The sequence below is a fragment of the Streptomyces sp. NPDC025833 genome (assembly GCF_055558055.1).
The window spans coordinates 1-225,514 of record NZ_JBVHNF010000011.1 but is presented as its reverse complement, the minus strand read 5'-3'; the positions used below and the strand labels follow the sequence as shown (position 1 = coordinate 225,514).

Genomic DNA, 225,514 nt, shown 5'->3' with positions numbered 1-225,514 from the left:
CCTCCGCCAGCTCGATGACGGTGCCGTAGTTCTCGGGGAAGTTCTGGAAGCCGCCGGCGGCGTCGATCGCCGACGTCAGCCCGAACCTGTTCAGCTCGCGCAGGAAGTGACGGGTCGAGAGCTTCTTGTCCTCGCCCTCCAGGACCGGCGCCTTCGCCAGCGTCGAGTACAGCACGAGGGCGCTGGGCGCGGCCAGCAGCATGCCCGTCGGTCCGCCGTCCCGGCCGCGCACGATCTGGCCGCCCCGGGGGTCGGGCGTGTTCCGGTCGAACCCGGCCGCCCGCACCGCCGCCCGGTTGAGCACGGCCGCCTGGTACAGGTGCAGCACGAACACCGGGGTGTCGGGGGCGGCGGCGTTCAGCTCGGCGACGGTCGGCAGCCGCCGTTCGGCGAACTGCTCCGCCGACCAGCCTCCCACCACCCGCACCCACTGCCCCTTGGGGGTCCGCGCGGCCTGCTCGCGCAGCATCGCCAGGCCCTGGCGGAGCGTCGGGACGCCGTCCCAGCGCAGCTCCAGCACGTAGTTGAGACCGCCGCGGATCACGTGCAGGTGGGCGTCGTTGAGGCCGGGGACCATCCGCCGGCCGAGCGCGTCCACCACCCGCGTGCCCGCCCCGATGTGCGGGGCCACGTCCTTGTCGTCGCCGACGGCCGTGACGACCCCGCCGCGGATCGCGAGCGCCTCGGCGTGCGGGCGGCTCGGATCACCCGTGTGGATCTTCGCGTTGCGTACGACGAGCTCCGCGCCTTCGTCGGTGGCCTGGGGAACCAGTCCGCCGACCGGCATAGCAGACACGAGTGCGGGACCTCCTTGCGGAACGGGCGTCCCGCCGTCCGGCGCATGGGAGCCGGCCGACAGGACAAACGGTGGGGTGGGCGCGGGGGTCCGCCGCCGGCCGATCGGCGGGGAACGCCGAGTGCGGGGCGGACCGCGACCGCTGCGCCGTGAACGCTAGGTCCGGCCCCGCCCGCCTGGTGTCCCTTCCGCGCACCGCGGCGTTCCCCACAGCGCACGGGGCACAGCACGCGGCGCGGGCCGCGAGCACGCCGGCCGCGGCGGCCCCGCATCGGCGCCGGTCCGGCCGCCGCGGACGGCGTGCGCTGTGAGGACGCGAGGGGTGCGCGGACGGGCAACCACGGGTGCGGCGGCCGTTCTACCGTGCCGGTCAGTGGCGCCGGAGTGCTGGGCACGACGGTCCCGATCGCGTGCCGGCACGACCGGCCCCCCCGAAGTAGATCCAGGAGATTCACATGTCTGATGCCCTCGCGCCGGTGCAGCCGGTGCTGGAGCCCGCCGCGGCCGAGTTCGCCGAGGCGACCGCCAACCCGCCGTACTTGTTCGACCTCCCGCCGGCCGAGGGCCGCAAGGCCGTCGACGAGGTGCAGTCCGGCGACATCGCCATGCCGGACGTCGACGAGGAGTGGATCACCGTCGAGGGCGGTCCCACGGGCAGCGTCCGGGCCCGGATCGTCAAGCCCGCCGGCACCACCGGCACCCTCCCGGTCGTCCTCTACATCCACGGCGCCGGCTGGGTCTTCGGCAACGCCCACACCCACGACCGCCTGGTGCGCGAACTGGCCGTCGGCGCCCGGGCCGCGGTCGTCTTCCCCGAGTACGACCTCTCTCCCGAGGCCCGCTACCCGGTGGCCATCGAGCAGAACTACGCCGTCGCCACGTGGGTCGTGGAGCACGGCGCCGACAAGGGCCTGGACGGCTCGCGGCTGGCCGTGGCCGGTGACTCCGTCGGCGGCAACATGACCGCCGCCCTCACCCTGATGGCCAAGGAGCGCGGCGGCCCGGCGCTGGCCCACCAGGTGCTGTTCTACCCGGTCACCGACGCGAACTTCGACACGCCGTCCTACCACCAGTTCGCCACCGGCTACTTCCTGCGCCGCGACGGCATGCAGTGGTTCTGGGACCAGTACACCACCGACCCCGACGAGCGCGCCCGGATCACCGCGTCGCCGCTGCGGGCCACCGTCCAGCAGCTCCAGGACCTGCCGCCGGCCCTGGTCGTCACCGGCGAGGCCGACGTGCTGCGCGACGAGGGCGAGGCGTACGCCAACAAGCTGCGCGAGGCGGGCGTGCCCGTCACCGCCGTCCGCTTCCAGGGCATCATCCACGACTTCGTGATGCTCAACGCCCTGCGCGGCACCCACGCCGCCCAGGCCGCCATCGACCTGGCCGTGCGCACGCTGCGCTCGGCCCTGCACACCGCCTGACTGCGAAGGAACATCCCGGACATGAGCCACACCACCCCCACCGTCGTCCTCGTCCACGGCGCCTTCGCCGACGCCGCGAGCTGGTCCGGCGTCATCGAGGAACTGCAGAGCGACGGCATCCCCGTCATCGCGCCGCCGAACCCGCTGCGCGGCCTGACGGCCGACGCCGCGTACATCGCCTCCGTCGCCGCCCAGATCGACGGCCCCGTCGTCCTGGTCGGCCACTCCTACGGCGGTGCGCTCATCACCGTGGCGGGCACCACCGACAACGTCGTCGGACTCGTCTACGTCGCCGCGTACGTCCTGGAGGAGGGCGAGAGCCTCGGCGAGCTGCAGGGCCGCTTCCCCCTGGCGCCGCTGGTCGGCAACCTCAAGGAGTGGACGTACCCCGTCGCGGGCGGTGACCGGGCCGTCGAGGTCACCATCGCCGAGGACGCCTTCCCGTCGGTCTTCGCGGCCGACGTGCCGGCGGACGTCACCAAGGTGCTCGCGGCCGCGCAGCGCCCGCTCGCCGCCGCGGCCTTCGACGAGACGGCGCCCGCCGCCGCGTGGAGGACCAAGCCGTCCTGGGCCCTGGTGGCCGGCGCCGACAACGCGATCAACCCCGAGGTGGAGCGCTTCGGCGCGACGCGGGCCGGGGCGACCGTCGTCGAGGCCGAGGGCGCGTCGCACGCGGTCGCCGTCTCCCAGCCGAAGACGGTCGCGGACCTGATCCGCGAGGCGGTGCGCGCGACCGGCTGACCCGACGCCGAGCCGGACCGCGCGGACGCCCCCGACCCCCCGCCCGCGCGGTCCGGCTCCACCCCGGGCCCGGCCCCGGCCCTGCCCCGGTTGTCGTGCCGGTCCGGGCCCGGGGTCCCGTCTCGGTCCGACCCCGCCCGGCCTCGTGCCGGTTTCGCCGGGACCCGCTTGGGCCGGTCCGGCTCCGGCCCGTGCCTGGGCCAGGGCCGGTCCCGTCTCGGCCCGGCGCCGGTCCGCTCCGGTGCCGCGCCGGTTCCATGCCGGTCCCGCCGGCCCCCCCCGCTCGGGCCCGTGCCGGTCCCGTCCCGGCCTGCCCCCGGTACCGGTCCGCCCCGGCTTCGTGCCGGTCCGGCTCGGCCGTCGCTCGGGCTCCCGTCACGGTTCGGCTCGTCCGTGTCTCGGCCCCGCCCCGGCCTCGCGCCGGTCCCGTTCGGCTTCCGCCCGAGCCCGGACCGGTCCGTCCCGCCCCGTGGCGGGTCTCCCGCGGCGCGGTCGCGTGCCTCGGAGGAGCGGCAGGCATGCGCGTGCGCCGGGCGCTCGGCCCGTCGACGCCCGCCCCGGGAGGGTGCCGGGCCCCCGGGCCGTGGCCCGGTGTCACGCCGAAGTGGGCGTTGGCGGGCCGGGTTCGTCGTGGTCCCGTTCAGGGCGCGGTCGCCGCGCGGATCAGGGCCGTCGCCGCGGTCTCGACGTCCTCGGGCGTGGTCCAGCGGCCCAGGGACAGCCGCAGCGCGCCGAGTGCCCGGTCCCGGTCGAAGCCCATGGCGGTGAGCACCGGGGACGGCGTGCGGGTCCCGCTGTGGCAGGCGGAACCGGTGGAGGCGACGATCCCGTCGGCGGCGGCGAGGAGTTCATGTCCGAGCGCCCCCGCCACGCTGACGTCGAGCGTGTTCGGCAGGCGCCGCCGGACGGGTCCGTTCAGGCTCACCCGGCCCGGCAGCCCGGCCGCCAGCCGCTCGTGAAGGGTGTCGCGCAGCGCCGCGACACGCGCCGGGGCGCCGCTCGCGAGTTCCTCCGCCGCGATACGTGCGGCGGTGCCGAGGGCGACGGCCAGGGCCACGTTCTCCGTACCGGCCCGCAGTCCGCGTTCCTGGCCGCCCCCGTAGACGACCGGTTCCAGCCGCACCCCCTCCCGCACGTACAGGGCGGCCGTGGCCTTGGGCGCGTACATCTTGTGGCCGACGACGGTCAGCAGGTCGACGCCCGTCTCCCGGACGTCGAGGGGGATCTTGCCCGCGGCCTGGGCGGCGTCGCAGTGGAACAGCGCGCCCCGCGCGCGTGCGAGGGCGGCGAGCTCGGCGACCGGCTGGAGCGCGCCGGTCTCGTTGTTCGCGGCCATCACCGACACCAGCACGGTCTCCTCGGTCAGGGCGGCGGCCAGCACCCCCGGGTCGACCAGCCCCTCCCCGTCCACCGGCAGCACCGTGACACGCGTCCCGTGCAGGCGCCGCAGGGCCCGCGCCGTCTCCAGCACGGACGGGTGCTCGGTGGCCTGGACGATCAGGTGCGGCCGGGCGCGGCCGGAGGCGAGCACCGCGCCGCGCAGGGCCAGCAGGTTCGCCTCCGAACCCGAGGACGTGTGGACGACCTCGGGCGGGCGGGCGCCGATCAGGGCGGCCACCTGGGCGCGCGCCTCGGCCAACGCCCGGCGCGGCACAAGGCCGTAGTGATGACCGCTGGAGGGGTTGCCGAAGTGCTCCGTCAGGTGGGGCGCCATCGCCTCGGAGACCCGCGGGTCGACGGGCGTGGTGGCGTTGTGGTCCAGGTAGACGGGCCCTCCGGCCGGTCCGGGACGCGGCGGACGGTGTGCCATGGCTTCCTCCATGCGCCCATGGAACACCGTGCCGGGAGTCCGCAGGCGGAAGAGAACGGCGGCGCGCGGCCCGGTGCCCGGCCGCCCCGTCCGTGCGGGCCACCCGCACGGACGCGCCGTGACCCTGTGCGATGTGACACCACGTCACTATTTGATTACGCTGCGCATGTGAGCGGGGCATGGGTCGGCCGGGGCAGGCGCGCGGGACGGTCCCGCCGTGCCGCCCTGCTGCTCGGGCTGGTCCTCGTCGTCGCCGCCCACCTCACCGGCGCCGTCCACGCCTGCCCCCTCTCCGCCGGGGCGGCCCCGACCCCGGTGCCGGCGCAGGACGTCCCGCACCCGGCGGACGGCGCGGACGGCACGGATCCCACCGCACCCCGGCCGGATCACCGGCACGCGACGGACGGGCACCTCGACCACACGGCCGACCGCCCCCGCACCGCCCTGGACGACACCGCGCCCGGGGACGAGGACCCCCCGCCGGTGATCCCCGCCGTGCCGCGCGGACGGCTCGCGCACCCCGAGTGGCGCCACCCGCCGGTCGCCGCGCACCCCCCGCGGACCGGCTCCCTCCTCGTGCTCGTCCGCGTGCTGCGGCAATAGGCCGGCGACCGCACGCCCCGGACCCCTCTTCCGCGGGCGTGCTCCGCGTCCCCGCCCCTCCCGCGCACAGCGCCCGCCGCACTCCCGCCGGGCGCGAAGGAGCCGTACGCCCATGCACTTCCCCCTGCCCGAACCGTCCGGGTCCCGCACCTCCCGCGCCCTGACCGCGCGGCGCCCCGCCCAGCTCGTCGGCGACACCCCGGTCCTCTGGGTCGACGAACCGTTCGCCCCGCCCGGCCACGGCTTCCACGCCAAGCTGGAAGGCGCCAACCCGGGCGGTCTCAAGGACCGGCCGGCCCTGCACATGATCCGCGAGGCCCGCCGCCGCGGCGACCTCGCGCCGGGCGCGCCGATCGTCGAGTCCTCCAGCGGCACCCTCGGCCTCGGCCTCGCCCTGGCCGGGCTGACCTACGGCCACCCGGTCACCGTCGTGAGCGACCCCGGGATGGAACCCCCCGTGGCCCGCCTGCTCACCGCGCTGGGCGCGCGCGTCCTCCAGGTCGGCGCGCCGCACCCCGAGGGCGGCTGGCAGGAGGCCCGCCGCCGGCGCGTCGCCGACCTGCTGGCCCGCACCCCGGGCGCGTACTGCCCGGACCAGTACCGCAACCCCGACAACGTCGCCGCCTACCGGCCCCTCGCGGCCGAGCTGGCCGCCCAGCTCGGGTGGGTCGACGTGCTGGTGGCGGCGGTCGGCACGGGCGGGCACTCCGCCGGTGTCGCCGCCGTGCTGCGCGAGGCGTTCCCGCGGCTGACGCTCATCGGGGTGGACTCGGTCGGCTCGGCGATCTTCGGCCAGCCGGCCGGGCCGCGGCTCATGCGCGGCCTCGGCTCCAGCATCCACCCCGACAACGTCGACTACGCGGCCTTCGCCGAGGTCCACTGGGTCGGCCCGGCCGAAGCCGTCTGGGCCTGCCGGCGGCTCGCCCGGCACCACTACGCCTCCGGCGGCTGGAGCGTCGGGGCGGTGGCGCTGGTGGCCGGGTGGGCGGCCCGGACGTACCCCGCGGGGACCAGGATCGCCGCGATCTTCCCCGACGGCCCGCACCGCTACCTCCAGACCGTCTACGACGACGCCTGGTGCCGCGACCACGCGCTCCTCGGGCAGGCGCCGCCCGCCGAACCCGACGACCTCACCGAGCCGGACGCCCGCGCGGTGACGCGGTGGACCCGGTGCGCCCGGGTCCGCGACCCGCTCGCGCGCGGCCTCGTGAAGGCGGGTGCCCGGTGAGGCGGCCGTGGGCCCGGATGGGCTCCTTCGACCGGCCGGCCCGGCTGCTGATGGTGAACCAGTTCGCCATCAACCTGGGCTTCTACATGCTGATGCCGTACCTGGCCGACCACCTGGCCCACGGCCTCGGCCTCGCCGCCTGGGCGGTCGGCCTGGTGCTGGGGGTGCGCAACTTCTCGCAGCAGGGCATGTTCCTCGTCGGCGGCACCCTCGCCGACCGCTACGGCTGCAAGCCGATGATCCTCGTCGGCTGCGCGCTGCGGTCGGTCGCCTTCGTGCTGCTGGCGCTGGCCGGATCGCTGCCGGCCCTGGTGGCGGCGTCGGCGCTGACCGGCCTGGCGGGCGCGCTGTTCAACCCGGCCGTACGGGCCTACCTGGCGGCGGACGCGGGGGAGGAGCGGCGGGTGGCCGCGTTCGCCGCCTTCAACGTCTTCTACCAGGCGGGCATCCTGGTCGGCCCGCTCGCCGGACTGGCCCTGCTGGCCTGGGACTTCAGGGCGGTGTGCACGGTGGCGGCGGTCATCTTCGGTGCCCTGGCCGTGCTCCAGGCCCGTGCCCTGCCCGCCCGGCCCCCGGCCGGCCGCGGCACCGGACCCGCCTGGCGCGCGGTCGCCGCCGACTGGCGGACCGTCGCCGCCAACCGGCCCTTCCTGCTCTTCGCCGCCGCCATGAGCGGTTCCTACGTGCTGGCCTTCCAGGTCTACCTCGCCCTGCCGCTGCAGGCCCGCGCGCTCTTCGGCCCGCGCACCGGCGCGGTCACCGGCGCGGTCTTCGCCGCCTCGGCGCTCGCCGCGCTGGCCGGGCAGCTGAGACTGACCGCGTGGGCGCAGCGGACCCTGTCCGGACCGCGCGCCGTCGCCTGCGGGCTGGTCGTCATGGGCGCCGCCTTCCTGCCCCTGCTGCCGCGGGCGCACGGCGCCCTGACCGGGGCGGCCGCCCTCACGCTGTGCGCCGTCCTGCTCGCCTGCGGCGGGGCGCTGCTCTACCCGTTCGAGATGGACACCGTAGTCCGGCTCTCCGGCGACCGGCTCGTGGCCACGTACTACGGCGCCTACAGCACCGCCTCCGGGGTCACCGTCTCCGTGGGCAACCTGGCCGTCGGGGCGCTGTTCGACACGGGGGTGGCCTGGCTGCCGTGGGCGGTGCTGGCCGCGACCGGACTCGGCTGCGCGGGCCTGGTCACCGGGCTGCACCGGTCCGGGCATCTGGGGGCCGCGCCGGTACCCGTGCCCGGGTGAGGCGACCCGCCGCCGCGCGGGACGAGGCGTGCGCGCGCCCGGGCACCGGGCTCCCGGCGCGCGCACGCCGCCCGGTGTATACACCTCTCAGGACACGGTACTTCCCGGGTAGGCCCACGGTGCTTCCCCGCCCCGGCCCGGCCGGGGGCCGGGAACGGCAACAGAAAGGCACGCCATGTTCGACGACCTCGACGTCCATGCCTTGTACCGCCGACCCGGTGCGAAGTGGAGCGGAGTCGAGCCGGACGTCCTCCCGGCGTGGATCGCGGAGATGGACTTCCCGCCCGCCCCCTGCGTGCGCGCGGCCCTGCTGGCCTGCGTGGACGACGACCTCGGCTATCCGTCCTGGGACGAGCGGTCCGGGAGCAACCCGCTGCGGCCCGCCTTCGCCGAGCGCATGCGGGACCGCTACGGCTGGGATCCCGATCCCGCCCATGTCCGGGAGTTCACCGACATCAACCAGGGCCTCCAGGCCGTGCTGAACGCCGTCACGCGGCCGGGGGACGGTGTCGTGGTGCACACGCCGACCTACCCGCCGTTCCTGGAGACGATCGCGAGCATGGGCCGGCGCCTGCACCCGGTGCCCTACACCCCGGACGGCGACGGCTGGGCCTTCGACCCCGGCCGGCTGGAGGCGGAGCTGGCGGACGGCTCCTCCCAGGTGCTGCTGCTGGTCAACCCGCACAACCCCACGGGCCGCGTGCTGCGCCGCGAGGAACTGGAGGCGCTGGCGCGGCTCGCGCTCCGCCACGACCTGCTGGTGGTCGCCGACGAGATCCACGCCGAACTGGTGCACGCCCCGCACCGGCACATCCCGTTCGCCTCGCTCTCGCCCGAGGTGGCCGCGCGCACCGTGACCATGACCTCGGCCACGAAGGCGTTCAACGTGCCCGGGGTGCGCTGCGCCGTCGCCCACGTCGGCGCGGCGGAGGTGCGCGAGGCGCTGGCACACCCCACCCACCTGTACGGCGAGCCGAACACCTTCGGGGTCGCGGCCACGCTGGCCGCCTGGCGGGAGGGAACCGGCTGGCTGGAACGGCTGCACCCGGTCCTGGCCCGCAACGCCGCGCTGGTGGGCGACCTGCTCCCGCCCGGTGTCGGCTACCGCGTCCCGCAGGCCACCTTCCTCGCCTGGCTGGACTGCCGGGACCTGGCACTGGACACCGACCCCTACACCTTCTTCCTGCACAAGGCGCGGGTCCGGCTCAACGACGGCCGCGCGTTCGGGCCGGGCGGCGAAGGCTTCGTCCGGCTCAACTTCGCGACCTCGCGCGGCATCCTGGAGGAGATCCTGCACCGGATGCGCTCGTCCCTCGACTGAGCGGCCGGACGCGGCGCGCCGCGTGCCGTGGCCGGAACACGTGCATGGAATGCGGCTGCGGAAGCATCCGGGTAGGCATGGAGTGTGTGATCTACCAGCAGCGGACGGGCGAGAGCGAGCGGATCGACTGCCGGGGGCAGGACGACGGGTGCCAGGCCACCCTGGACCGTCTGGCCGTCCTGGAGCAGGACGAGTTCGCCTGGATACGCATGGACGAGCCCGGTCCGCAGGAGTTGCAGCGCCTCGGCACCTACCTGAAACTGCATCCGCTGGCCGTCGAGGACGCGGTCCAGGCGCACCAGCGGCCCAAACAGGAGCGGTACGGCGACGTCCTGGCGGTCGCCGTGAAGACGCTGTGGTTCGTCGAGCGGTCCGCGGACGTGGAGACCGGCGAGGTGATGATCTTCCTCGGCCCGTCCTTCGCGCTGACCGTGCGCCACGGCGCGCAGGACCCGACGGCGGAGGCCGCGCGCCGGATCGAGCGGCAGCCGGACATGGCGCGGCTCGGGCCGGTCGCCGTCCTGCACGCGGTGACCGACGTCGTCGTCGACGCGTACGCCGAGTCCGCCGCGCAGGTCCGCCAGGACCTGACGGAGTTGGAGGAGTGCGTGTTCTCGCCCGCCCGCGAGGACCTGACCGAGCGGATCTACTCCCTGAAACGGGAGGTGGTGGAGTTCCGCGACGCCGTCCAGCCGCTCGTCCCGGTCCTGCAGCCCTTCACCACGGCGCGCGACGACTGGCCGCGGCGGGTCGTGCCGTACTTCCGTGACGTCACCGACCACCTCACCCGCACCGACACCGAGGTCCGCGCCCTGGACGACCTGCTCGCCTCCGTGCTGGACGCCCACCTCGCGAAGGTGGGCACCTGGCAGAACGACGACATGCGCCGCATCAGCGCGTGGGCGGCGATCCTGGCCATCCCCACCCTGGTCGCCGGGATCTACGGCATGAACTTCTCCGACATGCCGGAACTGGACTGGCGCTGGGGCTATCCGTGCGCGCTCGCCGTGATGGCGCTGGGCTCGGGATGGCTGTACCGGTCCTTCCGCCGCAACGGCTGGCTGTGACACCGGACCGGGTGTCAGGCGGCGTGGAGCCGCCCGCCGCCCGTCACGGCCCGGCCGTCAGGAGTCCTCGATGGTGATGAAGGGGTCCCACTGGAAGTAGCCCTTCAACTGCCGGTGCCGGTCGAGGATCTGGAAGTAGAAGTGGTACACGACCTTGCCGACGCTCTTCACGGTGGTGCGCCAGTAGTGGTCCTGGTACTTCTGCGTCACGAAGTCCGGACGGCCCTCACCGCCCTCCCGCGGCAGCGGGTAGACGCCGTCGACCACCTCGATCTCCGGCGTCCGGATGAGCGTGTGGTCGCGGTCGCTGCTCACGTACCGGTACAGCAGCGCCTTGTAGTCGCTGCCCAGTGACAGCGTCGTCTCCCGCCACCGGACGGTGTCCCCGGGCTCGGCCCGCAGGTTCAGTTCGGCGCCCGAGGTACCGACGATGTGGTCGTGCCGCGTGGTCATGTAGATCAGGCTCTGGTCGACGTAGGTCGGCGCGTCCGGATTCCGTGACGCGTTGGGATTCTGCTCGACTATGGTGGCCGCGTCGAACGCGATCAGTACATTCAGATCAGCCATTTCTCTCCCCTTCGGGATGTGGAATCGCCCAGTGCGGCATTTTCGGTGGCGCCGGGTCCAGGACGAACACCGCCGGGCGCGGCCCGAGCCGGGTGTGGGCGGAGATCTCCTGGCAGGTTCACAGGCCCTCGTAGCCGTACGCCATCACCAGCGCGTCCTGAAGGGCGGGCAGCAACAGCTGTCCGGCGAAGTGTCGGTCACGCCAGCGATCGTAAATATGCCGAAACGATTCGGCGGTGCGTCGCGGAAACAACGTCCGGAAACCGCCGGGAGGGCCGGGTGGCGGGATTTCCACTTGCCGGGGATTGCGGCGCGAAGGCGGAAGTACCGTGCGGGGTGGAAGGGAAATGGGATGCGCCCGCGAATACAATTCAGCTCAGGAAAGAGAAGCCGCTGCGGCGGGGATGTGCCGGTCCCGTCCGCCGGCCCGGCGGGAAAAGGCTCACCGGCGTGCGGGCCTCCGGCCGGGATGTGCCGGGTCGAGGGTGAAGAGGGTGCCGTCGGAGGCGGCGAGGACGAGGGCGCCCCCGGCGAACCACACGGTGGGGAGCAGACCGCTGTCGAGAACCTCCGCGCGGGCCGCGGACTCCCACAGCAGGGTGCCCCGGGCCGCGTCCAGGGCGGCCACCCGGCCGCTGCCGCCGGCCAGGTAGACGGTGCGGCCCTTCCGGTCCACCGAGACCGTGCCCGGCGTCTCCAGGGTCGTGTGGCTCTTCCACAGCCGCTTCCCGGTCACGGCCGAGACGGCGGTGACCAGACCGCTGGAGGTGGCGAACCACAGGGTGCCGTGCGCCAGGGTCGGGACCCCGCCCCGGCAGCGTTCGGGCAGCTTCGTCACCGAGCGGCCGCCGGTGGCCGGGTCGACGCGCACGATCCGGGTGTAGGTCAGGTCGGGGCCGGTGGTCTCGGGCCGGTCGTCGGTCTCCAGGAAGAGGAGCCGGCCGTTCAGGACACCGGTGAAGGTCCGCTGCGGGGCCGGGGAGACGAGGACGCGGTCGGCGGTGCCGGCGGGGTCGACGACGCGGAACCGCGTGGCGTGGGCGCCCTCGGCGCTCTCGACGCACTCCACGTACGGGCGGTCGTCGACGGCGAGGGGCGAGCAGTCGTACCCCGCCGGGACGGGGATCTGCCGGCGCACCGTGCCCTGGCGCGCGGAGCGGACGGTCACCGTCCTGCCGTCGCCCTCCTGCGTCAGCGTCACTCCGGCGGCGTAGACCGAGCCGAGGCTGTCCTTGCGTACGGGGTGGGACCAGAGCTGTCGCCCGCGGGCGGTGTCGAGCGCGTGCACTGACTGGGAGGTGCCCCGGCCGTCCTCGCCGGTGGTCGCCAACTCCACCAGGACCAGGCCCTCGTGGACGCCGAGGACGGTCGTCGTGTACCGGGCGGCCGGCAGGGCGGCGGGGGCGATGCCGGAGCGCCACAGGGTGCGGCCGGTGGCGGCGTCGATGCGTTCGGGCAGGAGCGCGCTGCCGGCGCAGTAGAGGGCGTCACCGTCCGGCAGGCACTCGGGCGCCCTGGCGCCGTCGTACCCCGGCGCCTTCCGCACGCCCTGTCCGGCGGTCGCGGCCGCGGTCGTCTGCCACGGTGTCCAGCGGCTCGGCAGGGCGTCCCACCGGGAGGCGGGCGCGGCGTTCACCCGAGCGGCGGCGTCGCCGTCGCCCGAGGGGACCAGGAGGTAGCCCGTCAGGGCCGCGGCGAGCGCGGCCGAGCCGGCGACGAGGGCGCGGGCGGTGCGCCGCCGCGGCCGGCGGCGGTCCGGGGCGGTCTCGCCGGCGGTGTCGGGCGGACCGCCCGGGGGCACGGCGGCCGGCCACGGGGCCAGTGTCCGCGGTTCGCCGGCGGGCGGCTCCGGCAGCGCCTCGGCCAGCGCCTGTGCCAGCTCGTCCGCCCCGGGCCGGCCGGCCGGGTCCTTCGCCAGGCAGCGGTCCAGTACCGCGCGCACGGGCCCCGTCACCCCGTCGAGGACGGGCTCGTTGTGCACCACCCGGTACCCGGTGAGGAAGGGGCTGTCGGCGTCGAAGGGGCCGCGGCCGGTGACGCAGTACGCCAGCAGCGCGCCGAGGGAGAACACGTCCGAGGCCGGGCCGGCCGTGCGGGCGTCGGCGAACTGCTCGGGGGACATGAACGACGGGGTGCCGATCACCTGGCCCGTCTCGGTGAGGGTGTGGTGGCTCTCGGCCGCCCGGGAGATGCCGAAGTCGATGACCCGGGGGCCGTCGTGGGCCAGCAGGACGTTGGCCGGCTTCAGGTCGCGGTGCACCACTCCCGCCCGGTGGATGTCCCGCAGCGCCTCCACCAGCCCCAGGGCCAGGGGCCGCAACTCGCCGACGTCCAGGGGGCCGTAGTCGCGGATGCGGGCGGCGAGCGACGGGCCGGGCACGTACTGGGTGGCCATCCAGGGGGACTCGGCCTCGGGATCGGCGTCCACCACGGCCGCGGTGAACGCGCCGCTGACCCGGCGGGCGGCCTCGATCTCCTGCCGGAAGCGGGCGCGGAAGACGGCGTCGCGGGCGTACCGGGCGTGCACCACCTTGACGGCGACCTCGCGGCCGGAACGCGTTCTGCCCCGGTAGACCCTGCCCATGCCGCCGGCCCCCAGCCGGTCGACCAGGCGGTAACCGCCGATGGACCTCGGGTCGTCCCTGTGCAGCGGCACGCCCACCCCCTCACGTCGCCGGCGCTCGCAGGCGTCAGCATACGGAAGCCGGCCGGCGGCCCGTCACCGGCGCTCCGGCACCCACCGCCCCTCCCCGGGGCGCGGTCCTCCCCGCCCGGCCGCCCGGCATTCGGCACCGCCGGGTGGGCCGTCAGATGTTCCCGATGCGCTTGTTGACGGCCGCCTCGCCGACGAACAGCTCCGCCGCCATGGTCGCGTTGGTACGCTCCTGCGCCATCAGGGCCAGTACTTCCCTCTCCCGGGCGCTGAGCCGCTCCGGGGGATCGGGCCGGAGCCGGACCAACTGGTGGATCACCTCGCTCCACCACGGTCCCGGCGGCGGCTCGCTCGTGACGGCGGCCGGGTCCGGCGCCGTCACTCGCCGGGTCCGGCTCGGCCCCGGCAGGCCGGCTGCGACGGCCTGTGACCCGCGCCCGGCCGGCGGGGCCCGCCCGGCCGCACGTCCGAAGACCGTGCCGGTGCGGCCGAAGGCCACGGCTGCCCGCCGTCAGCCGAGAACCGTCGTCATGAGTCCTGCCCGTCGGCAGGGGCCGTCCCGGATGCCCGGCTGGAAGCCATGTGCCCACCCCGCTGCCCTTTTCGGGTCCTTCTCGGCGTCGGACCGGTGCGAGGCGGGTCCCGCGGGAAGCCGTAGGGGAGGCGCGAGAACCGGAGGACGCCGATGGCTGCCACTGAGAAAATCCTGATCATCGTGACGAACGTGGGCGAGTACGAGAAGGTGGGAATGCGCACCGGGCTGTGGCTCGGCGAGCTGACGCACTTCTACGACTACGCCAAGGACAACGGCTTCACACTCGACATCGCCAGCCCGGCCGGCGGGTACGTGCCGATCGATCCGGAGAGCCTGGCCCACGACGTGCTCGGCGAACTCGGCACGGACAGGCGCTACCGCGACCGCGAGTTCATGAACATGCTGGACCACACCGAGAAGGCCGGCGATGTCCGGGTCGAGGACTACGACGCCATCTACTTCACCGGCGGTCACGGGGTGATGTTCGACTTCCGCGACCCGGACCTGGCCGCACTGACGGCCCGGTTCCATGACAGCGGACGGATCGTCTCGGCGGTCTGCCACGGCCCGGCCGGCCTGCTGGATGTCACGCTCGACACCGGCGACCCGCTGGTCAAGGGCAGGAACGTCACCGGATTCTCCTGGCCGGAGGAGGAAGCCGCCCAGCGGGCGGACGCCGTCCCCTTCAGCCTGCAGGACGAGCTGAAGAAGCGCGGCGGGAACTACAGCATCGCCGACAAGCCGTTCGAGCCCCACGTGGTCACCGACGAGCGGCTGATCACCGGCCAGAACCCCGGCAGTGCCCGCCCGGTCGCCGAGGCTGTCGTGCACGCCCTGCGGACCCGGTGACCTGACTTTCGCCGCCTACGGTGCCGGAACCTTCCACGGTCTCGCACCCGATGCGTGAAGCGGGGCCGCCGCCGCGCTCCTCACCGGCCGTCCGCTGGACTGTCGCCCCGGCAACCAGCGTGGGCCGCAGCCCCAGTTGCCGTCCGCCCGGTGCCGCGGCGCGGTCCCGCGAGGCCGGCTGGACGGCATCGCCGTCGGCACCTCGATGCCGGCTTCCGCCGGGCCCGCCGCCCTGCGCGCACGAGTTGCGCGGGCGTGCGGCCTGCCAAGGCGCTGGCCGCGCCCCGCGCCGCCCTGGCTGCCCTGTCGGTCGTCACCCGCACCTGTGCGGGTCGCCGTGCCCAGCACGTCCGACCGCGACTCCCAACGCGGTCCGGGCGGCGTCGTGGGCGTCCGGGGTCCGGGTACGTGTGCGGTGTGCGCGGCGGACATCGTCCGGGCAGCGGGCGGGGAGAGGGCCGGTGCCTCCGCCGAAGCGGCGCACGGGCGTCGGCCCGCCGTGTCCGCCGCCTCGGTGCCCGGACCGTCCGGCCCCCGGGGTCTTCCCGCACGGCGAGGTCCGCGTCCCCGCCGCGGCCTGTGGAAGCGCTCAGTCGAGGACCGGGTGCAGTTCCGGGCGCTCTTCCCACCACGTGCGGTAGAAGGTGTCGCTGGGGATGCTGTCGAGGTACGCGCGTGCCGCAGCCCGGTACAGCAGGCCGGCGCGCTCGTCGGAGACCCCGGCCCGGTTCCAGGCGATCCGGATGCGTTCGGTGAGCGGGTCGCCGGCCAGCGGGCGCAGGACCGTTCCCTCGACCTGCGGCGAGGTGGGCTGGCACATGGAGACGGCCCGTCCGGCGGCGATCAGTTCCCAACGCATCTTGCGGTCGGCGATCCGGTAGCGCAGTTTCGGCGTGAAGCCGGCCTGGAGGCAGACGTCGGCCATGGCCTCCGGACCGCCGTCGCCGTCGTCGGTCAGCGCCGTCCAGGTCTCGCCCGCCAGGTCGGCGAGATCGATCTGCTCCTGCCCGGCCAGCGGGTGGGCGGCCGACAGGCGCACGCAGGCGGGTTCCTTCGGGATGAGGGTGCGGGCAGCCACACCGCCGGGGAGCGGCACCTCGTGGTCGCCGACCTCCCCGTACAGGATCGCGTCGTACTTTCCGGCACCGAGCATGCGGGTGAGTGTGGTCGCCGAGTGCTCGGTGGTGATGTCGATCTCGTGGTCGGGCAGTTCCTCCTCCAGGCGCCCGAACAGCCGGTCCACCAGGACGAGCATGATGCAGCCGAGCCGCAGTGCCGGATGGGGTGCGGCGGCTCGCGTCCCGGCGGTCAGAGCGTCCATCTCACCGAGCACCCGGCGCGCCACGGACAGTACGAACTCGCCGAGCGGGGTGGGCTCGACGCCGCTCCTGCTGCGGACGAACAGCTCGCCGCCGGTGGCCTGTTCGATACGCCGCAGTTGGGCGGAGAGTGCCGGCTGGGACACCCCGAGCCGGCCCGCCGCGCGCCCCAGACTGCCCGCTTCCGCCATCGCGCGGACAGCTTCGAGATGCCTCAACTCCAGCTGCATTTCACCAGCATATGCGGGGCGAGGGGGCGGCGTGGAGGGGCTCCGGCGGGCCGGTCATAACACGGGGCTTATGACCGGTGGGATGTCCCTTTCTTGCCATGCTCACGTCCATACTCGCCGCATCCCACCGACTTGCCCCCATGGAACTGGAGCAGACGTGCATTCGACCAGACTCACGGCGGCCCTCGCGGCGCTCACGCTGACGGCGGGCCTCGCGGGCACCCTCGCCGGCACCACCGCCGCGGCCGCCGAGGGCGGTTCCGCCCCCGCCGCGCACCACCCCGGCCCCCTGCGCACCGGTGCCCTGGAGGCCGAACTCAGCCCGGCCCAGCACCAGGCCCTGATCCGCAGCGCCCAGGGCAGGACGGCCGGCACCGCCCGCACCCTCGGCCTCGGCGCCAAGGAGAAGCTGGTCGTCAGGGACGTCACCAAGGACGCCGACGGCACGCTGCACACCCGCTACGAGCGTACCTACGACGGGCTGCCCGTCCTGGGCGGCGACCTCGTCGTGCACACCCCGCCCGCCTCGCTGGCCAAGGGGACCGTGAGCACCACCTTCAACACCAAGCGCGCCGTACGGGTGTCCTCCACCACCGCCACCCTCACCAAGGCCGCCGCCGAGACCAAGGCGCTGAAGACCGCGAAGGCCCTGGACGCCGTCAAGCCCGCCGCGGACAGCGCCCGCAAGGTGATCTGGGCCGGCGCCGGCACCCCGACGCTCGCCTGGGAGACCGTGATCGGCGGCTTCCAGGACGACGGCACACCCAGCAAGCTGCACGTCATCACCGACGCCACGACCGGCCAGGAGCTGTACCGGTACCAGAGCGTCCAGACCGGCGTCGGCAACACCCATTACAGCGGCCAAGTCCCGCTGACCTCGACCAAGTCGGGCTCCTCGTACACCCTGACCGACGCCACGCGCGGCGGCCACAAGACGTACAACCTCAACCACGCCACCTCCGGCACCGGCACCCTGTTCTCGCAGACCAGCGACACCTGGGGCGACGGCACCAACTCCACCGCCGCCACCGCCGCCGCGGACGCCGCCTACGGCGCGCAGGAGACCTGGGACTTCTACAAGGACACCTTCGGCCGCAGCGGCATCAAGAACGACGGCCAGGCCGCCTACTCCCGCGTCCACTACGGCAACGCGTACGCCAACGCCTACTGGGACGACAGCTGCTTCTGCATGACCTACGGCGACGGCACCGGGAACAACGACCCGCTGACCTCGCTGGACGTCGCCGGCCACGAGATGAGCCACGGCGTCACCTCCAACACCGCGGGCCTGAACTACTCGGGCGAGTCCGGCGGCCTCAACGAGGCCACCTCCGACATCTTCGGCACCGGCGTGGAGTTCTACGCCGACAACAGCTCGGACACCGGTGACTACCTCATCGGCGAGAAGATCGACATCAACGGCACCGGCGCCCCGCTGCGGTACATGGACAAGCCCAGCAAGGACGGCAAATCCGCGGACTCCTGGTCCTCCTCCCTCGGCAACCTCGACGTCCACTACTCCTCGGGCCCGGCCAACCACATGTTCTACCTGCTCTCCGAGGGCAGCGGTACCAAGACGATCAACGGCGTCACGTACAGCAGCCCGACCTCCGACGGCGTCGCCGTCACCGGCATCGGCCGCGACGCCGCCCTGCGGATCTGGTACAAGGCGCTGACGTCGTACATGACGTCCAGCACCACCTACGCCGGCGCCCGCACCGCCGCGCTCAACGCGGCCTCCGCGCTGTACGGCGCGAACTCCGCCCAGTACGCCGCCGTCGGCAACGCCTTCGCGGGCATCAACGTCGGCAGCCACATCACCCCGCCGAGCAGCGGCGTCACCGTCACCAACCCCGGCAGCCAGTCCTCCGCCGTCGGCACCGCCGTCAGCCTCCGGATCCAGGCGAGCAGCACCGGCGGCGGCTCCCTGACCTACAGCGCCTCCGGCCTGCCCACCGGCCTGTCGATCAACGGCTCCACCGGCGTGATCTCCGGTACGCCCACCACGGCCGGGACCTACAGCACCACCGTCACGGTGAAGGACTCCACCGGCGCGACCGGTACCACCACCTTCTCCTGGACCGTCGGCACCGGCGGCGGGGGCACGTGCTCCTCGGCCCAGCTCCTGGCCAACCCGGGCTTCGAGTCCGGCGACACCGGCTGGACCGACAGCGGCGTCATCAACAACGACACCCGTGAGCCGGCCCACGGCGGCTCCTGGACGGCCTGGCTCAACGGCTGGGGCTCCACGCACACCGACACGCTGTCCCAGTCGGTGACGATCCCCGCGGGCTGCAAGGCCACCCTCACCTTCTACCTGCACATCGACACCGCGGAGAGCGGCAGCACCGCCTACGACAAGCTGACGGTGACCGCCGGCTCCAAGACCCTCGCGACGTACTCGAACGCCAACGCGGCCTCCGGCTACAGCCAGAAGTCCCTCGACTTGTCCTCCCTGGCGGGCCAGACGGTCACCCTGAAGTTCACCGGCGTCGAGGACGCCTACCTCGCCACCGACTTCATCGTGGACGACACCGCCCTGACGACCGGCTGAACACGCACCGGCCGTCCCGGTCCCGCACCCCCTCCCCGGTGCGGGACCGGGCAGTACAACGACTGTGCCGTGGCCAAGGCGATACGGGCCGGCGGCTGCAAGCCGGCAGTGATCCACGTGGGGGAAGAGCAAGCGGGGCGAGCGCACCATGGTGCGGTTCGCCGTCAGCGGACAGCGGCCCACGCCGGTCCCGTCATGGCGCGCGGTGGAAGGCCCGGAAGCTCTCGAGGCGTTCCAGCAGCGCACGGCCCTCGTCGCGCCGGGCGCCCGGGGCGAGAGCCCGCAACAGGGCGCCGACGGCGACCGGGTCCGGCCCGGACGGCGCGCGGGTGAGCCGGCGCACCTCGTCGGGGGCCAGCGGGGTGCGGGTCTCGTGGCCGTTCGCCGCGCAGAGGGTGCCGGAGTCCGGGTCCGGCGCCCACAGCACGGGCGCCTGCGGGTCGCCGCGCAGCCGGTCCGCGTCACTGAGGGCGCGGGGCGCCGCGGCGGGCGGAACCGGCTCGAAGCCGCCGGCGGTCCAGCGGCGCAGGGAGAGCACGGTGACCCGGCGGCGCATCGCGACGGGGTCGGCGAAGTCGTACAGGGCCCGTGCGGCGCTGGTGAGCGCCTCGGGCAGCGTGGGAGCGAGGACGCCTCCGGTCGCGGGGCCGGGCGCGGTCAGGGGGGCGTCCGTGGTGCCCGGCAGGGTGTCCAGGCCGCCGCGGCCGGCGAGGCGGGCCGGGTCGAGGTCGGCGAGCAGGTCTTCGAGTTCGTAGCCGGTGTGGTGCCCGTCGCGGGGGACGCCGACGTTGACGCTGGTCGCCGGGGCGGCGGTGGCGCTCTCGCCGACGTGGTAGTAGTCGGCGGGCCAGTACAGCAGTTCGCCGGGGCCCACCTCGGCAGGCACGGACGCCGCGATGTGCCGGGCGTAGTCGGTCTTGGTCGAGACGGGTTCGTCCCACGGCCTGCGCGGCCAGAACCGCATCCGCTTGCGGCCGCGCAGGCCGAACAGGAAGGTGGCGAAGCGGTCCTTGTGGACGCCGACCGGGCTGTGCTCGTAGGTGCCGTGGAACAACGTGGTGATGGCGCCGGTCAGCGGCAGGCCGGCGGTCCGCCACAGCGGGGCGAAGAACGCGCGCTCCCGGGACCACAGCGCGGCGTCGAAGGCGTGGAAGCCGTTGACCACCAACGCGTACCGGCGGTCGTCCAGGCGGGCGGCGAGCCGTGCGTCGTAGGCGTCGAACGCGCCGTCCCCGGCGACGGGCAACACCCCGTGGGCGTCATGCCGTTGGACGGTGTCGACCGTGAACTGCACGTTGGGCGGCACGGGTGCGTCCGCTGTGCTCGTGGCGCAGCCGCGCACGGTGGCACGGAACACCTCCGGCGCCGTGAACGGCGCCGGAGCGACGGAGCGGAACAGGACCGGGCACCGGTCCCAGTACCGCTCCATCAGGGTGCTCCAGGAGAACTCCTCCTCGACCGCCGGGATCGGTTCCTCGCTCATGCCGTGTCCGTCCTCCCGACCACGTCCACGCCGCGCAGGACGTGCAGTTTGTTGAGCAGCGCGGCGACCTGCGCCTGGCGTCCGGGGCCGGCCTCGGCGCACAGTTCCGCGACGGTGTGCGCGCCGGGTTGCCGCAGCAGGTGCAGGACGCGCTCGCCGAGCGTGCCCCGCAGGGAGAAGGCGTGGCCGTCGACGGCCCAGATCCACCCCTGCTCCTCGTCGAGCGGCATGCGCACGACGGGCGAGGCGGGCCGCAGCCGGTCCTCCGGTGCGAGGGTGACGGGCGCCCGGGGGGCCGGGGCGGGTTCCAGCGCACCCGCGCTGACCCGGCGCGCCCACAGGACGCGCAGGATGCGGCCGAGCCGTTCCTCACCGGTCACCTGCCGCAAGTCCCCTGCCGCCTGCCCCAGTTCGGGTACCTCTGGCGCACCGCCTTCCCCCTCGGCGGGCGGGTACGGCAGGCAGGGGACGTGGTCGTGGCCGCGTCGTTCGTGCAACAGGCCCGCGACGACGTCCTTGACCGCTTCCGTCAGCAGGCGGGCATCGGCCGGGACCAGCAGCCGCAGCGCGAGGGTCCGCGAGCCGTAGCGCAGGCAGTGGGGTCGTCCCGCGGGCCAGTGCAGCAGCTCCCCGGTGCCGGCCGTGCGGGCAGGACCGTCCCGGGGGTGCTCCGGCAGCACCGTGACGCTGCCGTGCAGCACCCATACGAGACTGGAGTGCGCGGGTTCGCGCCGCAGTCCGTCGCCGTCGGTGATCCCTTCGCCGAGGGCGAGTTCGGCGACGACCGGCAGCACGGGATGGCCGATCCGTGCCCACAGCGGTGCGACCAGGTCGCGTACCTGCGCCCACAGGACGTGGTCGAGCAGAAGCGGCTGTTCCACGGCGAGCAGCCGGCCCTTCCCTCCCGTCCGGGCGTCGAGCCGCGAGGCGTACCGCTCGGCGGTGTCGTCCCGCGGGCCGGGCAGCAGATCGCCGGGCGTCCGGATCCGTCCGCCCTCGACGAGGAACCGCACGTCGGGCAGCGCGCGGAACCGGGTGCCCGCCCGGAAGGGCCGTGCCGCCCGCACCATGACCGTGTACGCGCGCAGGGCGTCGACCGCAGCCGTCCCGCCGGGCGCGGGGGCGACGGCGGGCTCGCGCCCCCGGTGTCGGGCGGCCAGGTCGTCCCAGGCGGCGGTCACCGGGTCCGGGTGCGGTAGCGGCTGCGCAGGCGGCCTGCGTAGCGTGCGAGCGGTTCCATCCCCAGGTCGCGCCGCAGTTCGTCGACCCGGTCGGGCTGTTCGATGGGACACGGCTCCAACCCTCCCTCGCCCATGCGGAACTTGGTCCCGTACACCTGCGGGCGGCCCTGGCCGACCCGCAGCGCGTCGGTGACGTAGGCCACCTGACGCCACGGCAGATCCCCCTCCCGGGCCGCCCGCCGGATCAGCCGGAGGCACTCCTGCCGGAAGGCGACCGGGCCCTCGGCGTGCTGCACGAGCCGGCACGCGGCTGCCGCGGCGGCCGGCCCGACGAGGGCGTGACCGGGCCAGCCGTACCGGGCCACGACGTCGGCCAGCCATCCCGTACCCGCCGTGGTCAAGGCGGCCAGCCGCTTCTCCGTCGCCTCGTCGGTGAAGCCGGAGGCCACCCAGCGGGCGCGCAGGACCGCGTCGACCCGGTCCATGCGCAGCAGCCGCCGCCGCACATCCGGCGCCGGCCCGGGACGGGCGAACGGCTCCACGCGGATGCGGACCGTCTCCCGGTCCCAGGCGTACGTGATCCGCCGTCCCGCTTCGGCCCAGGTGAACTCGGCCCAGCCGGTGTGCCGGTCGGTGACGCGCACCCGGACGCCGTCACCCTCGAAGGTGCCTGGTCCCACGGTGGCGCAGGCGTACTCGACCGCGTCGCGCAGTGCCACGCCCAGGCCGGCCAGGTCCCGGCCGCGCTCGTCGACCACGGCGGCGGACGGCGGCCAGGCGGGGTCGGGGTCCGCGGGGACGGTGAGGTGCGCGGCGGGGCCGGGGCCGTGGGCGGGGTCCGCCGTGCGCAGCAGTGGGCCGCCGTGCGCGCGGCGGAAGAAGTAGGGGACGTCGCCGATGTCGAGCTGGGCCGTCTCGGCCGGGCCGAAGACGGGCTCGGCGAGGGCTCCGTGGACGGCGCCGGCAGTGGCGCCGGCCGTGTCCTGGGGCACGGTCGCGGGGGCGCCGCACGGCCGCGCCGGGGACGGCGTCCCGGCGCGGGTCCCGGTGCCGGTGAGGCGGTCGGCCAGGACCTCCGTGTACGCCTCCGTCGGCTTGAGCAGCACGCGGACGTACATGTCCGGTGCGGCCCGCCGGAGGTAGGCGCGGATGCGGTCGTGATGGCGGGACATCAGCGTCCACGCGTCGAACATGCCGCGCAGGAAGGACGGCAGGTAGGGCCCGTGCCCGGCGCGCCCGTGGGTGTCGGCGACGACCGTGCGGGTGCCGGCCCGGGTGCAGGGCCGGTCCCGCCGTACGAGGCGTGGTCCGCCGTCGGCGGTCTCGGTGAAGTGGGCGACGGGTCCGTCGACCGTGCACCAGCGGGGCCGGTCCTCGAAGCCCGGATGGTGATGGTCGCCGGCGGCTTCGTCGGCGACGAGCCCGGTGTCGTGAAGCCGCCGCAGCGGTGTCAGGAAGATCTCCAGGTCCACGGGGTACGGCAGGGGTTCCCGGTCCTGGGGCCGGGCGCCGGCCAGGAGGTTGCCCTCGCCGAGGTCGGCGATGCCGAAACGGAACGCCGCGGCGGCGAGCGAGCCCGCCCGGTGCCAGTAGCGTTCCGCCTGGCGCCGGCCGAGGCGGGGGCCGTGCAGCCGCCGGCCGTTCCCCGAACGGATCACGCCCCACTGCGCGGGTGGTTCGAGCCACTCCTGCCAGGTGTACTCCCGTCCGTCGGGGCCGGAGCCGGGCGTGCAGCGCAGCACGGGAAGGCGTACCGGTCCGGACGCGCTCGGCAACGCGTTGAGCAGAGCGAACACGGAGTCGTCCGGGGGCAGGAAGAGGACTTCGCCGCCGGCCGGGCGCGGCTTGTAGGCGATGCTGCCGCCGCCCAGGCGCACCCGCAGCACTCGGCGACGGCCGTTGTGGGTCTCCGCGCCCCGGGCCTCGATGCCGGTCACCGGCAGCCGCAGGCCGGGCCGGTCGAACCAGCGGGTGCCGCTGTCGCGGGCGAGACGTTCCAGGAAGCGGTCCAGGAAGCCCGTCCAGCGGGCGCACTCCGCGTCGGCGTCGTAGGCGACGCCGGCGGCGCACGCGGTGAACGCCTCGCACACCAGCGGACCGAACAGCGCGCCGTCGGTGACGTCGAGCACTCCGGGCGCGAGAAGGGCGGTGTGCCGGGCGGCGGTGCGGCCGCACCAGGCATCGAGGGCGTCCAGCAGCGAGTCGAGCGGAGCGAAGCGGCGGTCGGTGAGCGCGGCCGCCAGCAGCGCGGCGTCCGACTCACCGGCCAGGTCGCGGTCATGGACGAGGAGGCCGTCCTCGCCCAGGCGCAGCACCGGAGGGAACATGGGGCCGGCGGCGCCCGCCCGTACGGCGTCGATCACCCTGCGCGCGGCGGGGCCGGGCGCAGGGGCGCTCCTCCGCGCGGTCGGCGCGACCGCGTCCGCCTGCCACAGCACCTGCGTCATGGCGTCCTTCCCGGCGCGGTGCCGTCCCGCCCGGGGCGGAACGGCACCCGTGTGCACCGTGTCGCGGCCTGTCGACGACCGCGGCCGGTGTCAGATGCAGTAGACGCGGATACAGGTGCCGGCCGCGGCTCCGCTGCGGGCCGGGATCTCCTGCTCCAGCTCGCCGATGACGAGGTCGAGCTCTTCCTCGGCGGAGGGACGGGCTTCGGTGCGGGACTGGCCCTCATGGGTGGTGGGCTGGTTCACGGTGGTCCTCCTGGATCGACAAGAGACACTCGGTGATGCCGCGACAACCCGGCCGAGCTTAGGCAGCGGAGAACGATCGAGACAGAGCCGGAACAGACGACTTCTGGCCAATTACATACTGTGACCGACGGACCCAGGATTCCCGGGTCGCTGCGACCGGGAACCCGCGGTCGCGTCGTCGCCCACCGCGCCGCCCGGGCACGCCCCCGCGCCCCGCCCCCCGTACCGGGCGGCCGGGGAGGCGCACTCCGCAGGCGCGCCGGAGCGCGGGAGCGGGGGAGCGGGAGGCGCTGGTCAGAGCGTGCTGCCGAACGGCAGGTAGTCGGTGTCGTAACCGAAGTAGCGCGGTCCGGCGAGGGCGAGGCCGCCCTCGGAGGTCCAGCGCGGGTCGCAGCGGGCGACCAGGGCGCAGACCCGCAGCCCGTACCGCAGGCCCTCGGTGGTCACCGGGTCGCCGGTCTCGCTGTCGAGCACGCAGATCAGGTCGGGCGTGGTGGCGACGGTGACACCGTCGCGGACGGCCAGCAGGTGCTCGTTCTGGAAACCGAGCTCCAGCGTGCGGCCCGTGTCCTCGCCGGTGCCCTCCAGGACGGCCCGGCCACGGGCGAAGCCGCCCTCGGTGCGCCGGGAGACGTCGACGACCTTGCCGGTCAGCAGACGGATGCCGCCCAGCATCGCGACCGCGGCGCCGACCGGGTCCTCGTGCGCCGCGCGGGCCTCGCGGACCGCGGCGCCGAGCCGTTCGGCCAGGGTGAGCGTCTCCGGCACCAGGCCGGCGGCGAGCTGGTCGCCCCGCAGGACGGTGTCGGCGCAGGAGATCTGGCAGCCGAGCTCCACGCACACGGCCCGCGCGATGCGCTCGGCGGCGTGGTTGGAGACGGCGTCCACCACGATCGTGTTGCCCTTGTCGTCGGCGAGCGCCATCGGGGTGTTGGTGACCCCGATCAGACCGGGCAGCACCATCTGCGCCTCGGGGAAGGCACGGCCCATGGCGTCGCCGTCGACGAGCGGCAGCCCGGCCTGCGCGGCGCAGGCGATCGGCAGCATGGAGTTGACACCGCCGATCTCGATCGGCACCAGATGGGTCGCCGACCGGCCGAGGTGCTTCTCCAGGGCGCGCAGCGCGGTCAGTTCCTCACCGCCGTTGGGGACGCGTTCCAGCAGCACGGTCGGGGCGCCCATGCCGGAGACCGGGACGACCAGGGCGTCGCCGGGGACCTCGTCGATGCCGACGACGGTGACGGGGCCGTGGGCGCGGATCGCCTCGCGGGCGAGGAGCTTGCCGATGTAGGGGTCGCCGCCGCCGCCCGTGCCGAGGATGCCGGCGCCGCGGGCGATGTCGTCGAGGTTGTCGAGGGTGATCTCACGCATGGGTGGGGGCTCCGGTGTTCGTGACGTGCTGGATGCGGTGCAGATCGAGGTCTCCGACGGCCTTGACGCGGATCCGGGTGGCCCCGCCGGGGAGGTAGGCGAGCGGCACCTCCTCGATGTCGACGATCCGGACGGTGCCGTCCTTGGCGCCGGCGTCCAGGGCGCGGCCGGTGGCCTCCTCGCGGGCCTGGGCCAGCACCTCCTCGCGGTGGCCCTCGCGGACGCGGAAGACCCGGTCGACCTCGCCACCGACCTGGGCGATGGCGGCGCCGACCGCGTTCGCGACCCCGAAGTTGGCGGGGCGGCGCACGTCGTCGAAGCCGGGCAGGGCCTCGGGGACGAGGATCGAGCCGCCGCCGACGGCCACCACCGGCAGCGGCGCGGCGGAGGTACGCATCCGGTCGACGGCCTCCGCGAGCCGGCCGGCGATGCGGGTCAGGGCGCGTTCGGCGAAGGCCCGGTCGAGGTGGGCGACGCGGCTCGGGTCACCCACCTCGGCGCGGCCCGCGGCGACGGCCAGGTCGGTGGCGGTGAGGGTGGAGCCGCCGAAGACGAGCGCTTCCTCGGTGAGCCGGTAGCCGACGGAGCGCGGCCCGGTCTCGCCGTCCCCGGCGACCAGGGAGCCGCCGCCGATGCCGAGCGAGAGGACGTCGGGGATGCGGAAGTTGGTGCGGATGCCGGCGGCCTCCGACTCGCCCGCGGCCTCGCGGGGGAACCCGCCGGTGAGGATGCCGATGTCCGCGGTGGTGCCGCCGACGTCGACGACGGCGCAGTCGGCCAGGCCGGACAGGAAGGCCGCGCCGCGCATGGAGTTGGTCGGTCCGGAGGCGAACGTGGCCACCGGGTAGGTCCGCGCGTGGCCGACGTCCATCAGGGTGCCGTCGTTCTGGGAGAGGAAGAACGGGGCGGTGATCTCCGCCTCGGCCAGCGCCTTCCCGAACGACTCCACGATGTGGTCGGCGAGGTCGCGCAGCGCGGCGTTGACGATGGTGGCGTTCTCCCGGGCCAGCAGCCCGACCCGGCCGATCTCGTGGGAGAGGGAGAAACGGGTGCCGGGGCCGAGTTCCGCGGCGAGGATCTCGGCGGCGCGCCGCTCGTCCTCCTCGGCGACCGGGGAGAACACCGAGGAGATCGCGACCGACGTGAGCCCGCGGGCGGCGATGTCGGCGGCGGTGCGGCGCAGTTCGTCCGGGTCGAGCGGGGAGAGCGGCCGGCCGTCGAACTCCCGCCCGCCGTGGCAGAGGTAGGCGTGGCCGCCGACCGCGGCACGCTGCCGGTCGGGCCAGTCCGTCATCGGGGGCAGCGCCGCGGTGGCGGGCAGGCCGAGCCGCACGGCGGCGACCGGGGCGAGCCGGGCACCCTCGATCAGGGCGTTGAGGAAGTGCGTGGTGCCGATCATCACCGCGGTGATGTCGCCGGCCGGCGCGTTCAGGGCCCGGATCGCGGCGCCGACGCCGGACGTGACGTCCGCGGTGGTGGGCGTCTTGGCGGCGGCGAGGACGCGGTCGTCGTCCCCGAGGAGCGCGGCGTCGGTGTTGGTTCCGCCGACGTCGATGCCGATGCGCATGGTGTTCCTTCGTCCGTACGGGTGGGGCGGGGGTCCGGGGCGGCCGGCCCCGGTGATCGGGTCAGACGGCGGCCGGGTGGCGGGCGGCCGCCGCGGCCTCCGCCTCGATCTGGGCGGCGGGCCGGGCGGGCTGCACGGTCGGCCGGTCGCCGAAGGAGCGGACCAGGCCGAGGCGGCCGAGCACGACGTAGCCGAGCCCCGCGACGACCAGGGAGTTGAGTGCGGGCACGCCCCACCACTGGTAGTGGTCGCAGAACCAGCCGAAGACCGACGAGACCAGCCACAGCGCGAGGGTGGCGGGCACCCAGCCCGGTTCGGTCTCCGGCAGCCGGCCGCGGGCCCGGGACGCGTCCAGGTGCGGCCGCCACTGCTTGACCACGAAGTACTCGGCGACCATGATCCCGGCCACCGGCGGAGTGAGGACCCCCAGCACGGTCAGGAAGGTCGTGAACCGGTCCAGGATGCCCGCGGCGGCCGCGCCCGAGCCCAGCACACCGAGGGCCACGGTCACGGCGACCCGGTTCAGGCGCAGGTGCAGCAGCGCCTCGGCGGCGTTGACCAGGCCCAGGGTGGCCGAGTACAGGTTCCAGTTGTTGATCTTGACGGTGGCCGAGACCAGGACGATGACACCGGCCACGCCCGAGGAGGAGGTGATGATGGCGATCAGGTCGGACGACTTCACGGCGTAGGCGAGCAGCACGCCCGCCAGGCCGAGCACGTACTCGCCGAGCGAGATGCCGATGACGGTCTGCTTGACGACGTCACCGGCGTTGCGGTTGAAGCGGGTCATGTCCGGGGTGACGATCGCTCCGGCGATGTACGAACCGGCCACGATGGTGGCCCCGGTGGCGACGGACAGGTGGCTGCCGAACGGCTGGGCGTGCACCAGGTCGAGCATGTCGTGGCGGGCGAACTCCACGCCCATCGCCCAGCCGGCCAGACCGAGGAAGGCGGGCACCGTGACGAACGCGGTCCAGCCCATCGCCCGGAACCCGCGCAGCACGAGAGCGGTGACGCCCAGCCCGCAGATCAGGCACCAGGCCCACATGGGAACCGCGCCGACCAGCTGGTGCAGGCCGGCGGCGAACACCGCGGTCTGCACGCCGAACCAGCCGAACAGGGAGACCGCGATGACCAGGCCGATCAGGCTGGCGCCGTAGCGGCCGAAGCCGGTCCAGCGCACCAGTGTCGAGGTGGACAGGCCCTCCCGCATGCCGGCGATGCCGACGAATATGCAGACGACCTCCAGGATCACCGAACCCAGGGTGAACGCCCAGAAGGCGCCCCAGAAGGACAGGCCGGCGCCCAGGGTGGCGCCGAGCAGGAACTGGGTCAGGTCGGAGAGCTGCCCGAAGCGCTGCACGGCGACGCCGAACCAGGAGTGGCGGGCCGCGCGCGGCACCCTCTCCAGCGGGTATTCCTCGTCGGTGCGGGCCCCGGTCGTCTCCGGGGCGCCCTGTGGTCTGGGCATGGTGGTCCTCGCTACGGGGATGAACGGTGTACGGCGGCTCGTCGGTGGGCCGCCGCCAGGGACGGAAGGCGTGGCCGGAGGCGGCCGCACGGCGGCCGGCGGCCGGTGTCACAGGGGCAGTGGCGGTCCCGCGGCCCGTGCCCTGACCAGCACGGCGCCGGGCAGGTACGGGACGGGCAGGTCGGGTTCGAGCACGGTGGACAGGCGTTTCGGGTCGGCCCCGGCGCGGACGGCGCCGGCCCGGGCGAGGTCGAGCACCTCCGCACGGACGTCCTCGGCGGAGACCGTGCCGGGGCGGACGATCCGTTCGTGATGACCGCCCACCGGGCTGGCCGCGGCGCCGAACGCGCCCGCCACCGCCCCGTGCGGCGGCCGCACGACGGGGAAACCCGGCACGTCCGGTACGTCGTCCGCGCCGCCACCGACCAGGATCAGCGGGAAGTGCCCGGCGCCCGGGCGCATGCGGTCGGCGGCCTCCGCGAGGTCGCGGTGGGACCGGGCGTCCACCGTGATCAGGTCGGGGAAGCGGAGGTTGACGGGGACGCCGCCGATGAGTTCGGTGGTGCCGGAGACCTGCGGGTAGCCGCCGCTCAGGGTGCCCACCCGGGCGCGGCGGGCGCCGATGTCGGCGACCACGGCGTCCTCGCTGCCCGCCAGCAGACCGGCGCCGCGCAGGGTGCAGGCGGGGCCCGAGCCGAGGCTGAGGCCGGGCTGGCGGCGCAGGTAGTCCAGGGTCATGAGGGTGCCGTCGTGCCGGGTGACGAACACCGCGGCGCCCGGCGCCAGTCCGAGCCGGGGCAGGGCCTCCTCCACCCGGCCGGCGATGCCGTCGACGAGGGAACTGAGGGCCGCGTCCAGCACGGTGGCGTTCTCCCGGTGCAGCAGGCCCAGCGGGCCGACCTCCCCGGAGAGCAGCACGGGCACGTCGGTGCGGGCCCGCAGGATCTCCGCCGCCTCGCGCTCCTGGCTGTCGTCGGCGGGCGCGAAGACGGCGCTCACCGCGAAGGCGTCGGCGCGTCCGGCGAGCCGGTCGCCGAACCGCGCCACCGCGTCCCGGTCCAGGGGCACGGCGGCACCGGGGCCGAGGCCGCCGCCGCCCCCGGCCTCCGCCACGCCGGCCAGCACCGCCGCCCGCAGGTCGGCGGGCCACCCGTACAGCGGCCGTACGGCGTCGGCGGTGCCGATGCGCAGCACGCCGACCCGGCCGAGGCCGCGCCGGGCGGCGACCGCCCCGGCGGCGGCCCGCAGGCCGAGCGCGACCTGGCCGACGTCCGCGCGGGCGGCGGCCGGGACGGCCCGGGCGGCGGCCAGGAAGGAGGCCACCGGGTCGCCGGCCCGGGACGGGACCTTCGCGGTGGCGGCCACCCGGCCGTCGTCGAGCAGCACCGCGTCGGTGCTGGTGGACCCGATGTCGATGCCGAGGATCATCGGACACCTCCGGCGGGCGCGGTGACGGTGGGGCGGACGGGGGTGCGGGCGGCACGGGCCGTCGGACCGGTGCGGGCGGTCCGGGCCGGGGTGCGGGGGGCGGGTGCGTGGGCGGCACGGACCGCCGGACCGGTGCGGGCGGCCCGGGCCGCGGTGCGGGGGGCGGGTGGCGCGGTGCGGGCACGGGCGGACCGGATCCCGGCCCACCGGGTGCCGCTGCCGGGGGTCACCGGGCGTCCGCGGCGGACGTGGTGGCGGCCGGGCGGTCCAGTCCGGCCAGCCCGAACGCGGCCGGACCGGCCAGGGAGAGTCCCGCCGGGGTGTACCAGGCAGGCGCTCCCGGCAGCACGTGCAGTGCCACCCGCAGCCCGTAGCGGACCTCCTCCACCGGCAGGGCCCAGCCGGTGCGGCTGTCCACCAGGGAGATCACGTCGGGTACCAGGGCACGGCAGGCGCCGTCCTCCACGACCGCCAGGAACTCGCTGCGGGCCTCCAGCCGCAGCAGCCGCCCGTCGTCACCACCGGTGCCCTCCAGCAGCACGTGCGTGGCCTCGCCCGCCCGGCGCAGGTCGGCCACCTTGCCGGTGAGCAGCGGAGCGGGTACCTCACCGCGGCCCAGAGCGAGGGCGCGGGTCACGGTGCCGGGGACCGCGTGCGCGGCGGCCAGGGCCGCGGTGAGGGGGTAGTCGCTGGAGGCGGCGCGGCCGCCGAGCGCGTCGACGACACCGCGCACCAGGAGTTCCAGGTGGACGCCGTCGACGTGGTCGAGGACCGCGGTGTGGCCGTACTCGTCGACCAGCACGGCGGGCCCGGGCCGCAGCCCGGCCAGTTCCAGCACGTTCTGGTTCATCCGCGGGAAGGCCCGGCCCATGCTGTCGGCGTCCAGCAGCGGCACCCGGAGCCGGGCGGCCCAGGCGAGGGCGGCGGGCCCGTTGAGGCCGCCGATCTCACTGCTCAGCACGGCGGCGACGGGCCGGCCGTGGAGCTGCTCCACCCGGTCGCGCAGCCGAGCGGGCTCGTCGCGGCCGCCGATCCGCTCGGCCGCCACGGCCGGCGAACCCACCAGGCTGAACGGCATCACCAGGGCGTCACCGGGCAGGTCGCGCGGGTCGGCGACCGGTACGGGGCCGCACTCCTCCAGCGCCTGCGCGGCGACCGGCAGGGTCACCGAGACGGGGCCGCCGCCCCCCGAACCCAGCAGGGCGCAGCCCCGGGCGAAGGCGGCGAGCGCCGCGGCGTCGAGGTCCATGGGAGGAACCATAGGAAGCATTCCGTCCGCTTTCAGTGGTCCGCAGCACACCGTTCACCGCCAGGCTGTGCCGAGGGCACACTGTGGCCATGGTCCTCCTCACCGATCTGCTCTCCGCGCCCGGTCTGCGTGACGTGCGCCACCTGGCGGGCCCCCTGGACGCCCGGCCCGTCACGGGTGCCCGCCTGGAGACCCGGCGCGAGGGCCTCGTGCGGGTACCCGGCGGCTCGCTCGTCGTGCTCACCTCGCCCGTCCCCGGCCTCCTGCTGGACGTCGCCCTGCGCGAGGCCGCCGCCGCCGGCGCGGCGGCCGTCGTCCTCACCGCCGGGCACGGCACCGCGGGCGTGGACGGCGGACCGGCCACCCCGGCGGGGACCGGCTCCGCGGCGGCGGACGGCCCGCCCGCGGACCGCGGCGCGCCGCCGCCGCTGCCGCTGCCGGCGACCGTGCGGGCACTGGCGGAACGGGGCCGGGTGGCGCTGCTCGCGGCGGACGGCGACCTGGCGGCCCTGGTGGTGGCGGTGGCGCGGGCGGTGGCCGGGGACGCGGCCGACGCGCTGGCCCGGGTGTCCGCCGCGGCCGCCGCACTGCCCGGCGTGGCGGGGGACCCGGCGGGCGCGGCCCGGGTCGCGGCGCGGGCGCTCGGCGTGCCGGTCGAGGTCCGCCTGGCCGGTCCGGGCGAGGCGGGCGCCTCGGCGGCGGGCCCGGACGGCGAGGTACGGCTCGCCGCGCCGCTGCGCGCCGGCGGTCACACCGGACAGGCGGTGCGGTCGGTGCTGGCGATGGCGGCACTGGCCGCGGCGGGCGGCGGCCGCGGAGACGTACCGGTACGCTCGCGCGGCCGCCTGCTGGCGGAGATCCTGGTGGCGCCCCGTGAGCGGACCGCCCGCCTCGCGGCCCGCGGCCGGGCGCTGGGCCTGCCGGTCGACGGCCACCACATCGCGCTGCGCCTCGAGACGGGCGGGCCCGGCGAGCGCTACGAGGTGCTCGAACCGGTCATGTCGGAAGCCCTCACCCTGTTGCGGGACTGGTCGGCGGGCGGCACGGAGGCGGGCGCCCCGGCCGGGACCCCGGCCGTCCGCTGGAACGCCGCCCTCGCCGACGAGGCGCTGATCCTGCTCGCCACCTGGCGCACCGGGCCGGGCCCCGAGGAACGCCGGCGGCTGGGCGACGACGTGCGCCGGCTGGCCGGCCGCCTGGAGCGCGACCATCCCGCGGCCCTGCGCTGCGGTGTCGGCGGCGCCCACCGCGGCGTGCTGGGCATCCGAGCCACCGCGCGCGAGGCGGCGGCCGCGCTGCTGCGGGACCCGGCCGCACCGGTGGTGGTCCACGACGCGGCCGGCCTGGACCGCATGCTCACCGAGTGGTACGCGTCCGACTCGGCCCGGGAGGCGGTCGGTGAACTCCTCGCACCGGTGCTGGCCCTCGGCCCGGAACGGGCCGGGCCCCTGGTGCACACCCTCCAGGCCTACCTGGACCACAACAACTCGCCCGCCCGCGCCGCCGAGGCCCTGCATCTGCACCGCAACGCCGTCGGCGCCCGGATCCGCCGGGTCACCGACCTCACCGGCGCCGACCTCGCCGACCCGGAGGTACGCCTCGCCCTGCAACTCGCGTGCCGTGCCGTCGCCGCCGGCGCCGACCCGGCTGTGCCTGTCCCCTCCGCTCGGGACGGCCACGAGGGCTGAGGCCGACGACGTAGCCGCGCGGCCCGTGCCGCCCCGGACCCTGGACGGCACCGGGTGGTTCCGCGAGCGCAGCCTGGACGGGCGCTGGAGCGAGTGGGCCTGCCACCAGTACCCGCGGTAGCCCGCCTCCCGGCGGTGCGCGCGCGTCGCGGTACGGGCCGGCCGGGAGGCGGATGCCGAGCGGGGCCGATCAGCGGAGTCCAGGCGCGCCACACCGCGCCCAGCCGGTACGTCGAGCCGCGCCGGCGGCCGTCTGCCCGAGGAGGGGCCGGCCTGTGGCCACGCGCGCATCCGGCCCCCGGTGCGCCCCGCTCGCGCCGGGTCGTGTCCCCGTGGCGCGAACCCGGGCGCCGCCCGGCCGCCCGGCGGATGCCGCGTACCGCTCGACTGCGGTCCGCGGCACGACCAGCACCTTTCCCCGCTGCTCGGTGACGTCGGACGGGGGAGCCCCCGGTGCCGCATCGGTCCCTGGCGCCGAGGGCTGATCCATGTGGCCTGGCTGGGCTGGCTCCGTGTCCCGGCGGCGCCGGCGGAAGAGACCCGAGCGTGAGGCTCGGTCCCTCGCCGGCCGGGCCGCCGGAGCCGACCGGGGCCCGGCCGGACAGACACGGCGACCGGGTGGCCCGGACGGGACACGGGCCCGGGGGAGCCGGCACAGGTGGCCGGGGCAGCACCGGCCCGCCCCGGCAACCGCATCCATCGGCCGGCCCCGCTGCCCGGAGGGCTCAGACCTCGCCGCGCCAGGCGCCGGTCTCGGTGCCGCCGCGGGACTCGATGAACTCCTTGAACCGCTTCAGGTCCCCGGTGGCCTGCCTCTTGACGAAGCCGAGCTTGTCACCGACGGTCTCGGCCAGTCCCTCGGGCTCGTAGTCGAGCTGGAGCATGATCTTGGTGGTGTGGTCGTCGACGTAGTGGAAGGTGACGACGCCGGCCTGCTTGGCCTCACCGCCGATGCTCTTCCAGGCGACCCGCTCGTCGGGGATCTGCTCGGTGATCTCGGCGTCGAACTCGCGTTCCACCCCGCCGATCTTCGTCTTCCAGTGGGTGAGGGTGTCCGTGCGCTGCTCGATGCGCTCCACGCCGTCCATGAACTGGGGGAAGTCCTCGAACTGGGTCCACTGGTTGTAGACGGTGCGGACGGGGACGTTGACCTCGATGGATTCCTCTACCTGAGACACAGGCGGTCCTCTCTCTGCGCGATGTGACGAACGTGCGGTAGAACTGGTTCCTGCTGCGACGGCACGTATGCCCCTCCGATCACTTCCCGCCTGTCACGCCGTCCGCTTACGCCGCGTCGCAGATTCACCCCGCATCGCATATTCACCCCGGTCGCAGACCAGGCCGCCCGGGCCCGCGCGTACTTCGTGCGCGGGCCCCAGTCCCTCCGTCCCGGCCCGTACCGGCAAGGGCGCCGCCGCACCTCCCGCGTCCGCGGGGACGGCCTTCGGCGCCGCCACGGGGTCCGGCGCGCGGTGGCCGCGCGCACGCCGTGACCCGGTGGCGCGGTCAGACGGCCGGCCGGTCGGCGCGGCGGGCCCGGGTCAGCGCCCGGCGGCCGAGCAGCACGGCGCCCAGTCCCAGCGGGATGGCCACGATGGCGCCGACAAGTCCGGTGCCGGTGCCGGGACCGCCGCTGGAGGTGGCCAGGTGCAGCACCGCGAGGACCGTGCCGGCCAGCCCCACCGCGATGGCCGACATCCCGCCGACGCGCGCGTCGCCGGTGCCGATCCGGCGGCCGGCGCGGTCCAGGGTCGGCCAGCCGGCGGCCAGCCCGAGCGCCCCTGTCCCGAGGGCCAGGTTGGCCCCGGTCCGCCCGTCGCCGATGATCCCGCCCTCGGCGGCCGCCATCAGCGCTGCTGAAGCACTCATGCCGTTCCCCTCCTTCTCCGTCACTGATCTCGAGGTTCGATGTGCCTTGAGAGCATGCGCGCCGGATCCCCTGCCGGTCGTCCGGCAGACGCAGGCACTTCCCGCTGCCGCCGCCGCGGCATCCGGATACCGCGGATGCCGCAGACAGCGCGTGGGTACCGCACACGCGGTAGCCGACCGCTCGTCCCCGAGCCGGACCCGCCCGCAACCGCATCCGGCTACGGTGCACCCATCGTTCTTGCGGCGGTCGGCGTCGTCCATCGCGGGGCGCCACCAATGGACGGGGCCGGACGGGGCACTCGTGTGTGCCTCTGACCGACCGCGAGAGCCGAACGGAATGCCAGTTGATGAACGTGGAAGACGCCGGGAAACTGCTCGACGGACTGACCGTGGACGCCAGTCGGCGGGAGCAGCCGATCGTGCTGGACGCGGAGGGACGCCCCGTCCGGACGTGGCGAGAGAACCACCCCTACGACCGCAAGACGGGACGCCAGGAGTACGAGCGCGCCAAGCGCGTGCTGCAGATCGAGCTGCTCAAGCTCCAACGCTGGGTCAAGGACACCGGCACGCGCGTCGTCGTCGTGTGCGAGGGACGTGACGCGGCGGGCAAGGGAGGCACGATCCAACGGCTCACCGAGCGGCTCAACCCGCGCGGCGCCCGCGTGGTCGCCTTGGACAAGCCCACCGAACGCGAAGCGGGCCAGTGGTACTTCCAGCGGTACGTCGCGCAGCTGCCGACAGCAGGGGAGATCGTGTTCTTCGACCGCTCCTGGTACAACCGGGCCGGCGTGGAGCGCGTGATGGGCTTCTGCTCCCAGGAGGAGTACGAGCTGTTCCTCGACCAGTGCCCGACCTTCGAGCGGATGCTGGTCGACAGCGGTATCGCGCTGGTGAAGTTCTGGTTCTCGGTGTCCCGTTCCGAGCAGCGCACACGCTTCGCCATACGGCAGGTCGACCCGGTGCGCCAATGGAAGCTCTCGCCCACCGACCTGGCGTCCCTGGACCTCTGGGACGCCTACACCGAGGCGAAGGTCGGCATGTTCCGCGCGACGGACACCTCCCACGCCCCCTGGACCGTCGTCAAGAGCAACGACAAGCGGCGGGCCCGGCTGGAGACCATGCGGAGCCTGTTGTCGCGCATCGACTACGCGAACAAGGACCACGAGGCGGTGGGCACACCCGACCCGCTCATCGTCGGCGCCGCCGACACCCTCCTGGAACCCGGTGAGGAGGCCACCACGCTCTCACCCACGCCGCTCTCACCCGGCCTCGGAGTCCCCGGCAAGCACCCCGGCAGCGACTCACCCCTCACCCGTCCGGGACCCGTCCGGCACGGCAGGCCCTGACGCCTGCCGGCCGAAGCCGACGGCGTTCATGCTCCAACGTCCGCGCACGCCGCGGTCGACGATCCGTGCGCGGCGGGTGCCGACACCGACCGCGCTGTCCGGTGCCGACGTCCAGGCCGAGGAAGACGCCCGTCCCGTCGATGCCGATCATCATGCCTTCAGCATGTTCAGCGGCTCGTCGGCCGCCTATGCGGCTTGGATGAGTTCGGCACGGCCGAACAACAGGGCGTAGCCGGAGGGGAGCTGGCGCAGGATGCGGGTGAGGAGGCCGGGGCCGGCCAGGGCTGCGACGGCGCGGAGGACGGATCCGGTGTCCCAGCGGGTGGTGCTCAGGGCGGCGCCGGTGCGGGCGGCGAGATCTTTGACGAAGGCCCAAGCGGTCAGGGGCCGGGTGTCGGGGATCTGCGCGGTGAGGATCGTCGCGGCTTCGAAGGGGAGGCGGGCGGCGAGTTCGACGCGTTCGTCGCCCGTCAGCTGGCGTCCGAGTCCTGCGAGGACCAGACGGACGGCTTCCTCGGCTCTGTCCCGAGCGGGGTAGGCGCCTTCGTGGCGGACCTTCTCCAGCAGCTGCTCGTACGTCATCACAGACGTGTGCCGGAGTGGGGCACGCCGGTCGGTCATCACTGTGGTCTTTGCCTTTTCTGTCGCCGAAGGTCGTGGTGCCTGTGCGGAGGCACCGGGGTACGGGTGGTCAGGCGGACTGGGGCGGCCGAAGAGGAGGCCGTAGCCGGCGGGGAGCCGGAGCAGGATCCGACCGACCCGGCAGGTCGTCGCCGGCCGCGTCGGCGACCGAGCCGAGAACGGGCCGACGTCCCGGGCGGCGGTCTGCTCGGGGGCCCCTTCGATCCGGGCGGCGGCCGCGCGCGGGAACCTCTCCGGTGGCAGGGGCTCCCCGCTTCGCGGCGGGTTGAGGAAGATCAGGGCGAAGTTCCCCGGCAGACGCGCCGCCGGCTCGGCGCGTGCCTCGCCGACCAGGTGTGCGCCGAGCAGGGCGAGCACCCGCGCGGGCGGCACGTTCCGCTTCCCGCGGGCTGTCGTACGCGCCGCGTTCCCTCACGTGTCCAGGAACGCTTCCTGCACATGTTCCAGGAACGCTTCCTGACGCGGGGGCACGTCCATCGCCCCTCGTCTTCGGGCTCCTCCCGTGGGGCGCGGAGGACGAGGCGAGGGGGGAGATCAGATGCCCGTCCTCCGCCGCTGTTCGGCCCGCGTCGTCCGGCTCAGCCGGAGATCTCCTTGCGGTCGGATCCCGAACCGACGGAGATCTTGCGGGGCTTGGCACGCTCGGCGATCGGGATGCGCAGGGTGAGCACCCCGGCGTCGTAGTCGGCCTTGATCCGCTCGGTGTCCAGGGTGTCCGCGAGCACGATCTGGCGGGAGAAGACGCCCAGGGGCCGCTCGGAGAGTTCCATCTGCACGTCGTCGCCCTTGGCCACGGGGCGGCGTTCAGCCTTGACGGTCAGCATGTTGCGTTCGACGTCGATGTCGATCGCGTCCGCGCTGACGCCGGGGAGGTCGAAGGCCACCACGTACTCGTGGCCCTCGCGGTAGGCGTCCATGGCCATCGCGGACGGCCGTGACCAGGTGCCCGGGCCCATCAGCTGCTGGGCCAGCCGGTCGAGCTCACGGAAGGGGTCGGTGCGCATCAACATGGAAAACACCTCCAGAAGGTTCGGGCAGTTGCTGCCAATGCGCCTCACTGAAACCGTTGTAGCATGTCGTCCAATGGATGACAAACGAAAGCGTCGTCGGAAAGATGACAGTCCGAGGGAGGTGCTCATGACAGCAGCCGACCGGCCGACCCCTTCCAGCCCCGGCGCTCAGAGCCCGGCATCGTTTCTCGCCGCCGCGGCGGCCCTGCACGCCATAGACGACGCCCTGCGCGCCGCCCGGCACGAAGCCCCCGGCTCCCCGGATGCCCCCGACGCCGGCCCGGAGCAGGCCCTGGCCTCCCTGCTGCTGCTACGGCAGGTGCGCGAGCAGCTCGCCGGATGGGAAACCGGCCTGATCGAAACCGCCCGCCACGCAGGCGCCAGCTGGGCCGACCTCGCCCACCCCCTCGGCGTCGCCAGCCGCCAGGCCGCCGAACGCCGCTACCTGCGGGGTCGACCCGGCCCCGCGGGAAGCACCGGCGAGCAGCGCGTCCAGGCCACCCGCGAACACCGCGCCGCCGAACGCAGCGCAGCCACCTGGGCCCGCCGCAACGCCGCCGACCTGCGCCGCATCGCCGGCCAGATCACCGCCCTCACCGACCTTCCGGCCGCCGCGCGTTCCTCGCTGAGGCGGCTGAACGCGGCCCTCGCCGCCGACGACCCCGCCGCCCTCGTCCGCCCCCTGGCTGCCACCCGCCCCCACCTGACCACCCACCCCGGCCTCGCCGCCCGACTCGACGCCCTCACGGACTCCGCCGGAGCCACAGACGCCGCCCCCGACTGACCGATGCACAGCTCCATGCGCGACCGCGACACAGGAACGCACGGGGCGACTCCGTCCGACCGGCCGGATCCTGTCGTTTCTCACGAGAGCCAGCCAGGGCTGCCCCTCCCCTCGACGGGGCTGTAACGGTCGACCGGTAGGTCTCCTGGCAGGGCTCTGGTCACGGGCTCCGGCCGACTCGGCTTCGAGGTCCCTGCGCGCCGGGACCGCGCAGCCGAGGCGGCGGCCGTGCCCGGCCCGGGATGGCGGCCCCCTGTGTCAGGGGCTGCTGTCCGGGGGGTCGTGGGGGCCTCGGTGTCGTAGGGCCGTGGTCAGGGCGGTGCGGATCTCGGCGGGCAGCCAGCCGCGGGCCGGCCACTGGACCAGGTGGGCCGCGACGTCGCGGAGTTTGGTGTTGGTGCGCTGCGAGATCTCGATGAGGACTTCCCGGGCCTGCGGGGCCGGCAGGCCACCGTAGGTCACCACCACGCCGATCGCCTGGTCGATGACGGCACGCGTTTCGAGCGCTGTCTTCAGCTGCTCGATCTCTGCCCGCAGGGCGGCCTCACGGGCCTCGTCGGGCTCATCCACGCTGGATCCGCTTGTGTGTGAACGCCGTTCTCCCATCCTGGGCTCCTGCCCGGTCGGCCCGTCCGCATGGCGTCCCGCCGCGGCGTGCGGCAATCCACCCGGCGGTGCGGGCTCGGTATCCGGCGGGCGGCGGCCGCTCAGCTGCCGAGGGCATGGTCGAGGGTGTCGTGGCAGTCGATGACGGTGTCGACGCCGACGAGTCGCAGGACGCGCAGCACCGGCTCTGCCGGGTTCGCCAGGCGAAGCCAGCCGCCGGCCCCGCTCAGGGTGCGGTGGGCGGCGATGAGGATGTTGATGCCGCTGGAGTCCATGAACGGGACCTTGTGCAGGTCCAGCACGATCCGGGGTGCGCCGGTGACGTCCAGCGCCGTACGGAGCGTGTCGCCGGTGTGATGGTCGATCTCCCCGGCCACGGTCAGCAGATGGGTGCCGTCGACGGTGGCGGTGGCCACGACGGACAGCCCTGCCGCCCGCTCGGTGTTCTCGTTCTCCGTCACGTCTCTCTCAGCCATCCCGGTGATCCTGGCACAACCGGACTCCCGGCCGGCTCGCCGCCCTGCTCCCCCCGAGTGATGCCCGTCCGTGACGCAACCGATGCCGCCGATCCAGGCGTCACCTGGTCGTGATGGGGTAAGCCCATGCGGGATAATCAGACAGTGAAGGCGGCCGCCATGGAGGCAGTGCCCCTGGGCGAGGACAGCGTCGCCCCCTACGAGCGGTCTCTGCAGACCTCGGTCGCCCTGGCCGGGGACGGCGGCGACATCGCCCGGGCCCGCGACCTGGCCGCCGGCTTCCTCACCCGCGTCCAGGCCGAGCACGGCCTGCCCGTCTCCGAGCGCGCCGTCGAGCTGACCCGGCTGGTGGTCAGCGAGCTGGTCACCAACGTCCGCAAGTACGCTCCGGGACCGGTGCTGCTGGATCTGCGGATCCTCGGCGACATGGTCGAGGTCGTGGTGTGGGACTCCAGCCCGCACCTCCCCGTCGCCCGGGCCGCGGACGCCGGCCGGGTCGGACAGCACGGCCTGGAGATCGTCATGGCCGTCGTCCAGGGCTTCGAAGTACAACGCGCGTCGGTCGGCAAGCGCATCACCGCCCGCATCGCCCTCCTCGACGACCCCGACGGCGCCCTGACCGGCCGCCCGCCCCAATAGACAGCCGGAGGGCAGCGGTTACCCGCTGCCCGACGTGCGGCTGCCGCGGCGGTACGGACGCCGTTCTCGACGGCGGTGGACATCGCCGAATCCGCGGCCGGCTCGTCGTACCGGCCGTGAAGCGGCGAACAGGCGTCAGCGCTCGGCTTGAGAGGGTACCGGTCACTGGCGCCGCCGCCCGCCGCCGACGCCTGCGGGAAAATGTTTGACACTTCTCGGGGGCCAGGGGTCGGATGGCGTGTCATGAGCGCAGGGCCGATGCATCCCGGTCAGTACCCCATCGACGACCGCCTCGTACGGCGGCTGATCGCTGGTCAGTTCCCGCGGTGGGCGGGGCTTCCGGTGGAGCGTCTTCCCTCCGGTGGCACGGTCAACGCCATGTACCGGCTGGGCGACGGCATGGTCGTGCGGCTGCCGCTGGTGCGGGGCGGCGCCAAGGACGTGGCGATGGAGCGGGAGTGGCTGCCCCGCCTCGCGCCCCACCTGCCCATAGCCATCCCCGAGGTACTCGGGGCCGGGGGGCCCGCCGAGGGGTATCCGTGGCCGTGGTCGGTGTACCGGTGGCTTGAGGGGCGAAACCCCGAGGCGGGGGTGCTGAGCGAACCGGTGCCGCTGGCCGAGGACCTGGCCGCGTTCGTGGCGGCGATGCGGCGGGTCTCCCTGGCAGGCGCGCCGCAGGCTCATCGCGGTGGGCCGCTCGTCTCGCTCGACGCACCGACCCGGGCGGCGATCGAGGAACTGCGCGCAATCCCCCAGGAGGGTGTCGACTGCGACGCCGCCGCTGCCGTGTGGGAGGAGGCGTCGCGGGTCCCGGACTGGGACGGGCGGCCGGTGTGGCTGCACGCTGATCTCATGCCGGGCAACCTGCTGGTGGACGGTGGCAGGCTGACGTCGGTGATCGACTTCGGGTGCCTGGGGGTGGGCGATCCGGCATGCGATCTGTTCCCTGCGTGGAACCTGCTGCCGGCCGGTGCGAGGGGGATCTTCCGTGAGGCGCTGGGCGTGGACGACGCGACCTGGATCCGCGGCCGGGGGCGGACGCTCTCGCAGGCGCTGATCGCGCTGCCGTACTACCGGAAGACGAACCCGGCGATGGCCCAGAACGCCCGGCACGTGATCCGGGCGGTGCTGGAAGAAGGGTGAGGCCAGAGCATGTCGGGACTGTGCCGGCCGCAACCACTACGGCGGTAGACCTGCCAGCGTCTTGGAGCCGTAGCCGAAGGCGGCCAGGGACCGCCGGTGCGGCCACCGCGTGCCCAGCCCAGCGCGTCGGCGGTGGCGACGACCGGCCGGCCGGCGATGCCACCGTCCACGGGTGCGCCGGCCGCGATTCCGGCCGGGCCGGCCGAAGTGTCGGCCAGTCGATGGGCCGGACGATCGGGCGGCATCAGCAGGAGCGTCACTGCTGTCAGTCGATGCTGTCAGTCGAGCAGCGCGGTCGCCTCGACCTCCACCAAGACGTCCGGCTCGAAAAGGTGCTCCACGCCGATGAGCGAGGCCGGAGGCATCGGCAGCGGCAGCCCGACCTCCTCGGCAACGGCCTCCACTCCGGCCATGAACGCGCCGATCAGCCGGGGGTGCCAGTGGGTTACGTAGAACGTCAGCCGGAGCACGTCCGCGAACGAGGCCCCGGCGCCGGTCAGGCCGACGGCGGTGTTGCGCAGCGCCTGGGCGACCTGCCCCGCCAGGTCGCCGGGCATCACCGGCGTCCCGTCCGGCAGGCGGCCGACCTGCCCACTGACGTGGACGTGCCGGCTTCCAGTGCCGACGGCGACGTGGTGGTACGGGGTGGGCTGCAGCATGCCCCGGGGAGTGAAGTGCCGGACAGTCACGGGGGTTTCTCCTGTTCGCGTACGGGCGGACGACGTCGGGGGTCACCGACGGGACGCCTCTCTTGACGTCCCGAAGCGGTATCTGGAAGATACTTAGTGTCCTGAAGGCACTTCAACGAGACCAGGTTTCGCCGTGGATACCGCCGACCCCGCCGGGCCGCGCATCGACGCCCCGCACCGCGAACTTCTCGACCAGGTGCTGGACAAGTGGTCGCTCGCCGTACTCGGCCGACTGTGTGAACAGCCGAGCCGTTTCAACGAGTTGCGCCGAGCGATTCCCGCCGTCACGCAGAAGTCCCTGACGGCGACTCTGCGCCGGCTGGAACGCAACGGCGTCGTCGAACGCGAGGTGACCGCCACCCGGCCGGTGGCGGTCACCTACCGGATCACCCCGCTCGGCAAGACCCTGCGCCACCCGGTGGAGACCCTCCTGACCTGGGCCGACGCGCACCTGCCCGCCATCGAGCAGGCCCGCCGAACCTTTGACGAGCAGCCGGAGGACGGCCCCCGCCCCCGCTGAGCGCCCGCGCTGCCCGGCAGTCCCCGCCCGGGGCTACGCCGCCGCTCACCTCGCACCGGGCGATCCACCGTGCTCCGACGCCGGGGGAGCGGGCCGGACTCGCGGGCGGGGAGCGCACGGTCGCCGCGTGCCGGACTCGTAGGAGCGTGAGGATGCGGCGGCCCGCCGGAGGATCACCGCGTGGATCGTGGACCGCGGCGGCGTGTCTGGCGCCACTGCGGTATGGGGGACCGGCATGAGATGTGTTCGCTGGTGCGCAAGACCGACGCCTGGTTCACGCCGCGAGGCGCAACCGGCGAGCGAGGGCGCAGCACGGCACCGCGAAGGCCGCCTGCTAGAAAGGCGCCATGTTGCATCTTCGCCTGATCACTCCGGCGGACAGAACCGACGAGGTGGTCCGTCTCGTCGAGAAGACGGTCGGCACCGCCCACCTCGTCGTCCTTCCGGACGCCGCCCGCAATCCCGTAGGAGACGTCGTGATGTGCGACGTGGCACGCGAGGCGGGCGACGGTCTCATCAGCGAGCTACGCCGACTGGGCCTGGACGAGACCGGTTCGATCGCCGTCGAGAACATCGACCTGTCGCTGTCCCGGCGGGCGGACAAGGCCGAGGAGGAGGCCCCGGGCGAGGGCGCGGACGCGGTGCTCTGGGAAGGACTGACCGAAGCGACCCACGAAGAATCGACGTTGTCGGCCACCTACGTCGCCTTCATCACCCTGGCCACGATGATCGCCGCCTGCGGTGTCGTGCTGGACAACGCCGTGCTGATCGTGGGCGCGATGGCTGTCGGACCCGAGTTCGGCCCACTGGCCGGCCTCTGCACGGCCCTCGTGCGCCGGCGCGCAAGCCTGGCGTGGCGTTCGCTGACGGCCCTACTGGTCGGCTTCGCGGTAGCCATGGCACTGACCTCGGCGTTCAGCCTGTTCATGGATGCGGTCGGTCTGTTCAGCAAGAGCCGGCTGGAGGCCGACCGGCCCAACACCGGCTTCATCTACGCCCCCGACTGGTTCTCGTTCGTCGTGGCCGTACTCGCCGGAATCGCCGGCACCCTGTCCCTGACCTCCGCGAAGTCGGGCGCGCTGGTGGGTGTGGCCATCTCGGTGACCACCGTTCCCGCCGCCGCGAACGCCGCCGTGGCACTCGTGTACGGCGACACCAACCAGACCGTGCGCTCCTCGGAACAACTACTGCTGAACCTGCTCGGCATCATCGTGGCCGGCACGTTCACGCTGCTCGCACAGAAATACGCGTGGAGACGTCGGCGTCAGGACTCGTAGGGTGCCGGGGCCCTTGCCTCACGAGAGCGAGGCGAGGAGCCCGGTCCCCGCCGCCAGCACTCCGGGCTGCCCGAGGTCGCGGAAGTCGCCCTCGACCGCTGCCAGGTCGAGGGCACCGGCGCGCACGGCGCGGTATCGGACGACCGACCATAGGAAGACATCGAGGTTGTCGAACTGCGTCTGGGCCTCTATGACCTCCTCTTCGTGGAACCACACCGCGACCCGGCCGTTGGCCAGTACCACGTAGTAGTTGCCTCCTCCATCGGCACCGAGGGACCACACATCGTCATCGGAAAGCTCCGTCTCATAGTCGGAGTCGATGATCCGGCAGTCGTTGGCCGCGAAGTCGAAGCCGTACGACCAGTCGTAGATGTCGAGAAACCCCGCTGGCATGGTGCCGGACCGGACCCTGCGATCGAAGGCGGCCAACGCGGTTGCGGCGTCGCGCGGGAGCTGGGCGAGGAACGGTTCGACCGGGCGGGTCGACGCCGGGATGTCGACCGGCGGCCCGTCGGGGAACCAGCGCGCCAGGTCGGCGTCCAGATCCCGATCCACGTACCCTGCCAATTGATCAGCAGTGATAGGCATGCGGTGAGGGTAGCCGAGGCAATGATGTCCGCCTGCGGCTCGGTGCCGGTCCGCATCCGGGGTTCCCGGTCGCGGGCGGCCGTGGCGGGATCACCGGCAGTGATCAGCGGGGTGTGCAGCCGGGCCTGTGAGCGTACGGTCATGAGCGCGGGAGCGACCGCCCGCCGTGCGGCGCTCGGCGAGTCCGCGTCCTTCGTGCCCCGCGGCGCGCACTGCGGCTGCGCAAGCGCCACATCACCAAGTACGTCGACACGTACCCCGAGCGCGCTTCACCGCGGCTGCGCCAAGGGGCGCATGGGTCTGTCCCCCGTGGGAGCTACGCCCGAGTTGGCTCTGTGTGGTGACGACCGCGATCTCCGCTCTCCGTAGCCTTCCACCTGGCCGCAGCGCTCGCGCCGGGCCGACGGCGAAGAGATCCGACAAGTGCACGCGAATCACTTCTATTCAGCTTCCTGGAGGGGAACGACCATGACGCAGGTAGCCAAGAGAGTGCTCGTCGCAGCGGTGGCCACTGCGGGCTTGGCGTTCGTGATGCCGGCGACCCCCGCCTCCGCGGCCAACGAGACTTCTTGTGGAGACCCCACTCTCCCCGCGCGGACCGACCTCGCATGGGCGGAAACGAGCACCGGCAATCGCATGTGCTTCGCCAACGCCGGCAGCTTGAGGGTGTCTTTCAACGACGTCAGACATTTCCACTCGGGCAACAATGTCGTCACCTTCAGTTACATCATCGAGGAGAACGACTACTACACCGAGCGCACCTTGCGCAAATGGCAGGACTACACCATCGACTGGGGTCTGCACGGTCGCGTGTACAACGTGCGGATCTGTGGAGGCCCCGTGGAATGCCCCGTAAGTTAGCGTGACATTCGAAATCGGCACAGGCAGATGATGCTGCAAGCGAACGGAAAAGGGTACTCATGAAACTCGCAGTCAAAACCGCGGTAGTAGGAGCGGTCCTGGCCTCCATCACCGTACTGACGGCCCCGGGAACCGCATCGGCTGACGACCCCAAAGATGGGGGAGTGATTCGCTGTGCAGAAGGTAAAGTCTGCCTCTTCGACGGCCACAACAATACCGGGGACGTCCTGCAGCTCGATCCGGTGGACACCCCCAACATCGGCTGGGCGTGGAACGATCGGGCCAGTTCGGTGTGGAACCGCAGCAACCAGCCCGTCTGTATCTGGACCGACGTCGACTACTACGGCTACTGGTTCAGCATCGAGCCGGGTGCGAAGCAGGAACTTCTGTTCGCCTACGACAACGCGGTGAGCGCCCTCGGATTCGGTGGCTGCGGGGGCTGAGCCGGCTGTCCGTCAGCCGGCAGGTGCAGTTTCCACCGTCCGCGGGGATGGTCCCGGTCGGTAGAGCGCCGTCCCGTGGTGGAGAGCACATGACGAAGAAGGACCAGAGGACGGACGTGACGGGGGAGAAGGACCGCGAGAAGTGGCTGGCGCGTTTTCAGGTGCGGCTGGCCGTGCAGCCGGGCGTGGACCGGACAGTCGTGCTCCAGGCGGTCAAGGAGGTCACGGCCCACTGCGCGGACACGGGAGAGCACCCGCGGGCCGCCTTCGGCGACCCGGACGCCTACGCGGTGCGGGCCGCCGCCCGGCTGGTGCCGGCAGACCGGGCGGCGCGCGCGAAGCGGCACAACGCCGTGGTGGACGCGTTCGACTCCGTGCTCAAGAGGGCCGGGGACATCGCCGGTCTGTGACCGGTTGAAACGTGCCTCGGGCTCCGGGGGCCCGCTTGTCACCAACAGCACTCCGCCGGCCTGGCCGGCGCCGCACCCGCCGTCGCGGACATCGCCGAGGGCCCGCGCACCACGATGTGGATCGGCCGCGCGGACTCCGTGTCCTTCGGTTCCGGTACTGGGTGCGGGGCCTGTCCCCCATGAGAGCTACGCGTAGGTGTCCACCGTGTGGTGACGATTCCCGACCACCGTTTCCCTAGCGTTCGGTTCAGCCGCGGCGCCCCGGCCGTGGACCGGACAAGGCACCGGAAGCGGGACCGAAGAAGGAGTCGTCATGAAACTGGTGTGGCAGATCCTGGCCGTGGTCGCGGTCAGTGCGGTCGGCGGTCAGAGCCTCACCGCGGTGCAGGGCGACCCGTGGCTGTCGCTCCTTCTGGCCGGCCTGACGGTCGTGCTCTCCGTGTTCGTCTACCGGTGGGTCGTGGGGCGCACCGAGCGGCGACCGGTCACGGAGCTTGCCCGGCAGGGCGCGCGGGGGGCGCTTTTGCGGGGCCTCGCCATCGGTGTCGCGATGTTCGGGTGCGTCATCGCGAACATCTACTTCCTCGGCGACTACGAGGTCCACGGCTTCGGCTCGCTGACCGGAGCGGTCGCGCTGTTCGGCTTCATGGCCGGCGCCGCCGTCACGGAGGAACTGATGTTCCGCGGCCTGCTCTTCCGGCTCGTCGAGCGAGGTCTGGGCACGTACATCGCGCTGGCGCTGTCCGGCGCGGTCTTCGGCGCGGTCCATCTGCTCAACAAGGACGCCACCCTGCTGGGCGGTGCCGCCATCGCGATCGAGGCCGGCGGCATGCTCGCCGCCGCGTATGCCGCCACCCGCTCCCTGTGGCTCCCGATCGGCCTGCACTTCGGCTGGAACTTCGCGGAGTCCGGCATCTTCGGCACCGAGGTCTCGGGCAACGGCGACATGCACGGGCTCCTGGACGCCACGACGTCCGGCGCGAAGCTGATCACAGGCGGCGAGTTCGGCCCGGAGGCGAGTGTGTACTCGGTGCTGTTCGGTGCGTTGCTGATGGCCGCCTTCCTGCTGCTGGCCCACCGGCGCGGCCACATCGTTCCGCGGCAGCGCGCCGAGCGCGTCAACACCCTTGTTAAACTCGCCCGGTGATGAGCTGTCAGGGGGCCGGCCGGATGTGGCGCCGGCTTCCCGTCACCGTCCGCGACCTTCCGCTCGGGGTGCTGTTCCTGGTCGCTTCGTTCCTGCCGGGACTGCGCGGCCACGGGACGGAGGTCGGGGACCTGCCGACCCGCCCGTTCGACGCGTTCGCCGTCGTCGCCCTGGGGCTCGAATGCCTCCCGCTGGCGGTGCGCCGGCGGTGGCCGGCCGTCTGCCTCGTCCTGGTGACGTGCGGCTTCGCCCTCGACCAGCTACGCGGCTATCACTCGACCGCCGGCACCACCCTGCCCATCGTGCTGATCAGCGCGGGTTCCCATCTGGAACACCGTCGGCGCACCACCGCCCTCCTTCTCTCCGCGGCGTACGTGCCGCTGGCGACAGCGCTTGCGAGGCTCGGTTCGGGTGGTGAGCCGCCGGAGGGGTTCGTGACGTTCTACCTGGTGCTGGCCCTGGCCTGGGGTGCCGGGGCATGGCTGCGGTCCACCCGGATCGCCGAGGCCGAACGCCGCGAGCGCGTGGCGGCGGAGGTCCGTACCGCCGAACGCACCCGGATCGCCCGAGAACTGCACGACGTGGTGACCCACCACGTGACCGCAATGGTCGTCCAGGCCGAGGCCGCCCGCTACCTGACTGCCGCACCCGAGCGGCTCGAGCAGTCCCTGACCGCTGTCAGCGACACCGGCCGTCGCGCCCTCACCGACCTGCGCCACCTGCTCGACCTGCTCAACCCCGATCACGGCACCGGCACGGGTACGAGGTCACCGGCCGTCGGCAGGGTCCTGACCCTCGTCGAGCAGACCCGCCGGGCCGGACAGCCGGTGGATTTCACCGAGCAGGGCACACCACCGGCCTCGACCGGCAGCGCCGACCTCGTCGCCTACCGGGTGGTGCAGGAAGCACTGACCAACGCCCTCAAGTACGCCCACGGCAGCCGGACTTCCGTCCAGGTGCGGCACGGTGACAGGGAGATCACCGTCGAGGTCAGCACGGACGGAGCCGGTTCACGCAGCGTGGCGGCCGTCGGCAGCGGACGGGGTCTGGCCGGACTGCGGGAACGCGTCGACGTCCTGGGCGGCGACTTCAGTGCCGGCAGCAGCACGGACGGCGGCTTCACCGTACGGGCACGCATCCCCGCCGGCGGCACCTCGTGAGCGCACCGATCCGGGTCCTGGTCTGCGACGACCAGATGCTGATCCGTACCGGCCTGGTCACCATCATCGACGCCCAGCCCGACATGGAGGTGGCGGGCGAATGCGGAGACGGGCGAACCGCAGTCGAACTCGCCCGCGAGGCAGAGCCCGACGTCGTTCTGATGGACATCCGCATGCCGGTCCTCGACGGCCTGGAAGCCACCCGTCTGCTGGCCGGCGCCGGAGTGCCCCACCCCGTCAAAGTCCTCGTGCTGACCACGTTCAACCTGGACGAATACGTCTACGAGGCACTGCGCGCCGGCGCCAGCGGCTTCCTCCTCAAGGACGCACCCCCGGACCGGCTGCTCCACGGCATCCGGACCGTGGCCACCGGCGCAGCCCTCCTGGACCCCCATGTGACACGCCGGCTCGTCGGCCGCTACGCCGCCCGCATCCGTCCCGCCGAGAACGCCCCGCGCGAGATCCCGCTCACCCCCCGCGAACTGGAAGTCCTCCGCCTCATTGCGGATGGTCTCTCCAACAGCGAGATCGCCGCGGCCCTCGTCATCAGCCAGGAGACCGTGAAGACCTTCGTCTCCCGCATCCTCAGCAAGCTCCGGCTCCGCGACCGCGTCCAGGCCGTCGTCTACGCCTACCGCCACGGCTTGGTGACCTGACGCCGCCTTACGGCGGGCCGAGGCCGCGCGGCGCGTGTCGTGGCTGTACCGAGTTAAACGCAGGGGTAAAGTGCGTTAGGGTTCCCGAGGTTCGAGAGGGGAGCCGCCGTGGCCACCGAGGAAGAGCTGTTCGCGTCGGTCGACGCACTGCTGGAGGAGGAGCCGCAGCTCCCGCCCCCGGCCGAGCGCGCCCGGCTGCGTGAGGCGGCCGGCATCACGCAGGCACGTCTGGCGACCGCGCTGAAGACCACCACCCAGACCGTGAAGAACTGGGAGAACGGCCGCTCCGAGCCCCGCCCGCCCCGCCTGGAGGCGTACCGGCGACTGCTCCGCGGCTGGGCGGAGAGGTACCCCGCGCCCGGCGGTCCCGCCACCGCGGCCGAACCGGCCGCCCCGCCGCGTCCGGGGGCCGCGGACACGGGCACCGGCCCGGCCGGGCCCGGGGCCACCGGACCGGGTGCGGCCGGCGCGGCCACCGCCGCGCCGGCCGCCGCGCCCGCCGTCCCGGTCGCGCCGGGGCGCCCGGCCCGCCCGGCCGCGCGCCCGGCGGCGGCCCGCCGCCCGGCGGTGAAGGAAGGGCCCGGCCCCGGCCCCGACCCACGCTTCCCGCACGGCCCGCTCGCCGTGCTGGACGGCGACGGCCGCGCGTACGGGGTCGACGGCATCGTGCTGGACTGCCCGGCGGCCACGGTCCCCGAGCTGGTGGAGTGGACGCTGCGGGAGTCCGGCCTCGGCGCCGCCCGACTGCACCGCCACGGCAAGGACTCCGATCCGCTGATCGCGCTCACCGCCGCGGCCGCGGTGAAGCTCGGGCTGCCGGAGCGGCTGGAGGGCCACGAGCAGCGCCGCTCCCTGCGCCTGCCCGCGGACCACCCGGTCGTCGAGCAGGTGCTGCGGGCCAAATGGCACCTCACGCGGCGCGGGTTCGGCCCCTGGGCGCGCATCTACCGCAGGGCCCGGGACCGCGAGCGGCAGTGCGTGCAGCTCGCCCTCCTGTCCTGGGGCGCGCTCGACGAGCGGTCCTGGCCCGGCGTCGCCGGGATGGAACCGGCCGACATCGCCCGCGCCCTCGGGACCTACGCCCGGCGGGTCATCACCCCGCGCGGCTCCACCGCCGTCTCCGGCCTGGAGCTGATGACGGCGCTGCGTCCGCCCACCCGCCCGGTCCGGGACGAGGCGACCGGCAACTGGGTCAGCGCCCACAACCCGGGCTCGCTGGGCACGGAGCCGGTGGACCCGGCCCCGCCGGAGGCCACCCCCGAGCACCCCGTGGTCGTCGACAGCGGCTGGACCGATGGTTTCCTCGACGAGGAGGCGTACCAATGGGTGCGGTCGCCGGAGCTCCTCGGCGACGCGGAGTGCCTGCTGCCGTACGCGGTCGGCCTGGACCTGAACACCGCCTTCCTCGCCGCCGCGGCCCGCCTGGTCGTCGGCCTGTCCGCGCCCGACCACTTCCGCGCCCCGGCCTTCAACCCGAAGATCCCCGGGAGCTGGCTGGTCGACCTCTCGCGCATCGAGCTGGACCCGCGCCTGCCCTCGCCGTTCACGCCGGACGGCACCCGGCCGGACGGCCCGGCCTGGTACCAGACGCACACCGTCGCCTACGCCCAGGAACTGGGGCACGACGTCCACCCGGTCGAGGCGTACCTGCGCCGCGAGAGCGGCGCCTACCTGGACCCGTGGCACGACCGCCTCAGGACGGCGTACGTCGACACCCTCGCCGACCTCGGCGTCACCCGGGAGCTGTCCGACGCCGAGTTCCTCGCCGCGATGGAGCGGTACAAGCGGGCCGACCCGGTCCTGGCCGCCGTGCTCACCGCCGTCAAGGCGACCGTCAAGGGCGGCATCGGCAAGCTGCGCGAGCGCCCCCAGGGCCGCCGCTACCGGCCGGGGGAGCGGTGGCCGGCCCTGGAGCGGCCGACCTGGCGCCCCGACATCCGCGCCGCCGTCATCAGCAAGGCCCGGGTCAACATGCACCGCAAGCTCTCCAACATGGCGAAGATGACCGGCCTCTACCCGCTCGGCGTGCTCTCGGACTGCGTCGTCTACCCTTCGCCGGGCCCGAGTCCGCTGGACTTCCTGCCGTACGCGGCGTCCGGCCGGCCGCAGCCCGGCGGCTTCCGGCTCGGACCGTCGCCGGGTCTGGCGAAGCCGGAGGGCGTGCAGTCGATGCTGTGGGCGGTCGACCTGATGGAGCGGGGCCTCAACCCGGCCCGGCACATCAAGGGCGGCGACGCCGTCCTGGACGAGGGGGAGTGACCGGTGGGGGAGATCGAGGACGCGATCGAGCGGGCGGACCGTGAGGCGTTCACCCGCGAGCCGCCGAAGACCCTCAAGGGCCGGATCGGCTTCCTGATCCGGCAGTTGGGCAGCGCCAGGGCCGTGGCGGAGGAGATCGGGGTCACCGCCGACTCCGTCAACCGCTACCGGCGCGGGGCCCGCAGGCACCCGCGCGCCGACGTCGCCGCGAGGATCGACGACGCGGTGCGGCGGCGGTGGCAGCCGCTGGTGCGCAGCCGCCGCCGGCACCTGGCCGCCACCACGGGTGGCATCACGGTGGAGACCAGGGCCCGGTTCGGGTACACCGCACCCGTCGGGACCACCGACGACGGACGGTTCCGCCGCCTCACCGTGCACCTCCCGCCCGCCTACGCGCAGCGGCTGTTCGAGGCCCGCGACACCGGTGCGGGCGACGGGCAGTTGCGGCGCATCATCGCGGAGGGTTTCAGGGACGTGTACTTCCAGGACAGCGGCGGCCGCGCCATGGGACTCTCGGACGTCGCCCTCAACGACATCGACTACCTGGACCTCGACTACTGATCCGGAGCGCCTCGAACCCGCCGCGCGAGCGCTCCGCGACCCGCATCGACCTGTTGCACCACTGCGGCCTCGTCTCCACCCGCAAGCCCTTCCCGCACCGGCCGACCCGCGGCCGGTCATCCCAGAAAGCAGACTGCACCGTGTTCCAGGAAACCCCGATCTTCAGCCGCCTCGTCTCCGAGCGCGGCGACATCCCCACCCAGGTACGCGGTGAAGCGGACCGCATACACCGGGACCTGGCGCGGGTGATGCGCTGGACACCCGGCTCCGACCTGCCCGTACGCACCATGCAGGACAGAACCTGACGGCCGAGGCGCGAAGACCCGCCCGGCGGTGACCGACCGGTCCACGAGGACCGCGGACGTCACGGGACCGCCGCACCCTCCCCCCGGGGGGGTGCGGCGGTCCCGCTCGTTGCGGCACCCGGACCGGCACCCGGTCGTCCGGGACGAAGCCACAATCCGTGAACAATCCACCCCGGACGGTGCAAAACTGTCCGGGTGGAGAAGCGTGCGCCGGGGAGGCGCACGCGGGACAGGGGGAGGCATGGCCCGCAAGGAGCGTCCGCTGGACGGTGACGACGGACCGCTGCTGCGGTTCGCCGCCGCCCTGCGCCGATTACGCCACGAGGCCGGCTCCCCGCCGTACCGGGACCTGGCGGACCGCGCCTCCTACTCCGTGGCCACCCTCTCCGGCGCCGCCTCCGGCCGGCGGCTGCCCAGCCTCGACGTCACGCTGTCGTACGTACGGGCGTGTGGCGGCGACCCGCGGGAGTGGGAGCGGCGCTGGCACGCCGTCGCCGTCGAACTGCGCGCCGCGTCCCCGGCCGCCGGACAGGCGCGGACCCACCCGGCGCCGGGCCCGCACGCACTGCCCGGCCCGGCCGCCCCGCCCGCGCCGGTGCGGGGACCGTACGTGGGTCTGGCGGCCTTCCGGAGCGAGGACGCCGACCTGTTCTTCGGCCGGGAGCGCCTCGTCGAGGACCTCCTCGCCACCCTGGCCCGCAGCCGGGCCGTGGCCGTCGTCGGCGCGTCCGGCGCGGGCAAGTCCTCCCTCCTGCGCGCCGGACTGCTGCCGCGCCTCGCCGCCGGCGCACCGCGCCGCACGGTACGGGTGTTCACCCCCGGCCCCCACCCCGGAGCACGGCTGGAGCGGGCACTCGCCGCCCGGCCCGCGCCCGGTCCCGCGGGCGCCGAACTGGTCCTGGTGGTCGACCAGTTCGAGGAGGTCTTCACCGTCTGCGCCGACGCCGGCGAGCGGGCCCGCTTCATCGCCGCCCTCGTCGAGCAGGCTGAGCGGCCCGGCTCGGACTGCCGGGTCGTCCTCGGGGTCCGCGCCGACTTCTACGCCCACTGCACCCGCCACGCCCCCCTCGTCGCCATCCTGCGCGACGCCCAGGTCGTCGTCGGCCCGATGACCGCCGCCGAACTGCGCCGCGCCGTCGTCGAACCCGCCCGGCGGGCCGGCCTGACCGTGGAGGGCGCCCTCCAGGCCACCCTGGTCGCCCACGCCCACGGGCAGGCCGGGGTCCTCCCCCTGCTGTCCCACGCCCTGCTGGAGACCTGGCACCGCAGGCGCGGCGCCGCCCTGACCCTGGACGGCTTCCACGCGGCCGGCGGCTTCGAGGGCGCGCTCGCCCAGTCCGCGGAGAGCCTGTACCGCTCGCTCACCGAGCGCCGGCGAGAACGGGCCCGGGAGGTGTTCGTGCACCTCATCGCCCTCGGCGAGGGCACCGAGGACACCAAGCGGCCCGTCCCCCGCGAGGAACTGGGCCAGGACACCGACACCGCGGCCGTACTGGCCCGGGCCGCGGCGGCGCGGCTGCTCACCCTCGACGACGGACGGGTCGAACTCACCCACGAGGCGCTCATCCGGGCCTGGCCCCGGCTGCGCGGCTGGCTGACCGACGACCGCGAGCGGCTGCGGACCCACCGTCAGCTCGCCGACGCGGCCCGCGCCTGGGAGACGCTCGGGAGGGACCCCGGCGCCCTCTACCGCGGCGCCCGTCTCGCCCTCGCCCGCGACCTCGCCGGCAGCCACGGGATCGGACTCACCCCCGTGGAACGGGACTTCGTCGACGCCGGCACGGCCGCCGAGACCGCCGCCTGGAACTCCGCCCGCCGGCGCGCCCGGCGGCTGCGCTGCCTCGTCGCACTGCTGGCCGTCCTCGTCGTGGTGGCGGCCGTCGCCACCACCAGCGCCCTGCGGGCCGAGGACGAGGTCACCCGGCAGCGCAACGAGGCGGTCGCCAGGAACACCGCCGACACCGCCTCCGAACTGATCAACACCAGTCCCGGGCTCGCGGTCCAACTGGGGCTGACCGCCTACCGCCTCGCGCCGACCGACCGGACCCGCGACGCCCTGGCGAGCACCCTGATGACGACCGTCCCGGCCCACGCCAAGGAGGTCCTCGCCCTCGCCTACCGCCCCGACGGGCGCAGCCTGGCGACCGCGAGCGGCGATCACACCGCCCGGCTGTGGCGGGTGCACGGCACCGACCGCCCCGTCCTGGAGGCCACCCTCGACGGCTACCGGGACGACGTCCGCACCGTCGCCTACCGCCCCGACGGCCGCGTGCTGGCCACCGGATCCGCCGACGGCCGCGTGCGCGTGTGGGACACGGCGACGCCCTCCCGGCCCTCCGTGCTCACCTCGTTCACCGGACAGGGGGGAGACGTACGCTCCCTCGCCTACAGCCCCGACGGCAAGGAGCTCGCCACCGCCGGCAGCGACGGCAGCGTGGGCATCTGGGACGTCACCGACCCCGCCGCGCCCACCCCGCTCACGCATGTGACCGGCCACCGGGACGCCGTCCGCGCGGTGGCGTTCGGCCCGGACGGCCACACGCTGGCCAGCGCCGGCGAGGACGGCGCCGTCCGGCTGACCGACCTCACACGTCCGCGCCGCCCGGCACCGCTGGCCACGCTGGACGGCCACGCCACCGGGGCGTTCTCCGTGGCCTTCGCCCCGGACGGCCGCACCCTCGCCACGGCCGGCGGCGGACGCACCCCGGTACGGCTGTGGAACCTCGCGGACCCACGCCACCCGGCCCCGCTCGCCGCCCCGGCCGGGCACACCGACGTCGTCGGCGCGGTGGCGTTCAGCCCCGACGGGCGGACCCTCGCCAGTGCGGGGGACGACCGCACGGTGCGGACCTGGCGGGTCGACCGGCCCGCGCACCCGACGGCGCCGACCACGCTGACCGCTCACGTCACCGCCGTCAGCTCGGTCGCCTTCAGCCCGGACGGGACCGTGCTCGCCTCGGGCGGGTTCGACGGCACCGTCCGGCTCGCCGCGACCGACCCGGCCCGCGCCATCGCCCGCGCCTGCGCGCACGCCGTGCCCCGCATCACCCGCGCCCAGTGGGCCGCCCACCTGCCGTACCTCGCCTACGCACCGCCGTGCGACCCGTGAAGCCCGTCCGCCGCGACGCCGGGGACGGTGCCGTGGCACGGCCGCCGGCCCGGACGCGGGGCGCTCAGCACACCTTTTGGTAGGGGACGTCCGCCACGTACGTCCGCCACTCCCCGCGAGTGGGCCCGCCGCCGGCGCGGCGGCACACCGCGGCGGCGACGCGGTCCGGGTCCAGGGGCACGTGCTGGACGGGTACGTGCTCGCCGGCCGCGTACAGGCTGCCGCCGTCGGGGGTGAAGGCCAGGGCGAGGATCCCGTCGCCGGCCGTGGGCAGGTCGGAGCCCAGTTGCCGGCGTGCGTCGACGTCCCAGAGCCGTAGGGTGCCCTTCGAACCGGCCGCGGCCAGCATGCCGCCGTCCCGGGAGAACGCCAGCGCGGTCGGTTCCTCCTGTTCGCCGGTGCCCCCGCCGAAGAAGCCGCCGGGCAGCACACCGAGCGAGGTGGCGCGCACCGCGTCCCACAGGGTGACGCCGCCGCCGTCCGCGTCCGCGAGGGCGACGAGACCGCCGTCGGGGCTCAGGGCGCCGACGCACAGGCAGGTGATCGTCGTCCGCTCCCGGCCGCGGCCCCCGGTCGGCAGCAGGGCACCGCTGTCGGTCAGCAGGAGACCGCCGTCCGCCGAGAGGGAGACGAGGGGCTCACCGGCGGGCTCGCCGCCGCTCCCGTCGCCCGGGTCGTGGCGGGGGACGGTCCTGAGTCTCCGGCCGCTGTCGGCGCTCCAGACGGTCACCGCGGCGTCGGTGCCGCCGGTGGTCAGCAGTTCCCGGCCGTCCGGGCTGAGGACCGCCCCGGCCCGGAACGTGTCACCGCCGGGGTAGGGCCGGAACGTGGTGACCCGGCGATCGCGCACGGTGTCCCACACCGTGAGGCGCGCCGGTGCGCCGTCCGGCTCGGCCGGGTCCGAACCGAAGACCAGGCGGTGCCCGTCGGAGCTCAGGGACAGCACCGCCTGACCGTCCCCGGCGGCCGTGCGCCGCCCGGCGGCGATCGTGTACCTCGGCCGGCCGGTACGCCCGTCGAGGATCCGCGGGCCCCCGGCGCGGTCGTCCAGGACGGCCAGCACCGCGCCGTCCGGGCTGAGGGCCGCCGCCGTCACGCCACGGGTGCTCCAGTGCGGCGCCAGGACGCCGCCGATGCCGATGCCGTGGACGACGGTCCCGCCGCCCGGCGCGTTCGAGGTGTAGCGCAGGACGCGGGCCCCGGTGTCGATCCGGACGTCGACCGGCCGGGTCTCGGTCAGCGGGTGGCGCAGGACGGGGGCCTGCGGGTGGTCGAGCCGCCACAGCGAGATGTCGTCGTTGGCGACCCCGGCCAGCAGCCCGCAGCACCGGCACCACCTCCTCGCCGAGGATGTCGAGCTGCTCCAGCACGGTCTTCAGCGGCAGTCCCGCGTGGTCCATCAGGAACAACTGGCGCTGGTAGTCCCCGACGGTCTCGCGGAAGAACAGGGTGCGCTCGATCACCTGCTGCGGGGAGCCCACGGTCAGCGGGGTCTGCTCGGTGAAGTCCTCCAGCGAGGGTCCGTGGCCGTAGACCGGCGCGTTGTCGAAGTACGGGCGGAACTCGCGCACCGCGTCCTGCGAGTTCTTCCGCATGAACACCTGGCCGCCGAGCCCGACGATCGCCTGCTCGGGCCGGCCGTGGCCGTGGTGGGCGAAGCGCCGCCGGTACAACTGGACCATCCGCCTGGTGTGGTTGAGGCCCTGCCGGATGTCCTGCCCGAACCACGGGTAGACCGGCCCGGTGTTGCCGCGGCCCATCATCAGGTCGACGCGCCCGTCGGCCAGGTGCTGGAGCATCGCGAAGTCCTCCGCGATCTTCACCGGGTCACTGGTGGTGATCAGCGTCGTGGCACGAACGGCGGGTTGTGGTGCTCACCGGTCGCGAAGACGTCCAGGCCGACCTCCTCCGCCTTCAGGGCGATGGCGACCATCGCCTTGATCCGCTCGCCCTCGGACGGGGTACGGCCGTTGGTCGGATCGGGGGTGACGTCCCCCACCGAGAATATTCCGAACTGCATGGAGCCTCTTCGTTCCGGTGCTGGTGTGTGCCGGAAATGTAGGCACCGCCCGGATCGCCGTCCTGCCTGTGTGCGCAGGGAGGTGTGCTCCTGAGCGCCCTGTGCGAAGGACTCCCGCCGGGCACTGCGGCCCCGTGTCCCGCGGACCGGCCGAGACCTCAGGGGCGGTTCTTGCGGCGGTACCTGCGGTACAGGCGCAGCGCCATCAGCGGGGCACCCACGACGACGACGGCGATCGTGGCCCACGTGGGCAGCACCGGACCGGGAACGTTCGCGGCGGACAGAAGACGCAGGGACACCGGACCTCGCAACCGGTCGACTCTCGCGGACCACTGTAAGGGCACGGCTCCCGCCGGCCCCCGGCGCTCCTAGCCTGCGTACGGGACCCAGGCACGCGCGCCCGCGTCGTCCGTGCCGTACCAGTAGCGCGGCATGCCCTTGATACCGGTGGTGTGGAACGGTCGGCCGTGGTCGTCGATGCGGACGGTGCCGGTGCGGCCCTGCGAGGACCAGTCGAGTTCCAGGTACCAGCGGGCGTCGTAGGCCTGGGTCGTCGCGTCGACCAGCAGCACCTCCGGGTCCTCGGCGGAGACCCGGTACGGGAAGTGCACCGCCGGGACGGTGTGTTCGCTGTCGGCGCCGTCCTGCGGGCGCGCGATGGGGCGGTCGGCGTCGAGGTTCACGGTGAAGCGCCGGGGCGTGAGCGCGCCGCCGCACCCCTGGTCCATCGCGTACGCGTGGCCGGCGGCCGGGTCCCCGCGGCCGGCCACGCGGACGCGGAGCGCCTCCAGCACCACGGCCGTGGACGACCGACCCTGCACGGAGACCTGCACCAGCGTCTGCCGCCCGTGCACCGCGCCCTGCGTCGCCGCCCACGCCCCGGCGTCCTGCTGCACCGGAGGGGGCGGCACCTCGGCGGGCGGCTTGCCGATGACGTAGTCGTGCCCGCAGCCCATGTCCCAGACCTGGGAGTCGGCGCTCCAGGTGAGGGGCGGCCCGGCGGCCGGCTTCGCGGTCGAGGGGGCACCCCGGCGGGTGGCGGCCGGGGCGGGCGCCTCGCGCCGGGGGACGGCCGGCGCGGAGCTTCGGGAAGGGGAGGGAGAGGGAGAGGGTGTGCGAGGGAGGGTGCGGGAGGGGGAGGGGGAGGGCAAGGCGGTGGCCGGGGAGTCCGCCGGGCGGTGGGGTGCACCGTGGGCGGTCGTCCGCAGGCCCGCGGAGCGGGAGGCACCGGCCTCTGCGGGACGGTCGTCCGACAGGGCCGACGTGATGCCCAGGGTGGCGAGGAGCGCACAGACGACGGCGACGGACGCCAGGACCCGCCGGCGGCGGTACCAGCGCCGCCGAGCGGGCGGGTGCACGGGATCGGCCGGGTGCACCGGACTGGCCGGCGCGGGAACGTCCTCGGGCTGCCCGGCGGCGCCGTCGGCCTCCTCGGGCACCCCGGCCGCGTCCGGCGCCGGGACCGCCGTCTCAGCCGGAACGGCCGCCTCCGCCGCACCGGCCGTACGCACCCGCCGCCGGGCCGCCACCGCGGCCAGCCACAGCCGGTGCAGCTCCAGCCGCTCCGCGGGCGTCGCCTCGCAGAACGCCGCGAGCCGTTCCACGGGCGCGAAGTCCTGCGGCACCGCCTCGCCCGCGCAGTACCGGTGCAGCGTCGAGGTGTTCATGCCGAGGCGCCGGGCCAGCGAGCCGTAGCTGCGGTCCGTACGGTCCTTCAGCCGCCGCAGCAGCGCCGCGAACTCCTCGACCTCGTTGTGAAGCGACACCGTTCCCCCGCAGCCCGCCCGCGATCCCGTATCCCAGGCACCCATATACCTGCACGTCAGATGGGCTGGGATGGTTCCACCACGGCCGAAAGCGCGGCAGCCGTTGCACCGGCGTCCCGGGACCGGCGATGCTCTTGGTGCCGCACCGACCAGGGCCGGGACCACCAACCGGCGTCGGGCGGCGTCCGATCCGCACGTACCGCAGTCGTGCGTCCACCGCACTCCTCCACAGGGGACACCCATGTCCAAGCTCACCCCGGCAGGCGCGCTCCTCGCCGCCGCCGTCGTCGTCACCGGTTCGGCCGTGGCGCTCGCCGGGCCGGCGGCCGCCGCTCCGAAGGCGCCCGGCTTCCTCGCGGCCGCGGACCTGCCGCCGCACCCCGCTTCCTCCTGGACGGCCGGCAAGGTCACCGCCGGCGTACCGGCGGGGACGGCCCGGGACACCTGTCTGCGGGCGCTGCCGGGCCGGGCGCCCGCCTGGCACCGCGACTTCCGTACCGACCTCGACACGAACGCCCGGCAGATCACCGTGGTCCTGCCCGACAGCCGCTCCGCGGCACGGCTGACCGCGCGGCTGGAGAAGGACGTCAAGTCCTGCGCGGCCCGCATCGAGCGGCAGCACCCGCACACCGAGGCCACCGGCAGGGACTACGGGCGGCTGTCCGTGGAGGAGGGCGCCCACGTCTACGGCGTCCACACCGAGACGTCCGGGGGCGCGAGCGACGTCCGCCTGCTGGCGGTCGGCCGGGACGGCCGCACCGTGACGGTCGTGAACTGGGCGCAGCTCGGCGGCTTCGAGGGTGCTCCGGTGCAGGCCTTCCGGAAGACGACCACCAAGGCAGTGCGGAAGCTCCACTGACGGCGCGTCGGAGGCCGCGGCCCTCCCGTCACCGGGGGGCGGGAGGGCCTCCGCCTCCGACGACCGCGGCCCGGCCGCCCCTCGCCCGCGGTCACCGGACCGCCCGACCACCAGCCCGACCGACCGCTCGACCACCTGACCGCTCGACCGACCGACCCTCGATCACCCGATCATCACCCGATCACTCGGCCACCACACCCGATCATCCGCTCACCCGATCCTCTGATCACGCGAAAACGGAGAACAGGCATGAACAGCAAGACCCGCACCGTCTTCACCGCCGGCGTCCTCGCCGTCGCCCTCGGACTCGGCGCCACCGTCCAGGCGTCCGCCGGGACCCCGCGCAGCGTCAGCGGCAAGCCGTCCGACAACATCACCCGCATCGCCGACTTCTACGGCGCCTACATCGACGCGATGACCGACGGGCGCGGCGGCAACCTCCCGGGCGCCCTGCGCGGCCACTACCTCACCGCCGACTACCGGAAGAAGCTGGGCGCCTGGGAGGCGAAGAACCACGCCGACGGCGTCCTGCGCGCCCAGAACGTGCCCCTCGCCTGGAAGGTCACCGACAGGGGCACCACCGACCACACGGAGGCCGTGATCACCCTCACCTGGAGCCGGTCCAGCACCACCAAGCTGGTCGTCGACATGACCCGCGGCAGCCACAAGATCTACCGCATCGCCGAGCAGCCCGCCGGCAGGAAGTGACGGCGGTGCTCCACCCGGCCGCCACCGTGGGGTGACGGACGCGCGCCACGTCCGGGCACGCCCACCGAGGCGTGCCCGCCAGGCCCCCTGCCCTCCGGCAGGGGGCCGCTCGTCGTCCCGCGGTCATGGAGGACGGCGTACCGTGCGGCCCGGTCGAGGGATCCCCCGGCGGAGGTCCGGACCGCCGGGGACCGGGCACCGCACGTGAACGCCGTATGAAACCGCTTCCGGTGCGCGCGACGGCCCCTTGACGCCCGTCGGGGGCGCTGGCACCGTGCATGATCATGAGGTTCTCCGCCGTCGGCACCGGGTTGTGCGTCGCGCTCGTGACGCGACGCCATGTCGACCTGTGCCGTCAGGCCGGCGCGATCTGTAGCTGAGCCGGACCTCTTCCTCCCCCTGTTTTCTTCGCCTCTCCCCGCCTCGCCGTGCCCGCTTCGGAGCGCGGCCGCATCCGAGGATCCCCCATGTCTGGAATATCCCGCCGTACGTTCACCGGCCTGGTCGGTGGCGGTGCCGTGACCGCCGTCGCCGGTACCGAAGCCACCGCCGAGGCCGCGGCCCCCGCCGAGCGGCCCTTCCGGGCCCGTCCGCACGCCCGCCCAGGCGGACGCCCCAACATCCTGTTCGTCTTCGCCGACGACCTCGGCTGGGCCGACCTGTCCGCCTACGGCGCCCCCCACATCAAGACGCCGAACCTGGACCGGCTCGCCGCGCAGGGCGTACGGTTCACCGACGCCTACTCCGGGTCGGCGACCTGCTCCCCGACCCGGTTCAGCCTCTACACCGGCCGCTTCCCGGGCCGTACCAAGGGCGGGCTCGCCGAACCGATCGCCAACCGCGCCCAGGGCCTCGACCCGAGCCACCCGACGCTCGCGTCCCTGCTGAAGAAGGCGGGGTACGCCACCGCGCTGATCGGCAAGTGGCACTGCGGCTGGCTGCCCGACTACAGCCCCACCAAGTCCGGCTGGGACGAGTTCTTCGGCAACTTCGGCGGCGCCCTGGAGTACTTCTCCAAGCTGGGCCAGCTCGGCGACTACGACCTGTACGAGGGCGACGCCACCTACCGGGACCTGCGGTACTACACGACGGTGCTGACCGAGCGCGCCGTGGAGTACGTCGGCCGGCGGCACGAGCAGCCGTGGCTCCTGAACCTCAACTTCACCACCCCGCACTGGCCGTGGCTCACCGAGGACGACGCCGAGACGGGCGCGGAGATCGCCGAGCGGATCCGCGGCGGCAACGTGCTCGGCGCGCTGCTGCACAACGACGGCGGCTCGGTGGAGAAGTACACGGAGATGGTGCAGAGCCTGGACGCGGCCGTCGGCCGGGTGCTGGCCGCGCTGCGCCGCTCCGGACAGGAGGAGAACACGATCGTGGTGTTCTCCTCCGACAACGGCGGCGAACGCTTCTCCTACCAGTGGCCGCTCAGCGGCGAGAAGGCCTCCCTGCTGGAAGGCGGCATCCGGGTGCCGACGATCCTGCGCTGGCCGTCCCGGATCGACGGCCGCCAGGTCAGCCACGTGCCCGTGTACACGCCGGACTGGACGGCGACACTGCTGGAACTGGCCGGCGCCCGTCCGGACCCCCGGTACCCGCTGGACGGCCACAGCCTGGCCGGATACCTGCTGCACGGCAGGGCCGTACCGGAACGCGACCTGTTCTGGCGGGTGCGCGGCAACCGGGCCCTCCGGCGCGGTGACTTCAAGTACTACCGGGACGCCGACGGCAAGGACCACCTGTTCGACCTCGCGGCCGACGCCCGCGAACAGGCCGACCTCGCCCCCGACCGCCCCGGGCTCCTCGCCGAACTCAAGGCTTCCTGGGAGGCGGTGAACGCGACCCTGCTGCCGTACCAGTGACCCCGACGGACCGGCGCCCGCCCGCTGCCGCGCACAGGCGGCACCCGGCCGTGCGCCGGCGGGCGGCCCCGGCGGCCACCGCCGCGCGGGGCGGGCCCCCGCCCGGCCGGCACGGAGACCGCCCCGCCGGTGGCGGATCAGCCGGAGACGGGGAGTTCGCCGGTGGTCCGGTCGGTGGGTCCGGCGGACGCGGCCACCTTTCCGGCGGAGCCCGTGCGCAGGCCGAAGGCGCCGATCAGCGCGGCGAGGAGGGCCGCCGTGAGGGGCACCCACAGGGCCGCCCGGTAGCCGTCGAGCAGCGCGGCCGGGGACGTCGAGGCGGTGGCCGAGACGTTGACGGCGGTCGCCGCGGCGAGACCGACCGCGGCGCCGAACTGGAAGCAGGTGTAGAGCAGTCCGCCGGCCACGCCCTGTTCCTCCTCCGCGACGCCTTCGGTGGCGACGATGGTGAGGGGGCCGTAGGCGAGGGAGAAGGCGAGGCCGAGGGTGAGCAGGGCGGGGAGCATCGCCAGGTAGGTCCAGTCGGCACCGACCGGCAGGAAGAGGGCGTAGGCCAGCGCGGCCAGCAGCAGTCCGCCGAAGCTCACCCGGGCGTTGCCGAAGCGGGCCACCAGCTTCGGGGTGAGGACGGGGGAGAGGACCGCGTCGATCCCGATGACGATCATCGCGAAGCTGGTCTGCAGGGTCGACCAGCCGCGCAGCTCCCGGAGGTAGAGGACGACCAGGAACTGGAAGCCGAAGAAGCCCGCCGCGAAGAGCAGCCCGCTGAGGTCGGCGCGGACCAGGGCGCCGTTGCGGAAGATGCCGAGGCGGACGAGCGGGGCGGCCGAGCGGCGTTCCACGATGACGAACACCGCGAGTGCGGTGAGACCGGCACCGAGTGTGCCCAGGGTCGCCGGGAGGCTCGCGTGCGCGGCCCGCTCCACGCCGAGGACGAGCAGGACGAGGGCGGCGGTGATGGTCACGCCGCCGGCCAGGTCGACGCTCCGGCCGGTGCGGTCGGGACGCGGCGACCGGGGTACGAAGGCCAGCGCCGAGAGCAGGACCAGCGCCGAGAGCACGACCGGGGCGAAGAACACCCAGCGCCAGTCCACCGACGTGAGCAGCCCGCCGGCGACCAGGCCGACCGAGAATCCGCCGGCCGCGGTGCCCGAGTAGAACAGCAGGGCCTTGGTGCGCCGCGGGCCCTCCTCGAAACCGGTGGTGATGATGGAGAGGCCGGCCGGGGTCATGAAGGCCGCGGCGACCCCGGTGACGAACCGGGCGGTGATCAGCGTCCAGGCCTCCGTGGCGAAACCGCCCAGCCCGGAGAAGAGCAGGAAGACGGACAGCCAGAAGACGAACATGCGGCGGCGCCCGAACAGGTCCGCGGCGCGCCCGCCCACCAGCATGAAGCCGCCGTATCCGAGGACGTACGCGCTCATCACCCACTGGAGGGAGCCGGTGGACAGCCCGAGGTCGGCGCGGATGGACGGCAGGGCCACGTTGAGCATGGCCACATCGATGCCCTCCAGGAAGATCGCCCCGCACAGTACGAGCACGACCCCCCATTCGCGCGCACTCAGGGCACTCGCCGTTTCACGTGAACTCATGTCGGTTCCTTGGGAATGTGTGGATGCTGTGGGCTCGACCACCATCGATCAGGGCGTGGCGGGGGAACAACGGCGAAGAACGCAACGTTCGTTCAGCAGGGCTTACCGATCCGACCGACCGGGGAACGTCGATGGAACGCGATGAACTGGAGTGCTTCCTGCTGCTCGCCGAGGAACTCCACTTCGGACGGACGGCCGACCGCATGCGGTTGTCCCGCGCTCGCGTCAGCCAGCTCGTGCAGCGCCTCGAACGCCGCGTCGGCGCCCCGCTGTTCGTCCGCACCAGCCGCAGGGTCGCGCTCACCCCGCTCGGCCGGCAGTTGCGCGCCGACCTCGAACCGCACCACCGCGCCATCGAGGCCGCGCTGGAACGGGCCGTCACCACCGCGCGCGGCATCGACACCGTGCTGCACGTCGGCTTCTCGCACCCGCTGACCGGCGAGATCGCCATGAGGACGCGGGAGGCACTGCTCGTCGGCCACCCCGGACTCGCCGTGGAGATCTGCGAGGTCCCGCTCTCCGACCCGTACGGGCAGTTGCGGCGCGGCGAGTTCGATGTACAGATCTCTGAACTGCCGGTGCGTGAGGACGACTTGAGTGAGGGTCCGGAGCTGCTCGCCGAGGCACGCGTGCTCGCGATCGGCGCGGCGCATCCACTCGCGGCGAGGGCCGCGGTGTCCCTGGAGGACCTGGCCGGGGTCCCGTTGCTCGCGTTCGTCGGAGACGTGGCCGACTACTGGCTCCGGCACCACGTCCCCGCCCGCACGCCGAGCGGCCGGCCGATCGCCCGTGGGCCCGGCGTGACCCACATGCAGGAGGCGCTGATGCAACTCGCGAGCGGAGCGGGCGCGTTGCTCGTCCCCGCGCACACGGCGCTGTACTACGCGCGCCCCGGTGTCGCCTACGTCCCCCTCACGGACGCCGAGCCGACCGGTTACGCCCTGGTCCGGCGGGCCGGGCACGTCACCGGCGCACTGGAGGTCTTCGCCCGGGCGGCCCGCGAGGCGGCGGCGGCCGTGGCGGCGGCCGCGCCGCGGGAGGCGCCCCGGCGCGCGGCGCCGACGGCCGTGCCCCGCGTGCCGTGACGGGGCCCGGCCCGCACGGCGGGCCGGGCAGGCGCGGTGCTCACTTGCACACGAACGACTTCTGCGCCGTGCTGCCGCTCAGCGTGCACGTCTTGCCCCGGACCGCCCCGGCCGCGTCGTGGAAGGTGAGGTTCCAGGTCCCGCCGCCGTCGGCCAGCACCGCGTAGCCGGACACGCCCTGTCCGCCCGGGGTCTGCTCCTGCGTGACCGACTGGTGGACGGCCTGCGGCGGCGTGCCGATCGTCTTCCCCACGACCTTGGCGTCGTCCGGGCCGTTGTCCAGCGGCCCGCCCGAGGAGCCCACGGTGAGCTGGGGCGGCCGCGCGGTGTCGAAGTCCAGCATCTGGTAGAGGTGGATGTGGCCGGAGAGGACCAGCCGTACGTTGTCGGCCAGCCGGTGCGGGCCGGTGCGGGCGACGGCCGCGTCGAGGACGTGCGTCACCCACTCCACGTTCTGCGGCAGGGTGCCGGCCGCCTTCACCATCCACAGCGGCTTGTGCGTGAACAGGAAGCAGTCGTCGGCCGGATGCTGCTGCGCGGCCTGGTTCACGGCGTCGAACTGCCGGGCGAAGATCCCGGCCTGCGCGGTGCCTCCGGTGTCGCCGGGGTCGGCGAAGGAGGAGTCCACCGAGACCAGGTTCAGCGTGCCGGCCCTGATCGGCGTGGTGGGACCGTAGACGCTGCACGAGCCGTTGGCGCGGAGGCCGTCGGCGAGGTAGCGGAACCAGGCGCCGCCCGCCCCGCCCTGCTGCGCCGCGTTGCAGTCCTCGTGGTTGCCGCGGGTCAGCGCGACGGGCGCGGCGGCCAGCAGCGGTTCGGCGGGCCGGAAGAAGTCGGCGACCACGCAGTCCCAGCTCGCCCGGTCGGCGGTCGTGGTGCAGCCGGGGTTGGCCGCCTTGTCGTTCTCCCTGGCCGGGTCCTCCCGGTAGAGGTAGTCGCCGACGTGCACGACGAGGTCCGGCCGGGCGGCCGCGGCGGAGGCGGCGATCCTCGGGAAGGGCCAGCCGGTCTGGTGGTTCGCGCAGTTCTGCACGGGGCCCGCCGACGGCACCTCGCAGCCGGTGTCACCGATCACGGCGACCCTGCGCGGCCGGGTGGCCGACGTCCAGTCGGGGAGGGGGAGTTGCCGGTTCGCCGGGTGCACCCTGGCCGCCTGGACGGAGGACTGTTCGAGCACGGCGTCGGAGGCCGTGAGCGGCACCCCCAGTTCGCACACGGTCGTCGGGAACTGGGACCCCATCGGTGTGCTCACCCGGGTCATGGGGAACGGGTTGCGGCTCGTGCCCACGGTGTAGCGGACCACGGGGCACGTCAGGCTGGTGTCGGTGGACACGTAGCGGATCCGGGTGCCCTGTCCGGTCAGCTGCGTCCAGGCCCAGGCCTCGCCGCCTGCAGCGCCCGGCGGGGGCGGTGACGTGGCGGGGGGCCGTGGGCCCGCGCCCCCCGCGGTGGTCCGTGCGGGGGCGGCGCCGGCGGCCACGCCGGTGGCCAGCACCCCCACCGCGGTGAGAACGACGATCCGACGAAGCACGGGCACGGTTCCTCCGGTGGTGGGTGTCCAGGGCGCCGGCGGCGCGCGGGCCGCACTGGAATGCTCATCGATGTCACCGCGCCGCGCAGCGCCGGTGGGGCGAACGGCTGACCGCGGAGGGCCGCCCGGGGGGCCCCGGCGGTACGGCGGCTGGACGAGCGGCGGGAGGCGGGCGCGCGGCCCGGCCTCCCACGGCGGCCGGTGCTCAGCCGACCTGCCCCCGGAGGTATTCGGTCAGGGCCGTGCCGGGCCGGAACGCGGCCGTGCCGTCGGCGAGGTGGAAGCCCCCGAAGCTGCCGAGGCTCACGGGCTCCCCGCCCTTGAGCGCCTCCGCGATGGTCCCGGGGTGTTCCACGGTGCCGAAGAGGGCGTCGAGGATCCGGTCGATGTCGTGGGCGGGGATCCGCCGGCCGTCCTCGTGTCCGGCGGCGCGTCGAGCGGTCATCTCGGTGAGCTGTGTCTTGTCCACGTGCACGATCCCGTCGAGTCCTGGTGGCAGTGCCTGAGCGCTTCCACCCTCACGGCAGTCCGGGGCGAGCGCATCTTCCCGCGGGCGCCCGGGTTGTGTGCGGACGCCCGGGGTGGCGCGCGCGTGCGCCCGCCCCCGCCCGACCGGCCGGGGGCCGACCGGGCCCCATGACGACCGCGCCACGGGGCAGGATCACGGCAGGCCCGCGTACCGCTGACCGAGGGGGAGGCACGGATGGCGAGGACACTGGTGGCAGCCGGCGTGGTGGGCGCCGTCGCAGGGCTGGTCGCGGTGCTGCTCACGCGGCGCAGGCGCTGAGGGGGCGCATCCCACGGCGCCCCGCCGGGAGGGTGGGCGGCGCCGTCATACTGGTGACCGCTTCCATCCAGTGAGAGTCCCACGGCGCGTCCGCCGCCGCGGAGTTCGGAGTTCCGGCAGTGCTTTTCGAGGTCACCCGCGGCGAACTCGCCGGCGTCTTCGGCGAGGACCGGCTCGCGACGCTGCCCGCCACCGCCTTCCCGCCCGCCGCCGCGGACACCGAGGGCGCCCGCCTCCTGCGGACCGTCGGCGTCCCCACCGGCACGCTCATGCTGCGCAGGCCCGACGAGGACGACGGCCGGCCGGCCCTCGTCCGGGACGTCGTCCACGTAGAGGACGTCGAGGGCGCCCCGGCGGGGGCGGGGGACTGGCCCGTCATCGGCTGGCTGCTCAACGCCCACCTCGCCCTCGACCCCGTGTCCGGCGGGGTGCACGCCTTCGATCCCGACGAGGAGACGGCGCGGGCACTCCACACGGACGTCTCCTCCCTCGTCCGGGTCGCCGTCCGGTTCCAGCGCCTGCTGGAGGAGTTCACCTTCGGTGGCGACGACGCCGACGAGGAAGCCGCCTTCGAGCGCCTGGAGGGCGAGGTCGAGCGCATCCGCGCGGAGACGAGCGGTGTCGACCCGCTCCCCTTCCGGGACGACGAGACCGTCTGGTCGGTGGTGGGCGACGAGATCGCCATGGGTCAGCGCTTCCCCCACGGCAGCCCGGGAGCCCGCTCGCTCCACGGATGACCACCGGGCCGCGACTCCCACGGCGACGGCAGCCCCGCCGCCGTGGTGCCGCTCACGCGCGAGGACATCCATGGACCGGTACCGGCGGGGGTGACGCCGGCCCGCTCACGACCGGGCGAGGGCCGCCCACAGGTCGGCCTCGTAGACCAGCAGCCGGCCGGGACGCTGGGCGTCGGTGTCCGGAACGGTCGCCCGTACCACGGGCCGGTCACCCTCCGTCACGGCGACCACCGTGCCGTCGTAGCGCGGTGACTTCTCCCGGACGACCGTGCGCAGCTCGGCCGTCAGACGGCGGGCCGTCGCCCCGTCCTTCGCCACGGCGCACAGCACCTCGGTGTTCCGGCCCCCCGAACCGGCCCGCTGGCCGACAGCGGACAGCCGTACCGCCTCGCTCGGCCTGAGCGGGTTGAAGTCGGCGCGGTAGACGTCACCCAGGCACTCCGCCGCGAGCCGGTACTCCTCGACGTCGGCGAGCGAGGCGCCCTCGTCCGGGTCGACGGCCGACAGGGGGGTGACGCCCGGGGTGGCGTAGGAGACCGTGTCCTCGGTGACCCGCAGGGCCACCCCCTTGCCGTCGGGGCGCGCCCAGGTCCGCTCGCCGTCCTCGTCGCGGCCGACGTAGCCTTCCGCCTCCAGCGACTCGGTGATGGCGGCCGCGTCGAACGTCCCCTCCCAGCGGCCCGCGCCCCGGCTGTCGACCGCCGTGTCGATCCGGTCCACCGTGAGGTGCTCCCGCCACGGGCCGGCGCCGTACCCGTTCAGCAGAGCGCTGCCCGTCCGGCCGACGACGGAGTACCGCTCCTGCGCCCCCTTGCGCAGTCCGCGCACGGTGGCGAGGTCGACGTACGTCACCGGGTCCTTCCTGGTGTCGTCGGCCAGGGTCCCGAGCCGCTGCAGCACGGGGGTGCCGCCGTCGGCGTTCCCGCGGCCGGAGCCGGAGGAGCAGCCGGTGAGGCCGGTCAGGCAGAGGGCGGCGAGAGCGGCGGCACCGGCGACGGTTCTGCGGGCTGTGGTGGACATGACCAGCACCCTATCGACCCGCTCCCACCCGGCGCGGGCCGTCGGCACAAGCCCCCTCGCCGGGAGCCGCCGGTCCGCTCGTACCGGGCCGGTCACCCCGGCGACCGGCTCGCCCGGCTCCGCGGCGGCCACCGTGGCCCGGGGCACGCCCGCCGCCCGCACGACCCGGACCGGGGGACGACGCACGCCCGCCCCGCGACGGAGCCGCGGGGCGGGCGCGTACGTGTACGAAGAGGCGGTGGTGTCGGCCCCGGCCTGCTGCCGGGCGGGTACGGGACGCCGGCCGGTACCGGCCGGGACGCCTCTTCGTGGGACCGTCGGTCAGAGGGCCGGGCCCGTGTCGCCGCCGGGCCGGATCCGGCCGCGCCACTCACCGGACGCCGCGCCGCGTTCCTCGATGAAGTGCTTGAAGCGCTCCATGTCGCCCTTGACCCGCCGGTCGATCGTCCCGAGCAGGTCCGCGACCTTCTCCGTGGCGCCGCTGGGCTCCACTTCCATGACCAGCTCGACCTTGGTGTGGGTGTCGTCCAGGCGCTCGAAGCGCACCGAGCCCTTCTGGTGGGTGTCGCCGCTGGTGGTGCGCCACGTGATCCGCTCGTCGGCGAGCTGGTCGACGATCTCGGTGTCGAACTCGCGCCGGACCCCGCCGACCTTCGTCGTCCAGTGGTTGTGCCGGTCGTCCAGCTGCGTGACCTCTTCGACGCCTTCCATGAAGTTCGGGAAGTCCTCGAACTGCGTCCACTGGTTGTACGCGGTGTGCAGGGGGACGTCGACTTCCACCGCTTCCTTGACCGTGCTCATTGCGCGTCTCCGTTCTCACTGCTCGGCTGTACGAGTCCCGGCCCGCCCGCGCGGCGGAACCGGCCGGGGTCGCCCGGGTACCCGGGGAACCGGAGGTCATGACCCGGACCCGGATCCCGCCGCACTCCGGGGGCCGTTCGGACAGTTCGGATCCGGCCAGTCGACCTGATTTCCGGCCACCGCCCTGACGTGGTGTTTTACAGTGTGAGCCACCAGTTCCGGCGACAGGACGTGTGAGGTACTCGCGAACATGCCGACCGAGACGTTTGAGTTTCAGGTAGAGGCCCGTCAGCTGCTCCAGCTGATGATCCACTCGGTCTACTCGAACAAGGATGTCTTCCTGCGGGAGCTCGTCTCCAACGCCTCCGACGCGCTCGACAAGCTGCGTCTGGAGAAGCTGTGGAACGACTCGCTCGACGCCGACGTGTCCGATCCGCACATCGAGATCGACATCGACCCGGACGCCCGTACGCTCACCGTGCGGGACAACGGCGTCGGGATGTCGTACGACGAGGTCGGGCAGCTCATCGGCACCATCGCCAACTCCGGCACCGCCAAGTTCCTCAAGGACCTGCACGAGGCGAAGGACACGGCCGGTGAGGAAGGGCTCATCGGACAGTTCGGCGTGGGGTTCTACTCCGGCTTCATGGTGGCGGACGAGGTCACGCTGCTGACCCGGCGCGCCGGTGAGCCCCGGGGCACCCGGTGGACGTCGCGCGGCGAGGGCACGTACACCCTGGAGACGGTGGACGACGCGCCGCAGGGCACCTCCGTCGTGCTGCACCTGAAGCCCGCCGACCCGGAGAACCAGCTCCACGACTACACCTCCCCCTGGAAGATCAGGGAGATCGTCAAGCGCTACTCGGACTTCATCACCTGGCCCATCCGGATGGTGCCCGAGGGCTCCGGCACGTCCGGCGAGGGCGACACGGCGCCCGAGCCCGAGACGCTCAACTCGATGAAGGCCCTGTGGGCGCGGCCCCGCGACGAGGTCTCCGACGACGAGTACCACGAGCTGTACAAGCACATCGGCCACGACTGGCAGGACCCGCTGGAGACCATCCGGCTCCAGGCCGAGGGCACCTTCGAGTACCAGGCCCTGCTGTTCCTGCCCGCGCACGCCCCGCACGACCTGTTCACCCGGGACGTCCGGCGCGGCGTGCAGCTCTACGTCAAGCGCGTGTTCATCATGGACGACTGCGAGGCGCTGCTGCCGCCCTACCTCCGGTTCGTCAAGGGCGTGGTCGACGCGGCCGACCTCTCGCTGAACGTCTCCCGCGAGATCCTCCAGCAGGACCGCCACATCGAGATGATGCGGCGGCGGCTGACGAAGAAGGTCCTGTCCACGGTCAAGGACCTGATGGCCAAGGACCAGGACCGGTACGCCACGTTCTGGCGGGAGTTCGGCACCGTCCTGAAGGAAGGGCTGATCACCGACTCGGAGAACCGCGACGCCATCCTGGCCGTCTCCTCGTTCGCGAGCACGCACGACGCCGCCGAACCCACCACGCTCAAGCAGTACGTGGAGCGCATGAAGGACGGGCAGGAGGACGTCTACTACCTGACGGGCGAGTCGCGGGAGGCCATCGAGAACTCCCCGCACATGGAGGCGTTCCGTGAGCGGGGCATCGAGGTGCTGCTGCTCACCGACGCCGTCGACGAGGTGTGGGCCGACGCGGTCGGCGAGTACGAGGGCAAGAAGCTGAGGTCCGTCGCCAAGGGCCGCATCGACCTGGACGCCGAGGACGAGGACGCTTCCGACGACGAACGGGAGAAGCAGACCGAGGAGTACGCCGGACTGCTCGGCTGGATGAAGGAGCGGCTGGACGAGGAGATCAAGGAGGTCCGCCTCTCCTCGCGCCTCACCGTCTCCCCGGCCTGTGTCGTCTCGGACGCGAACGAGCTGACCCCGGCCCTGGAGAACATGTACCGCGCCATGGGCCAGGAGGTGCCGCCCGCCAAGCGGATCCTGGAGCTCAACCCGGACCACCAGCTCGTGAAGGGGCTCAACCGGGCGTACAAGGAGCGCGAGGACCGCACGGAGCTGGCCGAGACCGCCGAACTCCTGCACGCGCTCGCGGTGCTCGCCGAGGGCGGTCGTCCCAAGGAGCCGGGCCGGTTCGTCAGCCTGGTGGCCGACCGTCTGGAACGCGCGCTCTGACCCGGCCCCGCCGGGGCGTGAGCGGCCCGCCCGCCGGTTCGACTCGGGCGGGCCGCCGCGTGGCCGGCGGGACGGAGGGCGGGAACGCCGGCTGGACGTCGTCGATGGCGCAGGCGAGCGCGGTCGCCGTCCCGGCCGGTACCCCGCCCGCCGGCCCCTGGGTTCTCCGCGCCGGTCGCCTGTCTGGACGAACTCGTCGGCGATCAGCTTGTGCAGGTAGGGCATCACCCCGATGAAGGCGCCCGGAGCCCCCGCGCCGCTGTCGAGCGGGCGGGTGAGGACGCCGCGCATCCGGTTCGCGGAGATCCTCCCCGGCGCCCCGGTCGCCGGGTTGCTGGAACTCCGGGCTCCACCGGTCGAGGGTCCGGCGGCCCTGCGGACCGACGAACCGGTCGAGCGGGGCACCGCTGTTCCCGGCCGCCTCGGCAACGCTCACCCCGCGCGCGGTCGCGAGCCGGATCGCGGCGAACCAGCCAGGTCGAGATCGGTTCCTCGCGCGCCGTGCGCGGTCCCCCGATACATCCAAGGCTGGGTTGGATCACCAGCCTGCGCAGAGCGCCCACGCCCCGGGCGCGGCCGTCCGCCGGGGCGCGGCGGAGGTTGCCAAGTGGGTTGCCAAGTACGGGTGTTGAGCTGATCCGGCTGCAGCCGGGTGCGGCGTGGGACCCGGCACATGGGTAGAGTCCCTCCAGCGCCGATGCGCTGTCGACCGCAGGACCGGGCCCGCGGGGACCCGCGGGGCGACCTCGGCGCCGCCACCCGGGCCGTCGTGCCGCGGGCCCGTCCGGCCTGTATCGCGGTGCGGTCGGCGTCACCGGGGGTTGTCCGTGGACGGAGGGGGAGCCATGGCCAGGGCGGGACGGCCTTTCGAGGGGCTGAGGGGAGAGTCGGAGCACATCAACGCACTGGCGGAGATGCTGTGCCGGCTGACCGAGGGCCTGACGCTGCGGGAACTCGCGGAGCGCTACCCGCAGGGCGGCGGGAGGACGATGTGGGGACAGTACCGCTCCGGTGAACGCGTGGTGCCGCCGCACATCCTGCGCGAGGTCGTCAATCGCCAGGTGCCCGACGCCCGTACGCGACGGCAGCGGCTCGACGAGGCCGAACGGCTCTACGCCCTGGTGGCGCAGAGGCAGCAGCGGCAGGCCCCGGTGTCGAAGACGCGGCAGGCCGTGGAGGAGGCCGTACGGGCGCAGCGGCAGGCCGAGACGGACCTGGCCGAGGCCGAACGGCGCATCCGGACACTGGTGGAGGTCATCCACCGGCTGGAGCACGGGAAACTCCCCGGCCCCGCGGCGGACGAGGGCGCGCGGGAGGAACTCCGCCGGGCCAGGAAGAGCCTCACCCTCGCCGAAGGCGCGAAGTCCGACGCCCTCCAGGCCCGGGACGCCGCCTTGGAGGACCAGGAGAGGTACCGCCAGGCGGACACCGCCCCCGCGTCGGCCACTGCCGTACCGGCTGCCGTCGCACCAGCCGACGGGCCGTCGCCCGTCGGCCCGGTCGACACCGTGCCGCCCGCCGCGGGGCCGGCCGACGATGAGCCGCCCGCCGACGATGGGCTGCCCGCTGTCGGACCGGGCGCCGTTGCTCCGACCGGCGCCGTGCCGTCCGGTGCCGGACCGGTCGCCGCCGGACCGGTGGCCGTCGGAGCGGCCGACGGGAAGGGCCGGCCCGGCAGCCCGGACGACGCGGAGCCGAGACCGGCCGCGGACGCGGAACCGCCTGCCGCACGGCAGACGCCCTCCGCGGGCGGGGCCAGTGGCGGGGGCAGTGGCGGTGGCCGGCGGGACCGGTTCCGGCGCTGGCGGACCCCCGTGCAGTGGCTCGCACTCGCGGTGCTGGTGGGCGCCGTGTGGTTCGCGACCCACCAACGGAACACGTCCGCATCGGGCGCGGCGCCGATCACGGCCGCGCCCACGCCCGCGCCCTCCATCGACCACAGCCCGAGCCACTGGGCACGGCCCTCCACGCCGTCCACACGGCGGTCCGACACCCGCGGCCCGTCCACACCGGCCGCCACCCCGTCGGCGTCCCACACCGCTCCGGGCTCGTCGACGCCTTCGGCGCGGTCCGCCGTGCCCACCCCGGCCGATCCGCCGCGTCACCTCGCGGACCCACCACCGCTGCCCGACGGCCTGTTCCGACTGACCAATGTCGACAGCCAGTTGTGCCTGTCGGCGCCCCCGGGGAACACCACCCCGGCGGCGGGACTCATCCAGACCGGCTGCGCCTCCGGTCCCGAACAGTTCTGGAGACTGACCGAGGAGGGTTCGGGTTCGGCCGGGCCCGTGTACTCCGTCCGCAACCAGAACAGCGACCTGTGCCTGTCGGTCGATGCGGCACGCAAGGAGAACGACGTCATCATCACCCAGTACATCTGCGATGCCGAGGAAGGACTCTTCCCGGACCAGTTCTGGACCTTCCGTTACGACACCCCCCACCACGCGTGGCAGTTGGTCAGCCGGAACAGTGGCAAGTGCCTCGCGCTGCCCACCGGCGGCGGGGAGGGCGAACAGGTGCTTCAGGAGGACTGCACGGGCGGCACCTGGACGCTCTGGCGCACGTGAGCACGGGAGGGTGACCGCTCGCGGGAACCGCCGGGCGCCGGGGAAGGGCGCCCGGCGCCCGTCCTCAGAAGCCGCCCAGGTCCGCGGAGACCCAGTGCTCCGGCCGCATGTGGATGACGAAGTGCTCGCCGAGCCGGGTCCGGTCGTACTCCACGAAGGCGTCCACCTGGTCCTCGGGGAGGTAGCGCGCGGCCATCTCCCGGGACAGTTCGCGGGTGTCGGGGGCGGTTCCGGTGACCGGTCCCTCCACCGACACGTAGCGCACGGTCGGTCGCGTGCGCTGCACCATCAGACTGAAGCGCCCCGCCGAGCGGATCGCCCGCGCCTTGCGGGAATCTGGCCCCGTGCGTACCCACAGCTCGCCACCCGGCGTGTACTGGTACCAGATGGGGATGACCAGCGGAGCACGGTCCGGCCGTTCGGCCACCGACAGCGCGCCGATGTGAGGCTCCGCCAGGAACTGCTCTCGTTCTTCCATGGAGAGGGTCATCCGACCGACCCTAACGCGTGCCCCGGCGACTCGGCGGACACGACGAGCCGCCGAGGGGCCGGGAGCCGGGGGCGGCCGTCATTCCAGCCACGCGCCGTCGCGCATGACGACCCTTCCGCGTAGTTCCGGCACGCCGCGCCAAGCGCGCACCGTCGTCGGGACCACCCGCACGTACAGGAAGGAGCCCTCTTCCACGCGTGGGTCCCAGCCGAACTTGCCGGCGAACGCGTCGGCCGCGTCCTCGGGAACCTCCCGGTCCGGGAAGCACTCCGCCTCACCCTGGATGAGCACCACGTCGTAGGCGTCCGGCAGCGACAGCCGCACGCGCGGCTCCGCGCGGACGTTCCGCGCGGTCACGGAGGTGGCGTCGGTGCACATCCACACCGCTCGCCCGTCCCACAGGAACCACAACGGCACCTGGTGCGGCCCGTGTTCGGGGTGAGCCGTCGACACCCATACGTCCCGCTCGGCGACGAGCCGCTCGACGGCGTCGCGCACACGCTCCGCCGTCCCGCGGCGAACGATTCCCGTGGTCTCCATGAGATCGACCCTAGTCAGCGGGCACACGCCACACCTGGGGCGCGAGACCTACGCCCGGCGACCGATCCCCGGCCCGGCCGGCCGGGCCGGTGTGCTCGACGGCTCAGCCGGGTTCGCCGGTGGCGGGGGGGGTGGTGGTGTCGGCCGTGCCGTAGAAGCGGCCCCGGTCGCACAGGGCGTCGATCTCGGCGTTGTCCTCCTCGCCGAGTCGGGCGTCCAGCGCGGCGCTGATGACGTGGCGGGCGCGGGCCAGGCGCCGGCCGACGTCCCAGTCGGCGACGAACGCGCCGACGGTGCGCTCGTCGGCGGTTCCGGCCGCCTGCCGGGAACCGAGCCGGTCGAGGGAGACGACGATCTCGTTCAGGTCCCGCAGTATCGCGACGGCTTCGCCGAGGGGGAGGCGGATCTCTCCGGAGGACATGTCCATCGGCGCAGGCGACTCCCGTCGGCGGACTCGGTGTTCGGGCGCGGACTCCGAGCGTCTCGCATTCTCCCCGACCGGGATCGGAACGGGAGGGGCGGGCCCACAGGTCGGCTCGTCGGCCGTCGGACCCCGCAGGCCACGAAAGTTGATCGTCAACGGCGGAAGCCCGATCCGGCAGCAGGCCCGCCGGCGGAGCTGGAGCTAGCCGGCCTCGCGCTCCAGGACCCGGCGGGCCGCCTCGGCCTCCGCCGCCGGCGGGGACAGTTCGTCGAGGGTGTCCAGCTCGTCGTCCGCTTCCAGTTCCCGCTCCCACGCCGCCGCGAGCCGCTCCCGCTCCTCGCGCGGCATCGCGGTCACGGCCTCCCGGCGCCGCGGGTCCAGCGCCGCCAGGAATCGTTCAACGGAGTCCGTCGGCATGCAGTGCTCCTTGTCGCCGCGAAGGGGGCCGCCCCCGGCCCAGCATGGCCAACCCCGCGCCCCCGGGCCGACCGACACGACCCCGGTCCACCCTGATGGCCCTGGCACCCACGCCCACGCGGTGTGCTCGCGCCCACCCGGTGTGCCGGGGCCGTGGAACGCCCGACGGACTCAGTCGTCCGGCGGGGGCCGGGGGTCGGGAGTGCGGACAGGCCGCTCGGTCCTCCCCTAGGTTGGGCCCATGGCCGAGGACTGGCGGGCGGACCGGATCGGGGCGGCGTTGCGCGGGGAGAACCCGACGGTGCTGCGGCGGCTCGACGCGGGGTTCGCGGTGATCGGGGACGTGCAGTTCCTGCCGGGCTACTCGGTCCTCCTCGCGGACGACCCCGGTATCGGGCGGCTGTCCGACCTGCCGAGGGCCGGGCGGCTGGCGTTCCTGTCGGACATGGACCGGCTCGGCGAGGCGGTCGAGCGGGCCTGCGCGCGCCTGGAGCCGGGGTTCCGCCGCGTCAACCTGGAGATCCTGGGCAACACCGACGCTTTCCTGCACGCCCATGTCTGGCCGCGCTTCGAGTGGGAGCCGGCGGACCTGGTGGGCAGGCCCGTGTGGCTGTACCCGCGGAGCCGGTGGAGTGAGGAGCGGTTCGCCCTCGGTCCGCGGCACGACGCGCTGCGGCAGGCGATCGGCGACGAACTGCGCCGGCTGTACGCGGCGGACTGAGCGGCGGCTCGGCGGAGCGGGGCGGCCCCGACCAGGGCTCGGGCAGGGCTCGGGCGGGTTGTCAGGGGTCGGCCGGGTTGTCAGGGGTCGGTCAGGGATGCCGTGAGTGCACCGGGTCGTGGGCGGCCTCGTCGGGACACTTGCCGCGCGGCCCGCCCGTCCGCCGGTCGCGCTGCCAGTCGAACGTCGCGAGCGCCAGGGACGCGGCCATGCCCGCGAGCCCGGCGCCCAGCGCGGTGACGAGAGCGCCCCGGTAGTCGTGGGTCCTGCCGAGCACCAGGTAGAAGAGGCCGGGCAGGGCGGCGGTCCCCAGCGCGGCACCCAGCCGCTGCCCGGTCTGCAAGGCACCGCCCGCGGCGCCCGCCATGCGCACCGGTACGTCCCGCAGGGTCATGGTGATGTTGGGCGAGACGACGAAGCCGCTGCCGACCCCGCCGAGGAAGAGCACCGGGGCGGCGACCCAGGGAGCGATGTGCAACGGGGCCAGACCGAGCAGCAGCACGGTGCCGCCCAGGCCGGTGAGGACGCCCGCGAGACCGCACACGGTGAGCAGGCGGCCGTACCTCTCCACCAGCCGGCCGGACAGCACGGCCGCGATCGCCGAACCCAGCGCGAACGGGGTCACGGCGAGCCCGGACCGGAGCGGGGAGAAGTCGAGACCGCGCTGGTAGAACAGGGCGAAGACCAGCCAGACACCGCTGAAGCCGATGAAGTAGAGCGTGCCGATGCCCGCGCCGACGGCGTAGCCGCGCACGGTGGTGAACAGACGCGGGTCGAGCAGCGGCTGGGCGCCCTTGGCGACGAGGCGGTGCTGCCACCGGGTGAACACGACGAGGACCGCGGCGCCCGTCAGGAACAGCCACCACAGCCGGCCGAGACCGCCGGACTCGGCCTGCACCAACGGGAACATCAGCGCGAGGACGCCGAGACCGAGGAGCAGGACGCCCGGCACGTCCACGTGGCCGCGCCCGGACCGGCCGACGCGGGGGAGCAGGCGCCGGCCCAGGAGCACGGCGAGGATCCCGATGGGGACGTTGACGTAGAAGATCCACCGCCAGCCCTGCGCGCCCGAGGCGAGCGCGAGGATCGCCCCGCCGGTGATCGGGCCGGCGGCGGAGGAGATGCCGACGGTGGCACCGAAGAAGCCGAAGGCGCGCCCGCGCTCGGCACCGCGGAACATCTGCTGGATGAGCGCGGAGTTCTGCGGCGCCATGAAACCGGCCGCCAGCCCCTGGGCGAGCCGGGCCACCACCAGCAGCGTGATGTCCGGGGCCGCCCCGCAGGCCGCGCTGAAGAGCACGAAGCAGGAGAGGGCCAGCAGGAAGATCCGGCGCCGGTCGAGGGCGTCGCCGAGGCGGCCGGCGGTGACGAGGGCCAGGGCGAAGGTCAGGGCGTAGCCGGAGACCACCCACTGCACCTGCGCGGGGGAGGCGTGCAGGTCACGCTGGATGGTGGGCAGGGCGACCGCCACGATCGTGACGTCCAGCAGGCTCATGAACCCGGCCACGAGCGTGACCCACAGGGCGCGCCAGCGGTTCGGGTCCGGCTCGTACCCGTCGTCCCGGGCGGCCGGTCCCCGCCCCCCTGCGGCTGACGTCGACGCTGTCACCTCGGCTCCTCTCCCCGGGCGGTGCCCGGGCCGGACAGGTTCCCCCGCCGGGGACGGGCACACACCCCAGCCTGCTACGGAGTCCGCCCGGACGGGGTCCGACGCGTGCGGTACCGGCCGCGCGGTCCCGGCGGGCAAAGCGCCGCGGCCTCCTGGCCGGGAAGCCCGGGGAGGTCCCCCGGGCCCGTGGGGTTGGGCGGTGGGGAGCGTGGATACTCCGGACCACATGGACGATGACAAGCCGCTGGCCCTGGTCACCGGGGCCTCCAGCGGAATCGGGTACGCACTGGCCGGACAGTTCGCCGAGCACGGCTACGACCTGCTGATCAACGCGGAGGACGACCGCCTGGAGCACGCCGCGCTGCGGCTGCGCGAGACGGGCGCCGAGGTCCGCGCCGTGCGGGCCGATCTGCGGGAGGCGGCCGGAGTGGACCGGCTGGTCGCGGCGACGGCCGGCCTGGACATCGACGTCGCGGTGCTCAACGCCGGGGTGGGCCAGGGCGGGGCCTTCGCCGACACCGACCTGGCCGACGACCTCTCCGTGATCGACCTGAACGTGACCTCCACCGTGCGGCTCGCCAAGCCGCTGCTGCGCGGCATGCTGCGCCGCGGCTCGGGCCGGCTGGCGTTCACGTCCTCCATCGCGGCGACCATGCCGGGCCCCTTCCAGCCGGTGTACAACGCCTCGAAGTCGTTCGTGCAGTCCTTCGCCGAGGCGCTGCGCGACGAGGTGAAGGACACGGAGGTCACCGTCACCGCGTTCATGCCCGGGCCGACGGAGACCGACTTCTTCCGCCGCGCGGACATGGGCGACACCAAGATCGGCACCACGGAGAAGGACGACCCGGACGACGTCGCCCGCCAGGCGTACGAGGCGATCGTGCACGGACGTGAGAAGAAGGTCACCGGCTCGCTGAAGACCAAGGCCCAGGGACTGGCCGACAAGGTCCTGCCGGACAGGGCCAAGGCCGCCCTGCACCGCTCGATGGCGGAGCCGGGCACGGCCGAGGACACCGGGCCCACCGACACCGGGAAGAACACCTAGCTGTTCGGCCGGGGCCCGAGGGTGCCCACCGGGGGACCTTAAGGCCGTCGGGGGACGCATACGGGTCCGCGGCCGAATTCACCCGATCGGCCCCATCCCCGTTCTTGCCGGTACGACGTCGTCCCCGCAGGTCACCGTGGGTGGGACGGGGGCCGGAGCCCCACTCTTCCGGCGCAACGGGCGAGCAGGCGGCCGACGCGTGCCGTCAGCATGACGAGAGTGACAGCCCCGCCCAGGGCCGTGCCCGGGCGGTGGCGCGGAAGACGCTCTCGGCCTCTTCCCTTCGGCTCACCGACACGTGGAGGACTCCATGCGACTTTCCCGTCTGTGCGGTACGGCCGCGGCGACCGCGCTGCTGGCCCTCGCCACGGCCACCACCCCGGCGACGGCCGCGCCGCTCGCCGAGAAGGACACGTCCTTCCTCCAGGCCATCCACCAGGCCAACCTCGCCGAGATAGCCGCCGGCCAGGACGCCCGGACACACGCGACCACCGCCTGCGTCAAGCGGGTCGCCGCCGTGATCGTGCGCGACCACACCAAACTCGACTCCGAGGGCCGGACGCTCGCCCGGAGCAAGGGCGTGTCGCTGGCCGCCGCGCCGACCGCCGCCCAGCAACGGCAACTGGCCGCGGTGAAGGCGCACGCCGGGACCTCGGCCTACGACCCGGCCTGGCTCAAGCTGCAGGCGGAGGGCCACACGCAGGCCCTGAAACTGATCGACAGCGAGATCTCCTCGGGCACCGACGCGAAGGTCCGCGCGGCCGCTCGCGCCGCCCGGCCGATCGTCGCCGGGCATCTGGCGATGGTCCGCGGCGGCGTCTGCCACGGGTAGGCTCCCCGGCGACACCGCGCCAAGGGCAGCGGCCGCGCGGCCGCTGCCCGCTCGGCTCCGGGACCGGCTCTCGCGGGGGAGCCGGTCCCGTCGGCGATGAGAACGCCGTCGTCGGTGCCGGGGCCCGCGCGCGCATCGGCCCGCGGCCCGGGTCATGCCCCGGCCACCGCCCGCCCGCGGGCAGGGCCGCGCGGTGACCGCCTCCGGCGCGGGCCGACCCGTCGACGCGGCCGTGGCGCCGGGCCGGTTCAGACGGCGGTGTCCTCGACCTTGTAGCCGGGGACGGAGGGCCAGCGGACCGTCAGCACCACGGACTCCTCCTCCGCGAACCAGGAGTGGTCGACGCCCCGGCCCCACACGACGTAGTCCCCCTGCCGGGCCAGGAGGACACTGCGGCCCGGCAGCTCCACCCGGAAGCGCCCGCTGATGAGGACCAGCAGGGCGGTGCGCTCCTCGCCCGTCACCCACCGCGCCCGTTCATCGCCCTGCGGGTGGACGCCCCACTTGATCTCCACCGCCTCGCTGTGCCGGGGATCGGAGGCATCCTTGAAATGCCCCAGCAGCCACCCCCGGTCCAGTGCCGCGTCCTTGCCCGCATTGCCCACATACACGCTGTCGGTCATGGTTCCGGAACGTAGCAGCCGGCCGCGCCGGTCCGCGCGGAGCCGCCCGGCCGGGCCCTGGCTCAGGTCTGCCGCAAGGGGGCGTACACGCTCTCGTCCAGGCCGAACGTCCAGGCCACCCCCGCTCTCGCGGTCCGGGTCGACGGTGGCACCCGCAGCCAGTACGTGCGGTGTGAACCGTCCGGCTCGGGCGTGGAGTTGACCACCTCCACCATGACGGCCGGCTCGTCCCCGGCCAGGTCGATCCGCCACAGCGTGCCGGTCCCGTCCCGGTGCACCGGACGCGCGTCCGAGTCGGCCAGGTAGCGGTCGTAGCCGTAGAACTCCAGCATCACCCGCCGCAGTTCGGCGTTCTCCTCGGCGCGGATGCGCTCCGGGGTCAGCGTGCGCAGTTCCTCGACGAACGAGGCCTGGACCGGCATGCCCCGCCACGCGTACAGGGCGAACCCGTCGGGGAACGCGAGCGCCGGGCCGTCCCCGCGGTCCAGCCGGCCCGCCTCGTCCCGATGCAGCGCCACGGGCCGCTCGCACACGACGGCCACCTTCGCGAACGGCCACCACCAGCCCGCGCTGCGGCACACCTCGGCGAGCCCGTCGAGCGGTCCTCCCAGGCCGGCGAACGCCGCGAGCCACGGCGCGTCGTGCTGGCCCAGCACGGCGTCGAGCAGGGCGAGCCGGATCTCCGGGCCGTCCCCCAGGTCCTGCAGCACGCCCGCCCGGATCCGGTCGACGAGGGCCTGGGTGGGGTCCCACAGCCGTCCACCGGTGGCCGACCAGTGCGCCGCCCACCCGGTGGCGCCCAACTCCTCGTACAACCGCCGCCGTTCGTCCGCCCACGGCGCGCTGCGCACCGCCTCGCGCACACTGGGCCCCCGGTCCGGCAGGTTCCGTACCAGGGCGACCCCCTCGCGCGGGGAGCCCGCCCAGACCACGCGCTCCGGTCCGTCCAGCCCGGCCCGCCGGTAGGCCGACCGGATCCCCGCCTCGGCCCGGCGCCGGTCGGCCGGCGCCGTCGAGGCCGCCCACGCGCGCCACTCCCCGGCCATGTCGTCCCCGGTCATGTCGACGCCGGCCCCGTCACGCACCGCCGCCGGTGCGGGCACCGGCGCCTCCCGCCGCGTCACCATCGGTTCCCCGTCCCCCCTCAGTCCGCCACGATCCGCACGGAGCCGGGCACGTACTCCCGCTGCCGCACCACCCGGTACCAGCCGGCGGGCAGGGCTATCGGCGCGTGCTCCTCGTGCACCACCCGCCCACCGGCGGGCAGGTGCAGCAGCATCGGCCCGAACGGGCCCGCCTCCCGCACCAGTTCACCCGGCCCGACGACCGCGTGCGCGTGTCCCGTGACCTCGCCCAGGGCGAGGACCAGCCGGCCCCGCCCGTCCCTGCGCTCCCGCGGCGCGTCCGCGACGTGCGCCACAACCGCCTCGTCGGCGACGGGCACGAGCAGGACGTCTCCCTGCCGGTACATGCGTGCTCCCCTCACCACGGTGCCCACCGCACCGCGTCCGTGGCAGCGACAGTAGGGGCAGCCACTGACAGCGCCCCCGGCGGCGGGCGCTGTCAGTGGCTGTTGGTAGAACTGCGGACATCAGCCGGTCCTCACTCCATCCCGGGAGAAGCAGCATGACCTTCGGCGACACCCCGAACGCCTTCCACGGGCTGCCCGTGTTCGGCTTCCCCGACGCGGACGGGGAGGAGACGTCCCTGCCCGAACCGGACGCGGTCGCCTGGCACCTGGCCGGCGAGGTCTACGACGACGGCGAGGAGTGGGAGGCCGTGTTCGCCCGCTTCCTGGACACGGTCGACACCACGCGGGTCCGCGCGCTGATCGTCGGCGCCTGGAAGGAGGCGTACGACACCGACTCGTCCGCCGTCATCGCGGCACTGCTGGCCGCCCGGGACCGACTCCCCGCCCTGCGCGCGCTGTTCCTCGGCGCCATGGAGTCGGAGGAGTGCGAGATCTCCTGGATCCACCAGACGGACGTCACCCCGCTGCTGACCGGCTTCCCCGAACTGGAGGAGTTCGGCGTCCGGGGCGGCACCGGCCTGAAGTTCCCCGCCCTGCGGCACACCGCGCTCCGCAGGCTGACGATGCAGACCGGCGGCCTGCCGGCCGAGGTGGTGCGCGGAGTCGGCGCCAGCGACCTGCCCGAGCTGGAGCACCTCGACCTGTGGCTCGGCACGCCCGACTACGGCGGCGACAGCGAGGTCGCCGACCTGGCGCCCATCCTGTCCGGCGAGCGCCTGCCCCGCCTGCGCCGCCTCGGCCTGCGCAACAGCGAGATGCAGGACGCCGTCGCCGCGGCGGTCGCGTCCGCCCCGGTGGTGGCCCGCCTGAGGAGACTGGACCTCTCCATGGGCATCCTGACCGACGAGGGCGCCGCGGCCCTCCTCGGCGGCCAGCCCCTCACCCACCTGGAGAAGCTGGACCTGCACCACCACTACATCAGCGAGCCCCTGCTGGACCGGCTCCGGCAGACGCTGGGACCCGCGGGCGTGCGGCTGGACCTCGACCGCGACGACGCCTACGACGACAAGGACGACGACGGCACGGTGTGGCGCTACGTGTCCGTGGGGGAGTAGTGGCCGCGCACCCCGTCGGCAGCCGCGAACGACAGCCCGGCGCCGTGCGCTTCGCGGTGGTCGGCAACCCCGGGAACCGCCGGGTGGCCCTCTTCGGCCGGGCGGTGCGCGCGGCGGGCCTGCCCGCACCGCGCGTCGTCCCCTGGGCGCACGTGCTGCGCACCGGAGGGGCCGCATTCGACCCCGGCGAACTGGTCCGGCTCGACTCCCCGGGCGAGAACGCGGACGTCGACCGGCTGCTGCGGGGTGCCGAGGACCCCGCCCGGGTGGAGGGCTCGGCCCGCTGGTACGCCTCACTGACGGCCGCGCTGCGCGGCCTGCGCGGCGGCATCCGCCTGGACGACACCGGGGAACTGGCCGTCCTGTTCGACAAGCGCCGCTGCCACGCCGTGCTGGCCGCTGCGGGCGTGCCCGTTCCGGAGTCGCCCACCTCCGGTGCCCGGGCACCCGTACGCGGCTGGGACGACGTCCGCGCCCTGATGCGGGAGCACCGGATGCCCCGGCTGTTCGTGAAGCCCGCGCACGGCTCGTCCGCGTCCGGTGTGCTCGCGGTCGAGTCGGCGGGCGGTGGCCGGATCCGCGCCACCACCTCCGTGGAACTCACCCCGGACGGGCGGCTGTTCAACTCCCTGCGGATCCGCCGCTACCACGACGAACGGCAGCTCGCGGCCATCGTCGACGCCCTGGCCCCCGACGGCCTGCACCTGGAGCGCTGGCTGCCCAAGGGCTCCCAGCAGGGGCGCGCCGCGGACCTGCGGGTCGTCGTGGTGGCCGGGCGGGCGACCCACGCCCTCGTGCGCACCAGCGCCTCCCCGCTGACCAACCTCCACCTCGGCGGCCGGCGCGGGGACCTCGACGCCGCCCGCGCGGCCGTGGAGGCGGCGGGCGCCCGCTGGGCGGACGTCCTCGGCGTGTGCGAACGGGCCGCCGCCTGTTTCCCGCACACCCTGTGCGTCGGCGTGGACCTCCTGCCGTCGACCGGCTGGCGGCGGACGGCCGTCGGCGAGGTCAACGCCTTCGGCGACCTGCTGCCCGGGCTCACCGGCCTGCCCGGCAGCGGCGCCGAGGGCCTCGACACCTACGGGGCACAGGTCGCCGCCGCCCTCGCCCGGCACCTGCCCGGCCCGCCCCACTCCCAGGACCGGCACCATCCGCCGGACCCGGACCCGGACCCGGACCCGGACCCGGACCCGGACCCGGACCCTCAGCCCGACCGGGACCGCCCGCCCGTCCCGGACCACCGGGACCACTCGTCCGACCGGGACCACCCTCCTGCTCCGGACCACCCGCCCACCCCGCACCACCCGCACCACTCGCACCGAAACGGAACGGGAACCGCCCATGCGCTCGCCTGACCCGACGCCTCCGCACCCGCCCGCGGGCCGCGCCGGGCAACCGGACATGAACGACGTCGTCGGCAGCCACGACCTCCTGCTGGTCACCCTCGACACCCTGCGCCACGACGTGGCGGCCGAACTGGCGGCGGCGGGCCGCATCCCCCACCTGGCCCGCCACCTCCCCGGCGGCCGCTGGGAGGAGAGGCACGCCCCGGGCAGCTTCACCTACGCCTCCCACCAGGCCCTCTTCGCCGGCTTCCTGCCGACACCGGCGGCCCCCGGCCCGCACCCGCGCCTGTTCGCCGCGCGCTTCGCGGGCAGCGAGACCACCGCCGACGGCACCTACGTGTACGACACCCCCGACCTCGTCTCCGGTCTGGCCGCGGACGGCTACCGCACGGTGTGCATCGGGGGAGTGGGCTTCTTCAGCAAGCAGGGCGCGCTGGGCTCGGTCCTGCCGGGGATGTTCCAGGAGTCCCACTGGGAACCCGAGTTCGGCGTCACGTCCCCGACGTCCTTCGAGGCGCAGGTGACGCGCGCGGAGGAGGTCGTACGCCGGCTGCCCGCGGACCGGCGGCTGTTCCTCTTCGTCAACGTCTCCGCCCTGCACCAGCCGAACTGGTTCCACCTGCCCGGCGCGACCCGCGAGGCCGGCGACAGCCGCGCGACCCACGCCGCCGCGCTGGAGTACGTGGACCGGCACATCGGCCGCCTGTTCGCCGCCGCGAGCAGCAGGCGCCGCTGCTTCGCCGTCGTCTGCTCCGACCACGGCACGGCCTACGGCGACGACGGCTACACCGGGCACCGGCTCGGCCACCCCGCCGTGTGGACCGTGCCCTACGCCCACTTCTTCCTCGACCCCGGCCAGGACCGGGACGCCACGACCGCCGGGGCCGCCCGATGACCGCTCCCCGGCCCGCCGACGCCGGCCCCTACCGCGGCTACGTCTACGCCTACCCGCACAAGACCGCCTACCGCCGGCTGCCCGACCGTCCCCCGCTCAGCACCCTGTGGGCCCGCGAACCCAAGGACGCGCTCTCCCTCTACCTGCACGTGCCGTTCTGCGAGGTCCGCTGCGGCTTCTGCAACCTGTTCACCCGGATCGGCGCCCCCGACGGCCTCGCCACCGCCTACCTCGACGCCCTGGAACGCCAGGCGACGACGGTCCGCGCGGCCCTCGGCGACGCACCCGGCGTGCGCTTCGCGACGGCCGCGTTCGGCGGCGGCACGCCCACCTTCCTCACCGCGGCCGAACTGGACCGGCTCTGCGACATCGCCGAACACCGGATGGGCGCCGACCTGCGGGCCGTCCCGCTCTCGGTGGAGGCGTCCCCCGCCACCGCCACCGCCGACCGGCTGGCGGTCCTGGCCGACCGGGGCACCACCCGGCTCAGCCTCGGCGTGCAGAGCTTCGTCGACACCGAGGCCCGCGCGGCCGTACGCCCGCAGCGCCGCGCGGACGTAGAGGCCGCCCTCGGCCGCGTCCGGGACACCGCCATACCCGTGCTGAACATCGACCTGATCTACGGCATCGACGGCCAGACCGACGCCACCTGGCGCCACTCCCTGGACGCCGCCCTCGCCTGGCACCCCGAGGAGCTGTACCTCTACCCGCTCTACGTCCGCCCCCTCACCGGCCTCGACCGCCGCGGCCCCGGCCCCGACCCGGCCTGGGACGAGCAGCGGCTGCGCCTGTACCGCCTGGGCCGCGACCACCTCCTCGCGCACGGCTACGTACAGCACTCCATGCGCATGTTCCGTCGGGCGGACGCCCCGTCCCAGGGCCCCGACGACCACGCCTGCCAGACCGACGGCATGATCGGCCTCGGCTGCGGCGCCCGCTCGTACACCGCCGGCCTGCACTACTCCTTCGACTACGCCGTCGGCATGCACGAGATCCGCGCCATCGTCGACGACTACGTGGCCCGCCCCGCCGCCGACTTCGCCCACGCCGAGTACGGCCGCCGCATGACATCGGACGAGGCACGCCGGCGCCACCTCCTGCAGTCCCTGCTCCAGGCCGGGGGCCTGGCCGTCGACGACTACCGGGCCCGCTTCGGCAGCGACCCCGCCGACGACTTCGGGCCCGAACTGGACCGCTTCGCCGGCCGCGGCTGGCTGGAGCGGGACGGCGGCCCCCGGCGGCTGCGCCTGACCCCCGAAGGACTGGCGCACTCCGACGCCGTCGGCCCGGAGCTGTTCTCCCCGTCCGTACGGGCCGCGATGACCGCCTACGAGCGCAAGTAGCCGCCGCATGGACCTGACGATCCTCTACCGCGGCCCGCTCGCCTCCTGCGACTACGACTGCCCGTACTGCCCGTTCGCCAAGCGGCGCGACGACCCGGACCGGTTGCGCGCCGACCGGGCCGCCCTCGACCGCTTCACCGCCTGGGTCGCCGCCCGGACCGGCGACCGCCTGTCGGTGCTGTTCACCCCGTGGGGCGAGGGCCTGGTCCGCTCCTGGTACCGGCGGGCCCTGGCCGATCTCTCCCACCTGCCGCACGTACGGCGGGTCGCCATCCAGACCAACCTGAGCTGCCGCACGGACTGGCTGGCCGGCGCCGATCCCGGCACCGTCGCGCTGTGGTGCACGTACCACCCCGGACAGACGCCGTACGACCGCTTCCTGGCCAAGTGCCGCGACCTCACGGAGCGGGACATCCGGTACAGCGTCGGCATCGTGGGACTGCCCGGCCACCTGGACGAGGCCCGCCGGCTGCGCGCCGACCTGCCCGGCCACGTCTACCTCTGGGTGAACGCGGCCGAGGGGCACACCTACACCGACGCGGACGCCGCCGTCTGGACGGACCTGGACCCGCTGTTCCCCTACAGCCGCCGCCCGCACACCAGCGCCGGACTGCCCTGCCGCACCGGCGAGTCGGTCGTCTCGGTCGACGGGGAGGGCACCGTCCGCCGCTGCCACTTCGTCCGCACCGAACTGGGTAACCTCTACGACGGCTCCTACCGGGCGGCGCTGCGCCCGCGCCCCTGCCCGCTGGCCGTGTGCGACTGCCACATCGGGTACGTGCACCTGGAAACGCTCCCGCTGTACGACGTCTTCGCGGGCGGCGTGCTGGAGCGCATCCCCGAAGGGCCCGCGGCCCCGGCAGGTTTGCTCCCCGGGGCACGGGCAACGCGAAGCCCATGACTGAACCGAACAAGGAGTCCGGGCGGCAGGCCGCACCGGAGCGGGAGACCGCGGACAAGGCCCGGCGGACGGCGGAGAAGGCGACGGCACCGGCCGGTCGCGCGGCGAAGAAGGCGGTGCGTACCTCCGACGCCGCCGTCTCCGCCGCGAAGACGGGCACCGAGCGGGCCACCGAGGCGACCGGCGCGGTCACCCGCACGGCCGCCCGGGGCGTCGAAACGGGGCGCCAGGCGCTCATCACCGCGTCGGGCCGGGTCGCGGCCACCGCCAGGACGGCCTGGGCGGTGGTCGCCCACCGCAGGCTGCTCGCCGCCGGGGTGGGCGCGGGCCTCACCGCGCTGAGCGCGGCCTCGTACGCGTGCGGCCGCCAGGCCGAGCGCCGGTCCCACGGCCCCCTCACCCGCTGGACCCGGGGCCGCATCTGACGCGCGGCCGGGCCCCCAGCCCGCGGGGCCCGTCGCGCGCGGCGGCCGACTCGTCCGCTTTCGTTGGACCTTGAACATCTGGTGTGGTGTGCCGCGCCGTCCTACGCTCCCCCCATGGAGCTCGAGGTGAGGCACCTGCGCGTTCTCTGCGCCATCGCCGACACCGGCAGCCTGCACAAAGCGGCACGGGAACTCGGCCTGGCGCAGCCTTCGTTGAGCACTCAGCTACGGCGCATCGAGCGCGCGCTCGGCGCCCAGCTGTTCGTGCGGGCCCGGACCGGCTGCCGGCCCACCCCGCTGGGGCTGGCCGTGCTCAGCCGGGCCCGGCCGCTGGTGGCGGAGTTCGCGGCGATCGTGACGGAGACCAGGGCGGCGGCGGCCCGGGCCGCGGGCGGCTTCCAGCTCCGTCTCGGCGCCACCGCGAGCCGCGCCCTCCCTGGCTGGCTCCGGCTGCTGCGGGCACGGGTCCCGCGCACCGAGCCGACGCTCCAGATGAGCGTGTCCGCCAACGCCCTGCTGGACATGGTCGCCGCGGGCCGGCTCGACATGGCCTTCGTGCACGAGGTCGAGGGCAGCCCGCTGCGCCTGCCGCCGGGCCTGTGCGTGCGCGTACTGGTCGACCGGGAACCGCAGTTCGTCACGCTCGCCGCGGACCACCCGGCCGCGTCACGGCGGGCGGTGAGCCTGGCGGACCTGGCCGGTGACCGCTGGATGGTGGACTCCACGGTCGACGGCGAGTGGGACGCCCTGTGCCGGGTGCTGCGCGCGGCGGGCCTGGACGCCGAGATCCTGCACGGCGACTACCTCACCGCCTACTCGCTGGCCGCCACCGGCGAGGTGGTCACGATCAGCCAGCCCACGGCCCTGCCCCGGCCCGACTGCGCGATCCGCCCCGTGGAGGGCGACCCCATAGGGGTACGGCTGCTCCTCGCGGCCCGTACGGAGGCCGAACTGGACGAGGCCTACCCCGAGTTGGAGAAGGCCTACTGGGCGGTGGCCCAGGACGCCCCGGCCTACCGGCAGTGGCTGGACGACGCGCGGACGCCCGGCGGGACCGGGCCGGACGGCGAGGCGGCACCGTACGGGCCCGCCACCGCCCGGCCGGACCCGGGAGCCGGTCCGCGCCGCCCCTGACCGCGCGCGGACGCAGCCGCCGGATCAGTCCCGCCGTCCCCAGGCCAGCATCATGCCGGGGCCCAGCTCGGCGAGCCGGGGCGAGGACAGGTACGCGAGCGCCTCGTCGACGACCGCGGCCTCCACCCCGCCGCTCTCCTCCAGGGCGGGGCGCATCCGCCGCCAGGTCTCGGCCCAGAACCGGGCCAGGGGGCCGCCGGCCACGAGCGGCGGGACGACCAGCTCCGCGGCGACGTCCCGCAGCCCCTCCTCCCGCAGGAAGTGCGGGTACGCCGGGACGGAGGAGATGTCGGTGCCGATCGTCGCCCGCAGCGCTCGCCACATGGCGTCCATGGTGCGCCGGTAGGCGGAGGAGGCGTCCAGCGCGTCCGGCACCTCCAGGGCGTCGCCCAGCACCAGCAGGCCGCCGGGGTCGAGCCAGCCCGCCAGCCGTGTGATCAGCCTGCGTCGCGAAGGGAGGTGCATGAGGACGAACCTGGCGTGGACGAGGTCGAAACCGCCCGGCTGCAGACCCTCGTCGGTGACGTCCCCGGTGAGCACGCGCAGCCGCGGCCCCGCGAGGGCCTCCAGCCGGGTGGTGTCCCGGTCCAGGGCGACCACCTCGTCGGCGCCCGCCTCCTCCAGCAGCCACCGGGACACCGTCCCGGTCCCGGCGCCCACGTCCAGGCAGCGGCTGCCCGGCCCGGCGCCCAGCGCCCGCAGGCGGCGTGTGGTCACCGGATCGAAGACCAGCGCCGCGGCGTCGATCCGCCCGGCCTCACCGGGATGCTCCGGACTGAACAGATCCTCGCCGTAGCGGCCGTCCGCACGGGCCGTGCCGGACGAAGCCGGTGAACTCGTCATGCCGCACCTCCTGCCCCGGCGGCCGTATGCGGTACGCACCTCACACAAGCGTACAAACCGCCGCTCGCTGAGTCGCGGGAGGAGCGATTACGTGCGGGTGGACCCCACGGGAGGGTACTGATCATGCTCCGCGACGGCCGACACCCACGACGGCCGGGGCGGTCGGGCGCCGGTGAACCGGGAGGCCGCGCGCCGTCCCCGCTAGCGGGACACCGGAGCCGGCCGCCCACCCTTCAGGGCGCTCTCCATGGTGCGCAGGCGCCGCTGCCAGACCCGGCTACGGCGGATGTTCCAGCCGATGAAGACCACGGTGAGCAGCGCGAAGCCGACGGCCTGCCGGACCGTGCCGGTGAACGCCGTCAGCACGGTGACGGCGGTGAAGAGCGCCGCCAGACCGACGAGGGCCGGTACGCGGTGCCGCGTGCGGTGCAGGCGCCGTGCCACCAGCTCGCCCATGGCCCGGCGCTCGTCGGGCGCCGAGGGGACCTCCCCCCGGCGCAGCTTGTCGTCCAGCGAGACGATGTCGTCCACCGAGCCGCCTGCGGCGCGTTTCTCCTCGCGCCGCCGGCGGAGCACCACGAGGACCGCGCCCACGGACGTGACCGCGGTGCGCACCAGGACGGACAGGAAGGAACCCCCCGGGAACAGCAGCGTGATCAGGACGGTGGCGACCAGGACGCCGAGGACCAGCTCGAGCCACAGGTGCCGGGCGAGGAGCAGCCGGACGCGCTCCATCACCGGTCCCCGGGGGTGTACCGGGCACGCCTGCGGAGGGCCGCCACCCGCAGCGAGAGCGCCACGGCCAGCAGGATCCACGCCACCGCGGTGTAGGCCCAGCGCGCGGACCCGAGTGCGGAACCGACGGCTTCCAGCAGCGCCCAGACGGCCAGTACCGCGCACAGGCACGTCCAAGCGATGTCCGAAAGGCGATTGCGCAACTGGTCGCGCTGTCCCGTTCCCCGGGCGAGCGCACCGATCTCCGGTGCCGGAGCGTCCTTATGTGAGTGCACGAGCCTCCTCCTTCCGCCGGTGTCGGCGACGTGCGCGTACCCCGGGTCGCCCCGGACACGCCAACAGGCTTACTGCGCCCACTCGTTGCCGGGTGTGCTGTCCGGGGAGGCCGACCGGTCGGCCGCTGATGCCGGTGTGGTGGAAGCGTTCGGCAGATCCTCGCCGACCACCTCGCCCGGCGCCTGGCCGAACGGCCGAGTACCGGCGGTCCGATCACCCACCCCGTGGACCGGCTGATCGCACGGGGTCTGCGGCGCGCAGTGCCAGGACTGTGGTGAGTGCGGTGCGGCGACCGGGTGCTGCTCGACACCGGGCGGGACCGCCCCCGGTGCGAGGATCGGCAATGCCCGGACGAGGGCCGAACGGGTGGTGGCTGTCGGTGGGAACCTCGCCGTGCGGGAACCGTTCACCGACCGCGCACTGCGCGCCGAACAGGAAGGAGCGGCCGGGGTCCGGGCGGCGGGAATCCGCCCGGACGTGCCGTTCGCACCGGCGCCCAGCCGCGGCGCACATGGCGTGCTGCCCCGCCTGCCGTGGGAGCGACCAACCTGGAGAGGCGACGCTGAGAACGCTCGGTGACCGCAGTACGGGCTGTCAGGTCTGCGCGTCGTGCCGGACCGTGGCGGTCAGCCTCCGGACAACGCGGAACAGCCGCCGACCACCACGATCGCCATGAGGATGAGCAAAGCCAGCAGCACACCCATGCAGAAGCCGCAGCCCTGCCCCGTCTCGCTGCTGAACGAACCGCCGCCCCCACCGGGCGCCTGCCCTTGACCCGTCATCTCGCCTCCCGAACTCTCCCGGCCCTCACGGGTGTCAGGGACCGTTCCGGCTCCCCGGTGCCGCGCACCCATCGTCGTGTGCCGTGTCTCCGCGGAGTTGGCGACGGGCGCGGAGCGGATGCGCATTCAGCGCGGAGAACGAGCTGCGGCCGAGGCATCCCGGAACTGCCGAGGTGTCTCGCCGTAGGTTCTCCTGAACACCCGGCTGAATTCGCCCGGGCTGGAGAAATCCCCATCGGGCGGCGATCACGCCGATGGGCTGCCGGCGCAGGGAGGGTGTGGCGAGGGCTTGCCGGCAGCGTTCCAGCCGTCGGCGCCGCACGGTCGCCATGACGCCCTCGGGCTCGGCGCTGAACAGCTGGTGCAGGGTGCGGACCGATATGTGGTGTCGTGAGGCTATGGCGGCCGGGGAGAGCCCCGGGTCGCCGAGGTTCGCCTCGATGAAGGCTCCGATACTCGCGACGAGGGCCCGGCGCCTCGTCTCGGCCGGGAGGAGACCACTGACGTCGACGCAGCCGGCGAGGAAAGCGGCTGCCAGGTCGACGGCGATCGTGCCCAGGCGCTGGTTCTCCGCCTCCGACTGGTCCGTGACCTGCCCGAGCGCGGATCCCATGAGGTGCCGCAGGAGAGAACCCGTGGCACCGCGCGTGGACAGCGGCTGGGCGAGCAGCCGGTCTACCTGGTCGCCGGGAATCGGCATCGACGCTCTCGGCAGTCGCAGGATCGTGACCACGACGTGGTGCCCAGGGTCCGGGAACACTGCCTCCAAGGGGTAGGAGGTGTCGAATAGCACCAGCTCACCCGCCCGAACGGCCGCTGTCCCGCCTTTCTGGGCCACCTGCATGGGAGCACGCTGGATGAGCCCCAGCATGTAGGTCTCGGGATCGCTGCGCCGGATGTGGCGGGCGGTGCGCACCGCGTCGAGAGCTGGGAAGGAGAAGGCCGCCAACTTGGCGGCGCCGAGACCGGCGCTCACCACCCGCGCGGAAAAGTCCCCGGAGTAGGGGCTCGACAATGCGAAGGGAGCGATTCCCTCACGCACGGCATCGATGAACCAGGCGAAGCGATCGGGCCGGCTGAGACCACTGTTCGACTGGAAGAGCACGGAAGCGGCGGCATCGGAGGAGGACACGTCGCCATGGTCGAGACCGCGGGCCGGAGACGGGAAGCAGGACTTCGGCCATGAGCGGGACGGGCGCCGGACCCCGGGCCGGGGCGCCGCGACCGCTGCCGCACCCCGTTCCCGCACGCCGCTGTTCCGCGCCCTCGGCACCACCGCGCACGGACCCGGCAGAACTCGTCGGCCTGGCGCCGGCGACGCCGGGACCAGGTCCGCACCAGCCGCACCAGCCGCACCAGCCGCCGCGGACGACGCGGACACAACCCTGGCCTCACCACCGGTCACGGCGGACGCCGTCGCGGCGCTAGACCCGGTCGGCTTGCGGCCCCACCGCCCCCACCGCCCCCCGCGCCAGCCCGCGTCCGGCGCGGCGCGTCCCGGCCTCCCACAGGCACCAGGTCGACCACAGCAGCAGAACGAGGAAGACGGCGAGCAGGCCCAGCAGCACCACCGTCTGCCGTGCCGATCCGTCACCCCGCACCAGGCCCAGTAGCAGGCAGCACGTCCAGGCCACCACACCGCAGGCGTACACCGTCCTCAACTGCCGCAACTGGCGTACTGATCCCATCGTCACCCTCCCCGCGACCGTGTCCCGCGTCGCCCTGCCGGTACCCGCCCGCGGCGATTCCCAACACCTTCTCGCGGCCGCGGAACGGCAGGAGCGGCGAGCGCGGGCGCCGACGCCTCGGCCGGGCCCCTCCCGATCGGATGAATCGCCCGGTCACCGCGGGGTGTCGGGCCCGTCCGCGGCACACCCTGGGACGTGCAGGCACCGGATGCCGATCGTCAGGGGGCGGATGTGGTGGGGCGGCAGCAGGCTTCGTTACGGGACCGGGCGCGCTATCTCTTCGACCGGCGGCTGGCCCGCAGCACCGGGCGGCTGCTGGGCTGGCTGTCCCTCGGCTGCCTCGCGGTCGTCGTACCGGTCAGCGCCCTGCTGGTGTGGATGGACCCCGCCGCGCCGCACTCGCTGTCCGGCCGGCTCACGGCGGTGTGGCGCACCAGTGCGCAGACCCTGCGCCTGGGCGCCGCGTCCGGCGCCCCGCTGCGGATGCTGCTGTCCGTGCTGCTCGGCCTGATCACGCTGCTGTGCGTGTCCACGCTGGTGGGAGTGGTCACCACGGGCCTCGGCGACCGGGTGACGGAGCTGCGGCGGGGCCGCTCGACCGTGCTGGAGCGCGGGCACGCGGTGGTGCTCGGCTGGTCGGAGCAGGTCTTCACGGTGGTCGCCGAGCTGCTCGCGGCGCGGGCCGGCCGGGGGCGCGGGGTCGTGGCGGTGCTCGCGGACCGCGACACCCCGGACATGGAGGAGGCGTTCGCCGCGGCGCTGGACGCGCCCGGGGACCGGCTGGTCTGCCGCACGGGAGCGCTGACGGACCCCGCCGCGCTGGCCCTGGTCGCCCCCGGCTCGGCGGGTTCGGTGCTGGTGCTGCCGGCCGAGGGGCCCGACGCGGACCTGGAGGTGGTGCGGACCCTGCTCGCGCTGCGGCCCCTGCTCGGCACGGACCCCGGGCCCCCGGTGGTGGCCGCCGTGCGGGACGGCCGCTATCTGCACGCGGCCCGCCTGGCGGCCGGCTCGCGGGGCGTGGTGCTGGAGACGGACCTGACGACGGCGCGGCTCCTCGTGCAGTCGGCCCGCCGTCCCGGGCTGTCGGCCGTGCTGCGCGACCTCCTCGACGTCGCCGGGGCCGAGTTCCACGTCCTTTGGGCCCGGGAGGCGGTGGGGCGGTCCTTCGCCGAGCTGGTGCTGTGCTTCGAGGCCGCCTGTGTGGTGGGTGTGCTGCGCGCCGACGGCCGGGCCCTGCTCACCCCCGGCCCGGACACCGTCCTCGCCGCCGGGGACCGTCTGGTCGTGGTCGCCCACGACGACACGGATTTGCCCCCGGCCGACTGCCGCGGCCTCGTCGACGTGTCCGCGCCGGCCCCGCCGGAGCCGGAGCCCGAGGGCCCCTCGCGCGTGCTGCTGCTGGGCTGGAACCGGCGGGCGCCGCTGATCGTCGACCTCCTGCGGCGCAGCGCCCGGCCGGGATCCGTCCTCGACGTGGTCACCGAACCGGACGACGACGCGGTGCGGACGCCGCCCGCGGACCCGGGCGCCCCGGCCGTCGCCTGGCACACCGGGGACCTCGCCCGGCCCGAGACGTTCCGCGCCCTCGACACGGGGAGCTACGACAGCGTCTTCGTGCTGGGCGCGGACTCGGCCGCCGGTGCGCGGCGGCCGGACGACCGCACCCTGCTCACCCTGCTGATGCTGCGGGCCCGGGAGGAGGAGACGGGGCGCGCCCTGCCGGTGGTCGCCGAGCTGTGCGACCACCACAGCCGCGCCCTGGCCCCGCTGGGCCGGGCCGCCGACGCGGTGGTCCGCGGGGAGCTGACCGCCCTGCTGATGACGCAGCTCTCCCAGAATCCGGTGCTCGCCCCGGTGTTCGAGGAGCTGTTCGCCACCCGGGGCGGCGCCCTCGCACTGTGTCCGGCCGGGCAGTACGTGCGCCCCGGCCGCGAGGCGGCCTTCGCGACGGTCGCGGCGGCCGCGTACGAGCGCGGCGAATGCGCGATCGGCTACCGTGCGCTCACCGCGGGCCGCGACACCGGTTTCCGGCTGTGCCCCGGCAAGTCCGAGCGGCGGGTGTGGGCGGCCGGGGACGAGATCGTGGTGGTCTCGGCGGCCCCGGCGCGGGGCGGTGACGGCGGCGGTCCGGGAGAGGGACTGCCCGGAATGCGGCGGGGGACGGACGTGGACGACACACCGGAGCGGCGGTGACGCACCCGCCCGGCCCGGCCGTCCCCGATCACCGTGACGGGGCGAGACGTGACACATGTGGGCGTCGCCATAGCGTGGCCAGATTGTCGTATCGTCTACCTGACATAATCAACCAAGTGTTTGGTGGGGAAGTCGTGGCGACCGATAGCAACGCGCACCTTCTGGTCGAGACATTGACCGCACAGCGTGACGAGTTCCTCGCTCGGTGGACGGGTACGGTCGGCGAGGACCTCTCGGGCCGGCTGAGCCTGGCCGAGCTGGGCCGGGAACTGGGTGAGCTGTACACGGCCATCCTGGAGGGGATCACCGCCGGCGGGCTGGACGGCCGGGCGGAGTCATTCGGCGAGGTGCGCAGCCTGCTCATCGAGCTGTCCCGCAACCGCGCCCGGCAGGGCTTCACCCCCACCGAGACCGCCCGGAGCGTCTTCGCCTTCAAGGAGGTGCTGGAGCCGTCGCTGACCGGTGACGAGCAGGGCGCGCTGGCGTACCTCCAGTTCTCCCGGCTGCTCGACGACCTCGGCCTGCTGACGACCGAGGCGTACGTCCGCACCCGCGAGGAGATCATCTCCGCCCAGGCGGAGCAGCTCCTCGAACTCTCCACCCCCGTGGTCAAGCTGTGGGACGGCGTCGTCGGCGTCCCGCTGGTGGGCACCCTGGACTCGGCGCGCACCCAGGTCGTCATGGAGAAGCTGCTCCAGACGCTGGTCGACAGCAACTCCACCCACGCCATCATCGACATCACCGGCGTCCCGACCGTGGACACCCAGGTCGCGCAGCACCTGCTGAAGACCGTGGTCGCCGCCCGCATGATGGGCGCCCAGTGCATCATCTCGGGCATCCGGCCGCAGATCGCCCAGACCATCGTGGCGCTCGGCATCGAGTTCGGCGACATCCCCACCAACGCCTCGCTGGCGGACGCCCTGCGCCAAGCGCTCGCCGAGGTCGCCAAGGAAGAAGCCCAGGACGACGTGCGGGGCCTGCTGTGACCGACCGCGTACCCGTCCTCAAGATCGGCGACATCCTCCTGGTCTCCATCCAGACCGACCTGGAGGACCAGATGGTCATGGACCTCCAGGAGGACCTGTCCAACCGCATCGTCGCCACCAACGCCAAGGGCGTCGTTATCGACATCTCGGCGCTGGAGATCGTCGACTCCTTCGTCGGGCGCATGCTGGCCACCAACGCCTCCATCTCGCGCCTGCTCGGCGCGGAGACCATCGTCGTCGGCATGCGGCCCGCCGTCGCCATGACGCTCGTCGAACTCGGCTTGTCGCTGAAGGGCGTGCGCACCGCCCTCAACCTGGAGCGCGGGCTCAAACTCCTGCGCCGGCTCAGCGCAGGCCAAGCATGAGGGACTACGGTGCCGTGAGCGCCACGGCCGAGACCGTCTCGGTCGCCGACAGCGGTGACGTGGTCTCCGCGCGGCAGATGGTGCGCACCCTGGCCCAGCGCAACGGCCTGTCACTGGTCCACCAGACCAAGCTCGTCACCGCGGCCAGCGAGCTCGGACGCAACATGCTCGTGTACGGGGGCGGGGGCGTCGTGCGCGCGGCGGCCGTCACCGACGCGGGGCGGCCCGGCGTCTTCGTCGAGTTCACGGACCAGGGACCTGGTATACCGGACATCGAGCAGGCACTGACGGACGGCTGGACGTCGGGCAACGGAATGGGCCTGGGCCTCAGTGGCGCCAAGCGACTCGTCGACGAGTTCGACATCGAGTCGGGATCGGGGGGCACGACCGTGCGCATCGTGAAGTGGGGCCGGTGAGCGGCACCACCGTCGCCGAGGCCGGTGACGTCTGCTGGCTGCGCGCGGACGTCGCCCTCGCGGCGGCCGCGCGCCGTCAGGCGGCCCAGCTCGGCAAGGGCATCTGCCTGCCCGAGGACCGCCAGGCACGGGCCGAGCTGTGCGTGACGGAGATGGCGACCAACCTCCTGAAGTACGCGCACGACGGCTCCCTCGCCCTGCGCGTGGTGCGCGTGCGGGGCCGCGCCGCCCTGGAGTGCCTGTCCCTCGACAGCGGTCCCGGCATCCCCGACGTGCAGCGGGCGCTCCTGGACGGCACGTCGTCCTCCGGCAGCCTCGGCATCGGCATGGGAGCCATCAAGCGGCTCGCCGACGTCTCCGGCATCCACTCCCTGCCCGGGCGGGGCACGGTGGTCTGCGCCCGCTTCTGGGCCGACGACCAGGCACCGGAGTCCGCCCCGGTGCAGACCGGCGGACTGACCCGCCCGATCACCGGCGAACAGGTGTGCGGCGACACCTGGGCGGTGCGCACGGCCGGCGCCGCGGACTCCGACGGGCTGCTGCTGATGATGTGCGACGGCCTCGGGCACGGCCCCCTCGCGGCCCGGGTCGCGGACCTGGCCAGGCAGGCCTTCCGCGACAGCCGGCGCACCGACCCGACGGAGGTGCTCCAGGACGTCCACAACGGACTGCGCGGGACCCGCGGGGCGGCCGTGGCCATCGCGCTGATCGACCACGCCGGCGAGCGGGTGCGGCTGAGCGGGGCGGGCAACATCACCTCGCTCGTCGCGGTGGACGGCACGCGCAGCGGACTGCTGTCCCTGCCGGGCATCGTCGGCCTCCAGCTGCCCCGCCCGCGCACCTTCGACGCCGCGTTCCCGCCCGGCGCCGCCCTCGTCATGCACTCCGACGGCCTCAGCGACCGCTGGAAGCCGGCCGACTTCCCCGGCCTGTTCGCGCAGGACCCCTCCCTGGCCGCCGGCCAGATCCTCAACCAGGCCGCCGTACGCCGGGACGACGCCGGCATCGTGGTGGCCCTGCACAGGCATCCGTGAACCCCGACCCCTTCGAGCACGAACTGATCACGATCGCCCTCCGCGAGGCGGGCGACGTGCTCACCCTGCGCCGGTGCACCCAGGCGGTGTGCCGGGCCGCGGGACTGACGGGCAGCCCCCTGGTCCGCCTGACCACCGTGGTGAGCGAGGTCGGTGAACAACTGCTGGGGGCCCCCGCGCTCACCGCCCGCGTCTGCCTGGAGGAGACCGACGCCGTCATGGCGACCGTACGGTTCGGCTGGCGGGAGGCCCGACGGCCGACGGCCCCCCTGCTGGCCGCCGCCGGCCGCCTGCTCGACGACAGCCGCCTGCAGCCCGCCGGTGACGGCGGCCACACGCTCGTGCTGGCGCAGCGCACCCCCGCGCCGGCCACGTCCCTCGCCGGCCTGGCCGCCGAGGTGCGCGGCAAGCTCGTCGGCAACGACGCCGCCGCCGACCTGATCGAGGCCCTGTCCACGCAGAACCGCCAGCTCCTGGCCGCGCTGGAGGAGTCCCAGCACCAGCAGGAGGAGCTCCAGCGGCTGAACGCCGAGCTGGAGGAGACCAACGTCGGGGTCATGGCGCTGTACTCCGAGCTGGCGACGGAGCTGGAGGAGACCAACAGCGGCGTCGTCGCCCTCTACGCCGAGCTGGAGGACAAGACCCACCAGCTCGAACGCGCCCACGAGTACAAGACCCGGTTCTGGGCCAACGTCAGCCACGAGCTGCGCTCGCCGGTCAACTCGGTGATCGCCCTGTCCCGGCTGCTGCTCGACTCCGGGGCGGACCCCCTCTCCGACGAGCAGCGCCAGCAGGTGGCGCTCGTCCAGGCGTCCGGCACCACCCTGCTCGCCCTCGTCGACGAACTGCTCGACGTCGCCAAGGCGGAGTCCGGCCGGCTGGAACCGCACCCCGTCGAGACGGACCTGCGCACGCTGCTCCACCAGCTGCGCGGCACGCTCCAGAGCACCGCGCAGCCCGGCGTGGACCTGCGCATCCCGGACTACGCCCAGCAGGGGCCGCTGACCACCGACGAGGTCATGCTGACGAGGATCCTGCGGAACATCCTGTCGAACGCGCTGAAGTTCACGACCGAGGGCTCCGTGACCCTGGACGTCACCGAGGAGGGGACCGGACGCGACGCCCGCTTCGTCTTCCGGATCGAGGACACCGGCGTCGGCATCCCGGCCGACGAGCTCGACCGCGTCTTCGAGGAGTTCTACCAGGTCCGCGGCGCCCACCAGCGCGGCCGTGCCGGCACCGGGCTCGGCCTGCCCTACGCCCGCAGGCTGACGGAGCTGCTGGGCGGGCGGCTCACCCTCGGCAGCGAGACCGGCCGCGGCACCTGGGTGACCGTCGAGCTGCCCGCCCGGCCGGTGCCGGCCGGGACGGCGGTCACGGCGACACATGAAACGGGCCGTACCGGACAGCCGGAGGGCGTGCGCACAGGTCACAGGACAGTGGAACAGCCGGCCGGCGGCCGGACCCGGCCGGCGAGACCCCTGGTGCGATCCGTGGTGGTGGTCGACGACGACGAGGCGTTCCTGGCGGGCTTCCGGCCGCTGCTCGACGGACTCGCCGAGTCCGTCCGCACCGTCACCGACAGCGGCACCGCGGTCGCCACCGTCGTCCGGGAACGGCCCGACGCCGTCTTCCTCGACCTCAACATGCCCGGCACGGACGGGTACGAACTGCGGCGGCTGCTGGCGGCGGACGAGGCGACCGCCGGCGTACCCGTGTGCGTCCTGACCGCGCTGGCTCCCTCGGAGGTGGACCGCTCCCGGCTGCCCGGGGTCCGCGCGGTGTTCAACAAGGCCCGGCTCACCCGAGCCGACCTGGCAGCCGCCCTTCAGGGCCCGCGGGCCGAACCGTCCGCACGGCCCGGCTCCGCGACGGCCTCCCCGGCAGCGCCCGGGGCGGAGGAACGCCGATGACCCAGCACCCCGACACCGAGCACCGCCCCGGACGCGTCCTGGTGGTGGACGACACCCCCACCAACCGGTACGTCCTGGCCACCACCCTGCGCCGGGCGGGCCACGAGGTCGTCGAGGCCGAGGACGGCACGGGCGCCCTGGAACTGCTGGCGGGTCCCGGCCCGCTGCCGGAGATCGCCATCGTCGACGTGCGGCTGCCCGACATGACCGGCTTCGAGGTGTGCGAGCACATCAAGAGCACCCCGGCCACGGCTGCCGTCCCCGTCATCAACGTCTCGGCCTCCGCCATCACCGTGGACGACCGGGCACAGGGCCTGTACCGCGGGGCCGACGCCTACCTCGTCGAGCCCGTCGCCCCCGACGAGCTGCTCGCCACGGTCACCGCGACCCTCCGCTACGCCCGCGCCCGCCACCGCGCGGAACTCCTGGCGGACCGCCTGCACCTGCTCAACCGCTTCACCCTGGCCCTGTACAGCGTCTCGGACGCCCACGAACTGGCCCGGGTGACCGCGGAGGCGGCGGCGGCCATCTTCCGCCGCGAGGTGGCCGCGTTCCTGACCACGCCCGAGGGCAGCCCGCTGGTGGCCCACACCTGGCAGGACCCCGACGGCCCGGCGCGGCGGACCGGACCCCAGGTGCACGCGACCTCGGCGCGCCCCCACCGGCGCGACCACGCCGCCGCCCGGACCGACGGCCAGGCCCCCGTGCTCGACCTCCCCTGCCTGCCGCCCGGCCTGAAGGACCCCGAGCGTCGGCGCACGGTGATCGGCCGGGCCAAGGCGGAGCGGCCGCCGGTCGTCATCATCACCGCCGAGGACGCCGTCACGACGCCGGACGACGAGCAACTGCTGGCCCAGCTCACCCAGGCGAGCGCGCTGGCCCTGGAGGCCCTGCGCAGTTACAGCGAGGAACACGCCCTCGCCCTCACCCTGCAGCGCAGCTTCCTGCCCGAGAGCCTGCCGGAGACCGCGCGGGCGGACCTGGCCGTACGCTACCTGCCGGCCAGCGAACGGACCGAGATCGGCGGCGACTTCTACGAGGCGATCAGCACCCCCGCCGGACTGGTCGTGGCCGTCGGGGACGTCGCCGGGCACTCGCTGGACGCGGCCATGGTGATGGGCCAGGTGCGGCACGCGCTGCGCGCCTACGCCGCCGAGGGCCACCCGCCCGAGGTGATCCTGGCCCGGCTCGACCACCTGCTGACCTCGGTGGAGCCCGGGGCCACGGTCACCCTCTGCGTCGTGCTGATCGCGTTCGACTCGGACACCCTGCACATCGCGAACGCGGGCCACCTGCCTCCGCTGCTGCGGCACCCGGACGGCACGACCACCTACGTGCGCGAGCACGGCCCGCTGCTCGGCCTGGGCCTCCCGCACCCGCCGGCCCACCGGGTCACCGCCGAGCCCGGTTCGCTCGTCCTCCTCGTCACCGACGGCCTGGTCGAACGGCGCCAGGAGGACCTCCGGCACTCCCTGCGCACCCTCGCCGCCGTGGTCGCCGGGACACCGGGGGACCCCGAGGAGGTCTGCGCGCAACTGCTGGACCTGCTCCCGCCGGACGGCAGCGACGACGTGGCCCTGATGGCCGTACGCCTGAACGCCGCGCGCCCGGGCCCCCCGGCCTCCGGCTGACCGGGGAGAGCGGGGGAGCGGCCGGGTGCGGCACGGCATGCCACCGTGCGCGCCGTCCCCCGGCAGCCGTGAGCTACGACGGGCGGTCGTGGACCGCGTCGTCGGCCGCCCCGCGCGGCTTCGGCGCGCACACCGTGCCGTCGTACGCCTCCGGCTCCCGCGCCACGCCGCCCGCGAGGTGCGTCTGCAACCGCTCGTGCCGGAACTCGAAGTACGCGCCGGACCTGCGCAGCACCCCGCGGCGGTGGGCGTCCTCCAGGAACGCCATCAGCCGCCACGGCAGGCGTCCGGTCAGCGCGAGCCAGACCCGCGCCACGGTGAAGCGCCCCCAGGCGCTCAGCGCCAGCGCGGAGGTGCCCAGCGGCAGCCACAGCCGGGTGCCCGCGTGCGACAGGCCGCCCCAGTCGCCGGCCCGGGCCACGACCGGCGCGCAGACGGCGGCGACGAGCAGGGCGACGATCCCGCCGCGGGTGAGCGACGCCGTCCGGTCCGTGCGCAGCGAGGAGAGCGGCCCCGCCGCGCGCATCACGTCCGACGGAATGCTCAGGGCCCGGTAGACCCCGCACACGCAGCCGCCCACCACCCCGATCAGCACCCCGCCGGCCAGCAGTGGCGGCAGGCGGCGCGCGAGCGCGTCCGCGACCGTGGTCCGGGTCAGCCAGCCGCGCGCCGCCACCGGGACCGCGGAGCGCAGGTTCACCGCGTACGCCACGGTCACCGGCGCCGGCGTCCCCGGTGCCGCGGCCTGCTGGAGGCGCACCAGGACCTCGCCGTGCCGGGCCCGGAACTCCGTGCGCCGCGAGGTGAACGGGACGCACCGGCGGTCCCGGAGCAGCGGGATGGTGCAGTCCGGTGGTTGCACACCCGCCGGGTAGGCGTCCGGGAGCGCCCGGTCACCGGTGATCAGCAGGGAGCCGCGCACCGTCCGCAGGGTCGTCGCCGTGCGCAGCCCGTCGCGTTCGGCGAACCGCCAGCCGTCGATCCGCCGGCCGGCCAGATCGGCGGACGGACCGGACTTCAGCGCGGTCACCGCGACCGTCGCGCACGCGCCCACCGCGGAGGTGCCGGCACCGATCAGCAGCGCGGCGGCGGTGCCCCGCACGACACCGGAGGCGAACCGCCGGGTGACCTGGCCGACCCGGACCGGGTACACGCCGTCGCGCTCCGCCCGGCGGGTCCCGCTGACCAGCAGGGCCACGCCCGCCCCCGCGCAGGTGGTGCCGGCCGGCGCGGTCCAAGGGCTGTCGGACCAGCCGCACAGCACGGTGCCCACCGCGATCAGCCCGCCCAGCGTCAGCGCCGTGCCGAGCGCCCGGGCCACCGCCCGCCCCGCGGTGCCGCTCCACGGCAGGCCGTGCGGCACCGGCCGCCGCGGCTGCCCGGCGATCCCGAAGAGGAGGGTGAAGAGCAGGGAGAACAGGCAGCCGCCCACCAGGTCGGGCAGCCAGCCGTCGGTCACGGCCCCGAAGCGGAAGCCGAACCGCAGGTCCTGCGTCCAGGCGAAGGCCGCCCACAGCAGCGCGCTCACCGACAGGGTCACCAGGGCCTGGCGGGCGACGAACCGCCGGTCCGGCAGCCCGGGGCCGGACGGCAGCAGCCACGCGGCGCCGAAGGCGAAGCCCAGGACCTGGCCGAACAGGGTGGCGAGCGCCGACACGAGTTGCACGGCGCCCGTCGGCTCGTGCGCCGTGCGGACCAGCTGGGACGGCAGCACGAGCGCGGACATCACGGCCACGGACAGCACGCCGGGGGCGTGCGCGCGCAGCACGCGCGGCAGCATCCGCTCCAGCTCCCACCAGGCCAGCAGTCCCGTGTCGTGCCGGTGCAGGGCCCGTGCCAGCACGGTGAGCCGGCGTACCGCGTCGCAGGCCGCCCGCGATCCCGCGTCCGCGAACGAGGCGGGCACGAAGGCGCCCAGCAGGTGTTCCTCCACGGCGGCCACCGTCGGGAACCGCCTTGTGTCGAGCAGCTCCGAGGGGTCCTTGCTCCGGTCGCCGTAGACCGCGCGGGCGAGCGACACCATCAGGGGGGTGGTGAGCGCCCGGGCGAGGGGCGAGTCGGCCGCGTGCGCCAGCTCGCGCAGCACGGGCGTCCACACGGTCACCCGGGCGCCCTTCGGGGCGGGCAGCGGTCGCGCGGTGCGTTCGAGGTGCGCCCCGGCCTCCGCGAGGTCCAGGGGCCGCAGTACGACCACCTCGGCCGCGGTGAGCACGTCGCCCTCGGCCACCGCCGTCGCCCACGCCTCGACCCGGCTGGTGAGCAGCAGGGGCAGCCCGTCGTCCAGTTCCGCGTTGATGCGCCGTACGGCCTCGCCGTAGACGGGGCGGGCCAGCTCGTCGAAGCCGTCGAGGACCGGGAGCACGAGCCCTGCGTCCAGGAGCGCCTGGGCGCGCGTGCGGCGGCCGTCGGCCGCCGCGGCCAGCGGCTGGTAGTCGGCGGCGAGCCGGGCCACCAGCCAGTCCCGCAGACCGGTCCGCAGGGGGTCCCAGTCGGCCAGCGGGAAGATGACGGGCACCGGACCGCCGGTGCGCCGCGCCGCCAGCCTGCCGAGCAGGAAGCGCAGGGCGAGCACGCTCTTGCCGGAGCCGGGCCCGCCCAGCACCACCAGCCGGCGCCCGGGCAGCGCCGCGAACGGTCCGGCGTCCCCGAGCTCCTCCGGCCAGGCCTCCCGGGCCCCCGGCAGCGCGCCGGTCGGCCAGATGTTCTCCGGGTGGTCCGCCAGCCGGCGGTCCGCCGGGGCCCAGCGCACCTCGATCGGCACCGGGTCCTGGAGACGGCGCAGCCGGGCCTCGGCGGCCCACTGGTCCCGCACCGCCTCGGCGAGCGCGTCGGCGGCCTGTCTGCGGTCCTCCTCGGCCGATCGCGGGGCCGGATCGGCGTCGCCCCGCAGGATGTCGGCCACCAGGGCCGCCACCGACAGGAAGGACCCGATCGCCGAGATCAGGACGCCCGCGACGGCCGAGTTCGCCCACAGGTACCTCAGGACGGCGGCGAGTGCCGCGAGCGCGCCACCGCACATGGCGAATCCCAGGCGCCGCCGTGTCCGCGCCTTGTGCCATCCCCCTCGCATATGACTGCTCCCCGCACCGGCCCTGCACGCCGTAGGTCTATGTCGGAATCAAACGTTCATATCGGGTGCTTGGTCTGGTCCACGGTCACTTGCCGCCCCGGACGGAGGAGCGCGCGGAAGCGTTCGGGGGGCGGGCGGGAGTGTCGCGGGGTGCTGGGCGGTCCGGCGGATTGAGGCGCCCGCCGGCGGGCACGAGCAGCTCACGGAGGCGGACGCGCGGGCAGGTCACCGCGCCGCAGGCAGGCGACCGGGGAGAGCGGGACAGGGCATGGCCGAGGAAGCGACCAGAGCGGCGGAACGACCGGCCCCGGCGGGCCCCGGCACGGCCCCGGCCCCGCCGCTGCGGCCGGGCGCGTACGATCCGGCGGACTACGCCGGCTCGGTGCTGCGCAGCGCCCGGGAGACGGGCGTGTCGGCCGTGCTGCTGATGTCGGTGCTCCACAACGAGGCGTACAAGCCGCACCACCCGCTGCTGGAGCGGCTGTGGCAGTGGTGGAAGCCCGGCGCGTCCTTCGGCGTCGCCAACATGCACCGGGCGACCTACGAGCAGGTGCGCCGGGCACACGGCCTGGAGAGCCGGTGGGAGGACCTGCGCGACGACCCGGCCCTCGCCATCCACGTGGCCGCCCTGCACCTGAAGGACCTGGACCGCGCGCTGCCGCGGCGGCACACGGGCCGCTGCACCCGCGACGAGCTGCTCGCCCTCGGCTACAACGCCGGCGAGCGCAACATGCGGGCGTTCGCCCGGGGCGTCCCGCCCGGCCCCATGGCCCGGTCCTACCTCCGGCGCCTGCGCGCCCACCGGCCCCGGGCGGCCGGGGCACTGGCCGCGGCCGACGCCCGCGGCGCCGTGGACGCGTGAGGACGGCCCGGCCCGCCTGAGGCACTCCGCCCGCGGGGCCGTGCCGCGGGGAGCGTCGTGCGGGCCGTGCGGCGGGGGCGGGTCCCCGGCCTGTCCCCGGGTGCGCGCCGCGCCCGCGTGGCCCACGCGGACCGGGGCCCCCGGTTCGCGGCCCATGTCGGTTGCGGGCAGCGGAACTTGGCCGGGTGGCGCCCGAACGAGCGCGGCAGCCTCCCGTTTCCCGCCCCGGCCGCCCGCACGGGGGAGGTACCCGTCGGTAGGCTCGCGCCCCCGTGCCCTCCGGGCGCGGGGGCGCTGTCCTCTTCGCCGGGTGTGCGAATGTGTTGGGGGCGTATTCCCTGCTTGCGGCCCGGGCGATCGGGTACTTGCCGCAGTGATAGGGGGCGTCATTTGGCCCGGGGATTACTGAAAGTGATGTTTTCGTGACCCATCCCGGCGGTTTCGGTGACGACCGGGCAGGTGTGGGTGAGGGTGCGGAGGCCGCCGCGTCCGAAATCGCCGATGCCGTGGAGAGTCTGACGACTCTTTGGTCGCTGGCGGCGCAGGAAGCGGCGCTGCGGCTGTCGCTGCATCAGTTGCGGGCCCTGCGGACGCTGGAGGCGGAACCGGGCCTCAACCTCACCGCCCTGGCGGAGCGGCTGGAGATCGGACTCCCGACGGCCAGCCGGCTGTGCGACCGGCTGGAGGCGGCCGGTCTGCTGGAGCGTGTGCTGCACCCGCACAAGCGGCGCGAGGTGCGGCTCAGTCTCACCACGCACGCGCGGCACGTCCTCGGCGACGTGGCCCGGCGCAGGGCGCGGGCGCTCGCGGCCGTGCTGGAGGGCATGCGGCCGGCGGACCGTGCCGCACTGGGCCAGGGCCTGCGGGCTTTCCTGGCCGCGCTGGACGAAGGGCTGCCCGGCCTCGGGCCCGGCCTCGGTGCGCGGTGACGAGGCGGGTACTCGTGTGCGCGGGACACCGGACGGCCGCCGGGTCAGCGTCCGTGCCAGTCCAGGCACACCACCAGCGCGTCGTCGTCCGGGACGGACCGGCCGCGGTGGCCGGACAGTTCCCGCAGGATGGCGCGCGGCACCTCGGCGGCGGGCAGCAGCCGGGTCGACTGGATGGCCCGGGACAGCGCGACGTCCCCGTAGGCCTCGCCCTTCGGGTCGGCGACGGCGTACACCCCGTCGCTGACGAAGACCAGCCGGTCGCCGGGCTCCACGTGGAACTCCTGCGGCACGTAGTCGGTCTCCTCGAACATGCCGAGCGGCAGCTGGGCGTCGAAGGAGACCCGCTCCACCGTGCCGCCGCGCAGCCGCAGCATCCGGGGGGAGCCGGCGTCCACCGCCCGCACCCGCCCCGTGGCCAGGTCGAAGTCGAACATCAGCACGGAGAGGTAGGAGCGGCCCCGGTAGTGGGCGTACACCGCCTGGTCGGCGAGGGCCGCCTGGTCCGCGAGGGAGAGACCCGCCCGGCGGGCGTTGCGCAGGGCGTTGATGGCCAGACTGGTCAGCAGGGCGGCTTCTATGCCCTCGCCCATGCCGTTGGTGACGTACAGCATGAGGCGGTCCGCGGTCGCGGACCAGTCGAAGTTGTCGCCGAAGATCGCGTAGGCCGGTTCGAGCTGTGCGCCCAGTGCGTACTCCGGGCGGCTGCACGCGCGGCCCGGCAGGAGCTGCCACTGCATCTCGGCGGCCAGCGTGAGCCGGTCCTTGCGGCGCGCCTGCACGTACAGGTCGGTGTCCCGCTCGGCGACGACCACCTCGTGCCCGAGCACCTCGGCGATCTCGGAGAGCTCCGCCAGCCCGTCCCCGGCGGCCTCGTCGTCCGGCAGGCTCACCGTCAGCACGCCCAGGCGGTCGCCGCGGACCGTGACGGGCAGGTGCACGCGGACCAGGCCGTCCCGCTCCGCCTCGGCGAACGGCTCCTGCGCGCCGAAGGCACGGCCGGCCGGGGTGCCGTTCACCGGCACCGGTTCGGGCGAGTGCGGCAGCGCGGAGACCGGCTGGAGCACCGTCAGGCCGTAGTCGGCCATGAACAGCTCGGCGGACCGGGCCGCGTAGTGCTCGGCGAGCACCCGGCGCACGACGTCGAGCAACTCGTGCGGTGCCGCCGTCCGCAAGGCGCGTTCGGCGGTCACGAATCTGTTCACGATGGGAAAAACACCAATCCTTCGTCGGATCCCGGTCGCACGGCAGCGCTGGTGCGTCGACGCCGCCCGTGCGAGCCATCTGTCGTCGGCTCGCGTCCCTAGTAGGCTGGCAACCGTCCCAGAGCCTGCGAGAGTGTGACTGTGACTGCCTTCCGACATCTGCCACAGCCCGACGAGGTCGCCCGTGTGACCTCCACGGCCGGTGAGCTACTGGAAGTGCTCTGGGGCCGCGCCTCCACGGCGCCCGCCTCGGCGTCCCAGTTGCGCGTGCTGCTCATACTCGAACACCACGAGGGGATCAACCTGCGGACCCTCGCGGACTCCCTCGCCTCCACCCCGCCGTCCACCAGCCGGCTGTGTGACCGGTTGCAAGCCGCGGGCTTCATCGACCGCGTGCTCAGCTCCACCGACCGGCGTGAGGTGCGGCTGTACCTGAGCGGCCACGGGCGCGCGTTCCTCGACGATCTGCGGGCCCGCCGGGAGAGGGAGCTGCAGGCGGTGCTGGAACTGATGCCGGCCGCCAAGCGCGCCGCGCTGCTGGAGGGCCTGGAGGCGTTCTGCGACGCCGCGGCCACCCAGATACACGACGAGGGCGAAGGCTCCGGCAGCCGTACGGCCTGACGCGCGGAGCGCGGTGCCCGGTCCGTGCGCACCCCGGGGCGCGAGCGGCCGGTACACGCAGCGGCCTGCGTCCACCGGAACATCACAGATCCTTCCCATGTCCGTCCGACACGGTTACTTTGTTGTCTCACGACCATAGTTGTCAAACGGCAACTGCTTGCCGGTCTTTCACTCCTGACCTTCGAATACATCGCCACTCCGAGAGTGCGGATACCCCGGGAGCGCCGATATCCGCCCGGACGGCGAGCGCCGATTTGTGGCCGCCCTGTGAGGGCCGGCGCCCCACCGGGCCCGTTCGCCGGGTACGAGCAGGCGTGATCCCGCCTCGCCGCCCCGCGTCCACCGACGGACGGGAAGCCCCCGCGGGCGTGTTGCCAGGACGAGCCCGTGCTCCGGCGAGCGCCTCCGGCCGACGGCCCGGCGTGATCGGTTCCACAACGATCCACCGGTCACGCGACCGCCCACCTGGGCCATGACGGTCGGGTCCGGCTCCCGCTGTCCGGTAGGCGGGCCCGCGCGGCACGGCCGGGGGCGCCCGGAAACCCGGGCGCCTCCGCGCATGCTCCGCCCCCCGACGGGTAAGCGTGGCCACATGAACGGGGGCACGCGAATGGAGCCGGTGACGTCAGGGTCTGGCGGTGAGGGTGTGACCGGCCCGGAGCCGATCCACGAGATCGTTCCACTCGACGGACTGGGCCCGTGCATCGCCGAGGCCAGACACCGCGCGGCGGACTTCCTCGCCCGGGTGCAGCGGGAGTACGGACTGCCGGTCTCCGCACGGGCGATGGACGTGACCCGACTGGTCGTCAGCGAACTGGTCACCAACGCCCGCAAGTACGCGCCGGGTCCGATGCTGATGGACCTGCGGGTCACGGGCGGGCTGGTCGAGGTCGCGCTGTGGGACAGCGATCCGGTGCTGCCGGTGGCGCGCGCCGCCGACCCGGGCCGGATCGGGCAGCACGGCCTGGAGATCGTGATGGCGGTCGTCCAGGGCTTCGAGGTGCGCAGGGAACCGGTGGGCAAGCGCGTCACCGCCCGCATCGCCCTGGCGGACGGCCCGGACGGGACCGCCGCCGGCCATTACCTCAGCTCCTGACCTTCTCCGACGGCTCCGCCGACCGCGGCCGGTCTCCCGACTGGAGACCGGCCGCGACGCATGACCGGGGCGGGCTCGCGAGCGGGGAACGGCCGCGGGCCCGCCCCGACGCCGCCCCGCCGCCGACCCGCCTCATCCCCACCCCGCCCGGTCCGACCGGGCGTCAGGGCCCGCCGGGACGATGTGAGGCCCCAACGTCCGTACGCGGAAAGCTCCCTGAATCCCCCGCACATCCGCTCGGACGTGAAACAGCCCCCTCGGCCACGGCCGAGGGGGCTGGAGTCACCCGGGGTGTCAGGCGCGCCGTCGGGCCCACATCGGGGTGACGAGGGCGATCAGGACCGCAGCCACGCCGATCTGGAGAATGTGGCGGATCCAGTCGATGCCTCCCGTGTCCCGCACACCGAGACCGCTGGCGAGAGCGTTGCCTGCGACGCCGCCGATGATGCCCAGGATGACCGTCAGCCACAGCGGGATGGGCTGACGTCCGGGGATGACGAGCTTGGCCAGCAGGCCGATGACGAGTCCCGCGATGATGGCCCAGAGGAACGACACGGCCTCTCCTTCCTTTTCACGAACATGCGTGCACTTCGCGAATGCCCTGACTCGGCCGGCGTAAGCCTCAGGAGTCGTTTCCGCGCATGGCCCGGGTCCGGGAGTCGGTGATCGTGAAGTGTTCCAGGGTGCCGGTCAGCGAGAAGAGCCGTTCGACCGTGGGGTGCAGGGGGCCCAGCAGGATCAGTTCGCGGCCGGCGGACCGGTGGCGGCGCCAGGACTCGAGGAGGGCGTTGAGCAGCCCGCTGTCGGCGAACGTCACCTGCGAGAGGTCCACCACGGTCACTGGGAGCGCCGTCTCGTCCGCCTCGGCCCAGGCGGCCTGGAGCAGGTCGTTCTCCTCGTAGTCCACCTCGCCGCGCACGGTGATCTCGAAGACTCGGTCATGGCAGGTCACCTTGACGGTCGCCCTGCTTTCCCACTGCATTCCGTCGTCCTCGTGTCCTCGGTCCATGGCAGGCGGCACCGTGCCGCCCCGCCCCGCGGTTCTCCTACCCCGTCCGGAGCTTAAGTTGCCTCCAGACAAGTATTCCTGACGCCCGGCCACCTCCGCGCACCGCCGCCTCCGCGTCGGGCCGGACCGCTCGCGGGTCAGCTCGCGTTCGCGCCGGTGGCGTCCTCGTCCAGGCCCGGCGGGGCGGTGAGGTGGTCGAGGGTGCCCGTCTGGCGCAGCAGGCGGTCCAGCGGGGCGGGGCGGTTGTCCAGGTGCAGCGCGGTGCCCGCGGCCCAGGTGCGCCGGTGGACCATGAGCAGCGCCGAGAGGCCCACGGAGTCGATCCAGGACAACTCCCCGAAGTCCAGGCGGACCCCCCGGAGTCCGGGGTGCCGGGCCAGGTGCTCGGTGACCGTCTCGACCAGGTGGTCGCTGGTGTCGAGGTCGAGGTCGCCGGCGACGTCGACCGTCAGCTCGCGGGCTCCATGGGTGACGGTGAGGCGCAGGGCGGCTGGTGGCAGGGCGGTCATGCTTCCGTGCAGGGGCCGGGGACGGGACGGAGGGGAGGGCGGTCCGCCAGGGCGGCGGTGCCGTCGCCGATCAGACCGAGGGCGCGCGGAAAGTCGCGCAGGTTCTCGCCGAGCACGGCGAGGGCGGTGACCAGGGAGCGTGCGGGGACGCGCCGGGACTCGAGGACGTCGGCGGTCCAGCGCAGGAACGTGGTGAAGAGCGCCGGGTCGTCGACGTACAGGGCGGTGGCCAGGAAGTCGACGATGTGCGCCAGGTCCTCCGCGGTCCGCTCGCGCTGCGCGTCGCTGTAGGCGCGCATCGCGGAGAATCGATCCTCCAGGGTGGTCAGCGTCTGCCGGACGAGGCGGGAGCGGGACTGGGCGACGTACGTGTACTCCTGGTCCGTCAGGTGCGGCAGGTCGTCCAGGACCTGCCGGGCCGCCGCCGGATGGGGCCGGCCCGGCGGGGCCAGCTCCTTCTCCAGGAGGACCGCCGCGGCGCGCGCGTCGGGTGCCCAGCCGTCGGCGCCCAGCGCGCGGGCGTAGCGGCCGTCCGGCCCGAAGGCCCGCCCGCCCGCCATGACCGGGACCCCGATGGCCTGGCAGGCGGTGATGGCCGCGTGCGCGGTGGGCAGGTGCGTGGGGAGCGAGCCGGACAGCAGCACCGCCTCGGAACTGGTCCCGTGCAGATGGGAGACGAGGTGCGGAGTGGGGGTCTGGGCGCCGAGGAAGTCGACCTGCCAGCCGCGCAGCCGCAGCACCTCGGTGACCAGGCGGGCCGGCAGGGCGTGCCACTCCCCGTCGACGCAGCTCACCGTGATGCGGCCCCGGGGCGTGCGGTCCTCGCCGGCCCGGGACCGGTCGAGGGCGAGAGCCGTGATCACGCGGTCGTTGATGGCGGTCGCGGCGTGCTCCTGGGCCACGGTCAGGCGGTCCGCCGCCCACTCCGTGCCGACCCTGCGCTGCACCGCGGCGACCACGTCGAGGAGCAGCGTCTCCTCGTCCGTCCCGTCGGCCCGGGCACGGCGCACGACGTCGACGGCCGTGTACTCGTCACCGTCGGCCACCGCCCGCCACAAGTCGTCCACCAGGGCGTCGGTACCGATCGCCGGGGGAGCACTCACCCATTCCTCCTGTACATCGTGCCGTCGGTGCGTCCCTGTCCCCCCGGCACCGTCGGATCCGCGGCGCGCGGCGCGCTGATGGCGACGGTGGCGACGTCGTCGTGGCTGCCCGAGCCCACCCACTGGGCCGTCAGCATCTGGATCCGCTCGACGACGGCCTCGGCGGGCATGCCCGCGCACTCGGCCAGGACCCGCTTGAGCCGGTGGTCGCCGAAGAGCTCGTCGCCCAGCGGGCCCCCGCGGGCCTCGGTGACGCCGTCGGTGTAGAGCAGGCAGGTCTCGCCGGGCCGCAGCGTCACGGCCGCGGTGGCGGAGGTCACGTTGGGCAGGGCCCCTATGAGGGAGCCGCGCGTGTCGGTCTCCTCGACGGTACCGTCACCGCGGACGATCAGCGGCGCGAGGTGCCCCGCGCTGGTCAGCCGCAGCTCCACCGTGCTGCCCAGGCGGCGGACGGAGGCCAGGACGAGGGTGGCGAACCGGGTGTGGTGGGAGGACAGCAGCGCGCTGTTGAGCAGGGTCAGGATGCGTTCGTGGTCCGTGGCCAGGGGCAGCAGCGCGTGCAGGGTGTTGCGGATCTTGCCGGTCAGCACGGCGGCGTCCAGGCCCTTGCCTGCCACGTCGCCGAGGACCACGAGTGTCTCCTCGGCGGGGCCGGTGCCGGGGTGGACGTCGTAGAAGTCCCCGCCGATGCGCTCGTTGTCCCGGGCCGGGCGGTAGGCGCCCGCGTACTCCACCCCGTGCACGCTCTCCAGCCGCGGCGGCAGCAGTTCCCGCATCAGCGTGGCGGTGATGGACGCCTGCTCGGTGTACAGCCGGGCGGCCGACAGGGCGGCCCCGGCGCGGGCGGCGAAGAGCCGCGCGAAGAGTTCCTCGTCCCCGCTGAACGCCTGCTCGCGGCTGGAGCGCAGGAGGATCAGCGCGCCGGCGGGCACGCCGTGTCCAGGGAGCGGGGCGACGATCACGGAGCCGACCGGCTCGGTGAAGTCCGGCGGGCGCACCCAGGGGGGCAGTTCGGCGGGGTCGATCCAGCGCGCCGGTACGGGCGGGAACCCCTGGAGGGCCTCGGCGAGCCCGGGAATGGCGTGCACGTCCACCGGTGCGGTCACCCGGGTCACCGGCCCGCCCCGGTAGGCGTACGTGAGCTGGTGGCGGCGGCCTTGCGGCGGGGCGACGAGCAGGGCGGCCTCGGCGAGGTGGTCGGTGGCCATGCGCGCGGTGGCCTCCGTGCACCGGGTGATGTTGAGCGTCGACAGGAGCTGGCTGGAGACGTCGGCCAGCAGGGCGGACCGCTGCCGGGCCCCGGCCAGGGCCGCCTCCGCCAGCCGGCGGTCGGTGTCGTCGACGAGCCACCACACCACGTCCCCCCCGTCCGCGGGGGTGGGGTGGGCTTCGAAGAAGCGGTCGTCGACGGCGCCCGCGGCCTCGCCCGTGCCGTCGGGCACGCCGTCGGCGAACCTTCCGTGGGCCTCGGCCAGCCAGGACGGCACGGTGTCACCCATCCGGTCGCCCCGGACGGCGTCCGGCCAGAGCAGCCGTGCGGCGGCGTTGAGGTCGACGACAGCGCCGTCCCGGTCCGCGACGATCACCGGGTACGGTGCATGGGCCCAGGCGGCGCCGACGCTGAGCGCGGCACTGTGAGGGCCGACGGGCGAGCCGCTGGAACCGAACACACGCGGGGACGCGTCTGGGACGCGCCCCACCACCTTTCTGCGACGGACAACAGATGTCTTCCGGCAACAGTCCCGCATCGAGCCGTACGACGCAAGCCGCTTCCCGTCGTTGCCGGAGAACCCGGCGGTCACGGCCGTGAAGAAGACGCGGAACCCGGGAATGTCCCGGGGGCGGTCGCCGTTGTAGCCCACGTGACTGACATGCACCGCTCAATCTGGTGGTGTCGGTCCGGAAAAGGAGGGCCCCATGGCACGCAGCACCGCGCGTCCCGTCGTCCGGCTCACGTCGACGGCCGGGACCGGCGTCACCTATGTGACGCGCAAGAACCGGCTCAACGACCCCGACCGGCTCGTCCTGCGCAAGTACGACCCGGTCGCCGGCCGGCACGTCCCCTTCCGCGAGGCGCGCTGACCGCGACCACGCCCTGCCGGCCACGGCCGGCGGGGCCCCGCACGGGACCACCGACAGGAAATGACAACCCCATGAGGCCCGGTATCCATCCCACGTCCCGCCCGGTCGTCTTCCGCGACCGCGCCGCGGGCGTGTCGTTTCTCACCCGTTCCACCGCCGTCTCCGGGCGCACGGTCGAGTGGGAGGACGGCGCCGCCTACCCGGTGATCGACGTCGAGGTCTCCTCGGCCAGTCACCCGTTCCACACCGGCACCTCCCGCGTGCTGGACACCGAGGGCCGCGTCGAGCGCTTCGAGCGGCGCTACGGCCGTACCGCGCCCGCCCGCGCCTGACGCGGCCGGCACGAGAGAGGAGACCGTGATGAAGGTCCGCAACTCCCTGCGCGCGCTGAAGTCCCGCCCCGGTGCGCAGGTGGTGCGCCGACGGGGCGTGACCTACGTGCTGAACCGCCGGGACCCCCGCTTCAAGGCCCGCCAGGGCTGACCGGCGGAGCCGACCCCGGGAGCCGCCGGGCGACCGGCCCGTCACTCCGGCGGGCCGGTCGCCCGGCGCCCCGACCGCGGTGCTCCGCATGTCGCCCGTGCCGAGCCGGGTGTCCGCGCGGACGCGGACCCGGTCGGCCGTACCCGGCCGCTCGGGCGCCCGCCGCGTGCCGAACACACGGCGCCCGACAGCGCATACACCCCGGCAGTCCGAGGCGGCCCGGTCGCGCGGGGCCGGCCCGCCCGCGGTCTCGCGCGCCAGGCAGGTACGTCGGACGGGCCGGCACCAACCCGCCCGGATCGGCGAGCACGAGGGCGAGGGCGCGGGCCTCGGCGACCCGGGCCGACGCGCGCACCCGCACCACCGGCACCGCCCGGCACGGTCCACCGGCCGCCGCCCCGCCCACCCCGAAGACCGCTCCCACGAACCGTCCTCGGAGCCCGGCGCGGCCGGTCCGGCGCGGCGCCGCGGAGGGCTTTGACAGTGGTCCGCCACCCGCAGAAGACTGCGGCGCGACCATGGCGGACGGAACCAGGGGGCTCGTGTGAGGGCACGGCGGAGCGTGGTGGGCGCGGTGGCGGCGGGGGTGCTGCTCGCGGGGTGCGGTTCGGGGGACGGCGGGGATGGGCGGTCGGGACCGTCGAAGGGCACGGACGCCGGCGGCGCCGCCCGTTCCCCCGTCACGCGGTTCACGACCCCCGACGGCTTCCGCGTCGAGGTGACCGGACAGGGCGCGCACCGGACCACCACGGGCCCCGACGGCGAGGCGGCGCCGCCCGGCACAACGTTCCTGTACGTGCAGGTGAGCGTCGCCAACCGGCACCGGGACCGGGGAGTCTCCCTGGGCGGGACGCTCCCCGGACTGCTCGTCGAAGTGCCCGACGGCGCCGTCCCGCGGGGGGAGGACGGCCGCCCCGCCTACCTGTGCGACCCGGTCGACGACGGGGTGTGCGGCCGGTCCGCCGTCTGGGAGCACGTGACCGGCGGGGGTGAGCCGGAGAAGCTGTACGGCTACGACCAGGAGACGCTCACCGTCCCGCCGGGCGGGACGTGGACCCTCCGCGGCTACTTCGGGGAACCCTCGCGACTGCGCGACTCCGCCCCGCTCGACAGCGTGCGGCTGGTCCACACCAAGGACGGCATGCTGGCCCACGAGGGGGACCCGCGCACGGAGTTCCCGCTCCGGTGAACCGACCGCGGCCCGTCAGCCAGGGAACCGCCCCGTGGAACGCAGGCGCCAGCGCCGCTCCGCGTACGCGAGGTCGTCGCGCCACAGGCGGCCCGCGGCGCTCCGCATCAGCGGCCGCAGCAGGGGGGCCGCCCGGCGGGCGACGGCGAAGCCGCGCCGTCCGGAGGCGGCCATCACGGCCTCGATCACCGCGGTCCGCGGCCGGCCGAGGTCGTCCGCGCCCAGCGGCGTGGCGTGGGTCTCCACGACGGAACCCGCTCCCTCCCCCTCGGTGATGTGCATGACGACCGTGCGCGGTTCCGGGGCGGTGAACACGGCGCGGACCGGTACGACCAGCCGCCCCGCCACCTTGAACGAGACGTCCACGGTGAACGCGTCGCCGTCGCCCCCGGTGCCGTCGGGCGCCCCGACCACCGTGAGGTCGACGAACGAGTACGGGTGGAACCACGCGCCGTGCCACGGGTCGAGGCGGTTGGCCACGATGTCCTCGACCTCGCACACGCCCGTGCCGACGTGCACCGCCGTCACCGCCCCCGCCCGCTCCGGCCGCCGCGGGACGACCGGCGCGTCCAGCGGCTCCTCACCGCCCGCCTCGTCCAGCCGCACCCACAGCAGGACGCCGTCGTCGTGCACCCGCACCGGGTCCCAGCCCGCGCACGGCGCGCCGTCCAGGGCGAGGCCGTGCCAGTGGCACACCAGGCTGCCGCGGCGGACCGGACTGTCCCGGAGCGGCGCCCCGAGGTGCGGGCAGACACCGGGACCGCCCACCGGCCGGCCGTCGGGACCGCGCCACACGACGACCTCCCGCCCCGCCACGGTCCGGGCGAGCGGGCGGTCCTCGCGCAGGGCGGACGACGCGCCGACCACGAACCAGTTGCCGGACGGGCGGGCCTGGGCCCGCTTCAGCGCCCCGGCGATCACCCCCGGCTTGGCGTCGCGCCAGGTGGGACGCTGGCGCTCCCAGGGCACCGGACGCCGCCGCAGCGACAGCGGCAGCCGGGCGCGCCGCTCGGGCGGGACGGGGTTCACACGGCCTCCTTCGCCTCGGACACGTGGCCGGGCAGGTACGCCGGACCAGGCGGCGCGACCGGCACCGCGGGCCGGGGGCGGGAGCGCCCGGCGCGCAGCCGCGCGGCGGCCACCCGCACCACACCGTCGGCGGCCACCGCCGCCCGCCGCCGCCGCGGGACCACCGCGCGGCGGTGCAGCACCGCGTAGCCGTCCCGGGCGACCGCGTCCAGGATGCCGCCGTACAGGACGAACGCGGTGCGGATGCAGGGGCGCGACACCGGGTCCAGCATGCCGAGGCCCGGCGCCGCCGTCCGGTAGACGCCCCGGGTCAGTGCCTCGAACTCGCGCAGCGCGGCGGTGATGCGCGGCTCGGGCCGGCCGGTGTCCCGGCTCCACCGCAGCAGCTCCCGGTCCACCCCGTGGCCTGCCAGCAGGTCGGCGGGCAGGTAGACCCGCCCTCGGTCCAGGTCCTCGCCCACGTCCCGCAGGAAGTTGCTCAACTGGAAGGCGACGCCCAGCGCCGCCGCGTACGGCGCGGCCTCCGCCCGCGGCACGACCGTGCCCAGCACGGGCAGCATCTGCAGGCCGATCACCGCGGCCGAGCCGTGCATGTAGCCCCGCAGGTCGGCGTAGGTGGCGTAGTCGGTCACCGTCAGGTCCGCGCTCATGGCGGCCATGAAGTCACGGAACAGCGCGTGGTCGATGCCGTAGCGGCGCGCGGTGTCGGCGAGCGCCAGGACCACCGGCTCCCGGCTGTGCCCGTCCCGCAGCCCCTGCTCCAGGCGGTGCTGGAGCTGGGCCAGCACCGCGGCCCGCCGCCGGGTGTCCGTATCGGGGGCGGGGGAGTCGACGATGTCGTCGGCCCAGCGGGCGAAGCCGTACAGGGCGTGCACGGCGGGCCGGTGCTCGACCGGCAGCAGCCGGGTGGCGAGGAAGTACGTCCTGCCGTGCCGCGCGTTGAGGGCCCGGCAGTGCCGGTACGCCGCCCGCAGCTCCGGTGCGCCGATCCCGGCCGCGTCCAGTTCACGGTCGGTCATGCGGTGCTCTCCTTCACGGGGGCGGGGGCGGCGGGCGAGCGGGCGGGCCCCGGCGGGCCGGTGACCCGGGCGGCGGCGAGTTTTCCGGACAGCAGCACGGTCGGCACGCCCACGCCCGGTGTGGTGCCGCAGCCCGCGAGGACGGCGTTCTCGGTGCCCCGCACCAGGTTGCGCGGCCGGAACGGGCCGGTCTGGGCGAAGGTGTGGGCGGCCGAGAACGGCGTCCCCGCGGCGTGCCCCTGGGCCTGCCAGTCGGCCGGCGTGACCAGGCACTCCTCCTCGATGGCCGCCTCGATGCCGTCGAGGCCGCGCCGCTCCAGCTCCCGCAGCAGCGTCCGCCGGTAGCGGGGGCCGAGGTCGTGCCAGGCGGTGGCGTCGGGACCGATCTCGGTGTTGGGGCACGGCGCCAGGATGTAGTGCAGGTGGCGGCCCGGCGGCGCCAGAGCGGGATCGGTCGCGGTGGGCCGGGTGATGAGCAGCGAGGGGTCGCTCATCAGCCGCCCGGTACGGGTCAGTTCGGCGAACGTGCGGTGCCAGGCCGCACCGAAGCTGAGGGTGTGGTGCGCCAGCTCCGGCCAGGTGCGGTCCGTGCCCAGGTGCAGCACCACGGCGGACGGCGCGTGCCGCAGGCGCAGCGGACGCCGGGGGCCGCGGCCGAGGAGCCGGTAGGCGACGGGCAGGTCCGGGGTGAGGACGACCGCGTCGCAGGGGATGCGGTCCTGGTCCGTGACGACGGCGGTGACGCGGTCGCCCGAGCGTTCCAGCCGGACCACCTCCTGCCCGTACCGCAGGTCGGCGCCCGCGTCGGCGGCGGCGTCCGCCATGGCCCGCGGCAGGGCGTGCATGCCGCCGCGGGGGAAGTACACGCCGGCGACGGTGTCCATGTAGGCGATGACGGCGTACGCGGCCAGGGCCCGGGCGGGCGGCACGCCCGCGTACAGCGACTGGAAGGTGAAGACCCGGCGCAGCCGGTCGTCCCGGAGGAAGCGGCTGATCCGCGCGTCCAGCCGCCCGAAGCCGCCGAGCGCGGCCAGCCGGGCCAGGTCGGGGTGGAGCAGGTTCAGCGGGGAGTCGAAGTTGGCGTCGATGAAGCGGCGCATCTGGGCGCGGTGCAGCTCCGTCAGCCAGTCGCGCAGCCGCAGGTACCCGGCGGCCTCGCCGGGCCCGGCGAAGCGCTCCACCTCGGCCGCCATCTCCTCGGCGCCGGTGTGCACGTCGAGCGTGCTGCCGTCCGCGAACCGCGCCCGGTAGGCGGGCAGCAGTGGGATCAGCTCGACCCGCCGGCGCAGGCTGTCGCCGACCGCGGCGAACGCCTCGTCGGCCAGGTCGGGCATGGTCAGCACGGTCGGTCCGGTGTCGATCCGGTAGCCCCCCGCGTCGAGCCGCCCGGCCCGGCCGCCGGGCAGCGCGTCCCGCTCGACGACGGTGACACGCCGTCCGGCGCCCAGCAGGTGGAGGGCGGCCGACAGTCCGGCGAGGCCGGCTCCCACGACCACGACGTGGTCGGTGCGGCCGGGCAGTGCGCGCCTCATCGGCCGCCCTCCCGCACACCCGTGGACGCCAGCGGTGCGGACCCGGCCGGGTCCGGGCCGGAGCGGGGGCCGCCGGGATCGGGTGCCGCGCCGTCGGCGGCGGAGGCGAGCAGCGCGCGCAGCCGGTCCGCGGCCGGGTTCGGGGGCAGGACATCGTCGAGGTGGCGCAGCCCCCGTTCCACCAGCCGTTCGATCCGGTTCTCGACCGCCGCCCGGGCGCCCGTGCGGACCAGCACCTCCCTGACCCGGTCCAGGCCGGCCTCGGAGAGCCGGGCGTCGCCCAGTGAACGCCGCAGCACCGCCAGGGCGAGCCGGTCGCCCCGGGCCTCGGCGCGGACGTGCGCGAGCGCGACCAGGCAGGTCGGCTTGCCCTCGCGGATGTCACCGCCGCCGGGCTTGCCGGTCCGCCGCGGGGACGCGAAGACGTCGTCGAGGTCGTCCCGGAGCTGGAAGGCCGTGCCGACGGCGAGCCCGGCCGACGACAGCGCACGCGCCGTGGTGTCGTCGGCACCCGCCAGGGCGGCGCCCAGCGCCAGCGGCCGCTCGACCGAGTACCGGCCGCTCTTCAGGCAGGCCGCGCGCAGCGCCCGGGGCACGGAGTACGCCCCGGTGAGCTGCCCCTGCACGTCCAGGTACTGACCGGCCACCATCTCCGTGCGCAGGTCGCTCCAGAGCCGGCGCACCACGGTCCCGGCCGGGTCGCCGAGGGGCGTCTCGGCGACCAGGTCGTCCGACCAGGCGAGCGCCAGGTCGCCGGCCAGGAGACCGGCCCCCTCCGCGAAGCGGCCGACCCGGTCCGGGGAGGCCGCGCCGGCGTAGTGGGCGCGCAGCTCGGTGTGCAGGGCGGGCCGGCCGCGGCGCACCTCCGAGCCGTCCATCACGTCGTCGTGCACGAGCGCGCACGTCTGGAGCAGCTCCAGCGCGGCGCCGACGCGCAGGGCGGCCGTCACCTGGGCCTCCTCCGCACCGCCGCCGCAGGCGCGCAGCGCCCACCACAGCAGCCGCGGGCGGGTTCGTTTGCCGCCGGCCCGGGTGAACCGCGCGACCCGCCCGGCCAGTTCCTCGGCGAACCGGGCGTCCATGGCGTGGGCGCGCGCCACGCGGTCGGCCAGGACGAGGTCGAGGACCCGGCCGACGGCGCCGGGCACGTCCGCGTCCACCGCGCCGGCGTCCCGCAGGGCCGCCGGGACCCCGCCGGGTTCCTCGCCGGTTCCCCCGTCCGGGCGCACACGGACGGGGGAACCCGACGGCGGCACCGGGCGCGGGCCGGGTGGCGGTACGGCCGCCTGGTGTTCTCTCGCCTGCGTGGGGCGCATCCGGTTCCTCTCGTCGTGAGCACACAGTTGTTCGTCACCACTGCTTCGGCCGGAGCGCGGGGCACGGATGCGGCGCGGACCGAGTCTGTGAACTGTCTTCCACGTCCCGCGCCCGACATGGCGGACGCGGACCGCATCCGAGTGACCCGCATCCGTTCGGGCACACGGGCGGGAATACGCGCACGGTGCGCGGTGCGCACCGCGCACAGCCGTTGTGCGCCCGGACGCACCGCACGGAAGGAGCCGTCGTGTTCGAGGCGGAGGTGGCCGTCGTGGGCGGGGGAGCCGCCGGGCTCTCCCTGGCCCACCGTCTGGCCGGGCCCGCGCGGGGAGCGCGGACGCCGTCCGTCGTGCTCGTGGACGCGCCGCCGGGCCCGCTGCGCCCGCCGCCCCGCACCTGGTGCTTCTGGGAGCCGGGACGCGGACGCTTCGACGCCGCGCTGACGGCGTCCTGGCAGCGCCTGCGGGTGCGGCCGCCCCGGGGCGGCCCGATCGAGGGCGGCACCGGGCCGCTGCGGTACAAGATGATCCGCTCCGACGACTTCGAGGAACTGGTCCGGCGGGACCTGGCGCGCAGCCCGCACGTGCGGTGCGTGGAGGCCGCCGTCGAGACCGTGGAGGACGTCGAGGGCGGTGCCCGCCTGCGGCTGCGCACCCCCGGCGGCGCCGCGGGCGTGCTCGGCGCCCGCTGGGTCCTCGACTCCCGGCCGCTCGGCAGCCTGCCCGCGGCCCGCACCACGCTCCTGCAGCACTTCCACGGCTGGTTCGTCCGCACCGCGCGGCCGGCCTTCGACCCCGGCACCGTCGACCTCATGGACTTCCGCACGCCCCAGCCCGCCGACGGGCTGTCCTTCGGGTACGTCCTGCCCACCGGGCCGTGCGAGGCGCTCGTCGAGTACACCGAGTTCTCGCCCCGCCCGCTCACCGACAGCGGCTACCGGGCGGCCGTGCGGCACTACGCCGACGACATTCTCGGCCTCGGCGAGCTGGACGTCCTCGCCACCGAGACCGGCGTCATCCCGATGACGGACGCCCCGATACCGCGGCAGGCCGGGGCGTCGGTGTTCCGGATCGGCGCCGCCGGCGGCGCCACCCGCCCCGCCACCGGCTACACCTTCGCCGGCCTGCAGCGCCAGACCCGGGCCGTCGCCGCCGCCCTGCGCCGCGGCGACCGGCCGCTGCCGCCCCCCGCCCACTCCGCCCGCTCCCGCGCCATGGACGCCGTACTGCTGCGCGCCCTCGCCAGCGGCCGGGTGGACGGTCCCGAGCTGTTCTGCCGGCTGTTCGAACGGGTCCCCCTGCCCCGGCTCCTCGCCTTCCTCGACGGAGGCACCCGGCTGCACGAGGACCTGTCCGTCGGCCTGCGCACCCCGATCGGGCCGATGCTCCGCTCGGCGCTCGAACTGCCGGGCCTGCCCCGCCGCCCCTTCGACTGGCCCCGCCCGCCCCTGGAGAAGAGCCCATGACCCTGCTGCGCGACGACGACCTCACCGCCGCGTTCGACCACGCCGCCCGCGGCTACGACACGTTCGTGGCCGCCAACCCCGGATACCACGCCCAGCTCCGGCGCTCCGTGCGCCGGCTCGGCCTGCCCGGACACGGGGCCGGGCTGCGCGTGCTGGACCTCGGCTGCGGCACCGGCGCCTCGACGGCCGCGCTCCGCTCCCTGCTGCCGGCCGCCCGGATCACGGCCGTGGACGCCTCCGCGGGCATGCTGCGGCGGGCCGCCGCCAAGCCCTGGGCGGACGGGGTGACGTTCGTGCGGGCCCCGGCGGAACGCCTGGCCGACGCCGGGGTGAGCGGGCCGTTCGACGCGGTCTTCGCCGCCTACCTGCTGCGCAACGTGGCCGATCCGGACGCCGTGCTGGCCGGCGTGCACGACCTGCTCGCGGACGGCGGCCGGCTCGCGGTGCACGAGTACACCCTCAGCGGCCGGCGCACCGACCGGCTGGTGTGGAACGCGGTGTGCCGCGGTCTCGTACAGCCGGCGGCGGCCGTCCTCGGGGACGCCGGGCTCTACCGCCACCTGCGGCGCAGCGTCGTGGAGTTCGACACCGCCGGCCGGTTCGCCGACCGCCTCCGGGCAGCCGGCTTCGCGGACGTGCGCACCCTGCCGATGCCGGGCTGGCACACCGGCATCACGCACACCTTCGTCGCCCGCCGCGCGCAGGACGCCCGGTGACCGGGGCCGGACGGCCGGACGGGACCCGGCACGGACGGGACCGGCGGGCCCGGCGGCTGCCCGCCCCGCCCGGGCGGCGGCGCGTCGACGGCGACCGCCCCACCACCGCCGTCGTCGGCGGCGGGATCGCCGGTCTCGCCGCCGCCACCGCGCTCGCCGAACGCGGGGTGGCCGTGACGCTGTACGAGAGCCGGCCCTACCTCGGCGGGCGCGTCGGAGGCTGGCCCACCACCCTGCGGGACGGCACCCCGGTCACCATGAGCCGCGGCTTCCACGCCTTCTTCCGCCAGTACTACAACCTGCGCGGACTGCTCCGCCGGACCGACCCCGGTCTGCGGCGGCTGACCGCCCTGCCCGACTATCCGCTCCAGCACGCGGACGGGCTGCGCGACGGCTTCCGCCACGTGCCGCGCACCCCGCCGTGGAGCGCCCTCGGCTTCGCCGCCCTCAGCCCGTCGTTCACCGTGCGGGACCTGCGCGCCATGCGCCCGGCCGCCGCTCTGCCGCTGCTCGACGTGCGCGTGCCCGACGTCTACGACCGGCTCGACCGCACCAGCGCCCAGGACTTCCTGGACGCCGTCCGCTTCCCCGAGAAGGCCCGGCACCTCGCCTTCGAGGTGTTCTCGCGGAGCTTCTTCGCCGACCCCCGGCAGCTCTCCGCCGCCGAGATGGCCCTCATGTTCCACATCTACTTCCTGGGCTCCGCCGAGGGCCTGCTGTTCGACGTGCCCGACGCGCCCTTCCCCACCGCCCTGTGGGACCCGCTCGCCGGCTATCTGGCGCGGCACGGCGCCGAGGTGCGCACCGCCACGGCCGTCGAACACGTCACCCCGGCCGGCGACGGCCACCGCGTCGCCACCGACCGGGACGAGCGCCACTACGACAGTGTCGTCCTGGCCCTGGACGCCGCCGGTCTGCGCCGTCTCGTCGCCGCCTCGGACCGGCTCGGCGACGCCCCTTGGCGGGAGCGGGTCGCCCGGTTGCGCACCGCACCGCCGTTCCTGGTCAGCCGGCTGTGGCTGGACCGGCCGGTGGCGCCGGACCGGCCGGGGTTCCTGGGCACCGGCGGGTTCGCCACGCTGGACAACATCAGCGTGCTGGAGCGCTGGGAGGACGAGGCCGCGCGCTGGTCGGCGCGCACCGGGGGCTCCGTGGTCGAGCTGCACGCCTACGCCGTGCCGGCCGACGCCCCCCGGGACGTCGAGGAGAAGCGCCTGGTCGAGCAGTTGCACGCCGTCTACCCGGAGACGCGCGCCGCCGCGGTCGTCGACGCCCGCCACGAGTGGCGCGAGGACTGCCCCCTGTTCCCCGTGGGCGGCTACCGCGACCGGCCGGCCGTGCGCACCCCGGACCCGTCCCTCGTGGTCGCCGGCGACCTGGTGCGCACCGGACTGCCCGTGGCGCTGATGGAGCGGGCCGCGACGACCGGCTTCCTGGCTGCCAACGCCCTGCTGGAGCGCTGGGGGGTGCGGGGGGTGACCCTGTGGACGGTGCCGCACCGCGGCCGCAACGCACTGCTGCGGGGGCTGGCCGGGTGGGCGTCGCGCTGAGCGCCCGCCCCGGGGACGAGCCGGGGGGCCGGGACCTGCTCGGGGACCGGCCCGGGCACCCGCCGCCCGGAGCACGGCGGGCGCCCGCCGTGCTCCGGCAGGCCCCGGCGGGTCCCCGGCGGGGGACCCGCGTACTCGTCCGTCCGGGTGATCTTCCGCCGTCGCGGGCCGCCCGGTGCCGCGACGGCGGGGTCAGCCGCGCCGCTCGGCCCGGACGACCACGGCGTACGAGCCCAGACCGATGAGACGGTCGCCCGTGATGTCCCCGAGCGCGGTGTGGATCGTGAGTACCTTGCCGGACACGGGGTCGAAGGCGACGTCCCGCACCGTCCCGTGCTCCACGCCGAGTTCGGTCAGCACCCGGCAGCCGAGGGCCGGCCGGTGCTCGGGCACGTCGCCCACGGCGTCCCGGCCGCGCACGATCACCGCGTCGCGCCCCACGGCCGCCACCGCGCCCCAGCCGACGGCCGCCGCCCTGCCCGGGGCTCCCGACAGGCGCAGCCAGGCGACGCCGCGGGTGCGGACGTCGATGGTCAGGTCGTCCACCGTGCCCAGGGTCGCCGCGTCCTCGGCGCTGAGCACGGGCAGCCCCCTGACCTGGGTGAAGAGCATCATGCGACGCCTCCCCCCGCAGCCGGGGCGTCCCCCAGCGGCGCGGCGGCGGCCCGGAAGGCCTCCACCTGGGCGCCGAAGCTGGGCAGTTCCGCGGCGACGAAGTGGCGGGCCCGCGCGGGCACCACCAGGGCCTCGCCCGAGACGGCCAGCGTCTGACCGCGCGGGATGAACACCTTGCCGCCCCCACCGCCGAAGTGGTCACCGGAGGCGGCGATCCGGAAGCCGACGACCTCCCCGCCGGGACCGGGCTCCAGGACCACGTCCCGCACCGTGCCGACCGCGGTTCCCTCGTCGGTGATCACCGGGGCGCCGATGACGCGTCCGCGTCCGCCCGCGCCGCCGCCCAGCACGGCGTCCCGGTCCTTCAGGACCGCCTCGCCCGGGATCATCACGGCGGCCGGCCCCAGGGCGTGCACGGCCGCGAACGGCAGGCTCCTCTTCAGCGGCCCCGACAGCACGCCCCGCCCGCTGAGGGTGAAGCCGGTGATCCGGCCCGCCCCCGCGTCGAAGACGGTGTCCTTGATCCGGGCCACCGCGTCACCGCCGAGCGTCACGACCTCCCGCCCGGCCAGCTCCGAGGCGAGCATCAGTGTGATCACCGCGGACCTCCCCGGCCTGACCGGCGTTCCCCGCGCACCGCGATCACCGTCCCGGCACGGCGTCTGGCCTGGACCGACAGCGCCCCCGCGACGCCCAGTCCGACCAGCGCGACCCCTAAGACCACCCAGCCCCACCACACCATCACCGACCGCCTCCTTGGCCGTGTCGTCCGCTCCCCGCGTCCTCGTCCTCCGGTTGCCCCCGGGGCCGCCGGGACACGCCTCGTCGGGGCCGGGACGGTTGGGCCGCGACCGCGCTGGGCACTCGGTGACGCCTGTGGACAGTCGTTTCGTGCTCGGAGGCGTGCATGGCCGTTCGTCATCGTGTGATCAAGGCCGACCCGGCCACGGTGTGGGAGGTGCTCGCCGACGGGCACCGCTACGCCGAATGGGTGGTGGGCACCGGGGAGTCCCGGCCGAAGCACGGGCGGTGGCCGCAGAAGGGCGCGTCCCTCGCGTACAAGATCCGGTTGGGCCCCTGGCGGCTCGGCAACGAGACGGTCGTACGGCACTGCCGGGAGAACTCCCGGCTGGAACTGGAGATCATCGCGGGTTTCCTCGGCACGGCGCGCTTCTCGATCGAACTGCGCGAGTGGGGCGACCACTGCCTGGTCATCGTGGACGAGCACCCGCTGCGAGGGGCCGGGGCGGCCCTGCACAACGTCGGCGTCGAGGCGCTGATCCAGATACGCCACCGCTCCATGCTGGCCCGCCTCGCCCGGTGCTGCGAGGAGACCGAGGAACGGCACCGGGAGGCGGCCGCGCGCGGGACGACCCTCGTGGAGGGGACCGGACGTGCCTGATGCCGTGGTGATCGGTGCGGGCCCCAACGGGCTGGTGGCCGCCAACCTACTGGCCGACGCCGGCTGGAGCGTCCAGGTGCTGGAGGAGCAGCCGGAGCCGGGCGGCGCCGTCCGGCACGACCGCGGAGTCCACCCCGACTACGTCAACGACCTCTTCAGCTCCTTCTACCCGCTGGCCGCGGCGTCCCCGGTGCTGCGCGCGCTCCGACTGGAGGACCACGGGCTGCGCTGGAGCCACGCCCCGCACGTGCTCGCGCACCCGCTCGGCGACGGCCGGTGTGCCGTGCTGGACCGGCGCATCGACACGACGGCCGCCTCGGCCGACGCCTTCGCACCCGGCGACGGGGCGGCCTGGCGGCGGCTGTTCGCCCTGTGGCAGACGCTCCGCCCGGACCTGCTGGACGCCCTCTTCACCCCGTTCCCGCCGGTCAAGTCGTCGGCGCGGCTGCTGTGGACCCTGCGGGCGGCGGGCGGCCTGCGGACCGCCCGGTCGCTCGTCCTGCCGGTCCGCAGGCTCGGGGACGAGGAGTTCCGCGGCGAGGGCGGCCGGCTGCTGCTGGCCGGCAACGCCCTGCACGCCGACCTCGCCCCGGAGGCCGCCGGCAGCGGCGGCTTCGGCTGGCTGATGGCGATGCTGGGCCAGACGTACGGCTTCCCCGTGCCGGTCGGCGGCTCCGGCGCCCTGACCGAGGCCCTGGTCCGGCGGCTGCGCCGGCGCGGGGGAGAGGTCCGCTGCGGGGAACGGGTGCGGACCGTCGTCGTCCGGGACGGCCGCGCGGTGGCCGTGCGCACCAGCGGCGGTGAGACGGTGGCCGCGCGCAGGGCCGTCCTCGCCGACGTGGGCGTGCCCGCCCTCTACCGGGAACTCGTCGGCCCCGAGCACCTGCCCGCGCAGACGCTGGACGACCTGCGGCGCTTCGAATGGGACTTCGCCACCTTCAAGGTGGACTGGGCGCTCGACGGCCCCGTGCCGTGGCGGGCCGAGGAGGCCCGCCGCGCCGGAACCGTCCACCTGGCCGACGGCATGGACGAGCTGACGCGCTTCGCGGCGCAGATCGCCATGCGCCGGGTGCCCGACCGGCCCTTCCTCCTCTTCGGGCAGATGACCCTGGCCGACCGCTCGCGTTCCCCCGAGGGCACCGAGTCGGCGTGGGCGTACACGCACGTACCGCGCCGCATCCGGGCCGACGCCGGGCACGAGGGGATCACCGGCGCCTGGGACCACACGGACCAGGAACGCATGGCGGACCGGGTGGAACGCCAGGTGGAGCGGTTCGCCCCGGGCTTCCGCTCCCTGGTCCGCGCCCGGCGCGTGCTCGCGCCGCCCACGCTCCAGGCGCTCGACGCGAACCTCGCGGACGGCGCCATCAACGGCGGCACGGCCGCCCTGCACCAGCAGCTCTTCTTCCGCCCGATCCCCGGCACCGGGCGCCCGGAGACCCCCGTCACGGGCCTCTTCCTCGCCTCCGCGGGGGCCCACCCCGGCGGCGGGGTGCACGGTGCCCCCGGCGCCAACGCGGCACGCGCCGCGCTGCGCGCCCACCGGCGCTCCGGACTCGCCGGCGCCCAGCGCCTCCTCGCCCGCCGGGACCGCACCGGGCGACGGCGCTGAGCGGGAACCCGGGGACGGCGCATCCGGGCGGCCGTCCGGACCGGAACAGACGGACGGCGGGACAGGAACGGACGGGCGGACGGCGTCCGGCCACAGCGACCAGGGAGTGACCATGAACGACCAGCAGGAGGGGCCGGACCGCCGGCACCGCCGTCCCGAGGGCGTCGACGACCGCACCGTCGAGGCCCTCGGGGCCCTGTCGAAGGCGCTGGAGACCACCGAGCGTGCCCGCGGCCACCTCTACAGCTTCCACCAGCTCACCGGCGGCGCGGACCTGGAACTCGACCGCGCGGTACGGCTGCTGCGGGAGGCCGGGCACCCCGGATGGGCCGAGAAGGTGGAGGCCGAGATCCTCGGCCGCAACGTCATCCCGGGCCACTGGACGTTCCAGATCGTCGAGGCCTACAACGCCACCTACTACCGGCCGTTCCAGGAACTCGAACGCGGCGCGGTCGACGAACTCGCCCAGGGCCGCGACCACCTGTTCGAGGCGGAGATGAAGGAGGCCCGCCGCACCCCCGGCCACCCCGACCACGGGTCGCTGCCCCCGGCCGCCGAGGGCTGACCCCCGCCCCGGCCGGACCGCGCCGCGGCCCCCGAGAGAAAGGCCGAACCCGTGCGAAGCAGTCCACTGGAGAACCGGACTGTCGTGGTGACGGGCGCCGCGCGCGGCGTGGGGGCCGCGCTCGCGTCCGAAGTCGCCCGGCGGGGAGCGCGCACCGCCCTGCTCGGACACGAGCGGGACCGGCTCGACGAACTGGCCGCCCGGCTGCCGGCACCGGCACTCGCCGTCGAGACCGACGTGACCGACCTCGGGGCGCTGCGGCGGGCCGCGCGGGAGGTGCGCCGGCGTCTCGGGCGCCCTTCCGTGGTGATCGCCAACGCCGGTGTCGCGGCGGGCGGGCCGTTCACCGACACGGACCCGGCCGAGTGGCGCCGGATCGTCGACGTCAACCTCACCGGCAGCGCCCAGACCGCGCGGGTCTTCCTGCCGGATCTGCGGGCCACGGCCGGCTACTACCTCCAGGTCGCCTCGCTCGCCTCCTTCGGCGCCGCCCCGATGATGAGCGCCTACTGCGCCTCGAAGGCGGGCGTGGAGGCCTTCACGCACGCGCTGGCCGCCGAGGAGGCCGGCCACGGCGTCGCCGTCGGGATCGCCTACCTGAACTGGACCGACACCGAGATGGTGCGCGACGCCGACCGGTACACCGTGCTGCGCGCCCTGCGCGGCCACATGCCCGGACCCGCCCGCCGGGTGCACGGCGCCGAGGAGGTCGCCGCCCGGATCGTGCGCGGGCTCGAACGCCGGCGCACGGCCGTATACGCACCCCCCTGGCTGCGGCTGGTCCAGCCGGTGCGCGCCGCGCTGCCGCCGGTGGTGCTGCGCGTCGCCCGCCGGAACCTGCCCCGGCTGGAGGCCGGGGATCCCCTGACACCGACCGGCCTGCTCGGTGCCGGGGGCGCCGCCGACCACGCCGCCACCCGGCACCCCGGGTGAACCCGCCGCGGGGGAGCGCGGAACCGCGCGCCCCCGCGAACCGACCAGGAAGCGACCACCCCGCACCCCCAGGACGGCGCCCATGCAGACGTTCCTGCCCGACCCCGACTTCCGGCGCTCCGCCCTGCTCCTCGACCGCCGCCGCCTGGGCAAGCAGCGGGTCGAGGCGCTCCAGGTGCTGCGCGGCCTGACCGTCCCCGGCTACGGCTGGCGCAGGCACCCGGCCGTGCGCATGTGGAGCGGGTACGAGGAGGCCCTGGTCCGCTACGGACTGGAGGTCTGCCACGTCTGGCGCGACCAGGGACACCAGGACAGCTGCGCAGCCTCGCTGGTCGCCGGGTACGCCGCCGGCCGCCCGGACGCCCACGTGCGCGACCAGGCCGCCCTCGCCGCCGCGGGGGAGCTGCCGCCGTGGCTCGGGGACGAGGCCTTCCACCGCAGCCACCAGTCCGCGCTGGTCCGCAAGGACCGGGAGGCGTACGAGGACGCCTTCCCCGGGGTCCCCGACGACCTGCCCTACGTGTGGCCCACCTCCGACCGGGAGGCCGCCACCACCTGACCGGGCCCCGGCGGCCCACCCCGGGCGACCGCCCGCCAGCGGCTCGCGGCGTCCCGGGGAAGGGGCGCCCGAGTCCGGCCCCGGGCCCGCCGTGCGGGCGGTCCGCGCTCCCCGGCCCGCGCTGCCGGCCCGCGTCCGTCCGCCGTCAGCCCGCCGCCAGGTCCGCCGCCACCTCCCGGGCGGCGCGTGCCCCCGACGCCAGGGCCCCCTGCACCGAGCCCGTCGCCCGGTGGTCGCCGCACACGTACCGTCCCGGTGCCCAGCGGGTGCGCCGGCTCAGCGGCAGCGGCGGCTCCATCGCGGGCAGCGCCTCGGTGATCGTGCGCACGGTCAGCGCCTCCCAGCCCGCGGTGTCGGTGCCGTAGCACTCGGCGAGGGCGTCCCGCACCGCCCGCTCCCGTCCCGGGCCGTCCCCGCCCAGCACGGAGGTCGCCACCAGCGCGTACCCGCGCGGTGCGTGACCGGGGTGCACCTCGGTCAGCACACAGCTGTTCGCGAAGCGCCGCCGCACGTCCGTCAGCAGGGTCGGCTCCCGCAGCGGGGAGCGGCCGGCGAGGTGGTAGTAGGTGGTGACGGTGCGGTACGGCGGCACGGTCAGGCCCGGCAGCAGCCCGGCCGCCGCGGTCGGCCCCGACGCCACGACCACCGCCCGCGCCGTCACCTCCCGCGTCCCGTCGACGAGGACGCCCCCGTCCGTGAGGGCCGTCACGGGCGAGTCCGCCGCGAGCGTGCCGGAGGGCAGCGCGGCCGCCAGCAGCTCGGGCACGGCCGCCACGCCCGCGGCGGGCAGGCAGAGCGTGCCGCGCGCCATGCTCCGCCAGACCAGGTGGAAGAACCGGCCGGAGGTCGTCAGGTCGTCCTCCAGGAACAACCCGGACAGGAAGGGGCGGAAGAAGCGCTCGACGAAGTCGTCGCTGAACCCGGCCGCGGCCAGGGCGCGCCGGGTGGAGGTGTCCCGGGCCCGCCGGACCAGCGCGGCCGGGGCGAACATGTCCCAGCCGGTGACCGCGGCCAGCGCCGCGAGGTCCCGCGGCCCGGCCACCCCGCCGGCCAGTCCGCCGAGCGCCTGCCGGGGCGCCCGCGTCGGATCGGCGAACCGCTGCCTGCGCTCCCCGGTGTGCACCAGGAAGCCCGGCGTGAAGGGGCGCAGCCGCAGCTCCCGCAGCGGCAGGCGCCGGCGCACCTGCGGATAGGCGGTGTTGAAGACCTGGAAGCCCCGGTCCACCACGCAGCCCTCCACCCGGTCGGTCCGCATCCGTCCGCCGGGCCGGTCCCCGGCCTCCAGGACCCTGACCCGCACCCCTCGCGCCACCAGGTCCCGGGCGCAGGCCAGCCCGGCCAGTCCGGCGCCCACGACGACGACGTCGCACTCCCGCGTGCCCCGCCTGCTGTTCACGCCGCTCCTCCTCACGCCCGCGCGCCCCACCTCGGACCGCGCCTGTCCCACCCTTCCCGCTCCGGGCCGCCACCGGATGCGGCAGGGGGCCGGATGACGGCCGGAAAGCAGCTGATCGGGGCAGTGCGGGGGCGTCGGTCCCGGTCCGCGCCCCGGTCAGGCCGGTGGCAGGGACGGAGAACGCTGCGCGCCAGGAAGCTCGTGCGCCGTGGCCCCGCGATGGGCGAGGACCCGTTCATGCGGGTCTGGGCCCGATGCCCGAGCCCGCGTGCCAGGTGGTGGAGGGAGGGGCCGAGGGCGCCGCGGCCCGGCTCGATCGCCGAGTTCGAGACGCTCGCCGGCTTCCGGCAAGAGGGACCGATCCGCCACCTCGGCGTCAGCGATGCACCGGGGAGCAAGTCGCCGAGGCGCGCGGCATCGTCCCGATCGTGCGCGTGCGGAACCTGTACGACCACGTCCACCGCCACGACGCGTCTCGCGGCGGGCCGCGAGACCGCGCCACCGCATCAGGCGATCGACGCACCACTCGACCGGTGCGGTTCCCCGTCGTCGTCCGGGGACGCCGCGCCGCCCGCGCACGGCCGGCGGACGACCAGGCTGCTCACCTCGAAGCTCATCTCGGTCGTGCCGCGGGACGGCCGCGGGTGGTAGCGCCCGGCGGAGACGGAGAGGTTCACGATCAGGTAGGCGTGCCAGGAGCGGCCCACGCCCCGCCCGTCCGCGAAGACCCGCGTGCCGTTGAGCCACCACACCACAGAGCGGGGCCCGAACTCGGTGCGCAGGTCCACCCAGGCGCCCGGCCGGACGTCGTCGGAGCGCAGGTACCGGTTGGCGCCGTGCACGTGGTTGGTGAACTCCAGGAGGTCCTCGTTGTCCGGGTGGTACTCGAAGACGTCGATCTCCTGGCCGCCGTCGCGCCAGGTCCAGACGGCCGGCCACGCGCCGATCTCCCGGGGCAGCCGCACCCGGGTCTCCAGCACGTCCCCGGCGCGGACGGTGAAGCCCTCCTCGCTGCCCTCCGTGGTCAGCAGCCCGGTGTCCCACCTGCCGTCCGCGCGGCGGGTGGCCCGGAAGGTGCCCGACCGGCTGTAGTCGGCGTCGCGGACCAGATGGTCCAGTTTGTCGTCGCCCGGGTTGACCGGGCCGCCCCCGGGATAGGCCCACGAGCGGCCGGCGACCCACTGCGCCTCGGAGCCGAAGTCGGCGGTGAACACCAGGTCGGACGGCGGCGGGTCGCGGGGGGCGGGCAGCGGGACGCGTTCGTTCATGCCGGATGTCTCACCGGCGGCGGCCCGGTCATGCGCGGGGGCCCGTCCGGGGCGGCGAGATTGCTCCGTACGGGTGAACGGTGCCGCTCCACGGGCCCGTGCCGGACACTGGACGGGGGGAGAACGGGAGACGGCGATGCGCACCGACGTCCGCGGACACCTGGGCACGGCACTGTTCCGCCGGGTGGCGGGCCCCGACGGGCCCGCCACCCGCGCGCGCATCCACCGGACACCGGGCCCGCGCTGGTTCGCCCCCGACCGCCCGATCCGGACGGTCCACGGCGACGCCTCGATGTTCATCGGCGGGATCAGCGCCCTGCTGCTGCAGTCCCTGCACCCGCTCGCCATGGCGGCCGTCGCGGCCCACTCCGGCTACCGGGGCGACCCGTGGGGCCGGCTCCAGCGCACCAGCACCTTCCTGGCGGTCACCACCTACGGGACCGCCGGGGACGCCCGGCGCGCGGTCGACCACGTCCGCGGCGTCCACGACCGGATCCGCGGCACCACCGCCGAGGGGCTCGCCTACCACGCCGCGGACCCGCACCTGCTCGGCTGGGTGCACGCGGCCGAGACGGAGTGCTTCCTGCGCGCCCACGAGTGCTACGGGGCCCGCCCCGAGGACGCCGCCGGTTACGACGCCTACGTCGCCGACACCGCCCGGATCGCCGAGGCGCTGGGCGTGCCCGACCCACCGCGGGACCGCCGCGCCCTGTCCGCGCGGCTCGCCGCCTACCGGCCGGAGCTGCGGGCCACCCGGGACAGCCGGGCCGCCGCGCGCTTCCTCCTGCTGCGGCCGCCACTGCCCCTCGTGGCGCGGCCGTTCTACGCCGGTCTCGCCGCCGGTGCCGTGGTACTGCTCCCGCCGTGGGCGCGGGACATGCTCGGGCTGCCCCGGCTCCCCGTCGTCGAGGACATCGCCGTACCCCCCGTGGGACACGCGCTGACCAGGACCATCCGCTGGGCCCTGCCGCCGCCCCCGCCACCGTGCGCGGACCGGGCGGATCACGCGGACCGGGCGGATTGAGCGCCCGGGGCGCTCGTGCGTCAGGGGGCGGTGCGGCGCAGGCCGAGTTCGGCCACGACGTGCTTGCCCCGGTCGAGCAGGACCGTGTGGAACCGGTCGCAGAGCCGGTCGATCAGGTGCAGGCCGTGCCCCCCGACGCGGTGCGGGTCGCGGGGCAGCGGCTCGGGCCGGGCCGGGGAGTCATCGCGGACGGTGATCCGCAGCAGTGCGGGATCCGCCGTCACTTCGAGGAGGAGCCCGCCCGGTCCGGGGGCGTGCCGCAGTGCGTTGGTGACGAGTTCGCTGACGATGAGCTGGGCGTCCTGGCTGGGCCGGCGGTCGGGCGGGTGGCCGGCCTGTGCGAGCAGGGTCCGTACCGCGTGCCGGGCATCGCCGATGGATGTCCCGTGCGCGTCCCATACGGCGCCGTAGCGCCAGGCCGCGGTCCGGCCCTGCCCATCCGTCGCCTGATTCCTAAGCGGGATGACCATGAGCTTCCTGTGGATCCGGTGCGTCGTTGTCAGATACAGATTGTCGCTGTCGGACCTCCTCCTTTTACCCGGGGTACCCCTTGTTATGGATGAGGAGGATCACGGCCTCCGTGAGGCGTGCGCTCACAGGAAGCGCCGGATCGGGGTGACGGCGGTCTCCTTGACGCGCTGGGCGAGTGCCCGCCGTCTCCAGCGCGCCGGGTCGATGGCGACACTGCGCTCCAGGTCGGCCTCGTAGTCGCGGTCGAGCTCGGCGGTGAACGCCTCGTCCAGGACGGCGAGCATGACCTCCTCGTCGTGGTCCATGGACCGGCGGTTGAAGTTGGTCGACCCGATGAGGGAGGCGACCGAGTCCACCGTGATGATCTTGGCGTGCATCATCGTCGGCTGGAACTGGCGGATGTGCACCCCCGCCGCCAGCAGACGCGCGTAGTGGTGCTGGCCGGCGAGCTGGCAGGCGCGCTGGTCGGTGTGCGGGCCGGGGAGCAGGATCTCCACGCGCACCCCGCGCCGGGCGGTCCGGCACAGCAGGTCGATGAAGTAGGCGTCGGGAGCGAAGTAGGCGGTGGCGAGGCGGAACCTCTCCTCCGCGGAGGCGAGCATCACGCGGATCAGGGTCTGCATGTCCTGCCAGCCGATGCTCGCGGAACCGCGGACGACCTGCACCACCGCAGACCCCGGCTGCGGGTGCTCGGTGAACCGGTCGCGGTCGTCGAACAGCTCGTCGTGGCACTCGGCCCAGTTCTGCGCGAACGCGGCCGCGATGCCGTCCACGGCCGGGCCGCGCACCTGGACGTGCGTGTCGCGCCACTCCCCGGGGCCGCCCGCGTTGCCGCACCATTCCTCCGCGATGCCGACGCCACCGGTGAACGCGGTGTGCTCGTCGACGACGAGGGCCTTGCGGTGGCAGCGGTGGTTCTGCTTGAACGGCGACAGCCAGACGGGCTTGCGGAACCACGCCACCTGCACCCCGGAGTCGTCCATCAGGTCCAGCAGGTCCCGTTCGATCTCCTTGGCCCCGAAGCCGTCGAGCAGCAGCCGCACGCGGACCCCGGCCGCGGCGCGGTCGGCCAGGGCGGTGGCGAAGTCCCGGGCGATCTGACCGCGCCAGTACACGAACGTCATCATGTCGATCGTGTGCCGGGCCGAGCGGATCGCCGCGAGCATCGCGGGGAAGATCTCGTCGCCGTTGCGCAGCGGAACCAGTTCGTTCCCCTCGGTGGCGGCCACGCCGATCAGCCGCTCCAGGCGGCGGCGCAGGCGCTGTTTGCGGGCCGCCGGGTCCGCCGGGCCCGTCGCGGTATCGCGCGCGAGAGGTGTGGGTATGCCGTTGAGGACCACGCCGGATCTCCCCTGACCGTGAGGATGTGTCGCGGGCTGCTCGGTGAGCCCGCACAAGCGGATGCCCGGCGGGCACCGCGGCATGCCCCGAGTCCGGTCCTGGGCTCGCCTGACCCTGCGCTACCCTGGCGTTTCCGTGTGATGTACCGGATCCGGGACGGTCCGGGCATGCCGGAAGGGGCGGGGAGGTTCGATGGACGGCACGTCCGTGTGCGCGGGCGCTGAGGCCGCGGCGGACCGGCACGCCGCCGTCGTGTTCTCCACCGACGCCGAATGGGCCGGGCACCTCGTCGCCTTCGTCCGGGAGGGACTCACTCGCGGTGAGCAGGTGCAGTACTTCGCGGACACGACCGATCCCGGCCTGGTCGGCGGCACGCTCGACGCCGCCGGCGTCGACGTGGCATCCGCCGTACGGCGCGGTCGGCTCGTGCTGACCACCGCCGCCAGGACGTACCTGGCCGGCGACCGGTTCGACCCGGACACGATGATCGGGCTGTGGCACGAGGCCGCACGGTCGGCCGAGGCCCGGGGGCACCGGGGACTGCGGGCGATCGGGGAGATGTCCTGGGCGGCCCGGGACGTGGCCGGGGCCGACCGGCTGTTGGAGTACGAACTGCGCATGCACCATGAAGTCTTCGAGCGGCTGCCGCTGCGCGCCCGGTGCTTCTACGACCGGCGCCTGCTCCCCGGCGGGCACCTGGAAATGCTCGCCGGGGCGCACCCCGCCCGGCCGGGAGCCCCGGACGTCGGGGGCGGGCCGGGCTTGACGGTCGCCCCGCTGTCCGCTCCGCCCGGTTTCCGGCTGTCCGGATCCTCCGGTTTCGAGAACCGCCGCGTCACCGCCTCCGCCGCGGCCGCGCTGGCGGCCTGTCCCGCGGACCCCGTCACCCTCGACCTGTCCGGCCTGCGCCACCTCGACATCGCGGCCCTGGCCGACCTCGCCCGCGCCGCCCTGCGGCGCCCCGCCGGCGGGCGCGTGCGGCTGCTCGGCGCCCCACCGGGAGTCCGCCGCATGCTGGAGGTCTTCCCCGAGCTGGGCCGCCCCCTGGAGGTGAGCGTGCCGTGACGACCCACGCACAGCCCGCGGCCGAGCCGGCCCGGGACACGGCCTTCCTGCACGCCGCCCTGCTGCACACCTCGGCGGAGGACTACCTGAAGGGCGTCGGCGACTTCGTCCGCGAGGACGCCGACCGGGGCCGCCCGCTGCTGGTCGCGGTGCCCGAGGAACGCCTCGGCCCGCTCCGGGACGTCCTCGGCGCCGTCTTCGAGGACATCACCTGGGTCGACCTGCGGCAGGCGGGACGCAACCCGGGCCGGATCCTCTCCGTGCTCCAGGACTTCGCCGACCGGCACACCGACCGCCGCCCGGTGATCGTGAACGAGCCGATCTGGGTGGGACGCACCTTGGCCGAGGAGCGCGAGGCCACCCGGCACGAGGCGCTCGTCAACGTGGCCTTCGCCGGCCGGGACGCGACCGTGCTGTGCCCCTACGACACCGCCCTGCCCGCGGGGACCCTGGCACGGGCCCACCGCACGCACCCCGTGATCGGCCGGCCCGGCGACCGCGGGCCCAGCCCGCACTACGCGGACCCGCTTACGGTCTGCCGCGACTGCGACACACCGCTGCCCGACCCGGTGGAACCGGTCGTCGTGCACTTCGCCGAGCGCAGCCTCGGCAGCGTGCGCGACGCCGCGACCGCGTGGGCCGAGGCGGCGGGCCTGGCACCGCGGCGCCGCACCGACTGGCTGCTGGCGATCAACGAGGCCACCTGCAACTCGGTACGGCACGGCGGCGGACGGGGCACGCTGCGGATGTGGCGCACCCCCGGCGCCCTGGTCGCCGAGACACGGGACCGCGGACGGCTCTCCGACCCGCTGGTCGGCCGCCGCCGCCCCGATCCGCTCTCCCCGGCCGGCGGCCGGGGCGTGTGGATGATGCACCAGCTCTGCGACCTCGTGGAGACCCGGGCGGAGGCGACCGGGCTGACCGTACGCCTGCACATGACCCTGGACTGACCGCCGCGGCGACGGCCTTCCGGCCCCGCCGCACACCCCGCGGCGGTACGCCGATCGCGGCCCGCTCCGGGCCGGGCGCCGCCCGCGTCCGGCACCCGTCCGCGGGCGCCGCCGTGCCGTCCTTGGTGGCGTTTTGACGCGAGGGCAGGACTGGGACGCGGTCGCGGGGCAAGGAGCGTGGGGTGACACGCATCGCTCTCGTCGTCCTGACCCTGCTCGCCGGCGCGGCGGCGGCCGCCGCCGCGGTGGGCGCCTCGGCCGCCTGGTGGTTCGCCGCCGTACCGCTCGTGCTCCTCGGCCTGCTGGGCGCGTGGGACCTGCTCCAGCGCCGGCACTCGGTGCTGCGCAACTACCCCGTCCTCGGGCACGCGCGGTTCCTGCTGGAAGGCATCCGCCCCGAGCTCCAGCAGTACTTCGTCGAGCGGAACTTCGACGGCCGGCCCTTCGACCGGGACGTCCGCGACATCGTCTACGAGCGGGCGAAGGGCACCGACGCCGAGCAGCCCTACGGCACCGAACGGGACGTCTACCAGCCGGGCTACGAGTTCCTGGTCCCGTCGATGAAACCGTGCCCGGTGCCCGACACGCCCCCGCGGGTCCGGATCGGCGGCCCCGACTGCCGCCGCCCCTACGACATGGCGCTGCTGAACGTGTCCGCCATGAGCTTCGGTTCGCTGTCGGCCAACGCCGTCCTCGCCCTCAACGGGGGCGCCGCCGCCGGGGGGTTCGCCCACGACACCGGCGAGGGCGGCCTGTCGGAGTACCACCTGCGGCCGGGCGGCGACCTGATCTGGGAGATCGGCACCGGATACTTCGGCTGCCGCACCGAGGACGGCGACTTCGACCCCGGCGAGTTCGCCGAGAAGGCGGCGCACGACCACGTGAAGTGCGTGTCGCTGAAGCTGTCGCAGGGCGCCAAGCCGGGGATCGGCGGGGTCCTGCCGGGCGCGAAGGTCAACGCCGAGATAGCGCGCGTACGGGACGTGCCCGAGGGGCGGACGGTGATCTCGCCGCCGTACCACCGGGTCTTCTCCACCCCGCGCGAACTCGTCCGCTTCATCGCGCACATGAGGGACCTGTCGGGCGGCAAGCCGACCGGATTCAAACTCTGCGTGGGTTCCCGCCGGCAGTTCCTCGCCGTCTGCAAGGCCATGCTGGAGGAGGGCACCGCTCCCGACTTCATCGTCGTCGACGGAGCCGAGGGCGGAACCGGCGCCGCGCCCCTGGAGTTCGCCGACCACGTCGGCGCCCCGCTCACCGAGGGCCTGATCACCGTGCACAACGCCCTCGTCGGCACGGGCCTGCGCGACCGGATCAGGATCGGGGCGAGCGGCAAGATCGCCACCGGTACCGATCTGGTGAAACGCATGGTGCAGGGCGCCGACTACGGCAACGCGGCCCGGGCGATGATGTTCGCCGTCGGCTGCATCCAGGCCCAGCGGTGCCACACCAACACCTGCCCCACCGGTGTCACCACCCAGGACCCCCGGCGCGCCCGCGCCCTGGACGTGCGCGACAAGGCACCCCGCGTGCGGCGCTTCCAGGAGGCGACCGTGGCCAGCGCGCTCCAGCTCATGGCGTCCATGGGCGTCACCGACCCCGCCGAACTGCGCCCCCACATGCTGCGGCGGCGCATCGACCCCAGCACCGAACGCTCCTACGACGAGCTCTACCAGTGGCTGGAACCCGGGCGGCTGCTCGCCGAGCCGCCCGCCGACTGGGCGGCCGACTGGACGGCCGCCGACCCTGACCGTTTCACCGTGTGACCCCCAGGAGGACTCAAGTGGCCCGTACCGTTGCCCGCGTCATCGTGGACGCCCTGAGCGAACTCGGCGTGAGCCAGGTGTTCGGCGTCGTGGGAGACGCGCTCAATCCCCTCACGGACGCCATCCGCGACACCGAGGACGTGGAGTGGGTGGGGTGCCGGCACGAGGAGGCGGCGGCGTTCGCCGCGAGCGCCCAGTCGCAGCTCACGGGCACCCTCGGCGTGTGCATGGGCACGGTCGGGCCCGGCTCCGTCCACCTGCTCAACGGCCTGTACGACGCGGCGAAGAGCCACGCCCCGGTGCTGGCGATCGCCGGCCAGGTGCCGCTCGCCGAACTCGGCAGCGACTACTTCCAGGAAGTCGACAACGACGCCCTCTTCAGCGACGTGGCCGTCTTCCGCGCCACCGTCACCTCTCCCGACCAGCTCCCGCAGATGCTGGAGACCGCGGTGCGCAACGCGCTGGGCCGCAAGGGCGTGGCCGTGCTGACCGTGCCGGGCGACCTGGGGGAGCGCGAGCTGACCGCGGACCGGCCCGCCCGGTTCTCCCTGAACGCCCCGCTGAGCCGGCCGGACGAGCCGGCCGTGCGCCGGGCCGCCGAACTCCTCGACCAGGCCGAGCGGGTCACCCTGCTCGTGGGCCGGGGAGCCCGGGACGCCCGCGAGGACGTGCTGGCCCTGGCCGACCGGCTGGCCGCCCCCATGGTCCTCACGCTCAAGGCCAAGGAGGGCTTCGAGGGCGAGGCCAACCCCTTCCAGGTCGGCCAGACCGGCCTGATCGGCAACCCGGCCGCCGCCTCGGCCCTCCAGGACGCGGACACCCTGCTGCTCCTGGGGACCGACTTCCCCTACCGGGACTGGTATCCGGAGGGCCGGACCGTCATCCAGGTGGACACCGAGCCCACCCACATCGGGCGGCGGGTGCCGGTCGAGGTCGGCCTGGTCGGCGACACCGGCGCGACCGTCCGCGACCTGCTCGCCCTCCTCGCCGCGCCGCCCGCGGGCACCGAGGGCGCACGGGACCGCGCCCACCTGGACAAGGCGCGCGACCGGTTCGCGCGCTGGCGCGAGGGACAGGCGCGGCTCGCGGACCCGGCCCACGACAAGGGGCTGATCGGCCGCATCCGCTCCTCGCTCGACAACCGCTCCCACGACATCCGCCCGGAGGCGCTGGCCGCCGCGGTGGACCGGCTCGCCGCCGACGACGCCGTCTTCACCTCCGACACGGGCATGGCGACGGTGTGGCTCTCCCGGTTCGTGGAGATGCGCGGCGAGCGGCGGCTGATCGGTTCCTACAACCTCGGTTCGATGGCCAACGCGATGCCGCAGGCCCTGGGCGCCCAGTGCCTGGACCGCGAGCGCCAGGTCGTGGCCTTCTGCGGGGACGGCGGGCTGAGCATGCTGCTCGGTGACCTGATGACCCTGAAGACGCAGCGGCTGCCCGTCAAGCTCGTCGTCTTCGACAACCGGCGCCTGGGCATGGTCAAGCTGGAACAGGAGCAGGCGGGCCTCCCGGAGTTCGGCACCGTCCTGGACAACCCGGACTTCGCCGCCGTCGCCACCGCCCTGGGGATCACCGGCATCCGGGTGACCGACCCGGCCGAGCTGGAGGAGGCGGTCGGCCGCGCCCTGGAGACCCCCGGGCCGGTGCTGCTCGACGTGCTCACCAACCCGGACGAGGTGGCGGTGCCGGCCAAGCCGACGGTCGAGCAGGGCTGGGGATTCGCGGTGGCCAAGGTCAAGGAGGTCGTCCGCAGCCAGGGCGACAGCGGCACCGACTGACCCGGCGCGGAAATTCCCGGACGCGCAGGCATGCACCGCGTGAGCCGGGGTAAGCGCGTGATCGTCGGGCAATGACCGGCGGGGACGAGGCCGATCGACTGGGAGGGCGCATCATCATGGCGACGACAACCGTGCAGGCTACCGGAGCAAGGGTGGACATGCCGGAGGTGGCGGACCCTTCCAAGGTGGCGCCGAAGGACGCGCGGGAGTTGTCCAGGCTCTTCTTCGACCAGCTCACGGTGCTGGAGGAGGGGACCCCCGAGTACCAGTACGCGCGCAACACGCTGATCGAGATGAACATGTCCCTGGTCCGCTACGCGGCCGGCCGGTTCCGCAGCCGCGGACCGGAGGAGATGGAGGACATCGTCCAGGTCGGCATGATCGGCCTCATCAAGGCCATCGACCGGTTCGAGCTGTCCCGCGAGGTGGAGTTCACCTCCTTCGCCGTCCCCTACATCGTCGGCGAGATCAAGCGGTTCTTCCGTGACACCTCCTGGGCCGTGCACGTGCCGCGCCGCCTCCAGGAGGCCCGCGTCCAGCTCGCCCGCGCCAACGAGGAACTGCGCAGCCGGCTGGGCCGTACCCCGACGACCAGGGAACTGTCCGAGCTGATGTCCCTCCCCGAGGGCGAGGTGGTCGAGGCCCAGCTCGCCTCCAACGGCTACCGCTCGGCCTCGCTGGACGCGGCGATCAGCGGCAGCGAGGACGGCGAGGCCGCGCTCCAGGACTTCATCGGCAACGAGGACGCGGCCCTGGAGCTGGTCGAGGACTTCCACGCGCTGGCACCGCTGATCGCCGCGCTCGACGAGCGCGAGCGCAAGATCATCCACTGGCGCTTCGTGGAGGAGATGACCCAGGCGCAGATCGGCGAGCGCCTCGGGGTCTCCCAGATGCACGTCTCGCGGCTGATCACGCGGCTCCTGGCCCGGCTGCGCGAGGGCATGCTCAGCACCAGGTGATCCACGCGGCACGGCGAACGGCCGCGCCCCGCTCCCGGTACGGCTCCGCCCCGTGCGTCCCGCCCCTTTCGGCGGGACGCACGGGGCGCTCGGTCGTTCTACTCCTTCGGGGGCTTGACGGCGACGTCGAGGTAGAAGGCGTCGATGCTGTGGACCGCGGCCTCGAACTCCTCCAGGTTCACCGGCTTGGTGACATAGGCGTTCGCGTGGTGGTGGTACGCCCCGGTCACGTCGTCCGGCGCGGCGGACGTCGTCAGCACGACCACCGGGATGGTCCGCAGATCGGCGTCCTCCTTCACCACGGCCAGGAACTCGCGTCCGTTCATGCGCGGCATGTTGAGGTCGAGCACGATCAGGTCGGGGCGGTCGTTGCCCGGGTCGCGCAGGTACTCCAGGGCCTCGACACCGTCGGAGACCTGCGTGAGGTTACGCGCGCCCCGTTCGGTGAGGGCGTCCTGGATGAGCATCGCGTCGGCGACGTCGTCCTCGACCAGCAGCACATCGTAGGGGCGGGTTGCGGCGGCAGCCATGATTCACGAGCTCCGGGGGTTCGGACGGTGGTTCGGGCGGGTGGTGCTGCTGGTGACGAGCCCGGGCCAGCGGCGCCGGGCGCCTTGCCGGCTCATGCTCGTCGCCTGGCCGATCTCGGGGTAGCCGGCACCGCCGGCGGCCGCGGCACGGGCCGACTGGTCCTCCAGGTGGCGGAGGGCTTCCTTGACGCCGGTGAGCACGCGCAGCCGCAGCAGGGCCTGCCGGCCGGCGTGGTCGAGCGCGTCGCGACAGTCCGGCGGCGACGGCGGGGCCTCGGGTGCCAGACGCCGGGTGAGCTCGTCCACCACCTGGGTCACCAGCGCGATCGTCTCTCCGGACGGCAGGGGAGGCGAGACCGAACCAGGCATGGCATCAGAGTACGGCGTCGATCTCCCGGGGGACAACATGTGTTGTCCGGCCGCGGGTAGAGTGTGCTTGCCGTACGGCAACTGTGGACGACGACCGTGGCCAGACCGTCGAGGGAGACATGCACACCGCGATGAAGACCGAGCCGGACGGGGCCGAGGGCGCGTGGGCCGACTGGACGACTCGGCGCTGGCTGCGGGCTGGGGTCGCCACCACCCTGGCCGTCCTGGCGGTCCTGGGCGCCCTCGGCGGCTGGGCCATGTGGCGCACCTCCGAGGTCACCGCCGATCTGGTCGACCGGCGCTCGCCCGCCCTGATCAACGCGATGCGGGTGGAGCAGGCCCTGGTCAACCAGGAGACCGGCGTCCGCGGGTACGGCATCTCCGGACGCTCGGACTTCCTCCAGCCGTACGCGCAGGGCGTCGCCGCCGAGCGGACCGCCCTGGCCAGGCTGCGCCCGCTGGTGCGCGGCGACGCCCGCTCCGACGCGGACCTGGCCGAGGTCGAGCGGCTGGCCGGCGCCTGGCAGCAGCGCGTGGCCCGGCCCGTCTCGGCGGCGTCCGCCGAGGACGCGGTGCGGGTCGCCACCGAACGCGCGGCGGAGGGAAAGACCGCGTTCGACGCGCTGCGCCGCGCCCTGGCCCGCCAGCAGGCCCACCTCCAGGAGGAGCGTGAAACGGCCACGCACGACCTGCGCCAGGCGGAGACCCTGCGGAACTGGGTGTTCGCCGTCATCGCCGTGGTCATCGTCTCGGTGGCGGCGCTCGTCTTCGAAGGGCTGCGCCGGGGCGTCACCGGCCCGCTCGGCCGGCTGGGCGCGGCCGCCCGCGAGGTCGCGCAAGGCCGCTTCGACCGCACCATCACCGGCAGCGGCCCCGCCGACCTGCGCCTGATCGCCTCGGACGTGGACTCCATGCGCCTCAGGCTGGTGCGGGAACTCGAGTTCACCGAGGGCGCGCGCAGACTGCTGGACGAGCAGGCGCAGGACCTCCAGCGCTCCAACACGGAGCTGGAGCAGTTCGCCTACGTCGCCTCGCACGACCTCCAGGAACCGCTGCGCAAGGTGTCCAGCTTCACCCAGCTCCTGCAACGCCGCTACGGGGGCCGGCTGGACGACAAGGCCGACCAGTACATCGCCTTCGCCGTCGACGGCGCCAACCGCATGCAGACCCTCATCAACGACCTGCTGGCCTTCTCCCGGGTCGGCCGGATCCACAACGACCAGCGGACCGTCGACCTGGAAGCGGTACTGCGCCGGGCCCTGGACGACCTCAGCGTGGCCGTCGAGGAGACCGGCGCCGAGATCACCCACGACCCGCTGCCGACCGTCGTCGGCGACATGACGCAGCTCGGCATGCTGTGGCAGAACCTGCTGTCCAACGCGATCAAGTTCCGCAGCCCCGACCGGCCGCCGCGCATCCGTATCGACGCCGTGCGCGAGGGGGACACCTGGGAGTTCACGGTCGCCGACAACGGCATCGGCATCGCGCCGGAGTTCCACGACAAGGTCTTCGCCATCTTCCAGCGGCTGCACACCAAGGACGCCTACCCCGGCACCGGCATCGGCCTGGCCATGTGCAAGAAGGTCGTGGAGTTCCACGGCGGGACCATCGCCATCGACCCCGAGTACCAGACGGGTACCCGAGTGGTGTTCACCCTGCCGGCCCTCGACGACGGGCCGGAGCCCCCCGCGAAGGAGACGCAGCCGTGACCGGCCTGCCCGGGCGCTCCGAGGACGAGTTCCGCATCCTCCTGGTGGAGGACGACGACGGGGACGCCCTCCTCGTCGAGGAACTCCTCCTCGACACCGGCCTGCCGCACACCCTCGCGCGCTGCCGCTCGGCCGCGGAGGCGCGCACGGCGCTGGCGTCGGCGCCCCTGGACTGCGTACTGCTGGACCTGCACCTGCCCGACGCGTCCGGCGTGGAGACGGTGCAGGCCATCCAGGCGGACACCCACGCCGCCATCATCGTCCTGACCGGGCTCGACGAACCCCGCGCCGGAGTCGACGCCCTCGCCGCCGGCGCCCAGGACTACCTCGTCAAGGGCAAGGTCGATCCCGACCTGATCCAGCGCGCCGTCCGCTACGCCGTCCAGCGCAAGCAGGCCGAGCGGGCCAACGCCGCCCTCCAGATCGGGCGGCTGCGCGCCGAGGAGAACGCGCGCCTGGAGCGCGGCCTGCTGCCCGAACCGCTCCTGACGGCGACGTCCGTCACCGCCTCCAGCCGCTACTTCCCCGGACGGGCGCAGGCCCTGCTCGGCGGCGACTTCCTGGACGTCGTGCAGACCGACGACGGGCAGGTGCACGCGGTGATCGGCGACGTCAGCGGGCACGGCCCCGACGCGGCCGCGCTCGGTGTCTGCCTGCGCATCGCCTGGCGCGCCCTGACCCTCGGCGGCCACCGCGACCAGCGGCTGCTGCGCCTGCTGGAACAGATCCACATCGCCGAGCGCGCGGTCAGCGACCTGTTCACCACGTGCACCCTGATCACGCTGGACCCCCGCACCGCCACGCTCACCCTGCACCTGGCCGGGCACCACGCGCCGCTGCTCACCACCCCCGAGGGCACCCGGGAGGTCACCGCGGCGCACGGCATCGCCCTCGGCATCGCACCCGGACTGGGCAACTGGTCCGCCACCACGCTCGCCCTCCCGCCCCGCGGCGCACTCATCGCGTACACCGACGGGCTGATCGAGGGGTTCGCCGACAGCACCGGCGGCCGGCTCGGGGTCGACGGACTGCTGCGCATCATCGACACGATCGACACGCCCGATCCCGGCGCCCACCTGGACCAGCTCATCGCCCGGACCCGGACCCTCAACGCGGAGCGGCACACCGACGACCTCGCCGTGCTGCGCCTGGACTGGCACACCGGAGGCCCCGAGCCCGAGCGCACGGCGGGCACCTGGCGCACCGTCCCGTGACCGGAGGACGGGCCGCGCCGCCGCGGCGCGTCAGCGGACGACTCGGTGCTTCCCGCCGCCCCGGCGAAAGCGCAGCGCGCCGTGGACGAGAGCGGCGACGAAGACGACGGCGCCGATGACCAGCAGGTAGAACAGGCCGTGGACGGCGAATCCGATGATGCCGAGGACGACGGCGATCAGGATCAGCAACAGGAACACGGTCATCGGATTCCTCCCGGCTCTCCCATGGTCACGGCGGGTCAGCGCCGGCCCAGGCGCCGCTCGCCGCCCGCGCCGGGTGCGTACGGCAGCTCGTAGTGCGCGAAGACGCCCGGCTCCTCGGCCGCGGGCAGCTCGCCGTCCGTGTCGATCGACGGCGCCTTCTTGACCTGGTCCTTGGTATGGGCGACCTTCAGGTAGCCCGGGCCGACCGTCGCGCCGGCCAGCGGCACGAACACCAGCCGGCGCCGCGTCGGCAGACCGGTGGTCACCGTGGCGAAGGCGGGCTGGTCGGTGGCCGTGTCCACGTAGACCGACTCCAGTACGCCGATCTTGTGGCCGCTCTGGTCGACAACGTCATGACCCCGCCATTCGCGGATGTCGGATGCCTCGAACATGGGAACCTCCTGTGCAGGGGGTACCCACTGGCGGGCAGGAGATGTTGGGCGGCGGGGACCAAGCTCCTCAGAAGGCGTACCGGACGCGCAGCCAGGGCGCACGGGCCGCCACCAGCTCGCGCAGGGTCCGCACGGCCTCCGCCTTGACGTGGCCCGCATAGCGCACGTTCAGCGCGCCGTTCTGCGATCGCTTGGCCTGCTGGAGGGCGGGCCGCCACAGCACCTCCTCGGCCCGGGGGTGCCAGCCGAGGTTGACCTCGTGCAGTTCCCGGTTGTGGGTGAGCATGATCACTTCGGCGGCCGCCTGCCGTTTGACCCGGTCCGGGAGGACGTCGTCGAGGTGGCGGAGCAGCTCGCCCCAGGCGTCCTCCCAGCCGGGCCGCAGGACCACGGGGGAGAGGTTGAAGTGCACCTCGTAGCCCGCGTCCAGGAAGTCCGCCGCGGCGGCGATCCGGTCGTCCACCGGGGACGTCCGCAGGTCCAGCAGCCGCGAGTCCGCCGCGGGCATCAGCGAGAAGCGGATCCGGGTCCGGCCCCGCGGATCCAGGGCCAGCAGGTCGGGGTTGACGAACTTGGTGGCGAAGGACGCCTTGGCCGAGGGCCACCGGCGGAAGGACCGTACGAGGTCCGCGGTGTTGTCGCAGATCAGCGCGTCCACCGAGCAGTCGCCGTTCTCCCCGATGTCGTAGACCCAGCTGGACTCGTCGCACTGGTTGGGCTCCCGCTTGGGGCCGAGGCGGGCGATGTGCCGGGCGAGGTGGGCGATGATCGCGTCGATGTTGGTGAAGACCGTGACCGGGTTGGCGTACCCCTTGCGGCGCGGCACGTAGCAGTAGGCACAGGCCATCGCGCAGCCGTTGGAGGGGCCGGGGGCGATCCAGTCGGCGGAGCGGCCGTTGGGCCGGGTGGTCAGGGTCTTCTTCTCCCCGAGGACCAGTGTCTCGCCCTTCACGCGCACCCAGCGTTCGACGTTGCCCTCGTTGCCGTGCAGCCCCGGGATGCGCCAGTGGGAGGCGACCTCGATCACCTCGGCGCCGGGGAAGCGGGCGAGGACCTGGCGGCCGCGCGCGGAGGCGGCGGCGGCCGGTTCGGCGTAGACGGTCCGCACCGGCAGCAGGCGGCGGGCGGCGGGGGAGTCGCGGAAACCCGGGCGCTCCCGCGGCCCGGCGCCGTCGCCCGGTGCCGCGGCGTCGAGCGCGTCGAGACCGAACAGGGCGTCCGCTCCGTCGCCCGGTCCGGCGGACGGGTACCGCATGCGTGCTCCGCTCGGGGGATCGGGGGTGGGCCTCCCTCCACTGTAGACATCCGCCCCCGGTGCGCCGCCGCCTCCCGGGACGCGCGGTCAGCCGCTCCCGAGCGGGTCGTGGCCCCAGTTCATCAGCGAGTGCCGCCACCGGGTGCCCCGCACGTCCCCGGAGGGGCGCTGCGCGAGGTGCCGGCGGACGTACCCCACCACCTTGCGCATGTGCGCGTAGTCCGCGTCCGAGAGGTCGCCCTTCTTCTTGCGCAGGATGTCCACGATGGCGCGCCCGGAGGCGTGGCCGGTGGACTCGCCCCCGTCCCGGTGCTGCCCGGCCGCGCGGGAGTCGTCGGTGCCGAGCCACTTCTCCAGCTCCGCGGGTGTCATGTTGACCACCTCGCGGAAGGCGTCCCAGGTCTCGCGGCGCTCGTCGTCGCCCGCCACGCCGGCCTACTTCTTCCGCTTCAGCGCGGACGGCTTGTGCACGGCGGTGCGGCCGGACTTGTCGCTGCGCACCTCGTACTGCGGGTCGTCGGGCGAGGCGTCGACCGTGCGCCCGGCCGCCTCGGTCCGCTCGGTGATCTTCTTCTCCACGGTGCCCGTGGTCTCGCTGCCGTGGCTGCGCCAGGCGACCTTGTCTCCCTTCGACGGATCCTGCCCGCCGGAAGAGCCCTTGGACTTGGTCATGTCGTACTCCTGTTCCGCGGGGGTAAGCGGAAGACGAGTACCCACTTCGGCGGAGGCGCAGGCAGCCGCGTCGGTCTCCCCGGAGCGGCCCTTGATTGGCAACGTCGCGGCTGGGAAGTCGGAGATTCATCGCCCGCCGCCCGCTGCGTCGGGGGCGGTTTCCCAGGGCGAGGCAGACAGCCTCCGTCCGTCACCCTAGGAGTGCCGTGACCGTGCGCATCGGAGTGGAAGAGGAATTCCATCTCGTCGAGGTGGAATCAGGCATGCTCGTACCACGAGCCGACGCGGTGCTCGCGAAGCTGCCCGGGCCGACCTTCACGACCGAACTGCAACAGGCGACCGTGGAGTCGAACAGCGGGGTGCACGCGACCCTGAACGAGCTGTACGCGGACATCGTCGGCACCAGACGCCGGCTCGACGCCGCGGCGGGCGCCCACGGCCTGGCCGCGGTGGCCGCCGGGACGGTGCCGCTGGCCAGCGTCGCCGACATCCATCCCACCGCCGGCCACCGCTACCGCCGCATGGTCGAGCAGTACGGCATGATCGCCGACGAGCAGCTGATCTGCGGGACGCACGTGCACGTCGACGCCCCCGACCGCGACCTCGCGGTCCGCACCATGTGCGAGGTGTCGCCGTGGCTGCACGTCCTGCTGGCGCTCTCCGCGAGTTCGCCGTTCTGGCTGGGCGCCGACACCGGCTACGCCAGCTGGCGGACGATGCTGTGGCAGCGCTGGCCCACCGCCGGCCCCGTCGGGTGCTACGCGGACGCGGACGAGTACGACGCGGAGGTGCGCGGCCTCATCGACTCGGGCGTGATCGGCGACGCGGGGATGATCTACTCCGACATACGCCCCTCCGCCCACCAGCGGACGCTGGAACTGCGCATCTGCGACGCCTGCCCGCGCGCGGAGACCGTGGTGCTCATCGCGGGACTCTTCCGCGCCCTGGTGGCCGACGCCCGCGAGCGGCTGGGGAGGCGGATGGTCCCCGCGTGCAACGGACGGCACGAGTGGCTGCGCGCCGCGTCCTGGCGGGCCGCGCGCTCCGGCCTCGAAGGCACCCTGATCGACCCGTACACCCGCCGGGAGGCGCCGGCGGCCCAGGTGGTGCACGCCCTGCTCCGGCGGGTGCGCCCGGCGCTGGAGGACGCCGGGGACTACCAGACGGTACGGGCCCTCACCGAACGCGCCCTCACGAGCGGCAGCGCCGCCCGCCGCCTGCGCCGCGTCGGCGCCGGCGGGGACCTGCTGGCCTGCACGGACCTGGCGATCGCGGAGACCCGCGGCGACAGCGTCCGGCGCCGCCGGCCCGCGGCACCCACCGCGAGCGTCACCGCCCTGCGGCGGCCCGCCGCGGGCACCGCCGGCCCGGGCCCCGATCCGCGCGCCGCCGACCCGCGCCCGGCGAGGATCGCCGGGAGCTGAACCGGCGGTACCCACCGGCGCGCCGCGGCCCGCCGCCGACCGCCGACCCGCCCCCTCCGCCCCCGAAACCGAAGGAGAAGCGAACGCCATGGCGACCAGCCCCGACCCCCTCCCGACGGCCGGGTCCGCGCACTCCGCACGGCCGCGCACCCCGTACCCGCCGCGCGGAGGTGCTGCCTGATGTGCGGTCTGAGCGGAGAGATGCGCTTCGACGGCGGGCGGCCCGACCTGGCGGCCGTGGAACGCATGAACGACCGGCTCGCCCCCCGCGGCCCCGACGGCCGGGGCGTCTGGTCACGTGACGCGGTGGCGCTCGGCCACCGCCGGCTGAAGATCATCGACCTCTCCGAGCGCGGGGCCCAGCCGATGACCGACGCCCGCCAGGAGGTCACCGGCGTCTTCAACGGCTGCATCTACAACTACGCGGACCTGCGCGCCGAACTCCAGGCGCTGGGCCACCGCTTCCGGTCGACCTCCGACACCGAGGTCGTCCTGAACGCCTACCGGCAGTGGGGCACCGACTGCGTCGACCGGTTCCTCGGCATGTTCGCCTTCGCGCTCGTCGAGCACCGGACCGGCCGCCTGGTCCTCGCGCGCGACCGGCTCGGCATCAAACCCCTGTACCTGACGCAGACCCCCGGACGGCTGCGCTTCGCCTCGTCGCTGCCCGCGCTCCTCGCCGGCGGCGACGTCGACACCGCGCTGGACCCGGTCGCCGTCCACCAGTACCTGAGCTGGCACGCCACCGTCGCCGCCCCCCGCACCATCGTCGCCGGCGCCGGCAAGCTCCCGCCGGCCACCGTGCGGGTCGTCGAACCGGACGGCACCCACCGCGACCACCGCTACTGGCAGCCGTCGTACACGCGCCGCCCCGAGCACGCGGGCATGAGCGCGGACGAATGGCGCGACGCGGTGCTCGAAGCGCTGCGCACGGCCGTACGCCGCCGGATGGTCGCCGACGTGCCGGTCGGCGTCCTGCTCTCGGGCGGCCTGGACTCCAGCCTGATCGTGGCGCTGCTCGCGGACGAGGGACAGCGGGACCTGGCGACGTTCAGCGTGGGCTTCGAGTCGGAGGGCGGCGCCGAGGGCGACGAGTTCCCCTACTCCGACCTGATCGCCAAGGAGTTCGCCACCGACCACCACCGGCTGATGGTCCCCTCGGAGCGGGTGTCGGGCGCCCTGGACGAGGCGGTCGCGGCGATGAGCGAGCCGATGATGAGCCACGACGTGGTGGCGTTCCACCTGCTGGCCGAGCAGGTCGCCAAGGACGTCAAGGTGGTGCAGAGCGGCCAGGGCGCGGACGAGGTGTTCGCCGGCTACCACTGGTACCCGCGCATGGCCTCGGTGGCGCGCGAGGAGGAGCCCGAGCGGTACATCGACACGTACTTCGACCGCTCGCACGCCGACCTCGCCGCCATGCTCCAGCCGCACATGCTGCCGCGGGAGGACGTCTCCGCCCGGTTCGTCCGGGAGCACATGGCGGCGCCCGGCGCCGAGACCGCCCTGGACGCCGCCCTCCGGCTCGACACCCACGTCATGCTCGTGGACGACCCGGTCAAGCGGGTCGACAACATGACCATGGACTGGGGCCTGGAGGCCCGGGTGCCGTTCCTCGACCACGAACTGGTGGAACTGGCCGCCGCCTGCCCGCCGGAGCTGAAGCTGGCGGACGGCGGCAAGGGCGTCCTGAAGGCCGCCGGCCGCAAACTGCTGCCGCCGGACGTCGTGGACCGCCCCAAGGGTTACTTCCCGGTCCCCGCGATCACCCACATGGCCGGGCCCGTCCTGGAACGGGTGCGCGAGGCGCTGAACGCCCCGGCGGCCAGGCAGCGCGGGCTGTTCAAGGAGTCGTACCTCGCCGAGCTGCTGGCGGCCCCCGACCGACATCACACCAAGCGCGGAGCGAACGCACTGTGGCAAGTGGCTTTGCTGGAGATATGGCTGCAGACGCACGGAATCTGACCGGAGCGCGCACGGCGCCCCAGACGCCGCCCGCCCCGGACGCCGCCCGCACCGCGCGGCCCGCACCCGGCACCGTACGGCCGGTGCCGGACGCGGGCCCGGCACCGGCGGCCGACGGCCTGGCCCCCGCCCTCGCCGCCCCCGCACCCGTCCCCCTGCCGGACGCCGCCGGGCCGCGGGACGCGACCACCCGGCTCGTCGCCCACGGCTGCTGGTACCCCTCGGCCGACCCCGCCGGGGCCCGGATCGCCTTCATCTGCGACCGCGGCGGCGTGCCCCAGCTCTGGGCGGGCGAGGCCGACGGCGAGGGGGTGCGCCTGCTCGACGGCGAACCGGACCCCGTCCGTGAGGTGGCCTGGTCGCCCGACGGCCGGTGGATCGCCTACACCACGGCCCCCGGCGGCGGGGAGCACACGCGGGTGCTGTGCGTACGTCCCGACGGCACCGGCCGCCGCATCCTGGCCGGCGCCGAACCGGGCAGCTCCGCCCACCTGGGCTGCTGGGCGCACGACGGTTCGGCCGTCGCGGTCACCGTCGCGGTCCCCACCGCCGCCGCCCCCCAGGAACCCGGCGCGGAACCGACCCCGGCCGCGCTGCCGCCCTTCGGCCTGCAGCGCGGGACCGGCGGCGCCGTACTCCTCGGAGCGGCGCCCCATGACGAGGGCCGGCTCGGCCGGCCGTCACCCGCCGCGGCCGGGCCGGCCGCCGGCCCCGCCCGGCACGAGCCCCCCGGCCCGGCCGCCGGCTTCGGCGACGGGCTGTCGGCCTACCTGGTCGACCCCGACGGTGTGGCCGCGCCCGTCCTGCTCGCCGCCGAGAAGGACGCGGCGACCCTGCGCGTGTGCGATCTGAGCCGCGACGGCGCCCTGGCGCTGCTGCGCCGGGGACCCCGCGGACGCCGCGAGGCCGTGGTGCTGCGCATGGCCGACCGCACGACGACGTCCGTGGTCCCGGTGGCCGACGGCGACCCCTGGATCGGCAGGTTCTCGCCCCGCGCCGACACCCTCTGGCTGCGCAGCGACGCCTACCGCGAGTTCGCCGTCCTGCTCGCCGCCGCACTGGATCCGGACGGGCGTCCGCACGGCTGGTCCGTCGCGGCCGCGCGCGAGGGCAGCGACCTGGAACTGCTGCACTGCGCCCACGACGGCCGCGTCGCGGTGCTGGCCTGGAACGTCCGCGGCACGAGCGAGGTGGAGATCCTCGACACGGACCGGCCCGGCCCGGCCGGCGACCGCACCGGCGCGTCCCGGGCGCTGCCCCTGCCCCACGAGGTGGTCACCCGCGTCGTGGACGCGGGTCCGGGGCTGGCCCTCGCCCTGTCCGGGTCCCAGCGCCGCCCCGGCGTGTGGTGGCTCCCCGAGGGCGTGACCCCGCTGCGCACCGCCTGGTCGTCCCGGGACGAGGACGCCGTGCCCCCGGGAAGCCAGCCCGTGCGCCCGGTCCAGCGCAGGCTGACCGCGCGGGACGGGCTGCCGCTGAACGGCTGGTACTACCGGGCGCCGGGGCGGGGCCCCGACGACCCCGCGCCCTGCGTGATCCACCTGCACGGCGGCCCCGAGGAGCAGGAGCGCCCCGTCCTCAACCCGCTCTACCACGAGATCCTGGGACGCGGACTGGACGTCTTCGCGCCCGACGTGCGGGGCTCCGGCGGACACGGCCGGTCGTTCGTCGACGCCGACCTCGCCCACGGCCGGTTCGCCGCCATCGAGGACGTGGCCGACTGCGCCGCCCACGCGGTGCTGGCCGGCCCGGCCGACCCGTCCCGGCTGGCGGTCATGGGCCGCTCGTACGGCGGGTACCTCACCTTCGCCTCCCTGGTCTGGCACCCGGAGCTGTTCCGCACCGGTGTGGCGGTGTGCGGCATGTCCGACTTCGCGACGTTCTTCGACGGCACGGAGCCCTGGATCGCCCAGTCGGCGTCCCACAAGTACGGCCATCCCGAGCACGACCGCGAACTCCTGCGCGCCCTCTCGCCGATGAGCCGCATCGGCGCGCTGCGCGTGCCGCTGCTCGCCGTGCACGGGGAGCACGACACCAACGTGCCGCCCGGGGAGTCGGAGCAGTTCGTGCGCGCGGCGCGCGAGCGGGGTCTGACCGCCGAACTGCTCACCCTGCGCGACGAGGGCCACGACTTCCTCCGCGCCGACAACCGGCGGCTGTTCCGCCGTGCCGCCGCCGACTGGCTGGAGCGGCACCTGACCGGCTGACGCGCGCCCCGGCGCGCCGGCCCGCCCCCCGCCGTGGGGGCTGGACGGCGGTCCACCGGGTAGCCGGACGTGGAGGCCCCGACGAGAGCGGGGCCCGTGGCGAAGGGAGTCGGCGTGTCCGGAGTGGTCGAACGACTGAGGCAGTTCGCGCGGAGCCCGCAGGGACGGCGCACGATCGAACAGGTGCGCCGGACCGCGGCCGATCCCCGCCGCCGCGCCCAGGCGCGGCGGCTCTTCGACAAGGTGCGCGCTCGCCGCTCGGCACCGGGAGCGTGACCCGCGCCGGCCCGCGGTCCGCGGATGCGGCGCGCGGGGCGTGTCCGGGCGCGTGAGGGGCATCCGGATTCCAGCGCACAGCGCGCTTCACCAATCCGCTCGCCCGGAAGGACGGATCTCATGCTGGCCATCGCCGCCGCGGTGCTCTTCTTCATCGCGTTCCTGATCGACGCCGCCGACATCTCCACCAACGACGTGTTCGGCCAGACCAACCTCATGCTCCTCGGCCTGACGCTGCTGGCCCTGCACCTCGGCGGTCTGGGCAGCGGCTGGGCGGCGCGTGGCCGCAGACGCTGACCGGACCGCGGCGCGAGGACGGGCCGGGCCGGGCGACGCCATCACGGCGTGGCCCGGCCCGGCCCGCCGCGTTTCAGGCCCGCAGCGCGGACTCGGTGTCGGGGTGGAGCGGGAAGATCTGGTCGAGCCCGACGATGCGCAGCAGGCGCAGTGTGTTGTCGGGGACGGCCGCGAGCGCGATGTCCGCCTGGGCGGCGTGCGCGTGGTGCTGGGCGGCGATCAGCGCGCTGATGCCGCTGGAGTCGCAGAACCCCATGCCGGCGAGGTCCAGTACGAGACGCCGGCCGGGACTCAGGACGATCGAGGCGACCAGGTCGCGTAGTTCGGGTGCGCTGGCGTAGTCGAGGTCACCGGCCACCTCCAGGACGGGACCGGCGGCGGCGTCTCGGACGGTGATCTGCAAGGGGCTCATGGTCATTCGTTCGGCTGGGGGGTGGTTGCGGGAACGCCGAGGGCGAGGAGCGCGGTGTCGTCGACGAGGCCGTCGCCGAAGTTCCGCAGCAGGTCGGTCAGGGCGTGGACGACGTCGGGCGCCGGCCTGCCCGCCAGTTCGGCGGCGAAGGCGAGCAGCGCCTCGTCGCCGTACAGGCTGTGCCGGTCGGTGCCGGTACGGGCCTCGGTGAGTCCGTCGGTGTAGAGCAGCAGCGTGTCGCCGGGGGCGAGGACGGTCGTGGCGGTGACGAAGCGGGCGGTGGGCACCACGCCCACCAGGAGACCGCCGGGGGTGGGCAGGAACTCGGCCGTGCCGCGGGCGCGCAGCACCAGGGCCGGCGGGTGGCCGCCCGCGGCGAGGCGGACGGTGGCCTCGCCGGTCGCGGGGTGCGGTTCGACCGTGCCGAACACGGCGGTGCAGTAGCGCGGGTCGCCGCTGCCGGTGTAGCGCTCGTGCAGCACCGTGTTGAGCACGGTCAGCGCGGAGACCGGGTCGGGGTCGTGCACGGCCGCGGCGCGCAGGGTGTAGCGGGTGAGCGAGGTGACCGCGGCGGCCTGGGGGCCCTTGCCGCAGACGTCGCCGAGGAAGAAGGCGAAGCGCTTGCCGTCGACGGGGAAGACGTCGTAGAAGTCGCCGCCGAGCCGGTCAGGGGAGGCGGCGTGGTAGTAGGCGGCCGTCTCCAGCCCCGGCACCGGCGGCAGGCTGTCGGGCAGCAGCGACCGCTGGAGCACGGCGAGGGCGTCCTGGAGCCGGGCGCGGTCGGCCTCCGCCTGCTTCCTCGCCTCCTCGGCCGCGCGCCGACCGCGCAGCAGTTCCTCCTCGTAGGCGCGCCGGTCCCGGGCGTCGAAGACGGAGGTGCGGATCAGCAGGGGCTCGCCGGTGCTGCCGTGCTTGACGGCCGAGGACACCAGTACGGGCATCCGGGCGCCGTCCGCCTGCCGGATCTCCAGGGCGATGCCGTTGATCTCGCCCCGCATCCGCAGCAGCGGCGCGAAGTGCGTCTCGTGGTAGAGCTTGCCGCCCACCGTCAGCAGGTCGGTGAAGCTCAGCCGGCCCACCACCTCCTCGCGCTCCATCCCGAGCCAGTTCAGGAGGGTGCCGTTGACCTTGGCTATGGTGCCGTCCATCAGGGTGGACAGGTACCCGCAGGGCGCGCTCTCGTACAGTTCCTCCGCGCTGTCCTCCAGCAGCGCCGCGAACACCGCGTCCGAGGCCCGTCCGGTGCCGCCGGCCTCGTTCGGGTCGCGCTGCTGCCCGGTGCGGCACATCATCGCAGCCCCCGGAGGAAGCGGAGGATCGCCTCGTTGGTGGCCTGGGGCGCGGACAGGTGCGGACAGTGCCCGGTCGTGTCGAGGGTGACCAGCGCCGAGCCCGGGATCTCCCGGTGCACGAAGGCGGCGACGCCCCGGGGAGCGATGACGTCCCGGGCGCTCTCCAGCACCAGGGTCGGCACCGTCACGTCCTTGAGGTCCGCCCGGGAGTCCGACAGGAACGTCGTCCGGGCGAAGACGCGGGCGAAGTCCGGGTCGGTGGCGCAGAAGCTGTTCTCCAGCTCCCGGCCGAGTTCGGGGCGGTCCGGGTTGTCCATGATCACCGGTGCCATGGCGGCCGACCAGCCCAGGTAGTTCGACTCCAGCGACGCCAGCAGCTCGTCGATGTCCGCCGCGCTGAACCCGCCCCGGTACCCCTCGTCGTCGATGTACCGCGGGGACGGCGCGACCATCACCAGCGCCCCCAGCCGCTGCGGAGCGCGGCCGGCGGCCAGGACCCCGATCATCGAGCTGACCGAGTGCCCGACGAACACGGCGTCGTGCAGGTCGAGCGCCTCGCAGACCTCGGTCACGTCCTGGGCGTAGCCGCCCAGGGTCGCGTAACGCCGCTCGGAGAACGCGGCGGCGTCCGATCTCCCGGAGCCGACGTAGTCGAACAGGACGACGCGGTGGTCCGCGGCCAGGGCGGGCACCGTCAGGCGCCACATGTTCTGGTCGCAGCCGAAACCGTGCGCCAGGACCACCGTGCGTCCCCGCGGGTTGCCGGTGACGGTGACGTTGTTCCTGCGGGCGATGTCCATGCCCACCAGTCTCGCAGGCACCGTCCGTGCCGCGGCAACGGGTACCGTCGCGGCCCGCGGCGCGGTGGTACGGGAATGGGCTCAGGGGCACGCCGCGAGGAAGTCGAGGAGCGCCGCGTTCACCTCGTCCGGGCGTTCCTGCTGGGTCCAGTGTCCGCAGCCCGCCAGCCGGAGCGGCTCGCGCCGCAGAGCGGGCATGAGGGCCGGGAGCCGCTCGATGAGTTCCGGGGTGCCGGGGAAGGCGGGCACGACGTCCCGGTCGCCGTAGACGTACAGGGCCGGCGTGCCGACGACGGCGCCGTGCCAGGGGGCGGTCAGCTCCCAGTTGCGGTCGAGGTTGCGGTACCAGTTCAGCGCCCCGGTGAAGCCCCGCGAGAAGCTCTCGGTGAGCGCGTCGAGGTCCTCCTCGCGGAACCACTCCGGCAGCACGTCCGGGTCCGGCATGTCGGCGAGCCAGCCGCGCTCGGGGTCGACCAGCGGCTGCTTGCCCTGTCCGGCGTCCGGGGCGTCACCGGAACCCCAGTGGAAGAACTTCCGCAGGGCGGTGCGGGTGTCCCTGGCGAACTCGGCGTCCGCGACACCGGGCCGGTCGAAGTAGTTCCAGTAGAAGCGGCCGCCGAACCGCTCCGCCATGGCGGCCAGCGGGGGCCGGGACCCGCGGAACGGGGGCGGCACGCTCAGCCCGGCCACCCCGCGCACCAGGTCCGGCCGCAGCAGCGCGGTGTGCCAGGCCACCGGCGCGCCCCAGTCGTGCCCGACCACGAACGCCCGCTCCTCGCCCAGCGCCCGGACCAGCCCGACGACATCGCCCACCAGGTGCAGGATCGTGTACGCGCCGACGTCGTCGGGGTGGTCGCTGCGCCCGTAGCCGCGCTGGTCCGGAGCGACCACCCGGTAGCCCGCGTCCGCCAGCGGACCGAACTGCCGGTGCCAGGAGTGCCAGGACTCGGGGAAGCCGTGCAGGAGCACCACCAGCGGGCCCTCGCCCTGCTCGGCGATGTGCAGCCGGACCCCGCCCACGTCGACCAACCGGTGTTCCACCATGACCCGAGGCTACGCGCCGCGCGCACCGGGCCGGCGGCGACACGGGCCGTCGGGCGCTCCCTCAGGAGGCCCCGGCGCGGTCCTCGCGTCCCCGGCCCCGGGCGGCCTCGGCGGGGCGCGGCCGCACGGAGGAGCCGGGCCGTACGGCGGCGGGGCGGGGCGCCGGGAGGAGGCGCGGTGCGCCGGGCGGTGCCGGGCGGGACGGACGGTCCCGTGACGTGGTGCGGCCGCGGTGCGCTCGGGGCGCACCGCGGCCATGACTCCGGCCCGCGCGGCGGTGGCGGACCGGAGCGTATGGAGGCCGGCGCCCGCCCCCTGCCGCGGCGGGGGACGGTTCGGTCGGCGGATCAGCCGGTCATGCCCGCTGCCACAGCGCCGGGGTGTTCGGCGGCTCCCAGCCCGGCTGGGCCTGGTGGGTCTGGAGGCAGCGGTACGTGGCGCCGCCGTACGTCACCGTGGCGCCCGCCTGGTAGACGGTGCCGGCCGCCCAGGTGCCGCCCGGTTCGCCGGGAGGGTCGCCGGGGTCGTTGGGTCCGGACCCGGCCGTCTTCAGGGTGAGGCCGTAGGACTGGAGGATCGGGTTGACCGGCTGGAAGTACGTCGTGCCGCCGCTCGTGCAGTCGCCCGAGCCGCCCGAGGTGACGCCCTGCGCCTGGCTGCCGGAGATGAACGAGCCGCCCGAGTCGCCCGGTTCGGCGCACACCGAGGTGCGGGTGACCCCGCTGACGGTGCCCTCCTGGTACGTCACGCTGGTGTTGAGCTGCTGCACGGTTCCGCAGTGCCAGCCCGTCGTCGAGCCGGAGCGGCACACGGAGGAGCCCACGGTCGCCTGCGTGGACCCCGCGACCTGGACGCCGGCGCCGTTGACCTCGGGCGTCGCGGTCCAGCTGCTGTTGGCCGCCACCCACGCCATGTCGTTGCCGGGGAAGACCGACGCCTGGAAGGTGCCCTGCGCGACCCGGTTGGAGCCGGTGGTGGTGCTGCCGGCCCGCCCGCAGTGGCCGGCCGTGGCGAAGCCCTGCTGGGTGCCCCGGGTCACCGGGAAGCCGATCGAGCAGCGGGTGCTGCCGCCGATGTAGTACGCGTCACCGCCGCGCAGGTCGTACAGCGGGCGGGGGCGCTCGGCCGACGCCACGATCCGGGTGAGGGAGGCGTCGACGTGCGCGGCCGCCAGCAGGGAGCGTGCGGCGGCCGGCCGGACCGCCTGCACCACCAGCGCGTTGCGGGGCACGTCCACGTACCAGACCGGCGCGTCGGTGGTGGCGTGCCGGGCGGCGGCGCGGTCCACGCGTGCCTTGGCCGCGTCCAGCGCGGCCAGCGAGTGGTCCACGACGACCGCGTCGGCGCCCCGGACCCGGATCGCCGGCACGTCGGCCGGGTCCGTGGTGGCCACGGTCAGCGTCTGCGACTCCGCGCCGCGCACCCACGCGCCCGCGAAGTCCGGGCCCAGCGCGGCCCGCAGCCGGCCCGCGGTGGCGCCCGCCTCCGCCTCGTTGGCCAGCCGGTGCCGCGCCTGCTGCCGGTCGAGGCCGAGGTCCCGCTGGAGCGCGCCGAGCAGGGCGGGCGGTGCCGCGGTGACGCGCAGGGTCTCGGCGGCCGTCGGCGGGGTGGGGGAGTCCGCGGACCGGGCACTCGCGGAGCCGCTGAGCCCGGCCACGAGCAGGGCACCCGCCGCCGCGGTGGCGGCACACGCGGCTCTGAGGTGTCGTTGGAGCATGGGGAGGTCTCCTCGGATTCGGTGGGGGTGCCGAAACCGTAGGGAGACCGCCCAGGGGCCCGTAAGACGTCAGCCGACCCCCTGCCCCGGTGTTATGCCCTGCGGCCCCCGCCGGGGCGGCGGTTCACGAGGCGCGGCCGGTGCGCCCGCGGGAGACGGGCCGCGGGTCCGCGCGCCGGGAGAGCCAGCGCACGTAGCTGTCGCTGCGCGCCGCCGCGCCCGCGTGCGCCTCGCGGGCCTGCGCCAGCACCGTGGCGGCGGTGTCGGGCAGTTGCCCGGCCGGGTGCCAGCCCAGCAGGTGCCGCCAGACCAGCGGCGTCCCGGCCAGCGGACGGATGGTGAGGCCCGGCGTCGGCGGGAACGTCGCCCGGCACAGGCCCACCGCCCGGCCCACCTGTGCCAGGTGCACGCAGGAGGAGGTGTCCGTCTCGTACATGCGGCGCGGCGTGAACCCGGCCCGGGCGCACGCCGCGGTGAAACAGTCGCCGAAACAGCCGTCGCCCGGGACGCACGCCCACTCCTGCTCCGCGAGCGCGGACAGGTCGATCTCCCGCCCGTGGGCGAGCGGGTGGTCGTCGGCGAGCATCACGAAGACCGGGTCGACGGCGATCTCCTCCCAGACGACCTCCGGGGTGTCGGGCGGGGGAGCGGAGCCGCAGACGCCGGCGAGCGCGAAGTCCAGGCGCCCCTCGGCCAGCAGCCCGGCCAGCTCCCGCTCCGACCACGAGGCACAGGTCGTCACGGTGGTGCCGGGCGAGGCGTCCGCCAGCCGGTCCACCAGCGCGCCCAGGAGCGGTCCGTGCGTGCCGCCGAGCCGCAGCCGCTCCCCGTCCCGCCTTGTGCGCGCGAACCGGGCCGCCTCCCGCTGGAGTTCGCTCACCGCGGGCAGCACGATCCGGGTGCGCTCCAGGACCAGCTCGCCAAGGGCGGTGGCCCGCACGCCCTGCCGGCCGCGCTCGAACAGCGGTCCGCCCAGGGCCCGTTCGATGCGCCTGAGCTGCGCGCTGAGCGCGGGCTGCGCGAGCCCGAGGGCCGTCGCCGCCTTGGTCAGACTGCCCGCTTCCGCGATGGTTCGGATGGTTCTGAGATGCCGCAACTCCAGCTCCATGAAGGGAGCTTGCGGTGTGGCACCGCGAGGGGCAAGGGGTTGGTCCGTACCTGCTGGTCCCGGCGGTGCCGCCCGCGGCGGACCGGGGCACCGCGCCCCCGGGAGCCGTCCGCCTCCCGGGGGTTCCTTCGGGGGTCGCGTGTCCCGGTTTCACCACCTAACGGTGGTCTCCCGGCGGTTCATAGCTGGCGGAACGACTGACTCCGCACCGTCGACGGCGGCTCGCTGGGGACCGTGGCGGCCGAACTCGCCACCCTGTACACGGCGGCCACCGGCCCGGACGGCGGGGACCCGCTTCCCGAACCGCCGCGGTACGCCGACCACGCGCGCCGCGAACACGACGCCCTCCCCGGCCTGCGGGCCGCGGCCGACCGGTGGAGCGACCTGCTCGCCGACGCCGCCCCGGCCGGCCGGCACCGCGCGGGGCACCACCGCCCGCCCGGCCGCGGTGCGCACCGTGCGCCTCGCCCTGCCCGGCACCCTGCGCACACTGGGCGCCGAACGGCGCGCCACCCTCTTCGCGGTGTCGCTGACCGCCGCCTTCGCCACCCTGCACCGGCTCACCGGCGGTGAGGACCTCCTCATCGGCGTGGCGAGCACCCACCGCACCGGGTGCACACGCGACGACGGTGAGCGGAGCCGGCCGGGGCCGGTGCCCCCGGGACGGGGGAGGCCGGGCGTGCCGGCCCCCGCGCTACGACTCCGCCCGTGCCCCACCGAGCGCGTCCGGCGCCGGGCCGATGCGGGTGCCCGTGCCGCTCACCCGGACGCGCGGGTCGCCCGCGCGCAGGGTCACGGTGAGCGTGCCGGGGCGGCCCATGTCCTCGCCCTGGTACAGGGTGAGGAGGGACTCCTCGCCGACCAGGCCGAGTTCGCGGAGGTACGCACCGAACGCGGCGGCGGCGGCGCCGGTCACCGGGTCCTCGACGACGCCGCCCACGGGGAACGGGTCACGGACGTGGAAGACGTCGGCCGACTCCCGCCACACCAACTGGACCGTGGTCAGGTCCAGCCGGTGCATGAGCGCTTCGAGGCGGGCGAAGTCGTAGGCGAGATCGGCCAGGCGCTCGCGGGTGGCCGCCGCGAGGACCAGGTGGCGGGCGCCGGCGAAGGCGATGCGGGGCGGGAACGCGGGGTCGAGGTCGGCCCGCGGCCAGTCGAGCGCGGCCAGCGCCTCGTCGAGGTCGGCCGCGGAGATCTCCTCGGTGTGCGGGGCGACGCTGGTGAGAGTGGCCCACAGCGCGCCGTTCTCCTCGACCACGTCGACCGGCACGGTACCCGCGGCCGTCGCGAACACCAGCTCCCCGGGGCCGCTCCGCTCGGCGAGCGCGACGGCGGCCGCGACGGTGGCGTGCCCGCAGAACGACACCTCGGCCTTGGGGCTGAAGTAGCGGATGCGGTACGCCCGTTCCCTCCCCTCGATGCCCTCCGGCAGCGCGGTCAGGAACGCGGACTCCGAGTACCCGAGGCGGGCCGCGATCGCCAGCATCTCCTCGTCGTCGAGACCTGTCGCGTCCAGCACGACCCCGGCGGGGTTCCCGCCGTCGGGGTCGGTGGAGAAGGCGGTGTACCGCAGGACTTCGGGGGACCGGGTATCAGGCGTCATGATCGCGGCAACACGGGGCCGGGTGCGGGGTATTCCCCACCGGCCCGACGGGCTCCCGCGTGGTGTTCCGGCCTGCCGCGACCGCCGTACCCGGTGGCAGCGTGGGCGCTCGCCGCCCACCGCGGGACCCGCGCGTCCGGCTCCGCGGGCTGCCGGCCGGCGGCAGTACCGGTGTCCCGCGCCGCCACGGTCCGCTCGGGTCATCGTCGGCGGCCCGGAGGCCGTCGGCCGGTGGGGCCGTGCGGACCTTGCCCGGGCCGCCGTACACGGTCGGGGCCTCGCCCGGTGCCGGAGCGCGGCCACACCGCCGCGCGCCCGCCGCCCGCGGCCGTCGCGGCGGCCGGAGTCGGCAACCGGCTTGCGGGTGCCCGGAGTCGTGACCGGCCCCGGCGGGACTCGTGAGCTGTCGTCAAGGCGGCTTATTCTACGGAGACTTGGCGCCCCGGCAGTCGCTGCGGCGGCCCGGGCCGTGGCCCGCCGCCCCTGCCGCCGGCCGGCGAGCCGGGTGCCGCCGCCGTGCCTCCGCGGGCGGGTGCGCGGCGCTCGGCCGCCGTCCGGGGCCCGGCCCGGGGCGGTGGGAGGCCGGAAGCCGCGCTCGCGTCCGTGCGGGCGGCTCCGGTGGTTCACCATGTGCCAAGTTCCCAGCGATCCGACAGACCTCCGAGAGGGGAGCACGGCCGATGCGCAGCACCACCGTCTTACCGGGGACCCCCGGCCTTCCGCCCCAGGCCGGGGACGTACCCCTGCACCGGCTGGAGGTGGCCCGGCCCGGTGCCGCCCCCTTCGCCGCCGGCTCCTTCGAGGCCGTGGGACCACTGTCCCGGTGGGACCGGCCGCACCGGCACACCTTCTACGAGATAGTGCACGTCAGCGCCGGTTCCGGCAGTCATGTCGTCGACCTCGCGCACTGGCCGCTGCGACCACCGCACCTGGCCGTGATCCTGCCCGGGCAGGTGCACCACTGGGAGGGCGGCCGGGGCCCCGAGGGCACCCTCGTGCTGTTCACGGACGACTTCCTGGTGGACCACCCCGGCGACCGCGAGGTGCTGCGCCGCCTCGGCGAGCAGTGCTGGTTCGGACTGGACGCCGAGCACGACCGGTCCGTCGGCCACCTGATGGCCGAACTCGTCGCGGAGCACCGGCAGCAGGCCCCGGGCCACGAGAGCGTCCTGCGCTCCCTGCTGCACGTCCTGGTGGTGCGGGCCTCCCGGCTGACGGGCCGCGACGCGTCCGGCCGCGGACCGCGCCCCGAGGGGCGGCCCGCCGCCGTGGCCGAGGAGTTCGCGCGGCTGGTCACCCGGCCCGAGGCGGCCGGCTGGTCGGTGCGGGAGTGCGCGGAGCGGCTTGGCGTCACCCCGCACTACCTCACGCAGGCGGTGCGGGCCGCGACCGGCCGCCCGCCCGGGCGGCTGCTCATCGAGGCGCGCGCCTACCAGGCGCAGCGCCTCCTCGCCCACACCGACCTGTCGGTACGGCAGGTCGCCGCCCGCACCGGGTTCGCCGATCCCGCCTACTTCAGCCGGTTCTTCCGGCGGGAGACCGGCAGCAGTCCGGGCGACTTCCGAAAACACCACACCCGCCCTCACCAGTCCCTCGAAGCGCGCCGGACACCCGCCTAGGTTCATTGCCGATCCGCCCCCGGCCGGGTCCAGCCCCGGCCGGACCCACCCCCCACCTGGAGGACACATGGACGACGGAGCAGGCAGCTACGGCGCAGACGGCACGGGCATGGACGGCGAGGGCGCGGTCGACGAGCCGAGGTCTCCCCGGCTCGTCCGCCGCAAGACGGTGCTGCGCGCGGCCCTCGCGGCCACCGCCGCGATCCCCGCCACCCTGGTCGGCGGCCCCGCCCTCGCCCGCACCCTGGCCACGACGGGCACACAGCCCGAGCTCACCCCGCCGTGCGACGACGGCGACGACCCCACCCCGGAGCAGACGGAAGGCCCCTACTTCAAGCCGAGTTCGCCGGCGCGGACCAGCCTGCTGGAGCCCGGGATGGCCGGCACCCGGCTGACCGTGACCGGGTACGTCTTCGGCCGGTCCTGCCAGCCGCTGTCCGGCGTCCTGCTGGACTTCTGGCAGGCCGACAACAACGGCGCGTACGACAACACCGGGTTCCGGCTGCGCGGGCACCAGTACACCGACTCCCGCGGCTCCTACGCGCTCACCACGATCGTGCCGGGCCTCTACCCGGGGCGGACGCGGCACATACACGTGAAGCTCCAGGCGCCCGGCCGGCCCGTCCTGACCACCCAGCTGTACTTCCCGAACGAGCCCCGCAACAACACCGACACGATCTTCGACCCGCGTCTGGTGATGACCGTGCGGGACGCGGACGGCGGACGGCAGGCGGCGTTCGACTTCGTCCTCAACGTCACCCAGGGCCCCGGCCCGGGCGAGCCCACGCCTTCGCCCAGCGGCACGTGGGCCGCGGGCGTCGCGTACCGCGCGGGGGACCGGGTCACCTACGGCGGCCGCTCCTACGTCTGCCTCCAGGCGCACACGGCCCAGCCGGGGTGGGAGCCCTCGGTCGCACCGGCGCTCTGGCGCGCGGTCTGAGCCGGGAGGCCGACGGACGGCCGCCGCGGGGCACACCCGCTCCGCACGCGGGGCTCTTCCGCCCGGCGGCGGGCACGTACGCGACGTGTCACGCGCACGTGCTGAAACGAAGGGAATCGGGCGGGGCGGGCGGAGACGGCGGCCGGAGGCCCCGCGCACCGGCCCGCGGGACCGGTCCGGTTCTCTGAATTCCCTTGCCGGCGACTGCTGTGGTCGAAGCCGGACGAGGGATGGGGGGGGCGGGTCGCAGCCGGGAGGGGGTGCCCTCCCGGCTGTGGCCCCGGGCCGCGCACGGGCCCGGTCCGGGCGGACCCCGCGGCGTCCTGCCCGCCGGTCCGCGCACGCACCGGCCGGCCTCCGTGGGGGGCCCGCTCCCGCACGGCGCCCGGCCTCGTCGTCCTGGCGGCGGCTCGCCTCCCCGCTCTGCCGCCGCCTCCCGTGCGGGCCGCCGACGGGCCCGTTCCATGGCGGGGGCGGCCCGCCATGCCGTCCCCGCCGGGAAGCGTGACGTCCACCGCGCGCGCCGCCGGCCGACGGAACACCCCGGCGCACCCCGGCCCCGGCCCGCCGGTCACGCCACACGGCCTCCGCCGGTCACGCCGCGACCACGGCCGCTCCCTCGGCGAGGCGCGCTGTCGAGCACACGGGAGTGTGCCGCCGGGACCTCCGCCGATGGTGTCCGCCACGGCCGCGCCCTTCGTGTGCCGGCCCGCCGCTTCCCGCAAGCATCGGATCCGATCGTCGGTCAACGGGGCGCGCGAAGCGCCGGGCGCGCGAGCGGGGGCGGGGCGCGCCCTCCCGGGCCACGAGGCGCCGTTGGGGCACGACCGGTCGCGGGCAGGATCGCCGTGCACCCGACAGGAAGGGCCGGCCGTGGCCAGTGAGTTCCAGCGCGACAAGCTCGTCAACATGTTCCGCGCGTTCGACGCCGACGACAACGGCTACCTCGACCGGCGCGACTTCCAGGCCCTCGCGGAACGCTGGAGGCGCCTGCCCCGTGTGCGACCGGGATCCGATCTGGCCGCACGCGTGGACATGGTCATGCTGGGCTGGTGGGACCTCCTCGCGGCCCACGTGGACACGGACCGGGACGGCAGGGTCGGCCTCGACGAGATACTCGCCATGGTGGACCGGCTGCCCACCATGCGCGAGGTCGTCGCCGCGACCGCCGAGACCGTGTTCGACGCCGTCGACGAGAACGGCGACGGCCGTATCTCCGCCGCCGAGCACCGGCTGCTGGTCGACACGTGGCACGGCGCGAGCGTCGACGTCGCCGATGTCTTCGACCGCCTCGACCAGGACGGGGACGGGTACCTCGGTCGTCCCGAGTTCACCGAGCTGTGGATCCGGTTCTGGATCAGCGACGACCCGGACGACCCGGGCAACCTGGTGTGCGGCCCGGTACCGACCCGCACCTGACGGCTCCGCCCGGACCCGTTCGGCCGCCGACCCGTCCTGGCGGGCCGCAGGTCTGAGACGCCTCGGAGGGGGAATCGTTCACGGCGCGCGCGTGCCCCCGACTCGCAGGAAAAAACTTGTGTTTTGTGTGCGTGTAGGGCAGAAGTAAGGGCATGCGGTGGCCAGGAGGTTGATAGAAATGGTTCCCCTGCTTCTGGTTCTTCTGCTGGCTCTGATCCTCTTCGGCGCGGGTTTCGCCCTGAAGGCGCTGTGGTGGATCGCGGTGATCGTGCTCATCGTGTGGGTGCTGGGCTTCGTCATCCGTTCCGCGGACGGTGCGGGCCGCAAGGGTCGCTGGTACCGCTGGTAGACGACACGCACCCGGGCGCGGGAAACGCCCCAGGCATGTGAGCAGGGGCCCGGCCGCCACGGCCGGGCCCCTGCTCGTGCGGGTACACGCCGGCGCCCGGTGGCCGGGAGGAACCGGGCTTGTCGGACGCACCGCAGGGTACGCGAGCGAAACAGCGGCCCCGCGGACGTCGCAGCGGAACCCTGCGCCTCCTGTCCCCGCGGGGCCGCTGCCGCCCCACCGCCATGCCGGACCTGGCCAGCCGGTGATCACCCCACGGCTCCGCCCCGTCTCCCGGGCCGGGCCACCCGACGGGCGCCGCGGGATCCGCCGTCGGTACGACTCACCCCCGCACCGGGTGGTGTCGTCCCCGGCCGAGCAGCGTGGCTGTGGGACGTTGATCCTGACCCAGGCCCGACCGACACCCAGGGACTCCCGGCATGCGACGCAGCACCACACGGAAACGCCCCGACCGGCCGGCCCCGCCGGACGACGGGCGAGGCTGACCGTCCGATGCCGCCTCGCCCCGTCCTCGCGTTCCGCGTCGTGCCCGTGGCGCTCGCCGCGCTCTGCCTTGCGGGCGGTGCGGCCGGGTGCGCGCAACGGTCCCACCACGTCGAGCTGTCCGCGGACGACACCATCAAGGCCGCGGAGCTCCACCTCACCGACGAATGCCTCACACGCCAGGGCCTGACCCCGCCGGGCACCGCTGGGCACCCCCGGAACGAGGCCGAGCGGCGGCAGGTCAGTGCGGCGCTCTTCGGCACCGGACCGGCCGAGCTGTCGCTCGCCCTGCCCACCGGCCGCCGGGTGAGCGCCCACACCGACGGCTGCCTCGCCGACGCCCAGCGCATCCTGTACGGCGACCAGCGGGCCTGGTTCCACGCCTCGACGATCGTCAAGAACCTCCGGCCCGAGGCCGTGTACCGGGGCGTGGAGATGGCGGCCGTCCGCCGCATGCACCGCACCGAACTCGCCGACTGGACCCGGATGCGCGCCCACGCGCTCGACCGGGCCCGCGACGTGCTGAACCGGTCGCTGAACCACCGCGCGGCCGGCCCGCGCGCCGAGCGCTGACCGGGACGCCGGCCGGCACCGACGGCGGCACGCACGTCCTGACGCGCCGAAGTGCCGATGCGCCGCGCGCCCCGTCCGACGGCGTCACGCAGCACCTCCTCCGCCTCGCCGGGCCGTGCCGGCAGCACCAGCGCCGACTCGTGCCGCGCGCGCCCGTACGCCTGGAGTGACGCGTCGACCGCGGCCGGGTCGTCCGGGGCCTCGGCAGGCGGGTAGGCCGGGGCCGGTGCGCAGGCGCAGCCGGCGGCGGACCGGGCGATCGAACCGAGGCAGCCGGCCCGGGCGCGGCAGCGGGGCGCATGCCCGGGGCGGCGGGCCGGTGCACGGTGGCGGGGCCTCACGGGCAGGTGACCACCTGGCCGGCCCAGGAGAGTCCGCCGCCGAAGGCGAGGAGCAAGACCGGTGCGCCGGTGGGCAGTTCACCGCGTTCGGTGAGCTTGGACAGGGCGAGCGGGACGGTGCTCGGCCCGCCGCAGGGACCGACCACCTCGGAAGCCGCTCAAATCGCTGGTGCGAGCGGATCCCGCGGGCCATGGTGATCGGTAGGGGAGCGACGACGGGACCGACCGGGAAGCGGGACGCCGTACTGGTCATGCGGGACGCGGATCTGATCACGGCGGCACTGCGCGAGGCACTGGCCGAGGCCGCGCCCGAGGAGCGCCCGGGGCGCGAACGGGCCCTCGCGCTCGCCGAGTCCACCGCCGCCGCCACCGAGGAGCTGCTGCGGGTCCGCTGGGTGCGGTCCCGGTTGTCCGCCGCCGGGTTCACCGGTGACATCTCCTCGATCGCGGCGCTGAAGGCACTGCGCCGGGCGGAGCCGCGGCTCGGTCTGCCGGCCGCCGTCCAGTCGCGGAAGGCCGCCGTGGCGCACCCGGAGTGACCCGGCGGCGGTCCCCGCGGGCGTCACGGCTTCGCGGGCCGGCTCATCGTCAGGCCGTCGGCCGGGTCGTGGGCGGGCAGTTCCGTGTGGCCCTCGGACCAGTGGTTGACCCAGCCGCAGTTCCCGCAGGCATAGCGGCCGTTCACACCGGAGACCTCCGTACCGCAGCGCCCGCAGCCCGTCGTCGTGATCTCCTGGCCGGCCAGGAAGGCCGCCGCCGCGGGCAGCGGTACGGACCGCGGGTCTGCGCCGCGGTCCGTACCGTGGGGACGGGCCGTGCCGTGGGGAGGCCGGCCCGTCGTGTGCACCGGTGTCAGCTCGCCTTGTCCAGCTGGGCCACGGCCTTGGTGAGACCGTTGACCCACAGCTGGTTGACGCGGGAGCGCTCGGCGGAGTTCGGGTACCGGTTGGTGCAGGAGGTGCCGGGGCCGCCACCCGACATCAGCTCGCTGCACGGACCGCTGTAGTGGTCCGGCAGGCCCAGCACGTGGCCGGTCTCGTGCGCGGTGACCCGGACGGAGTCGTACTGCTGGTTCTGCGCGTAGTCCAGGAAGATGTAGCCGCGGCCGTGGCCGTCCGTGGAGGCGTACGACCCGCGCGAGTCGCTGCCCTCGTAGTACGCGAAGTCGCCGGAGCCCGAGGTGGCCGCGAGCTTCACGTTCGTCACCGAGCTGTTCCAGATCGAGGCGGAGCTCGATATCTGGGAGCGGAAGCTCGGGGCCTGCGCGGGGTTGTAGTAGACGGTCACCACCTTCAGGGAGGGCTGCGCGGCCTGCCGCTTGGCGACCGACTTCAGCACGGCGTCGAAGAACGCCTTGTTGCCGGCGTTCTCGGCCGCGCCCACGTAGGCGGCGGCGGTGGTGGTGTGGGACGGGGCGGCGGTGGTGTCCTGGGCGGTCGCCGGGTTCGCGGTGCCCAGTGCGGCGGTGGCCAGACCGAGTCCGAGCGCGAGGGCCACGAGTCTCTTGGAGTTCTTCTGTCCGGTGTTCGTGCGGAACGACGCCATGGGGGAGGCTCCTTCTCGTCCTGTGGGGTTGAACGATCGGTTGCCTGTGAGTCTCGGGCAGGCCAACGGGGCTGCGGATGATGTCATTCGGGGATAGACCGAAGCTATCCCCGGCCAACAGGACCGTCCGGGGCGGAACTTGACGACGGCCCCGGCTCCGCGCGCCCGCACCCCGTCGCGCCCGGACGGCCCGGGCCCGCGCCCTCAGCCGGTGCGCAGCACGCGGAAGCGGTCGGGAGCCGCCGGGTCCCGGTCCACGACCTGTACCGGCGGCCAGGCCCACTGCCAGACGCCGATGCCCGGTGTGCGGCCGAACCGGATCCGCCCGCGGGTGCCCTCGACCGTCACGAGCGGAAAGGACGCGGCGGTACGGGCCCGGTCCGTGCCGTGGGACCGCAGCACCTCGGCGAGGACGGTGATCGTGTCGTACCCCTCGAAGGCGACGAAAGAGGGCGACTCGGCCAGCCGTTCACGCAGGGCCGCCCCGACGCGTGCGCCGAGCGGGCCGAGGCGCTCGGGCAGGTAGCGCAGGAACGGGACCGCGGCGCCGTCGTCGCCGAGCAGCCGCGCCCAGCTCCCGAACTCGGGCTGACCGGCCGGAGCGCCGATCAGGACGTGGGCGAGGCGGGGGTCGCGGCGGACGGCCCGGACGACGGGCACCGCAGGCTCCGGGTGCCCGACGAGGAGCAGGAGGGCGGTCGCCCCCGTGCCGGCCAGTCGCGCGCACACCCCGGCGGGGTCGAGCGCGCGCATGTCGAGTTCGTCGACACCGCCGCCGTGCGGAGCGAGGTGGTCGCGCAGAATGCCGGCCCCGGACGCCCAGTAGACGCTCCTGTCGGCCGCCACGGCGATGCGGCGGTGGCCCGCGCCGAGGAGGAAGTCCGCGTACAGCCGCCAGCCGTGCGACTGGGCCGGGGCGAGCCGCGCGACCCACCGACTGGGCTGTTCGGTGAGGGTGTCGAGAACCGCCGACGAGCACAGGAACGGCACGCCGACGGCATCGGCCTCGGCGGCCGCGGCGCGTGCGACGACGCTGTGGTACTCCCCGGCCACGGCGGCCACGCCCAGGCGGGCCAGTTCGTCCACCGCCGCCGCGGCCCGCCCGGGGTCGGCCGCCGTGTCCCGGACCACCAGTTCCAGCGGCCGTCCGGCGATCCCGCCGGTGTCGTTGACCTCGCCGACGGCCAGTTCGAGCCCGGCGAGCAGGTGCCGGCCCGCCTCGGTCCAGCCCGGCGGGGTCAGCGGTGCGAGGGCGCCGATCCGGACGGACGATCCGGTGGCACGCCCCGCTGCGGGCGTCGACGGCGGCGTGTTCATGCGCGGGTGTCTCCCCTGTGACGGTGCGGTCGCGGCGCGCCCGGGCCGGTGGACGGGGAGGGACGGCCGTACGCGTGCGCCTCACCCCGCCGGCGCGGGCGCACCGTGCTGATCATGCCGACATTGCACCGACCGCCGTCACCCGAGGGCAACCGGATATCCGCGCCCCGGCGACGCGGTGGGGACCGAGGACCGGGTCGGGCGGCCGGTCAGGCGTGGGTGGCCAGGATCATGTAGGGCGCGATCCGGGTCTCCGCCGCCTCCGGGGCGGTGCCGACGGGCGGGAGCACGGGCAGTTCGACGGCGGGGGAGGGGAAACCGGCATCCGTCAGCAGGGACCGGTACCGGTCGAGGGAGCGGTAGTACGTCGCGCCGCTCATCATGCTGCCGTCGTGCCGCCGCAGCAGCGTGGGCACCAGGTCGCCGTCCTCGTGCACGGCGCCCGGCTCCCCGCGGCGCAGGGTGGAGAAGGCCACGCCGGTCGCCGCCGGATTGAGGTCGGCCAGGAGGTACGGGGCGCCGGGGCGCAGCACCCGGCGGATCTCGGCGGTGAGGGCGGCCAGCCTGCCGTCGTCGGGATCGGTGCAGTACACCAGGCAGCAGACGGCGGCGTCGACGCTGCCGGTCGCGAGCCAGTCCAGGGTGCGGCCGTCGAACAGCCGGTAGGAGACCCGCGGGTGCGGGCGGTCCGAGCGGGCGATGTCCAGCATGTCCGCCGAGGGGTCCAGGGCCTGCACCGTCCACGCGTCGGTGCGGGCGAGCCGCGCCGCGACCGCGCCGGTGCCGCACCCGACGTCCAGGGCCAGACCGCCGGGCCCCGCGCCCGCCGCCAGCCGGCGCAGCACGGCGGGGAAGATCAACTGCTCGGCCAGCCGCATGTCACGGTCGCGGTAGGCGGCGGCCGCGCCAGAGGTCTCCCAGCCGATGGAACTGTCGTCGGCGGTCAAGGGCGCTGCCTCCTGCACTGAACCGGGCCCGGACGTCCGGAGCCGGGCGTTCGGCGCCAGCCTGGCAGACGGCACGGCCGGGAGCCCGGCGACGGCGCCGGATGCCCCCGGCCGCGTACCCGCACGGGCGGAAGCCGACGGGGTACCCCGGGGAGGGCGGCGCGTCGGGTCGTCGCGCGGGGCAGCCGCGCCGTGGTGTCAGCGCAGGTGCCGGCGGAAGAAGGCGGCGGCCTCCTCGCCGACCCGGACGCGGGCGCCCGGGTCGGCCGGCCGCGGCGCGAAGAAGTCGTCGTGGCGGACGCCGGGACCGGACGAACGGCCGCTCGCCGTGGGGATGTGCTCGACGTACGGCCGGGTGTCGGTGGCGTACGGGGCGACCGTGTCCGCGCCGCCCCAGCGGATCTCCACCGGCACCCGCACCGCCGCCAGGCTCTCCGGGGTCACGAACCCGCCGACGCCCGGCGCGACTTGGAAGACGGCACGTACCCGGGCGTCGGAGAAGTCCGCCCCGGCGGCATCCAGCGCCCGCCGCCAGGACTCGCCGTCGGGGTGCTTCCCGCGCAGCGCCTCCAGCACGCCGGGGAACTCCGGGATCTCCGGCAGGGCCACCGTCCCGGTCAGCACGGCCCGCAGCACACGCGGGTCGAGACGGGCCCCGGCCAGGGCCACCGAGGCGTAGGCGCCCAGGGAGAAACCCGCCGCACCCACCGGGCCGAGGGGCGCTTCCCGGCCGAGCGCGTCGAGGGCGAACGACAGGTCCCGGGGCCGCTCCCAGACGTACAGGAAGCCCTCCGGCTCGTAACCGTCGACGTGGTTGTCGCCGTGGTGGTCGAGGGCCAGGACGCGCAGGCCCGCCGCGAGCAGCGGACGCACCAGCCAGTCCATGTCCCGGCCCGAACCCCCGGTGCCGTGCGAGACCACGACCAGCGGGGCGGGTGGGGCCGGCGGGCGGTCGGGCTCCCACAGGTAGAGCCGCACCGGACGCGGGCGGCCGGGCGCCGCCAGGTCACCGCGGGACTCGTCGTGCAGGACGCGTATCAGGGGCTGTTTCCGGCCGGGGCTCGTCATGACCGCATCGTACGGCCGGCGGGGTGACGCACGGTCAGGGCGGCGTTCGGAGGCGCCCCTTGACCGGATAGGAGACGCCGGTTCACGTAGTAGGGCACGGTCAGCAAGCTCATGACGAAACTCGACAGCGGGCTGCCCACGGCGAGGACGCACCGCCGCCGTCCTCCGAGACCCGGACCGCCCTCGCCGTCTGGGTCGGTCCGTACCCGACCGTCGTCCTGCTGCCCCTCGCGCCGGCCCGGACCCCCGGCCACCGTCCGCATCTCGCACGGCTCGCGGCACCTGGCCGGCGGCCCGAGGGCGTGGACGGCGCGCGGTGTGAGCGGCTCCGCACATAGGGTCACCGGTGTCGCGGGGTCCGCGCCGGTCCCGCCGCGTCCGTCACCAGGGAAGCACCGAGGGGAGACACCATGAAGATCGTCGTCATCGGCGGTACGGGACTCATCGGCTCACAGGTGGTCGCGCTGGTGCGTGACCGCGGGCACCAAGCCGTGGCGGCCTCGCCCTCCACGGGCGTCGACACCCTCAGCGGACAGGGCCTCGCCGAGGCACTGGACGGCGCGGACGTGGTCGTCGACGTGTCGAACTCCCCGTCCTTCGACACCGAGCCGGCGCTGGACTTCTTCACCCGGTCGGCGCAGCACCTGACCGAGGCCGAGAAGACGGCGGGCGTACGGCACCACGTCACGCTCTCCATCGTCGGGGTGGACCGGGTGCCCGACTACGGCTACTACCGGGCCAAGGTCGCCCAGGAGCAGGCCGTGCGCGACGGCGGTGTGCCGTACAGCATCGTGCGCGCCACGCAGTTCTTCGAGTTCGTCGGCCCGGTGATGGACATGTCCACCGCGGACGGGCAGGTGCGCCTGCCGCCCACCCGGCTGCGCCCGATCGCGTCGGCCGACGTCGCCGCCGCCGTCACCGACGCGGCGCTCGGTGAGCCGTCGTACGGCGTGCGCGACATCGCCGGTCCCGAGATCCACCGGCTCGACCGGCTCGGCGAGATCACCCTGGAGGCGCGGCCGGACGGCCGGACCGTCGTCACCGACGAGACCGCGGGCCTCTTCGCGGGCATGCCGGACGTCCTCACCGGCGGCGAGGACGTACACGTGGCGGCCACCCGCTACGAGGACTGGCTGGCGCGCGGCTGATCACGGCGCCCGGCGGGCCCGTCCACGCCACGGTGCCCGGCGAGCCGTCCCGCCACCCGTTCGTACGCCCTCAGCCTGCCGGGGCCGGCCCCCGGTGGAGCCCGCCGGCACCGTCCGGTCCAGGCCGCCGCGCCCTCGTCCTCCACGGGCGGGTCGGGCCGTCCGCCGGCCTCGGTGACGCCCGCCCCGGTACGCGGCAGGACCTCGTGCAGGTGCCGCGCCGAGCGCCCGGCGCCCGGCGGAGTGCCGTGCACGGTCGCGCGCCGCGCACCTGCCCCGCTCGGCGCCTCCCGGGGCCCGTGCCGGTGCCCACCGGCTCCGGCAGCCGCGGGCTCGCGTACGTCCTCGGATTCCTCGTCAGGCGCCGCGGCCGGGTCCGGGCGCCGGGGTCCTGGTCCGCGTGGCCGTCCGCGCCGCCGTCCGGACCGGGCTCGGCCGGCTCGGCGGTCCGGGGCGCGCCCGCCCTCCGCCGGCCACTGCTCGGCGCGTGCGTCGCTCACCGCCCGGACGTCCGCTGGCGCGCCACCTCCCCGGCGCCGCTCGCGGTGCACGGTCGTACGCGGGTGGATACCGTCGGTTCTCGGACCAGCAGGCCCCAGAGGCCGCCTGGCGGCCGACGAGGCCCGTGCGTCGGTCGGGGCATCGCCGAGTCGCCAGGGGCCAGTCAGGGAGACAGGCATGAGCCGAGCCAAGCGCAGGCCCCCCGGCACCCCGAACGAGGGGGCGACACCCGAGCAGGACGGTGGCTCCGGCTCGGCCGCGGCGGCGGGGGCCGCCGGACCCGGGCGAATACCTCCGCCCGACGCCTGCCCGGCGGCCGGGCAGCCCGCCGGCGGACCGGCGGGGCCCGCACCGGGGCACTCCGTCCGCCCCGGGCCCGCATGGGGCCCCGTTCACCCGTTCAGACCCACCGGGGTCGGCCGGCCCGCCCCGGCCCACGTGCTCCCGGGCCGTCCCGCACCGCGCGGTGGCCCGCCCGGACCGGGACGGCGGACGATCCGGCTGCGGCTGGCGGAGGCGGACCCCTGGTCGGTGATGGTGACGAGTTCCCTGGTCCTCGGGGGCCTCGGCGTGATCGCGGTCGTCACGGCCTGCGTGGCCTGGGCCCTGCTCCAGGCCATGGCCCCCGGCACGGTGCCCAATCTGACCACCGTCCTGGTCATCGCGGTCGGCGTCGTCAGCCTGGAGGTCATCCTGGGTACCTGCCTGGCCACGCTGGGCGCCTTCCTCTACAACGTGTCGGCGCAGTACAGCGGCGGTGTCGAGATCTCCCTGACCGGCGGACCGGCCGCCCCGGCCCCGACGCTCCCCGCCCCCGCCCAGGCCCTCGTCCTCCTCACCCGCGCCCGTGCCCGCGTCCGCCGCTACCTGCGTGCCCGCCGGCTCCGCGCGCCAGGCGCCGCACGGCGCCCGCTCGACGGGCGCGGCGCCGCCGCCCGGCCCGCGGACGGCCGGGCCGCGCGGACCCGGCCGGAGAGCGGCGGGCCGGCCGGCCCGGGGGAGGGCGCCGCGGAGGGGGTGTCCGACACGGCCTGACCCCCGCGGGCCCGGCGCGGTCACGCCAGGTTCAGCGGCCCGGCGTACGACCCGCCGGGGCCCCGGCCCTCGCCGACCAGCCGGATCTCCAGGCTCCGGTGCGCCCGCCAGCCCCCGTGGACCGAGCGCCGCGGTGGTTGGCCGTTGCCCGGGCAGCGGAAGGAAGCCTCGTGCGCGGGACGGACATGCGCGGGCTGGGTGTGCGTGGAGCGGGTGTGCGCGGTCCCGCCCGCGCCGACCAGGCGGCCGGCGTGCCACCCGGCCGGCGTCCGGCGCACCGCGGCGGCGACGTCCCGGATCGCGGCGTGCGGGCGCCCGCCGGTGCTGCCGGAATCCGCGTGGACCGCCTGCCGGCCCGCGGTGAACACCGTCCCGAGATCCTCGACGAGGCGGCGCCCACCGAGGCCGTCGCCGAGGGCGGGCGTGCGCACGACGTGCCGCTCGCACCCGCCCGGTTCACGCGGGGTCGCGCACGCCCCGGTCCGTCACCCCCGCGTCGCGCAGCGCCCGCCACACCCGGTCCCGGGTGAAGGGCGGTTCGGTGAAGCGGATCCCGGTCGCGTCCCGCAGGGCGTTGGCGAAGGCGGGGGCGACCGGGTTGAACGGGCTCTCGCTCATCGACTTGGCGCCCAGCGGCCCGATCGCGTCGGCGGTCTCCATGAAGTGCACCTCGGTGCGCGGGACATCGGCGTACTGGGGGAGCCGGTAGCGGCGGAAGGCGGCCGTCTCCACCTCGCCGCGCGCGTCGATGCGGACGTTCTCGAAGAGCGTGGAGCCGAGCGCCTGCGCGACCCCGCCCTCCACCTGGCCCCTGCACTGCATCGGGTTCATCACCTTGCCCGCGTCGGCGGCGTGCACGCTGCGCAGGATGCGGATCTCCCCGGTGCCGGGATCGACGGCCAGCCGGAACCACTGGGCGTTGAAGGCGACCGAGCGCGGGGTGCCGCCGAAGGTGCCGTCGGCGGTGACCTCCGCACCGACCGCGCGGGCCGCCGCGTACAGCTCCTTCAGCGGCAGCCGCCCGCCGGGGTACAGCACGGCCTCGTCCGTGAGCCGGCAGTCCGCGCGCTCCACGCGCAACCGGGCGGCCGCGAGGTCGAGGATCATGTCGGCCAGGGCCCGGGCGGCGCGCAGGGTGGCCTTGCCCGCGACCACGGTGCCGGTGGAGGCGAACGCGCCGGTGTCGTGGCGTACGACGTCCGTGTCGGACTGCCGGATGGTGATCCGGTCGACGGTGGTGGCGAGTTCCCCGGCCGCTATCTGTTTGTGCACGGTGGTCGTGCCGTTCCCGAACTCCGCGGTGCCGACGGCCAGGCCGAAGGTGCCGTCGGGCAGCAGGGTGGCCTTGGCGTCGGCGATGTGGCCGCCGGGCGGACCGGTGGCGATCATCGCGAGCGCGGCGCCCTCGCCGACCAGCCACCCCGGCGGGGCGGGCCGGCCGGCCCCGGTCTCGGCCTGCGCCCGGCGGACGATGCCGATGCACTGGTCGAGACCGTAGCTCGCGATGTGCAGGTCCTCCTCCTGCCCGCCCGGGGTGACCATCGGCTCGTCCGCCGCAATGACGTTGCGGGCCTTGAACTCCAGTGGATCGAGGCCGAGTTCACGGGCCAGTTCGTCGAACGCGGACTCCACGGCGAACATCACCTGCCCCAGCCCGTAACCGCGGAAGGCACCCGCCGGGACGGTGTGCGTGTACACCGAGTAGGCGTCGACCTGCTTGTTCGGCACGCGGTAGATCGCCATGGACTCGCCGACGCTGTGGAACATCACCGCCGGACCGTGGTTGCCGTAGGCGCCCGTGTTCGCCACCACGCGCAACCGGAGGGCGGTCAGGGTGCCGTCACGGCGGGCGCCCGCCTTCAGGTGGACGGTGAAGGGGTGCCGGGTGGTGGCGCCGTAGAACTGCTCCGCGCGGGTGTACTCCAGCTTCACCGGGCGGCGCAGCTTCAGCACGGCGAGGACGACGATGTCCTCCACCAGCATCTCCTGCTTGCCGCCGAACCCGCCGCCGACCCGGCCCGCGACCACGCGGACCTGTTCCCGCGGCAGGTCGTACAGGGCGCACAGCGCGCGGCGGGTGAGGAACGGCGTCTGGGAGCTGGTGCGCACGGTGAGGCGGCCGTCCTCGTCGAACCAGGCGACGGCGCCGTGCGTCTCCAGGCTGGCGTGCTGCCCGCGCTGGGTGCGGTAGGTGCCCTCGTGGACGACGTAGGCGGCGGCGAACCCGGCCTCGATGTCGCCGATCTCGCCGTGCGCCTCGCCGACCACGTTGCTCTCCGGACGGGATATCCGATGGGACTTCGCGTCCTTCTCGTGCACGACGGGCGCGCCCGGCCGCATCGCCTCCTCGGGGTCGAGCACGGCGGGCAGCACCTCGTACGTCACCTCGATGCGCCGGCAGCCCTCCTCCGCGGCGCCCTCGGTGTCCGCGACGACGGCCGCGACGCGCTGGCCGATGTAGCGGACCCGGTCGTCCAGGACCCGGGTGTCGTCCGGGTCCTCCTCGGGGTGCTCGTGCCGGGCCGTGGAGAAGTGCCGCTCCGGGGCGTCGTGGTGGGTGAGGACGGCGTGCACACCGGGCACGCGCAGCGCCGCCGAGGTGTCGATCGCCACGATGCGCGCGTGGGCGTGCGGGGAGCGCAGCAGCTTCATGTGCAGCAGCCCCGGCACGTCGATGTCGAAGGTGTAGCGGGCCGTGCCCGTGACGACCTGCGGCCCGGCCGGGGCCGGCAGGCTGCGGCCCACGGACTCGCCGGGCGCGGGCTCCTCGGTGTTCTTCAGCCCGCGTACGGCGTCCTCGATGGCCCGGTAACCGGTGCACCGGCACAGGTTGCCCTTGAACGCCCGCGGCAGGTCGGCCAGTTTGTCCTCGTCGAGCGCGGCCGTCGTCATCAGGAAACCGGCCGTGCAGAACCCGCACTGGAAGCCCTGGGCGTCCAGGAACCGCTGCTGCACGGGGTGCAGGTCGCCCTCGGGCGAGGCCAGGCCCTCGACGGTGGTGACCGTGCGGCCGTCGGCGCGGAAGGCCGGGTACAGGCAGCTGTGCACCGGCTCGCCGTCGACGTGCACCGTGCAGGCCCCGCAGTCGCCCTGGTCGCAGCCCTTCTTCACGCCGAACCAGCCGCGGTCGCGCAGATAGGTGCGCAGGCACTGGCCGGGGCGCGGCTCCTCCTCGTGGGACCGCCCGTTGACCTCGACCTTCATCGTGCCTCCTGCGCCAGCTCGCGGCGGATCTCCTCCGCGTAACGGAAGGTCATGTGCCGCCGCCACTCCGGCAGCCCGTGGATGTCGTCGAACCACTCGTCGTCCGCGACGGCCGAGCCGATCGCCGCCCGCAGCGTCCCGGCGGCCGGCGGCAGCGGGAACCACAGCCGCACCGGCCGCACCGTCGAAGCGGTGATGGTCACGGCGAGCGAGCCGTCCACCGGATCCAGCGCGCCGATGACCAGCACACCGGAACGCCCCAGCCCGTACAGCGACGCCTGCCGGAACGCCGTGCGGCAGGCCAGCGCGCGGGCGGGCAGGGTGACCGACCGCAGCAACTCGCCCTCCGTCAGCACCTTGCGGCCCGCTCCGGTGACGAAGTCGGCCACCCGGACCCGGCGCCGGGCGCAGTCCTGCCCTCCCCGTCGAGGGCGGCCGTCAGCGAGATCATCGGGCCGGCGGGCAGGCCGTTGCAGAGGTTCCCGCCGAGGGTCGCCATGTTCCAGATCTTGAAGGAGGCGAGGAACGCCCGGCAGCACTGCTCGAACAGCGGCGCCGCCTCGGCCGCCAGCCCCTTCGCGAACGCGGACAGCTCGGCGATGGTGCAGGTGGCCGCGATCTCCAGGGAGCCGTCGGGGTGCCGCCGCACCGGTGTCCAGCCGGTGCGGCCGAGGTCGATCAGACGGCGCAGGTGCGGCTGCGGCTCCGAGAACAGATACGTGCCGCCGCCCAGCCAGGCATCGCCGGGCCGCCAGGGTGCCGGGCGCCGCGCGTCCCGGATCTCCACCACCGTGTTCAGGTCCATGTCCGCCAGTGAAGCAACGGGAACCGGCCGAAACGACTGGTGCGCCCTACGGAAACGACGAGCTGCCCGGCCCGGTGATTGGTGAATCAACCAAGAGGCATACCGCTCCTCCAGACCTGCACTTACGATGCGATGACTGGCATGCACCTGGTGAATGTGAGATGCCGGGTGTCAGGTACCGCAGCCCGGCAGGCGTACGAGGAGCCGGAGCACATGCACGTCGAACACCTCCTTCGGGACGAGTCCCTCGGCCTCCGCCTGCTCTGGGCCGAGGACGCGCTGCTGAGGCGGGAGATCAGCGGCGTCACCGTCACCGACCTGGAGGACCCCGCCCGTTTCGTCCGCCCGGACGAGGTCGTCCTCAGCGGGCTCGTCTGGTGGAGCGCGGACGGGGGCAGGGACAAGGCCGAACGCTTCGTCGCCGGACTGAAGGACGCGGGCGCCGCCGCGCTGCTCGCCGGCGAGGAGACCCACGGTTCGGTGCCCGACGCCCTGGTCGAGGCGTGCGTACGGCACGCGGTCCCGGTCGCGGGAGTACCGGCCCACGTGATGTTCCGGGCCATCACGGACGCCGTGTACCTGAGGCAGTGGGGCGGGCTGAGCCGCCACCACGCGCTGCCGGAGCACGCGCGCGTGCGGCTGAGCCGGCTGGTCGCGCAGGAAGCCGATCCGGCCCTGGTCCTCGCCACCGCTTTCGCGCACCTCGACGCGGCCCAGGCCTACGTCCTGACACCGGCGGGCCGCACCGTCGCGGCGACACCGGGCGCCGTCCCGCTCCCGGCGGCGCGGGCGGCGGCCCTGGCCGGGGGCGACGGTGGGGCGACCGTCGCCGTGGAGGCGGAGGCGGCCACCCCGTACGAACGCTGGTGGCTGCACCTGCCGGACGAGACGGCCGCGCCGCCCCGGCTGCTCCACGAGATCGCCGTCTTCCTGGGCCGCTGCCAGGAGACGCTGGCCCGCCGCCGGGCCGCCGGCCGCCCCGCGGCGGACGAACTCGGCCGGGTCCTCACCGATCCCGGCGCCGGAGACCTGCCGGACGCGGTGCGGGCCTGCGGCCTGCCGCCGGCCGGCCCGTACCGCGTGGTCGTGGCCGCCACCGGCGCCCGGCACGCGGAACTGGCGCCCGGTGCCCTCACGGAGCTGATCGCGCACACCGGCCCGGCGTTCTCCGCCGTGGGCGCCCTGCCCGACGGCACCGCGTTCGCCGTGGTGCCCGAGGAGGCCGCCGCGGCCCTGGCGGCACTCTGGCCCCTGGTGGCCGCCGGGGAGCGGGACGTCCTGCTGCACGGCGGGCTCGGCTCGCCGGCCGCGGAGGCGGACGGGCTGCCGGGATCCCTCGCCGAGGCCCGGTACGCCCTCAGCTGCGCCCGCGAGAGCCGGCCGGACACGTCCGCACCGGCCGACGCCACGGACCTGACCACGCTGGACGCCCTGCTGACCGGGATCCCGGCCGAGGTCCGCGCCGCCTACAGCCGTACCGTCCTCGGCCCGCTGTTCGACTCCGCGAACGCCTCCACCGCCGCGCTGCTGACCACCCTGGAGGTGTTCCTCGCCCACGACGGCTCCTGGGCCCGTACGGCCGAGGCGCTGCACCTGCACGTCAACACGGTCCACTACCGGATCCAGCGCGTCGAGCGGCTCACCGGCCGCGACCTGTCCCGGCTCCGGGACCGCCTCGACCTCCGGGCGGCGCTGCTGTGCCGCCCGGCGACGCCCGGCGCCCGGCCCGCTACGACCGCCCGACCCGTACGTCCGTCGACTTCACCCGTGCCACGACCGTGACCCCGACCGCCAGCCCCAGCTCGTCCACCGCCTCCCGGGTCACCAGGGACACGACCTGGTGCGGACCGGCCTGGATCCGCACCCGGGCCACGACGTCGTCCACGGCCAGCGCCGTGACGATCCCGGTGAACGCGTTGCGCACGGACGTCGGGGACCCGGCCGCCCCGTCCGCGTCGCCGGCCGCCCGCGCCCGTACGAGCCGGGCGAGGCCCACACCGTCGATGACCCGGTTGCCCGAGCCGTCCCGCCCCATCGGCAGCCGTCCCGCGTCCGCCCACCGGCGGACGGTCTCCGGGCTCACCCTCAGCAGGCGCGCGGCCTGGCCAATGCTGTACGTCGGCACCGTAGAACACTAGCCGTCCGGTTCCGGCGCGTGGCGCCCGCGGACGGGTGGTGCGGATGCCCCCGGCCGTCACGCGCTGGGTGTACGGGGTGCGTCGGGTCACCGGGGCGCGTCCGGCACCGGCGGGCCGCCGTGCGCCGGGGCCTGCCGGGCGGGCCGTCGTGCGCCGGGACGTCAGTGGCCCGCCCGGCGCACGCACCCCGAGCGGTCAGCGCACCGTGATGCAGAAGGGGTGCCCGACCGGATCGGTGAGCACCCGTGCCCGGTCCCCGTGCGGCTGGTGATCCGGCTTGCCCGCCCCCAGCTCCAGCAGCCGCGCCTCGGCCCCGGCCAGGTCCCCGCCGACCCGGAAGCAGAGGTGGAGCTGCTGGGGAACGATCTGGCCGGGCCAGCTCGGCGCCCGGTAGTCGTCGACCCGCTGGAAGCCGATGAAGAGTCCGTGCTCGCCTTCGAGGCCCGCGAAGTCGGCGTCCGATCCCGGATGCGGTGCGAGGCCGGTGGCCTGCCGGCAGAACTCCGCCAGGGCCGGGGGATCGGGGCAGTCGAGCGTGATCGCGACCAACTGCATCTGCGGGGCCATGATGTCTCCGGGGTGCTCGCCGACGTCGTCGACGGCCACCCTAGAGGCGGCCGGGCGCCCTCGGCCCCGGCTTTTCCTCCCGGGACGGGACGGTCCCCGCTTCTCGCGGCCGGCGTGTGCCGCCCCCGCTTCCGTGCGGCGCACGCCGGCTCGCATGCCGGACGGCCGGCGCGGCGGACGGTGCCCCGGGAGGCGGCGCCCGGCAGGGCCATGTTCCGCCCGTCAGGGCCCTGTTCGGGACACCGGGGGCCGGTCGGGCTCGCCCGACGATGGGTGCCCCTGTCCGGACCCGGTCGTCGGCCCGGTGTCCGTCTCCGGGCCCCGGTCCGCGTCCCGCAGGAGACGGCCCCAGGACGTGCGGGCGGCCGCGGCCAGGAGCAGGCGTTCGCGCGGCGGCTCAGGTCCGACCGGACGCCACACGAGGTCCGGGTCGCCCTCCGCGCTGCTCGGCGTCCGCAGCGCGACCAGGTCGTCCGCCCCGATGAGCCGGTGCCGGAACAGCGTGTGGCCGCCGTGGTCCTCCGGAACGGCCCGGGGGATCCAGCCCCGCTCGCGCAGGTGGGCCAGCACGGCGGCCGCGTAACCCGGGGCGCGCTCCGACGGGAACCACAGCAACCGCTGCCCCGTGAGGTCCGGCCAGGTCAGGTGGTCCCGGCGGGCGAGCGGATGGCGCCCGTGCAGGACGAGGCCCAGCGGTTCGTCGTTGACCGTGCGCACCTCCAGGCCCGAGGTGTCCACGGGAGCGCGCAGGATGCCGAGGTCCAGCGTTCCGGCCCGCAGCAGATCGCCCTGCTGCCGGGTGTCGGCCTGCTGGTAGGAGACCCTCGGCCGGCCGCCGTCCGTGACGATCCGCTCCGCACGGGCCAGGACGGACCGCGCCACCCCACGGCACACCCCGACCGTGACCGGCACGGCCGCGCCGCGCGCCGCCGCGACGGACGAACTCAGCACGCCCAGCGCCCGGTCGACGCCCTCCAGCAGCAGACGGCCGCCCTCCGTCAGCTCCATGCCGTGCGGCAGCCGCCTGAACAGCGAGACGCCGACGCGCCGTTCCAGCAGCCGGATCTGCTGGCTGAGACTGGGCTGGGCGATGCGCAGGCGCCTGGCCGCCTCGGTGACGGTGCCGGCCTCGGCGACGGCGGCGAAGTACCGCAGGTGGCGCAGCTCGACGCCCGGAATCCCGTCCATGCCCGGTTCACCGGCTCCCGGCTGCGCTCATAGGCCTCAGCCTATAGCCCCGGCCAGGAACCGGTCTTGGCGCTCCCGGCCCCGCCCGGCCTTCACTGGAGCCATGTTCGTGATCGTGTTCAGATACCGCGCACCGCTGGAGACCATCGACGCGCTCAAGGAAGCCCACTACTCCCATCCGCACGGCGTCTTCGGCCGGGGGCTGGCACGTCTCGCGGGCCCTCTGGAGCCCCGGACCGGCGGACTCGTCATCGCGGAGGGCGAACGGGCGGCGATCGAGGCCGCCGTCGCCTCCGACCCGTTCGTCGGCAGCGGTGCCGCCACTGCCGAGATCATGGAGTTCCACCCGGTCTGGACGCCCGAGGGCACGGCCGCCGTGCCGCCGCGGCCGTCGCCCTGAACCCGAAGGAATGCCATGTCCCTTCCGGTCTTCCCGCCCTTCGTCGTCGTGGCGGGCGACGACCCGTGGTGGGAGGGCTGACCGGGCGGCCCTCGGGGACGGCGACGGGGCGCGCGGCACCGCTCGGCACCGGGGAGGGAAGGTGCGCCTCCGGCGCGTGCCCACTCACGTGTACACCGGGCGCAACTCTGTTCATCATATGAAGATTTGTCTTCCGTTTTTCGGAAGGACGGAATTGCGGAACTCCGAGGGTGAGGCGGTATTCACGAGGAGGCCCGATCATGCTGGAGGTCGAACGCTTACTGGCCGACTGTCTCCGGGACGCGCGGAGCGGGCCGTCCGGATCCGTACCCGTCGACCCGGCGGGCCCCGGCTACGCGGCCGCGCGCCGCACCTTCCTGACGGCGGGACTGTCCGCGCTCCGCGAGGACCTGCCGGAGACCGGCTGGATCCAGCTCAACCTCGCCCCGGCCCCGGCCGCTTGGCAGCGGACGTACGGCGCCGTCGCGGACTCGGCCCGTGAACTGATCGCCTCCGGCGCCGCGCACTCCTTCTTCTTCATGCACAAGCCGCCGGGACTGCGCGTCCGCTTCCGGGCCGCCGGCCCCGACGCCGAACCCCTGCGGGCGGAACTGACCCGCCGCTTCCGCGCACTCGACGGGCAACTCCCCGCGCCGGCCCACGGCGTGTACGAACCGGAGACCTATCTCTTCGGCGGCCCCGAGTCGATGCGCCACGTGCACGAGCTGTTCACGCTGGACTCGCTGGCCTGGCTGGACCACCACACCGCGGCCGCGGGGGACGGCGGCCCCGCACGGCCCGCGGACTGGCGGCTGTCCCTCGTCCTGCTCGGCGACCTCCTCGCCGGTCTGGGCGTCGTCGGGTGGGAGCACCGCGGGGTCTGGCAGGTGGTGCGGGACGACACCGGCCGCAGGCTGGCCGAGGATCTCGACGACGACGGCCGCCGGGCCGCCGCCGGCATCCTCGCCGCCTGGCACACCGGACGCCCCGCCCTGCTCGACGGCGTCCCGGCACGGCGGCGGGCGGCCGTGGAGGCGCACGGGGACGCGGTGCGCGGCGCCGCCGAGCGCTGGCGCGCCGGGTACTTCGAGTCCGGCGCGGCGGTGATCGGCCCGCGCCGTGCCGCCGCCCACCACGTCGTCTTCCACTGGAACCGGGGACGGCTCTCCCCGGCCCGGCAGAGCCTGCTCACCCACGCGCTGCTCGCCGAGGGGAGGGCGTGACGTGCACGACGAACCGGCCCTGGGCGGCACGGCACTGCTCCGCGTGGCGGGCATGCCCCTCGAAGCCTGGGCGGCGGCGGGCAACCCGCGCCTGTTCGCCCGTGTCGCGGAGCACGCCCGGTACGAGGAGGAGCGTGCCGAGCGCGCCCGCGCACTGGCCGAACGGCTCGGTGAGACGGTGGTACCGCATCCCGGTCTGACGTCCGCCGACCGCCGCGCCGTACTGGCCCTGCGCCGCCGGCTGCACGCGGGCGCGGCGCCGAGCGCGGCCGAGGTGTGGCTCCTGGCCGAACTGCCCGCCGCCCGGCCCCTCGCCCCGGAGGCGGCGCGGCTGTCCCGGGAGGCCGAGTCGGCGGCCGGTGCCCTGCGGGAACTGGAGCACGCGGTGCTGGCCGAGCGTGAGCGCGTGGGCGCGCTGGGCTGGGCCCTGGTGTGTGCCTCGCCGGTGATGCGGGCCTTCCTGGACGAGGCCGAACCGGGGATCGCCGACGAGGTCTCCCGGCGGCTGGCGGCGGGGGAGCCGTGGGGCGGGAAGCGGCTGCGCAAACGCGGGGCGTACCTGTGGCGGGCCCTCGGCCGGGCCGCGGCGAAGACCACCCCTCGCGGCTGGACCGGCCAGGTCGCCCCGCTGCCGGTCGGCCCGGCGGACCGGGACGGCGACGGATCCGGGTCCGCCCCGGTGCGGCTCGTCCCGCCGGGTACGGCCCTCGGCGCGCTGGCGGCCGAGGGCGTCGAGAACGTGCACGCGGTGCGTGCCCGGCTCGCCGCGCTGGACCTCCGGGCGGCCGGTCCCGACACCCTGCTGGCCCCGGCGCCGCTGCACTTCCTCCAGCCGGCCGGGACGCCGACCGGACCCGGAGTGCTGCGCTGCTGGGTGATCGACCCGCACGTGCACGGCCGGCTGCGTCAGGTCGTACTGCGGCGCACCCGCCCGCTGGAAGGCGTCCTCGCCGTCCTGGCCGACGGCCCGCGGCCGCTGGGCGACATCGAGACGGCCATGCTCGGCAGGGCGTCGATCCGGGCGGCTGCCCCCGGCCCGGCGGTGCTGCGCGGCTTCCTCGCCCACCTCCTCGATCTCGGCGTCCTCCAGGTGTGCGCGGCCCCACGCCGACGCACCACGGACTGGTTCACCCCTGAGGACGTCCACCGACGCGGCACACCACCCAGCCCGGCCCCGAGCACCACCACGATTCCGCCCGGCCCCGCCCGAGACCGCGACGACCAGCCCACCCACGGCCGAGCCCCCAACCCGTCGACACCGCACACCGGCGCGACCCGGCCCGCACCACGTCCGGCACCTCCCGCCGACGCCCCGGCCCCGCCCGCGGCGGAACCGGCGTTCCCGGCGGGCCCCGGCCCTGTGCCTACGCCTCCGGCCGCGGAATCCAGCCCCGCACCCCCGCTCCGGCCCCCGGCGGAGTCGGCCTCGCACACCGATGCGGCCGGGTCCGCGGTACGACCGGCGTCCCCTGCCGACCCTCCGACCTCGCGCGCGGCGGAATCGGCGCATGCGGCTGGCCCCGCCCACGCTGTCGCTCCCCCGGTCGCGGAGTCGGCCCGGCGCAGCGGCGCGCCCGGGTCCGGGGTGCGTCCGGCGCCCCACGCCGACCCCCTGGCCTCGCCCGCGGCGGAACCGGCGTTCCCGGTGGGCCCCGGCCCGGTGCCCACGCCTTCCGCGGAACCGGCCTCGCACACCGACGCGGCCGGGTCCACAGCGCGACCGGCGTCCCCCGCCGACCCCCCGGCCCCGCCCGCCACGCGTCCGGCGCCCCCCACCAGCCCTCCGACCCCGCGCGCGGTGAAATCGGCGCATCCCGCGGAACCCAGCCCCCCGCCCCGGCCCCCGGCGGAACCAGCGCGCCCGACGCCCCCTGCCCCGCCCGCCGCGCCCCCGGCGGAGTCGCCACACACCAACGCGACCGGGTCCGCACCGCGTCCGGCACCTCCCACCGACGCCCCAACTCCACCCGCACCGCATCCGGCGCCCCCCGCCGACCCCCCGGCCCCACCCCCGGCGGGTCCGGCGCACCCCGCACCCCCCGCTCCAGCCGCCGTACCCCCCGCGGAGCCGGCCCCGCGTTCCCTCAGCCCCGCGACCCCCGCCGCCGCCCCTCGCGCATGGTTCACCGACTCCTACCGCGCCCTCACCGCCACCGTCCCCGAAGCGGCGGTCCGGCAGGTGGAGCGGGGGGTCGGGATCGCCGCCCGGGTGGTCTGGCTGCGCGAGGCCGACCGGCTCGCGGCGCCGGACGCGCACCGGCTGCCCCCGGAGCAGGCACGGCTCGGCGAGGACCCCTGCCCGCTCGGCGACGTCCTCGCCCGGCACCTGGCCGAGGACGCGGGCCTGCCGCGGCCACCGCACCGGTACGCGGGCTGGCACCCCGTACCGGCCGCCGGCTCCGGCTACGCCAGGCTGCTGGAGCACCTGTCCGAGCGGGCCGGCGCCGAGCAGGTGGACCTGGACGACGGCCTGCTGGACGCGCTCGGCGCCCCACCGGCCCACGCGGCGCTGCCACCCTGGCCGCTGGACTGCCTGGTGCGCCCGCTTGCGGGCACCGGCCCGCTCGCGGTGCTGGAGACCGCCTCGCCCGCGGGCGTGCTGGACGCCCGGTTCGCCGGGGCACTCCAGACGCTGTACGGCGGCTACGGCAACCCGCGGGGCTACCGGGCGTTCCTCGCCGCCGTGGAGCGGCTGACCGGCGCCCGGTTCGTCGAACTGCTGGTGCCACCGCTGGCCGAGCGCGCCGCCAACGCCGTACGGCGGCCCGTCGTCACCGGCTGGTGGACGGGCGACCCGGACGCCACGCCGTACCAGGGGCCCGCCGGTCTGACGGCCCGTCACCTGCCCCTGGAGCGGATCACCCTGCGGCGTTCCGGCACGGCGCTCGTCGCCGAGGCCGACGGCCGCCGCCTGCTGCCCGTCCACCACGCCACCCGCGCGCCCATGCCCCCGTACGACGTGCTGGTCCGGCTGCTGCTGGCGGCCGGCCATCCCGCGGCCTCGCACCTCATCCGCCTGGACGGCCTGGCCGAGGCGCTCCCCGGCGCGGACCGGCTGCCCCGGGTCACCGTCGGTGGCGTGCTGGTCGTCAGCCCCGCGGCCTGGCGCGTGCCGCGCACGTCCCTGTGGCGGCCCGGCGACGGCGACCTGGCCAAGGTCCGGGCCCTCACCGCCCTGCGGCGCTCGACGGGCCTGCCCCGCTTCGCGTTCGTCCGGGCCGCGACCGGGGCGAGGCCGGTACCGGTGGACTTCGAGGCGCTGACCGCCCTGCCCCTGCTGGACCGCATCGGCTCCCTCCACCCCGGCGCGGACCTGCTGGCCGAGGAGATGCTCCCCGCACCCGGCGGCCTGCTCCTGCGCGATCCGCTGCACGGCGGTGCCGCCGTCGCCGCCCAACTGCTGCTCCGACTCCCGCACGACCGAGCCGCCGAGGACCTCGCGGCGCTCGCGGCCGCCGCACTGTGCGGCCCACCGGACGTCCCCGGGCCGTTCGCCCCGAGCGGGCCGCGGTTCCCGGGGCGAAACCCAACCCACACCGCTCAAGGAGGAGAACCACCATGCCCGACATCACGGAACTCGCCGACCTCGACGCCCTGATCGGCGACCTGGACACGCGCATCAGCGAGAGCACCCTGCCGACGACCGAGGCCTACACCCACGGCTGCAGCGGAGTGTGCACGATCATCGTCTGCGGGACGGTGGTCATCTGTTGACGCTCCCGCTCTGAGGTGAGCGACCACCTCGGGCCGCCGTCGTGCCGGCGGCCCGAGGCACATCACCGGCACCCCGTCCGGCCCCGCGCCCCACGTCCGTGCGGGGCGCCGGCCCGCCCCGCGAGGAGGCACCGTGTCCCAGCGCACCGAGAACCCCGAGGCCGCGGCCGCCGCCACCGCCCTCGCGGTCAGGCTCCTCGACGCGTGGTCCGCCCGCCCGCGCACGGACGCCCCGCCCGCGGAACACCCGTCCGACCCGGGCGTCCCCGTCCTGGCCGCCGCGGCGCACGACGCCGGAGCGGCGGAGCCCGCGGCCCGCGCCGTGGCCGTGTGGGCCCGCACCGCGGGCCGCGGACCGGGCCACCCCGGCCTGTACGACGGCGGTCTCGCCGGCACCCTCGTGGGCCTGCGCCTCGGCGCGGGCGTGCATCCGGGGCTGCGCCCCGTCGCCGACCGGCTGCGCGACCGTCTGGTCCGGACCGCCCCGACGCGCGGTTGGCGACGCGAGCGGGTCGCCTTCCCGGACTACGACCTGATCTCCGGCCCCGCCGGCCTGCTGCTCTCCCTGTGCGCGGGCACCCGTCCGGCCGAGGGCGCGCTCGGTCCCACCGCCGGCCACCTGGCCGCCCTGTGCGACGCGGACGACCTGCCGCGCCTGCGGACCGCCGGCTACGCGGGCCACCCGCACCTCGACTGGATCGACGGGCGTATCAACACCGGCATGGGCCACGGCGTCGCCGGCGTCGTCGCCGCGCTCACCGCGGCGGTCCGCGACCTCGGGCCGCGGGACGACCTGACCCGCGCGTCGCGCCGCGCGACCCGGTGGCTGGTCCGCCAGTCCTTCACCGACGCCCGCTCGGTCCGGAGCTGGGACGGCGCCGGCCTGGACGGCCCGCCGCCTCCCGGACCGCGGCCCCGGCAGGCATGGTGCTACGGCACCCCCGGGGTGTCCTGGGCGCTGTGGGACGCGGCCGACGCCTCGGGCGACCGGGAGACCGCCGAGTGGGCCGCGGACGCCTTCACCACGCTCGCCGAACGGTACGACGAGCACTTCCACCTCTTCGGCGACCACCCGGCCGACCTCCTGGGCCTGTGCCACGGCGCGGCGGGCGTGCTGGCGGTGGCCGACGCCTTCGAGCGGCACGCCGGACTCCGCGCCGCGACCGCGCTGAAGGCACGCCTGTCGGCCCACCTCGTGGACCGGCTGCCCGCGGTGGAGGCCCTGGGTGAGGAGAACATGGGCCTGCTCGGGGGAGCGGCGGGCCCGCTCTGCGCCCTGCTCACGGCGGCCCGCGGCGCCTCACGGGCGTGGCTGCCGTGCCTCGGCCTGCGCTGAACGCGCCCGCGGGCACGGGCCCGCAAACGGCCGGGCCGCGTCCGGCTCCGCGCACCGGCGCGGACCGCACGAGCGGTTGAGCGCGTCGCCCGCCCCGTCCTCCCGCCACGCCACCGAACCGCGCCCGCAGGCCTGTTGGGCCGCGTGCGCGCCGCGTCGGTCCTTCGCCGGTTCCGCCGTCAGCCCCCTGGAGTGTGCGCGATCATGCCAGGGTGGACGGGACGCGGCGGCCGGGAACCACCGGTCGCGCCGACCGGCCACCCCGACCCGCACCACCGGCAGGCCCCGGCCCGGCCACGCGACAGCCCGGCCTCCGACCGACACCGTCTCCCTTGCCTCCATAAGGAACGACACCATGACCACCCCGCACGCCTTCCCCCTGGACCCCACCCCGATCCACGTGCCAGACGAGGCCCTCGACGACCTGCGCGCCCGTCTCACGTCGACCCGGCCGCCGCTGGACGAGGGGAACGAGGACTGGTTCTACGGCGTCCCGGCCGGCTATGTCCGGGAACTGGTCGCCCACTGGCGGGACGGCTACGACTGGCGCAAGGCCGAGGCAGCCTTCAACGTCCACGAGCACTACCAGGTGAGCGTCTCGGGCGTCCCGGTGCACTTCATGCGCGAGCCCGGCCGCGGCCCCCGGCCGATCCCGTTGATCCTCACCCACGGCTGGCCGTGGACGTTCTGGCACTGGTCGAAGGTGATCGGCCCGCTCGCCGACCCGGCCGCGTTCGGCTGTGACCCCGCCGACGCCTTCGACGTCATCGTGCCCTCCCTGCCCGGCTTCGGGTTCCCCGGTCCGCTCACCGGCTTCCCGGACGTCAACTTCTGGAAGGTCTCCGACCTCTGGCACACGCTGATGACCGAGACCCTGGGGTACGAGAAGTACGCCGCCGGGGGCTGCGACATCGGCGGGATCGTCTCCAGCCAGCTCGGCCACAAGTACGCCGACGAGCTGTACGGCATCCACATCGGCTCCGGGCTGCCGCTCGACTTCTTCACCGGCCCCCGCGCCTGGGACTTCGGCCGCAACCGGCCCCTCACCGACGACCAGCCCGCCGACATCCGCGCCCGCATCGTCGAACTGGACCGGCGCTCGGCCTCCCACCTCGCCGTGCACACGCTCGACGGCGCCACCCTGGCCCACGGGCTGAGCGACTCGCCGGCCGGACTGCTCGCCTGGCTCCTCGAGCGCTGGAACGCCTGGAGCGACAACGGCGGCGACGTCGAGTCCGTCTTCACCAAGGACGACCTGCTCACCCACGCCACGATCTACTGGGTCAACAACTCCATCGCCACGTCGATGCGTTACTACGCCAACGCCAACCGCCACCCCTGGGCCCCCGCGCACGACCGCACCCCCGTCGTGCAGGCCCCGGTCGGCCTCACCTTCGTCACGTACGAGAACCCGCCCGGCGCCCACACCGCCGCCGAGCGCGTCCGGGCGTTCGAGAACGGCCCGCAGGCGGCCTGGTTCAACCACGTCAACGTCAACGCCCATGACCGGGGTGGCCACTTCATCCCCTGGGAGAACCCCGAGGCCTGGGTGGACGACCTGCGCCGCACCTTCCGTGGCCGCCGGCCCTGAACGATCCGGCGGGCGCGGCGGCGGGCCGGGCGAACTCCCCGGTGACGTGTCAACCGGCTGGCTACACTCGTCCCGTGACGGACTCGGTGGACTGGCTGTCGGCGGAGGAGCAGCGGGCATGGCGGGGCTTCGTCCGACTGCACGAGCGGCTGGGGGGCCGGCTGGCGCGCTCGCTGCAGGCGGAGTCCGGCCTGTCCGCCGCGGACTTCGCGGTCCTGGTGCGGCTCACCGACGTACCCGAGGGCCGGCGCCGGCAGCAGGAGCTGGCGCGGGCGCTGGAGTGGGAGAAGAGCCGGATGTCCCATCACATCGCGCGCATGGCGGGGCGGGGACTGGTCGTCCGGCGGGAGTGCCCCGAGGACGGGCGGGGCGCCCTGGTGGTGATCACCGAGGCGGGGCGCGCGGCCGTCGAGGCCGCGGCCCCGCCGCACGTGCGGGCGGTGCGTGCGCTCTTCCTCGACCATGTCACGCCGGCGGAGCTGCGCACCCTGGCGGAGGTCTCCGAGCGCGTGGCCGCGAAGCTCGACGAGGAAGCCTGAGGCGGCCGCCGCGCCCCGCGTGGACCGCCGGAGTGAACTCGGCCGAATCACCGCGCCGGAAAGTTGACGCATCAACCTGCTCTCCCTAGCGTCGGCGACGCGTCAACCGGACGACCCCCGCCTCGGACAAGGACGACTGCCATGAGCGACAAGAAGATCATCGCGGTGACCGGCGCCACGGGCTCGCAAGGCGGAGGTGTCGCACGGGCGATCCTCGCCGACCCCGACGCGGAGTTCGCCGTCCGCGCACTCACCCGCGACCCCGCCTCGACCGCCGCCGGGGAACTCGCCGCGCTCGGAGCCGAGGTCGTCCGGGCCGACTTCCACGACGAGGCGTCGGTGCACAGCGCCTTCGAGGGCGCGCACGGCGCCTTCCTCGTCACCAACTTCTGGGCGCACGGCTCCGCGGCGAAGGAGACGGAGGAGATCCGCACCCTGGTCCGGGCCGCCGCGGCGACGGGACTGCGCCACGTGGTCTGGTCGACGCTGGAGGACACCCGCGAACTGCTCCCGCTGGACGACCCCCGCATGCCGGTCCTCCAGGGCGAGTACAACGTGCCCCACTTCGACGCCAAGGGCGCGGGCAACCGGCTGTTCACCGAGGCCGGGGTGCCCACGACCTTCCTGAACACCACCTTCTTCTTCCAGGGCTTCCTCGGCCCGTTCGCCCCCGAGCGCGCCGAGGACGGCACCCTGACCCTGACCATGCCGATCGAGGACGGGAAGCTGCTGTCGGGCGTGGACGTGGCGGACATCGGCCGCACCACGCTCCCCCTCCTCAAGGACGGCGAGCGGTTCGTCGGCCGCACCGTCGGCCTGGCGGGCGACCATCTCACCGGCGCCGGGTACGCGGAGAAGCTGGGCGCCGCCCTCGGCGAACCGGTGCGCTTCCGGTCCGTGCCCTACGACGTCTTCCGCTCCCTGGACGTCCCGGCCGCCGACGAGATCGGCAACATGTTCCAGTTCTACGGCGACTTCGACCGGGAGTTCACCGGCGCCCGCGACCTCACCGCCCTGCGCGCGCTCAACCCGCGACTGAAGGACTTCGACGCCTGGCTGGCCGAGAACGCCGCGAAGATCGAGGTGGGTTGACCACCCGCACTCCGCGCTCCGCAGGGCGGACGGAATCAAGGGCCTTCGGGTTCTCCTCCGCAAGTCTCCTTCCGCATCCTCCAGGAGGCGTAGCAAGACCGCCCCCCAGATGGATTCGCACACCTCCCCGCACACGAAATCCTCAGGCCGTCCCGGTAGTTGACCGAAAGGAACGGCCATCGTGCGCATAGGACGCATGGCGCCCTTGCTCGCCGTGGGGGTCACCGCAACCCTGGTCCCCGCCCTCGCCCCGGCTCAGGCTTCCGCGGCGGAGCCGCCCCAGAGATTCGCCGCACAGAAGCCCGCGTGGCACCGGTGCGACACGGCGGAGCCCGCCGCCTTCCAATGCGCGACGATCAAGGTCCCGCTCGACTACGCCCACCCCGGCGGCAAGACGATCAGCCTGGCCGTGTCCCGGCTGAAGACCAGTGTCCCGGGCAAGCGGCACGGCGTGCTCCTCTTCAACCCGGGCGGTCCGGGCGGCGAGGGCCTGTACATGCCGGTCATCATGAAGGACATGATGCCGAAGAAGGTCCGCGACCAGTACGACCTCGTCGGCTTCGACCCCCGCGGAGTGGGCCGCAGCACCCCGGTGACGTGCGGTCTCACGACCAAGGAGCAGGACACCGAACACCCGTACAAGGCGGCGACGTTCAGCCGCGACGTGAAGTGGGCCCGGACCGTCGCGGACAAGTGCCGCGCCAGGAACGGCGACAAGATCCCGTACATCACCACCCGCAACACCGCCCGCGACCTGGACGTCCTGCGCGCCGTCCTCGGCGAGAAGAAGATCTCCTACCTGGGCTACTCGTACGGCACCTACCTGGGTGCCGTCTACGCGCAGATGTTCCCCAAGCGGACCGACCGCTTCGTGCTCGACAGCGCCGTCGACCCGGCACGGGTCTGGCGCGGCATGATCCAGGTCTGGGCCGAGGGCAGCGAGCCCGCGTTCACCCGCTGGACGAAGTGGACCGCGCAGCGCAACGGCACCTACAAGCTCGGCGACACGCCGGCCAAGGTGCGCAAGACGTTCTGGGACCTGGTCGCCCGGGCCGACCGCACGCCCATCGTCGAGGGTGACACGAAGATCACCGGCGACGACATCCGGGCCGGACTGCGGCCCGCGTTCTTCATGCCCGAGTTCGCGGCCGAGATGGTCGTCGACCTGAAGAAGGCGGCCGGCGGCCAGGCCGTGGCAGCCCCGCACCTCGTCGCGCCGGAGCGCCGGCCGGCGCCGCGCTGGTCCGCGTCCGCCGCGCGCCCGCCGGCCGACAACGGCACCGCCGCGTTCTGGGCCGTGGTCTGCGGCGACACCGGGGCCTGGCCGCGCGATCCCGAGCGGTACCGGCGGGACGCGATCCGGGACAAGGCGAAGTACCCGCTCTACGGCGACTTCGCGTCCAACATCACGCCCTGCGCGTTCTGGGGCAAGCCGGCCGAGCCGGTCACCAAGGTGGGCAACAAGGTCCGCCTGCTCACCGTCCAGAACGAGTGGGACTCCCAGACCCCGCTGGTCAGCGGCCGCGGCATGCACCGCGTCCTGAAGGGCTCGCGCATGGTCTTCGTCAAGGGCGGCGAGGGCCACGGCGTCTACGGCATGGACCCGCGCTCCTGCGCCGACCGGACCGTCAACGACTACCTGAGCAGCGGCAGGCTCCCGGCGCGGGACGTCACCTGCAAGCCGCCCGCCGCCCCGAGCCCGGCCGCCGGGCGCGGCATCCTCCCGCTCCCTGTGAACACGCCGGTCGGACCGCGCTTCTGACCCGACGTCGCCCCACCGCCCCCGTCCGGACTTCCGGCCGGGGGCGGCACGCGTTCCTCCCCGGTGGTCGCACCGTACGGCGTCACGGCCGCGCCCGGCCGGCGGGGCGCCCCGCCCGCGGGCGCCGCTCACCCGGGCGGGACCTGCCGGGCGGCGGGCCCGCCCGCGAGCAGCAGGAGGGCGTCCACCAGCTCCTCGGCGGGGTTCCCGGTGGCCAGCCGGCGCAACTGGAGTCCCATCACCACGGCGACCGCGGTGGCCGCCAGGCGCCCGGCGTCCGGGACGCCCAGAGCGGTCAGGATCCGGGCGGCGAGCCGGTCGTACGCCCGGAACGCCTCCGCCGCGGCCTCCCGCAGCCGGTCGTCGCGCCCGGCGTGCAGGTACATCTCGAACGGGGCGGGACAAGCGCTGCCGAGCGCGGTTCCGCAGCCGACCCGGCCGGCGAGGGACGCGGCGTCCGCCGCGCCCATGCCGTCGGCACGGCATCCGTCGGCCAGCTCGGTGACGTGCCGGGCCTCCTCGCGCACGAAGTACAGCAGGCTCTCGCGCAACAGGTCGTGCTGGGTCTCGAAGTGGTAGGTCACCGACCCGAGCGACACACCGGCTTGCCGGGCGATCCGCCGGTTGGTGACCGCCACGGCCCCGTCCTCCCCGATGATCTCCAGGACGGCGGTGATGATGCGCTGGCGCGTCGGGGCGGGGGATGCGGCGTTCGGCATGCCAGGCATTGTCCGGCCGGCCCCCGCGTCCGGTGCCCCGTACCGGGACAAGGCGACCCGATGGAGTGACACCGGGTCCCGTCACGGCCCGGCCACCGGCCCTCCGCCGTGAACGTCCTCCCCGCGGCGCGTCCGCACGGGCGCAAGAGGCTCAGGGGACCGCCAGTTCGGCCCAGATGGTCTTCCCGGAGGCGGTGTACCGGGTGCCCCAGCGCTGGGACACCTGGGCGACCAGGAACAGGCCGCGGCCCCCCTCGTCGTCCCGGCGCGCCCGCCGCAAGTGGGGCGCGGTGTGCGCGTCGTCGGAGACCTCGCACAGCAGGCAGCGGTCCCTGATCAGCCGCAGCGTGACCGGCCCGGTGGCGTACCGGATGCCGTTGGTGACCAGTTCGCTCACCACCAGCTCCGCCGTGAACGACAGATCGGCCAGCCCCCACGCCGCCAACTGCTCCTCGGTGAGCGAGCGGGCACGCGCCACCATGGCCGGATCGGGCGGCAGTTCCACGTCCGTCACGTGGTCGCCGCCGAGCCGCCGGGCGCGGACGAGCAGCAGCGTGGCGTCGTCCGCCTGCGGCCCGGGTGGGAGCGTGGCCAGCGCCCGGTCGCACAGCTCCTCCACCGGGCACCGCTGCCAGGTGAGCACGTGGGCCAGCCGGTCGATCCCGCTGTCGATGTCGGTGCGCCGGTCCTCCACCACCCCGTCGGTGTAGAACGCGACCACGCTGCCGCCGGACAGGTTCAGCTCGACGTTCTCGTACGGCAGGCCCCCCAGCCCCAGGGGCGGCCCGGGAGCCGGCGCGGACAGCACCACCGCGCCGTGCCCGTCGGCGACGATCGGCGGGGGATGGCCCGCGCTCGCCCGGACGCACCGCCCGCTCACCGGGTCGTAGATCGCGTACAGGCAGGTCACCCCGAGCGCCTCGTCGGCCGTCCCGTCGACCCCCTCGGCCCCCGAGTCCTGTGCGACCAGGTCGTCCAGCCGGGTGAGCAACTCGGCCGGATCCAGGTCCAGCAGGGCGAGGGTCCGCACGGTGGCGCGCAGCCGGCCCATGGTCGCCGCCGCGTGCACGCCGTGGCCGACCACGTCGCCCACCGTCAGACCCACCCGGGCGCCGGACAGCGGGATCACGTCGAACCAGTCGCCGCCCACGCCCACCCGGCTGTCCGCGGGCAGGTACCGGTAGGCCACGTCGACCGCGCTCTGCTCGGGCAGGTGCTGGGGCAGCAGGCTGCGCTGGAGCACCAGCGCGGCCGCGTGCTGGCTGGTGTAGCGGCGGGCGTTGTCGATGCCCACCGCGGCCCGCTCGGCCAGTTCCACGGCGAGCGTCTGCTCCTCGGCGCCGAACGGGTCGGGGTTGCCGCTGCGCCGGAAGGTGGCCAGGCCGAGGACCGCGTCACGGGTGAACAGCGGGACGAAGAGGCACGAGTGCGCGGCGGCCGGCCGCGCCCCGTCCGCCCCGTCCGCGGCACCGGGCCGCGCGGAGTCGACGACGGGCCGGCCGGTGGCCAGGCTCAGCGCCTGCGGCGACGACGGCGGGTAGGAGACGGGAGTGGTCCGGAACTCCTCGGGGGTCCGGCCGTGCATCCGCAGCAGACTGTGCCCCGGCGCCGAGCCCGTCGGCGGTTGCCGGCCCTCGATGACCGCCGGCGGCAGGTCCACCAGCACCTCGTCGGCCAGTTGCGGCACCGCCACGTCGGCGAGTTCCGCGGCCGTGCGGCGCACGTCGAGGGAGACACCGATGCGCTGGCCCGCCCGCACCAGCAGGGACAGGCGCTCCTGGGCCCGGTAGCGGTCGGTGATGTCCAGCGACTCCTCGAACAGGCCCAGCGGTTCGCCCCGGGCGTCCACCAGCCGGTGGTACGAGCAGGACCAGACGTGCTCGCGCACCGGGTCCGCCGGGGCGCGCCCGCGGTAGTGCATGCCGATGATCGGTTCCCCCGTCGTCAGCACGTGCTCGATGATCCGGTCCTCGTCCGGGGGGTGGTGCCGGGAGATGAACTTCCCCTCGGGGAAGAGGTCGGCGGCCGGCCGGCCGATGTACTGGGCGATCCCCGCCAGCTCCAGCTCGGTGGAGGTGTTGGCCCAGACCACCCTCCCGTCGGTGTCGAAGATCGTCAGGCCGACGGGGGACTCGGTGGCCAGTCCCTGGAGCAGCGCGAGCTAGGTCTCCCAGCCGCGCAGCACCGCCAGCTCGGCGGCGACCACGACGGTCGCGGCGGAGCCGCGGTGCGCGAGCGGGCTGAACGTCACGGCCGCGCGCAGGGTGCGCCCGTCCCGGCAGCACAGGTCCAGGACGGTGCTGCGCGGCCGGCGCCCCTTGCACAGGGCGAACGGCCGCTGCTCCGGGGCCGTCGCCAGCAACCGGGCGGCGGGCCGGCCGAGCACGTCCTCGGGCGGGTGTCCCAGGAGGCACTGGGCCGACGGTCCCCACCCGGAAACGCGGCCTTCGTCGTCCAGCACCGCGGCGGCGGCCCTGGAGAGGTCCAGCGGACTGTGGAAGTCGACGTCGGGGGCCTTCGGAAAACGATCCATGCCACCGCTTCCCTTCGTGCCCCCTCAGCATCCCGTGCCCCGGGACGGACGACAACCGCACGGACGGCGGACCACCCACCGCCCCCACGGCGGCACCGCACCCCCGAGGGGCGTCCCGGCGCCGGATAACGCCGCCGTCCCCGTGCCGCGCGGCCGCTCGCGAACATCCCGGGCACCGACGGCCGGGCCCGTCGCCCGGGTACGACGGCCGGGTGGACGACAGCCGCACGGGCGGGGTCGTCCGCCGCCGCGTGGAGCGGGTATGGCGCTGTCTTGCGCCGGTGGCCCTGCGCCGGCCCCCGCCGCCCCGGTGCCGTGCGGCCGCCCGACGGGGTCGGGCATGCCGCCCGGATATGGCGGTCGGTGGACGACAGCCGTACGGGCGGAGACCGTCCGCCGACCGGTGGAGCGGGCGCGGCGCACTGCCTTCCGCCGGTGGTCCGGTCCCCGCCGTTTCAGCGCCGCCGAACCGCCCGCCGACCGGGCGGGCACCGAGGGCCGGTCCTCGGCGCCCCGGGCCCCGAGGGTCGGGCATGCTGCCCGGATTGACGGGCCGGGCGGACGACTGCCGCCTGGGCAGGGGCCGTCCGCCGTCCCGTGGGCCCGTCGCCGCTGGCTCGGCGCCGGACCCCGCTGTCGCCGCGCCGTGCGGCCGCCCGCCGACCGGGCGGGCACCGGCGGCCGGGTCCGCCGCCTGGGTACCGGCGGCGGACCCGGCCGTAGTGGCCGGGGCACGCTGCCCGGGGCGCGACGGCCGTGCACGCCGTCCGGGCGTGACGGCCGGGCAGGGGGGCCGGAGCGCGGCGCCCGCCTCCAGCGCGCCCGCCTCCGACGCGGCACCCCGCCTCCAGCGCGGCGTCCGCCGTCGCGGCCCGCGCCGATGTGCCGGGCAAGGGGGAAGATGAGGTATGGCCACGACGGACTTCTCCCGGGCCGGCGACGGCCGGCCGGTGGTGGGTCCCGCCGTACCGCCCACCGGCCTGCTCGATCTGCTCAGCGTCGCCGCGGTGGTCCTGAACGCGCGGGGCCGGGTGGTCTCCTGGAGCGCGAAGGCCGAGGAGCTGTCCGGTTACACCGCCGCGGAGGCGCTGGGCCGGCACGCGGCCCGGCTGACGGTCCGCGAGGAGCACCGGGACCGGGTGACCGAGCTGTTCACCGAGGTCATGGAGTCCGGCGCCGACCGCGCCGGGGCCCTGCCGATCCGGCACAAGGACGGCAGCACCCGGCTCGTGGAGTTCCACGGCATGCGGCTGCTGGACGGCCTCGGCGACAGGTACCTGCTGGGCCTCGTCGCGGACCGGGCGGCCGTGGAGCGGGTCGAGCGGGACGCCGCCCTGGCCATGTGCCTGGTGTCCCAGTCCCCGGTCGGGCTGGCCATCCTGGGCCCCGACCTGCGGTACCTGGCCGTGAACCCCGCGCTCGAACGCATCACCGGCCAGTGCGCCGCCGAGCGCCTCGGCCGGCCGGCCGGCGAGATCCTGGGCTTCCTGGAAACGGACCCCGAGGCACGGCTGCGCCGGGTCCTGGAGACCGGCGAGCCCGTCGTGGACCGAGACATCGTCTGCCGCCCGCCCGGCGATCCGGACCACGACCACGCCTGGTCCGTCTCGTACTACCGGCTGGAGGACTCCGGTGGGCGGGTGCTCGGCCTCGCCTACTCCGTCATCGACGTCACCGAGCGTCACCGGGCCGCGGCCGAGGCGGCGCGGGCCCGGCAGCGGATGGCACTGATCGCCGGCGCCTCCGCCTGCCTGGGCAGCACCCTCGACCTGGAGACCACGGCGCGCGAACTCGCCGACGTCGTCGTACCGGTCCTGGCCGACGTGGCCGCCGTGGACCTGCTGGACAGCGCCCTCGACGGCCGGACCGCGCCCGGCGAGGGCCCGGCGCCCTTCCGCGCGCTCGCCGTCAGCGCGGCGCACGCCCCCGAGGCCGTACGCGCCGCCGACCCGCCGGGCCAGGTCGCCACCTACGACGGCGACCGGCTGATCACCCATTGCGTACGCACCGGGCGGCCGGTGCTCGTGCCCCGCACCGGCCGCCGGGACCTGGAGCGCATCGCCCGCCACGGCGAGGCGGCCTCCCTGCTGGAGGCCGCCGGGGTGCACTCCTACCTGGCGGTTCCGCTTCTGGCCCGGGGCGAGGTCCTCGGCGCCCTGGACCTCAAACGCACCCGCAACCCCGCCCCCTTCGACGAGGACGACGTCTTCCTCGCCTCCGAGCTGGCCGCGCGGGCCGCGGTCTGCATCGACAATGCCCGCGGCTACCAGGCGCAGCGCCACGCGGCCCTCACCCTCCAGCGCAGCCTGCTCCCCGAGCCCCCCGCCCGGCTGTCCGGCCTGGAGGTCGCCTGCCGCTACGAGCCGGCGGGCGCCACCGTCGAGATCGGCGGCGACTGGTACGACGCGATGCCCCTGCGGGACGACAAGACCGCGCTGGTCGTCGGGGACGTCATGGGCAGCGGTCTCAACGCAGCCGCCACCATGGGACAACTCCGCAGCGCCGCACGGGCGTTCGCCGAACTCGACCTGGCACCCGGCGAGGTGCTCCGGCACCTGGACCACCTCACCGAGGGCGTCGAGCAGACCATCACCACCTGCATCTACTGCGTCTACGACCCCGGGCGGGGCGAGTGCGAGATCAGCATCGCCGGCCACCTGCCGCCGGCCGTCATCCGGGACGGCGACGCCGCACGGCTCCTCGACCTGCCCACCGGGGCGCCGCTCGGCGTCGGCGGGGTGCCCTTCGAGGCCACCACCGTCGCGTTCCGCCCCGGCGACCAACTGGTCCTCTACACCGACGGGCTGGTCGAAACCCGGGGCGAACCCATCGACGCCCGCCTGGACGCCCTCCTCGACGCGCTCACCACGACCCGCGGCCACGGCCTGGAGGACACCTGCGACCGCGTCCTGGACCTCCTGCGCCCGCCCGGCGGCGAGGACGACGTCGCGCTCCTCATCGCCCGGGCCCGGCCCTGAGCCGCGGACGCCGGCACCCGCGTTTTCGGCCGGTCGCCGGGCCCGGCCCCCGCCCCCCGGAACGGCCGCGCACCTGGCCAGCCCGGGAGCGCCGTACGGACGGGCGCTCCCTCCGCGCCAACTTCGGCGATGCGGTGCACGAGCCGCCGGGAATGTGGGACGGTGGTGTCCGGCCGGGCCCGTCGCTCTCCCCCGTGGTGACGGGCCCGGTCTTCAGCCGTCGTCCCGCGCGGCCGCCAGGCCGTTGAACACGCCCACGTAGGCCGTGCCGTCCGGCCCCAGCGTGATCGGCGCCCAGTTGTTGTCGTAGTCGGCACCGGTGCCGATGAGCTGACTGAACCTGGTCCGGCCCGTGCGGAAGTCCACGGCGGTGAGGTACCAGGCGTCGATGCCCAGGGCGTTCGGGTCCTTCGTGTACAGGTAGAGCAGCCCGTTGCCCGTGGACAGCTTGGGCACGACGGACGGCGACCGTTCGGCGCTCTGCCACACGACGTCGCACCCGCTGCCGTCCGGGCGGACGTCGATCCGGGTGACCCCGCCGACGACGCTCCGCCCCAGGGTGAGGGAAGTGACGTTCTCGTAGCCGTAGTTGTTCTCCACCACGAGACTGTCGCCCCAGCTGATCAGGGAGTTGTCCGTCGTGGACGCCCCCGGTCCGAAGACGGGGACCGCGCACACCGGGCGCCGGTCCGCCGGGACGTCCGCGCCCCGCCGGTAGACGAGGACGTGCATGCGGTCGTCGGCGTTGTCGGTGATCGCCACGTACCGGCCGCCCTCGCCGAAGATGTCCGGAGTGGTGCCCGAGCCCTGGTTGACCGAGCCGGGCTTCGTGCCGCTGCCCCGGTCGTACGTCTGGCGCCAGCGTACGGTGGGTGTCCCGTCCGGCGCGGCGGTGAACTCGTACAGCGCGTGGTCGGAGACGATCGACACGCCGTCCTCGGCGACGGAGAAGGAGTTCTGGATCTCCTCGCCGGCCAGCCGCACGGACCGGACGGTCCCGGTGGCCGGGTCGACGGTGCCCACCCGGCCCTGCCGGGTGACCCACCAGATCCGGCCCGCCCAGTCGGGCATGACGGAGGTCACCGGGTCACAGGTGCCGCTGGGGTGCAGATTGGTCCAGGTCACGCAGTCGTGGGGCACGTGCGAGGTCAGGTCCCAGTCGTCGGTGACCGTGAACTCCCAGTCCCCGTCCGGCCGCTGCCGGTGGGCCAGGCGGACGATGTGCTGCCGGGAGTCCGCGAGCACCAGGCGGTCCTGGTCGTCCAGGTACGAGTACGCGCCGCCGGAGGTGTCCTTGAAGATGCGGGAGAAGTCCAGCCGGGTGATCGCCTCCACCGTGGACGGACGCTGCGGCAGCCGGTACTCGGCCAGGGTCGCCAGGGAGCGCGGGTCGAGCAGCTTCACCAGGAACCCGGTGAGCGTCCCGCACACGGTGACGATCCGGCCCGCCCGGTCGAAGGTCACGTTGGCGCACTCACCGCCCACCGGGGCCATGCGCTCGCTGGCGACCCGCGGATGGTCGCCGAGCGGACCCGACCACGGGTAGGTCGCGCTGCCCCAGGCGTCGGCGTGCATCCCGGAGCGGCCGTTCGGTGCGAGGTGGGGGTGTTGCGGGGGCGGTGTGCCCGGCAGCGGCCGGGCGGTGGCCGGGGCGCCGGAGAAGGCGTCGACCAGGCGGTGGCCGGGTGCCTTCGGGATCGGATCGGCCAGCGCCGGTGTGGGTCCGGAGACGGCCGCGGCCGCGGTCAGGGCCAGGACGAAGGCCAGGGCCCGGACGGGTGTCCTGCGGGACATGGGGCTCCTCGGGTGCGTGCGTCGGTGGTCGCGCTGCGTGCGTCGGTGGTCGCGCCGCCGTGACCATAGGAGCGCGCCGCGGAGGAGTCCATGGAAACCTGAGGATTGTTCACGATCCCGCAATGCCGGGCCGGGTCCCGCCGCCCGTCACGCGTCCTCGGCGCAGCAGCCCGGGACCTCCGGGTGCCGGGCGGCCTCCAGGCGGCAGAAGCAGGACGCCTCGATCGGCACGTCCGCCAGCGCGGTGGCGATCCGCAGTTGCTGTGCCACGATGCCCGCCTCCCCCCGCTTGCCGAGCCGTACGAGGCATTCGTGCAGCCCGTGCAGCGCCCATACGTTGCCCGGGTGCTGCCGTGGCCGGGGCAGCGTGTCGTCGAGACCGAGATCGGCCCGGTACACGGCCTCGGCCTCCGCCACCCGCCCCTGCTCCAGGAGCAGCGCGCCGTACGCGTGCCGGGTCGGCTGCATCCACCCCCACGGCTCGTCGTACGGCAGGCCGTCGTCCAGCTCGATCGACCGGCGCAGCGCCGCGAACGCCGCCTCGTGGTCGCCCCGGCGGTAGTCCAGCTCACCGTCCAGCATGTGGCCGGCGATCGCCAGGATGTCCGCGCAGGTGTTGTTGAAGAGCGTCCGGGTCACCGGGACCCGCGCTGCCGCCTCGCGGAAGAGCTCCCGCTCCCGCTCGGCCTCGCCGGCCCTCCGGGTGGCGGCGAGGGCGACACCGCGCGCGTAGCGCAGCATGGCCGTCGTCACGCAGTACAGGTCCGCGTCGGCCGGCAGCGGCAGGGCCAGGATGTCGGCCCAGCGGCCGAAGCGGACGTGCACGTGCACCCGCATCGCCAGGAAGCCCTCCAGCCAGTCGGCCATGGGCGGGCTGTCCACGCGCAGCAGTTCCTCCGGCACGGCCGCCTCCAGCCGGGCCGCCGTCTCGATCGCGTCCTGGTAGCGGCCGAGGAACATCGCGCCGTAGATCTTGAAGTGCAGGTTGTGGCACCGGTAGAGGGTGTAGAAGTTCATCGCCCCGGCCCGGGCGTGGAACTTCTCGTCGGCCCTGATCGCCTCGGTGTTGTCGGAGAGCACCCGCCGGTAGTCGCCGCAGAGCACCTCCAGGTGGGAGGGCATGTGCTGGAGGTGTCCGGCGTCCGGCACCAGGCCGCGCAGCCGGTCACCGGCGGGCAGCGCGGCCTCGGGCGTGGGGGACATCTCCATCAGGTGGACGTACAGGTGGAGCAGGCCCGGGTGGCGGGCGCCCGCCTCCGTGGCGAGCGCCCGGTCGAGCACCTCCCTGGCCTCGGTGGTCCGCGCGCCCGCGGCCGGGCGGCCCGTGCGGACGTCCCACAGCTGCCAGGGGGTGAGGTTCATCAGCGCGTCGGCGTACAGCGCGGCGACGTCGAGGTCACCGGCCGCCAGCCGGTGGACGGCCGCCATGCTGTCGGCGAAGGCGACGCTCCACCCGCCGCTGCCCCCGGCGTCCGCGACCCGCTCGCGCGGGTAGCGTGCCGCCAGGGCACCGATCAGGGCCTGCTCCACCGGGGTCGCGCCGGCCGCCTTCGCCCGCGCCCGCCGCACGGCGGCGTGCGCCCGCTCCACCGTCCGCCCCAGGTCCCGTTCGTCGAAGGCGTCCCATGGCTTGTTGTAGTTGGGGCCGAGCGCGTAGGCCAGCCCCCAGTCGGCCATCGCGCAGCCGGGATCCGCCTCGGCGGCGGCCTCGAAACAGCGCACGGCCTCCTCGTGGTTGAAGGCGTACGTCCAGTTCAGCCCGCGGTCGAACCAGGTCTGCGCCTCGGGGGACGACGTGGTCACACGCCGCCCGTGGCTGCCGAGGTCGTAGTAGTCCATGCACCCTCCTCAGGGCCGACGGCCGCTGCCCGCCCGGAGGTTGGGACGGCTCGGCGGCGGCCGGTGCGACGACGCTAGCGAAGACCGGACCCGCCGCCGCACCGTCCGGACGGAAATCACCCGCCCGACCGGGCCGCCATCCGGTGACGGAGAGTGCGTGCCCGCACGGTGCCGGTGGGCGCGCGGGCATCGTCCTACCCGGTGCGGCGGACGTCGTCTTTGTACAGGCGCCGGAAGTCGCTGAACACGTGATTCCCGAGTTTCATGGCTTTCCTGAGGGATTCGTCCGAGCGGCCCAGTTTATTCTTGAGCTCGAAAAGTTCCCGCCAATTCTCCGCGGTGATTTTCTTGGCGACACTCTTCACCTCCTCTTGGAGCTTCGTCCAGATGTCCTCCCCGACGATGTCCCTGATCCTGAGCTTCTCGTCCTCGGTGAAAGGGGGGCTCCCCTGACCCTTGGGGTAGCGTGTCCGTCCTTCGTTCTTCTTGGGCCTCTCGGGGCCGTCGTCCTTCTTCCGCTTCTTGGTGTTGTCCGCGGGTTTCTTCACGAGGTCCGGAACGGCCACGCCGTCCATGGAGCGCAGCGGCAGCTCGTTCAGGTCGTCGGAGTCGTAACCGCTGGAAGCCGTCTCGAACGTGCGCGTCTCCCGACCGTCGATGACCGACACGTGACCCATGCTGCTGACCAGTTGGTCGAGGACCTGCGCGTGCCAGACGTCGGTGGAGTCGCCGGTCGGTTCGTGGTCCAGCTCCATCGCGTCGGGGTGGCCCCACGGCCGGCCCAGGGCGTACGCCTCGATGGCACGCAGCGCGTTCTTGTAGTACGCGCCCGAGTTCCGGTTGACGCTGAGTTCCCCCTCGAACATGTTGTCGCTCACGTGCCGCAGCAGGGCGCCGCAGGCGAGGCAGGGACGCTTGGAACCGCGGATCAGGAATTCGTCGGAGGTGAGGTCGTCCGGCGTGATCCGGGCCGCTCTGAGCGCGGCGACGAGCTTCTGTTCGGCGTGGATCACCACGTTCGGGTTGCCGGCGATCTCGTTGGCGGTCCTGATGAGAATGATGACGTTCCGGTACTCGTCACTGGTGAGCAGGTGGCGCAGCCCCTCGTTCACCTCGGTGCTCGCGAGATCGACCTCGGCCACCTGGAGCCGCTCCTGCGGGGCCTCTGCGTTGGCCGACGTCCGGGTGGCGCGGACCAGGACGTCGCCCGTCACGTTGCGGGACGGCGCGGGCGCCTTGCCGGCACTCGGCCGTTCGTCGTCCGCCTGGTACTCCTCGTCGCCCGCCGACTTGTAGACGCCGCCGAGTCCCGCTCTGGCCGCCCGGCGCCGTTCGTTGATCAGGGGCGCTTCGTTGCGGCCGGTGGCCGCGGCCCCGACGAGGGGGGTCTCCATGCTGAGCATCTCCGTGAACGACGCCGTGTTCTGCCGGTACAGCGCCTCCAGGAGGTCTATGGACTCGTTGATGTTCGCGCTCAGGACGATACGGTCGTTGAGGAGCATCCCCTGGAACTCCGCTTCGGCAGGGGGCTTCTTGTCCGGAGCGGCGACGGCCCTGAGGTGCTGGACGCAGGCGAGGAGGCGTATCGCGATGTGGCGCATCGTCTGCACCGACCGTTCGGGTGCGAAACTCCGGCGTCCACGGCTGACCTTCCCCGCCGACGTGAGCCCGCCGAGCTGATCGGTGCGCCTGGCGGCCTCATCCTTGCCCTGGCCGAACCGGTCTTCGTGTTCCTGCGTGTTCTCCCACGCGGTCAGCAGGTTGCTGTACGGGGCCTGCCTTCTCTTGCCCTTCGCCTTCTCCGACGGCTCCCCGGAGTCGGCGCGCTGGATCGCGGCCGCACCGGCGGGCGCGGCACCGGCCGCGGCCATGGCCGGGGCCGCGGACCTCGGGGGAGTGGCGGGACCTGCCATCACCCGCCGTGCGTTGGCCTCGGCTTCGCGTTCGAAGCGGTCGGAGGGGTGGGAGACGGACAGCCCGTTGCCGTTGTCGGTGCCGGCGACGGGGCCCCGGCGCTGCTGGATGACGTGGGTCAGTTCGTGGGCGAGGGTGTGCTTGTCCGTGCCGCCGTCACCGATGACGACGTGGTGGCCGGAGGTGTAGGCGCGGGCGCCGACCTCGGCGGCGGAGGAGCGGGCGGAGTGGTCGTTGTGGATGCGGACGTCGCCGAAGTCGGCGCCCAGCCGTGCCTCCATCTCCTTCCGCAGCGGTGTGTCGAGGGGGCGTCCGCTGCTCGCGAGGACGTCGTGGACGGCGGAGCGCTGCACGGGGGCGGGGGCGGCCTGCTCCCGCTGGTGACCGCAGTTCGCGTCGTGCCGGTGCTGTTCGCGGTCCGGTGGCTGGGCGTGCGGATGGCCGGCGCGTTGCAGCATGTGCACCACGGCGGCGTTCCCGGCGCGGGCCTGCAACGCGGTCAGCCCCGCCGGGGTCGCCTGGGAGGGTGTCCTCGGCAGGGGCGCCTTCCTGCTGCTGCCGTCGGTGGCTCGGTCGGGGGTGCGCTCGTACGACACCGCAACGCCTTTCGGTGACATCGGTGGGCCGAACCCCATGAGACGCACCGGCCGCCGTGACCGGCAAGGCCGCCGAGGGCAGCCTTTCGGGCAGACCTCGCGGGTACGGCTACCGCTGGTCCCAGTGCTCCTTGGTGATCTCGTACCGCACGCCTCCGTGCTCGGCGCCCTCGACCGCCTCCATGTCGGGCGGTGCGGGGAGGGTGCCCGTGAGTGTCATGCCGAGCTTCTCCATGATGTTGCGCGAACCCCGGTTCACGGACATCGTGTCGGCCCACACCATGCGCACACCGAGTTCGCCGAACGCCTTGCCCAGCAGGGCCCGCGAGCCCTCCGTGGCGTAACCCTTGCCCCAGGCCGCCTGCCGCAGCCGGTAGCCGAGTTCGACCTCGTCCAGCGGGCCCTGCGCCTCGGGCCGCAGGATGAACCAGCCGATGAACGCGCCGCCGTCCTTCTCGTGCGCGGCGAACAGTCCGAGGACACCGCCCCACTTGTCGTAGCCGGCGAGGATGTTCGGCAGGTGGCGCTCCCGGATGATCTCCGGTGCGGTCGGTTCGCCGCCGGTCAGGTAGCGCATCACCGCCGGGTCGCTGTCCAGTTCTATCAGCAGGTCCGCGTCATCGGCGGTGAAGCGGCGCAGGGTGAGGCGCTCGGTGTCGAGATAGGTGTCCACGAGCCGATCATGCCGGAAACGCACCGCCCGTCCCAACGACTTTACGGGCGCCCGGAACAGCGGCCCGCACCCTCCCCGGCCGTGTGCCCTTCGGGCTGCCGGGAGCACGTGTGCCGTTCATGGTGGTCACGGAAGCGCGTGGCGGGATGCTGTTCCCGCGTCACGCGGCTTCACGCGGCTTCCGTGGGCAGGACCACGCAGACCTCGAAGCCGCCGTCGCTCGTCGGGCCCGCGGTCATGGTGCCGCCGAGGAGTTCGGCGCGCTGGCGCAGGCCGATCAGGCCGTGGTGCGCGCCGGGCAGCGGCAGCGGTGGCTGGGTCGGCGCCGTGTTGGTGACCCTGACGTGCACGGAACCGTCCCGCCGGAACAGGTCGATGCGCGCGGTGGCCCCGGGGGCGTGCTTGCGCGTGTTGGTGAGCGCTTCCTGCACGGTGCGGTAGACCGCGCGCTGCACGGTGGCGGGCAGGGTCTCGGGCAGGTCCGTCTTCAGCTCGGTCTCGATGCCGGAGCCGTCGGCCAGCCGCTGGATGTCGCCGAGCGCCGGCTGCGGGGTCAGTTCCGTCGGCCGGCCGACCGAGGCGCGCAGTACGCCGACCATGTGGCGCAGCTCGTCGAGGGTCTGCACGCTCAGCCGCCGGATCGTCGCCGCGGCCTCCTTGGTGTCCGGGTCGCTCGTGCCCACCTGGAGGGCCCCCGCGTGCACGGCGATCAGGCTGACCTGGTGGGAGACGACGTCGTGCATCTCCCGTGCGAGCTGGGCCCGCTCCTTGGCCAGGGCGGCCTGCGCGGTCAGCACCTCCTGGTGGTCGCGCGCCTCCGAGATCTCGGTCAGCCGCAGGGACAGGTCCCGGCGGGTGTGCACGAGCTGCCCGAGGAAGACGGCGGCGGCCGCCGTGGCGGTGCTGTAGCCGAGCGCGATGAGCGTGGCTCGGTGAGCCAGGTCGAGTGCCGGTGCCGGCAGGGCCGTGGTGTCGCTGAAGGCGAACGCCAGGGAGCCCAGGACCAGCAGCAGCCGCGAGCGGTTGAAGGAGGCGAGCGTGTACAGCGCGGCCAGGCAGGCGAAGACCGCGTCGGACAGCAGCACGGAGGGGAGCGTGATCAGGAAGGTGAGCAGCGGCCGCTGCCGGCGCATCAGCAGTGCGAAGGCGCCGCCCAGCCCGCAGGCCATGCGCAACGTCTCCTCGATGTCCCAGTGGGCCCACACGTCGAGGAGGGCCAGGGCCACCGCCACGCAGTCCAGGAGCAGCGGGGACGGCCGGCGGGTCATCCCGCGCCCCCGGTGAGCATGCCGGCCCGCTGGGCGAAGAGGGCGGCCTGGACCCGGCCGCTGACCTCCAGCTTGGTGAGGATCGCGCTGACGTGGTCCTTGACCGTGCCGGTGCTCAGGTGCATCCGGGCCGCGATGTCGGCGTTGGACAGGCCCTCGGCGACGAGGACGAGCACCTCCCGCTCGCGCTCGGTGAGCCGTTCGAGGGCCTTCGGCGGGCGGTCCTGCGTCCCGGCGCTCAGGTACCCGTCCACCACGGTGCGCGTGACCTTCGGCGACAGCACCGTGCCGCCGTGGGCGAGGCTCTGCACGGCCAGCGGCAGCGCCTCGGGGTCGGTGTCCTTCAGGAGGAAGCCGGCGGCGCCCGAGCGCAGTGCCGTCTCCACGTACTCGTCCATGTCGAACGTGGTCAGCATGGCCACCACCGGGGGGTCCGGCAGCCTCCGGATCTCACCCAGGACGGTGAGGCCGTCCACGTCCGGCATGCGGATGTCCAGCAGGACGATGTCGGGCCGGGTCTCGCGCAGGGTCCGCAGGGCCTGGCCGCCGGATACCGCCCCGACGACCTCGATACCGTCGGCGGCATCGAGGATCCGCCGGAAACCCGTGCGGATCAGGGCTTCGTCGTCGACCACCAGTACCCGGATCACCTGTGCTCCAGCCTCTGTCGGACCACTGTCCGATTCGTACCACGCCGGGGGCGGCTCCGCCGCCGGGAGCCGCCCCGGACGGGCCCGCGGGCTGCGCGACCTCGGGTTGCGTGTGTCAGAGGTGACCGGTGAGGCACAGGTGACGGCGCGGGGGCCTGATGCTGAGCACCGCTATGGACGAGCCGGACGGGGCGCCGTCGGCGGAGTGCCGCTGCGGCGGGGCCGCCAGCCGGCCGAGCCGGGCGCTCCAGAGACCGTCGCGCATCGTCAGGGTGACCGCGGAGAAGGACGGCACGTCCAGGTGCCAGAAGGCGCGGTGCGGCGCGGACAGCGCGTGCACCAGCGCGGCCCGGATGACGGAACCCTCGGTGATCGCGACCATGTCCCCCGTCTCGGGGGTCAGGGTCCGCATCCACGCCGCCGTGCGACGGCAGAGCCGGTCGACGGACTCGCCGCCGTGCGGCGCGGCGCAGGGATCCGTCAGCCAGGTGGAGAGGCCGTAGGGGTCCTCGGCCGCGATCTCGGTGAGCGGCCGGCCGTCCCAGGCGCCGTAGTCCACATCGCGCAGCGCGCTCTCCGGCACCGCGTCGACGCCCAGGGCCTCGGCGACCTGTCCGCTGCGCGCCGAGGGCGCCCGCAGGGCCAGCGTGTACGGCGGGAGGGCCGCTCTCGCGGCGCCGACCGCGCGCCGTTCGTGCTCGTCCAGGGCCGCGTCCCCGAAGACCTGGTGGGGGTTGCCTTCCGCGGCGGTTGCGCACAGCATCGTCAGTCGCACCCTCACGATCCGACCTCCTTCTGCGACGGGGACGGCATACCGCCGGCTCGGTCCTGCGGGGAGAAGCCCTCCGTGGACCCGTTGGCCGGAGCAGGGATCGCCCAGTGGCCTCAACCTTCCAGGACGGGTGCCCCCGCAACCATCCGGCAGGTGTCCGGACCACCCCCGCCACCCGGCGGGATACCGGCCCGTCGGCGGCCGGGCCGCCCCGCACCGGTGACGCGCGGGGAGCTACGGCAGGAACGCCAGGTCGCACTGGTACCAGGTGCCGCGCTTGCCGCCCAGCGTGTCCTGGTCGGCCGGGCCGATCGGCACGAACCCGGCCTTGGTCAGCACCCGGTGCGAGGCGGTGTTGTCATGGCTGCTGGCCGCGCGCAGCGTGCGCAGTCCGTGCTGGTCCACCGCCAGGCGGCACAGCTCCCGGACCGTGTCGGTGGCCAGGCCCCGGTCCGTGGCGTGCCGCGCGACCCGGTAGCCGAGTTCGGCGGTCCCCTTGTCGATGCCGACCAGGTCGAACCTGCCGAGCACCGAGCCGTCCTCGGCGACGAGCACGTAGAAGGCGCAGGCACCGGCCTCCTGCTCGGCCAGCAGGGCCGTGTAGCGCTCGGTGAACCGGTCGAAGAAGTCGTCGCCGCGGTCGGGGACCGAGGCCGAGAAATAGGTGCGGTTCGCCAGCTCGAAGGCCAGGACCGCCGGGGCATGGCTGGCATGCAGCCGCTTCAGCTCAGGCACTGCCCGACTCTACCCAAACGGGGTGCCGAGGCCACGTGGGCTCCACCGGCCGTGGGCAGGTCGCGGGCCAGGTGGGTGGCGTCCGGCGGGTGCCCGGACGGGGCACCGCGATCACCCGTCAGGAGGTACACACGGCAGGATCTTGCTCCATACGCTGAGGAACATGAACATCTCCCCGCTCCGCCGGAACGCCCTCCGCGCGGGTTCCGTCGCCCTCGCGACCGCGTGCGCCCTGCTGGCGGCAGGTCCGGCCCCGGCGGCCCCCGGCCCGGCCGCGGCCGCCGTCGACCTCGACTGCGACCCGGTCACCTGGCGGGTGGAGTACACCGCGGGGAGCGGCGGCCACGTACCCGGCTCGACGGTGGGCACGCGGGTCGAGATCGGCGTCGTCGACGAGTACGGGCCGGACGAGGTCACCGGGGAGGGCCCGTACGGCCTGGGCAGCGCCGCCAGTACCGGGGACGTGCGCCGGAAGACCGACGCCGAGGGGGCGTGGTCCGTCCACGACGTCCTGGACCGGGGGCCGCGCCCCTCCGGCCACCCCCGCTCGCACACCCGCACCACCACCGTCACCCTCCACGTGGCCGACGGCACCGGCCGGGCCGTGGCCGAGGCCCGCTGCACGCTGGCGGTCTGACGCCCGCCCGCCGCGGGGACGGAGGCCGAGCCGTCCACGCGGGGTGTCGATGTCTGTTTCTGCAAGTCGGATGGCATTGCCGACGTGTCGTGGGCGCGCGTAGCGTTCTCGACGGGCCGCCGGTTCGGCCTGATTCCACTGACGGACAGACGACTTGGGGTACAGCCATGCCTACGACCACCCTGCGCCAGCTCAACGCGTTCGACGACACCCCCGCGTCGCTGGCGTCCGCCACGGTGATCCTGATCGACTACCAGAACACCTACACGCAGGGCGTCATGGAGCTGTCCGGCTGGGAGGCCGCCCTCGACGCCGGCGCCGAACTGCTGGCCAAGGCCCGTGCCGCCGGTGCGAAGGTCATCCACGTCGTCAACGACGGCGGCGAGGGCACGCCCTACGACATCCGCGCGGAGATCGGCCGGATCCACCCGAAGGTCGCGCCGGTCGACGGCGAGACGACCGTGGTGAAGACGAAGCCCAACGCGTTCCTCGACACCGAGCTCGGCGACCTGGTGGACGCGGCCGGCAACAAGGACCTGGTGATCGCCGGGTTCATGACCCACATGTGCGTCGCGTTCACCGCCCAGGGCGCCTTCCTGCGCGGCAACCGCCCGACCGTGGTGGCGGACGCCTCCGCGACCCGCCCGCTGGAGACCCCGGTGGCCGGGGTGTCCGCCGAGTCCCTCCACCTCGGCGCGCTCGCCACGATCGGCGACCTGTACGGCGTCGTGGTGCCGTCGGCGGACCAGCTCGGCTGAGGTCCGTCCCGCCGCCGCGGGGCCGGTGCCGCGCTCCCCGGCGCCCGGCCCCCGGGACGCGGCCGGGGCGGTACGGCGCGATCCGCGCGACACCGTACGACGTGATCGGGAGACGCGGTTGATGGAGGAGTCCCGGCGGTTGCCCTCCGGCCCCGGCGCGAGGTGGCGCGGCGCGCTCCCCCCGCCCGCCCTGTGCGGCTTCCTCCTCCTGCCGCGGCCGTGTTCGCAGTGTCGTACGCCGTCGGTTCCGCCGCCGGACCGGTCGCGCCCGGCATGCACGGCCCCGGCGCGAGCCGCGACGACGGCGGCCGGGGCGGGGACGGCGGCCGGGGCGGGGACGGCGGCCCGGACGGCATGGGGGACATGCACGGGGGCGGCCGCTGATGGGCCCCGAACCCGCCGCCGCGGCACCGGTCACCACCGATCTGGCCATGTCAACCGGCCGGGGTGGGCGGCTGTCACCGGCCCGCGCCGGTGAGCCGTGGACGGGCGCGGCCGGCCCCCGGGTCATGCCCGGTTCTCGGCGGCCGTCACGACGCCGTGGGTCACCAGCCCGTACACCAGGTGCGGGACGACGTCCGACGTCCAGTCCCGCACCGACCAGGTCCGCGGATCGCTCACGCCCAGCCCGGCCATCGGCAGGTCGGTCAGGGCCATGGCCAGGACGCCGGTGGCCGCCCCGCCGAGCCACCAGGGCAGGCGCACCCCGGCGCGGCGGAGCAGGGAGACCGCCACCCCGGTGCCGCAGCCGACGGCGATGCCGGACAACGCGCCGAGTCCGGAGAGCCGGTTCTCCCGGGTGTCCCCGGAGCCGGGAACCGGATGTCCGGCGTCCTCCGCGAGCTTCTCCACGACCTGGGACGGAGCCCCGCTCGACGACCTGCCCCGCCATGCCATGTCGGCGTAGGTCACCGCGTTCAGCGCGGTCGTCCCGGCGGCGCCCGCCACACCTCCGCGCACAATGGTTCCGATCATGCGAGGCCGAGTTCCCCTCGCCGCATCGCCCGAATCACACCCGGACGGCCCGGTATGCGACACCGGGAACGGGTGCGGGGGACGCGCGGCGAAGGGATGCGGCGGGAGGCGAGGGGCGCGCGACCCGGTCCTCGGCCGGGGGCGGTCGGCCGCGCGCTACGCCGTACCGCGCGTCCCGGCCCGTGGTCGGCGGCCCTTCGTCACGCGGATCGCTGTCCTCCCGGTCCGGTCCGTGTCCGGCGGCCGTCGGCCGCGCGCGCCAGCCTCCTGGCTCCGGACCGCGGCAGGCGGCCGGCGGCCGTGCGTCCCGGTCCGTGGCCGACGGCCACCCTCCCCGCGTCCCGCGTCCTCCGCCGTGGCCCGCCCCCCCCGCCACCCGGCGCGCGGAGGGAGGCCCGGTGGCGTCCACTGGCGTTCTCCGGTTGCTCCCTGCCCCCGACACCCCCGACACCCCACAGCCAAGGCCCGAACGCCCAGGCGCGGTACGGCAGGTGCCCGGCGCCCCCGCGAACTCCCCGCTCGCCCGGTGTCGTCCACGGGGCCGCCCGCGGGCCCGCGCCGGCCTTCTGGTCGGCCATGCCGAGGACTGCGCCGCCCCGATCGGGAGTTCGGCGCAAGGTCAGCCCACGTCGATCACGGGGCACGCCGCGCGCCGGCGCGGGACCGTTCCCTTCCCCTTCCCGAACCGCTTCGGCGGGCCGCCGCCCGTGGTCCCGAGAGACACGTGAGCACCGACACCGCCACACCGCGCCCCGGCCGCCGCAGGACACCGGCACACCCTCCGCGTCACGGCCCCCTCCGTGTCCGTGCTGCTGCTCCTGGCCGCCACGGGCGCCGTCCCGCACGAACCGCTGCTGATCCCCCCGCTCGCGGCGAGCGCGGCCCTCGTCCACAGCACACCGCGGCTTCCCCTGGCCCAGCCGCGCAGACTGGTCGGCGGGCACGTCCGGTCCGCGCTGCTCGGCTTCCTCGTCCCGGCCGCCCGCGGCAGTTCGCCCCGGGCCGCGGCCCTCGCGGGCGGCCTCGCGCTGGGCGGCATGATGACCACCAGGGCGCCGCACATGCCGGCGACGGCCACCGCCGTCATCGTCGTCCTCCGGCACCCGGCCGCGCCGCGCTTCCTCGTCCTCCTGCTCACCGCGACCCTGCTGCCGGTCAGCGCAGGGATCGTCGCCGGGCCGGCCCGGCACGCAACGCGCCGTCCCGTCTACTGCTGGTGACCGCCGGCCGGGGCCGCGCTCAGCCGGAACGCCCGGGTGCGCCGGGCGGGGGGACGTCCGCGGGCACCCCGGCGTCCGGGCCGGCCGCGAACCCGCCGCACGGCACGTGACCGAGGGCGCCCGCCGGGTCCGCGCCGCGCCGCGCCCGGTGCAGGGTGAGCAGGGCATCGGCCAGGGCCGCGGCGGCGGTCTCGTCCAACGGGGTGAGGAAGTCGCGCTCCACGCGCTCGCGGGCCGCCTCCGCCTCCGCCAGACACGTCCGCCCGGCCGGGGTGAGCGTCACCACGTTCCGGCGCCGGTCGCGGTCGCTGCGGTGGCGCTCCACGTACCCTTTGCCCTCCAGTGAGTCGATGACGCCGACCATAGTGGTGCGGTCGACCTCGAGCCGGGCGGCGATCTCCAGTTGGGACGACTGCTCCGGGGAGGCGTCGATCACCGCCAGCACGCCGAGTTCCCGCGGGATGAGGCGGAAGGGCGCGAGCGCCGCGTCCAGTTCGGCGGCCAGGGCCACGTAGGCGTGCTTCAGGAGATATCCCAGCCGACGGGAAAGTACATCAGGGGGACGCTCATCCTTCATGCGGGCAGCGTACACTTCACTGACCATCAGCCATACTGACGATCGGCTCCCATGACCGATCATTGGCTGGTTCGGGCCACCGGTGAACGGGACACCCGGTACCACCGAGGTCCGCGGAGCACCACGGAACGGCCCGCGGGGACGGGGCGCTCCGCCGACGTGGCGCCACCACCGCCCCCCGCACCCCCCCGCACGCACGCGGACCACGCACGCCACCAGCACGAGCAAGGAAGTGACGTTCACGTCATGAGTGACTCGCCCCCGGCCGAGGCCATACGCACGGCTCCGGCCCCCACCGCGCACGGCGCGGCCGACGCCCCCGACCCCCGCCGCTGGTGGGGCCTGGTCGTCATCGCCCTGGCGCAGTTGATGGTGGTCCTCGACGCGACCATCGTGAACATCGCGCTGCCGTCCGCGCAGAAGGCCCTCGGCATGTCCGACGGCAACCGCCAGTGGGTCATCACGGCCTACACCCTCGCCTTCGGCGGCCTGCTGCTGCTCGGCGGCCGCATCGCCGACCTGGTCGGCCGCAAGCGCACGTTCATCGTCGGCCTCGTCGGCTTCGCCGTGGCCTCCGCGATCGGCGGCGCGGCCGGGAGCCCCGGCATGCTCTTCGGGGCCCGGGCCCTCCAGGGCGTGTTCGGCGCCGTCCTCGCGCCGTCCGCGCTCTCCCTGATGACCACCACGTTCACCGATCCCCGGGAACGCGGCAAGGCGTTCGGCATCTACGGCGCCATCGCCGGCGCGGGCGCCGCGATCGGCCTGCTGCTCGGCGGCATCCTCACCTCGTACGCGAACTGGCGCTGGTGCCTGTACGTGAACATCCCGATCGCCGCCGTCGCGGTGGTCGGCGCCCTCATGCTGCTGCACGACCGCCCCGGGCACCGCGAGTCCAGGCTGGACATCCCCGGCGTCGTCCTCGGCTGCGGCGGCCTGGTCGCCGTCGTCTACGGCTTCTCGGAGGCCGAGCCGCGCGGCTGGGGCGACGGCCTGGTGGTCGGCCTGCTGATCGGCGGCGTGGCCCTGCTGGCGGCGTTCGTGTTCTGGCAGAGCAGGGCCAAGCACCCGCTGCTGCCGCTGCGCATCCTCGCCGACCGCAACCGCGCGGGCTGCTTCCTGACCATGGGACTCGCCACGATCGGCATGTTCGGTCTGTTCCTGTTCATGACCTACTACTTCCAGGGCATCCTCGGATACTCCCCGGTCCGCAGCGGTCTGGCGTTCCTGCCGATGTCCGCGATGATCATCCTGGGTTCCACGCAGATCTCCGCGCGGCTGCTGCCCCGTACGCCCCCGCGCCTGCTGATGGTGCCCGGCATGCTCCTCGCCGCGTCGGGCCTCGCGGTGCTCACCCAGCTCGGCGTGGACTCCGCGTACGCCACCCACGTCCTGCCCGCCGAGCTGCTGCTCGGTCTCGGCATGGGCCTGACCTTCATGCCGGTCTTCTCCACCGCGACCAGCGGGGTCCGGCCGCAGGACGCCGGCGTCACCTCCGCGATGGTCAACACCTCGCAGCAGGTGGGCGGTTCGCTCGGCACGGCGCTGCTGAACACCATCGCCACCTCGGCGACGAGCACGTACGTCGGCGGGCACCTGACCGATCCCGCGCGCAAGGCCCAGGTGCTGCGCGAGGGCATCGTGCACGGCTACACGCAGGCCATCTGGTGGGGCGTGGCCGCGATGCTGCTCGCCGCGGTCGCCTCCGGCGTCCTGGTCGTCGCCCGGCCCTCCGGTCACGGCCGGGGCGGCGCGGGAGCGGGTGCGGCCGCCGCGCACTGAGTCCCGGCCGCCGTTCGCACCCGCGCCCCGCCCCGGCACTGCCGGAGCGGGGCGCGGGCGCATGCGGCAGCGTCAGATGACACCCTGCGCGAGCATCGAGTCGGCGACCCGTTCGAAGCCGGCGATGTTGGCGCCGGTGACGTAGTCGCCGGGGGCGCCGTAGCGCTCGGCGGTCTCGTGACAGGTGGTGTGGATGTCGCTCATGATGTGCGACAGCTCCTCCTCCACCCGGGCCGGCGACCACGCCGTACGCGCGTGGTTCTGCGCCATCTCCAGGGCGCTCACCGCGACCCCGCCCGCGTTGGCGGCCTTGCCGGGGCCGAACGCGACCCCCGCGCGCTGGAAGAGGTGCACGGCCTCCGGCGTGGTGGGCATGTTCGCGCCCTCCGCCACCGCCTTCACCCCGTTGCGGACGAGCGTGGCCGCGTCGTTCTCGTCCAGCTCGTTCTGGGTGGCGGACGGCAGCGCGACATCGGCCGGCACGTCCCACACCCGGCCGCCCGGTACGAACCGGGCCGAGGCCCCGCGCCGGTCGGCGTACTCGCTGATCCGCCCGCGCTCGACCTCCTTGACCTGCTTGAGCAGTTCGACGTCGATGCCCTTGTCGTCGATGACGTACCCGCTGGAGTCCGAGCAGGTCAGCGGGTTGGCGCCGAGGGAGAGCAACTTCTCGACGGTGTAGATGGCCACGTTGCCGGAGCCGGAGACGACCGCCGTCTGACCCTCCAGGTCCTCACCGCGCTCGCGCAGCATCGCCGCCGCGAACAGCACGCTGCCGTACCCGGTCGCCTCCGGCCGGATCGCCGAGCCGCCCCAGCCCGGGCCCTTGCCGGTCAGGACACCGGCCTCCCAGCGGTTGGTGATCCGCCGGTACTGGCCGAACAGGTAGCCGATCTCGCGCCCGCCGACGCCGATGTCACCGGCCGGCACGTCGGTGTGCTCGCCGATGTGGCGGTACAGCTCCGTCATGAACGACTGACAGAACCGCATGACCTCGGCGTCGCTGCGCCCGTGCGGGTCGAAGTCGCTGCCGCCCTTGCCGCCGCCGATGCCCAGCCCCGTCAGCGCGTTCTTGAAGATCTGCTCGAACCCGAGGAACTTGATGATGCCGAGGTTGACGGACGGGTGGAAACGCAGGCCGCCCTTGTACGGGCCGAGCGCGCTGTTGAACTCCACCCGGAAACCTCGGTTGACGTGCACGCGGCCCCGGTCGTCCTGCCACGGCACCCGGAAGATGACCTGCCGCTCGGGCTCGCAGAGCCGCTCGACGAGTCCCGGCTCCGCGTACTCGGGGCGGGCCGCCAGCACCGGCGCCAGGGTGTCCAGCACCTCGTGCACGGCCTGGTGGAACTCGGGCTGGGCGGGATTGCGCCGCTCGATCTCGACGCGCAGGGCGTCGAGCCGGGTCTTGGTGTCGTCTCGGGTCGTCACTGGGTCCCTTTCTGGCACGGCTGCTACCGGTACGTAACCGGTGATGGGCGCTCGGCGCCGTTGCCGCGCGCAGGACAGGACCGTCCCGGGGATCCACTCGGCAGAACGCGAGCCACCCACCGGGTACGGCCGACCCCCCAGTGTGACCCATGGGTAAAGCCCGAGGCCAGCATGGTTGCGCCAACTGTCCGGACTCTGAGACTCCGCGCCGGGAGGGGCCGCGCGCCCGACTCCCCTTCCCGATGTGCCGTGACCACCGTTACCGGGTGTCATGGGCGCCCCGCGTGGGACGGCCGCCGGGCCCCGCCGGGCTCGCCCCGCGGGGCCCGGCGGGGTCACCGGCGGCGGACCGGGCTCTCCGCGGTCGCCTCCGCCAGCGACTTGCGTGCCAGGTCAGGGACCTCGCAGTCGGCCGCCGCGTAGCCGATGGGGAAGAGGATGTAGGGCCGTTCGTTGCGGGGCCGCTCGCAGATCTCGGTGAGGAAGCCCATCGGGTTGGGCGTGTGCGTCAGGGTGCTCAGCCCCATCGCGTGCAGGGCCGTGATGAAGAGGCCGCACGCGATGCCCACGCTCTCGTTCACGTAGTAGTTCTTGCGCAGTGAACCGTCCGGCATCGCCGTGCTCTTCTCGGCGAAGCAGACGACGATCCACGGCACGACGTCGAGGAAGCCCTTGTCGGAGTCCGTTTCGAGGGGGGCCAGCGCGGCGCGCCACTCGGGTGGGATCCGCCCGCCCTCGTAATTGACCGATTCCTCCTCCTCCGCGGCGACCCGGATGAGGTGCTTGGTCTCCGCGTCGCCGATCACGGCGAACTTCCACGGCTGGAAGTGGGCCCCGGACGGGGCGGTGTTCGCCGCGGCGATGGCCAGGTCCACGCACGCGCGGGGGACCGGCTCGTCACTGAAGAACCGCACGCTGCGCCGGCGGTCGAGGAACGACACGAAGTCCTTCCCGCGCCGGACCATCTCGGCCTCGTCGTACCGCTCGGGCCGGTAGGGGACGAAGGGGTGGGTGTGCTGCCTCACGACTGCTCCTCGTGGACGGGAGCCCACAGGGTGGGCCCTCGGCAGCCGAATGGGCAACAGACCACCCGATCCGTTGCTAATCTGCCAGCGATCGAGGCATGGCAGTGGCTCTTTGCTCACAGATCGGCAGGTGCGGTGGCACGGCGGGGACTCGACGCGCTCGACGGCCGGATGCTGCGCCTGCTCCGGGAGCGCCCGCGCGAGGGGCTCCTGGAGATCGCCCGCCGGCTCGGCGTCGCCCGCGGCACCCTGCAGACACGACTGGACCGGCTGACCGCCTCCGGCGTGGTGACCGGCTACGGACCGGACGTGGACGTCGCCGCGCTCGGCCACGTGGTCGAGGCGTTCACCACGTTCGAGGTGGACCAGCCCGCCCGCGAGGCCATCGTCGCGCGCCTGCGGGCCGTCCCGCAGATCCTGGAGGCCCGCATCGTGACGGGCCCCGGCGACATCTGGTGCCGCATCGCCGGCCGGAGCAACCAGCACGTGCAGGAGGTGATCGACCACGTCCTGGAGGTGGCGGGCGTCCGCCGCAGCACGACGGTCATCGCCCTGAGCGCGGTCATCCCCTACCGGGTCCAGCCCCTGGTCGACGAGGTGGCCGGGCTGCCGGCGGAGCCGCACGCCGAGGACGGCCGGTGACCGGGTCCGGTCCCGGCACCTGACCCGCCCACCGGCCGCCCGGTTGCCGCGGCCCGCTGCCCGCCCGGTACGCGGGCGTACGGTCCGGGGAGACACGAGACACGAGACCCGGGCGGGCGGTCCGCCGACCGCCCGCCCGGGAGCCTCGCGCGGCGCCGGGGCGCCGTGCCGGGTTACTTCAGTCCGTCGTTCAGCGCGGTCATGAGCTGACCGTTCGGTGTGTCGCCGGACATCTCCCAGACGAAGCCGCCCAGCAGCCCCTTGGACTTGATCCAGGCCGTCTTCTTCCCGATGGACCAGGCGTCGTCGAACGACCACCACTGGCCGCCCGGGCCGGTGTAGCCGAACGTCGACACGGACTGCTCGTCATGGCGCACGGTCATCGACGGGAAACTGGTGATCAGGTTGTTGTAGCCGCGGACCCCGGCCTCGGTGTCGAACTGGCCGGGAGCGGCGCCGTTCGCGTCCTGCCACTCACCGGCGGCCCCGCCGTCGGTCACGCCCTGCCAGCCGCGCCCGTAGAACGGGAAGCCCACCGTCAGCTTGCGGGGGTTGACCCCGGCGTCGAGGTAGACCTTGATCGCGTTCTCGATGCTGAAGTGGAAGGGGTACGGGTCCTGCGCGTCGGCGTACAGGTTGGATCCCTGCCCGGTGCGCTTGGGCTCCCAGGAGTTGTCACTGCCGGCGCCGTGGAAGTCGTACCCCTGGACGTTGGCGTAGTCGAGCGAGTCGAAGATCCGGCTCAGGTCCCAGCCGGCGGAGATCTTCGCCGGGTCGGCCGGGGTGAACGCGGTCAGCAGCCGGTGCGGGCCGCCGAGCGCGTCGAGCTGCTTGCGGAACTCGGCGAGCAGCTCGGTCAGGTTGGCCTTGTCCTGGGCGCCGTAGTGGTTGCCCGGGTGTCCCTCGGAACCGGGCCACTCCCAGTCGATGTCGATGCCGTCGAAGATCCCGGCCCCCGTGCCCGGGCCGCCCGCGCCGTTGTAGACGGGCAGGTCACCCTTGATCCACACGTCGATGCAGGACTTGACGAACTTCTCCCGGGAGGCCTGCGTGGCGGCGGCGTCCGAGAAGAACTTCGAGTACGTCCAGCCGCCGAGCGACACCACGACCCTCAGCTTCGGGTACTTCGCCTTCAGCTTCTTGAGCTGGTTGAAGTTGCCCCGGAGCTTGCCCCAGCCGTCGTCGGCGACCCCGTCCACGGACTGCGCGGCCGACATGGGGCGCGCGTAGTCGGCGTCCGCGTCACCCGCGCCGGTGCCCTCGTCCGGGTCCTGCGGGTTGGCGGAGACACCCTTGGTCACCCCGGCCTGGCAGGTGAGGTTCTTCGGGTCGAGGTTCTCGAAGGAGTAGTTGATCACGTCGAGTTTGGCCGCGGCGCCCGAGGTGTCCAGGTTCTTCACGAAGTACTGGCGTCCGTAGATGCCCCACTGCGCGAAGTAGCCCACCTTGAGCTGCTTGCCCTGTCCGGCCACGTCGTCGGTGGTGGCGGTGACCGTGTTGGACGCCGGCGAGGCGTTGTCGGCGGTGTCCCGGGCCTTGACCGTGAAGGTGTAGGCGGTGGCGGGGGAGAGCCCGTCGACGGTGGCCGTCGTGGTGTCCGCGCCGACGGTCTTCACCAGGGTGCTGCCCCGGTACACGTCGTAGGCGGCCACGCTCACGTTGTCGGTGGACTTGTCCCAGGCCAGGTCGACGCTGGAAGCGGTCTTGCCGGTGGCGCGCAGGTTGCCGGGCGCGGTCGGCGGGGTCGGGTCGCTCGCCGGGTCGACGGTCTTGACGGTCAGCGGGGCGCTCGCCGGTCCCAGGTTCCCGCGGGTGTCCTTGGCGCGCACGGTGAACGTGTAGTTCGTCGCCGGGGTCAGCCCGGTGACGGTCGCCGAGGTGCCGGCCGCGGTGGCCACGGTGGCGGAGCCGCTGAGCACCTCGTAGGAGGTGACGGGGTAGTCACCGCCCTGCGCGGCGGGCCAGCTCAGCGCGACCGAGTGCGCCGTGACCGCGGTCGTCTTCGGTGTGCCGGGCGCGGTCGGCGGCACGTCGGGGGAGCCGTCGCACTTGTCGCCGTTGACGGTGCAGCCCGTCGGGGCGCCGATCGGCCCGTTGGCGATGAACCAGTAGCTGTACGGTTCGGTGCTGCCGCCCGCCGGGACGCTCGCGTTGTAGTGGGCGTTCTTCACGCTCACGTGCCGTCCGGTGACGGTCGCGTCGCCGTTGTAGTTGCCGGTCACGGAGACCCCGGCCGGCAGGTCGAACTCCAGGTTCCAGCCGCTGACGGCGGCGGAGCCGCTGTTGCGTATGACGTAGGTGCCCTTCCACCAGGAGCCGTTGTCCTGGGTGGTGAACGTCGCCGTGAGGGTGCCGGCCGCGTGGGCGGGCGCGGCGAGTGCGGTGAGCAGTCCGAGCGGGAGCAGCAGCGCGGTGCCGATGGCGGCGGCCCGCCGCCGGAACCGGGCGTCCGCGCGGGACGGTGAGTGGGGTGATCTGCGCCGGTGGAACATGGTTCTCCCTGTGATCGTGGGGTGGTACAGGGGTGAGGCGAACCGTGCGTGCGCGTTGCCTGACTGAGGGCTCACAACGTAGAAGGTCTGGACCAATGCGTCAACGGTTGCCGCCGGGACCGCGGGGCACGGCCCAGGCCCGAAAATCCGGCAGTCGTTCGCGTGACGGCAGGCATGGGTGGAGAATGTCGGGGTAACCGGCCCGTTGTCGGTCGCTTCGCGGCCGGCTTCGGCATAGGCACGATCTTGGGAGGGGACCTTTCATGGCGCTCATGAGCACGGCGGCAACGGATACGCGGACGTCGGAGCTGCCGGAGGTCGCGGATCCCTCCCGGGTGGCGCCGAAGGATGCGCGGGAGTTGTCCCGTTTGTTCTTCGGGCGGCTGGCGGTGCTGGAGGAG

The 225,514-nt window shown here is 74.7% G+C and carries 203 protein-coding genes and 7 pseudogenes (1 of these 210 cut by a window edge); 106 read left to right on the top strand and 104 right to left on the bottom strand.

The window, feature by feature from the left end; genetic code table 11:
• Positions 1-787, bottom strand: the 5' portion of a protein-coding gene (locus ACZ4K2_RS21295; protein WP_467475634.1) for an amidohydrolase. The gene continues 1,082 nt to the left of window position 1, outside the view; 787 of the gene's 1,869 nt are visible here — the first part of the coding sequence; it begins with the start codon at positions 785-787; the stop codon falls past the left edge of the window.
• A gap of 464 nt (positions 788-1,251) precedes the next feature.
• On the opposite strand from ACZ4K2_RS21295, the gene ACZ4K2_RS21290 reads away from it, so the two are divergent.
• Together ACZ4K2_RS21290 and ACZ4K2_RS21285 are read left to right on the top strand one after the other, a co-directional pair.
• Positions 1,252-2,223 (top strand): alpha/beta hydrolase, encoded by a 972-nt coding sequence (locus tag ACZ4K2_RS21290; protein ID WP_467475535.1) that lies wholly within the window; start codon positions 1,252-1,254, stop codon positions 2,221-2,223.
• 21 nt (positions 2,224-2,244) lie between these two features.
• A complete protein-coding gene (locus ACZ4K2_RS21285; RefSeq protein ID WP_467475534.1) occupies positions 2,245-2,964 on the top strand; it encodes an alpha/beta fold hydrolase in 720 nt (239 codons plus the stop codon).
• 640 nt (positions 2,965-3,604) lie between these two features.
• Here ACZ4K2_RS21285 and ACZ4K2_RS21280 read toward each other — a convergent pair.
• Positions 3,605-4,774 (bottom strand): cysteine desulfurase family protein, encoded by a 1,170-nt coding sequence (locus tag ACZ4K2_RS21280; protein WP_467475533.1) that lies wholly within the window; start codon positions 4,772-4,774, stop codon positions 3,605-3,607.
• A gap of 168 nt (positions 4,775-4,942) precedes the next feature.
• Between ACZ4K2_RS21280 and ACZ4K2_RS21275 the strand changes: the two genes are divergently transcribed.
• The 5 genes from ACZ4K2_RS21275 (at position 4,943) to ACZ4K2_RS21255 (ending at position 10,231) form a co-directional block, all read left to right on the top strand.
• Positions 4,943-5,377 carry a hypothetical protein gene (locus ACZ4K2_RS21275; protein ID WP_467475532.1) on the top strand — a complete coding sequence of 145 codons (435 nt, stop codon included), beginning with the start codon at positions 4,943-4,945 and terminating at the stop codon, positions 5,375-5,377.
• A 112-nt stretch (positions 5,378-5,489) separates the two neighbouring features.
• Positions 5,490-6,605, top strand: coding sequence for a PLP-dependent cysteine synthase family protein (locus tag ACZ4K2_RS21270; RefSeq protein WP_467475531.1), 1,116 nt, complete (start codon positions 5,490-5,492; stop codon positions 6,603-6,605).
• Positions 6,602-7,843 (top strand): MFS transporter, encoded by a 1,242-nt coding sequence (locus ACZ4K2_RS21265; RefSeq protein ID WP_467475530.1) that lies wholly within the window; start codon positions 6,602-6,604, stop codon positions 7,841-7,843. Before ACZ4K2_RS21270 ends, ACZ4K2_RS21265 begins: the two co-directional genes overlap by 4 nt.
• A 175-nt stretch (positions 7,844-8,018) precedes the next feature.
• Complete coding sequence (locus tag ACZ4K2_RS21260) at positions 8,019-9,164, top strand: MalY/PatB family protein (RefSeq protein ID WP_467475529.1); 1,146 nt, start codon at positions 8,019-8,021, stop codon at positions 9,162-9,164.
• A gap of 77 nt (positions 9,165-9,241) precedes the next feature.
• Positions 9,242-10,231: a magnesium and cobalt transport protein CorA gene (locus tag ACZ4K2_RS21255; RefSeq protein WP_467475528.1), complete on the top strand. Its 990-nt coding sequence runs from the start codon at positions 9,242-9,244 to the stop codon at positions 10,229-10,231.
• A 57-nt stretch (positions 10,232-10,288) separates the two neighbouring features.
• Here ACZ4K2_RS21255 and ACZ4K2_RS21250 read toward each other — a convergent pair whose 3' ends face one another.
• The 3 genes and pseudogenes from ACZ4K2_RS21250 to ACZ4K2_RS21240 form a co-directional block, all read right to left on the bottom strand.
• On the bottom strand, positions 10,289-10,798 hold the full coding sequence (locus ACZ4K2_RS21250; RefSeq protein WP_467475527.1) for an inclusion body family protein: 510 nt from the start codon (positions 10,796-10,798) through the stop codon (positions 10,289-10,291).
• A 442-nt stretch (positions 10,799-11,240) separates the two neighbouring features.
• Positions 11,241-13,454, bottom strand: a complete 2,214-nt coding sequence (locus tag ACZ4K2_RS21245; RefSeq protein ID WP_467475526.1) for a protein kinase domain-containing protein — start codon at positions 13,452-13,454, stop codon at positions 11,241-11,243.
• Positions 13,455-13,608: 154 nt separating this feature from the next.
• Positions 13,609-13,798: pseudogene (locus ACZ4K2_RS21240) on the bottom strand (LuxR C-terminal-related transcriptional regulator); the annotation flags it as partial.
• Between the two features lie 338 nt (positions 13,799-14,136).
• On the opposite strand from ACZ4K2_RS21240, the gene ACZ4K2_RS21235 reads away from it, so the two are divergent.
• Positions 14,137-14,835: a type 1 glutamine amidotransferase domain-containing protein gene (locus ACZ4K2_RS21235; protein WP_467475525.1), complete on the top strand. Its 699-nt coding sequence runs from the start codon at positions 14,137-14,139 to the stop codon at positions 14,833-14,835.
• A 589-nt stretch (positions 14,836-15,424) separates the two neighbouring features.
• Here the strand turns inward: ACZ4K2_RS21235 and ACZ4K2_RS21230 are convergent.
• Positions 15,425-16,384, bottom strand: a complete 960-nt coding sequence (locus ACZ4K2_RS21230) for a LysR family transcriptional regulator (RefSeq protein WP_467475524.1) — start codon at positions 16,382-16,384, stop codon at positions 15,425-15,427.
• Between the two features lie 157 nt (positions 16,385-16,541).
• On the opposite strand from ACZ4K2_RS21230, the gene ACZ4K2_RS21225 reads away from it, so the two are divergent.
• Complete coding sequence (locus tag ACZ4K2_RS21225) at positions 16,542-18,938, top strand: M4 family metallopeptidase (protein WP_467475523.1); 2,397 nt, start codon at positions 16,542-16,544, stop codon at positions 18,936-18,938.
• Between the two features lie 193 nt (positions 18,939-19,131).
• Here ACZ4K2_RS21225 and ACZ4K2_RS21220 read toward each other — a convergent pair whose 3' ends face one another.
• The 9 genes from ACZ4K2_RS21220 to ACZ4K2_RS21180 all read right to left on the bottom strand — a co-directional run bounded on the left by ACZ4K2_RS21220 (position 19,132) and on the right by ACZ4K2_RS21180 (position 31,381).
• Positions 19,132-20,421, bottom strand: coding sequence for a JmjC domain-containing protein (locus ACZ4K2_RS21220; protein WP_467475522.1), 1,290 nt, complete (start codon positions 20,419-20,421; stop codon positions 19,132-19,134).
• Positions 20,418-21,602 carry a hypothetical protein gene (locus ACZ4K2_RS21215; RefSeq protein WP_467475521.1) on the bottom strand — a complete coding sequence of 395 codons (1,185 nt, stop codon included), beginning with the start codon at positions 21,600-21,602 and terminating at the stop codon, positions 20,418-20,420. The genes ACZ4K2_RS21220 and ACZ4K2_RS21215 overlap by 4 nt, the downstream gene beginning before the upstream one ends.
• A complete protein-coding gene (locus ACZ4K2_RS21210; protein ID WP_467475520.1) occupies positions 21,599-24,049 on the bottom strand; it encodes a DUF4135 domain-containing protein in 2,451 nt (816 codons plus the stop codon). Before ACZ4K2_RS21210 ends, ACZ4K2_RS21215 begins: the two co-directional genes overlap by 4 nt.
• Positions 24,050-24,139: 90 nt before the next feature.
• Complete coding sequence (locus tag ACZ4K2_RS21205; RefSeq protein ID WP_467475519.1) at positions 24,140-24,295, bottom strand: hypothetical protein; 156 nt, start codon at positions 24,293-24,295, stop codon at positions 24,140-24,142.
• Between the two features lie 294 nt (positions 24,296-24,589).
• Positions 24,590-25,666, bottom strand: a complete 1,077-nt coding sequence (locus ACZ4K2_RS21200; protein ID WP_467475518.1) for a DUF917 domain-containing protein — start codon at positions 25,664-25,666, stop codon at positions 24,590-24,592.
• A complete protein-coding gene (locus ACZ4K2_RS21195) occupies positions 25,659-27,233 on the bottom strand; it encodes a hydantoinase/oxoprolinase N-terminal domain-containing protein (RefSeq protein WP_467475517.1) in 1,575 nt (524 codons plus the stop codon). Before ACZ4K2_RS21195 ends, ACZ4K2_RS21200 begins: the two co-directional genes overlap by 8 nt.
• Positions 27,234-27,294: 61 nt before the next feature.
• Complete coding sequence (locus ACZ4K2_RS21190) at positions 27,295-28,704, bottom strand: purine-cytosine permease family protein (protein ID WP_467475516.1); 1,410 nt, start codon at positions 28,702-28,704, stop codon at positions 27,295-27,297.
• 108 nt (positions 28,705-28,812) lie between these two features.
• Positions 28,813-30,132: a hydantoinase/oxoprolinase N-terminal domain-containing protein gene (locus tag ACZ4K2_RS21185; RefSeq protein ID WP_467475515.1), complete on the bottom strand. Its 1,320-nt coding sequence runs from the start codon at positions 30,130-30,132 to the stop codon at positions 28,813-28,815.
• Between the two features lie 226 nt (positions 30,133-30,358).
• The gene (locus ACZ4K2_RS21180) at positions 30,359-31,381 is read right to left on the bottom strand and encodes a DUF917 domain-containing protein (protein ID WP_467475514.1); all 1,023 of its coding nucleotides are present in this window, start codon (positions 31,379-31,381) and stop codon (positions 30,359-30,361) included.
• Between the two features lie 89 nt (positions 31,382-31,470).
• Between ACZ4K2_RS21180 and ACZ4K2_RS21175 the strand changes: the two genes are divergently transcribed.
• A complete protein-coding gene (locus ACZ4K2_RS21175; protein WP_467475513.1) occupies positions 31,471-33,069 on the top strand; it encodes a PucR family transcriptional regulator in 1,599 nt (532 codons plus the stop codon).
• A gap of 725 nt (positions 33,070-33,794) precedes the next feature.
• Here the strand turns inward: ACZ4K2_RS21175 and ACZ4K2_RS21170 are convergent.
• On the bottom strand, positions 33,795-34,247 hold the full coding sequence (locus ACZ4K2_RS21170) for an SRPBCC family protein (protein WP_467475512.1): 453 nt from the start codon (positions 34,245-34,247) through the stop codon (positions 33,795-33,797).
• Positions 34,248-34,575: 328 nt separating this feature from the next.
• Positions 34,576-34,938, bottom strand: coding sequence for a DUF6223 family protein (locus ACZ4K2_RS21165; RefSeq protein WP_467475511.1), 363 nt, complete (start codon positions 34,936-34,938; stop codon positions 34,576-34,578).
• Between the two features lie 347 nt (positions 34,939-35,285).
• Here ACZ4K2_RS21165 and ppk2 point away from each other — a divergent pair, with 347 nt between their 5' ends.
• Positions 35,286-36,284: a polyphosphate kinase 2 gene (gene ppk2, locus ACZ4K2_RS21160; protein WP_467475510.1), complete on the top strand. Its 999-nt coding sequence runs from the start codon at positions 35,286-35,288 to the stop codon at positions 36,282-36,284.
• 186 nt (positions 36,285-36,470) lie between these two features.
• Here ppk2 and ACZ4K2_RS21155 read toward each other — a convergent pair whose 3' ends face one another.
• Positions 36,471-36,908, bottom strand: coding sequence for a DUF2267 domain-containing protein (locus ACZ4K2_RS21155; RefSeq protein ID WP_467475633.1), 438 nt, complete (start codon positions 36,906-36,908; stop codon positions 36,471-36,473).
• Between the two features lie 596 nt (positions 36,909-37,504).
• The gene (locus ACZ4K2_RS21150) at positions 37,505-37,936 is read right to left on the bottom strand and encodes an Hsp20/alpha crystallin family protein (RefSeq protein WP_467475509.1); all 432 of its coding nucleotides are present in this window, start codon (positions 37,934-37,936) and stop codon (positions 37,505-37,507) included.
• Positions 37,937-38,063: 127 nt separating this feature from the next.
• Here ACZ4K2_RS21150 and ACZ4K2_RS21145 point away from each other — a divergent pair, with 127 nt between their 5' ends.
• Positions 38,064-38,720 (top strand): type III effector protein, encoded by a 657-nt coding sequence (locus ACZ4K2_RS21145; RefSeq protein ID WP_467475508.1) that lies wholly within the window; start codon positions 38,064-38,066, stop codon positions 38,718-38,720.
• Positions 38,721-38,978: 258 nt separating this feature from the next.
• Here ACZ4K2_RS21145 and ACZ4K2_RS21140 read toward each other — a convergent pair whose 3' ends face one another.
• Positions 38,979-39,290 carry an ANTAR domain-containing protein gene (locus ACZ4K2_RS21140; protein ID WP_467475507.1) on the bottom strand — a complete coding sequence of 104 codons (312 nt, stop codon included), beginning with the start codon at positions 39,288-39,290 and terminating at the stop codon, positions 38,979-38,981.
• Positions 39,291-39,427: 137 nt separating this feature from the next.
• Positions 39,428-39,802: an STAS domain-containing protein gene (locus ACZ4K2_RS21135; RefSeq protein ID WP_467475506.1), complete on the bottom strand. Its 375-nt coding sequence runs from the start codon at positions 39,800-39,802 to the stop codon at positions 39,428-39,430.
• Positions 39,803-39,961: 159 nt separating this feature from the next.
• Between ACZ4K2_RS21135 and ACZ4K2_RS21130 the strand changes: the two genes are divergently transcribed.
• Together ACZ4K2_RS21130 and ACZ4K2_RS21125 are read left to right on the top strand one after the other, a co-directional pair.
• On the top strand, positions 39,962-40,441 hold the full coding sequence (locus tag ACZ4K2_RS21130) for an ATP-binding protein (RefSeq protein WP_467475505.1): 480 nt from the start codon (positions 39,962-39,964) through the stop codon (positions 40,439-40,441).
• A 243-nt stretch (positions 40,442-40,684) separates the two neighbouring features.
• Positions 40,685-41,584 carry an aminoglycoside phosphotransferase family protein gene (locus ACZ4K2_RS21125; RefSeq protein WP_467475504.1) on the top strand — a complete coding sequence of 300 codons (900 nt, stop codon included), beginning with the start codon at positions 40,685-40,687 and terminating at the stop codon, positions 41,582-41,584.
• A 278-nt stretch (positions 41,585-41,862) separates the two neighbouring features.
• Here ACZ4K2_RS21125 and ACZ4K2_RS21120 read toward each other — a convergent pair whose 3' ends face one another.
• Positions 41,863-42,273: a RidA family protein gene (locus ACZ4K2_RS21120; RefSeq protein ID WP_467475503.1), complete on the bottom strand. Its 411-nt coding sequence runs from the start codon at positions 42,271-42,273 to the stop codon at positions 41,863-41,865.
• A 133-nt stretch (positions 42,274-42,406) separates the two neighbouring features.
• Between ACZ4K2_RS21120 and ACZ4K2_RS21115 the strand changes: the two genes are divergently transcribed.
• Both ACZ4K2_RS21115 and ACZ4K2_RS21110 read left to right on the top strand, forming a co-directional pair.
• Positions 42,407-42,793, top strand: a complete 387-nt coding sequence (locus ACZ4K2_RS21115; protein WP_467475502.1) for a winged helix-turn-helix transcriptional regulator — start codon at positions 42,407-42,409, stop codon at positions 42,791-42,793.
• A gap of 347 nt (positions 42,794-43,140) precedes the next feature.
• The gene (locus ACZ4K2_RS21110) at positions 43,141-44,070 is read left to right on the top strand and encodes a DUF389 domain-containing protein (RefSeq protein ID WP_467475501.1); all 930 of its coding nucleotides are present in this window, start codon (positions 43,141-43,143) and stop codon (positions 44,068-44,070) included.
• 18 nt (positions 44,071-44,088) lie between these two features.
• Here the strand turns inward: ACZ4K2_RS21110 and ACZ4K2_RS21105 are convergent, their stop codons facing one another.
• Positions 44,089-44,658, bottom strand: a complete 570-nt coding sequence (locus ACZ4K2_RS21105; RefSeq protein WP_467475500.1) for a hypothetical protein — start codon at positions 44,656-44,658, stop codon at positions 44,089-44,091.
• Positions 44,659-45,126: 468 nt separating this feature from the next.
• Between ACZ4K2_RS21105 and ACZ4K2_RS21100 the strand changes: the two genes are divergently transcribed.
• The 10 genes from ACZ4K2_RS21100 (at position 45,127) to ACZ4K2_RS21055 (ending at position 55,569) form a co-directional block, all read left to right on the top strand.
• Complete coding sequence (locus tag ACZ4K2_RS21100) at positions 45,127-45,519, top strand: beta/gamma crystallin domain-containing protein (protein WP_467475499.1); 393 nt, start codon at positions 45,127-45,129, stop codon at positions 45,517-45,519.
• Between the two features lie 59 nt (positions 45,520-45,578).
• Complete coding sequence (locus tag ACZ4K2_RS21095) at positions 45,579-45,962, top strand: peptidase inhibitor family I36 protein (RefSeq protein ID WP_467475498.1); 384 nt, start codon at positions 45,579-45,581, stop codon at positions 45,960-45,962.
• A gap of 89 nt (positions 45,963-46,051) precedes the next feature.
• Positions 46,052-46,372 carry a hypothetical protein gene (locus ACZ4K2_RS21090; RefSeq protein WP_467475497.1) on the top strand — a complete coding sequence of 107 codons (321 nt, stop codon included), beginning with the start codon at positions 46,052-46,054 and terminating at the stop codon, positions 46,370-46,372.
• A gap of 313 nt (positions 46,373-46,685) precedes the next feature.
• Positions 46,686-47,519, top strand: a complete 834-nt coding sequence (locus ACZ4K2_RS21085) for a lysostaphin resistance A-like protein (protein ID WP_467475496.1) — start codon at positions 46,686-46,688, stop codon at positions 47,517-47,519.
• Positions 47,519-48,679, top strand: coding sequence for a sensor histidine kinase (locus ACZ4K2_RS21080; RefSeq protein ID WP_467475495.1), 1,161 nt, complete (start codon positions 47,519-47,521; stop codon positions 48,677-48,679). Before ACZ4K2_RS21085 ends, ACZ4K2_RS21080 begins: the two co-directional genes overlap by 1 nt.
• Positions 48,676-49,335, top strand: coding sequence for a response regulator (locus tag ACZ4K2_RS21075; protein ID WP_467475494.1), 660 nt, complete (start codon positions 48,676-48,678; stop codon positions 49,333-49,335). Before ACZ4K2_RS21080 ends, ACZ4K2_RS21075 begins: the two co-directional genes overlap by 4 nt.
• 108 nt (positions 49,336-49,443) lie before the next feature.
• On the top strand, positions 49,444-51,594 hold the full coding sequence (gene tap / locus ACZ4K2_RS21070) for a telomere-associated protein Tap (RefSeq protein ID WP_467475493.1): 2,151 nt from the start codon (positions 49,444-49,446) through the stop codon (positions 51,592-51,594).
• A gap of 3 nt (positions 51,595-51,597) precedes the next feature.
• Positions 51,598-52,155 (top strand): telomere-protecting terminal protein Tpg, encoded by a 558-nt coding sequence (tpg, locus tag ACZ4K2_RS21065; protein WP_467475492.1) that lies wholly within the window; start codon positions 51,598-51,600, stop codon positions 52,153-52,155.
• A 140-nt stretch (positions 52,156-52,295) separates the two neighbouring features.
• Complete coding sequence (locus ACZ4K2_RS21060; RefSeq protein WP_467475491.1) at positions 52,296-52,460, top strand: hypothetical protein; 165 nt, start codon at positions 52,296-52,298, stop codon at positions 52,458-52,460.
• Between the two features lie 241 nt (positions 52,461-52,701).
• Entirely contained in the window at positions 52,702-55,569 is a 2,868-nt protein-coding gene (locus tag ACZ4K2_RS21055; protein ID WP_467475490.1) for an nSTAND1 domain-containing NTPase, read from the top strand.
• A 64-nt stretch (positions 55,570-55,633) separates the two neighbouring features.
• On the opposite strand, the gene ACZ4K2_RS21050 is transcribed toward ACZ4K2_RS21055, so the two are convergent.
• The 4 genes and pseudogenes from ACZ4K2_RS21050 to ACZ4K2_RS21035 form a co-directional block, all read right to left on the bottom strand.
• Positions 55,634-56,665 (bottom strand): WD40 repeat domain-containing protein, encoded by a 1,032-nt coding sequence (locus ACZ4K2_RS21050; protein ID WP_467475489.1) that lies wholly within the window; start codon positions 56,663-56,665, stop codon positions 55,634-55,636.
• 223 nt (positions 56,666-56,888) lie between these two features.
• Positions 56,889-57,589: pseudogene (locus ACZ4K2_RS21045) on the bottom strand (LLM class flavin-dependent oxidoreductase); the annotation flags it as partial.
• 158 nt (positions 57,590-57,747) lie between these two features.
• Entirely contained in the window at positions 57,748-57,888 is a 141-nt protein-coding gene (locus ACZ4K2_RS21040; RefSeq protein WP_467475488.1) for a hypothetical protein, read from the bottom strand.
• A gap of 69 nt (positions 57,889-57,957) precedes the next feature.
• A complete protein-coding gene (locus ACZ4K2_RS21035) occupies positions 57,958-59,400 on the bottom strand; it encodes a helix-turn-helix domain-containing protein (RefSeq protein WP_467475487.1) in 1,443 nt (480 codons plus the stop codon).
• Positions 59,401-59,596: 196 nt separating this feature from the next.
• Between ACZ4K2_RS21035 and ACZ4K2_RS21030 the strand changes: the two genes are divergently transcribed.
• From ACZ4K2_RS21030 to ACZ4K2_RS21015, 4 genes are all read left to right on the top strand, one after another.
• On the top strand, positions 59,597-60,214 hold the full coding sequence (locus tag ACZ4K2_RS21030; RefSeq protein WP_467475486.1) for a hypothetical protein: 618 nt from the start codon (positions 59,597-59,599) through the stop codon (positions 60,212-60,214).
• Between the two features lie 249 nt (positions 60,215-60,463).
• Complete coding sequence (locus ACZ4K2_RS21025) at positions 60,464-60,922, top strand: hypothetical protein (protein ID WP_467475485.1); 459 nt, start codon at positions 60,464-60,466, stop codon at positions 60,920-60,922.
• Between the two features lie 278 nt (positions 60,923-61,200).
• Positions 61,201-61,302, top strand: coding sequence for a putative leader peptide (locus ACZ4K2_RS21020; RefSeq protein WP_467475484.1), 102 nt, complete (start codon positions 61,201-61,203; stop codon positions 61,300-61,302).
• An 87-nt stretch (positions 61,303-61,389) separates the two neighbouring features.
• Positions 61,390-62,784 (top strand): sulfatase family protein, encoded by a 1,395-nt coding sequence (locus ACZ4K2_RS21015; protein WP_467475483.1) that lies wholly within the window; start codon positions 61,390-61,392, stop codon positions 62,782-62,784.
• Positions 62,785-62,921: 137 nt separating this feature from the next.
• Here ACZ4K2_RS21015 and ACZ4K2_RS21010 read toward each other — a convergent pair whose 3' ends face one another.
• The gene (locus tag ACZ4K2_RS21010; RefSeq protein WP_467475482.1) at positions 62,922-64,376 is read right to left on the bottom strand and encodes an MFS transporter; all 1,455 of its coding nucleotides are present in this window, start codon (positions 64,374-64,376) and stop codon (positions 62,922-62,924) included.
• Positions 64,377-64,507: 131 nt separating this feature from the next.
• Between ACZ4K2_RS21010 and ACZ4K2_RS21005 the strand changes: the two genes are divergently transcribed.
• Positions 64,508-65,461 (top strand): LysR family transcriptional regulator, encoded by a 954-nt coding sequence (locus ACZ4K2_RS21005; protein ID WP_467475481.1) that lies wholly within the window; start codon positions 64,508-64,510, stop codon positions 65,459-65,461.
• Positions 65,462-65,501: 40 nt separating this feature from the next.
• On the opposite strand, the gene ACZ4K2_RS21000 is transcribed toward ACZ4K2_RS21005, so the two are convergent.
• Both ACZ4K2_RS21000 and ACZ4K2_RS20995 read right to left on the bottom strand, forming a co-directional pair.
• Positions 65,502-66,998: a metallophosphoesterase family protein gene (locus ACZ4K2_RS21000; RefSeq protein WP_467475480.1), complete on the bottom strand. Its 1,497-nt coding sequence runs from the start codon at positions 66,996-66,998 to the stop codon at positions 65,502-65,504.
• Between the two features lie 199 nt (positions 66,999-67,197).
• Positions 67,198-67,461, bottom strand: coding sequence for an HU family DNA-binding protein (locus ACZ4K2_RS20995; protein ID WP_467475479.1), 264 nt, complete (start codon positions 67,459-67,461; stop codon positions 67,198-67,200).
• Between the two features lie 437 nt (positions 67,462-67,898).
• Between ACZ4K2_RS20995 and ACZ4K2_RS20990 the strand changes: the two genes are divergently transcribed.
• Complete coding sequence (locus ACZ4K2_RS20990; RefSeq protein ID WP_467475478.1) at positions 67,899-68,516, top strand: SUKH-4 family immunity protein; 618 nt, start codon at positions 67,899-67,901, stop codon at positions 68,514-68,516.
• A 105-nt stretch (positions 68,517-68,621) separates the two neighbouring features.
• Here the strand turns inward: ACZ4K2_RS20990 and ACZ4K2_RS20985 are convergent, their stop codons facing one another.
• Positions 68,622-69,536 carry a hypothetical protein gene (locus ACZ4K2_RS20985; protein WP_467475477.1) on the bottom strand — a complete coding sequence of 305 codons (915 nt, stop codon included), beginning with the start codon at positions 69,534-69,536 and terminating at the stop codon, positions 68,622-68,624.
• Positions 69,537-69,857: 321 nt separating this feature from the next.
• Positions 69,858-70,337, bottom strand: coding sequence for an SRPBCC family protein (locus tag ACZ4K2_RS20980; RefSeq protein ID WP_467475476.1), 480 nt, complete (start codon positions 70,335-70,337; stop codon positions 69,858-69,860).
• 250 nt (positions 70,338-70,587) lie between these two features.
• Between ACZ4K2_RS20980 and htpG the strand changes: the two genes are divergently transcribed.
• Complete coding sequence (gene htpG / locus ACZ4K2_RS20975; protein ID WP_467475475.1) at positions 70,588-72,498, top strand: molecular chaperone HtpG; 1,911 nt, start codon at positions 70,588-70,590, stop codon at positions 72,496-72,498.
• 845 nt (positions 72,499-73,343) lie between these two features.
• Positions 73,344-75,065: an RICIN domain-containing protein gene (locus tag ACZ4K2_RS20970; RefSeq protein WP_467475473.1), complete on the top strand. Its 1,722-nt coding sequence runs from the start codon at positions 73,344-73,346 to the stop codon at positions 75,063-75,065.
• 64 nt (positions 75,066-75,129) lie between these two features.
• On the opposite strand, the gene ACZ4K2_RS20965 is transcribed toward ACZ4K2_RS20970, so the two are convergent.
• The 4 genes from ACZ4K2_RS20965 to ACZ4K2_RS20950 all read right to left on the bottom strand — a co-directional run bounded on the left by ACZ4K2_RS20965 (position 75,130) and on the right by ACZ4K2_RS20950 (position 76,936).
• Positions 75,130-75,555: a pyridoxamine 5'-phosphate oxidase family protein gene (locus ACZ4K2_RS20965; RefSeq protein WP_467475471.1), complete on the bottom strand. Its 426-nt coding sequence runs from the start codon at positions 75,553-75,555 to the stop codon at positions 75,130-75,132.
• Between the two features lie 78 nt (positions 75,556-75,633).
• Positions 75,634-76,095, bottom strand: a complete 462-nt coding sequence (locus ACZ4K2_RS20960; RefSeq protein WP_467475470.1) for a pyridoxamine 5'-phosphate oxidase family protein — start codon at positions 76,093-76,095, stop codon at positions 75,634-75,636.
• Positions 76,096-76,198: 103 nt separating this feature from the next.
• On the bottom strand, positions 76,199-76,522 hold the full coding sequence (locus ACZ4K2_RS20955; protein ID WP_467475468.1) for a hypothetical protein: 324 nt from the start codon (positions 76,520-76,522) through the stop codon (positions 76,199-76,201).
• 198 nt (positions 76,523-76,720) lie between these two features.
• Positions 76,721-76,936 (bottom strand): hypothetical protein, encoded by a 216-nt coding sequence (locus ACZ4K2_RS20950; protein ID WP_467475466.1) that lies wholly within the window; start codon positions 76,934-76,936, stop codon positions 76,721-76,723.
• 241 nt (positions 76,937-77,177) lie between these two features.
• Here ACZ4K2_RS20950 and ACZ4K2_RS20945 point away from each other — a divergent pair, with 241 nt between their 5' ends.
• Positions 77,178-77,657, top strand: coding sequence for a diadenosine tetraphosphate hydrolase (locus ACZ4K2_RS20945; RefSeq protein ID WP_467475465.1), 480 nt, complete (start codon positions 77,178-77,180; stop codon positions 77,655-77,657).
• Between the two features lie 91 nt (positions 77,658-77,748).
• Here the strand turns inward: ACZ4K2_RS20945 and ACZ4K2_RS20940 are convergent, their stop codons facing one another.
• Positions 77,749-79,266 carry an MFS transporter gene (locus tag ACZ4K2_RS20940; protein WP_467475463.1) on the bottom strand — a complete coding sequence of 506 codons (1,518 nt, stop codon included), beginning with the start codon at positions 79,264-79,266 and terminating at the stop codon, positions 77,749-77,751.
• A 226-nt stretch (positions 79,267-79,492) separates the two neighbouring features.
• Between ACZ4K2_RS20940 and ACZ4K2_RS20935 the strand changes: the two genes are divergently transcribed.
• Complete coding sequence (locus ACZ4K2_RS20935) at positions 79,493-80,311, top strand: SDR family NAD(P)-dependent oxidoreductase (protein WP_467475461.1); 819 nt, start codon at positions 79,493-79,495, stop codon at positions 80,309-80,311.
• 310 nt (positions 80,312-80,621) lie between these two features.
• Positions 80,622-81,143, top strand: a complete 522-nt coding sequence (locus ACZ4K2_RS20930; protein WP_467475460.1) for a DUF4142 domain-containing protein — start codon at positions 80,622-80,624, stop codon at positions 81,141-81,143.
• A gap of 248 nt (positions 81,144-81,391) precedes the next feature.
• Here the strand turns inward: ACZ4K2_RS20930 and ACZ4K2_RS20925 are convergent, their stop codons facing one another.
• The 3 genes from ACZ4K2_RS20925 to ACZ4K2_RS20915 form a co-directional block, all read right to left on the bottom strand.
• Complete coding sequence (locus tag ACZ4K2_RS20925; RefSeq protein WP_467475458.1) at positions 81,392-81,766, bottom strand: cupin domain-containing protein; 375 nt, start codon at positions 81,764-81,766, stop codon at positions 81,392-81,394.
• A gap of 62 nt (positions 81,767-81,828) precedes the next feature.
• The gene (locus tag ACZ4K2_RS20920) at positions 81,829-82,827 is read right to left on the bottom strand and encodes a DUF6745 domain-containing protein (protein ID WP_467475632.1); all 999 of its coding nucleotides are present in this window, start codon (positions 82,825-82,827) and stop codon (positions 81,829-81,831) included.
• Positions 82,828-82,910: 83 nt separating this feature from the next.
• A complete protein-coding gene (locus ACZ4K2_RS20915) occupies positions 82,911-83,237 on the bottom strand; it encodes a hypothetical protein (RefSeq protein ID WP_467475456.1) in 327 nt (108 codons plus the stop codon).
• Between the two features lie 155 nt (positions 83,238-83,392).
• On the opposite strand from ACZ4K2_RS20915, the gene ACZ4K2_RS20910 reads away from it, so the two are divergent.
• The 7 genes from ACZ4K2_RS20910 to ACZ4K2_RS20880 all read left to right on the top strand — a co-directional run bounded on the left by ACZ4K2_RS20910 (position 83,393) and on the right by ACZ4K2_RS20880 (position 90,396).
• A complete protein-coding gene (locus ACZ4K2_RS20910) occupies positions 83,393-84,352 on the top strand; it encodes an STM4015 family protein (protein ID WP_467475454.1) in 960 nt (319 codons plus the stop codon).
• Entirely contained in the window at positions 84,352-85,707 is a 1,356-nt protein-coding gene (locus ACZ4K2_RS20905) for an STM4014 family protein (RefSeq protein WP_467475453.1), read from the top strand. Before ACZ4K2_RS20910 ends, ACZ4K2_RS20905 begins: the two co-directional genes overlap by 1 nt.
• 46 nt (positions 85,708-85,753) lie before the next feature.
• On the top strand, positions 85,754-86,593 hold the full coding sequence (locus ACZ4K2_RS20900; RefSeq protein ID WP_467475451.1) for an STM4013/SEN3800 family hydrolase: 840 nt from the start codon (positions 85,754-85,756) through the stop codon (positions 86,591-86,593).
• Positions 86,590-87,936 carry an STM4012 family radical SAM protein gene (locus ACZ4K2_RS20895; protein WP_467475449.1) on the top strand — a complete coding sequence of 449 codons (1,347 nt, stop codon included), beginning with the start codon at positions 86,590-86,592 and terminating at the stop codon, positions 87,934-87,936. The genes ACZ4K2_RS20900 and ACZ4K2_RS20895 overlap by 4 nt, the downstream gene beginning before the upstream one ends.
• A 7-nt stretch (positions 87,937-87,943) precedes the next feature.
• Positions 87,944-88,837 (top strand): STM4011 family radical SAM protein, encoded by an 894-nt coding sequence (locus tag ACZ4K2_RS20890; RefSeq protein ID WP_467475447.1) that lies wholly within the window; start codon positions 87,944-87,946, stop codon positions 88,835-88,837.
• Positions 88,834-89,262 (top strand): hypothetical protein, encoded by a 429-nt coding sequence (locus ACZ4K2_RS20885; protein ID WP_467475445.1) that lies wholly within the window; start codon positions 88,834-88,836, stop codon positions 89,260-89,262. Before ACZ4K2_RS20890 ends, ACZ4K2_RS20885 begins: the two co-directional genes overlap by 4 nt.
• A 114-nt stretch (positions 89,263-89,376) precedes the next feature.
• The gene (locus ACZ4K2_RS20880; RefSeq protein WP_467475443.1) at positions 89,377-90,396 is read left to right on the top strand and encodes a LysR family transcriptional regulator; all 1,020 of its coding nucleotides are present in this window, start codon (positions 89,377-89,379) and stop codon (positions 90,394-90,396) included.
• 24 nt (positions 90,397-90,420) lie between these two features.
• On the opposite strand, the gene ACZ4K2_RS20875 is transcribed toward ACZ4K2_RS20880, so the two are convergent.
• From ACZ4K2_RS20875 to ACZ4K2_RS20850, 6 genes are all read right to left on the bottom strand, one after another.
• Positions 90,421-91,239 (bottom strand): class I SAM-dependent methyltransferase, encoded by an 819-nt coding sequence (locus tag ACZ4K2_RS20875; RefSeq protein WP_467475441.1) that lies wholly within the window; start codon positions 91,237-91,239, stop codon positions 90,421-90,423.
• Between the two features lie 201 nt (positions 91,240-91,440).
• Positions 91,441-91,974, bottom strand: a complete 534-nt coding sequence (locus ACZ4K2_RS20870) for a hypothetical protein (RefSeq protein ID WP_467475439.1) — start codon at positions 91,972-91,974, stop codon at positions 91,441-91,443.
• Positions 91,974-92,249, bottom strand: a complete 276-nt coding sequence (locus tag ACZ4K2_RS20865) for a hypothetical protein (protein ID WP_467475437.1) — start codon at positions 92,247-92,249, stop codon at positions 91,974-91,976. The genes ACZ4K2_RS20870 and ACZ4K2_RS20865 overlap by 1 nt, the downstream gene beginning before the upstream one ends.
• A 627-nt stretch (positions 92,250-92,876) precedes the next feature.
• Positions 92,877-93,032 (bottom strand): hypothetical protein, encoded by a 156-nt coding sequence (locus ACZ4K2_RS20860; RefSeq protein WP_467475435.1) that lies wholly within the window; start codon positions 93,030-93,032, stop codon positions 92,877-92,879.
• A gap of 34 nt (positions 93,033-93,066) precedes the next feature.
• Complete coding sequence (locus ACZ4K2_RS20855; RefSeq protein ID WP_467475434.1) at positions 93,067-94,164, bottom strand: AraC-like ligand-binding domain-containing protein; 1,098 nt, start codon at positions 94,162-94,164, stop codon at positions 93,067-93,069.
• Between the two features lie 292 nt (positions 94,165-94,456).
• A complete protein-coding gene (locus ACZ4K2_RS20850; RefSeq protein ID WP_467475432.1) occupies positions 94,457-94,720 on the bottom strand; it encodes a hypothetical protein in 264 nt (87 codons plus the stop codon).
• Between the two features lie 234 nt (positions 94,721-94,954).
• On the opposite strand from ACZ4K2_RS20850, the gene ACZ4K2_RS20845 reads away from it, so the two are divergent.
• The 7 genes from ACZ4K2_RS20845 (at position 94,955) to ACZ4K2_RS20815 (ending at position 103,258) form a co-directional block, all read left to right on the top strand.
• Positions 94,955-96,913 carry a CASTOR/POLLUX-related putative ion channel gene (locus ACZ4K2_RS20845; RefSeq protein WP_467475430.1) on the top strand — a complete coding sequence of 653 codons (1,959 nt, stop codon included), beginning with the start codon at positions 94,955-94,957 and terminating at the stop codon, positions 96,911-96,913.
• Between the two features lie 134 nt (positions 96,914-97,047).
• Complete coding sequence (locus ACZ4K2_RS20840) at positions 97,048-97,899, top strand: STAS domain-containing protein (RefSeq protein WP_467475428.1); 852 nt, start codon at positions 97,048-97,050, stop codon at positions 97,897-97,899.
• Positions 97,896-98,264, top strand: coding sequence for an STAS domain-containing protein (locus tag ACZ4K2_RS20835; RefSeq protein ID WP_467475426.1), 369 nt, complete (start codon positions 97,896-97,898; stop codon positions 98,262-98,264). Before ACZ4K2_RS20840 ends, ACZ4K2_RS20835 begins: the two co-directional genes overlap by 4 nt.
• Positions 98,261-98,680 (top strand): anti-sigma regulatory factor, encoded by a 420-nt coding sequence (locus tag ACZ4K2_RS20830; RefSeq protein WP_467475424.1) that lies wholly within the window; start codon positions 98,261-98,263, stop codon positions 98,678-98,680. Before ACZ4K2_RS20835 ends, ACZ4K2_RS20830 begins: the two co-directional genes overlap by 4 nt.
• Positions 98,668-99,714: an ATP-binding SpoIIE family protein phosphatase gene (locus ACZ4K2_RS20825; RefSeq protein ID WP_467475422.1), complete on the top strand. Its 1,047-nt coding sequence runs from the start codon at positions 98,668-98,670 to the stop codon at positions 99,712-99,714. Before ACZ4K2_RS20830 ends, ACZ4K2_RS20825 begins: the two co-directional genes overlap by 13 nt.
• Positions 99,711-101,627, top strand: coding sequence for a hybrid sensor histidine kinase/response regulator (locus ACZ4K2_RS20820; protein WP_467475420.1), 1,917 nt, complete (start codon positions 99,711-99,713; stop codon positions 101,625-101,627). The genes ACZ4K2_RS20825 and ACZ4K2_RS20820 overlap by 4 nt, the downstream gene beginning before the upstream one ends.
• The gene (locus ACZ4K2_RS20815) at positions 101,624-103,258 is read left to right on the top strand and encodes a SpoIIE family protein phosphatase (RefSeq protein WP_467475418.1); all 1,635 of its coding nucleotides are present in this window, start codon (positions 101,624-101,626) and stop codon (positions 103,256-103,258) included. Before ACZ4K2_RS20820 ends, ACZ4K2_RS20815 begins: the two co-directional genes overlap by 4 nt.
• Before the next feature lie 73 nt (positions 103,259-103,331).
• Here ACZ4K2_RS20815 and ACZ4K2_RS20810 read toward each other — a convergent pair whose 3' ends face one another.
• A complete protein-coding gene (locus ACZ4K2_RS20810) occupies positions 103,332-106,277 on the bottom strand; it encodes an NACHT domain-containing protein (protein ID WP_467475416.1) in 2,946 nt (981 codons plus the stop codon).
• Between the two features lie 319 nt (positions 106,278-106,596).
• On the opposite strand from ACZ4K2_RS20810, the gene ACZ4K2_RS20805 reads away from it, so the two are divergent.
• Both ACZ4K2_RS20805 and ACZ4K2_RS20800 read left to right on the top strand, forming a co-directional pair.
• Positions 106,597-107,190: a lysozyme family protein gene (locus tag ACZ4K2_RS20805; RefSeq protein ID WP_467475414.1), complete on the top strand. Its 594-nt coding sequence runs from the start codon at positions 106,597-106,599 to the stop codon at positions 107,188-107,190.
• A gap of 422 nt (positions 107,191-107,612) precedes the next feature.
• On the top strand, positions 107,613-108,119 hold the full coding sequence (locus tag ACZ4K2_RS20800; RefSeq protein WP_467475412.1) for a MarR family winged helix-turn-helix transcriptional regulator: 507 nt from the start codon (positions 107,613-107,615) through the stop codon (positions 108,117-108,119).
• 44 nt (positions 108,120-108,163) lie between these two features.
• On the opposite strand, the gene ACZ4K2_RS20795 is transcribed toward ACZ4K2_RS20800, so the two are convergent.
• Complete coding sequence (locus ACZ4K2_RS20795; RefSeq protein ID WP_467475410.1) at positions 108,164-109,324, bottom strand: PP2C family protein-serine/threonine phosphatase; 1,161 nt, start codon at positions 109,322-109,324, stop codon at positions 108,164-108,166.
• 135 nt (positions 109,325-109,459) lie between these two features.
• Here ACZ4K2_RS20795 and ACZ4K2_RS20790 point away from each other — a divergent pair, with 135 nt between their 5' ends.
• Positions 109,460-109,945 carry a MarR family winged helix-turn-helix transcriptional regulator gene (locus ACZ4K2_RS20790; protein ID WP_467475408.1) on the top strand — a complete coding sequence of 162 codons (486 nt, stop codon included), beginning with the start codon at positions 109,460-109,462 and terminating at the stop codon, positions 109,943-109,945.
• Between the two features lie 610 nt (positions 109,946-110,555).
• On the top strand, positions 110,556-111,041 hold the full coding sequence (locus tag ACZ4K2_RS20785) for an ATP-binding protein (protein WP_467475631.1): 486 nt from the start codon (positions 110,556-110,558) through the stop codon (positions 111,039-111,041).
• A 294-nt stretch (positions 111,042-111,335) separates the two neighbouring features.
• On the opposite strand, the gene ACZ4K2_RS20780 is transcribed toward ACZ4K2_RS20785, so the two are convergent.
• The 5 genes from ACZ4K2_RS20780 to ACZ4K2_RS20760 all read right to left on the bottom strand — a co-directional run bounded on the left by ACZ4K2_RS20780 (position 111,336) and on the right by ACZ4K2_RS20760 (position 115,248).
• Positions 111,336-111,596, bottom strand: coding sequence for a GlsB/YeaQ/YmgE family stress response membrane protein (locus tag ACZ4K2_RS20780; protein ID WP_467475406.1), 261 nt, complete (start codon positions 111,594-111,596; stop codon positions 111,336-111,338).
• Between the two features lie 67 nt (positions 111,597-111,663).
• The gene (locus tag ACZ4K2_RS20775) at positions 111,664-112,050 is read right to left on the bottom strand and encodes an STAS domain-containing protein (protein ID WP_467475404.1); all 387 of its coding nucleotides are present in this window, start codon (positions 112,048-112,050) and stop codon (positions 111,664-111,666) included.
• A 137-nt stretch (positions 112,051-112,187) separates the two neighbouring features.
• Positions 112,188-112,559 carry an STAS domain-containing protein gene (locus tag ACZ4K2_RS20770; RefSeq protein ID WP_467475402.1) on the bottom strand — a complete coding sequence of 124 codons (372 nt, stop codon included), beginning with the start codon at positions 112,557-112,559 and terminating at the stop codon, positions 112,188-112,190.
• A complete protein-coding gene (locus tag ACZ4K2_RS20765; RefSeq protein WP_467475401.1) occupies positions 112,556-113,662 on the bottom strand; it encodes a cobalamin B12-binding domain-containing protein in 1,107 nt (368 codons plus the stop codon). The genes ACZ4K2_RS20770 and ACZ4K2_RS20765 overlap by 4 nt, the downstream gene beginning before the upstream one ends.
• Positions 113,659-115,248, bottom strand: coding sequence for a PP2C family protein-serine/threonine phosphatase (locus ACZ4K2_RS20760; protein WP_467475399.1), 1,590 nt, complete (start codon positions 115,246-115,248; stop codon positions 113,659-113,661). Before ACZ4K2_RS20760 ends, ACZ4K2_RS20765 begins: the two co-directional genes overlap by 4 nt.
• A 331-nt stretch (positions 115,249-115,579) precedes the next feature.
• Here ACZ4K2_RS20760 and rpmG point away from each other — a divergent pair, with 331 nt between their 5' ends.
• From rpmG to ACZ4K2_RS20740, 4 genes are all read left to right on the top strand, one after another.
• Complete coding sequence (gene rpmG / locus ACZ4K2_RS20755) at positions 115,580-115,744, top strand: 50S ribosomal protein L33 (protein WP_467475397.1); 165 nt, start codon at positions 115,580-115,582, stop codon at positions 115,742-115,744.
• A 71-nt stretch (positions 115,745-115,815) separates the two neighbouring features.
• A complete protein-coding gene (locus tag ACZ4K2_RS20750; RefSeq protein WP_467475395.1) occupies positions 115,816-116,076 on the top strand; it encodes a type B 50S ribosomal protein L31 in 261 nt (86 codons plus the stop codon).
• A gap of 28 nt (positions 116,077-116,104) precedes the next feature.
• Positions 116,105-116,227, top strand: a complete 123-nt coding sequence (ykgO, locus tag ACZ4K2_RS20745; RefSeq protein WP_467475393.1) for a type B 50S ribosomal protein L36 — start codon at positions 116,105-116,107, stop codon at positions 116,225-116,227.
• A gap of 544 nt (positions 116,228-116,771) precedes the next feature.
• Positions 116,772-117,416, top strand: coding sequence for a hypothetical protein (locus ACZ4K2_RS20740; protein ID WP_467475391.1), 645 nt, complete (start codon positions 116,772-116,774; stop codon positions 117,414-117,416).
• Between the two features lie 15 nt (positions 117,417-117,431).
• Here ACZ4K2_RS20740 and ACZ4K2_RS20735 read toward each other — a convergent pair whose 3' ends face one another.
• The 4 genes from ACZ4K2_RS20735 to ACZ4K2_RS20720 are packed head-to-tail and all read right to left on the bottom strand — an operon-like array spanning position 117,432 to position 122,312.
• Positions 117,432-118,445 (bottom strand): DUF5914 domain-containing protein, encoded by a 1,014-nt coding sequence (locus ACZ4K2_RS20735; RefSeq protein ID WP_467475389.1) that lies wholly within the window; start codon positions 118,443-118,445, stop codon positions 117,432-117,434.
• Positions 118,442-119,464 (bottom strand): phytoene/squalene synthase family protein, encoded by a 1,023-nt coding sequence (locus tag ACZ4K2_RS20730; protein ID WP_467475387.1) that lies wholly within the window; start codon positions 119,462-119,464, stop codon positions 118,442-118,444. The genes ACZ4K2_RS20735 and ACZ4K2_RS20730 overlap by 4 nt, the downstream gene beginning before the upstream one ends.
• On the bottom strand, positions 119,461-120,996 hold the full coding sequence (crtI, locus tag ACZ4K2_RS20725) for a phytoene desaturase family protein (protein WP_467475385.1): 1,536 nt from the start codon (positions 120,994-120,996) through the stop codon (positions 119,461-119,463). Before crtI ends, ACZ4K2_RS20730 begins: the two co-directional genes overlap by 4 nt.
• Positions 120,993-122,312: a polyprenyl synthetase family protein gene (locus ACZ4K2_RS20720; RefSeq protein ID WP_467475383.1), complete on the bottom strand. Its 1,320-nt coding sequence runs from the start codon at positions 122,310-122,312 to the stop codon at positions 120,993-120,995. Before ACZ4K2_RS20720 ends, crtI begins: the two co-directional genes overlap by 4 nt.
• Before the next feature lie 248 nt (positions 122,313-122,560).
• On the opposite strand from ACZ4K2_RS20720, the gene ACZ4K2_RS20715 reads away from it, so the two are divergent.
• From ACZ4K2_RS20715 to ACZ4K2_RS20705, 3 genes are read left to right on the top strand one after another with little or no spacing between them, the layout of a single operon-like run.
• Positions 122,561-123,778 (top strand): lycopene cyclase family protein, encoded by a 1,218-nt coding sequence (locus ACZ4K2_RS20715; protein ID WP_467475381.1) that lies wholly within the window; start codon positions 122,561-122,563, stop codon positions 123,776-123,778.
• Positions 123,775-124,494: a class I SAM-dependent methyltransferase gene (locus ACZ4K2_RS20710; protein WP_467475379.1), complete on the top strand. Its 720-nt coding sequence runs from the start codon at positions 123,775-123,777 to the stop codon at positions 124,492-124,494. The genes ACZ4K2_RS20715 and ACZ4K2_RS20710 overlap by 4 nt, the downstream gene beginning before the upstream one ends.
• Complete coding sequence (locus tag ACZ4K2_RS20705) at positions 124,491-126,044, top strand: FAD-dependent oxidoreductase (RefSeq protein ID WP_467475377.1); 1,554 nt, start codon at positions 124,491-124,493, stop codon at positions 126,042-126,044. The genes ACZ4K2_RS20710 and ACZ4K2_RS20705 overlap by 4 nt, the downstream gene beginning before the upstream one ends.
• A 192-nt stretch (positions 126,045-126,236) precedes the next feature.
• On the opposite strand, the gene ACZ4K2_RS20700 is transcribed toward ACZ4K2_RS20705, so the two are convergent.
• Positions 126,237-126,659 (bottom strand): PRC-barrel domain-containing protein, encoded by a 423-nt coding sequence (locus ACZ4K2_RS20700; RefSeq protein WP_467475375.1) that lies wholly within the window; start codon positions 126,657-126,659, stop codon positions 126,237-126,239.
• Entirely contained in the window at positions 126,656-127,258 is a 603-nt protein-coding gene (locus tag ACZ4K2_RS20695) for a PRC-barrel domain-containing protein (protein ID WP_467475373.1), read from the bottom strand. The genes ACZ4K2_RS20700 and ACZ4K2_RS20695 overlap by 4 nt, the downstream gene beginning before the upstream one ends.
• A gap of 308 nt (positions 127,259-127,566) precedes the next feature.
• Between ACZ4K2_RS20695 and ACZ4K2_RS20690 the strand changes: the two genes are divergently transcribed.
• From ACZ4K2_RS20690 to ACZ4K2_RS20670, 5 genes are all read left to right on the top strand, one after another.
• Positions 127,567-128,061, top strand: a complete 495-nt coding sequence (locus ACZ4K2_RS20690; protein ID WP_467475371.1) for an SRPBCC family protein — start codon at positions 127,567-127,569, stop codon at positions 128,059-128,061.
• The gene (locus ACZ4K2_RS20685) at positions 128,054-129,673 is read left to right on the top strand and encodes a phytoene desaturase family protein (protein WP_467475369.1); all 1,620 of its coding nucleotides are present in this window, start codon (positions 128,054-128,056) and stop codon (positions 129,671-129,673) included. Before ACZ4K2_RS20690 ends, ACZ4K2_RS20685 begins: the two co-directional genes overlap by 8 nt.
• A gap of 112 nt (positions 129,674-129,785) precedes the next feature.
• Entirely contained in the window at positions 129,786-130,238 is a 453-nt protein-coding gene (locus tag ACZ4K2_RS20680) for a hypothetical protein (RefSeq protein WP_467475367.1), read from the top strand.
• 51 nt (positions 130,239-130,289) lie between these two features.
• Positions 130,290-131,171: an SDR family oxidoreductase gene (locus ACZ4K2_RS20675; protein WP_467475365.1), complete on the top strand. Its 882-nt coding sequence runs from the start codon at positions 130,290-130,292 to the stop codon at positions 131,169-131,171.
• Between the two features lie 82 nt (positions 131,172-131,253).
• Entirely contained in the window at positions 131,254-131,730 is a 477-nt protein-coding gene (locus ACZ4K2_RS20670; RefSeq protein ID WP_467475363.1) for an MSMEG_6728 family protein, read from the top strand.
• Positions 131,731-131,875: 145 nt separating this feature from the next.
• On the opposite strand, the gene ACZ4K2_RS20665 is transcribed toward ACZ4K2_RS20670, so the two are convergent.
• Positions 131,876-133,126 carry an NAD(P)/FAD-dependent oxidoreductase gene (locus tag ACZ4K2_RS20665; protein WP_467475361.1) on the bottom strand — a complete coding sequence of 417 codons (1,251 nt, stop codon included), beginning with the start codon at positions 133,124-133,126 and terminating at the stop codon, positions 131,876-131,878.
• Between the two features lie 506 nt (positions 133,127-133,632).
• Positions 133,633-134,394, bottom strand: a complete 762-nt coding sequence (locus tag ACZ4K2_RS20660; RefSeq protein ID WP_467475359.1) for a LamG domain-containing protein — start codon at positions 134,392-134,394, stop codon at positions 133,633-133,635.
• A 136-nt stretch (positions 134,395-134,530) separates the two neighbouring features.
• On the opposite strand from ACZ4K2_RS20660, the gene ACZ4K2_RS20655 reads away from it, so the two are divergent.
• A complete protein-coding gene (locus tag ACZ4K2_RS20655; RefSeq protein ID WP_467475357.1) occupies positions 134,531-135,418 on the top strand; it encodes an oxygenase MpaB family protein in 888 nt (295 codons plus the stop codon).
• A gap of 20 nt (positions 135,419-135,438) precedes the next feature.
• On the opposite strand, the gene ACZ4K2_RS20650 is transcribed toward ACZ4K2_RS20655, so the two are convergent.
• Positions 135,439-135,888 (bottom strand): ATP-binding protein, encoded by a 450-nt coding sequence (locus ACZ4K2_RS20650; protein ID WP_467475355.1) that lies wholly within the window; start codon positions 135,886-135,888, stop codon positions 135,439-135,441.
• A 123-nt stretch (positions 135,889-136,011) separates the two neighbouring features.
• Positions 136,012-137,229: a phospholipase D-like domain-containing protein gene (locus ACZ4K2_RS20645; protein WP_467475353.1), complete on the bottom strand. Its 1,218-nt coding sequence runs from the start codon at positions 137,227-137,229 to the stop codon at positions 136,012-136,014.
• A 193-nt stretch (positions 137,230-137,422) separates the two neighbouring features.
• Here ACZ4K2_RS20645 and ACZ4K2_RS20640 point away from each other — a divergent pair, with 193 nt between their 5' ends.
• From ACZ4K2_RS20640 to ACZ4K2_RS20620, 5 genes are all read left to right on the top strand, one after another.
• A complete protein-coding gene (locus ACZ4K2_RS20640) occupies positions 137,423-138,295 on the top strand; it encodes an MEDS domain-containing protein (RefSeq protein WP_467475352.1) in 873 nt (290 codons plus the stop codon).
• The gene (locus ACZ4K2_RS20635) at positions 138,292-139,245 is read left to right on the top strand and encodes an anti-sigma factor RsbA family regulatory protein (RefSeq protein ID WP_467475350.1); all 954 of its coding nucleotides are present in this window, start codon (positions 138,292-138,294) and stop codon (positions 139,243-139,245) included. Before ACZ4K2_RS20640 ends, ACZ4K2_RS20635 begins: the two co-directional genes overlap by 4 nt.
• Before the next feature lie 182 nt (positions 139,246-139,427).
• Positions 139,428-141,011 (top strand): FMN-binding glutamate synthase family protein, encoded by a 1,584-nt coding sequence (locus tag ACZ4K2_RS20630; protein ID WP_467475348.1) that lies wholly within the window; start codon positions 139,428-139,430, stop codon positions 141,009-141,011.
• A gap of 17 nt (positions 141,012-141,028) precedes the next feature.
• Positions 141,029-142,792, top strand: coding sequence for a thiamine pyrophosphate-dependent enzyme (locus tag ACZ4K2_RS20625; protein ID WP_467475346.1), 1,764 nt, complete (start codon positions 141,029-141,031; stop codon positions 142,790-142,792).
• A gap of 116 nt (positions 142,793-142,908) precedes the next feature.
• On the top strand, positions 142,909-143,751 hold the full coding sequence (locus ACZ4K2_RS20620) for an RNA polymerase sigma factor SigF (protein ID WP_467475344.1): 843 nt from the start codon (positions 142,909-142,911) through the stop codon (positions 143,749-143,751).
• Positions 143,752-143,849: 98 nt separating this feature from the next.
• On the opposite strand, the gene ACZ4K2_RS20615 is transcribed toward ACZ4K2_RS20620, so the two are convergent.
• On the bottom strand, positions 143,850-144,281 hold the full coding sequence (locus ACZ4K2_RS20615; protein WP_467475342.1) for a response regulator: 432 nt from the start codon (positions 144,279-144,281) through the stop codon (positions 143,850-143,852).
• A gap of 3 nt (positions 144,282-144,284) precedes the next feature.
• A complete protein-coding gene (locus ACZ4K2_RS20610; RefSeq protein ID WP_467475340.1) occupies positions 144,285-144,650 on the bottom strand; it encodes a hypothetical protein in 366 nt (121 codons plus the stop codon).
• A 131-nt stretch (positions 144,651-144,781) separates the two neighbouring features.
• Here ACZ4K2_RS20610 and ACZ4K2_RS20605 point away from each other — a divergent pair, with 131 nt between their 5' ends.
• Positions 144,782-146,359: a sensor histidine kinase gene (locus ACZ4K2_RS20605; RefSeq protein WP_467475630.1), complete on the top strand. Its 1,578-nt coding sequence runs from the start codon at positions 144,782-144,784 to the stop codon at positions 146,357-146,359.
• Complete coding sequence (locus ACZ4K2_RS20600) at positions 146,356-147,573, top strand: PP2C family protein-serine/threonine phosphatase (RefSeq protein WP_467475338.1); 1,218 nt, start codon at positions 146,356-146,358, stop codon at positions 147,571-147,573. Before ACZ4K2_RS20605 ends, ACZ4K2_RS20600 begins: the two co-directional genes overlap by 4 nt.
• Positions 147,574-147,603: 30 nt before the next feature.
• Here the strand turns inward: ACZ4K2_RS20600 and ACZ4K2_RS20595 are convergent, their stop codons facing one another.
• The 5 genes from ACZ4K2_RS20595 to ACZ4K2_RS20575 form a co-directional block, all read right to left on the bottom strand.
• A complete protein-coding gene (locus tag ACZ4K2_RS20595) occupies positions 147,604-147,777 on the bottom strand; it encodes a hypothetical protein (protein WP_467475336.1) in 174 nt (57 codons plus the stop codon).
• Between the two features lie 35 nt (positions 147,778-147,812).
• Entirely contained in the window at positions 147,813-148,169 is a 357-nt protein-coding gene (locus ACZ4K2_RS20590; protein ID WP_467475334.1) for a PRC-barrel domain-containing protein, read from the bottom strand.
• A 67-nt stretch (positions 148,170-148,236) separates the two neighbouring features.
• The gene (locus ACZ4K2_RS20585; RefSeq protein ID WP_467475332.1) at positions 148,237-149,424 is read right to left on the bottom strand and encodes a spore photoproduct lyase family protein; all 1,188 of its coding nucleotides are present in this window, start codon (positions 149,422-149,424) and stop codon (positions 148,237-148,239) included.
• Between the two features lie 87 nt (positions 149,425-149,511).
• A complete protein-coding gene (locus ACZ4K2_RS20580; RefSeq protein WP_467475330.1) occupies positions 149,512-149,853 on the bottom strand; it encodes a DUF3140 domain-containing protein in 342 nt (113 codons plus the stop codon).
• Between the two features lie 6 nt (positions 149,854-149,859).
• Complete coding sequence (locus ACZ4K2_RS20575; protein WP_467475328.1) at positions 149,860-150,096, bottom strand: hypervirulence associated TUDOR domain-containing protein; 237 nt, start codon at positions 150,094-150,096, stop codon at positions 149,860-149,862.
• A gap of 206 nt (positions 150,097-150,302) precedes the next feature.
• On the opposite strand from ACZ4K2_RS20575, the gene ACZ4K2_RS20570 reads away from it, so the two are divergent.
• The 5 genes from ACZ4K2_RS20570 (at position 150,303) to ACZ4K2_RS20550 (ending at position 156,262) form a co-directional block, all read left to right on the top strand.
• The gene (locus ACZ4K2_RS20570) at positions 150,303-151,520 is read left to right on the top strand and encodes a carboxylate-amine ligase (RefSeq protein ID WP_467475326.1); all 1,218 of its coding nucleotides are present in this window, start codon (positions 150,303-150,305) and stop codon (positions 151,518-151,520) included.
• Positions 151,521-151,700: 180 nt separating this feature from the next.
• Positions 151,701-153,482: an N-acetylglutaminylglutamine amidotransferase gene (locus ACZ4K2_RS20565; RefSeq protein ID WP_467475324.1), complete on the top strand. Its 1,782-nt coding sequence runs from the start codon at positions 151,701-151,703 to the stop codon at positions 153,480-153,482.
• On the top strand, positions 153,458-155,689 hold the full coding sequence (locus ACZ4K2_RS20560; protein ID WP_467475322.1) for a prolyl oligopeptidase family serine peptidase: 2,232 nt from the start codon (positions 153,458-153,460) through the stop codon (positions 155,687-155,689). The genes ACZ4K2_RS20565 and ACZ4K2_RS20560 overlap by 25 nt, the downstream gene beginning before the upstream one ends.
• A gap of 114 nt (positions 155,690-155,803) precedes the next feature.
• Positions 155,804-155,965 carry a hypothetical protein gene (locus tag ACZ4K2_RS20555; RefSeq protein WP_467475320.1) on the top strand — a complete coding sequence of 54 codons (162 nt, stop codon included), beginning with the start codon at positions 155,804-155,806 and terminating at the stop codon, positions 155,963-155,965.
• Positions 155,966-156,085: 120 nt separating this feature from the next.
• Positions 156,086-156,262: a hypothetical protein gene (locus ACZ4K2_RS20550; protein ID WP_467475318.1), complete on the top strand. Its 177-nt coding sequence runs from the start codon at positions 156,086-156,088 to the stop codon at positions 156,260-156,262.
• Positions 156,263-156,335: 73 nt separating this feature from the next.
• On the opposite strand, the gene ACZ4K2_RS20545 is transcribed toward ACZ4K2_RS20550, so the two are convergent.
• The 7 genes from ACZ4K2_RS20545 to ACZ4K2_RS20515 form a co-directional block, all read right to left on the bottom strand.
• A complete protein-coding gene (locus ACZ4K2_RS20545) occupies positions 156,336-156,674 on the bottom strand; it encodes an STAS domain-containing protein (RefSeq protein WP_467475316.1) in 339 nt (112 codons plus the stop codon).
• Between the two features lie 2 nt (positions 156,675-156,676).
• Positions 156,677-157,963 (bottom strand): PP2C family protein-serine/threonine phosphatase, encoded by a 1,287-nt coding sequence (locus ACZ4K2_RS20540; RefSeq protein WP_467475629.1) that lies wholly within the window; start codon positions 157,961-157,963, stop codon positions 156,677-156,679.
• The gene (locus ACZ4K2_RS20535; RefSeq protein ID WP_467475314.1) at positions 157,963-158,766 is read right to left on the bottom strand and encodes an alpha/beta fold hydrolase; all 804 of its coding nucleotides are present in this window, start codon (positions 158,764-158,766) and stop codon (positions 157,963-157,965) included. The genes ACZ4K2_RS20540 and ACZ4K2_RS20535 overlap by 1 nt, the downstream gene beginning before the upstream one ends.
• Before the next feature lie 81 nt (positions 158,767-158,847).
• A complete protein-coding gene (locus ACZ4K2_RS20530) occupies positions 158,848-159,810 on the bottom strand; it encodes an alpha/beta fold hydrolase (RefSeq protein ID WP_467475313.1) in 963 nt (320 codons plus the stop codon).
• Between the two features lie 355 nt (positions 159,811-160,165).
• Entirely contained in the window at positions 160,166-161,527 is a 1,362-nt protein-coding gene (locus ACZ4K2_RS20525) for a carbohydrate-binding protein (protein WP_467475311.1), read from the bottom strand.
• Positions 161,528-161,651: 124 nt separating this feature from the next.
• Entirely contained in the window at positions 161,652-162,635 is a 984-nt protein-coding gene (locus tag ACZ4K2_RS20520; protein WP_467475309.1) for a LysR family transcriptional regulator, read from the bottom strand.
• Between the two features lie 694 nt (positions 162,636-163,329).
• Positions 163,330-164,241: a PhzF family phenazine biosynthesis protein gene (locus ACZ4K2_RS20515; protein WP_467475307.1), complete on the bottom strand. Its 912-nt coding sequence runs from the start codon at positions 164,239-164,241 to the stop codon at positions 163,330-163,332.
• Positions 164,242-164,921: 680 nt separating this feature from the next.
• Here ACZ4K2_RS20515 and ACZ4K2_RS20510 point away from each other — a divergent pair.
• The 5 genes from ACZ4K2_RS20510 to ACZ4K2_RS20490 all read left to right on the top strand — a co-directional run bounded on the left by ACZ4K2_RS20510 (position 164,922) and on the right by ACZ4K2_RS20490 (position 169,624).
• Entirely contained in the window at positions 164,922-165,860 is a 939-nt protein-coding gene (locus ACZ4K2_RS20510) for a helix-turn-helix domain-containing protein (RefSeq protein ID WP_467475305.1), read from the top strand.
• A 109-nt stretch (positions 165,861-165,969) separates the two neighbouring features.
• On the top strand, positions 165,970-166,800 hold the full coding sequence (locus ACZ4K2_RS20505; protein ID WP_467475628.1) for a dioxygenase family protein: 831 nt from the start codon (positions 165,970-165,972) through the stop codon (positions 166,798-166,800).
• 873 nt (positions 166,801-167,673) lie between these two features.
• Entirely contained in the window at positions 167,674-168,219 is a 546-nt protein-coding gene (locus tag ACZ4K2_RS20500) for an EF-hand domain-containing protein (protein WP_467475304.1), read from the top strand.
• Positions 168,220-168,397: 178 nt separating this feature from the next.
• Positions 168,398-168,568 (top strand): hydrophobic protein, encoded by a 171-nt coding sequence (locus ACZ4K2_RS20495; RefSeq protein ID WP_467475302.1) that lies wholly within the window; start codon positions 168,398-168,400, stop codon positions 168,566-168,568.
• A gap of 492 nt (positions 168,569-169,060) precedes the next feature.
• Complete coding sequence (locus tag ACZ4K2_RS20490; RefSeq protein WP_467475300.1) at positions 169,061-169,624, top strand: hypothetical protein; 564 nt, start codon at positions 169,061-169,063, stop codon at positions 169,622-169,624.
• Between the two features lie 337 nt (positions 169,625-169,961).
• Here the strand turns inward: ACZ4K2_RS20490 and ACZ4K2_RS20485 are convergent.
• Positions 169,962-170,087, bottom strand: a pseudogene (locus ACZ4K2_RS20485) (3-oxoacyl-[acyl-carrier-protein] synthase III C-terminal domain-containing protein); the annotation flags it as partial.
• A gap of 69 nt (positions 170,088-170,156) precedes the next feature.
• Here ACZ4K2_RS20485 and ACZ4K2_RS20480 point away from each other — a divergent pair.
• Entirely contained in the window at positions 170,157-170,504 is a 348-nt protein-coding gene (locus tag ACZ4K2_RS20480) for a hypothetical protein (protein ID WP_467475298.1), read from the top strand.
• A gap of 23 nt (positions 170,505-170,527) precedes the next feature.
• Here the strand turns inward: ACZ4K2_RS20480 and ACZ4K2_RS20475 are convergent, their stop codons facing one another.
• The 5 genes from ACZ4K2_RS20475 to ACZ4K2_RS20455 form a co-directional block, all read right to left on the bottom strand.
• Positions 170,528-170,812, bottom strand: a complete 285-nt coding sequence (locus ACZ4K2_RS20475; RefSeq protein WP_467475297.1) for a hypothetical protein — start codon at positions 170,810-170,812, stop codon at positions 170,528-170,530.
• Between the two features lie 5 nt (positions 170,813-170,817).
• A complete protein-coding gene (gene snpA, locus ACZ4K2_RS20470; protein ID WP_467475296.1) occupies positions 170,818-171,510 on the bottom strand; it encodes a snapalysin in 693 nt (230 codons plus the stop codon).
• A 204-nt stretch (positions 171,511-171,714) separates the two neighbouring features.
• Positions 171,715-172,827, bottom strand: coding sequence for an ABC transporter substrate-binding protein (locus ACZ4K2_RS20465; RefSeq protein ID WP_467475294.1), 1,113 nt, complete (start codon positions 172,825-172,827; stop codon positions 171,715-171,717).
• 209 nt (positions 172,828-173,036) lie between these two features.
• Positions 173,037-173,774, bottom strand: a complete 738-nt coding sequence (locus ACZ4K2_RS20460; RefSeq protein ID WP_467475292.1) for a class I SAM-dependent methyltransferase — start codon at positions 173,772-173,774, stop codon at positions 173,037-173,039.
• A 198-nt stretch (positions 173,775-173,972) separates the two neighbouring features.
• A complete protein-coding gene (locus ACZ4K2_RS20455) occupies positions 173,973-174,842 on the bottom strand; it encodes an alpha/beta hydrolase family protein (RefSeq protein ID WP_467475290.1) in 870 nt (289 codons plus the stop codon).
• A 410-nt stretch (positions 174,843-175,252) separates the two neighbouring features.
• On the opposite strand from ACZ4K2_RS20455, the gene ACZ4K2_RS20450 reads away from it, so the two are divergent.
• On the top strand, positions 175,253-175,990 hold the full coding sequence (locus tag ACZ4K2_RS20450) for an SDR family oxidoreductase (protein WP_467475288.1): 738 nt from the start codon (positions 175,253-175,255) through the stop codon (positions 175,988-175,990).
• A gap of 1,035 nt (positions 175,991-177,025) precedes the next feature.
• On the top strand, positions 177,026-177,526 hold the full coding sequence (locus tag ACZ4K2_RS20445; RefSeq protein ID WP_467475286.1) for a DUF3566 domain-containing protein: 501 nt from the start codon (positions 177,026-177,028) through the stop codon (positions 177,524-177,526).
• A gap of 20 nt (positions 177,527-177,546) precedes the next feature.
• On the opposite strand, the gene ACZ4K2_RS20440 is transcribed toward ACZ4K2_RS20445, so the two are convergent.
• The 3 genes and pseudogenes from ACZ4K2_RS20440 to ACZ4K2_RS20430 form a co-directional block, all read right to left on the bottom strand.
• Positions 177,547-177,957: a hypothetical protein gene (locus tag ACZ4K2_RS20440; RefSeq protein WP_467475284.1), complete on the bottom strand. Its 411-nt coding sequence runs from the start codon at positions 177,955-177,957 to the stop codon at positions 177,547-177,549.
• Positions 177,958-177,982: 25 nt separating this feature from the next.
• On the bottom strand, positions 177,983-180,730 hold the full coding sequence (locus ACZ4K2_RS20435) for a molybdopterin-dependent oxidoreductase (RefSeq protein WP_467475283.1): 2,748 nt from the start codon (positions 180,728-180,730) through the stop codon (positions 177,983-177,985).
• Positions 180,727-181,535: pseudogene (locus ACZ4K2_RS20430) on the bottom strand (FAD binding domain-containing protein). The gene ACZ4K2_RS20435 and the pseudogene ACZ4K2_RS20430 overlap by 4 nt, the downstream one beginning before the upstream one ends.
• Positions 181,536-181,748: 213 nt before the next feature.
• Between ACZ4K2_RS20430 and ACZ4K2_RS20425 the strand changes: the two are divergent.
• Positions 181,749-183,317 carry a helix-turn-helix domain-containing protein gene (locus ACZ4K2_RS20425; RefSeq protein WP_467475627.1) on the top strand — a complete coding sequence of 523 codons (1,569 nt, stop codon included), beginning with the start codon at positions 181,749-181,751 and terminating at the stop codon, positions 183,315-183,317.
• On the opposite strand, the gene ACZ4K2_RS20420 is transcribed toward ACZ4K2_RS20425, so the two are convergent.
• The 3 genes from ACZ4K2_RS20420 to ACZ4K2_RS20410 form a co-directional block, all read right to left on the bottom strand.
• On the bottom strand, positions 183,265-183,660 hold the full coding sequence (locus ACZ4K2_RS20420) for a TOBE domain-containing protein (RefSeq protein ID WP_467475281.1): 396 nt from the start codon (positions 183,658-183,660) through the stop codon (positions 183,265-183,267). The two genes, ACZ4K2_RS20425 and ACZ4K2_RS20420, sit on opposite strands and share 53 nt — an antisense overlap.
• Before the next feature lie 208 nt (positions 183,661-183,868).
• Positions 183,869-184,240 (bottom strand): VOC family protein, encoded by a 372-nt coding sequence (locus ACZ4K2_RS20415; RefSeq protein WP_467475626.1) that lies wholly within the window; start codon positions 184,238-184,240, stop codon positions 183,869-183,871.
• A 222-nt stretch (positions 184,241-184,462) separates the two neighbouring features.
• Positions 184,463-185,428, bottom strand: a complete 966-nt coding sequence (locus ACZ4K2_RS20410; protein ID WP_467475279.1) for a LysR family transcriptional regulator — start codon at positions 185,426-185,428, stop codon at positions 184,463-184,465.
• 103 nt (positions 185,429-185,531) lie between these two features.
• Here ACZ4K2_RS20410 and ACZ4K2_RS20405 point away from each other — a divergent pair, with 103 nt between their 5' ends.
• The 9 genes from ACZ4K2_RS20405 to ACZ4K2_RS20365 all read left to right on the top strand — a co-directional run bounded on the left by ACZ4K2_RS20405 (position 185,532) and on the right by ACZ4K2_RS20365 (position 197,106).
• On the top strand, positions 185,532-185,828 hold the full coding sequence (locus tag ACZ4K2_RS20405) for a YciI family protein (protein WP_467475277.1): 297 nt from the start codon (positions 185,532-185,534) through the stop codon (positions 185,826-185,828).
• A 281-nt stretch (positions 185,829-186,109) separates the two neighbouring features.
• Positions 186,110-187,072, top strand: coding sequence for a thiopeptide-type bacteriocin biosynthesis protein (locus ACZ4K2_RS20400; protein ID WP_467475275.1), 963 nt, complete (start codon positions 186,110-186,112; stop codon positions 187,070-187,072).
• A gap of 1 nt (position 187,073) precedes the next feature.
• Positions 187,074-190,670, top strand: a complete 3,597-nt coding sequence (locus ACZ4K2_RS20395) for a hypothetical protein (RefSeq protein ID WP_467475273.1) — start codon at positions 187,074-187,076, stop codon at positions 190,668-190,670.
• Positions 190,631-190,786 (top strand): hypothetical protein, encoded by a 156-nt coding sequence (locus ACZ4K2_RS20390; protein ID WP_467475271.1) that lies wholly within the window; start codon positions 190,631-190,633, stop codon positions 190,784-190,786. Before ACZ4K2_RS20395 ends, ACZ4K2_RS20390 begins: the two co-directional genes overlap by 40 nt.
• Before the next feature lie 133 nt (positions 190,787-190,919).
• Entirely contained in the window at positions 190,920-192,122 is a 1,203-nt protein-coding gene (locus ACZ4K2_RS20385; protein WP_467475269.1) for a lanthionine synthetase LanC family protein, read from the top strand.
• Between the two features lie 355 nt (positions 192,123-192,477).
• Positions 192,478-193,713 carry an epoxide hydrolase family protein gene (locus ACZ4K2_RS20380; protein WP_467475267.1) on the top strand — a complete coding sequence of 412 codons (1,236 nt, stop codon included), beginning with the start codon at positions 192,478-192,480 and terminating at the stop codon, positions 193,711-193,713.
• A 74-nt stretch (positions 193,714-193,787) separates the two neighbouring features.
• Positions 193,788-194,252, top strand: coding sequence for a MarR family winged helix-turn-helix transcriptional regulator (locus ACZ4K2_RS20375; protein WP_467475265.1), 465 nt, complete (start codon positions 193,788-193,790; stop codon positions 194,250-194,252).
• 141 nt (positions 194,253-194,393) lie between these two features.
• Positions 194,394-195,344 (top strand): NmrA/HSCARG family protein, encoded by a 951-nt coding sequence (locus ACZ4K2_RS20370; protein ID WP_467475264.1) that lies wholly within the window; start codon positions 194,394-194,396, stop codon positions 195,342-195,344.
• A 181-nt stretch (positions 195,345-195,525) separates the two neighbouring features.
• Positions 195,526-197,106: an alpha/beta hydrolase gene (locus ACZ4K2_RS20365; protein WP_467475262.1), complete on the top strand. Its 1,581-nt coding sequence runs from the start codon at positions 195,526-195,528 to the stop codon at positions 197,104-197,106.
• A gap of 128 nt (positions 197,107-197,234) precedes the next feature.
• On the opposite strand, the gene ACZ4K2_RS20360 is transcribed toward ACZ4K2_RS20365, so the two are convergent.
• Complete coding sequence (locus ACZ4K2_RS20360) at positions 197,235-197,825, bottom strand: TetR/AcrR family transcriptional regulator (protein ID WP_467475260.1); 591 nt, start codon at positions 197,823-197,825, stop codon at positions 197,235-197,237.
• A 151-nt stretch (positions 197,826-197,976) separates the two neighbouring features.
• Positions 197,977-200,358: pseudogene (locus ACZ4K2_RS20355) on the bottom strand (SpoIIE family protein phosphatase).
• Positions 200,359-201,266: 908 nt separating this feature from the next.
• Between ACZ4K2_RS20355 and ACZ4K2_RS20350 the strand changes: the two are divergent.
• A complete protein-coding gene (locus tag ACZ4K2_RS20350) occupies positions 201,267-203,336 on the top strand; it encodes a SpoIIE family protein phosphatase (RefSeq protein WP_467475258.1) in 2,070 nt (689 codons plus the stop codon).
• A gap of 213 nt (positions 203,337-203,549) precedes the next feature.
• Here the strand turns inward: ACZ4K2_RS20350 and ACZ4K2_RS20345 are convergent, their stop codons facing one another.
• The 8 genes from ACZ4K2_RS20345 to ACZ4K2_RS20310 all read right to left on the bottom strand — a co-directional run bounded on the left by ACZ4K2_RS20345 (position 203,550) and on the right by ACZ4K2_RS20310 (position 213,577).
• Positions 203,550-205,130: a hypothetical protein gene (locus tag ACZ4K2_RS20345; protein WP_467475256.1), complete on the bottom strand. Its 1,581-nt coding sequence runs from the start codon at positions 205,128-205,130 to the stop codon at positions 203,550-203,552.
• A 147-nt stretch (positions 205,131-205,277) separates the two neighbouring features.
• Positions 205,278-206,969 carry a hypothetical protein gene (locus ACZ4K2_RS20340; protein ID WP_467475254.1) on the bottom strand — a complete coding sequence of 564 codons (1,692 nt, stop codon included), beginning with the start codon at positions 206,967-206,969 and terminating at the stop codon, positions 205,278-205,280.
• 194 nt (positions 206,970-207,163) lie between these two features.
• Positions 207,164-209,341, bottom strand: a complete 2,178-nt coding sequence (locus ACZ4K2_RS20335; protein ID WP_467475625.1) for an eCIS core domain-containing protein — start codon at positions 209,339-209,341, stop codon at positions 207,164-207,166.
• A 247-nt stretch (positions 209,342-209,588) separates the two neighbouring features.
• Entirely contained in the window at positions 209,589-210,152 is a 564-nt protein-coding gene (locus ACZ4K2_RS20330) for a GNAT family N-acetyltransferase (protein WP_467475252.1), read from the bottom strand.
• 170 nt (positions 210,153-210,322) lie between these two features.
• Positions 210,323-211,420 carry a sensor histidine kinase gene (locus ACZ4K2_RS20325; RefSeq protein ID WP_467475250.1) on the bottom strand — a complete coding sequence of 366 codons (1,098 nt, stop codon included), beginning with the start codon at positions 211,418-211,420 and terminating at the stop codon, positions 210,323-210,325.
• Entirely contained in the window at positions 211,417-212,070 is a 654-nt protein-coding gene (locus ACZ4K2_RS20320; protein ID WP_467475248.1) for a response regulator, read from the bottom strand. The genes ACZ4K2_RS20325 and ACZ4K2_RS20320 overlap by 4 nt, the downstream gene beginning before the upstream one ends.
• Positions 212,071-212,185: 115 nt before the next feature.
• Positions 212,186-212,851 carry a histidine phosphatase family protein gene (locus ACZ4K2_RS20315; RefSeq protein WP_467475247.1) on the bottom strand — a complete coding sequence of 222 codons (666 nt, stop codon included), beginning with the start codon at positions 212,849-212,851 and terminating at the stop codon, positions 212,186-212,188.
• Positions 212,852-213,076: 225 nt separating this feature from the next.
• Positions 213,077-213,577, bottom strand: coding sequence for a GNAT family N-acetyltransferase (locus tag ACZ4K2_RS20310; RefSeq protein WP_467475245.1), 501 nt, complete (start codon positions 213,575-213,577; stop codon positions 213,077-213,079).
• Positions 213,578-213,740: 163 nt separating this feature from the next.
• On the opposite strand from ACZ4K2_RS20310, the gene ACZ4K2_RS20305 reads away from it, so the two are divergent.
• From ACZ4K2_RS20305 to ACZ4K2_RS20295, 3 genes are all read left to right on the top strand, one after another.
• Complete coding sequence (locus tag ACZ4K2_RS20305) at positions 213,741-214,214, top strand: hypothetical protein (RefSeq protein WP_467475243.1); 474 nt, start codon at positions 213,741-213,743, stop codon at positions 214,212-214,214.
• Positions 214,215-214,381: 167 nt separating this feature from the next.
• Positions 214,382-214,972 (top strand): cysteine hydrolase family protein, encoded by a 591-nt coding sequence (locus ACZ4K2_RS20300; RefSeq protein WP_467475241.1) that lies wholly within the window; start codon positions 214,382-214,384, stop codon positions 214,970-214,972.
• Positions 214,973-215,191: 219 nt separating this feature from the next.
• Complete coding sequence (locus tag ACZ4K2_RS20295) at positions 215,192-215,356, top strand: hypothetical protein (RefSeq protein ID WP_467475239.1); 165 nt, start codon at positions 215,192-215,194, stop codon at positions 215,354-215,356.
• Positions 215,357-215,479: 123 nt separating this feature from the next.
• On the opposite strand, the gene ACZ4K2_RS20290 is transcribed toward ACZ4K2_RS20295, so the two are convergent.
• Positions 215,480-215,947 (bottom strand): hypothetical protein, encoded by a 468-nt coding sequence (locus tag ACZ4K2_RS20290; protein ID WP_467475237.1) that lies wholly within the window; start codon positions 215,945-215,947, stop codon positions 215,480-215,482.
• Between the two features lie 788 nt (positions 215,948-216,735).
• Between ACZ4K2_RS20290 and ACZ4K2_RS20285 the strand changes: the two are divergent.
• Positions 216,736-217,167, top strand: a pseudogene (locus ACZ4K2_RS20285) (HPP family protein); the annotation flags it as partial.
• Positions 217,168-217,186: 19 nt separating this feature from the next.
• On the opposite strand, the gene ACZ4K2_RS20280 reads toward ACZ4K2_RS20285, so the two are convergent.
• Entirely contained in the window at positions 217,187-217,744 is a 558-nt protein-coding gene (locus ACZ4K2_RS20280; protein WP_467475235.1) for a MarR family winged helix-turn-helix transcriptional regulator, read from the bottom strand.
• A 246-nt stretch (positions 217,745-217,990) separates the two neighbouring features.
• On the opposite strand from ACZ4K2_RS20280, the gene ACZ4K2_RS20275 reads away from it, so the two are divergent.
• Positions 217,991-219,523 carry an MFS transporter gene (locus ACZ4K2_RS20275; RefSeq protein WP_467475233.1) on the top strand — a complete coding sequence of 511 codons (1,533 nt, stop codon included), beginning with the start codon at positions 217,991-217,993 and terminating at the stop codon, positions 219,521-219,523.
• A 72-nt stretch (positions 219,524-219,595) separates the two neighbouring features.
• Here the strand turns inward: ACZ4K2_RS20275 and gdhA are convergent, their stop codons facing one another.
• Both gdhA and ACZ4K2_RS20265 read right to left on the bottom strand, forming a co-directional pair.
• Complete coding sequence (gene gdhA / locus ACZ4K2_RS20270) at positions 219,596-220,954, bottom strand: NADP-specific glutamate dehydrogenase (RefSeq protein ID WP_467475231.1); 1,359 nt, start codon at positions 220,952-220,954, stop codon at positions 219,596-219,598.
• Positions 220,955-221,289: 335 nt separating this feature from the next.
• Positions 221,290-221,979: a nitroreductase family protein gene (locus ACZ4K2_RS20265; protein ID WP_467475229.1), complete on the bottom strand. Its 690-nt coding sequence runs from the start codon at positions 221,977-221,979 to the stop codon at positions 221,290-221,292.
• Between the two features lie 135 nt (positions 221,980-222,114).
• Here ACZ4K2_RS20265 and ACZ4K2_RS20260 point away from each other — a divergent pair, with 135 nt between their 5' ends.
• Positions 222,115-222,621, top strand: coding sequence for an Lrp/AsnC family transcriptional regulator (locus ACZ4K2_RS20260; protein WP_467475227.1), 507 nt, complete (start codon positions 222,115-222,117; stop codon positions 222,619-222,621).
• 173 nt (positions 222,622-222,794) lie between these two features.
• Here ACZ4K2_RS20260 and ACZ4K2_RS20255 read toward each other — a convergent pair whose 3' ends face one another.
• Positions 222,795-225,113, bottom strand: coding sequence for a glycosyl hydrolase family 18 protein (locus ACZ4K2_RS20255; protein ID WP_467475225.1), 2,319 nt, complete (start codon positions 225,111-225,113; stop codon positions 222,795-222,797).
• Positions 225,114-225,376: 263 nt separating this feature from the next.
• Here ACZ4K2_RS20255 and ACZ4K2_RS20250 point away from each other — a divergent pair.
• Positions 225,377-225,514, top strand: a pseudogene (locus ACZ4K2_RS20250) (RNA polymerase sigma factor SigF); the annotation flags it as partial.

Excerpts from the sequence above, each read along its gene's own strand:
- ACZ4K2_RS21290 (WP_467475535.1), top strand. The coding sequence starts at position 1,252 with ATGTCTGATGCCCTCGCGCCGGTGCAGCCGGTGCTGGAGCCCGCCGCG.
- ACZ4K2_RS21285 (WP_467475534.1), top strand. The coding sequence starts at position 2,245 with ATGAGCCACACCACCCCCACCGTCGTCCTCGTCCACGGCGCCTTCGCC.
- ACZ4K2_RS21280 (WP_467475533.1), bottom strand. The coding sequence starts at position 4,774 with ATGGCACACCGTCCGCCGCGTCCCGGACCGGCCGGAGGGCCCGTCTAC.
- ACZ4K2_RS21270 (WP_467475531.1), top strand. The coding sequence starts at position 5,490 with ATGCACTTCCCCCTGCCCGAACCGTCCGGGTCCCGCACCTCCCGCGCC.
- ACZ4K2_RS21260 (WP_467475529.1), top strand. The coding sequence starts at position 8,019 with ATGTTCGACGACCTCGACGTCCATGCCTTGTACCGCCGACCCGGTGCG.
- ACZ4K2_RS21255 (WP_467475528.1), top strand. The coding sequence starts at position 9,242 with ATGGAGTGTGTGATCTACCAGCAGCGGACGGGCGAGAGCGAGCGGATC.
- ACZ4K2_RS21250 (WP_467475527.1), bottom strand. The coding sequence starts at position 10,798 with ATGGCTGATCTGAATGTACTGATCGCGTTCGACGCGGCCACCATAGTC.
- ACZ4K2_RS21235 (WP_467475525.1), top strand. The coding sequence starts at position 14,137 with ATGGCTGCCACTGAGAAAATCCTGATCATCGTGACGAACGTGGGCGAG.
- ACZ4K2_RS21230 (WP_467475524.1), bottom strand. The coding sequence starts at position 16,384 with ATGCAGCTGGAGTTGAGGCATCTCGAAGCTGTCCGCGCGATGGCGGAA.
- ACZ4K2_RS21220 (WP_467475522.1), bottom strand. The coding sequence starts at position 20,421 with ATGAGCGAGGAACCGATCCCGGCGGTCGAGGAGGAGTTCTCCTGGAGC.
- ACZ4K2_RS21210 (WP_467475520.1), bottom strand. The coding sequence starts at position 24,049 with ATGACGCAGGTGCTGTGGCAGGCGGACGCGGTCGCGCCGACCGCGCGG.
- ACZ4K2_RS21200 (WP_467475518.1), bottom strand. The coding sequence starts at position 25,666 with ATGCGTGAGATCACCCTCGACAACCTCGACGACATCGCCCGCGGCGCC.
- ACZ4K2_RS21195 (WP_467475517.1), bottom strand. The coding sequence starts at position 27,233 with ATGCGCATCGGCATCGACGTCGGCGGAACCAACACCGACGCCGCGCTC.
- ACZ4K2_RS21190 (WP_467475516.1), bottom strand. The coding sequence starts at position 28,704 with ATGCCCAGACCACAGGGCGCCCCGGAGACGACCGGGGCCCGCACCGAC.
- ACZ4K2_RS21185 (WP_467475515.1), bottom strand. The coding sequence starts at position 30,132 with ATGATCCTCGGCATCGACATCGGGTCCACCAGCACCGACGCGGTGCTG.
- ACZ4K2_RS21180 (WP_467475514.1), bottom strand. The coding sequence starts at position 31,381 with ATGGACCTCGACGCCGCGGCGCTCGCCGCCTTCGCCCGGGGCTGCGCC.
- ACZ4K2_RS21175 (WP_467475513.1), top strand. The coding sequence starts at position 31,471 with ATGGTCCTCCTCACCGATCTGCTCTCCGCGCCCGGTCTGCGTGACGTG.
- ACZ4K2_RS21165 (WP_467475511.1), bottom strand. The coding sequence starts at position 34,938 with ATGAGTGCTTCAGCAGCGCTGATGGCGGCCGCCGAGGGCGGGATCATC.
- ppk2 (WP_467475510.1), top strand. The coding sequence starts at position 35,286 with ATGAACGTGGAAGACGCCGGGAAACTGCTCGACGGACTGACCGTGGAC.
- ACZ4K2_RS21150 (WP_467475509.1), bottom strand. The coding sequence starts at position 37,936 with ATGTTGATGCGCACCGACCCCTTCCGTGAGCTCGACCGGCTGGCCCAG.
- ACZ4K2_RS21145 (WP_467475508.1), top strand. The coding sequence starts at position 38,064 with ATGACAGCAGCCGACCGGCCGACCCCTTCCAGCCCCGGCGCTCAGAGC.
- ACZ4K2_RS21135 (WP_467475506.1), bottom strand. The coding sequence starts at position 39,802 with ATGGCTGAGAGAGACGTGACGGAGAACGAGAACACCGAGCGGGCGGCA.
- ACZ4K2_RS21130 (WP_467475505.1), top strand. The coding sequence starts at position 39,962 with ATGGAGGCAGTGCCCCTGGGCGAGGACAGCGTCGCCCCCTACGAGCGG.
- ACZ4K2_RS21125 (WP_467475504.1), top strand. The coding sequence starts at position 40,685 with ATGAGCGCAGGGCCGATGCATCCCGGTCAGTACCCCATCGACGACCGC.
- ACZ4K2_RS21110 (WP_467475501.1), top strand. The coding sequence starts at position 43,141 with ATGTTGCATCTTCGCCTGATCACTCCGGCGGACAGAACCGACGAGGTG.
- ACZ4K2_RS21105 (WP_467475500.1), bottom strand. The coding sequence starts at position 44,658 with ATGCCTATCACTGCTGATCAATTGGCAGGGTACGTGGATCGGGATCTG.
- ACZ4K2_RS21100 (WP_467475499.1), top strand. The coding sequence starts at position 45,127 with ATGACGCAGGTAGCCAAGAGAGTGCTCGTCGCAGCGGTGGCCACTGCG.
- ACZ4K2_RS21095 (WP_467475498.1), top strand. The coding sequence starts at position 45,579 with ATGAAACTCGCAGTCAAAACCGCGGTAGTAGGAGCGGTCCTGGCCTCC.
- ACZ4K2_RS21090 (WP_467475497.1), top strand. The coding sequence starts at position 46,052 with ATGACGAAGAAGGACCAGAGGACGGACGTGACGGGGGAGAAGGACCGC.
- ACZ4K2_RS21085 (WP_467475496.1), top strand. The coding sequence starts at position 46,686 with ATGAAACTGGTGTGGCAGATCCTGGCCGTGGTCGCGGTCAGTGCGGTC.
- ACZ4K2_RS21080 (WP_467475495.1), top strand. The coding sequence starts at position 47,519 with ATGAGCTGTCAGGGGGCCGGCCGGATGTGGCGCCGGCTTCCCGTCACC.
- ACZ4K2_RS21055 (WP_467475490.1), top strand. The coding sequence starts at position 52,702 with ATGGCCCGCAAGGAGCGTCCGCTGGACGGTGACGACGGACCGCTGCTG.
- ACZ4K2_RS21035 (WP_467475487.1), bottom strand. The coding sequence starts at position 59,400 with ATGGGTGCCTGGGATACGGGATCGCGGGCGGGCTGCGGGGGAACGGTG.
- ACZ4K2_RS21030 (WP_467475486.1), top strand. The coding sequence starts at position 59,597 with ATGTCCAAGCTCACCCCGGCAGGCGCGCTCCTCGCCGCCGCCGTCGTC.
- ACZ4K2_RS21025 (WP_467475485.1), top strand. The coding sequence starts at position 60,464 with ATGAACAGCAAGACCCGCACCGTCTTCACCGCCGGCGTCCTCGCCGTC.
- ACZ4K2_RS21020 (WP_467475484.1), top strand. The coding sequence starts at position 61,201 with ATGATCATGAGGTTCTCCGCCGTCGGCACCGGGTTGTGCGTCGCGCTC.
- ACZ4K2_RS21015 (WP_467475483.1), top strand. The coding sequence starts at position 61,390 with ATGTCTGGAATATCCCGCCGTACGTTCACCGGCCTGGTCGGTGGCGGT.
- ACZ4K2_RS21010 (WP_467475482.1), bottom strand. The coding sequence starts at position 64,376 with ATGAGTTCACGTGAAACGGCGAGTGCCCTGAGTGCGCGCGAATGGGGG.
- ACZ4K2_RS21005 (WP_467475481.1), top strand. The coding sequence starts at position 64,508 with ATGGAACGCGATGAACTGGAGTGCTTCCTGCTGCTCGCCGAGGAACTC.
- ACZ4K2_RS20985 (WP_467475477.1), bottom strand. The coding sequence starts at position 69,536 with ATGTCCACCACAGCCCGCAGAACCGTCGCCGGTGCCGCCGCTCTCGCC.
- ACZ4K2_RS20980 (WP_467475476.1), bottom strand. The coding sequence starts at position 70,337 with ATGAGCACGGTCAAGGAAGCGGTGGAAGTCGACGTCCCCCTGCACACC.
- htpG (WP_467475475.1), top strand. The coding sequence starts at position 70,588 with ATGCCGACCGAGACGTTTGAGTTTCAGGTAGAGGCCCGTCAGCTGCTC.
- ACZ4K2_RS20970 (WP_467475473.1), top strand. The coding sequence starts at position 73,344 with ATGGCCAGGGCGGGACGGCCTTTCGAGGGGCTGAGGGGAGAGTCGGAG.
- ACZ4K2_RS20965 (WP_467475471.1), bottom strand. The coding sequence starts at position 75,555 with ATGACCCTCTCCATGGAAGAACGAGAGCAGTTCCTGGCGGAGCCTCAC.
- ACZ4K2_RS20960 (WP_467475470.1), bottom strand. The coding sequence starts at position 76,095 with ATGGAGACCACGGGAATCGTTCGCCGCGGGACGGCGGAGCGTGTGCGC.
- ACZ4K2_RS20955 (WP_467475468.1), bottom strand. The coding sequence starts at position 76,522 with ATGGACATGTCCTCCGGAGAGATCCGCCTCCCCCTCGGCGAAGCCGTC.
- ACZ4K2_RS20950 (WP_467475466.1), bottom strand. The coding sequence starts at position 76,936 with ATGCCGACGGACTCCGTTGAACGATTCCTGGCGGCGCTGGACCCGCGG.
- ACZ4K2_RS20945 (WP_467475465.1), top strand. The coding sequence starts at position 77,178 with ATGGCCGAGGACTGGCGGGCGGACCGGATCGGGGCGGCGTTGCGCGGG.
- ACZ4K2_RS20935 (WP_467475461.1), top strand. The coding sequence starts at position 79,493 with ATGGACGATGACAAGCCGCTGGCCCTGGTCACCGGGGCCTCCAGCGGA.
- ACZ4K2_RS20930 (WP_467475460.1), top strand. The coding sequence starts at position 80,622 with ATGCGACTTTCCCGTCTGTGCGGTACGGCCGCGGCGACCGCGCTGCTG.
- ACZ4K2_RS20925 (WP_467475458.1), bottom strand. The coding sequence starts at position 81,766 with ATGACCGACAGCGTGTATGTGGGCAATGCGGGCAAGGACGCGGCACTG.
- ACZ4K2_RS20920 (WP_467475632.1), bottom strand. The coding sequence starts at position 82,827 with ATGACCGGGGACGACATGGCCGGGGAGTGGCGCGCGTGGGCGGCCTCG.
- ACZ4K2_RS20915 (WP_467475456.1), bottom strand. The coding sequence starts at position 83,237 with ATGTACCGGCAGGGAGACGTCCTGCTCGTGCCCGTCGCCGACGAGGCG.
- ACZ4K2_RS20910 (WP_467475454.1), top strand. The coding sequence starts at position 83,393 with ATGACCTTCGGCGACACCCCGAACGCCTTCCACGGGCTGCCCGTGTTC.
- ACZ4K2_RS20900 (WP_467475451.1), top strand. The coding sequence starts at position 85,754 with ATGAACGACGTCGTCGGCAGCCACGACCTCCTGCTGGTCACCCTCGAC.
- ACZ4K2_RS20895 (WP_467475449.1), top strand. The coding sequence starts at position 86,590 with ATGACCGCTCCCCGGCCCGCCGACGCCGGCCCCTACCGCGGCTACGTC.
- ACZ4K2_RS20890 (WP_467475447.1), top strand. The coding sequence starts at position 87,944 with ATGGACCTGACGATCCTCTACCGCGGCCCGCTCGCCTCCTGCGACTAC.
- ACZ4K2_RS20885 (WP_467475445.1), top strand. The coding sequence starts at position 88,834 with ATGACTGAACCGAACAAGGAGTCCGGGCGGCAGGCCGCACCGGAGCGG.
- ACZ4K2_RS20880 (WP_467475443.1), top strand. The coding sequence starts at position 89,377 with ATGGAGCTCGAGGTGAGGCACCTGCGCGTTCTCTGCGCCATCGCCGAC.
- ACZ4K2_RS20875 (WP_467475441.1), bottom strand. The coding sequence starts at position 91,239 with ATGACGAGTTCACCGGCTTCGTCCGGCACGGCCCGTGCGGACGGCCGC.
- ACZ4K2_RS20870 (WP_467475439.1), bottom strand. The coding sequence starts at position 91,974 with ATGGAGCGCGTCCGGCTGCTCCTCGCCCGGCACCTGTGGCTCGAGCTG.
- ACZ4K2_RS20860 (WP_467475435.1), bottom strand. The coding sequence starts at position 93,032 with ATGACGGGTCAAGGGCAGGCGCCCGGTGGGGGCGGCGGTTCGTTCAGC.
- ACZ4K2_RS20850 (WP_467475432.1), bottom strand. The coding sequence starts at position 94,720 with ATGGGATCAGTACGCCAGTTGCGGCAGTTGAGGACGGTGTACGCCTGC.
- ACZ4K2_RS20830 (WP_467475424.1), top strand. The coding sequence starts at position 98,261 with ATGAGGGACTACGGTGCCGTGAGCGCCACGGCCGAGACCGTCTCGGTC.
- ACZ4K2_RS20815 (WP_467475418.1), top strand. The coding sequence starts at position 101,624 with ATGACCCAGCACCCCGACACCGAGCACCGCCCCGGACGCGTCCTGGTG.
- ACZ4K2_RS20810 (WP_467475416.1), bottom strand. The coding sequence starts at position 106,277 with ATGTGCGGTGGCGCGCTCGCGGCACTCGCCGCCGTCCTGAGGTACCTG.
- ACZ4K2_RS20805 (WP_467475414.1), top strand. The coding sequence starts at position 106,597 with ATGGCCGAGGAAGCGACCAGAGCGGCGGAACGACCGGCCCCGGCGGGC.
- ACZ4K2_RS20785 (WP_467475631.1), top strand. The coding sequence starts at position 110,556 with ATGGAGCCGGTGACGTCAGGGTCTGGCGGTGAGGGTGTGACCGGCCCG.
- ACZ4K2_RS20775 (WP_467475404.1), bottom strand. The coding sequence starts at position 112,050 with ATGGACCGAGGACACGAGGACGACGGAATGCAGTGGGAAAGCAGGGCG.
- ACZ4K2_RS20770 (WP_467475402.1), bottom strand. The coding sequence starts at position 112,559 with ATGACCGCCCTGCCACCAGCCGCCCTGCGCCTCACCGTCACCCATGGA.
- rpmG (WP_467475397.1), top strand. The coding sequence starts at position 115,580 with ATGGCACGCAGCACCGCGCGTCCCGTCGTCCGGCTCACGTCGACGGCC.
- ACZ4K2_RS20750 (WP_467475395.1), top strand. The coding sequence starts at position 115,816 with ATGAGGCCCGGTATCCATCCCACGTCCCGCCCGGTCGTCTTCCGCGAC.
- ykgO (WP_467475393.1), top strand. The coding sequence starts at position 116,105 with ATGAAGGTCCGCAACTCCCTGCGCGCGCTGAAGTCCCGCCCCGGTGCG.
- ACZ4K2_RS20730 (WP_467475387.1), bottom strand. The coding sequence starts at position 119,464 with ATGACCGACCGTGAACTGGACGCGGCCGGGATCGGCGCACCGGAGCTG.
- crtI (WP_467475385.1), bottom strand. The coding sequence starts at position 120,996 with ATGAGGCGCGCACTGCCCGGCCGCACCGACCACGTCGTGGTCGTGGGA.
- ACZ4K2_RS20720 (WP_467475383.1), bottom strand. The coding sequence starts at position 122,312 with ATGCGCCCCACGCAGGCGAGAGAACACCAGGCGGCCGTACCGCCACCC.
- ACZ4K2_RS20710 (WP_467475379.1), top strand. The coding sequence starts at position 123,775 with ATGACCCTGCTGCGCGACGACGACCTCACCGCCGCGTTCGACCACGCC.
- ACZ4K2_RS20700 (WP_467475375.1), bottom strand. The coding sequence starts at position 126,659 with ATGATGCTCTTCACCCAGGTCAGGGGGCTGCCCGTGCTCAGCGCCGAG.
- ACZ4K2_RS20690 (WP_467475371.1), top strand. The coding sequence starts at position 127,567 with ATGGCCGTTCGTCATCGTGTGATCAAGGCCGACCCGGCCACGGTGTGG.
- ACZ4K2_RS20680 (WP_467475367.1), top strand. The coding sequence starts at position 129,786 with ATGAACGACCAGCAGGAGGGGCCGGACCGCCGGCACCGCCGTCCCGAG.
- ACZ4K2_RS20670 (WP_467475363.1), top strand. The coding sequence starts at position 131,254 with ATGCAGACGTTCCTGCCCGACCCCGACTTCCGGCGCTCCGCCCTGCTC.
- ACZ4K2_RS20660 (WP_467475359.1), bottom strand. The coding sequence starts at position 134,394 with ATGAACGAACGCGTCCCGCTGCCCGCCCCCCGCGACCCGCCGCCGTCC.
- ACZ4K2_RS20655 (WP_467475357.1), top strand. The coding sequence starts at position 134,531 with ATGCGCACCGACGTCCGCGGACACCTGGGCACGGCACTGTTCCGCCGG.
- ACZ4K2_RS20650 (WP_467475355.1), bottom strand. The coding sequence starts at position 135,888 with ATGGTCATCCCGCTTAGGAATCAGGCGACGGATGGGCAGGGCCGGACC.
- ACZ4K2_RS20640 (WP_467475352.1), top strand. The coding sequence starts at position 137,423 with ATGGACGGCACGTCCGTGTGCGCGGGCGCTGAGGCCGCGGCGGACCGG.
- ACZ4K2_RS20620 (WP_467475344.1), top strand. The coding sequence starts at position 142,909 with ATGGCGACGACAACCGTGCAGGCTACCGGAGCAAGGGTGGACATGCCG.
- ACZ4K2_RS20615 (WP_467475342.1), bottom strand. The coding sequence starts at position 144,281 with ATGGCTGCCGCCGCAACCCGCCCCTACGATGTGCTGCTGGTCGAGGAC.
- ACZ4K2_RS20610 (WP_467475340.1), bottom strand. The coding sequence starts at position 144,650 with ATGCCTGGTTCGGTCTCGCCTCCCCTGCCGTCCGGAGAGACGATCGCG.
- ACZ4K2_RS20605 (WP_467475630.1), top strand. The coding sequence starts at position 144,782 with ATGAAGACCGAGCCGGACGGGGCCGAGGGCGCGTGGGCCGACTGGACG.
- ACZ4K2_RS20595 (WP_467475336.1), bottom strand. The coding sequence starts at position 147,777 with ATGACCGTGTTCCTGTTGCTGATCCTGATCGCCGTCGTCCTCGGCATC.
- ACZ4K2_RS20590 (WP_467475334.1), bottom strand. The coding sequence starts at position 148,169 with ATGTTCGAGGCATCCGACATCCGCGAATGGCGGGGTCATGACGTTGTC.
- ACZ4K2_RS20585 (WP_467475332.1), bottom strand. The coding sequence starts at position 149,424 with ATGCGGTACCCGTCCGCCGGACCGGGCGACGGAGCGGACGCCCTGTTC.
- ACZ4K2_RS20575 (WP_467475328.1), bottom strand. The coding sequence starts at position 150,096 with ATGACCAAGTCCAAGGGCTCTTCCGGCGGGCAGGATCCGTCGAAGGGA.
- ACZ4K2_RS20565 (WP_467475324.1), top strand. The coding sequence starts at position 151,701 with ATGTGCGGTCTGAGCGGAGAGATGCGCTTCGACGGCGGGCGGCCCGAC.
- ACZ4K2_RS20560 (WP_467475322.1), top strand. The coding sequence starts at position 153,458 with ATGGCTGCAGACGCACGGAATCTGACCGGAGCGCGCACGGCGCCCCAG.
- ACZ4K2_RS20550 (WP_467475318.1), top strand. The coding sequence starts at position 156,086 with ATGCTGGCCATCGCCGCCGCGGTGCTCTTCTTCATCGCGTTCCTGATC.
- ACZ4K2_RS20545 (WP_467475316.1), bottom strand. The coding sequence starts at position 156,674 with ATGAGCCCCTTGCAGATCACCGTCCGAGACGCCGCCGCCGGTCCCGTC.
- ACZ4K2_RS20540 (WP_467475629.1), bottom strand. The coding sequence starts at position 157,963 with ATGTGCCGCACCGGGCAGCAGCGCGACCCGAACGAGGCCGGCGGCACC.
- ACZ4K2_RS20535 (WP_467475314.1), bottom strand. The coding sequence starts at position 158,766 with ATGGACATCGCCCGCAGGAACAACGTCACCGTCACCGGCAACCCGCGG.
- ACZ4K2_RS20530 (WP_467475313.1), bottom strand. The coding sequence starts at position 159,810 with ATGGTGGAACACCGGTTGGTCGACGTGGGCGGGGTCCGGCTGCACATC.
- ACZ4K2_RS20525 (WP_467475311.1), bottom strand. The coding sequence starts at position 161,527 with ATGCTCCAACGACACCTCAGAGCCGCGTGTGCCGCCACCGCGGCGGCG.
- ACZ4K2_RS20520 (WP_467475309.1), bottom strand. The coding sequence starts at position 162,635 with ATGGAGCTGGAGTTGCGGCATCTCAGAACCATCCGAACCATCGCGGAA.
- ACZ4K2_RS20515 (WP_467475307.1), bottom strand. The coding sequence starts at position 164,241 with ATGACGCCTGATACCCGGTCCCCCGAAGTCCTGCGGTACACCGCCTTC.
- ACZ4K2_RS20510 (WP_467475305.1), top strand. The coding sequence starts at position 164,922 with ATGCGCAGCACCACCGTCTTACCGGGGACCCCCGGCCTTCCGCCCCAG.
- ACZ4K2_RS20505 (WP_467475628.1), top strand. The coding sequence starts at position 165,970 with ATGGACGGCGAGGGCGCGGTCGACGAGCCGAGGTCTCCCCGGCTCGTC.
- ACZ4K2_RS20495 (WP_467475302.1), top strand. The coding sequence starts at position 168,398 with ATGGTTCCCCTGCTTCTGGTTCTTCTGCTGGCTCTGATCCTCTTCGGC.
- ACZ4K2_RS20490 (WP_467475300.1), top strand. The coding sequence starts at position 169,061 with ATGCCGCCTCGCCCCGTCCTCGCGTTCCGCGTCGTGCCCGTGGCGCTC.
- ACZ4K2_RS20480 (WP_467475298.1), top strand. The coding sequence starts at position 170,157 with ATGGTGATCGGTAGGGGAGCGACGACGGGACCGACCGGGAAGCGGGAC.
- snpA (WP_467475296.1), bottom strand. The coding sequence starts at position 171,510 with ATGGCGTCGTTCCGCACGAACACCGGACAGAAGAACTCCAAGAGACTC.
- ACZ4K2_RS20465 (WP_467475294.1), bottom strand. The coding sequence starts at position 172,827 with ATGAACACGCCGCCGTCGACGCCCGCAGCGGGGCGTGCCACCGGATCG.
- ACZ4K2_RS20455 (WP_467475290.1), bottom strand. The coding sequence starts at position 174,842 with ATGACGAGCCCCGGCCGGAAACAGCCCCTGATACGCGTCCTGCACGAC.
- ACZ4K2_RS20450 (WP_467475288.1), top strand. The coding sequence starts at position 175,253 with ATGAAGATCGTCGTCATCGGCGGTACGGGACTCATCGGCTCACAGGTG.
- ACZ4K2_RS20445 (WP_467475286.1), top strand. The coding sequence starts at position 177,026 with ATGGTGACGAGTTCCCTGGTCCTCGGGGGCCTCGGCGTGATCGCGGTC.
- ACZ4K2_RS20435 (WP_467475283.1), bottom strand. The coding sequence starts at position 180,730 with ATGAAGGTCGAGGTCAACGGGCGGTCCCACGAGGAGGAGCCGCGCCCC.
- ACZ4K2_RS20425 (WP_467475627.1), top strand. The coding sequence starts at position 181,749 with ATGCACGTCGAACACCTCCTTCGGGACGAGTCCCTCGGCCTCCGCCTG.
- ACZ4K2_RS20415 (WP_467475626.1), bottom strand. The coding sequence starts at position 184,240 with ATGGCCCCGCAGATGCAGTTGGTCGCGATCACGCTCGACTGCCCCGAT.
- ACZ4K2_RS20410 (WP_467475279.1), bottom strand. The coding sequence starts at position 185,428 with ATGGACGGGATTCCGGGCGTCGAGCTGCGCCACCTGCGGTACTTCGCC.
- ACZ4K2_RS20405 (WP_467475277.1), top strand. The coding sequence starts at position 185,532 with ATGTTCGTGATCGTGTTCAGATACCGCGCACCGCTGGAGACCATCGAC.
- ACZ4K2_RS20400 (WP_467475275.1), top strand. The coding sequence starts at position 186,110 with ATGCTGGAGGTCGAACGCTTACTGGCCGACTGTCTCCGGGACGCGCGG.
- ACZ4K2_RS20390 (WP_467475271.1), top strand. The coding sequence starts at position 190,631 with ATGCCCGACATCACGGAACTCGCCGACCTCGACGCCCTGATCGGCGAC.
- ACZ4K2_RS20380 (WP_467475267.1), top strand. The coding sequence starts at position 192,478 with ATGACCACCCCGCACGCCTTCCCCCTGGACCCCACCCCGATCCACGTG.
- ACZ4K2_RS20370 (WP_467475264.1), top strand. The coding sequence starts at position 194,394 with ATGAGCGACAAGAAGATCATCGCGGTGACCGGCGCCACGGGCTCGCAA.
- ACZ4K2_RS20360 (WP_467475260.1), bottom strand. The coding sequence starts at position 197,825 with ATGCCGAACGCCGCATCCCCCGCCCCGACGCGCCAGCGCATCATCACC.
- ACZ4K2_RS20350 (WP_467475258.1), top strand. The coding sequence starts at position 201,267 with ATGGCCACGACGGACTTCTCCCGGGCCGGCGACGGCCGGCCGGTGGTG.
- ACZ4K2_RS20345 (WP_467475256.1), bottom strand. The coding sequence starts at position 205,130 with ATGTCCCGCAGGACACCCGTCCGGGCCCTGGCCTTCGTCCTGGCCCTG.
- ACZ4K2_RS20340 (WP_467475254.1), bottom strand. The coding sequence starts at position 206,969 with ATGGACTACTACGACCTCGGCAGCCACGGGCGGCGTGTGACCACGTCG.
- ACZ4K2_RS20335 (WP_467475625.1), bottom strand. The coding sequence starts at position 209,341 with ATGCTGCAACGCGCCGGCCATCCGCACGCCCAGCCACCGGACCGCGAA.
- ACZ4K2_RS20325 (WP_467475250.1), bottom strand. The coding sequence starts at position 211,420 with ATGACCCGCCGGCCGTCCCCGCTGCTCCTGGACTGCGTGGCGGTGGCC.
- ACZ4K2_RS20305 (WP_467475243.1), top strand. The coding sequence starts at position 213,741 with ATGAACATCTCCCCGCTCCGCCGGAACGCCCTCCGCGCGGGTTCCGTC.
- ACZ4K2_RS20300 (WP_467475241.1), top strand. The coding sequence starts at position 214,382 with ATGCCTACGACCACCCTGCGCCAGCTCAACGCGTTCGACGACACCCCC.
- ACZ4K2_RS20290 (WP_467475237.1), bottom strand. The coding sequence starts at position 215,947 with ATGATCGGAACCATTGTGCGCGGAGGTGTGGCGGGCGCCGCCGGGACG.
- ACZ4K2_RS20280 (WP_467475235.1), bottom strand. The coding sequence starts at position 217,744 with ATGAAGGATGAGCGTCCCCCTGATGTACTTTCCCGTCGGCTGGGATAT.
- ACZ4K2_RS20275 (WP_467475233.1), top strand. The coding sequence starts at position 217,991 with ATGAGTGACTCGCCCCCGGCCGAGGCCATACGCACGGCTCCGGCCCCC.
- ACZ4K2_RS20255 (WP_467475225.1), bottom strand. The coding sequence starts at position 225,113 with ATGTTCCACCGGCGCAGATCACCCCACTCACCGTCCCGCGCGGACGCC.